Origin of the sequence: Flagellimonas oceani (genome assembly GCF_011068285.1) — a bacterium.
In the GTDB taxonomy this organism is placed as follows: Bacteria; Bacteroidota; Bacteroidia; order Flavobacteriales; family Flavobacteriaceae; genus Flagellimonas; species Flagellimonas oceani.
This window is the reverse complement of sequence record NZ_CP049616.1, coordinates 3,120,001-3,350,686: the sequence shown is the minus strand read 5'-3', so window position 1 is coordinate 3,350,686 and position 230,686 is coordinate 3,120,001. Positions and strand designations below refer to the sequence as shown.

Sequence of the window (230,686 nt, the reverse complement as noted above, 5' to 3'; positions counted from 1 at the left end):
TTATATACGTAGTGTCCAAACTGTCCGGAGAAGAACAAGGAAGCATCCCAGTTTTTGTATGAGGCAGAGGTTGAAAATCCTGATATGATTTTTGGAAGCCCTGACTTGTCCAAAATAGTTGGATCAGTATCTACGTTAAAGTCTTCATCTACTAAACGAAGGTTGTAAGTAAAAAGTGGTTTACCATCAGTTAAAATCTGTGATGTGGTACCTGTGAGACCTTGTCCATAAAGATTACCTGCTTGGATATCCGGCCCATCATAATCTGTCAACTCGTTTTGGTTGTAGGAAATATTAAAATTGGCATTCCAAGTAAAATCCTCAGACCTTACAATGTCATAGTCCAATCCCAATTCAATACCTTGGTTGATGATTACACCATCAACATTTTGAAAAACAAATGGAGAGGTTGCAGGCTGAACCGCTGGCAAATTCAATAGAATGTCACTTGTTTCCTTTCTATACAAATCTATGTTTCCAGTAAACCGATCGTTATTAAAACCAAAGTCAATACCGAAAGCATATTGGGCTGTTTCCTCCCATTTAAGATCTGGATTTGCAAATGCAATCTCTGACGTTGCTGGTGGAGTAATCTGAGAGTTGGCTCCAATACCTAATTGATTCCATCTGGTTCTGTTTACAAAACTACCATAACCAAGACCATCTTGGTTACCAGTGATACCCCAGCTTAACCTCATCTTTAATGTAGAGAAGGTGTCACCAGTGAAATCTTCTTCATTTAACTTCCATGCAAATGCAGCAGAAGGGAAGTAACCATATTGATTATTTCCACCAAACCTGGACGAGCCGTCTGCTCTAACCGTTGCAGTGAACAAATATTTGTTGTACAAAGTATAGTTTATCCTGCCAAAGAAAGACTGTAGTTCATCTGTGTTATCAAAAGTATCTACTGTAAAAGCATCAATTGGGATGCTAGGTAAACTTAAAGTCGTTTCATTTACATTAGGGGTCAAACCAAGGATTCTGAATTGATTTCCGGCATCTGGATTATTCTGAAATGTACCGATTCCATAAGCCTGATAATTGCTCGCAAGATTTTTTGTTGATGCATAAGCATCATTTGTTGTAGCAATTATTGTATTCAAATCTTGACTTATATAGCCTTGTCCCAGTAAATTTTGACCTTTTCTGTTAAAATCTTGAAAAGAGAAGCCGATAAGAGCATCAAGATTGGAATTTTCAAATTCTTTATTATAATTCACGGTAAATTCCAATAACCTGTTTTCTGTATCCAAATTGCTTACTGCTGCACGGCCATTGTTTTCGGCACCATTGTTCAAAGCAAGAATTTGAGGGCCAGAAACCTGTCCTCTTGTGGAACTGGACGTATCATACCCCAAATTTAATTTTGCTGAAAATTCATCTGTTATGTCGTATTCAAGCGACAAATTTCCTAGAAATCTATCTGTGTGGGTATTATCGTCATAGTAAGCCAAAAGGTTGGCAGGGTTTCTATCTGGTGCGGCACTAATGTCAGGATTAGCTGGCAAGGTTGGGTTGGCGTAATAAGCAGACGCTAATAAATCACCAGTACTTCCAGATGTTCTACTAATGAACGGAGCTTGATCGTTAATTCTAGAAACGGTTGTTTGAAGATTAACTTTAAACTTGTCATCAAAGAATCTATGAGCTGCGTTTACCCTACCTGTAATTCTTTCCAAATCTGTGTTTTCGATAACTCCAAATTGTTTGGAGTATCCAAAGGTGGCTCTTACGTTACCTTGGCCGTAATTTTGCGAATAGGATAAGTTGTTGTCCGTAGAAGCAGTAGTTCTAAAGATATAGCTTTGCCAATCAGTGGACCCCCCTAAATCGGATCCTCCTCTTTCTACAAATTCATCAGAATTTAACAGATCATAAGTGTCGGCAACTTTTGAAACGTTCAGGGTAGTTGAAAATGCCCATTGGCCCTGTCTTCCGCCACCTTTTCCAGATTTTGTGGTAATAACGACTACACCATTGGCACCTCTAGAACCATATATGGCCGTGGCAGAAGCATCTTTCAAGATACTCATGCTTTCGATATCATTTGGGTTTAAGAAGTTTAACGGGTTTCTAGCACCACTGCTCCCTACCCCAACGTCTGCACCACTTGCAGATACACTTTCATTGGTTACTGGAACTCCATCAATTACAAACAATGGGCTGTTGTTTGATCTGACGGAAGCAGTACCACGAATTCTCAGAGCGATACCTGCTCCTGGTTCACCACTGGATTGCGTAATCTGAACCCCAGAGGTTTTACCTTGAATCAATTGTTCAGGAGAGGAAATTACACCTTGGTTGAAATCCTCCGAAGTAACGGCCGAAACGGCGCCTGTTGCATCTTTTACGGTAGTTTGACCGTAACCAATAATCACAACTTCGTCCAAAGCCTGTGCATCCTCGGATAATGTAACATTAATGTTGGATTGGCCATTGACAGCGATTTCTTGGGTCTTGTACCCAATATAACTGAAAACCAAGGTAGCGGTGTCCTCTACACCATTAAGTGTATAGTTACCGTCAAAATCGGTCTGCGTACCGTTGGTAGTACCTTTTACCAATACGCTTGCCCCTGGCAAAGGTCCGTTTGCATCCGAAACGGTACCTGATACTGTTTGAGCTTTCACCAACCCAAAGCACAGAAATGCCCCGAGCATCAAAAAGCTCCTAAGTAGCGTAATCTTCATAAATAATTAATTTTAAGTTTAGTTAATTTTAATTCAAGTGTTAAACATATATAAAAAAAAGGTTAATGTAAATTTAAGTATATTGCAATGTTTAGCGAAACCGTTTTCGTGTTGAAAACTTTAATAAGTGTGCTTTTCACAAATTTAAATAACCATGTTTGTCTAATTACCAAATAAGTTGGAAGGAATTGCGAAATTGGCAATTACCTCACTAATATAGCAATTTTATTTTTTGAACGATATTTTTGTGCTGACAATCCTTGGAAATGGATTTTTTCGTTTTCTTATAAAAAAAGAAAGTATACATGGTTCCTTAGTCATTATTGAGTACTTTTCGAAGTAGAACCAGATTGCCATAAAAATTTTACAATTGAAAGCCAAGATTACCTTAAAAGATATTGCAAGAGAGCTCGAAGTTTCCATATCTACAGTTTCCAAAGCACTAAAAAACAGCGAGGAAATCAGTAGGGACACCAAAGAGAAAGTACAGGCCTTTGCGAAACTCTACAATTATAAGCCCAACAACATTGCCATTAGCCTTAAAAATAAACGGACCAAGAACATCGGGGTGGTCATTCCGGATATTGTACACCACTTTTTTACAACGGTTATTCGAGGAATCGAGAAGTACGCAAATGCAAGGGGGTACAATGTAATCGTATGTCTTTCCGAAGAATCCTTTGACAAGGAGGTCATCAATATGGAAATGCTGGCCAATGGCAGTATCGACGGTTTTATAATGTCCCTTTCTTCCGAGACCCAACAAAAAGGAGATTACAATCACTTAAAGGAAGTCACGGAACAAGGTATTCCCGTGGTGCTTTTTGATAGGATCACCCACGAAATCGAATGTGATAAAGTAATCATCGACGATGAACTAGGGGCATACCAAGCAACCAAAAAATTTATCGATCAAGGAAAAAAGAAAATAGCCTTGATCACCACGGACGACTATTTGAGCGTAAGCAAAGCGCGCACCATGGGGTATTGGAAAGCGCTCCAAGAAAGTAAATTGGAGGCCGATGAATCCATGATATTGAAGATGCCCTCCATGGAGATGGACGAAGAAGCCATAAAACATTTTTTAAGTACCAAAGAACCCGATGCCGTTTTGTGCGTCAACGAAATCTTTGCAGTATGCGGAATGCGATTTGTGCAGAAAAAAGGGTTGAGGATACCCGAGGATATCGCATTTATCGGCTTTACCGACGGAGTGTTGTCCAAATACGCTAACCCCAGCCTTACCGTTGTGGCCCAGCATGGGGAGAAAATGGGAGAAGAATCCGCGAGATTGCTCATAGATAAGGTGGAGAGCGAAGCCGAGGAGGAATCATATCAGACCAAAATACTGGAGCCGACCTTGGTGATCAGGGATTCCATAGCACATTGAAAACTGTATTTAGATGCTGGGGACAATCGGTAAATTGCTTTTATTCTTGGCAACCATCATCCTGTCTTCATGCAAAGACGAACCCGACCAAAAGACCATTCCTCCTTCCATGAAAAAAAAAGAAGTTGTCTATCAGGTTTTTGCCCGACTGTTTGGAAACACCAATACTACCAACAAGCCATGGGGCACCCTCGAAGAAAACGGAGTTGGTAAGTTTGCCGATTTTACCCATACCGCATTGACCGAAATAAAAGAGCTGGGCGTTACCCATATCTGGTATACCGGGGTGCCGCACCATGCCGTAATTGCCGATTATACATCATACGGAATATCCAACGACGACCCCGATGTGGTCAAGGGAAGGGCAGGTTCTCCCTATGCCGTAAAGGACTATTATAATGTAAACCCTGATTTGGCCATAGATCCATCAAAGAGATTGGAGGAGTTCAAAGAATTGATCAAAAGAACCCACAAGGCAGGTTTAAAGGTCATCATTGATATTGTTCCCAATCACGTCGCCAGGAATTATGAGGGAAAGACAAATCCCGAGGGCGTGGTAGATTTCGGAGCCTCCGACGACACATCCAGGGAATATGATGTCAACAACAATTTCTATTACATTCCCGGAGAAGCCTTTAAAGTCCCAGAGTGGCAGGATGGTTACTTGCCGCTTGGAGGTGACGAAAATAGGTTGGCCGATTCAAAGTTTGAAGAAATACCCGCTAAATGGACGGGCAATGGCTCCCGATTGGCCCAGCCCCATTTTAACGATTGGTATGAAACCGTAAAGATCAACTATGGGGTCCGACCCGATGGCACCAAGGATTTTGAGCAACTGCCCGAAGCATACCGTCAAAAAAAATACAAGGAACACTACGAATTTTGGAAGGATAAACAACTGCCCGATTCGTGGCTCAAGTTTAAGGACATCACCCAGTATTGGTTGGATTTTGGTGTAGATGGCTTCCGTTTTGATATGGCCGAAATGGTACCCGTGGAATTTTGGAGCTATCTCAATTCAAACATCAAAATGAAGAGCCCCGATGCCTTTTTGTTGGCCGAGGTATATAATCCGGCATTGTACCGCGATTATATCCAAAAAGGTAAAATGGATTACCTATATGATAAGGTAGAACTCTACGACAGCATCAAACACATTATGAAAGGGTATGGTTGGACGGACCATATCCCCGTTGTGCAAAAAGGGATGGCGGACATAGAGCACCACATGCTCCACTTTTTGGAAAACCATGACGAGCAGCGTATCGCCAGTCCCGATTTTGTGGGCAACGCCCAATTGGGCAGACCCGCAATGGTCGTTTCCGCTACCATAAGCACATCGCCCACCATGATTTATTTTGGACAGGAGGTAGGGGAGCCGGCAGCAGAAGATGCAGGTTTTGGGAAACCCACACGGACTTCCATTTTTGATTACATCGGGGTGCCGCACCACCAAAGATGGCTCAATTACAAGAAGTTCGATGGAGGCCAGTTATCAGATGAAGAAAAACATCTCAGGGATTTTTATAAAAGGCTCCTAAACTTCACTATAAAAAGTGAAGCCTTGATGGGCGATTATCAAGAAATCCATTTTTATAACAAGGATAATACAGAAGGGTACGACCACCGAGTACTTTCCTATGTTCGCTGGAGCAAAAATGAAAACCTCATTATACTATCCAATTTTGATGAACATAAAAACTATTCCTTCGCCCTTAAAATACCTGAAGATGTAATTGCCAAATGGCAACTTAAGGACGGCAAATACCCATTGACCGAGGAACTCTACGGAACAACCAATGCCAATATGTCCATTGCTAACGGACGGGGGGAAATCCAATTGGATTTGGCTCCACTTCAATCCTACATTTTTAAGGTGGGAAATTGATTCATTTTTTAATTTTCAAATCGTATTTTTAGTTTTTAAAACCAAACCAAAATGAACAAGACCCTACTAAAAGCTCTTGGAGCTTTTCTACTTTTAATCAGTTGTGACATGAAAACATCAAAACCAATGGTCATAGGACACAGAGGGGCCATGGGCCACGAAACGGAGAACACCGTGGCATCCGTTCAAAAAGCATTGGACCTTGGTGTGGACATGATAGAGATTGACGTGTTCAAAATCAAAAGCGGGGAGATTGTGGTTTTTCATGATGAAAAAGTGGACAGATTGGCCAACGGAGGTGGAAATATTGAAGAATATAACATTGTCCAACTTCGACAGCTCATCTTGGATGGCGGACATAAGATTCCCATGCTTCAAGATGTACTAAAAACAATAAATGATCAAGTTGTCCTGAACATAGAACTAAAAGGTGCAGGGACAGCGGACAGGGTCAACCACATTGCAAAGTACTACATCGAAAGTAAAGGTTGGAGCCCAGAAAATTTTGTGATTTCAAGTTTTAATTGGGATGAACTTAGAGATATGAGGTCCCTTAATAAGGATATAAAAATTGCTGTTCTTACCGAAAATGACCCATTGCAAGCCATAGAAGTAGCAAAAGAATTGAATGCTGTCGCCATTAACCCTTATTTTGAAACACTTACTCAAGAAAACACAGCAAAAATTCAGGAAGAAGGGCTAAAAATATACACGTGGACCGTTAACGAACCCGAGGATATTCAAAGAATGACCGATTTCGGTGTCGATGGCATCATTACCAATTACCCGGAACGTGTTAAGTAATGTACGACGTCATAATTGTTGGAGGCGGTGCAGCAGGATTTTATGCGGCAGTTCAAATGGCGGAGCTCTCGCCACAATTGAATATCGCCATTTTTGAAAGGGGCAAAACCGTACTTTCCAAAGTAAAAGTTTCTGGCGGTGGGCGTTGCAACGTAACCCACGGCGAATTTATGCCCAAAGAACTCGCCACAAATTATCCTCGGGGCGAGAAAGAGCTATTAGGCCCTTTTCACAAATATGCCCCAATGGATGTGATGGCCTTTTTCGAAGAACGGGGCGTACCCCTAAAAATAGAAGATGATGGTCGCGTTTTTCCAAAAAGCGACTCTTCCCAAAGCATTATAGACTGTTTGGTGGGCGAAGCGGAAAGATTGGGCGTGCAGGTTTTGAAAAATAGTTCCGTAAAAACAATCGATAAAACGGATAAGGGTTGGCAGGTCACCACCATGAACAAGCATTATCAATGTAAAAAACTGATGCTGGCAACCGGAAGCAACCCTAAAATCTGGAAATTATTGGAAAACCTGGGCCATAATGTAGTTCCGCCCGTGCCCTCGTTGTTCACCTTCAATATCAACGATAAAAGAATTCAGGGCATACAAGGCATCAGTACTTATGCAACCGTTGAGGTGATGCCCAAAAAAACCTTTCATATCGATAAAAAAAGCCTGAACTTGAAGAGTAGCGTAAAAGATGAAGCCGTTCTTTATGCCGATGGCCCACTTTTGATAACCCATTGGGGTCTGAGCGGCCCTGCCATTTTGAAACTTTCCGCATGGGGAGCTAACATATTGCACGATTACAATTATTCTTTTAGAATAGAAGTGAACTGGTTGCCCGATTACACCACAGAATCCATGGAGGCCTACCTCAGGGAATTAAAGGAAGTTGAAGCCAAGAAGACCGTTGTGCGTACCAATGTCACCGAGCTGCCCAAACGTTTATGGAAGCGTTTGGTAGAGGCGGCTGAAATAGCACCGGACGAACGCTGGGGCGACATTAATAAAGAGCAGTTACAAGCATTGGCCGAACAATTGACGGCCTCGTCGTTCAAGGTAGAAGGCAAGAGCACCTTCAAAGAAGAGTTTGTTACCGCTGGCGGTGTGGATTTAAAAGAAATCAATTTTAAGACCTTCGAGAGCAAACTGCACCCCGATCTCTACTTTGCAGGGGAAATCATTAATGTGGATGCCATTACCGGAGGGTTCAATTTCCAAAATGCATGGACAGGTGCCCACATTGCCGCCAAATCCATCACCTTCTAAGAATTATTGCAACGCCAAAGCAATCCATGCGGCTATGGAAGCTCCCAAAATTGGTCCGACAACCGGAATCCAGGCATAGCCCCAACCATTGGAGCCTTTGTTTTTTAGGGGTAATAAGGCATGAACAATTCGTGGGCCCAAATCCCTTGCGGGGTTAATGGCATAGCCAGTGGTTCCGCCCAAGGACAAACCGATGCCCCAAACAATCAACGAAACTGGCAAAGCACCCAACGATCCCAATCCAATAATTGCATCGTCGGTGGATAACACGGCATCCGTAAAATAAAGTACTGCAAATACCAGTACAAACGTGCCCAAAATCTCGGAAAATAGATTTATAAATGTATTCGGGATGGCCGGCGCCGTACAAAAAACACCTCGCTTGGTACCACCGTCCTCGGTGGCATCAAAATGATCTTTGTTTACAAGCCAAATGCAAAATGCAGCGAACATTGCACCAATAAATTGGGCCAAAATATAACTTGGGACCTCGCTCCATGGAAATTCGCCCGCTACGGCCAATCCAATACTAACGGCTGGGTTGATGTGGGCGCCGCTGTATGGGCCAGCGACCACCACACCGGTGTAAACGGCAAAAGCCCACCCCGTGGTGATTACGATCCAACCGGAGCCATTACCGTAGGTTTTTTGAAGGGATACGTTGGCATTAACGCCACATCCGAGCACCATCAGCAAAAAAGTACCTACAATTTCAGATACAAAAGGAGTCATATAAAGGAAATGTTAGTGTTTAAATTATTTAAAATTAGGGGTTCTCCGTCCAGAACTCCAATGCTTTTATGGCCTTGTACCAACGTTTGATGCCCTCGTCAATGGCTTCACGCTTTTCCGTAGGTTCAAAATGGACATCGGTTTGCCAAATATCCTGTATTTCTTCTTGACTTTCCCAATAGCCAACGGCCAACCCTGCCAAATAGGCGGCGCCCATTACTGTAGTCTCCACAATTTTGGGGCGTACGGTAACCGTGTTCAATACATCCGCTTGGAATTGCATCAACATATCGTTTACAGTGGCACCGCCATCCACCCGAAGTTCTTTTATGGAAATTCCGGAATCTGCCTCCATTGCTTTGAGAATATCCATGGTCTGGTAGGCAATCGATTCGAGGGCGGCTCTTGCGATATGTGCGTCGTTACTTCCTCGGGTAAGCCCAAAAATAGTTCCCTGTGCCTTTTGGTTCCAGTGCGGGGCTCCCAATCCAGCAAAGGCGGGAACAAAAACAACACCTTCGGTATTGTCTACCGAACCGGCAAGTTTTTCCACTTCCGAAGAGGTTTTAATGATATTTAGGCTATCACGTAGCCATTGCACTACTGCGCCGGCAATAAAAATGCTTCCCTCAAGGGCATATTGTGTTTTTCCGTTGATTTTCCATGCGACCGTGGTCAGTAGGTTGTTATCGGAGACAATCGGTTTTTCCCCAATGTTCATCAACATAAAACAACCAGTGCCATAAGTGTTTTTTACCATCCCCTTTTTGGTGCACATTTGTCCGAACAAAGCGGCTTGTTGGTCTCCTGCAATGCCCGCGATCGGAATCGGCGTGGCAAATAAATTCGGGGTTGTTTCTCCATAGACCTCACTGGATTGCTTCACTTCGGGGAGCATGCTTTTGGGAATCGTAAGCAATTCCAAAAGCTCATCATCCCAATCCATGGTGTTGATGTTGAACAGCATGGACCGACAAGCATTGGTGACATCTGTGATATGAAGCCCGCCATCGGTCATTTTCCAGATGAGCCAAGAATCTATCGTTCCCATGATTAAATCACCTGCTTCGGCTTTTTCTCGTGCCCCATCCACATTGTCCAGGATCCATTTTACCTTGGTGCCCGAAAAATAGGAATCGATGACCAGACCGGTTTTTTCTCGAATCAAATCGGATTTACCTTCTTTTTTGAGTGCGTCACAATAATCTGCCGTCCGTTTGTCTTGCCAAACTATGGCGTTGTAAACAGGTTCGCTGGTGTTCCTGTCCCACACCACAACCGTTTCCCGCTGATTGGTAATGCCAATGGCGGCCATTTGCGATGCTTTCAATCCTTTTTTGCTCACGGCTTCTGCGGCCATGCCCGCTTGGGTGGACCAGATTTCATCGGGATCATGTTCCACCCAGCCCGGTTTCGGAAATATCTGTGTGAACTCTTTCTGTGCTACGGAAATAATGGTTCCCTTTTTATCGAAGACCACGGCACGGGAACTGGTAGTACCTTGGTCCAGGGCAAGGATATATTGATTCATTTTGTTAATTTAAGCGCGTTTGAATTTACTAAAATTAATCCGGGTTTGGAATCCATTGGTATGGGGAATACATATATAGCTTTATTGAGAGGAATCAACGTAAGTGGTCAAAAAAAGATAAAAATGGCCGATTTGAGGCAGGTTTTGGTGGAAAACGGTCTAAAAAACATCAAAACTTATATCCAAAGTGGCAATATTGTTTTTGATAGTAATCAGACGGACAAGGATAAACTTCAGAAAAAAATAGTAAAAATCATTCATGGCCATTTCGGATTTGACGTGCCGACCTTGGTCGTTCAGCAAGAAGACATCAAATCAATTTTGGAAGCCAATCCGTATTTGAAAAAAGCGGAAGAAAACAAGCTATATTATGTTTTGCTGAAAAGCGCCCCCAAAGAGGAATTGGTGCAACAGTTCAATCAACTTGAGTATGAAAATGAGGGGTTCCGCATTACGAACAAATGCGTCTATTTATTTTGTAAAAATGGCTACGGTAAGGCAAAACTCAATAATAACCTTATTGAAAACAAGCTCAAAGTGGAGGCAACGACCCGTAACCACAAAACCATGTTGAAATTACTGGAAATGGTGTCTTCCTAAGCGTTGAGCTCCCAAATTTTGTAGTTGAGCGCGGAGGCAAAGGCCACCCACAATAAATAGGGAATCATTAATAGTGCTGCAGTTTTGCTGATGACCTTGAACCATTTTATGGTAAGTATGATCATGGTTAACAGGGCCAAAATCACGATCATTCCGCCCAAAGGATTCTTTAGGCCAAAAAAAACGATGCTCCACAACGCATTCAGCAACAATTGAAACGCAAAATGGTATAATGCCGTCTTTACCCAAATATGGTGATAGCCCTTGGACCAAACGATGCCTGCGGCCACACCCATCATAATGTACAATGCGGTCCACACCGGGGCAAAAAGATAGTTCGGGGGCGTAAACGAAGGCTTGTCGAGTGTAACGTACCAATCGTTGACGGAGCTTTGGGTTGCAATACTGGCCAAAAAACCAATGGCAAGGCAGACCAAAACGCTCAGGGTTATGTAGATAATTCTTTTTTTCATGGTTGGCGCAACTTCGACTAAAATAAGAATTTATTTGCATCCGATTTCCAGTAAGTTTGTCGCTGCTTATATTTGTTGAAATAATCCATTCCCAATGACGGAAAATGATTTTTTGCCCGGTAGCTATCAAAATTCGCCCGAGAAAGGCAAGGTGACCTGGAAAGCACCAAGCAACATTGCCCTTGTAAAATACTGGGGAAAACGTCCCGTTCAAATGCCTGCCAATCCGTCCATTAGTTTTACGTTGGATGCATGTGCTACGACCACTTCCGTTTTTTTCGAAAAAAAAGAGGATAGGGAAAATTTTTCGTTCGATTTGTTTTTTGAAGGAAAGCCCAAGGAGGATTTTAAGCCCAAGATCCAAACCTTTTTGGAGCGGATTGCGAAGTACTTGCCCTTTTTAAAGGAATATAATTTTACGATTGAAACCTCTAATTCCTTTCCGCACAGCAGTGGGATTGCTTCGTCGGCGAGTGGTATGGCGGCTCTTTCCCTGTGTTTGATGGATATTGAAAAACAGTTAAATCCATCCATGGATGAAGCATTTTTCCATGCAAAGGCATCCTATTTGGCCCGTTTGGGTTCTGGAAGTGCATGCAGAAGTGTAAAGGGCAGTCTGGTTCAATGGGGACAGCACGCCAACATTCCAGAGAGTTCAGATTTATACGGAATCGAATATCCATTTGATGTGGATTCAGTTTTCAAGAGTTATTGCGATACGATCCTGTTGGTGCACAAAGGCCAAAAGCAGGTGAGCAGTACGGTGGGCCACCAATTGATGCACGGCCACCCATATGCCGAGAACCGATTTCAACAGGCGTTTGATAATCTGGACAAACTAAAACCTATTTTGGGAAGCGGTGATTTGGAGGCGTTCATCAAACTTGTGGAAAGTGAAGCACTTACTTTGCATGCCATGATGATGACCAGCAGCCCCTATTTTATATTGATGAAACCGGATACCTTGGAAATCATCAATAAAATTTGGGAATACCGCGAAACAACCAAAATACCCGTTTGCTTTACCTTGGATGCCGGTGCCAACGTACATTTGCTCTATCCGGAAGCGGAAAAAGAAAAAGTGCACGACTTTATCAAGAACGAATTGGCCGAACATTGCGAAAATGGCCAGTATATCCACGACCAAGTGGGGAAAGGTGCAATCAAAATAAACGACTAAAAATGAACAGTTAAGCTGTTTTTTTACGTTATTTGCCAAGATTTTGAAGGGACGAGAACAGGTTTTTAAAGATAAAATCGGTTTGTTTATCGATGTTTATCAAATATTAAACAAAATTTGTTTGTATCTTAGTACTAGCATATGAAAGGTCCATTATTTTATTCAAAGATTTTATTGTTCGGAGAGTACGGCATTATCAAAGACTCCAAAGGACTATCCATACCCTATAATTTTTTCAAAGGCGCGCTCAAGTGGGACAACGATAATTCCGAAATGGCGCAAAAATCAAACAAAAGCCTCAAAGCCTACGCGGAGTATTTAAAAGTGCTCGAAATGAAGGAAAAAGGTTTGGTCTCTTTTGATATTGAAGCGTTGGAAAAGGACGTGGCCGAGGGAATGTATTTTGACAGTTCCATCCCCCAGGGCTATGGAATTGGCAGCAGTGGTGCATTGGTCGCTGCTATTTATGACCGCTATGCGACCGATAAGATCACGGTCTTGGAAAACCTGACCCGTGAAAAACTGCTTCAATTGAAGAAAATTTTCGGGAAAATGGAATCTTTCTTCCACGGTAAATCCTCCGGGTTGGACCCGTTGAACAGTTATTTGAGTTTGCCCATACTTATCAACTCCAAGGACAATATCGAATCCACCAGCATTCCCTCCCAAAATACCGAAGGAAAAGGCGCTGTGTTCTTGTTGGACAGCGGTATGACCGGGGAAACTGCACCCATGGTGCAACTATTCATGGAAAACATGAAGCAGGAAGGTTTCCGAAATATGATCAAGAACCAGTTCATAAAACACACCGATGCCTGTGTGGAAGATTTTTTGAACGGCAACGTAAAATCCTTGTTCGGGAACTTAAAACAACTCTCGCACGTAGTTTTTGACAACTTTAAGCCAATGATTCCCTCCAAATTTCATCAACTTTGGCAAAAGGGCATCGAAACAAACGATTACTACCTTAAACTTTGTGGTTCCGGTGGCGGCGGTTATATTTTAGGCTTTACCCAAGATTTGGAAAAGGCCAAAAAAGCACTAAAAGGCCACAATCTGGAGGTAGTCTACAACTTCTAAAGGCAAATCCATGCTTAGTAGAAAAAACAAACTCTTGCTGTTTAAGCTGTTGAGTCTGTTTTCCGTGGTACGGGGTTACAATATTTTGGTGATAACCTTGGCGCAATATTTGGCGTCCATTTATATACTCGCCCCCAATGTTCCCTTGCGCAACGTCATATTGGATTTAAACCTGTTCCTCATTGTTACGGCTTCTGCCCTTACGATTGCGAGCGGTTACATCATCAACAATTTTTACGATGCGGAAAAAGATCTGATCAACAAGCCTACCAAAAGTATGTTGGACCGTTTGGTGAGCCAACGTTTTAAGCTCACCACCTATTTTATCCTCAATTTTTTGACCGTTTTTGCGGCAAGTTATATTTCGTTCAGGGCGGTGTTGTTTTTTTCCGCTTACATTTTTGGTATATGGATTTACTCCCATAAGCTCAAGCGCATACCCTTTGTGGGCAACTTGGTGTCTTCCACATTGGCGATAGCTCCATTTTTTGTGGTGTTTGTGTACTATCAGAATTTCCAGACCGTGATTTTTGTGCACGCACTTTTCTTGTTCCTGTTGATATTGGCCCGCGAAATGATCAAGGATTTGGAGAACATGGCTGGCGATTTGGCACAGAACTATAGGACCATTCCCATAATTTATGGTGCCCGTGTCTCAAAATCGATAATTTCTTGTTTGATCGTACTTACCTTGGTTCCCGCACTTTTGTTGATCAAAACCTTTGATGTCGGGTATATGCATTACTATTTTATGGTGTGTGTGGGGCTTTTGATTTTTTTCTTGGTGCTCTTATGGAAAGCCAAGGGGAAAATGCACTACGTTTGGCTGCACAACATCATCAAATTTATTATTGTGCTCGGCGTTTTCAGTATTCTTTTGATTGATGTGGATGTGGTCTTGAACCGAATTTTGTAATTCTTTGTTCTTTAGGATTTTTGGAACTTAAAAAGAGTACATTTGCAAAAAATCCGACTGATGGCGAAATCAGACAACAACAAAGGCAAAAGGCCTTCAAAAAACTTCAAGGGCGGGGACAGAAAGAAACCGTTTGACAAAAAATTTTCCTCCAAACCAAGGCAGAGCGCTCCTAAAAAACCATCCAATCCGGATGAAATTCGGTTGAACCGCTACATTGCCAATGCGGGCATTTGTTCCCGACGGGAAGCGGACACCTTTATTGCGGCAGGGAATGTTACGGTTAACGGGAAAGCCGTGACCGAGATGGGGTACAAGGTAAAGCGCTCCGACGATGTCCGTTTTGATGGAAAACGACTCAGCTTGGAAAAGAAGGAGTACGTACTACTGAACAAACCCAAAAACTTTATCACCACCACAAGTGATGAGAAGGGACGCCGTACCGTAATGGAACTGATTTCAAGCGCCTCGAATAACCGTTTGTTGCCCGTAGGCCGTTTGGACCGGAATACCACAGGTTTGCTGCTTTTTACCAACGATGGCGACCTCACCAAAAAATTGACACATCCCAAGCACAATATCCGTAAGATTTACCACGTGCATTTGGACAATAACCTAAGTTTGGGGGACCTCCATAAAATTGAAGCCGGTCTGGAACTGGAAGATGGCCCTATTACCGTGGATAGCGTAAGTTACATTCAAGGAGCACCAAAGCGAGAGGTCGGAGTGGAAATCCACAGTGGGCGTAACCGTATTGTGCGCCGTATTTTTGAGCACTTGGGCTACAATGTGACCAAACTGGACCGTGTCATCTTTGCTGGACTGACCAAAAAAGATTTGCCACGTGGCCATTGGAGACATTTGACCGAGCAGGAGGTGATCAATTTGAAGAATCTGAAATGATTTAAAAACTAGTTCTTCGATTGGATTTTAGTTTTGAGCTTATTTTCCATTTGTCTAGAGACAATAATTGGGTTTATATGAGAAATAATAAAGTAACCTACACCAAAAGGGACTGAAATTATCATACCATATATTAAAATATCCCGTAATTCAAGAATTTCAAATTGACTGAAATAAGAAGCTCCAAAAATTGATGTTAGAACTAATATAAGACTTAGGATTACGCCAATAATGCTTTGAAGCTTTCCCAGTCTTGTTATTTTGATTTCGATATCGCTCTTCTCAAAATTTAAATAGTTTTGAACCAATTTAATTTCGCGCCAGGTATAGTTGCCATCCAGTTTATCCTTGAATGAAATTAATTTATAAATGGATTTTTCATTAGCCCTGATACCTGTTTCTAAATAGAAATATTTCTCAATTAGGTTAGGCCTTATAAAGTCAGATTCAAATTTAGAATTTGAAAACAGCTCTTTAGAATTAAAGTAGTTCTTGGTCTCAGTCCTTAAAACAGAATATTTGTGCGATGAAAAATTATTATTATAAATTTTTCTGCAGAAACCTAGTATTAGACTGAGTATGGGTAAAACATCAATTTTCATAAAGCTATTTTTCACTTGGTCTTTTATGGCACAGGTAAACTTTTTCTGTACTGTCAAACCCATACTTAAACTGCTCTTCTTTTGTAAAGGAAGAAATATAATCATCCTCTGTTACCTCAAAGCCTGCATTTGCAAGCCGTTCTTTGTAATCTTGGCCGTACCACCGAACATGGTCACGCCTTCCAAAGGCTTTTAACCTTCCTTTTTCCGATGTGATGGAAAAATCTTCATAAGTTTTGCCGCGATCATAATCAATGGGAACTTGGAATATGCCCATGCCATTCGGTTTCATCACTCTAAAGAGTTCTGACATTGCCAGGGCATCGTCTGGAATATGCTCCAGGACATGGTTGCATAAAATAAAATCAAAATAATCGTCCTCGAACGGAATTTGGGTAATATCGGCCTTGCTGACCGAGGTTTTACCCTTGTAATCGTAAATGTTCGGATGCAGATCGCAGGGAAAATAATCTATCTGGGACGATTCCGAAAAAATGTCATAAAAGACTTTTTCGGGCGCAAAATGGAGCAATTTCAGTGGTCTGTTGATCAATTCCTTGTCCTGAATATATTTCCAAACCAGTCTGTGCCTTTCCAACGAACCGCAGTTATGGCATTGCGCGTTCTTTCGTTTGATGTGGCCAAAGGCACCAAACTCCCTGTACTCGGAATGACAAATAGTACAGTGGACAATGTTTCCTTTAAATATTTTTTCTTTTCTCTTTTTTCGGTACTCCCTATGCTTTTGCTTGATGGAAAATTTAAGTAGGCTACTCATTATTTTTCAATAAATTGATAAGATTTGAAAATAAAGATGAGTAAAACTGACCAATGCGGTAGCCACCAATTGATGAATGCCCCTTATGAATTGACGGATGCCTGTTTTTTTAACTATATCTGATTTTTATGCTGCTAAATCCGCCCAAACTATCGTAGCCGCACCAAATGTGCCCCCAATCAAAATCCCGTGTTTCCCCGACCTCTTTTTGGAGCCAAGCTTTACAATATTCCAGATGTTTCATTTCGTCTTCATAGCTCCAACTGTTCCAATCTTGATTGAATTCAAAGGGGACAGGGCTGATAAAAATCTCGCAAAGGTTTAATTTGTTATAGCTGAAACTTAAGCGAAAAATGAAATAGTCATCATCGATCACAATATTCCGAAAAGTTATTTTCTGTTCTTGAGCATCCGAGGTCCCAATGACTTCAAGATTCTCGCCAAGTTGCCAATTTTTTATCCTATTAAAATCAGTATGGGGACCAAATCCTACACCCTCAGCAATGGACAAGGTGCCCGTATGTTTGTCCAATATCACCTGTTTATGGGTATTCGAATCCGAACTTAAACGCTCTCAAATGACCGTTGGAAAACTCATAATCAGCATAATACACCGGCATATTATATCTCTTAAGGAATTTTGAGGTCTCAAAATCATCTATCCTGTAATGTAGAACGGTGACATTATCCATGTTCGTTATACTGTGCGGTTCGCCTTTGATGGCTTTAAGGTCAGCTAATTCGATGCCTAGTTTTATGCCGCTTTCAGTTTTGAATTCATTCTCTTTCATTACCAATTCCTTTTTCTCTGTACCGACGGCATGGGCAACATGAAATTCTGAAAATTCCTTGGCCCCATTTCCTGGGTGGAAATAAATGGTAAGTTGTTGTTCGGAATCTTTTGAAACCACGCTTGTATTTGGTAACCCCTTGTGCACAAGCCTTTCCATTACGTTGTTTCCCAGTATACTATCCACATTTTTGGAATTGAGAAGGACAATGCCCGCAATTGTAGTGTCGGGTTTGAACTTCTTTTTGAGAGAATCCATTTTTGAAAGGTGGTGTTCAACCTTTTTTGGAATTGTGATGGATTCTTCCCTTTCCTTTGGCTCATATTTACAACTTGTGGCAATAGATAGAATACCAATTAGGGTCATTATAAATTGTCTCATTTCATCCGTTATTTTTGATTGTTTCTGCGCATTGGGCAGTATATGGCGGAAGTTAAATGAAATGTAGGGTTAAATTACCCATGAATTGACGAATGCCCCTTTTGGGTTGACGGATTTAGAATATTTGTAATAAGAAAGTCGTTCAAACAAACGTGCTGGAATAAGGTGCTATCATTATTCCAAATCCATGCGATAAAAGTGTTGGTCACGTAACAATTCAGGATTTGGATTTACAAAAGTAGCATTCAAAAACCCATTGTAGTCATATTCATTCAGATGAAAAAAGCTACTTTCATAATTCAATCCTTCTATATCCATTTTGGGGTAGGTTGTTAAAATCTCGTCTGGTAATTTAAAGTCAAAAGTGTAGTAAAATTTACCTTGATTTATAGACCAACTTGTTTCTATGTAATCAGTATTACGTTCACCTGAACTTACCCTCCAAGAATGCATTTGTCTTGAGAACTGATGATGAGAAACCCCATTATAAGCAAAACTATCAACGGAATTATCAATAACCTCAACATTCCAGTTTTCCTTGCTGGTCATTGGTATACCTAACGGAGCTTCACCATACTTTTTAAAGTTAAAGTTGAATCTATCCTTTGAATATGTGAATGAGGTAATGTATTTGTTGAAAGTATTCAGATACCCGAGCTTTATGTATTCGGTAGTTATTTTATCATTTTCGAACGGAAGTAACATGCCTAAAATATATCCACCGCCCTCATCAAACTCTTGATTTTCCTCAAACCCATATACAGATACAAAGAATTCTCCTCCTTCAGGTACTGAGGCCAACACGGTATTGTCGAAAGATTGTAGCTGAGTTCCATCAAAAGTTATATTATCTCCATTGTTTAAGTTGTCCATAAATAGATAATTGACCTCACCGTAGATGTCATAAACAGAAAATAAGTACCTATTTTCTTCGAATAGAGGAATGTTTTCAAAGAAAACACTGGTCAAATCGTTGTTCGAGGTTGTACTTGAACCACCAGAAAGTGCGGATCCATGCTTGTTGGAGATTATCCAAGAGCCGGGTAGGACCAAATTGTTGGCATTAATTGATATTTCACCAATGGCATCCCCTCTTGGGTCAACATAGTTATTATATTGATTACCAAGTTGCCAAACTTCATCTGATTTTACAAAAGTATAGCTGGTAATTCGATAATAGATATTCCCATTATTATTGGAAACATTGATCAAGCTTATATTGTGTTCCAATAGTGTTGAGGAAGCTTGTTTAGTAAAGCTGGTTGTTTTTCCATTTTCCAACTGGCCATAATCCAAGATGTTTCCATTGTTTATATCGTGGCTTACAACCCAGCCTTCACTTCCAGAACTAAAGTAATCGTCGTCGACTTTGATTGTGAAATAAACAACTTCCTCTTCTTTTGGTTCTTCTTGATTTGGGTTTTCAGAATTTGGTTCCGGATTCTCAGTCGAACCTTTGGAGCATGAAAAAAGAGTGAATAAAATCGTAAAGTAAAAAAAGAATAGCTTTTTCATGTTAGTTTTTATGAGATTTTAAAATACCAATTAACTATAATATAAAGGAAAAGACTTAGTTCAAACGTAAGCTTTGTCCGTCAAGGAGAATTCTCCTTCATTATCGATTAAACCAATAGGTAAACTTGAGCGTCAACGACCATAGATTTCCTTCCAGCGGCGATAGTTGTTCATTGTTGTTGAAGACCAAAAATAAATCGGAAGCTGGTGCGTAGCGCCATTGCAATCGGGAGTTGATTCCGAAATTATTGATCTGTTCGTTGTACTGGAACAGCGTGTTCCAAAACAATTTATTCGTAAAAGTAATATCGGCCTCCGTGCCCACCAGCCAAAAATCGGTGGTGTACCATGGTTCGGGCAAATCAAGATTGTTATAGCTCAGTACGGCGCCCAAACTCACATAGGGTTGAAACCTATAACCGAGTTCCGCATTAAGGTTGGTGCGGTATCCCCCGGAAAAATAACGGCCCAACCGGGTGGTGAGATTATAGGTGAACAGGCTTTTGGGTCGCGAATTGTAGTACAAGTACATGCCGTTCCAGTGGTGCGTGGTGCCAGTATCCAATTCTTCCTTTCCCGTGTTGGTGGGGTCGAACGGGGCCAAGAGTTGTACATATTCGTTAAAAACATCCACCCCCAAGGAACTACGATCAATAAAGTTTACCGTATACCCCAAAATGGATACATAATCGGTGGAATTCATGCTTGGGTCGAAATAATAAAAGCCCGTATACTGCGGGCCATGACTCACAACCTTTTCGCTCGCCGGCAAAAATAAATGTCCAACGGAACCTTCCAGTTTGATATAGTTTTTGCGCGGCACAAAACCCACTTCGGATGTAAAATCATCGGAAATATATTCCTGTTGTACCCGCCAGTTCCATTTTCTGCTACTGTATTCCAGGTTGGCACCTTGCGCAAAACCGTTGTAAGAAGAGTCGGGCCCAAACGATTTCAGCATAAAAACCTTTCCGTTGTACTTGTTGTCCGCAGAGGCCAGATTGTATTCCAGCCCAAAGTTCCTGTTGAATTTCGTATACTTTGTTTGAAGGCTATCCGCTAGGGAATTGTAATCCAGCGATTCCTTATTAACGAACATGAGGCCGATATTGGAGCGGGAAAACACTTTTTGCTGCAACGAAAGCACGGCAAAATTTTGACTGGGCAGTCCCGTTTCGTCCAACTTGTCGGTCTGCATGTCCATCATGCCCAAACGAAGGTTGCGGTTCAAGTTGCCACTTACCCTGGCCCCGGCAACAATGGGCACGCCCAATCCGATTCTGCGGGAAAAGAAGGGGCGAATCTCATCGTATCCGAAACTGGCAAAGAGGTCTGCATTTTCTAGGAAAAATTGCCGTCTTTCAGGAAAAAATAGCTCAAATCGGGTCAAATTGGCCACTTGGCGGTCGGCTTCCACCTGCGAAAAATCGGGATTGAGGGTCAAATCCAGATTCAAGGATGACGTAAGCCCCAATTTTACATCGCCCCCCACTTTAAATTCGTTGTCATACGAAATACCTTCAATACTCGAATTGCCAACGGTACCCAAAACATAAGGGATAATGGAGTAGTTGAGCCCCTGTTTGGGTGGTGGATTGTCCCAGACCATGGTGCCCGTATAGGCCAAAGAGGCGGTTGGGAACTGTCGTGGAATCGGTGTCCAGCTGGATTTTTCGTTGGTGCTCAAATCCAATCTCGAAAAATTAACGCCCCACTCGGTCACATCTTTTTCATATCGGATGGACTTAAATGGAATGGCCATTTCAACGACCCATTTGTCTTCGTAGCTCTGTACTTCGGATACCCATTTACTGTCCCAGTTGAGGTCAATGCTACCACCGTTGGACATAGTCCCGTCCCATTGGGCGCCATAAGCGTTTGCCCCAAAACTAAACCCCGTGGTCTGGTTGTTGAACGGGTCCATGAACAATAAAAAATTATCGTTGCCCCCAAAGGAGAAGTCCCTGCGGAGCGATTCGACTACATAGGTGTTGCCAGGGGTCTTAAAAAAGGTGGCCAAGAGATAGAGCTGTCTGTCATCGTAGGCCATTTTTACTTCGGAGGGTTGTGTGGCCTTGCGGTCGTCCATGGGCAAAACCATAAAGAAGTCCTTGGCGGCCTCAGCTTTTTGCCAAGTGGCCTCATCACCAATACCATCAATGGTAAAGGTTTCGTCGGTTTTATACAGATGGATTTTGTAATCGACATTTTTCTTTTGGGCAAATGAAAATGCACAAAGGAATATAGCAAAAGCTATAAAAGCGGGGGTGGGGTTGGTTGGGTTGATCATTGTTTGTTTAGTGAAGTAAATGTAATAATTTACTTTGTTTTTTAACAATGAATTAAAACTAGTGCGGCTATACTATCAAATAACTAAGTTCAATCAATATTGGTGGATTTAGGATATAGTGGTTGGGAGCGATTTAGGTGTTGCAGTATTGGCCCTGTGTATGCCACGTTGCCGTCTCGAAAGGCGGCTATCTGCTATACACGATGTCGTAGTCAGTTTTTTTATTTCTGTCCAAATATGAATGGAATCTCATCTGTTATCATCTTTATGTCGCGGGGAACTTCAAGTCTCTCGAAATTCAATTCCTTATAAATTCCCATTACATACTCTTTGTCTGATTCTTTTTGTTTCGTTCCAAGTCTGATAGAGTAGTTATACCAGCCATTGAGAAAAGCAAAAGCTGTCTGGTTTATTTTTTTATCTGCTTCATTAATTCCTTTTAGAAAGTCACCCACAATATTCCAACCTCCGTATTTGCTAATTATTTTCAAGGCAAATCGTTTTGTCTCAATGGTTCCTTTGTCATAAATGCTTCTCAACTTTGACAAATCATCGAAAGACTTTTCTTTTGAAATAATGTTGAGGCAAGTCTTTTTTACAGTATTTGATGAATCGTTGAGTAATTCAAACGCCTGTACTCTTGCTTTGGTATAATCCAAATTTGAAATAGCAAAAAGTCCAGCAGCCCTTTGTTTTGGAGAATCTGAATTTAGGAATTTACTGAGCCTGCCTAGGTCAGATTTGTCGCCAACTTCTGACAGTCCAATGATACTTCCTGGTTTGGGATTACTCGTAATTTCTTCTCGGTATCTTTCGGCAAAATTTGGTTTACTGAGTTTCGAAAGAAGTGAACGACAAGTCGTTCGTATTGCTGTTGAATTGTCAAATAGAAGGTTATTCAAATCAGTTTGGAATTCATCTAATTGGGATTCGGGAATTTTATTGATAGCGTAATGTCTGATTTTTTGACTTCTATCGTTTAGTAGTCTTTTTAAGATTTCTGGTCGTTCAATTAGGTCTGTATTCCGAACTGCCAACAGACGAATCAAATAGTTGTTGTCGGTCAGAATTTTCTCAAATATTTGATTATCCAGTTTGTTGCGAGCGATTAAGTTTCTGAATATGAAATAGCGGTCTCCTTCTTCATAGTCTTTAAGGCTTTGGATTATTTGTTCAATATTTCTGTCAGAAAAAATGAACTCAGTTACTTCTTTGTGAATTTCTTGAAGGTCAGCTCTTTCAACTTTTAGTAACCAGTCAATGATTTTGTGATGGCGAATAAGAAATCGCGGTTCCTGCTGTTGGATAAGTTGTCTCACCCCATTTTCGGCAGTCTGTCTGATTGTAGGAACCCAGTCTGCCAATCGAAAAAGTATGAAAGGGAAAGTCTTTTGAGTTGGGGAATTAATCAGAAAAGTTAGGGCTTCTTCTCGAACGTATCCGTCACCGTTCATTGAAGCTACACAGAACAAGCTATTTTGAACATCTGTTTCAAAGTCGCAGAATTTCAATAGGTCTTTTTTCTTTAAGTAGATATGTCTTAGGGAATGATATAAGGATTTATTTTTGAATGCTGTCTGAGAAGTAAGAAGTCTATGAATCGCTACGGCACAGTCCTGAGATGTTTTTGGGTCTGGATTAAATATCCATTCGAAGATGCTTGAAATCTGACCTAATTGGAGCAACGACTCAAAGTAAGGTCGATCGTTTGAGAACTTTTGAGTCCTTGGTTTTCCGAATATGTCTTTTAAGATTCCCATTCATTTAATTGGCTATAACGTCAAAGATATGATTCGTTTTAATACTTCGACTAAGCTCAGTACAAGGTGAATTATATCCACCGATAAGTGAAGTTAGTAGATTTCCTGTTAAATCTCGAGTGGAAATTGACCAATGTCCCGTTTCAATTGACGGATGTACATTTTTCCCAAAAAAAGAGCTTTTGTGTTAGAACAATTCCTCCATTTTCTCCTTTATCTGCTCCAAGCACAGATTGCCCAAACTGCCCTCGTGGGTATGCTCGATATCGCGTTTGGGTTTAAAATTGCCATTTTCTATGGCCTTGCCCATGGTCTTGTAGGCATCACGGAACGGCATGCCGCTTTTTACAAGTTCGTTCAAGGTGTCCACACTAAAGAGGTAATCGTATTTGGGGTCTTCTAAAATGTTTTTGTTGATCTTGATTTCCTTTAGGCTGAAGGTCATGATTTCCAAACAGGCGTGCATGTCCTGCAAAGCGGGCACGATCACTTCTTTCACCAATTGAAGGTCCCGATGATAACCACTGGGTAAATTGTTCATAATCATGATCAATTGATTGGGCACTGCTTGAATCTTATTGCACTTGCCCCTGATCAATTCGAACACATCCGGGTTTTTCTTGTGCGGCATAATGCTGCTCCCCGTTGTGAGTTCGTTGGGGAAAGAGATAAAATCAAAATTCTGGCTCATGTACAGGCAAATGTCCATCGCCATTTTGGAAAGCGTAGCCGCCACGCTGGATATTCCGAAGGCCGTTGCCTTTTCAACTTTGCCACGACCCATCTGGGCGGCCACCACATTATATTTTTGAGTAGCAAACTCCATTTCTTCCGTAGTAAAACTTCGGTCGATAGGGAAAGAGCTTCCATAGCCCGCTGCGCTACCCAACGGATTCTGGTCCGCAACTTTATGGGCGGCCTGTACAAAGTACAGATCGTCCACCAAACTCTCGGCATAGGCAGAAAACCAAAGCCCAAAAGAGGAAGGCATCGCAATTTGCAAGTGGGTGTATCCCGGCAGCAAAACATTTTTATGCTTTTCCGCAAGTTTCATCAACAGATCAAACAGGGTTTTTACCTGACTTTTTATTTCGGACAACTCATCTTTCAGGAACAATTGCATAGCCACCAAAACTTGATCGTTTCTGGAACGTGCGGAATGTATTTTTTTTCCGGTATCGCCCAATTTTTCCGTCAACATAAACTCGATTTTGGAGTGCATGTCCTCAAAATCATCCTCAATGGTAAACTTGCCCTTATCAATGTCTTTGGCGATTTCATCCAATGCTTTTACCAAATCTTTGGCCTCTTCTTCGGACAACAGTCCCACTTTGCCCAGCATTTTGGCGTGCGCTTTGGAGGCGATCACGTCATATTTGGCCAAAACCAAATCCAGTTCGCGGTCGTTGCCCACGGTAAAATGGTCTATTTTTTTATCGGTACTGAATCCTTTGTCCCAGAGTTTCATAGCTTTTCTTTTGTAATTCCCCTGAAAACGGGAATCTCATGATTACGTTGTCTATTGCCCTTCGACTATGCTCAGGGCCCAAATTTCGTTTGCTTTATTGCAAAAATCCCGTTAGGGTTTTGATGTAAATATCTATTCCTTCTTCAATTTCCCTTACAAAGATAAATTCGTTGGCCGAATGCGAACGTGTGCTGTCGCCGGGCCCCAATTTCACGGATTGACAAGTCAGGGCTGCTTGGTCCGATAAGGTTGGCGAGCCATAGGTTTTTCGGCCGAGGGCCAATCCACTCTTCACCAGATCATGATTTGGGTCAATGGAAGACGAATTTAAACGTAGCGAGCGAGGTGTCATTTTGCAGGGCGCTTCTTTTTGAAGGATATCCGCAATTTCCTGATTGGAGTAGCAATCGTTCACACGAACGTCCACTACCAAATCCACTTGGGCTGGTACCACATTGTGTTGTTTGCCCGCATTGATCTGCGTCACGGTAAGTTTTACTTCACCCAAAGCATCGGATACCTTTTCAAAAGAATAATCCTTGAACCACTGCAAAGTTTCAATGGCGTTATAGATGCAGTTGTCATCATTCGGGTGCGCTGCGTGCGATGGGGTTCCTTCCACAACAGCATCAAAGACCACCAATCCCTTTTCTGCAATGGCCAAATCCATTAAAGTGGGTTCGCCCACGATGGCCACATCAATTTGGGGTAGAATAGGGAGCAAAGCCCTTATGCTTTTTTCTCCTGCATCCTCTTCTTCGCCGGTGGCGGCCATAATAATGTTATGGCTGAGCCCTTCTTTTTCATAAAAATGAACGAAAGTGGCCAATAACGATACCAAACATCCTCCCGCATCATTACTCCCGAGCCCGTAGAGTTTACCATCTTCAATATGTGCATCAAAAGGGTCTTTGGTATAGGCGCTGTTCGGTTTTACAGTATCGTGGTGGGAGTTGAGCAACAAGGTCGGTTTGCTTTCATCAAAATATTTGTTGAAAGCGTAAATGTTGTTGTGCTGTCTTTTGGTATCAACCCCAAAGCTCTGCAAAAACTCTTGTATGGCATCCCCTGTTTTGTCCTCTTCACCTGAAAATGACGGTGTGCTGATGAGTTTTTTAAGCAGTTCAATGGCTTTTTCCGTTAATATGTCTTGGGTAATGTTCATAAAGTCAAGGTAGTATATTCTGAATTGTCGGCTTCGAGCATGTTGGTGTTGCCCACACAGACCTTGGATACGTTGTTGCGCAGCGCGTAAAAGCAATTGTGCATTTTTGGCAACATGCCATCAGCTATGATGCCGTAGGCCAGTAGCTCGTCGTATCCTTTTGAATCGATATGCTTGATCACGGAATTTTCATCCTCAATATCTTGAAGCACTCCTTTTTTCTCGAAACAATAATAAAGAGTGGTCTCAAATTGGTCGGACATGGCAATGGCCAATTCAGCTGCAATGGTATCGGCGTTGGTGTTCAACATTTGTCCTTTTCCATCGTGGGTGAGGGCACAAAATATAGGAGTGAAACCTGCTTGGAGCAGTTTAAAAATTCCGTAGGTATTTACTGTGTCCACATCGCCCACAAATCCAAAGTCTACATTTTTTTTGGGTCTTTTATGAGCACGGATGGCATCGGCGTCCGCTCCGCTCATTCCTATGGCATCGGTGCCCAAGGATTGCAGTTTGGCCACTATTTTTTTACTGTACAGACCTCCATAGACCATTAGGGCAATATCCAAGGTTTCGGCATTGGTGATACGTCTTCCATTGACCATTTTGGATTCCACCCCCATTAGGTTGGCCAGTTCGGTGGCCTTGTTGCCTCCGCCATGGACCAAAATTTTGTTGTCGGTCATTTTAGAGAACAGTTCCAATACCTGCTTACATCCCTCGGCGTCTTCAATAAGGTTGCCGCCAATTTTTACTACGGATAATCTTTGTTTCATCTGTTTTTGTGTTGTTTGTAAATGTGTCAGATGTCATTCACATTTTAAGGTTGGGTTGGTTGAACAATAATACTTCATTTTAGGTACTTTCCAGTATCTTTTTAAGGACAATCTGAGCGGAAAAAATCCGGTTTTTGGCCTGCTGCACCACTAAAGACTGCTCTCCGTCCAATACGGCATCCTCCACGATCATATTTCTTCGAACGGGTAGGCAGTGCATGAATTTTGCATTGCCCAATTTCTCTTTGGTGATGGTCCAGTTTTTATCCTTGTTCAACACTTTTCCATAATCCGAATAACTGCTCCAGTTTTTTACGTATACAAAATCGGCACCTTCCAAAGCTTTGTCCTGGTCATATTCGATGGTGCAGCCTTGGGTCAATTCCGGATTGAGCTCATATCCTTCGGGATGGGCGATCACAAAATCCGCATCTTGCCTTTTCATCATTTGTATAAATGAATTGGCAACCGCATGCGGTAAAGCCTTGGGATGTGGAGCCCACGACAAAACCACTTTGGGCTTCTTCTTCGTTTCATTTTCCTTTAAGGTAATGGCATCTGCCAACGCCTGAAGCGGATGACCTACGGAACTTTCCATATTTACCACTGGGATTGTGGCATATTTGGCAAATCCATTGATGACCTCCTCGGCTTCGTCCTTTTCCTTGTCCACCAATCCGGCAAATGCTCGAATGGCAACGATGTCGGAATATTGTGAAACCACTTGTGCGGCCTCTTTGATATGTTCCGAGGTACCTTGGTCCATTACGGTGCCATCACCATATTCCAAGGCCCAGCCTTCATTGCCAAAATTCATGATCATTACTTCCATGCCAAGGTGCATGGCCGCCTTTTGTGTGCTTAAACGGGTTCTCAGGCTATTGTTGAAAAACAATAAACAGATGGTTTTCCGCTTGCCCAAATCTTCGAACCGATATGGGTCTTTTTTCAGGGTTATGGCTTCATCTACCCAATCGGGCAGGGATTCTATATCGTTAACAGTTAAATAATGCTTCATTATAATGCTTTTTTAAGCGCTTCAAAAAATAGGTCAATGTCGTTTTTGGTGATGTTCAGTGCTGGTAAAAAGCGCAACAATTTCTTGTTTTTGGCACTTCCGGTAAACATGTGCTGCTCCATGATCATTTTTTTACGCAGCTCGGCCACTTCAAAATCAAATTCCAGACCTATCATCAATCCTTTGCCCTTCACTTTTTTGATTTCAGGTATTTCGGCCGCTTTTTCCTTGAAATACGTCCCAAGTGTTTCGGCGTTCTCGATGAGGTTCTCGTCTTCCAAAACTTCCAATACGGCCAAACTGGCTGCGCATGCCAAATGGTTGCCGCCGAAGGTGGTTCCCAACAGACCGTATGATGGCTTAAATTTTTCATGTATCAATATGCCGCCCACGGGAAAACCGTTGCCCATTCCCTTGGCAATGGATATGATATCCGGTTCGATGCCATGGTGCTGAAACGCAAAGAACTTGCCACTGCGTCCGTAGCCCGATTGTACTTCGTCAGCAATTAGCACCACATGATGTTCCTTGCACTTATCGGCGATAAATTGAAAGAACTCCGTTGTCGGTTCGTCCAATCCGCCCACACCTTGAATGGCCTCTAAAATAACGGCACAATAGGTGCCAGTTTCAATGGCCTTTTCAAAGGCATCAAAATCGTTCAATGTCAAGAAAGTGACCTCCTGTTGCCTGTTGATGGGAGCATTGATGCTTGGGTTGTCCGTAGCGGCCACGGCTGCAGAGGTTCTCCCGTGAAAACTATTGGAAAAAGCAATTACTTTGGATTTACCGGTGTGAAAGGACGCCATTTTCAGGGCATTTTCATTGGCTTCCGCCCCCGAATTGCACATAAAAAGGTCGTAGTTTGCACAGTCTGACATATCACCTAACTTTTCGGCCAATGCTTCTTGCAAAGGGTTTTGTACGGAGTTGCTGTAAAAAGCCATATTGTCCAATTGGTCCTTGATGCGCTTTACATAATGAGGATGTGTATGTCCAATAGATATTACGGCATGCCCGCCATAAAAATCCAAATATTTCTCCCCTTTGTCATCCCATACCTCGATTCCCTTGGCTTTTACGGGCGTGACGTCATATAATGGGTATACGTCGAATAATTTCATTTTTTTGCTTTTACACCTTTAAGGTCCCTTTAAGGGGACAATGAAGGACTATCCTTTTCTGATTTGGCTGATTTTTTCAAACGAGGATACAATTCCCCTGATCAATGATGAGCTCAATCCCTGATGTTCCATTTCGTTCAAACCTTCAATGGTACATCCCTTTGGAGTGGTCACTCTGTCTATCTCCTCTTCTGGATGACTGCCCGATTCTATCAGCAGACTTGCCGCTCCGTTACAGGTGTGCATGGCCAGTTCTTGTGCTTCCTTGGCATCAAACCCCAATTGAATGGCTCCTTGGGTCGTGGCACGAATCAAACGCATCCAAAACGCGATTCCGCTCGCGCAGATTACGGTGGCCGCCTGCATTTGGTCCTCTGGGATTTCCATGGTATGTCCCATTCGGTTAAAAATGGCCTTGGCGAGGTCAATCCGTTTTTTGCCCAATTCGTTACTACAAATACAGGTCATTGATTTGCCCACTGAAATCGCGGTGTTGGGCATACTTCGGATGATAAACTTGTCCGATCCGATGATTTCTTCAATCCTGGGAATTTTAAAACCCGTAATTGTGCTGATGATCACGTGTTTTTCGGAAAGCAGGTCTTTGGTTTCGTTCAATATCTTCTCAAAATGGCCCGGTTGCACCGCGAATATGAGAATGTCGGAGTTCGTTACCGCTTCTTTATTGTCAGAGGTAACGGTAACTATCCCATATTTTTCAAACTCCTGAATAGATTTGGTGTTTCGTTTGGTGAGGTACATGGTAGTGGCCCCGTTGCTGTGCAAAATGCCCTTTGCAATGGCCAGACCCAAGTTTCCCGCTCCTATAATGGCTATTTTCATTTGTTCTTTTATTTGTCATTCCTACGTAGGCAGGAATCTGGTTTAGTTGTACTCTTTGACTCCGCTCAGGGTACCTGTTTTAAAATACTCCTGCTTTTAACAACAGACCTTCGGTTTCTGGGAAACCGAACATCAAATTCATATTTTGAACTGCTTGTCCGGATGCCCCTTTTAATAGATTGTCGATGGCCGATGTTACTAAAAGGAGGTCATCATGTTTATGTAAATGGATATGGCATTGATTGGTGTTCACCACTTGTTTCAGATGAAGTTCATCTTCCGACATGTGGGTAAAAGCCGCGTCTTTGTAAAAATCGTTGAACAATTTCTTGGCATCTTCCAAGCTACCCGAAAATTTGGTGTAGGATGTTGCCAAAATACCTCGGGTAAAGTTTCCTCGATTTGGAAGAAAAATCAGTTTTCCGACAGATCTTCCGAAGGAATTCAAACTTTCTCCAATTTCTCCCAAATGTTGATGGGTAAAGGGTTTGTACCAAGAAACGTTGTTGTTCCTCCAGCTAAAATGGGACGTTTCCGATAATCCCACCCCCGCTCCGGTGCTACCGGTGACCGCGTTTATGTGGACGTCGTCCCCAAGCAAACCTGCCTTTGCCAAAGGTAATAGCCCCAATTGTATGGCCGTGGCAAAACAACCTGGATTGGCAATGGCCTCGGCAGATTGAATGGCTGACTTGTTCAGTTCGGGAAGCCCATAGATAAACCGTTGGCCGTTAAAAACAGAATCGGCTTGTAATCTAAAATCATTGCTGAGGTCAATGACCTTTGTTGAGGCCGAAAAATGGTTCTCTTTCAAAAATGAAGTGGAATTGCCATGGCCCAGACAAAGAAAAACCACATCGACCTCCGGGTCGATTTCACCGGAAAATTGCAGATCGGTAAGTCCTAATAAATCCTGATGGGCGGAACTGATGGGCTTTCCCGCTCTTGTGGTACTATATACAAAATCGATTTGGGCCTGCGGATGGTTGAGCAGAATCCTGATCAATTCCCCACCGGTATAGCCCGAACCTCCTATGATTCCTGTTTTGATCATGAATCTTGGTTTACATGGTTTGCAATTTTACCTGCGTTGGACAAAATTTTGATGAATCCTTTGGCATCATCGGCCGTCCATCCTTTGTTTATTTCGCCATAACTTCCAAAGGAAGCATTCATCAAATCGTGTTCGGAAGTAATTCCGTTCAACTCAAATCGGTATGGATGTAAGGTAATGAACACATCCCCCGAAACATGTTTCTGGGTATCGGTCAAAAATGCTTCGATGTTTCGCATTACTTCGTCCAGATAGTTTCCTTCATGCAGTAACATGCCATAAAAATTGCCCATTTGCTCTTTTTGGAATTGCTGCCATTTGCTCAAGGTATGTTTTTCCAACAGGTGGTGTGCCTTGATGATGATCAACGGGGCTGCGGCTTCAAAGCCGACCCTTCCCTTGATTCCTATGATGGTGTCGCCCACGTGGATGTCCCTGCCAATGGCATATTTGGATGCTATGGCCGACAATTTTTCGATATTGGCCACGGGTGTGTCCTGTTCGCCGTCCAAAGCGACCAATTCCCCTTTTTTAAAGGTCAACCTCAACTCTTTGGACAATTCTTTTTCCAACTGGCTTGGATAGGCGCTTTCGGGCAGAGATAGATGGGAGGTCAACGTTTCGTCACCCCCAACGGATGTTCCCCATAATCCTCGGTTAACGGAGTATTTGGCTTTTTCCCAAGAGTAATCGATACCGTTTTGTTGTAGGTAATTGATTTCCTCTTCCCTGGCCAATTTTTTGTCCCTGATCGGCGTGATGATCTTAATTTCCGGGGCCAAGATTTGAAATATCATATCGAACCTTACTTGATCGTTACCTGCGCCGGTACTTCCGTGTGCGATGTATTTTGCGCCAATTTTCTTTGCATGGGTTACAATTTCGATGGCCTGTACAATACGTTCGGCACTTACAGAAAGTGGGTATGTATTGTTTCGCAGCACATTTCCGAAAATCAGAAATTTTACTACTTTTTCATAAAACGTGGCCACGGCATCTATGGAGGTGTAACTGGATGCACCAAGGGCAAGGGCCTTTTCTTCGATTTCCTCAATTTCAGCTTTGCTGAAACCTCCGGTGTTCACGCTTACTGCATGCACTTCATAACCTTCATCCTGCGATAGGTATTTGGCACAGTATGAAGTATCCAATCCGCCGCTATATGCTAAAACTAATTTTTCCATTTTTTGATTCTTTATATGGTTGTCGTCGAACCGACGCTTATTTGTCTTTCTTTTTTAGAAACAGTTGTTCCTTTATGCTTTTGAGGCGTTGAAATGCCTTGTTGTTCAATTTTTTTGGTTCCTGCTTTTTGGATGCTGGATCGTACAGCATTCCAGTGCAAAGGCACATTTTTTTCTCGGTACGGGTCAGGATGTCAAAGTTTTTGCAGGTCTGGCAACCTTTCCAGAATTCAGGGTCATCCGTAAGTTCGGAAAAGGTTACGGGTCTATAGCCCAGTTCGTAGTTCATCTTCATAACGGCGAGTCCTGTGGTGATGCCAAATATTTTGGCATCGGGGAATTTTTTTCTGGATAGGTCAAAAACGGCCTTTTTAATCTGTTTGGCCAATCCTTGGTTTCTGTAGTCGGGATGCACGATCAAACCGGAGTTGGCCACAAAATCCTTGTTTCCCCATACTTCGATGTAACAAAAACCTGCAAATTTATCACCGTCCAAGGCAATGATGGCGTTACCGTTCTGAAGACGTTTTATGATGTACTCGGGCGTACGTCTGGCGATACCTGTGCCGCGGACCTTGGCGGATTCGGTTATGGTATCACTTATGATCTGTGCGTATTTAAAATGAGATTCGTTAGCAACAATAATTTCCATTGCAAGCGATTATTCTGAAAAAATTAAAAAAATAGATTTGGTCGTTCTGCGGAAATGGACTCACCTATTCCCAATTGATATGATGCACCCTTACGGGCGACGACGACGGGGGGTAAATGGACTGATGGGAGCAGCTATGCTCAAAGAAGAAAATATGTACTCTTGTCCTTTCATTATGATAGCTAAAGTACAAATTAATTCGAATTGTACTAAAGTTGTGATTACTTTTTGAAGAAATATAACTTTTTAGGCCTGCTTCCTATCATTTCATAAATAAAAAAGCCGATGACCAAAATATATTCAATGGCCAACAATCCTAAATTCTCTTTGAAATCGGGATTTGAGTAGGCGTAGTAGCTAAGAATAATGGTGAAGGACCAAACCAAGGGAAACCTATAGTCCGTGAAGATGGCGAAGCCCAAAAGGAACACCACGTACCATGGATGTACGGTGCTGGAGAGGAAATAGTAACACGCCAAAGCGAACACCATTGAGGTGATTGCACTTTCCAGTTTTTGGTTTTTCCGTAACAAGGCTATCAGTACTACAATGGCCACCATGGCTTTTTTGAGCATAGATCCGTAGGAGTCAATCAATTTCCAAGGTTTGGCTTCGTAATAGGTTACGGCAATCTTTTTTACGACATTGTACATGCTGGCATTGAATTCAAAGTTGGAGAACCACAATCCTACGGTCTCTGAATAATTTTCTATAAAAACCGAAGAGTAAAAGGGAAGAAGCAATGCAGCACAACTAAGCAGGACAAGCGTATAAAAAGCTGTACTTTTTTTAAACCCAAAATACTTTATGAAGATGGGTAAAAACAGCAACGGCATTAGTTTAACCATTATGGATACGGCATAAACCGGTGTTGCCCACAACCATTTGTTTTTTGAGATCATATAAAGTGCCCAAACAAAAAAGAAGAGCATTACGCCTTCAAAATGGAGGTTTCCCGTGAGTTCGATAATGACCAATGGATTCAAAAAGTACCAAAAGGCCAAATGGTTGGCCTTGTTCAGGTTTTGCAGCAGCTTCCGCCCAAAATAAAGCACGCCCAAATCGGCAAGGATTATGATCAATCGCATGGCAATGGTGGAGCCCAAAACACTTCCACCTCCCAAAAGGGCGGCAAAAGCAAAAAGTATCTGGTTGATGGGTGGGTAGTTGCTGTAATGTTTTGCATTGAGGTCGGTCATCCCATCACGTAGTTCCTTCATGTTGGGGAATGATATGGTTCCTTGCTCCATGATCTGGTCGGGGGTGTACAAATACGGGTTGATTCCGTTCTTTATAAGCTCACCGTCCCAAATAAACCTGTAGATATCTTGTGAGAGATTAGGTTCGGCTATCAGGAATACCAACCGAAACAATATTCCGACGACCAATAGAAACTTAAAGTTCCATTTCTCGAACTGTATAAGTTTGTAACACAGAAAAAATAGAGCTCCAAAGAGCATAAATAGCTTTACAAAATCGGTGCGTACCAGATTGTAAGCGAAGCTCCAGTAGAATAAAATACAGGCGACAGCAAACAATATCGGGTATCTGTGCAGTCGCCAATAAGATTGCATGGTGTTTTTTTATGCCTTGGAAGTTAAGGATTTAAAGAATACAAATCCAAAACCTAGGAACAACATGAGGTGGAAAGGGAACAATCCGTAATCGTTCAATGGTATGGCGCTGTACATACCAAAGAGGAAATAGATCATCAGGGCAAACTCCAAGATCATGTTGGGCGATAATTTGTTGGTCAAATATTTGTTGCCCTTCCAGGTGTCCTTAATACTGTTGATGTTGAACTTTGGTGTACGTACAAACTCGCTTCGTTTGCCCAAATGTCCTTCCAAAACAGCTACGGTATTGTGCAAAGAGAAGCCCAATGCCACCGAGAAGAAGGTAAAGAAGAGTTTAATATAGTCCACAAAATTGTCGAAACTGCTGCCCTGAATGCTTTTGTAGGTAAACCAATAACAAACAAACAGAATGATGGTGCTCAAAATAAAGAAGCTCGTCACCTCAAATATCCAACCTAAATGGGCATAAGTGTTTTTAATATAGAGCATGGGAATGCTCAACAAGGCCACGATGAATACACAAAGGAACATGGAACTGTTCAACAAGTGCATTACTCCGTGGAATTTGGTTTTAAAGGGTATATTTTTGGCCGTAATAACGCTCAATACGGTTTTCCTGAAGTTTTCGGCCCCACCTTTGTTCCAACGGAACTGTTGTGAGCGTGCGGCACTGATCACAACGGGAAGCTCTGCTGGGGTCTCCACGTCTTCCAAATACTTGAACTTCCAGTTTTTCAATTGGGCACGGTAGCTCAAATCTAAGTCTTCGGTCAAGGTGTCGCCTTCCCAGTTTCCTGCGTCCAGTATACAATCTTTTCTCCAAATACCTGCGGTACCGTTGAAATTGATGAAGTGTCCTTTTGAGTTTCTTCCTACTTGCTCCAGGGTAAAGTGTGCATCCAAGGCAAAGGCCTGGATACGGGTAAGGGTGGAGTAGTCTCTGTTGATATGCCCCCAGCGGGTCTGTACCACACCGATTTCCTGATCTTTGAAATAGGGAACGGTTTTCTTGAGCCAATCGGCTTCGGGCAAAAAGTCGGCATCAAAAATGGCGATAAAGTCGCCTTTGGCGATTTCCAGTCCTTCTTTTAAAGCACCTGCTTTAAAACCTTGTCTATTTTCCCGGCGGATATGTTGTATGTCCAACCCGGTTTCCTGAAGCTCTTGTACCCTTCGGGCCGTTTCTACCACGGAATCGTCTGTGGAATCGTCCAATACCTGGATTTCCAATTTACTTTTTGGATATTCAATTTTGGATATGTTCTCCAACAAACGTTCCATCACATATTCCTCGTTGTAGATGGGAAGTTGAATGGTAACGAATGGAATTTCCTTGGGATCGAGAAGATTGAATTTTGGGGCTTCCTCGTTTCGTTTTTTATAGCCGAGGTAGTTGATCAAAAGATTCAACTGGGCAAGACTGTAAAAGAATATCAATATTAAGGCCGTACTGTAAATAGCAATGATGATGTAAACGATAGCGAGTCCCATTATTTTAAACTGTATTTAAAGATCCAACCTAATATTTTTATGCCCGCAAATATAGTACCTTTTACCGTACCTGAAACTTTTGACTCACCAATTCTTCGTTTGTAACGCACTGGAACTTCGATATATGACATTTTTTTTCTTAAAATTTTTAACTGCATTTCCACTGTCCAGCCATAAGTGGTATCCTGCATCTTCAATTCTTTGAGCTTTTCGTATTTTATCGCCCTAAAAGGTCCTAAATCCGTAAATCTCGATGTGAAAAATAATCGCATTAAAAATGTGGCCAATTTGTTGCCAAAAACCTGCTGTGGGGTCATTGATCCCGGTTCGCGAAGTGATTTTTTTCGCGCCCCGACCACAAAATCGATGTCATTTTCCAAAATTGGGGCAACAATCTTATCCAATTCTTCTGGATAATCTGAATAATCCCCGTCGATAAATACGATAATGTCGGGTGTTTTAGATCGTTCCGATATGTAATTTAATCCCTTCAAACAGGCAAACCCATAGCCCTTGCGGTTTTCTGAGATTACGGTTGCTCCCGCTTTCTTGGCATTTGCTACGGTATCGTCCTCGGAACCGTTGTCGACGACCACGATTTCGGATACATGTTTTGGGATTTCCGAGACTACCAAGCCAATGGAATTTCCTTCGTTGATTGCTGGGATAATGACCCTGATATCCGCCATTGGCTGGGAATGAATTTTAGTTGGTGTTAACAGGTGCCAAAACTAAAATTTTCAATCGATATGTGACCGGGAATGTTCAAAAAAGAACGATGGTTTACTTTTTGTTGACGAGTGACATCAAATCCACATCATTGCCCAACAGCACTTGGTTGCTATCTATTCTTCCTTCCAAAGGACCGTTCTCCAATTTGAGTACTCCACGTGGACAAACGGCCGAGCAAATTCCACAACCAACACAGCTTGAACGGACTATGTTCTCGCCTTTTTGAGCATAGGCACGTACATCGATGCCCATTTCGCAGTAAACCGAACAATTGCCGCAAGAGATGCACTGTCCGCCGTTGGTGGTAATTCTGAACCGGGAGAACAGTTTTTGTTGAAAACCGAGGATGGCGGCCATGGGACAGCCGAATCGGCACCATACCCTACTGCCAAAAATGGGATAGAAGCCCGTTCCGATCACTCCGGAAAATATGCTCCCGATCAAAAAGGAGTACGATTTGCGTAGCGTACCCGATTTGAAAAGGAAAACCTCGCCATCACCGCTAAAAAAGTGGAATCCAATCAGGGCTATGATAATTACAAAGTAACCAATGGCCCCATATTGGGCATCTTTTTGAAGTTGGTCCCGTTTAAAGATCATGGCCCAACCAAAAACCAACGTGAGTAAAACGGCCACGCCAATCAAAAAGGAGCTTTTCGTCAACCAGTATTTGCTCGTATCGGTACCTAAATAGGAATAAATCACCGCAGTGGTCATCAAAGTAACAAATACCACTACGCTGTGCACTACCCAGCGTTCCACTTTCCATGCAAAAGTGGACTTATCGCTCAATTGCCTGAATGAATCCCCGGCAGTTTCCGCCAATCCGCCACAACCACAGACCCAAGAGCAGTACCATCTTTTACCATATTTGTAGGTGAGGATGGGAGTGATGACAAAAATGGAGAGGATGCCAAAAATCAATAGGGCAAAACCGATTTCCCCCGAACTTAAAAACGCTTTGATGCGATAGCCTTCAAAATTGTAATAGTTGAGCGGCCAAATATTTTTGAGGTCATAATAGGGCAGACTGCCCCCGTTCAAAATTTTATCACCGTTCAAACGGGCCATTAATTCCGGGATGATGAATGCAAAGGCCAACTGAAAAAACATGACGCTCCACGTTCGCAATCTCTCATATCGGTTATGGCGGTATTTCCACAGGAACTTGATGCCGAAAACTAAAATGGCAACGGTGTAGAGCGTTCCGTAAACAAACCATTGACTGGCCGGGTTACCGCTCAAGAATTTGCTGAGCGGGTCAAAAAGGCCGATTACACCTTTGTTGTCCCCTTCGCTGACAAGGCCAAGATATTCCGGATAAAAATAGAGCACGATATAAAAGCCAGTCAGGGCCAAGCCTGCTATCCATGCCCAGAGCCCACGGCTGGAAATGGACTTGAACCAAACACCATCATTTTTAATGCCCGGATTTTTTTTGGAATACGCATCCCAAGAAAACCAAATGGTTCCCATGCTGATCGCCGATAAGGACAAGGTCATCCACAAGGTCTTGTTCGGGAAATTGACATTAAAAACGGCCAAAAGCAAAATGCCCAGTCCTGACATTCCTAAAAAAACAGCAAGTTTCTGACCGATGCTCAAACTTTTTGGTGGTTCGCCCGTTAAGGCCATACTCGGACTATGTGTTTGGTTGTTCATTGTTTGTTTTTCCTTTGTTCTGATATTTTCCAATAGACCATAAACCAATCAACCCAATTGGAAGATGCGTTTTAGGTTTTTCTTTTTCAGTTTGATGGATTTTCCAAAATCGGAATTGTATTTGGATACGATCTGCGATTCAAAGTTCTTATAGAATTCTGGGTCAAAATTGGCGTCGATAAGATGTTCCATTACAAAATCGATAGTTTTATTTTCACTGAGCCATCTGTCAAAAATTTCGTGGCGTAAACGAATGCCAAAGGTGTTGATGCCCAATAGCGTTTCGGAATGCTTATCAAAAGCAATGGTGATGCAAATTTTTTCTTTGGGATGCCTCCAATGGAAATGGGCTTCGTTTTCTTTTTTCTTTCTCTCTGGGAACACCCAACCATAGGTTTGGTACTCAATGTCCAGAAATTTGGCGGAGTTGAACCAGTGTCCGGGATTGTATGCCATACGGTTGCCGCAAATGGTTTGGGCCAGCGCTTCGCCCATCATCCGCCCCGTGTACCAAACCGCTTCAACGGGTCTTCTGTTACCGATAGCTTTGTGCTGTTCCGCACAATCACCAATGGCATACACATCTTCAACGTTGGTCTCTAAAAAACGATTCACTTTTACGCCACGGCCCAAATCGATGCCCGAATCTTTGAGAAAATCAATATTCGGTGTAACGCCGGCCGTCAACCCGACCAAATTACATTCAATTTCTTCTTCAGTTTCCAATGTCACGGATCTTACCCTTCCGTTTTCATCGGGGTTGATTTCCTTCAGCGAAACCCCCAAGCGCAAATCAATATGATGTTCCCGAATATGTTCGTTGATCATTTCCGATTCGCCCGAAGGCAACACGCTGTTCCAAAAACTCTTCTCTCGAACCAAAAAAGTAACGGGAATATTTCTGGTTCGGAGCATTTCTGCCAATTCAATCCCAATCAATCCACCACCTACTATGACGGCACGTTTGCAAACGGTGTTGTTTGGGGCATTTTCTTCCAACAATTCCAAATCCTGTTTGGAGTAGAGTCCTTGAACGCCATCCAAATCCTGCCCCGGCCATCCGAATTTGTTGGGTTTGGAGCCTGTGGCAATGATCAGTTTATCGTAGTTGAGGTCTGGCGCACCATTAATGTGAAGCAGTTTTTCTTCCGTATTTACCTTGGTGACGTAGCCATGAACCAATGCTATCCGGTTCTTCTTCCAAAAATGGTTCTCGTAGGGCTGGGTGTGCTCAAACTTCATGTGGCCCATGTACACGTACATCAAAGCCGTTCTGGAAAAAAAGTATTCAGATTCTGCCGAAACAATGGTGATTCTTTTGTCGGAAAGCTTTCGGATGTGCCTTGAAGCGGTAACACCTGCAATTCCATTTCCGATAATAACGATGTGTTCCATGGGTTGGGTTTGATTGTTTGATGTGTCGATTTTTTGGGTAAAAACTTAACATCAAAATGAAATTTAGTAAGAATTATGCAGCTTATTGCTTTTTTAAAATGATTATTTTAGAGGGGTTCACGATGATTATGAAGCAGCTGATTTTTTTAGGGGCCCTTGTTTTTGTCTCTTGTGCCAGTAGCAAGTTTGATAAGGTCAACGGCGTTAGTTTTGTGTCCTCTGGAGAAGAAGTGGCCCAGCATCATATCGACCCGGTTCTTGAGGTGCAGGCCAACTATGCCGCAATAATGCCTTTTGGGTTTATTCAGGATGTGGATTCACCCGAACTTATTTTTAATACGGACAGACAATGGTATGGTGAACGCAGGGAAGGAGCCAGGCAATACATAGAAAAGTTGCATCAAAATGGTATAAAGGTGATGGTGAAGCCCCAAATTTGGATTTGGGACGGGAAATTTACCGGTAATATGAAAATGCCATCCGAAGAAGAGTGGGAAAAACTGGAAGCTTCCTACGAAGATTTTATTCTGCTTTATGCCGAAATGGCCGAAGAAACCCAAAGTGATATTTTTTGTATAGGTACAGAGTTAAAGACATTCGTGGACGAAAGGCCTGAGTTTTGGAATGATTTGATTCAAAAAGTAAGAACGGTCTATAATGGAAAAGTGACTTATGCGGCCAATTGGGACGAATATGAAAAAACTCCTTTTTGGGCAGATTTGGATTATATAGGCGTAAACGCGTATTTCCCATTATGCGAAAAGCAAAACCCAACTGTTGAAACGCTCACCAAAGGCTGGCAACCTTGGAAAAGTAAGATGCGGGAATTGGCCGAACGGGTTGACAGACCGGTTTTATTCACGGAGTTTGGATACCGAAGCATGGATTTTACAGGAAAAAAACCTTGGTTGGTGGACCGTAACCAAGAGCGTGTAAACCTTGAGGCCCAAGCTAGGGCCACCCAGGTACTTTTCGACGAGTTTTGGAACGAGGACTGGTTCGCCGGAGGTTTTGTTTGGAAATGGTTTATGCAACACGACCAAGTCGGAGGCCGTGGGGACAACCGTTTTACGCCCCAGAACAAACCTGCCGAATCGGTGATACGAAGACAGTATGCGCAAGTAAAGAAATCGAGTATTTAGCATTAAGAAAAAGATTTGTCAGAAATTTTGTCAAGGATAAGACCAATCGTTTCTGTTTTTTCGCCATATTTGCAGTACATCCCACCCAAAATCATACAGTTATGAAATTTAGATTATCCCTTCTTTTTTGGGTTTGGGCCACTATATTCATTTTTGCACAGGAACATACATTTTACAATGTGGTTGCCGAGCAAGGAGACGGCATTTTTTCCCTATTGCGCAAACAAGGATTAGATCCTGCAAAACACTACGGAGAATTTTTAGAACTGAATTCGGACAAAATAACAGAAGGAACCGCCCTTAAACTTGGTGAGGAATACAAGGTTCCCTATGCCAGTGATTCATTTAAAAAAACAGGTGTTCTGGTAGAGGCCGATAAAGATGCCGAAGTTCCGATTTTTGATAAGGAACTGGGGCAAATGTCGCTGAAGAGCGAGAAACTAAAGGAAGCTGTTTATTACCTGATAGCCGACAATTCTTCGGTAGGGGAAGAGATGTTCGTGAACGATGTTACCAAACGTTTGGCGGCCGACCTAATGGTCAATGGAGCCAAGGTTTACATTATGGGAGAAAATACAAGCGATGGACAATCTTATGAAACTAGTGCGGAACTTATGGGCGATTACATCAAAGTGATCAACAAATGGTTTATTCAGAACAGGGGAAAATACCAAAGAGTGCTCATCATTCAATCAGAGAATGTAACCGATAGCGGAAATATGGAGGTGGCGGTTTATCATTACAACAAGAGCAGCCAAGGACAAAGGTTTGCTCAGAACATTCAGAACGTATTTAAGGAAAAAAGTATTTCCAATAGGACATCGGAGGAACCCAGCTTGATTTTTGAGGACAAGAATACCCTGTTTTTGGCTAAGAACATGCTGCCCGCCATTAGTTTGCTTACCGTAAAGGGCGCCGCCAAGACTTCCGAAAACAAAATATTCATCAAACCGGATAAAAAAGAATTTGCCAATTTGATTAGCAATGGCATTATTAATGATTATGCTGATGTAGAATTTGAGAATTAAATGAAGTTTTATTGGTCCGCCACATTTTTCAGCTTTTTATTTTTAGCCCAGTCCATGCTTTGGTCCCAAGAGGAATTTCCCAAAGTCATGGCACAAGAGGGCGACGGTATTTATTCGCTGCTTCGAAGACATGGAATAAGTCCCACAAAGCATTATAACAAATTTGTAAAACTAAATGAGGATGATTTGGGAGAGGATGAATCCTTGATTTTGGGCAGGCACTATCTTTTGCCGGATACTTTGGAGACGACAACGGTCGAAGTGAGGGATGAAGGCATTGCCTATTCCATTTTTGGGGAGGATTTTAAAAGGGTGGATGTCTCAAGCAATCGTTTGGACAATACCGTCTATTATTTGATTTCGGGACATGGTGGTCCGGACCCGGGGGCGGTAGAAAACCATAATGGCAAGTTGATCGCCGAAGATGAGTACGCCTACGATGTTACCCTCAGATTGGCCCGTGAGCTCATATCGCACGGTGCAGAAGTACATATCATTGTTGAAGATGAAAACGATGGTATTCGGGATAAAAGAATACTTGAGCTGGATACGGATGAAACCGTACAATCCAAACCTATTCCCTTAGATCATTTGGAACGTTTAAAACAGCGTACCAAGGCCGTAAACAATTTGTATGTGAAGAATTCCGGTAAATACCAACGCCTTTTGGTCACCCATGTGGATAGTAGGGGCGAGGGTACCAATATCGATGTGTTCTTTTACCATCACGAAAAGAGCACCAACGGGAAAAAGTTGGCCGAGAGCATCCATCAGACATTTTTGAGGAAGTACAAAAAATTTCAGCCCAACCGATTGTACAATGGCACTTTTATGGGGCGTAGCAGTTTGTACGTGGTCAAAAACACGCTGCCGGCCATGGCCTATATCGAAATTGGCAACATCAGAAACAAAAAGGACCAACGCAGAATTTTAGACCCTGATAACCGACAGGCACTGGCCAAATGGATTTCCGAGGGAATTTTGTTGGATTATGAATCTTCCAAGACGGAAATTTCAAAATAATTCAGCTAGCAGCATCCGCCACCATTATAGTGGTAGGTACTTTCACTGATAAAGATTTCATCCGAAGCATTGGCCAAAGCCGCCGCAGTTTTATCGCATACGGCCAATGGTTGGTTTTGTTGTAGCACGTGTCCTTTTTTATCATCAAAATAATCTTCGTTGCCAAAATAGATGGCCGTTTTGCCTGTAAAAACACAAGGTCCGTCTTCGGGCATGGGATCCTTTATGGCCGCAATTTCAATAGATTCGATATGGATGAGTTCTTTGGTAGGGTAATGGTTTGGAGATAACACCCTGTACGATCGTTTCCCACGAATCTCAATGGTGCCAAAACCCGCATCCGTCAAGACTTTCACGTAATCTTTCAATGGGATGCTGCCGCTCAGGCATTGGGCCCGGAGTCTATCATCGTTACGGAGCTCATCGCTCATGGGTTGCTCGCAAATGGGGTCGCTCATCACCAATCTACCATGGGGCTTCAATACCCGGTACATTTCGGAAACGGCTTTCTTCAGATCTTCTATTTTAAAAATATTGAAGAGACAGTTTTGGGCGGCCACATCCATACTTTCATCATCAACAGGTAGGTTTAAGGCATCTCCTTTGACCAAGTTGACATATTCACTTTTGAACCAATCGTTTTCTTCTTCCGCTATTTTGAAGTTTTTTCGGGAAGCTTCCAGCATTTCATCCACGGAATCCACCCCGGTAACACCCCCTGTTTGTCTGGAAAAGTAGGAGAACTGAAGCAGTTCCATTCCACCGCCGACCCCTACGTACAATACTTTTGGACTGTTCACCAGATCCTGTGCGGAAACGGTGCTGCCGCAACCATAGTTCATCTCCTGCATGATCTTGGGAATGGACAGCCCCGGAAATTGCCAAATGGGGTTGGTGGTGCAGCAAAGTCCAACATCTGGGGTCAATGCAGCCTCTTTGTAAAGGTTTTGGGTGGCATCTAAATAGCTCATAGTTCTTTGATCAGTTCTTTGAATAGTTTAATCATTTTTGGCTCCGTTTGCCCTGCGATCTTTAAAATCTCCTCAACTTCAACGGGTTCTAGGTTATCTGGGTCGCATTCATCGGTCAACACGGATACCGCTACAATGGGTAGTCGTAAATGATTGGCAACTATTACTTCGGGAACCGTGCTCATTCCCACGGCATCAGCACCCATGATCTTGAGCATCCGGTATTCGGCCTTGGTTTCCAGTTGCGGGCCTACCACGGATGCATATACTCCTTTTTTCAAAGAAATTTGCTCGCGATCGGCAATGGCTTCGACTTTTTTGCGCATTTCTGGATCGTAGGGCTCGCTCATATCCACAAAACGGTTACCGAATTCCGAAACATTTTTGAAGGCCAAAGGTGAACCTCCTTGCAGGTTGATGTGATCCTCGATCAACATGATATCCCCTTTTTTAAAGTCAAGATTCACCGCCCCGGCAGCATTGGAGACAAACAGATTTTTTATGCCGAGTTCGTGCATAACACGGATGGGATAGGTGATATCCAAAAAATCATACCCTTCGTAAAGGTGAAAGCGTCCTTGCATTACGACCACCTTTTTGCCCTCGATGGTGCCGTAGATCAGTTTGCCCGTGTGGAATTCCACCGTGGCCAAAGGAAAATAGGGGATGTGATTATAATGTGCCTCGATGGGCTCTTGAATGTCATCCACCAGTTGCCCCAGCCCAGTACCTAGCACAATACCGATTTCGGGGGTTTCAAAACCTCTTTTTTTAAGGTATTCAACGGATTCCGCTATCTGTTTTTTTGTCATTTTCTTATATGTTTTAAAAATGGCGCAAAGGCCTTAATGTCCTTGATATCTTCGTAATGGTCAACGTCGTTTTTTTCTTGGAGAAGGGCTGTTTTTTCACCTTTAATATCGGAAAGCGTGTCCGCTAGTACCGAATCGGTGCCCCATTTTTTGTTTTGGAACAAAGCTGTCCTTAAAGATTTCATTCCCAAAAGATAGTAGCCGCCATCTTCTGCTGGCCCTACAACATAGTTGTGGTCTTTTAATTTTGAAAAAGCTTCCTCCAAATCAGATTGGTTTAAATGATACATATCGCTCCCGATAATGATAATGTTTTTGAACCCTGCATCGAAGCCTTCCTTAAAAGCGTTCAGCATCCGTTCGCCAAGATCATTGCCGACCTGAAGCTTTTTCTGATACACATCGCTCGTCCAAATGTCATCTTCCCAAATCTCTTCCGAATAGTAGACCCATTTTTCAACTTCTAGATCTTTGGTGAACGACAGGGTCTTCTCCAACAAAAATGTATAAATGTCCAAAGCGGCCCGGTCGCCCACTTTGGCGGCCAATCGGGTCTTGCATTTACCAAGTTCGGGATTTCGCGTAAGGATTAAAAGTAGGTTTTTGCTCAACTTTTTTGGATTTAGCTAAGATTGAAAAACGCTGTTTAAAGATAGAGAGTAATTTTGAGGGTAAGGTATTTTCCCGGGCGATTTTTTTATCCGGGGCATCAACCGGCCCAAGTGTTTTAAGTATGGGGAACAAAACAAAAAGGACCCCTAAAAAGGGATCCCGCTGAGACATATTACCAATGGTGATGATTTTTGATTGATGGGTCGGTGTTTAGTATGGCTAATTAATGTAGAAGTATATACTGCTTAAAAGAAAGTAAACGGACAAGGCAATTGCTACATACCAAAAAAGGTATCCCAATTTTGCTTCGATTGTGTTCATTTTTTTGAGTGTTTGTTATTTAGCTGAGTTAAAACTACACACCTAAATTATCCAAAACAAACGCCTCTACAATCCATATTTTTATTGGTTGCAGTAATTGGGACATAATTGGTCGGAAAAGTTATGTAAATGGGAAAAGTATATTTTTTGGCAATAAGAAAAACTGCCTAAAAAATCTTATTCGTTGAAATACAGTGGTTTATAAGTGTTTGGAGGGAGGGGAAATAGAGTTTATGGAAGGATGTTTGCTTCTGGACGAACCATGCATCCTCCCATAAAATTTGGTTTATGCCAAAGGCGAACCTTTGAGCCGTTTTTCTATTTTGCGCTTTTTAGCGGTAATATTCTTCATGGTTTCCATTAATTTGGAATCCTTGGTCTTTTTATAAATCTCGTTGATGGAAAGAATCAAGCTCTTTGCTTCTCTGGAGGCCTTAACCCTATCGCTGGTGGACATGTGGCTCATTGGCCTTTTTTCAAACTCTTCCGCCTTTTCTAGTAATTCGTGGGTCATTTTTTGTTTTTAAAATTATTCGCAATCGGCTAAATATAAGAGTTAGTTTGATATTTTTTGCCTATACAACCATTTGATTTTCATATTTATGAAAACATTAAGAAGTCTTTTGTTGAAGTGTTGGAAAAATCTAAATGAGAGGGCGATAAGAGTGTTAATCTATTGATATCCTGTGTTAACAAGCACTGGTTAAAATGTTCAATACTATAGAATAAAAAATTCAATGTTAATTTAACGTTTCGTAATTGTAAATTAAACATTGTTTGTGCTATTTTTGTTCAAAATTTTGACTTGGAAATAATCTGGAACAATTCAGGGACCGAAAGGAGCATGAGCCATCAGCGCAGGATCAATTTGGAGTATGCGGTGCGGCTTCAGGTGGTAAAGATATTGATAAAAGAGGCCGAACACCTCATGAATTATCTTTCTTTGGTGACGATTGAAATAAACTCGTCCAACGGTAATGTTTCGGTGCATAAGGAAACACCGGAGCCCCTTTATTCCAAAATTGCCATCAACTTGGAGCAGCCTTCTTGCAAGAAAGTCCCCGATACCTCGTCACCCGTACTTGCAGCCGTAAATTTTTAAGATCATTTAAGTCGATCAAAAAATGGATTGAGTGAATCCCAATGTACAGATGTGGGTAATTTTACATGACTAAAATTATTCGATATGGCTATTATTGGGAACATTATTAAGGGAGTTATAGAGGCTAGGGAAGCCTTGAGCGGGGACCCCAGTCCTGTTGAAGAACAAAAAAAGGTGCTCATAGAATTATTGGAGAGCGCCAAGGATACCCAATTTGGAAAGCACTATGGGTTTGCGTCCATTTTAAAGTCCGATGACGTTCAAGAAGCATTTAGCGAGGCCATACCGTACCACGATTACAAAAAAATTACAGAGGAGTGGTGGAGCAAGACGATTGCCGGTGAGCCTGACGTGACTTGGCCCGGAAGCCCCGATTTTTTTGCCCTCAGCTCCGGAACCACGGGCAAGAAATCCAAAAGGATACCCGTTACCGAAGATATGGTCGATTCCATTACCCGGGCTGGAAGGCACCAGGTATATGCGATGAGCAATTTTGATATGCCCGCCGACTTTTTTGAGAAAGAGATCATGATGCTGGGAAGTTCCACCAACTTGCAGGAACGCGATGGCAAAAAGGAAGGGGAGATCAGTGGGATCAGTGCCAGCAATATTCCGTTCTGGTTCAAAAAGTACTACAAGCCCGGAGACCAAATTGCCAAAATAGACGATTGGGACGAACGGGTACTGTCCATAGCCAAAAATGCCAAAAATTGGGACATAGGCGCCTTGAGCGGTATCCCATCGTGGATGGAGCTGATGCTCAAAAAAGTAATCGACTATCATAATGTGGACAATATTCATCAAATATGGCCCAATTTGCGGGCCTATACGTCCGGGGGCGTTGCATTTGATCCTTACGAGAAAAGTTTCAATGCCCTGTTGGCACATCCCATTCAAATAATCGATACCTATTTGGCCTCCGAAGGATTCTTTGCCTGCCAGAACAGGCCCGAGACCACGGCAATGAAATTGATTACGGACAATGGAATCTATTTTGAGTTTGTTCCCTTTGAGCCCAAATATGTTAACCAAGATGGTTCGTTGACAGATGATGCTCCTTCAATTACCTTGGATAATGTAGAGGAAGATGTGGATTATGTTCTGATCATATCTACCGTTTCAGGTGCTTGGCGTTACATTATTGGCGATACGATTGCCTTTACGGATGTGGAAAGAGCAGAAATAAAGATTACCGGGCGTACCAAATTTTTCCTGAACACGGTGGGCTCCCAGCTTTCCGTGAACAAACTGAACGATGCCGTGAAGCACTTGGAAGAGGAACTCGATATTAAGGTGCCGGAATACACGCTCTGCGCCAAACGTTTTGATGATGGCTTTTACCACTCATGGTATCTGGGTTCCGACAGTAAATTGGATGAAGGGAAAACGGCAGATGTTCTGGACAAATACCTCAAGGAAGCGAATAAAAACTATAAAGTGGCCCGTAGCAAGGCCCTGGAAGGGGTAAAGGTGAACTTTGTGCCCAAGCAAATGTTCGCTGACTGGAACGGAGCCAACAAGAAAAAAGGCGGACAGGTAAAAATGGAACGTGTTATGGGAGAGGAACGTTTTAAGGAATGGGAGGATTTTGTGTCGCAAAAGGCTTAACCGTTCCCTTGTATTGAATCCAGTTCCTTGACCATTTCCATGATCTCATCGGGAGAAAGGTAATATTGCTTGATGCGTGCCTTGTAGGTCTCGTCGATTTCCGAGTTGTCGAGGATAAACCGTTTTGTTTTCAGAATGTATTCGGACATGCCTCTGGAAACGGCAAAGGAGTCGGCGGCGCGTTCGGCCTTCTTTACAAATTCTTTCAAAAGCACGTATCTGATGCCAAACCCTATCAGGTTGAGGTTGCCCCGTTGTTGGTAGTCCATAACGTGCCCAAGTTCGTGGCCTATCCATCCGATCAAAACATCTTTTGGTACATCAACGGTCTTGAATTCTTCGCCGGATATCTTAAAGTTTTCGCTGATCAAAATCACGTAGCTGCGCTTGCTCTTGGGCTTAAGAAGTCCGCTCCAAGTGGGCTGGGCCTGCATCACCGATTTTTTGATGTTCTTTTTAAACTTGAACTCAATGGGAATGCCATCGAGGTCGGGAAAGTACCCCATGGCGATCAGTACCTCTTGTTCAATGCTTTTTGGTATGGTATTTTTTGGTTCTTTCAAAATAATGACAACTAAAAATACCGATATAAATAGTAGGAAGAGTAATTTTAGTTTTCTTTTCAAAATTAAAGGGTTAAAAAAAGGGCAAATTATAATTTGCCCTTTTTATGTAAGTTATGTTCTTCTTAAAATTGGTACCTGAGCCCAAGTGCTATATCTAGGTCAAGGTCATCGGAATAATTATCGTTGAAACCGATTTCCGGCCTCATGTCCAGCGAAATCAACAATGGAATATTGAAATCGTATTCGATACCAATATCTCCGGCGATCAGGGCAAATGCCCCATCATTTTCACCGGCGTCAAAAGATCCTACTCCACCACCGGCACCTACGTACCAGTTAAAGCCTCCATCTATGGGCATTACCCATTGGTACAGGCCTACCAATTTAAAGGCTTCTACATTATCGGAATCCCTCCAGCCAAGGTCGAACTCCAATCGGTTGTTCTCGTGCAGGTAGCGTTGATAGGAGATTTCCCCACCAAAACCGTCGTTGTCGCCCACTCTGATACCCAATGCATTTTTTGATATGCTCTGCGCGCTAAGGGCTGTAGCTCCGATAAAAAATAGAAATAAAATTGCGTTTTTCATGATAGTTTTATTTTGATACAAAGGTAGTTTTGTCCCAAAAATCTACTTAGCGCAAATGAATCAATGATTGATTCAAATCAAGAGAAAAATCAAATGACCGGTTTAAAGAACTTGAAAAGGCCCTCGAGAAACCTGAGCCATATTGTTCTGTTGCGATAGCGTTCCAAGGTGACCAGGTCGGCCCTATCGCAAAGTTTTTTGAACTCACTGATCATTTCGGAAGTGATTTTTTTGTCGTAGATAAGAATATTGGTCTCGTAATTGAGCTCAAAACTGCGAATATCAAAGTTTCCGGAACCTATGGAGACCAGGTCGTCGTCCACGACCATGATCTTGCTATGGGAAAAGTCTTCCCGTAAATAAATTTTGATCCCTACTTCCAATAATTCTTCAAAATGGGAGAACATGGCGAATTTTGCTGCTTGGGAATCCGATTTTTTGGGCACCAAAAGGCTAATTTCAACTCCCTCCATGGCTACGATTTTCATGCTTTCCAAAAAGGCCTCGCCCGGAACAAAATAGGGGTTGGCTATGTAAATCGATTTTTGGGCCTGGTTCATCATCCCAATATATTGCTGCATTATGGTCGGGTGCTTGGAATCCGGTCCACCGGCCACTACCTGTGCATCCACATCACCTGCCCTTTGCTGTTCGGAAAGATAATTGGAGATATGGAAGTCCTCTTTGTTGCTCGCAAAAAAATAATCCTTAAGAAAAACCATGTGCAGATCGTTCACAATGGGGCCGTGCAGCATTAAGTGGATGTCTTTCCATTTGCCCAGTCCATTCTGCCGTGTTATGTATTTGTCGGATACGTTCACGCCCCCGGTAAAGGCGATTTCGTTGTCGATGATTACGATTTTTCGGTGGTTCCTAAAATTCAACGAGAACAGGAGGTTCTTCAGTCGGATGGGCATAATGGGGTATATTTTTACACCAATGTCCTCAAACTTTTTTCGGGGCCGGCCGCGTAATTTGTAGCTTCCCAACGAGTCGTAGATAATGCGCACCTCCACACCTTCCTCGATTTTTCTTTTGAAGAGCTCCAGCATTTTGTCCAATAGGGTGCCTCTTTCCAAAATATAATATTGGACATGTATAAATTTTTGGGCCTTTTCCATGGCCTTGAACAGTGTGTTAAAGGTTTCGCCGCCATCTTGTAGCGCGGTGATCTTGTTGCCCGTTGTTGCCTTGGTGTTGGAACTGGTGTTGATGAGCCTGCTCAATCTTTTTTTTCGGATATCGTCCTCAAAATTTGTAGTATGCTTTTTTTGTGACGATGTTGTTGGAAGGCCGTACTTTTTTCTTTTCTCGAATTCCTTGGGGTTGAAGAATTTGAATTTACGGCGGTTGACCCCAAAGAGGTAGTAGAGTACTGCGCCAAGTATGGGCAGGGCGATTATGGTCAACGCCCAACTAATGGATCTGGACGGCCTTCTTCCGTGGTAGATTATTGCGCCTATGGCCCAGATGGAAGATAGCACATAAACAATGGTGAAGGTTGTTTTCAAAGAAAAATGGCGGTGTTAGTTTCTTCTAAGGTAGAATGAATTACCCTATTATTCACATGTTTTTTTGGAAACTTGCCCAATCAAAAAAACCCTGACAAATATTTGCCAGAGTTTTTCTTAGTGTGTGTCAATGGTATTTTTATTGAGGGCTGTCGTCCGTAGCATCCTCCACTTCGTCCTCAACATCTTCGGCGGCATCTTCTATGCCATCCCCAACGTCTTCAGCGGCATCCTCTACCTCTTCGATAGCCTCTTCTGCTTTATCTTCTTTGGTCTCTCTGCAACTGGTCATACTCAAGGTAAGTGCCATTGCTATTAAAATTCCGAATAAACTTATTGATTTTCTCATGGGTCTCTATTTAAGGGTTAATGATCTTATTTGTGTGTGTATATTTTATAGTCTCTTTCTTCCTGTGATCAACGAAATGATGAACAGGACGATGAATATGAAGAATAAAATCTTGGCTATGCTTGCCGCTCCTGCAGCGATTCCACCAAAACCGAATACACCGGCTATAATGGCCAAGATGATAAAGATGATTGTCCAACGTAACATAATAGTCGTGTTTTTAAGTTAGTGCCCGATTATCCTTTAACCAGTACATTACAAATGTCGCTTACTTTTTGTTGCATGTTTGCCGCTTTCCGATCATATATTGACTCAAAAAGGTGGAAATGTTAAAATGCTGTTGCAGAGGCGATTTTGCTGCGGTCGTAAATTGTTTTAAAATAAAGAACCCATCTGCATGTTGGAGGCAAGGTTCCTTAAAAAGAACTCATTGGATATACGTTTTGCCTTCAAGGGCGTTTTATGGGGTTCTTTAATGATGCGGTAAAGACTTTCAGTATCGGAATCCTCGCCCAACCAAGTGGAGGCTCTTTCCTTGGGAACGATAACCGGGGCCAGATTGCTTATGTTGTGGTAGTTGGAAATAAACGGGTCGGTTTTGCCGACGATCAAGGCGGTGCACAAAAAGCCATCGTCCAAAATGTTGTAGGTGCCCGCCAAATAAAATGGCCTTTCCGATGGCTGGCAGATATAATAACTGCAGGTATTGCCGTTCTCCAGCAAGTGTGTGTAAAAACCGGTAACAATGATCAAACAGCGCCGTTGTGTAAAGGAGTCCCTCATCCACGAAACGCTTTCCAGTTCCTCCATTTTAACGTTCAGCGTGTTGGCATTGTCCTGGAAAATCTGCCAATCCTCTTTAAAATCCTGGGGCATTAGGCCCCATATGGCAAAGGTTATCTCATTTTTGTTTTCCATGGTCACCACACTTATATTGGTTTCGTGAAAACCATTTATCAACGGGTTTGGGGTATAGAGGTTCGGGTATCTGAAGGGGATTTCAAACTCATTTTCAATCCCATCCTTGCTCGCTTCATTTGAAAGTTTGTAGATCATATCTTCTGGAATATGACTTCAAGTAAAAAAAAGATGCGCAAAATGGTTGACTCAAACAATTTTAATCGTGTTGCTTTTGATAAATGCGGCCGTTCTTGAACAACGGTTCTTGTGCAAAGGCCAACAAAGAGTATATTTATAGGATTTACACCGATAACCGAACATAAAGTCAGTTTACACCCAATGATACAAATTAAGGTACAAGCCCAAGATACTGCCGAGTCCGTGGAGCAGATCAAAAATGTTTTGGGCGGAGAGATAGAGGAGCAGTGGGGGCAGCATGCACTAAAGGTATCCAACAGCAAGGCAAAGGGCAGCATACGTTTTATAACTTTTGACTGGGGCGTGAGCCTGTTGGAGCTGGACATTGTTTTTTTTGATGAGGTTTTGATAGAGGTGGACACATCGGATTACAACCCGATAAACTTTTATTACTGTCTGGAGGGCTATTGCGGCCATAAGTTCGGGTACCAGCCCGAGGATAAGATCAAGATCATGGAACAGTTCCAGTCCGTTATACTTACCAATAGGGACGGTGGGGTCATGGACCGGTATTTCCCCAAGGATGTAAAAATTTCCCAGACCGTGATCCAGGTGCGCAGAAAACCGTTTTTGCGCAAAAGGTTGAACCAAGGCGAAGAACTGAATAAAAAACTGTACGAGGTTTTTTTGGATACCGACCACGAAAAGGTATTTGCCTACTACGGCTCCTATAACCTAAAAATGGCAGAGGTGGTAACGGCCATAAAAAAGGTAAAGACCAAGGGCATGATCCGCATTATGATGATCGAGGGGTTGGTGTACCAAATCCTATCCATGCACATGGTACAGCACAATAAGGAGGTGCTGGACAAACGGCCGCAGACCAGTTTGTTGAAGAGGGAATTAAAGGTTGTCCGCAACTTTGCCAAAAAAATAGAGAAGAACATCGCCAAGGATTTCTCGTTGGAGGATATTTCGGCCGAGACCGGGCTCACCCAGGCCAAACTACAGGAAGGGTTTAAGCTGCTCTACAACAAAACGGTAACGGAATACATACGGCATGCCCGTTTGGAGCTGGCAAGGAACTACATTGCCACCACCGAAATGAACATCTCCGAAGTGGTCTACTCCATTGGGTTTACCAGTAGAAGTTATTTTTCCAAGATTTTTAAGGAGAAGTTTGGGCTGAGCCCCAGTGAATTCAAGAACAACAAAAAAAGTGCCCAGGTGGGGGGCTAGCCTTTGTTGTGCAGCTTCAACGATTTTTCTGGAACGGGCGCACAGAGCTCTTTTAGGTCACAAATGCCTAGGTAGGTGTGCGTAACCTCCACCCTAAGCGAAGGGTCCGGGGCATCTATCCTAAAGGATAGCACCAATTTTTCTTCATCTATAAACAGTTTGCCGTGGTCCAAGGGGCGTGGCAGGGACAGCATTTCCACATGATGGAATTTTTGGGTTTTGGGTATCCGGAACTGAAAGGAAAAGCTGAACACTAGATTGTCCGGTACGGTTAGTTCCGCCAAACTTTGGCAAGGCATTTTTTTAAGGACAATGCGGCTATGCGGGCGATGCACATGGTTTAGGAACTGCCCGTTTTGGGAGTTGTGGATTGCTAGGGTTGCAAAAGTGATCTGCAACGGGGCAGGGGAGGTTTGGTGGAGGTGGTTGGTTAATGTGGATGAAATAGGATGTGATGGCATGGTAGGTAATTTTAATGATTGGGAATCTTCAAATTTAGACAAAATGACGTTTACGTCATTAATTTCGATACCTAAAATTTTGACATTGCTGTCGTATGATGGACAACGACGACCAAAATGTTGATTTTTTAAAGGACTTAGCTAGCCGGATTAAGGGCTTGAGAGAAGCTAAAAATCTTACCCAAGAAGACGCCTACAATGATACTGGAATCCATTTTGGACGAATTGAAACTGGCAAATGGGACCCAAAATTCAGTACCATCAAAAGAATTTCCACTTATTTTAACTTGAGCATCACTGAGTTTTTTGCTGAGGGTTTTGATGGGTAAATCAGTTTGATTGTGAGTTTTATTCCTAATTTGTGGGGTATATGGATGTATTTTGCATCCATATAAATAAGTTGTAAAGTGCTTTGACTAACCATATGAATCAAACGTTATTAATGGCAATTCTATCACCAATTCTAATTACAGTAGGCGGAATTGTATCTTGGATTCTAAAATCGAAAAAAGAGGAGGTTTTAAATTCGGAGTCTATATCTCGGGAATTCAAAATTGAGTTAAGAATACGATGAAAAAAAAGTATGCTCTAAAAGAATATTTACCTGTAATTCTCCTATTCCTCTTTCTAATTGGGTTTATTATTTATACAATTATTAAAAAAGGGAAATATGAAGAAATCTACTTAAGTGAAGAATTTGACGAGAGAGTAATAGATGTTTTCGAAGAAAAAGGAAACACATATTTATTCCTGACAAATAGAAATGACCGAATTAAAATCGAAAACAGTCGGAATTATGACTACGAACCTGCGTTTCTATATGATTTTATAAAAGAGAACGACCGAGTGCTTAAAAACAAATGTTCTGATACTCTTTACATAGAAAGAAGCTCAAAAAACTATCATTTTCTTATTGGAAGCACAGTGTACAATCGGGAAGGAAAATCAAAGGAATTTATCCAAAATTCTCTGAGCGAAAGAGCAATAATGAATGAAAGAAATGATTGTAATTAAAAATAGAACTTAATAAAAAACGAACACGTAACAAAGAACTGAGTTAAAAAACAAGTTCTTTTAAGTCAATTTCGAGACGTAGTTCTCAATGGAACAGCACTGGCTTATATAGGCCATGCTCGCTTCGCATGAAATTTGGGTGGTGAAATCTTGGGTGTGACCATTTTACGTCAGCTAAAAACTAAACTAACAAACTAAATTATTGAACTCGATAGAAACGGAATAGAATGGAACATAAAAATAATAATGCAGACCCATTAATATTGGAAGAAGGACAAGGACGGGTTTATAACTGTGGTACAATGACTGCAATTTTTAAGGCGGACGAAAACGAGACCAACGAAAAGTACAGCGTTTCGGAATGGTGGCTGGAACCGAATTCTGACGGACCAGGTGCACACCGGCACGAAGAAAACGATGAAATTTTTTATGTTCTTGAAGGTACGACTTCCATATTGATCGGAGAAAACTGGATAGACGCCATAAAAGGAACATTTATAAGAATTCCGGCCAAAACCATTCATGATTTTAAAAACAGAACCGACCGTAAAACAGGGGTTCTGAACTTTTTTATTCCCGGCGGATTTGAACGGAATATGCCCTCAATCGTGAAATGGTTTGAAGAAAATAAATGAAAAGCCTACCGCACAACATGGTTTATGAGTAATAGCGGTTTAAGATAGCAAGTGGGTGTAAACAAAAAACCCGCAAACACAGTTTGCGGGTTTTTTTGTGGTACCTCCAGGAATCGAACCAGGGACACACGGATTTTCAGTCTGTTGCTCTACCAACTGAGCTAAGGTACCAAGCTTTATTAAGCGGGTGCAAATATAATTTCAAAATTAGGATATACAAACAAAAACCCGAAAAAAAGGTTTTGATTTTTTTCAATTCCCGACCTTTGTAGCATGAATCTGGTAATCGACATAGGCAATACGTTGATCAAATACGCTGTTTTTGAGAACGGAAGCATGATCTATAACCATAGTTTCGAATCCGTATTGTTCCTATCCAAAATAAAGGAACTGTTCGAGAAATACCCTAGGATAAACAAGGCCATACTGTCCTCCGTAGGTAAATTGGACCGTAAGGAACGGGACGTTGTGGCCCTTTTTTGCAAGGTGCACGTGCTCTCCAGCGATTCCAAAATGCCCTTTAAGAACAGTTATGCCACTCCGCAGACCTTGGGCGTGGACCGCTTGGCGCTCGCTGCCGCAGCGTATTACCAAAATCCTCGGGGCAACACCTTGGTGATCGATGCCGGTACCTGCATTACCTACGATATGGTGAACAATGCGGGCGAATATGTGGGCGGCGCCATTTCTCCCGGCATTCGGATGAGGTACCGTGCCATGCACGAACAAACGGCCGGGCTTCCGCTCTTGTCGCCGGACGAGCTTTTGGATTTTATTGGCAACAGTACTGAAACGTGCATGCACAGCGGCGTTATAAACGGAGTGGCCCAAGAAGTTGATGGGGTGATCGGCCAATATCGATCTCGTTTTCAACATTTAACAGTTATTTTAACAGGTGGGGACTCCCATTTTTTTGCCAAAAGGCTAAAAAACACCATATTTGCGAACTCCAAATTTCTCTTGGAAGGTCTAAATTGCCTACTGGAATACAATACAAATTGAATGATTAAAAAGATTCTGATTGCTTTTCTCTGCGTGGTTGCACATGGAGTGTTTGCACAAAATGGAACCATTTCGCCATATTCCTACTTTGGTATAGGCGACCACAGGGACAACGGGGCAGTGGATACCCAAATGATGGGTGGCGTGAGTATGTATGGGGATAGTATCCATATCAACCTTTCAAATCCGGCCGCATATTCCAAACTTAGATTAACCGCTTACACGGCAGGAATATCCCATAAAGAGTACAGGCTTAAAAGCTGGGACGAGCAACAAAATGCCTCCGTCACAAATTTGGATTACCTCTCCATAGGTTTTCCATTGGCCAGAAACGTTGGGTTTGGGTTTGGTTTAATGCCCTTTTCATCGGTTGGTTACAGTTTGACATCCACCTCCGCAAACGGAGAGATCACCAATGTTTTTGAAGGGGAAGGAGGGCTTAACCGTGTGTATGCCTCCATAGGGTTTGAACCTATTAAAAACCTCAGCCTCGGGGTCACCGCAAACTTTAACTTTGGAAACTTGGAATATCAAAGAGTGCAAAGTGTGGAAGGAGTGCAGTTCGGGACCCTGGATAATCGTGAATCCAGCGTTAATGGCTACGATTTTAATTATGCCCTGAACTATACCCCCACGATCAAGGATAAATATACACTATACACATCCGTACTCATCAATACACAGGGAAACCTTGTTTCCAAGAATAACCAGACTTTGGGGTCGTTTTCACTCTCGAACGGTAATAATGTTGAAGTAGTGGATGTGGACTTGGATGCATCCAATCTCAGAAACACCGAATTAAAGATACCTACAAGGACCACCATGGGGCTTGGTTTTGGTGAGAACAAAAAATGGTTTTTAGGGGCAGAGTACAGTTTTCAAAAAATGAGCGATTTTGAAAACACCTTCCTTGGGTTGGACAATGTAGACTATTCCGATGCCAGTACCTATGCGTTAGGAGGGTACTGGATACCCGACTACCGTGCCCTTACAGGCTATCTTAACCGAATCACATATAGGGCCGGATTACGATATGACGTAACCGGAATGGTCGTGAACAATAAAGAAATAAACAACTTTGGCATAACTTTTGGATTGGGTTTACCGTTGGGTGCGGACTTCTCTAACCTAAACGTAGGTTTTGAACTGGGAAGGCGCGGAACAACAGATGCAAACCTTATTGAAGAGAGTTATTTTAAAATTAACCTTGGTTTATCGCTAAATGCTAGATGGTTTGTTAAAACAAAAATAAATTGATAGGCCTTTTTTTAAAAATTTGATAAATAACCACCCATATAAGGTCCTTAAAAAGGATTTTTTAATGAAAATTTGTACTTTAACAGCTTTAAAATTAGAAAGATGAAAAAGAGACACTACTTAACAATGATAATGGTCACTATGTTGACGGGATTAAGTATGGCCCAAGCACAGAACCCCGAGTGTATGACCAATCTGTCGATTTACGCAGAACACGTAAAGGTGAAAAACTATGATGCAGCTTACGAACCATGGAAAATGGTGTACGAAAGTTGCCCGGACATCAACAAGGCAAACTTCTCTTATGGGGAAAGAATCCTGAAGGCAAAGATAGAGAGTTCCACAGGAGCCGACAAAGATGCATATTTACAAGATTTGTTGTCCTTGTACGATAATAGTCTAAAGTATTTCCCCACCAAATACACCAAAGCGGGAGTGGCCATCGACAAAGCATTGTTGATGTACGAGAATAAAATGGCTTCCGATGAAGAATTGTTCAATATGTTGGACAAAGCTTTCCAAGAAGACCAAGAAAACTTTAAAAACCCGAGGGCATTGTACCTATACTTCTCAAGTTTGGTAGACTTGCACGGAGCTGGTAAAAAAGATCTTCAGGATGTATTCAACACATACGATGACGTAACGGGAAAAATCGAGGAAGAGAACAAGCAATTGACGGGTGTTGTGACCAAATTGTTGCCAAAGGATTCATTGGGAACCTTGACTTCCAAAGAAAAAAGTACACTTAGGGCAGCAACCGTAAACTCCGAGTCCTACGGTAAAGTGGCCAGCAGTGTGGATTCCAAATTGGGAGCACTTGCCGATTGTGATAACCTTATCCCATTGTACGAAAAAAGTTTCGAAGAAAAGAAAGGCGATGTTAAATGGGTAAAACGTGCCGTGGGAAGAATGTTCTCCAAAGAATGTACGGACGACCCAATGTTCAGAAAATTGTTCGAGGCCCAATTGGCTTTGGATCCATCTGCCGATGCATATATGTACGGTGGTGTGCTCAAGCAAAAGTCCGGTGATATGAACGGGGCCCTTGCAGATTTCAACAAAGCAGTAGAGTTGGAAACCGACTCCTACAAAAAATCTGAAATCCTATACAAGATCGCAACAACCGTTAGGAACAGTAGTTCTTCACAAGCAAGGAGCTATGCGATGAAAGCTATCGATGCCAACCCTGCCAACGGGAAAGCATACTTGTTGATAGCCACACTTTACGGAAACAGTGCCAATGCCTGTGGGGATACCCCATTTGAGAAAAGGGCAATTTATTGGAAGGCAGCCGCCATGGCAAGAAAAGCGGCAACCGTGGATCCTGCTTTGAGTGGTCGCGCAAGCCAACTAGCAGCCAATTATGATGCCAAAGCCCCTTCTAAAGAAATGATCTTTAGCTCAGGAAAAGCAGGTCAGACCATTTCTTTCAGCTGTTGGGTAGGAGGTAGCGTTACCGTACCTAATCTATAAGGTGAAACAAAAATTAAAACATATTTTAAAGAGCTTTGCCACGGTTTTTACCGTGGCAATCCTTTTTATGTCCTGTGGTGACGATTACGAAAGAGTGGGCGAAGAAGCCGTAAAACCACTATTTCCGCAAGGCATTGCCCAAAACTTTACCCTTACCTACACAGAGACAGTGGAAGCGATGAGTTCCCAAGACTCGGCAAATACCAGGGTAATTGCAGTGTTGACCAGCCCACTGTCCGAGGACTTTGACAACCAAACCTTTAAATTCCGTACCTTCCCGGAAGGATTACAGGTTGATTTTTACGATGAAAAAAACAACAAAAGTGTGATCGTTGCCGATTATGGTATCGTATATTCACAGACCAATTTGATAGATTTGCGGGGAAATGTGGTGATCAATAGTCATGATGGTAAAAAATTGGAGACCGATCAGTTATATTTCGACCGAAAGAACAATTGGATATTTACCGAAGCCTCCTTTAAATATACAAACCCAGAGGACGGCACCGTAATGGATGGTGAGGGTATGGATTTTAATAAGGATTTTACCTTTTTTAAGGCCCATAAAACCTACGGGTTAATGACGATTAAAGAAGAAGAATAGGATGATCAAAATTTTAAGATACACGGAATACCTTTATTTGGCAGTGGCCGCCATATCCGTTTACAAGATTGCAACACTTTGGAGCATTGATCCAAAGGAAACCTACATATTTATCTTCTTTGCCGTGGTATCCATAGCCATGTTCGTTTTTAGGAGAAGATATCGGAAGCGCTTTGAGCAACGAAACAAGGATAATCAACAATAACATTGGATTCCTCCGTGATCATCATAATTCTTTCTCTGCTGTTTTCGGCGTTTTTTTCGGGAATGGAGATAGCCTTCGTTTCCGCCAATAAGATCCATATTGAGATTGAAAAAAAGCAAGAAGGATTTTTGGCGAAGGTACTCACCTTACTTACCGATAAGCCTTCAAAATTTATTGCCACCATGCTTATCGGCAACAATATCGCACTGGTAATTTATGGGCTATTTATGGGAGATATGCTCATGGAATGGTTCCAGAGCTTGGTCCCCACCAATTTGCAGTTCATTAATATACTGCTAACGGATTTTAGCTTGTTGGCACAGACCATAATCTCCACCCTGGTTATTTTATTGACGGCCGAGTTTTTGCCAAAGGTTTTTTTTCAGATATATGCCAATGTGCTGATCAAGGTGTTTGCGGTGCCGGCCTATATCTTCTATCTCTTGTTCTCCGTAATCTCTTGGTTCGTTATCAAGGTATCCGACTTTATACTAAGGATATTCTTCAAAACGGAAGGGGATGAGGTGCAGTTGTCCTTTACCAAGCTGGAATTGGGAGACTATATCAACGAACAGATGGAAACCGTACAGGAAGAGGACGACGTGGATTCCGAAATACAGATATTTCAGAATGCATTGGAATTCTCGACCGTAAAAGCGAGGGAAGTAATGGTGCCCAGAACCGAAATTACGGCGGTGGAACTCAATGAAACCCCTAAAAACCTAACAAAACTCTTTACTGAAACAGGCTATTCAAAAATTCTGATTTTTAAGGATAGCATCGACGAAATTATAGGTTATGTACACTCTTACGAACTGTTCAAAAAACCAAAGACCATCAAGAGTATATTGCTTCCTGTGGAGTTTGTTCCGGAAACCATGCTCATTCAGGACATCTTGAACGTATTGACCAAAAAGCGTAAGAGTATGGCGGTTGTTCTCGATGAATATGGTGGTACCTCCGGTATTTTGACCGTCGAGGACATTATCGAGGAACTTTTTGGTGAAATTGAGGACGAGCACGATTCCACAGACCTGCATGAAGAGCAAATCGGCGAGAACGAGTACAAGTTCTCTGCCCGGATGGAGGTGGACTACATCAACGAGCAGTACAAATTAGAGCTTCCTGAAGGAGAAGAATACGAAACATTGGGCGGTCTCATCGTAAATCAGACAGGAGAAATCCCGGAACAGGATTCAGAGGTGACCGTGGACAACTTCACCTTCAAAATTTTGGAGGTGTCCAACACCAAAATAGACCTGGTAAGTGTGCGCGTTCATACTGAAGATTAATAATTTCCACCCTGTTTTTAGCTTTCCTATTTGAAAAGAAAGTGGTATTTTCGCCCACTGAATTCAAAAAAAACAAGCAGTAAAATGGCAATATTAGAGAATATTAGAAAACGGACAACAGTTCTTATTCTAATTATTGGTTTGGCGTTGTTCGCATTCGTAATATCGGGAGTATTCAGCAGCAATAATTTTTCTGGTGGAAAAGTAGGCTCCTCGGTTGCAGAAGTAAATGGGGAAAATATTCCAATTGACGAGTTTAGAGCTCAGGTGGAAACGGCCTCCCGAAGATACGGTCCGTCCGTTACCTCCACCCAGTTGGTGAACATGGTTTACGATCAAGAAGTGAGAAGGGCCATCTTGAACCAACAGTTCGAGGATTTGGGCATTGATGTGGAAAGCGATCAAATCGTTGATTTTGTCAGAACTTCAGGTTATGCGCAGATTCCAGATTTCCAGGATGAGAACGGTGTGTTCAACGAACAAGTCTTTAAAAGTGCCATTGCCGACTGGAAGGCCAACGACCCTTTGCGTTACGATGCATGGTTGCAGGATGAGGAATCCATCATTCAGGCCGCTAAGGAGCGCATGTATTTCAATTTGGTTAAAGGAGGGGTTACTGCTACCCTGACCGAAGGTGAGTTGAACTACGACATGGCCAACAACAAGGTGGACATGCAATATGTTCGTATTCCTTACACCTCAATTCCAGATAGCACTATCGAAGTTTCCAAAAGTGATATCCAAGCCTATATCAACAATCACAAAGCCTTGTTCAAGCAAGATAAAGCGCGTGATATCCGTTTCGTTTATTTTGAAGAAAAGCCATCAGCCGAAGATGAGAACAGTGTAAAAACCGCAATAACTTCGCTAATGGACAGCTCTGTGGAGTATTCAGAGGCAAAAGATGCCAACGATACCATCCTAGGATTTAGGAACACTACGGACATGGCCGCTTTCTTGGACAGACATTCCGATACCAAGTTCGATACCATTTATAAGGCCAAAAAAGACCTTCCTTCCGTAGTTGCCGATACATTGATGGCGATGAGCGTTGGGGAGATATACGGCCCCTATAAAGATGGAGATGCTTACAAAGTATCCAAAGTAATGGACAGAAAAGAAAATGGAACCGTAAAAGCAAGCCATATTTTGATTACTTGGGAAGGTGCAGAACGTGCCAACCCATCCATTACCAGAACCAAGGAGGAAGCCGAAGCCGAAGCAAAAAGATTATTGGCCGAAGCCAAGAAAGAAGATGCTGTTTTTACGGCACTTGCACGGGATAATTCAGACGGACCATCCGCTCCACGTGGAGGTGACCTAGGGTATTTCCAAGAAGGCGTAATGGCCGATGAATTCAATGATTTCTGTTTTGGAAACCCAACAGGGACAGTTGGTTTGGTGGAAACCCAATTTGGATACCACGTAATCAAGGTTGATGACAAGCAAGATGTGATTCAGGTAGCAACATTGTCGAGAGAAATTGAGCCATCGGAAGAAACAATCAATACCTTGTTCACCGATGCCACCAAGTACGAAATGGCAGTTATGGATGCAGAGCCGGAAGACTTTGGCGACATTGCAAGAGAAAGTAGCTACACCGTTCGTCCAGTGAACAAAATCAAGGAAATGGAAGAGAACCTTCCGGGCCTTGGTTCCCAGCGTAGCATTGTACAGTGGGCATTTAACGAGGATACCAATGTTGGTGACATCCGACGTTTTAATGTAAACAACGGTTACGCCGTGGTGCAGTTGACCAAGAAGTACAAAAAAGGGCTAATGGCACCCGAAGATGCCTCGGCAACCGCGTTGCCGGCCATCAGAAAGGAGCGCAAAGCAGAACAAATTATTGCTGCCAACAAAGGCAAGGCGATGGATGCGATTGCTTCGGATAATGGCGTAAGCGTAAGCACTGCTTCTGCGGTTACATTGTCCTCTCCAACATTGCCAGGGGCAGGGAGAGAGCCATTTGTTGTTGGAAAAGCGTTTGCCATGGAAAAGGATCAGACTTCTGATTTGCTCGAGGGAAGTACCGGTGTTTACATGATCAAAGTAACCAATAAAACGGAAGCTGCCGATGTGGAGAACTATAGCACCTATGCACAAAACCTACAAACAAGTGCTGCTGCCAGAGTAAATGGGTCAGTGTACAATGCTTTAAAAGATAAGGCAGAAATAGAAGACAAGAGGGCTACATTCTACTAGGATTGGCCAAAAAGATAACAAAAAGCCTCCCGATCGGGAGGCTTTTTTGTTGCCTATTTACTTTCGTATTCGTCCCATTTCATCTTGTAGCAGATATGGGTTATTTTTCCTTTTGGGCTTACAGTGATCTCAAAACCTTGTTTGGTACGGAAATATGCATCCCGAAGGAAATACCATTTGCCGTTTTTAAAAAAGAATTCCCGTTTATCCGGTTTCCAATCGGCAATGGGGTATATGTAGTCCAAGAGCGCTTGAAAATTTGGAGCGGATTCTTCGTTGAGTACAAAGTCTTCACGAATGTAACTGGTGAGTTCTGGAAGGGGAGTGTCGGTTTTTATCCTTTCAAACCGTTTTACTTCCGCACCATTGTCCACCACAATAAACTCATGGACCTCTTTTTCCTTTTCACCATAGATATTCATAGTCTCCTGAGTGATATAGTACACATCGTGTTTTAGAATGTTCTGAACTATTTCCGAGGTGATTTGATTGTAGCTGGTGGTGCAGCTTTTGTTGATGAAGTTATCAAGTCTCAGGATTGTTTCCGTGTCATTTTGACTGAACAAAATTGTAGTGGATTGAAAGAGTAATCCAGCCAATAGATTGCCAATTGTTTTATTGTTGATTCGGGCCATATTATCAATAATTTGATGAATATGTGTCAAACATAAGAGCAATTGATTAAATTTTAGGGCACCAATTGACGGATGGCCTGTTTGGGTTGATGGATGAGGTGGTTGGTTGAAATAAAAGCATCCTGATTGGTAATCAGGATGCTTTTATATCTTAGGTTATTAGTTATTTACTCCAATGATATTACTGAGCGCAAAAATCGATTTCTATCGGGCCAGCTGGTGTGCCTGGATTTCCCTGAGCGACTATGTTTCCATTTGGAGCCACTATACTGAAAGATATCTCTTCCCAATTGTCTCCAGGGAAATACCATTCCGCAGACTCGATACCATCAGGGATTTCAATCGTAGCTGAACCACTGGTCCAATCAGGAGCATCAGAATCGAATACGGTATCGAAACCAGTACAATCATAGCTATTTTCCTCATATGGAGTGCAGAGACCTACCTCAAATACGGTGCCGTCACTCAATGTAATAGAGATACCTGGCCCTCCGTTTCCAGTGGTTGTTTGCCATCCATCTCCATAGATATCCTCCATATTAATGATCCATTCACCAGGGGTCGGAGCCTCATCACACTTTCTGAACAAAGTAATGGTTACGGTTTCATTACCAAAAGTCAAATCATTTGAATCGGACACATCTTTAAGGTTAAGAACTAACATAGTAGCGCCTTCTTCTGGTAAAGCGTCAAAGTTGCCCTCAACTGTTATTGTTCCTACAAATTTACCTGCAGCGATACCAGGGTTACTGATTGTGTATTGATCAGGGGTAGCTGTCGAAGTGGGGTCCACTTCGACCGAAATAGTTCTTGCTACATCAGATTCAGTACTAGCAGTTATATCGATATTTACTGAATTACCCTCCGCAGGTACTGGCAAGTTTTTGGCTGAAGTACTGAACGATGCAAGCGTCTGACCGGATACTGGATTGTAAACAATCTGTTCTTCTTCACATGATGAGAAAAACAACGTAAGACCCACAAAAAGAACTCCAAATGCTTTAAATATATTTTTCATCTTTTAAGCAGTTACAAATTAATAATCTGGATTTTGTGCCATATTCGGGTTGGCATTGATCTCATCAATAGGTATAGGAAACTGGAATCTGTGGTCCCCAACAGGCAATGTCAAAATCTCAGGAGGTGTTCCTGATCCATCGGCTAAATCTCCATTATTTGAACGTTGTACAGCCTCTCCTCTACGTTTTAGGTCGAAAAATCTGTGACCCTCAAAACTAAGTTCCACCCTTCTTTCATATTGAATGGCATCTTCCAATGCCTGACCTGTTTCTCCACCTGTGTAAGAGGTATATCTAGCATCCCTCAATATGTTCAAAGTTGTAAGTGCAGCTGCTGGGTCGATTTCAAATTGAGCCTCAGCCTTGTTCAGCAAAACCTCTGCGGCCCTAAGAACTTTAATGTCCACACGTCCGTTTACCTGATTAGGTTCACCCAAGAACTTTCTTATAGCATTGTAATTGTTACCTTGGTTAGTGGCATCATATTGAATCACTTCTCTCCTTAAATCGTTTGGATCTAAATTATTGAAGAATTCATATTCAACTGCATATTCAAGCACGGTATTGGGAGGCGTAGTTTGACTGTAAAGTACGCCAACATTGTTAAATCTTGATTCCGAAGAAGTATTTACAGACCACTCTATAATAACGCCTTTATTAGTAGTGTCCTCATAGACAGCCATTAGAGCTCCTTCAACTTTGGCATCAATTATGTCAGTTGTCACCTGATCTGCGGCATTTATCGCCAATTGATAATCACCATTGTAAAGATAAACCCTTGACAACATGGCGTACACAGCATTTCTATTCAATCGTCCTTCGCCGTTGGAAGTCCCGATCAACTGGGCAGCCTGCTCCAAATCTCCAATTATCTCACTATAATTGCTTGCAACAGTTTCTCTGGAAGGCTGAGCCAAAGGATCATCAGTATCACCATCTTCTACTTTAATATAAACAATACCGGGCGAGTTGGCCGCATCGGTACTTTGCGTTGGAATCATGGCATATATTCTTGCAAGGTCAAAATGTGCAATAGCACGAGCAGCAAGGGCCTGACCAAGAATATTGTCCTTTTCAGGACCACTGGCCAAGTTATCTATCTGCCCAATTATCAAGTTAGCGGCATTTACTGCTTCATAAGCTTCACTCCAATAAAGTGGAATTGCCCCTAACGTATTTGGATTATATCTGTAGTCGTAATAAACCTCGTTAGACCTACGACCAGTCTGTGCAAGAATTACATTGTCCGATAAGATATCGGGAATACCTTGCAGACCGGAGCCCGGCGCAGAATAATAATTCCAAAACTGGCTATATATACCATCCACTCCATTCTGGAAACTGGAAACCGTATTAAAAAATGTTTCTGGATTACCTTCTGTAAATGGATCGACGTCCAGTTCGTCATCACAAGACACCAACAAGGTTGCTGCTACAAATGATGCTAAACAATATTTATATAATCTATTTTTCATGTTAATTTCTTTTTTTAAAATCCGATTTCTACTCCGAATGTATAAGACCTAGTCTGTGGATAACTGAACAAAGAGAAAGCTCCAGGAATAAATCCAGCACTACCTGCTGCAGAGCTTTCACCCGAACCAATTCCTATTTCTGGATCTCCGTTGTATTCAGTAATGGTAAATAAGTTCTGACCTGTGGCAAAAACTCGGAGCCTGTCAATACCTGTTCCATGAATAATCTTTCCAGTTAAATTATAGTCAACTGTCAAGGTTCTCAAACGTATATAATCTCCTTTTTCCAACCATCGGTCACTATCTTGGTCTGCCGTACCTCCAAATATTGGACTAGGCAACACGTTAGTATCACCAGGCTGTTTCCAGTAGTTGAAAGCTTCAACTCTTTGGTTACTATCAATATTTCCGATAGAAATACCAGCTTGTCTCTGGAAGTTCATAATATAGTTTCCTCCTTTACCAACAAAATCGGCACGCACTCCAAATCCACCCCATCGGATGGAAGTGAAGAATCCGCCCTCAACATTGGCATAGGGGGATTTGCCTTCCAAAATTGTATTAAAGCTAGCGCTATATTCGTTGGTGATATTACCATCGAGATCATAGTACAAAGGCTCACCGTTGGCCGGATTGACCCCAGCGTATTTAACTGTGTAGAAAGAGTTGATTTCCTCTCCTTCCCTCAAAATGTTGTAACCAAAAGTTCCATTGATGATGTCATCACCATTAACCAAGCTAACCACCTTGTTGTCTAGAAAAGATATATTACCTCCAACTCTCCAAACAAAATCTTGGGCTCGAATAACATCTGCGTTCAAGGAAACTTCGATACCGCTGTTCTCAACCTCACCGATATTTGCAACAATGGAGTTGTCCTCATCACCCACTGTTTGGGACAACGGTTGGTTCAACAATAAATCCCTTGAATTCTTTTTGAAATAATCAACTACACCATTTACTCTATTGTTGAACAACCCAAACTCAAGACCTATATCCAAAATAGCCTGAGACTCCCATTTGATATTTGTGTTTCCCACTCCAATTGGAATAGCAGTGGTATTACCATTATATGTTCCGAACTCCAACAAGTTCAAGAAGTTAAAGTCCCCTATGTTCTGGTTACCAGAAGTACCATAAGAAGCCCTAAGCTTTAAATCGTTGACTGCAGTACCCTCTAAGAAAGATTCCCTTGCAATGTTCCAAGCGGCACTACCACTGTAGAAATATCCGTACTGGTTTTCAGGTCCAAATCTTGAAGAACCATCGCGTCTAATTGACCCGGAAAGGATGTACTTTCCATCATAGTCATAATCCACGAAAAGACCTTGTGAAAACAGAACTCTTCTAGCCTCTTCTGAACCAGATGCAGTGGCTTCGGCAGCTACATCCTGATAAGGAATTTCTGGAGAAGGAAACCCTCTTGCACTGGCAAAAAGATCCGTGTAGATATTCTCGTTGTATTCCAACAGGAAACTTGCTGATAAATTATGATAATCTCCATAGGTATCACTGTAGGAAAATAGGTTGTTCACATTGTATTGCAATGTATTGGAAAAATTATCCGTCTGTGTTCCAGGGAAATTAGCATCCCCTACAATACCATCCAAAACACCTCCTGGCAATGATCTCACTGTTCTATTAAATCTATTGTTTGTAGCACCAACCGAGAATCTGTTGGAGAACTTGTCGGAAAACTTAATATCGGCAAACAAGCTACCAACGATAAGGAAGTTTCTATTGTCCTCTGGCTCTGTAATCAAGGCCCTTGCAATTGAATACCCTTGTGTTGTTGGATTGAAAATTGGATCACCTTGCTCATCAAGTTGTATACTTCCGTCAGCATTCCTCAAATACAAAGGATCCCATGGGTTGTAATCGTACATCGCTCTAAATGGGTTCTGCACGTTGTTACGGTCCCTAGGTAAATCAGTAGTACTTCTTGAAAGAGATATATTAGTACCTACATTCAACCACTCTTTGGCCTGGTATGTTGTGTTCAAGCGAGCCGTTACCCTTTCAAAACCATCAATTCTATCAATGATACCTGTGTTCTTATCATAACCCAAAGAAAGGAAATATGTCATTTTTTCATCACCCCCGGAAATAGAAAGAGAGTTGGACTGTATCTGACCCTTTCTCAACAATTCTTCCTCCCAATTGGTATCCAGACCTATCAACCTTGCTCTTTCAGCATCATCTGCTGTTGCACCAGGCAAAGACTGAGCTGCATTGACACCCAATTCAGCAAATTGTCTTTCAAGTTCAAGCTTCTGAGAAGTGTTCATCAAATCAAATGGGTCAGGAATTCTTTCCGAAAAGCCAAAGGAAGATCTAAAAGTGATGCGTGCATCCCCTGTCTTACCTTGTTTGGTAGTAATCAATACAACACCGTTAGAACCACGGGAACCATATTTTGAAACTGTGGCCGCATCTTTAAGAATGGAAAAAGACTCAATGTCATTCGGGTTCAGGTTGTTGATGAAATCAGAGTTAACCGGAACACCATCTACCACATATAAAGGCGTTGTACTCGCGTTAAGCGAACCAACACCCCTAATGGTAACGAAAGCAGTTTGACCTGGCCTACCATTCGCTGCCGTTACCTGAACACCAGCAGCCTGACCTTGAAGTATATTATCCACGCTAGTGGAAGGAACGAATGCCTCAATCTTTTCGGTGGATACCGTTGAAATTGCCGATGTCGACAACTCCTTTGAACGAGAACCATAACCCGTCACAACAACTTCTTCCAAAGCTTGCGCATCCTCCTCCATCTGCACATTAATGGTAGAGGAAGCTCCTACAGTTCTATCAACAGTTTTTTGACCAATGTAGCTAAAACGAAGGGTTTGTCCAGTACTGGCTGTGATGGAATAGTTCCCATCAAAATCGGTTTGTGTACCATTGGATGTCCCCACAACCACAATGGAAACACCAGGGAGCGGAAGACCAGACTGGTCCGTCACGTTACCTGAAATGTTTTTTTCCTGTGCCAAAGATGCTGTGATTACACATATAAACAGCATCAGCACCATCCAACATTTTTTTGTTTTCATAAAAATTGATTAAGAGTTAGTTAATGAATCCAAGCAAGGCAGGGGTAAATCTTTTTTGTAGGCTAATTCAAAAAATTCAATACAATGAAAACTTTGTCATTGATATGAAGTAAGATTTAGGGACCCCACCTTGTGGATTGCGGAACAAAAAAAGGGAAAGTAAAAGTCAAGGCTGTAAACTCTTATTAACCTTTACGTATTTGCCGATTTAAGTTAACATTAACAAGTAGGGAAATGTTTTAAGCGGCACTTTGGATGAATTCTTTTGGAGTAATATGGGTAATCTTTTTAAAAGCTTTGTAAAAAGAAACCCTGTTGTTGAACCCGCACTGGTAAGCAATATCAGAAATGGATTCCGGAGAGCTCTCAAAGTCCGAACATAACCTATTTTTAGCCTCCTCAATTCGATATGAATTTACGAAGTCGTAAAAACTAAGGTTGAAATTTTCGTTGATTACCTGTGACGCATGATGCCTCGAAATGCCTAATAGTTCGGCGATATTATCAAGTCTAAGTTCATGATCTAAATAAAGTTTTTCCTCATTCATCAAGTGCTCCAATTTATTTTTGAGCTCTAATGAAAAGGCTTCCGACAATCCTGTTTTTTCGTATTTGTCTTTTTTGTTCAGAGAAGATTTCGCATACTCCTTTCTGCTCAAGTCTTTTAGATTTTTAAATAAAAGATACATGACCGCCAAATATATAACCAGTGGTATGAGTTGAGCATAAATAATTATTGTATTAAACCCATTGTTGGGATTTGACCAACTATATATGGTAATGAGTACCGTATAAAAAAATAGAAATGAAAAAAGCGAAAATAGTTTTTTTGTGAAAAGGCCTACTTTGCTTTTTGTGAACAATTGTGTGTTTTCCCAGAACGACATAGCTATCAATTTTGTCTTCTGGTTTCAAAATGCAAAAAAGAATAGTTTTAGGAGGTTGCCAATTGACGAATGCCCCATTTGAGTTTACGGATGAGCGAAAATCACGAAAATTACCCTCATTTGTAAGAAAAATCACAATGTCATTTTAGCGTAGGGAATCACCGTTTCAAAACCTTTTGACTTAAAATAGGAGTGCGTTTTGTCATCTCCAGTGGCCAAAACAAAATCCCCGCCCCAAGCACCAAGACTTTTTATCGCACCAAAATAGTCGGGGAAAAGACGCTGTTTTACCGGTGGGGTTTTCAAAACTTTGGAAAGGATATTTTCATGCTCATCCATCAAAGTCTCGAACCCGGCCAGAGTAGAAGCGTGAATCATTTTTTTGGTAATGTCGGACACCTGCCGAACTAGTTCCGATTGGTCAAATTCTTGCTCTCTGTAATTGGCAATGGCCTCTTTGCTGCTCTGTTTTTGGTTGAGATGGACAAAATAAAGCGAGTCCTTGAAAATGGGATCAAAATCAATTTGCTCCACTTCTGGATTGCCATCCTTTAATTGATAGGTCAGCGGTGAATTGTATTGTGCACAGGCAATATCGTATCCACTTCCGCCGAAAGCATTCCATAAAAGTTGAAAGGCATCCACCCGTGCCCATTGCGCCACATTGTTTATTAGTGTCGAAGAAGTTCCGAGTCCCCACGAATTTGGAAAGGTTAAATGGGTCTCAATCTGTAAACCTTGACTATCCGTCAATAATAATGGGTTTTGGGCATTCGCCTCCAAAAGTAAATCCATCAAAGTCTTTGCCATTGCGGCATCCGATGAGGAAACCACATTTAAATTGGTAAGGTCAAACCTGGCCGAGAACCAGATTTTATCGTTTTCGTCAAAACTGGTCCACTCCAAAAAACCGGATGTTGTTGGGGTTATGTGAAGCGATTGCCCATAACTGGTGGGAATGGCCAACCCCAAGGCGCCATCCAAAATGGCATACTCGCCGGAAAGCAATAATTTGCCGTTGCTGTAAAACTCCTTCTCCATTATTCTGATTTAATTTTTTCCAAAGCTTCCTTCACCGCGGCATTGGTTACGGTTTGATCCTTAAAAAAAGTGACCAGTTGTTGTTTTTCAGATTCGGTGGCTCCAAGTTGATTCAACATGTTCAACAAGTGCATTTTCATATGTCCTTTTTGAATCCCCGTGGTCACCAAACTGCGAACGGCCGCAAAATTTTGGGCCAATCCGGCCACGGCGACTACCTGCATCAACTCTTTTGCAGTTGGATTTTGAAGTATTTCCAGCGCAAGTTTCACCAACGGATGCAATGTGGTCAATCCGCCCACGGTGCCAAGGGCCAGTGGAACCTCGATCCAAAATTTAAAAATACCGTCTTCGATTTTGGCATGTGTCAAGCTGGAGTAGTGCCCCGTTTTGGAAGCGTAGGCATGCACACCGGCCTCCACGGCCCTAAAATCATTTCCTGTGGCAAGAACCACGGCATCGATACCGTTCATGATGCCCTTATTGTGCGTAACCGCCCTGTAAGGTTCCGCTTTGGCAATATTTACGGCCTGTACAAACTTTTCGGCAAATGCCTTGGCTGGCATATCCGTATTGCCCAATTCCGAAATGGGACAGCTCACTTCAGCTTTCACCAAACAATTCGGCACATAGTTGGATAGGATGCTCATCACCACTTCAATGTCTTTTTCCTCTTCCGTAAAAGCATCAAAAGCAAGTGCTTGCTCTTTTAATGTTTTGGCAAATTCTTCCAAACAGGAATTGATGAAATTGGCTCCCATGGCATCCAGAGTCTCAAAAGTGCAGTGGAGCTGATGGTAGCCTTCAATTGTATCGCTCAAATCCCTTAACTCAATATTGTTGATGCCACCGCCCCGTTTTTCCATGTTTTTTGTGATGGAAGCAACACTTTTTAATAATTCGGGTTTGGCCGCAGCAAAGAAATCGGATAGCTTTTCTTTGGCACCTTTATATATAAAGTGTACCTGCCCGACTTTTTCCGTTCCAATAATTTCAGCCTTAAAACCACCGCGCTCCAACCAAAATTTGGCCGCTTTGCTTGCTGCTGCCACCACCGAACTTTCTTCAATCGCCATGGGGATGGCATATAGTTCGCCGTTGATCAAAAAATTGGGGGCAATGGCGAAGGGCAGATAGTAGTTGGATACAGTATTTTCTATAAACTCATCGTGCAATTGCTGTACCCTTGGGTCCGAGTTCCAATACTGCTGCAATAGCTGTTTGGTTTTTTTGGGGTCCTTGGTGCAATGGGTGGCTATCCAATCAATTTTTTGGGTTTTGGTGAGTTTGGAAAATCCTTCAACGGGCGTGTTCATAAAGCTGGCTTAAAGCAATCAAATATACGGATATTGACCATTTAGGCGAGCCTTGTCGTTATTTTGAAAACTTAACAGTGTTTCAAAGGTTAAAATTTGTTGCAAACGCAACATCAAAATTTATTTTTCCGATAAATATTAGTAAACTTGGGAGTTTTTAATCAATTTTTTCACTTCATGAACAAGCAGTCTTTTCTATTCCTATTCTTTTTGGGAGTTGTTACTTTTTCCACAGCGCAAAAGCAAAAAATAACCCTTGAAGAGATTTGGGGAGGAGAGTTCAGGACAGAATACATGGATGTCCTACGATCCATGAACAACGGTACACAATACACCATTTTAAATACCGAACGTTCCCCGCGTTCCAGCAGTTTGGACAAGTACGATTATGAAACTTTGGAAAAGGTGGAGACCATCGTGGCATCATCCGATGCCGTTCCATACTTTTCATCCTATACGTTTAGCGATGATGAATCGAAAGTGCTCTTGGCAACAGAAGTGGAGCCCGTTTTCAGACGATCTCGTCTGGGTATTTATTATGTATATGATATTTCCTCCAAAGAATTGGTGAAAATCGCCGAGACGAAAATTCAAGAACCCACGCTTTCTCCTGATGGAAGCAAGGTGGCCTATGTGCTCGACAACAACATTTACATATTGGATTTGGCGTCCAGAACCACCAAACAAGTGACCACCGATGGAAGCAAAGGCACCATTATCAATGGAGTGACGGATTGGGTGTACGAGGAAGAGTTTGCGTTCGTCCGAGCTTTTGAATGGAACAGTGATGGGACCAAAATTGCATTTTTGCGATTTGACGAGACAGAAGTCCCACACTTTTCCATGGATTTTTACGGAACTGAACTGTATCCTTATCAGCATGAATTCAAATATCCGAAGGCAGGGGAGAAAAATTCCATAGTTACTTTGCATATGTTTGATGTGGCCTCTGGCAATATTTCCGATGTGGATTTAAACGACCCCTACTACATTCCAAGAATAAAGTGGATGCACAATCCCAACCACTTGAGTGTCCAGACCCTGAACAGGCATCAAAACGAATTGAAACTTAACGATGTTGATGCCGAGGATAATTCAGTAACCCTATTATTGGAAGAAACCGATAAGGCTTATGTGGATATTGATGATGACCTTACTTTTTTGGATGATGATAGCTTTATCTGGACCAGCGAGGCGGATGGGTACAATCACCTGTATCTCTACGGAAGCAACGGAAAACTAAAGAATCAGATTACCGAAGGCCCTTGGGAAGTCACAAGATATTACGGTTATGATGAAAAGCACGACCGTATTTTTTATCAGTCCGTGGAGAATGGTTCGATCAATAGAGGTGTTTACAGCATATCCACCAAAGGGAAACGCAAAAAGGAACTTTCCGTGGAGGAGGGAACCAATTCAGCAGCTTTCAGCAGCGATTTCACCTATTACATCAACACCTATTCCAGCGCGACCACCCCATATAAATTTACATTGCACGATGCATCCGATGGTAAATTGTTGAAAGAGATCAAGGACAACTCGGCTTTGCTGAACAAATTGGAAGGTTATGAGATAGCACCCAAAGAGTTCTCCACCATCAATGTAAATGGGTACGACCTCAATATGTACATCATCAAGCCGGCTGATTTTGACCCAAATAAGAAATACCCCTTGTTCATGTTCCAGTACAGTGGACCGGGTTCCCAACAAGTTTCCAATTCATGGATGGGCAGCAACGATTATTGGCACCAGCATTTGGCATCACAAGGCTATATTGTGGCCTGTGTGGATGGCAGGGGAACCGGGCTAAAAGGCCGCGATTTTAAAAAAATGACCCAAAAAGAGTTGGGCAAATTTGAAGTTGAAGATCAAATTGACGTTGCCAAAAAGTTGAGCGAGCGCCCCTATATCGATGAAAACCGAACCGGAATCTGGGGGTGGAGCTACGGAGGCTTTATGTCCACAAATGCGCTGCTAAAAGGCAACGATACCTTTGAAATGGCCATTGCCGTGGCACCCGTTACCTCATGGCGTTTTTATGACACCATCTATACGGAGCGCTATATGCAGACCCCTCAGGAAAATCCGACCGGCTATGACGATAACTCACCGTTCAACTATCCAGAATTGTTGAAAGGAAAATACCTGTTGGTGCACGGTTCCGGGGACGATAATGTTCATGTACAGAACACGATGCGAATGATCGAGGCATTGGTCCAGGCCAACAAACAGTTTGATTGGGCCATTTACCCCGATAAAAACCACGGGATATACGGTGGCAATACCAGATTGCATCTCTATACCAAGATGACCAACTTCGTTAAAGAGAACTTATAATCAAACAATAAACTTATGTCAACAGTAACCAAACCAGCCCACAAAAAAGAATTATTTGGACATCCGGTAGGATTGTATGTATTGTTCTTCACCGAAATGTGGGAACGATTTTCCTACTACGGTATGAGGGCTCTGCTTACCCTGTATATGACAGCGGAAACGTTGAAAAGTGATCCCCAGAGTGGATTGGGATGGACCACTACCGAAGCTTTGGCACTCTACGGCTGGTACACCATGTTAGTTTATGTAATGAGCATACCTGGTGGATTTTTGGCCGATAGGTACCTTGGACAGAAAAAAGCAGTGACCATAGGAGCCATTCTTTTGACCATAGGACATGGAGTTTTGGCAATTGACTCCCTTTGGGCTTACTACACAGGTCTGGGCTTTGTTATTTTGGGAGTTGGAATGCTGAAGCCCAACATTTCCACTATGGTAGGTGGGCTTTATAAACCTAATGACATTCGAAGGGACAAGGGCTTTAGTATTTTTTATGTAGGGATAAATCTTGGGTCATTTCTCGCTTCTATTACGGTAGGTATCGTAGCGGCAGTGTACGGTTGGCATTATGGATTTGGTCTTGCAGGTATCGGGATGTTTGTGGGATTGTTGGTGTATCTCTACGGACAACGGTTTTTAGTGCATGTTGGTAATCAGCCTACAATGGAAGAAAAAGCCACAGATATAAGTTTGGGGCAATTGTTTTTGCAACTGCTTAAATCCCCATTGCAGTTGGCCATTGTTGGAGTTTTGCTTGCCTATTCGGTTTATGCAGGGTTTACATATGATGGTCCCGACAATTGGGGGTATGGTATACTGTTCATCTTTTTATCCTTGATTACAGGAATGATGATGATGATTTACAAAAACTTGAATGGAAAAGTAGAAAAGGACAGGTACGTTGTGCTCCTTATATCGCTTTTGATGGTGATCGTTTTTTGGGGAAGTTTTGAGCAAATGGGAGGCCTTATGAATTTGTATGCCCAAGAAAAAACCAATAGAATGTTTATGGGGTGGGAAGTGCCCGCTGCTTGGTTTCAAGCTGCCAATGCTGGCTTTATTATCCTTTTTGCCGTCGCGGTGGCAAATTTTTGGGCCAAAAGAAAATTAAAAGGAAAGGAAGCTACTTCTTTGTTTAAAATGGCAACTGGTGTTATTATCATGGGCGTAGGATTTATTTATATGGTTTTTGCCTCATTGCAATACGAAAGTTCAGGTTCTTCTGCCATGTACTGGTTGGTTTTGACCTATCTCTTTCACACCATTGGCGAGTTATGCCTTTCACCGGTATCATTGTCATTCTTCACAAAATTGGCACCAGGAAGGTATATGGCCTTGATGATGGGGGTATACTGGGCCGCCACAGGTTTGGGAAACAAAGTTGCAGGTATCGTTGGAGAGAGTTCGGTGCAAGCAGGTGAATTGAAGGTCTTTGGAGGGCTCTTCATTTTTGCTGTGCTTTTTGGAACATTGGTGTTGTTTCTTTTGAAACCACTGAAGCGGTTGACCCACGGAGCAGAAGACAACGAAACGGAAGTTACTGTTGAAGATAAAGTAGAAACTATCGAAAGGGGTTAATTTATGCTTAAAACATAAAATCCCTTTTCACCGGTGTAGTGGAAGGGGATTTCTTTTTGGATGCATGTTTGTTCCCATTTTTTGATCAAGCTGGGGTAATTGCTTCTGTCAGCAAATATTTTTTTGGGTTTGATGGAATCCAGAACCCGCTCCAGATTGATTTCGGGCGATTGGGTGAGCAACAAGTAATCCAAATCACCTTCCAAAGGAAGAATGCCCAAACTGTCCAAAACAAATAACTTTTTCTCACCGATTTGATAGCTATTTTGAAGTCGAAAGGTGTCCAATTTTTGAATCCGTTCCGCTACGACATAATCAGTGCCAATGGTCCCAATATTGGTGCTATCCGAAGTGATCACCGAAAGTGAGCTCCCCGATTGATGCAACAAAACCGTGTTTCTGGAACGGTGAGCCAGTATAACGGTTTCCTTTTGACGCACTTGAAATTGGTTCCAAATCATCCAACCTTGAAAAACAATGATTCCTCCAAACAGTGGCAATACAGTTTTCCATTTGGGCTTGGAGAGGAATATCACCAATGTAATGATGATGAGGTACCCCAATAGCAGCTGAACCGAATCAAACGAAATATTTTTGATGATGAAGCCTTCCTGCTGGGCCACCCAACCAACAACGGAATTCATCAGTTGAATCACCCAATTAAAACCATCCACCATAAATTGGGGTAGGAAGTCGACCAAAGCCAAAATGATGACCAAGATTCCAAAGCCCAGAATCAACCCTAAAAATGGAATAATGAGTAGATTGGAAATAAAAAACAGCGCCGGAAACTGATGAAAATAGAACAAACTAATCGGCACTACGCCCAATTGTGCTGCAATGCTGACCGATAACAATTGCCACGCTTTTCGAATAATGATATGCTCGGGAAGCCAAAACTTTTGCAGTTTCGGGTAAATCCAAACAATGGCAAATACGGCGGCATAGCTCATTTGAAATCCAACCTGAAATACGAACAAGGGCTTTACTAGGAGGATGAACAACATCGATAGGGCAATAATGTTGAACGAGTTGGTGGGACGGTTCAGGTAAAGCGCATAGGCCACAAAGGAAAACATGGTGACCGCACGGACAATGGAAGGGGAGAGCCCCGCAATAAAGGCATAGCTCCAAAGCAACAGCACCACCAATATAAGTTTGATGCTTTTACCTTTAGGTAAACGAGCCAATGGCGCCAAAATAAACTCCAGCAAGAAGAGGATAATGCCCACGTGAAGTCCGGAAACGGCCAGTATATGAACGGCACCTGCATTTTTGTAATTGTTGTAGGTGCTCTCGGAAATATCGTCCCGTTTCCCCAAAATCAAAGCTTCTATAACGCCCAATTCTTCTGTGCCAAAATTCTTTTCCTTCAATTTGGAAATAATGTGTTCCCTAAAGTTGTTTGCTGCACCAAACAAGGTTTTGGGAGCACCTTGCTTTTTTATGATGGCCGCGTAATTGGTTCTGATTTGATGCTGAATGCCCTGCTTTTCGAGATAGCTACGGTAATCAAATTGATATGGGTTTAATGGCGGATGGATATCTTCAGGTTTGGCGTAAATCAAAAATTCATCGTCGACCTGTAATCGCTTCAAAGAGGAGTCCACCGAGAGACTGAAAAGCAATTTTCCGGAGGCTACATCTCCGTCCGCAGCAATAATTTGGGTGATATATCGGTGGGAGAAGGCATTTGGTTTAAGTGCTTCGCTTACTTTGAGATGCCATACCGTTTCTTGGAGGTGCCCCTGCTTGGTATAATGCCGTGGCATATCGCGGTTGATGGAAATACCAACAACGAAAATGCCCAAGCAAAGTGTGATAAGTGAAGTCAGCATCTCAAAATACGGGACCCCTTTTCTATCCTGCTTTTTACCGACCCAATACATTATGGGCAGCAATACGAACATGGCAATTAAGGGCAAAAGCGGAGCAACTTCAAAATAAAAACCGATAACAATGCCCAAAACAACCCAAAAAGTGAGTTTTATGGACACAAAATTAAGTTGGCGCACTTTATAGGATGCGCATGGCCTTTACAAAGGCGCTGTTCCAATACCCTTCCCGTAAAGAGGATACCAGCACTCCTCTAGAGGTTGTGGAGTGAATAAACTTAATGTCCCGACCGTTGACATCGACCACCAATCCAACATGATTGATGCGCCTGCCCGTTTTGCTGGTCTGAAAAAACAACAAATCGCCTTTTTCAATGTCGCCCACCCTTATCTTTTGACCTTCCAATGCCATTTGGTAGGAGGTACGCGGAAACAAAATGTCGTTTTCTTTTAATGAAACATAGACCAATCCGGAGCAGTCCATTCCTTTTTTGGTGGTTCCCCCGTACTTGTACCGGGTTCCGGAATAGGTCATTGCAGTGGAAACAATGGCATCGGCCTTGTCATTTTTACGCCCCTCTTTTTTGGGTTTGGGTAAGCGTTCAGGGGAAGTGTCGTTTGTGGACCCCTCTACCGTAACGGTTCGGGTCTTGCTGTAGGTACGTCGCTTTTTGCCCGGGCCGCATGCGGTGATGGCAAAAAACAATAGTAAGATTATGGTTTTTCGTAACATCCAAGAATAGATTTACATTCTTGGAAGATAAAACTACGCATTTTTCACAATTAATCGAGCAGTCATTTCACTGGCACCTTTTCCGCCCAATTTTTCTTTCAACGATTTATAGTCGGATAGCATGCGCTCCCGCTCGCTTCCGGCCACAATTTTTGATAACTCGGTTTTTAGGTTTTTTGTGGTCAAATCGTTTTGGATGAGCTCTTTTACAACTTCCCTTTTCATGATGAGGTTCACCAGGGAAATGTAATCCAACGTGATGATGCGCTTCGCGATTTGATAGGAAATCCAATTTCCTTTGTAGCACACCACTTGGGGGATGCCAAAAAGAGCGGTTTCCAAAGTTGCCGTCCCGCTGGTGACCATGGCGGCATGGGAATGCTTTAAAAGCGTGTAGGTTTTATTCGAAACATACTCCACTTTGTCGCCTTTTAGGAAAGGTGCGTAAAACGCATCGGGAAGGCTAGGCGCTCCCGCAATTACGAATTGGTAATCGGAAAAATCCTTTTTTACGGAAAGCATCACCTCCAACATTTTTTGAACCTCTTGTTTTCTGCTCCCGGGCAGCAAGGCGATAATGGGTTTGTCAGGGTCCAGTCCATTTTCTTTTCGGAACGTGTCATTATCCTGAAGCGGTGTGTTTTCTATGGCATCAATCAAGGGGTGACCAACAAACTGTACAGGAAAACCGTGTTTTTTCTCGTAAAAATCCTTTTCAAAAGGCAGGATGACATACATGTTGTCGATATCCCGTTTTATTTTTTCGATTCTACTTTCTCTTGATGCCCAAATTTGAGGTGAAATATAATAGTTGGTCTTAAAGCCCTGCTCCTTGGCCCATTTGGCAATCCGCAGGTTGAAGCCGGAGAAATCGATAAAAATAATCTGATCGGGGTTGAACTTTTGAATATCCTCTTTACAATAGGAAATATTCTTAAATATGGTGGGAATGTTCATCAGCACCTCCAGAAAACCCATAAAGGCCATATCCTTGTAATGTTTGGCCAATTCGCCGCCGGCTTGCTGCATCAAATCGCCGCCCCAGCAACGGATTTGTGCTGAGGCATCCTCTTTTTTTAGGGCCTTTATCAAATTGGAACCGTGCAGGTCTCCCGATGCTTCACCAGCTATGATGTAATATTTCATTCTACAGTGTCAAGTTCTAACTCAAAACCCAAGTTCAAAAGTGATTTTATCGAAAACCGTTTAATTTTAAACTTGCCTTTTGTTTGTGTTTTAGATGTTACGACATCACTTTATATAAAAGGATTACCAATGCAGTGACAAGCGTTGCCAACATTACTCCTTTTGCGCGTTGGTCTCTTTTGATCCGTAGAAAACCAAAAAAGGCCACCAAATTTAGAATGGCACCCAAGGCCAGCAAACTGCCAATATGCCCTTGTTCTATCGCGGCATTAAATGTTTCTACGATGCCCAGATCGGAAAATAGCAGGATGTATAGCAGCGTCCCAAAGGTGTTTGCTATGATCCCCACTATAAAACCGATGATGATTTCTTTTCTATTGTTCATTTAAGTTCCAGTTGTTTATTCGTGGTATGGCGTGGTGCGCGGTAAGGTCGAATTGGGTGGGAACTACCGAAATATAGCCTTGCGCCAATGCCCACTCATCGGTATCCTCGCCTTTGTCCAAAAGTTCAAATTCTCCGGTAAGCCAGTAGTAATCTTTTCCGGAAGGACTGGTCCGCTTATCGAATTCCTCTTTCCAATTACCTCTGGCCTGCCTGCAAATTTTTACGCCCTTGGGCTGTTCCTTGGTTTTTGGGATATTAACGTTTAGCACGGTTCCCTTGGGTATTCCGTTGGCCAAAGCCTCGGACACGATTTTTTTTACGGAACCCAAAGCTGGCTCAAAATTGGCATCCCAAGAATAGTCGCACAATGAAAAACCGATGGCGGGAATACCTTCGATTCCTGCCTCGATGGCAGCGCTCATGGTTCCCGAATATATCACGTTTATGGAGGAATTGGATCCATGGTTGATACCGCTCACGCAAATGTCAGGTTTGCGGTCCAAAATTACACGGAGTGCCAATTTTACACAATCGACCGGTGTTCCGCTACAACTATATTCGCTCGGCGCACCTTCTTTATGGTCCACCACTACCTTCTTGGAAAACAAGGTGCTGTCCACGGTAATGGCATGTCCCATTCCACTTTGCGGGCTGTCGGGCGCCACCACGACCACATCCCCGAGCTCCTTCATGGTGCGTATCAATGCCCTAAGGCCAGGTGCCGTTATGCCGTCGTCATTGGTGACCAAAATAAGCGGTTTTTCCATGGTGGATAATTTTAGGCATAAAAATACGTTTTTCATTAGGATATGGAGACTTGGCCGTTTAACAAAAAATTAAATCCGGCTGTCGGGACTGGCACGGTTTTTTCTGTATCTTAGAGAATTCATACAAGTAGAAACGATGGGTGACATAATGAAGATTTGACAGTATGAGGTCAGATTGTTTCGCTCTAGAAAAATCACACTATGAAAAAGAATTTTATTTTGGCGCTTTTGGTTATTCTTGTCGCAGTTGCTTCCTGCAGCTTTACCAATAAGTCTTTCGATAACGATGACAAGGATAAATTTTTATTGGAATTGATTTCCTATGTTTTGGAAAGGGGGCATTATGAGCCCAAAGACATCAACGATAGTTTCAGTTCAAATGTTTTTGATGATTTTATAGAAGTCATTGACCCGACCAAGCGTTACTTTTTGGAAAGCGACATCAAGGAATTCGAGAAGTACCGTTTTATGATCGATGATGAAATGAGGAATACCGATATTGAATTTTTCAATACGGTATACCAGCGATTAATGGTACGTATGCAAGAGGCAAAGGAAATTTACACCGAAGTACTTTCCCAGCCTTTCGATTACAGCATCGACGAGACCATTGAAATCGATTATGACAAACAACAATTCGCTTCCAGCAAAAAGGAACTCAAGGAACGTTGGAGAAAGCAATTAAAATACAATACACTCAATGTTTTTGACAATAAAGTAGATAACCAGATTGCCGATTCGGAAGCAGGTTTGGATGACGATGTCGCCTACGCCTTCAACGAAATCCCGAGTTCCATAGATAAACAACTTACGGAAGAAGAAGCCAGAGAAGTGACCAAGAACACTTTGGACGAGTTTTTTGATTTTGTAGACGACCTGGAGCGCAAAGATTGGTTTGTACAGTACTTGAACACCATTGTAGAGGAGTTTGATCCCCACACATTCTACTTTGCACCAGAGGAAAAGGAAAAGTTTGATATTGGAATGTCCGGTAAATTTGAAGGTATCGGCGCCAGGTTGCAGAAAAAGCCCGAAGGAGCGAAAATCGTGGAAATTATTTCCGGTGGACCCGTTTGGAGAGATCAGAGCCTCGAGGTCGGCGATCAAATCCTTAAAGTTGGACAAGAAGGTGAAGAGCCCATCAATATTGTGGGAATGCGCTTGGAAGATGCCATCAAATTGATCAAAGGCCCCGAAGGTACTGTTGTGGACCTTACCGTTAGGAAAGTAGATGGTACCATTGAAACAGTTTCCATCACCAGAGATGTAGTGGAACTGGAAGAGTCCTATGCAAAATCGGCCACGATTGATGCACAAAATCAAAAATTTGGATTGATAAACCTTCCAAAGTTCTATGTGGACTTTGAAGATTATAGTGAAAGAAATGCAGCAACGGATGTTGCCAAAGAACTGGAGCGACTTAAAGCTGCTGGTGCAGAAGGAATTATTCTGGATTTGCGCGACAACGGAGGAGGTTCCCTGAAAACGGTTGTGGAAATGGCCGGATTGTTCATTAAGGACGGACCCATTGTCCAGGTAAGGTCTGCCGGTGAACGTAAAGAAGTACATGAGGACAAGGACGAGCGCATTCAGTGGGATGGGCCATTGGTAATCCTGGTGAACGAACTGTCCGCATCCGCATCGGAAATCTTGGCAGCTGCCATGCAAGATTATAAAAGAGCCGTAATCATCGGTAGTAAGCAAACTTTCGGAAAAGGAACCGTGCAAAATGTAATTCCTTTGGATGGAATAGTCAGGGGAAATCAGCATGGCGACTTGGGTGCCATTAAATTGACCACGCAAAAGTTTTACAGAATCAATGGAGGCTCCACCCAATTGGAAGGTGTAAAAAGCGATATCGTTGTTCCGGACAGGTACAGTTATATCGATTTGGGCGAACGAGATCAGCAAAACCCGCTGGGCTGGGATAAGATCACCGCTGCCGACTATAAAGTTTGGGACGGTTACATTGATTTTGATGATGCCGTGAAAAAGAGCAAGGAGCGCATGGCCAACAGTGAACAGATTAAACTCATTGAGGAAAATGCCAAATGGTTGAAGGAACAACAGGATGAAAATACCATTTCGCTCAACTACGATGCTTATGTAAGCAAGGAAAAAGAAGCCAAAAAGCGTGCGGAAAAGTTCAAAAGCCTAAAGGATTACGATTCCAAACTTACGTTTAGCTCTTTGCAATATGAGAAGGATTTGTTCACCCAAGATTCTGTGCTTCGCGAAAAAAGAGACAGATGGCACAAGGACCTGGCCCGCGACATTTATGTGGAAGAGGCCGTAAACGTTCTTAAGGACCTTCACAAAAACAATATTAAAAAAGAAGATGATAAATTGGCCAGTGTAAATAAAGGATAGCCAATGTCATAACAAGTTATAAAAGCCAACCTAAAATAGGTTGGCTTTTTTTTTAACTAAATCACTTCAATGAAGGTTTTTCTATCTTACCAATAAAAAATGTATTCCATGGGGGTTTTATTTTTTTAAGAGGTTATTATTTGCAAAATTGACCCATCAAATCAAATAGTATGATGGATGAGGAACAAGACCCTATATGCAGTTCTGATGTTTGTTTGCATCGTTGGCTTTTGGTTGTTCAATAACTTTTATACCCCAGCAACCTATTCCGGGCCCGACGGGTCGAACAGTAAGAGGGTTGAGGCCAATTTTTTGCCGAGTTCCACGACAGGGGAAATAGTCGGGCACAGTTATTATGTTCTCTCTTATAGCGAACCCCACGAGCAGGCCGAATGGGTGGCATACACTCTAAAACGGGAACATTTGACCTATGATGATAGGAAACGGCCTTATTTTATTGAAGACCCCAAGGTGAGCACAAAATCTGCCGATTGGAGAAATTATCGCGGGTCCGGATATGACAGGGGACATTTGCTGCCTGCCGGTGATCGACGGTTTTCCGAACAGGCCTATAACGAGACCTTTTACACGAGCAATATTAGTCCACAGGATAAATATTTCAATGCGGGCATCTGGAACCGTTTGGAGCAACAGGTGCGCTATTGGTGCAAAAGAAATGGGGAGCTCTTTGTTGTTACCGGTGGCGTTCTGGAAGATGGCCTACCGGAGATAGGGGATGAGGATGTGGATGTGCCGCGGGCTTACTATAAAATTGTGATGAAAGGCTCTGGCGATAATGCAAAGGTGATTGCATTTTTGATTCCGGCCAAGGAGAGCCAACAGCCTTTAGAGGATTTTTTAGTGCCTGTTGATGAGGTTGAAGAAAGAACCGGAATCGATTTTTTTGAAAAACAGTCCAAGGCTTGGCAATCAAAGATAGAGTCCAAGGTGAATGCGGGGGGTTGGAAGTTCTAAATACCGTCCTTCAATCTGTTGGAGTCCAGTTTTAGGAAGATGAACAACAACATCGTGAAGAAAATCAAACCGGAACCACCATAACTAAAAAAGGGCAGGGGAACGCCAATGGTGGGCAAGAGACCGATCACCATTCCAATATTGATGAAGTAGTGGAACACCAAAATGGATATTACACCATAGCCGTACATGCGGCTAAAGTCGCTTTTTTGCCGTTCCGCAATATAAATCAAGCGTAAAAAGAACAGCGAGAACAACAGGATAACCGTCGAAGTTCCCAAAAATCCCCATTCTTCGCCAACCGAACTAAAAATGTAATCGGTGTGCTGCTCTGGAACAAAATCTCCCTTGGTCCGTGTGCCTTCCAAAAACCCTTTTCCCGTAAATCCACCGGATTCAATGGCCTTTTCGGACTGGTAAGTATTGTAACCGATCGTTTTACGGATCTCGTCCAATTTATCCTCATCCTTTTCCAGGCTCAACCAAAGGGCAAAACGGTCTCTGTGGCGTTGTTCAAAAACGTTTTCGAACACAAAATTTACAGATAGGGAAAACAGTATGGAAATTGCAATGACCCCCATAACCGGAAGTAAGGGAATCTTGACGGAAGCTTTTTTAAAGGTATAGACCAGTAAGGTGAGGATGATCAATCCAATTGCGACCCAGACCGTACCAAACATTAAAGTAGTGGCAAACAGTACCACGGCAAAGATGAGGATTCCCAAATAATATATGGGAAATCCTTCCCTAAAGAGCACAAAGAACAGTGAAAAATAAATGAGCGAGCTTCCGGGGTCGGGCTGTGGCAATATCAATAAAGCGGGCAATAGGATGATGACCAATGCGTACAATTGGTGCTTGCGGGTGCGTATATCGGTTTGGATGTCGCTCAAAAATTTGGCCAAGGCCAATGCAGCGCCCACTTTTGCCAGTTCCGAGGGCTGAAGGTTAAAAAAACCAAGGTCGTACCACGAGGTTGCACCTGCAATGGTTTTTCCAAATACAAATAAACCCAATAAGAGCACAATGGATACCAAATAGAAAATAGAGGCAAATCGTTCAAAAAACTGGGATTCCACAAAAAGCACGAATATGATGCCCAATGCGGCAAGACCGATAAAAAAAAACTGTTTTCCGTACAGGGTAGAAAAATCGAATATCGAAGTGTTGGTCTCCCCTACCGAAGTGGAATAAATATTGACCCAGCCAATAAAAACCAAAAGCGCATAGAGGATTACGGTAATCCAATCCAACCTGCCAAACGGCCCTTTACCAGACATACTCGTTTATCTTGAATGGTTCCCCGCTGTATGGTTTGGCGTACTCGTGTTCCAATGTTTTTTCCAGCATGCGTTTTTCCAGATCTGTTCTTGTAATCTCCCCTTTTATATATTTTTCGATCAAAAGTGAAGCGATATGTCCAGCATAGCGTGCTCCGTAATATCCATTTTCAATATAAACGGCCAAAGCAATTTGTGGATTTTCAACAGGGGCGAAAGCGACAAAAACAGAATGGTCCGTCAACTGCATACGCTCTCCATCGACCCGGACATAATTTTCCACTGTACCTGTTTTTCCTGCGATATCAATACCTGGAATTTTTACCCATCTGGCGGTTCCATAGTTGTATACATTGGCCATTCCCTCAATTACCGGGTCAAAATGTTTTCTGTCGATAGTGGTATATCTTGGTTCGGTGTATCTAGGGTCAATTTTTCCATTGTTCCCGATACTTTTAATTACATGCGGGGTATAAAAATATCCGCGGTTGGCAATGGCGGCGGTCATATTGGCCAATTGTAAAGGGGTGGCGGCAATTTCACCTTGTCCAATAGAATTGGAAATAATGGTAGAAGCGGCCCATCTACCGTCTCCATACCATTTGTCGTAATAAGCTACATCTGGTATTCTGCCCGGGGCCCCTGTGGGAAGATCGGTGCCCAGAAAACCACCCAAGCCAAAACTTTTCATATGTTTTTCCCACATCTCCATACCTTCGTCGGTGGTTTCGTATTTATCAAAAATCCGCCTGAAAACCCCAGCAAAATAGGCGTTGCAGGATTGGTAAATCCCGGAGTTCAAATCCCTTACACCTCCACCGCAGTGACATCCCCTGAGCGTGTTGCCTACATAAAAACCGTGGTAGCATTTAAATTTTGTATCGGTATTGATCACGCCTTCTTGAAGACCCACCAATGCGTTTAGGGTTTTGAAAGGAGACCCTGGTGAAGGCTGTGCCAAAATGGAACGGTCCCAAGTGGGCTTGGATATGGTGTCGTAATGTAACTTGCTGTAATTTTTGGAGCGTTCCCTCCCTACCAACAGCGCGGGGTCGTAGGTTGGTCCGGATATCATGGTGAGTATCTCGCCCGTTTTGGGCTCGATGGCCACAATGCCCCCGCGTTTTCCATGCATCAATTTTTCGCCGTACTCTTGGAGGGTCTTGTCCAAGGTAATCTGAATTTCCTTCCCTTGTTTGGGCAATGTATCCAACTTACCATCTTTGTAAGGTCCAATGTCCCTGTTAAAACGGTCTTTTTGAATATGCTTTACCCCTTTTTGTCCTCTCAGGATTTCTTCGTATTGCTGTTCGATTCCTGTTCGCCCCTTTAATTCACCGGCAACGTAATACGGGTTGTTCTTAAGGTCCCATTCGTTGACCTCGCTAATGTAGCCAAGCACATTGGCCGCACTTTTGGTGTTGTAGTAACGCAAGGAACGTTTTTGAATATAAAAGCCATTAAAGTGGCGCATTTTTTCTTGAAGCTTCGCGTAATCCTCTTTGGAAAGCTGGGGCACCAAAACAGATGGCAATCTTGGGGAGTAGATCCTTGCTTTCTCCATTTTGGAAATGAATTCCTCCTTTTCAATGCCCAGTAGGCCACAAAACTCCAAAGTGTCCAATGGTTTAACCTCACGGGGAATCACCATAACATCGTATGCAGGTTGATTGCCCACCAAGAGCTTGCCATTGCGATCATAAATGTAACCCCTTTCAGGATAGTCGTACACTTTTTTTATGGCAGGATCATCCAGTATTTGATCGGGCGAAAAACGGAACAATTGTAAATAGGATAACCTACCAATAAAGGTAAACCCTATGAGCACGACAACGGATGAAAGCAATAATTTCTTCATGATCAACCTAAATTCTTGGGTTTCATTTATATCCCAACGATAAAAAGTACGTTTTTATTCGCTTTTTGGACTAAAAAGTGAACTGAACAATACACAAAGTAGTAAAGTTACGGTGCCTATGGCAAAAACTTTTTTCAAAATTAACAGGATATGGGCGATACTTAAAATTTCAAACGAAAAGAATATCAAATGATGAAAAAATACGAGCATGGCCATAAAGGTAATCCGCTGTACTTTGGTGGTGTTCTTAAAGCTAAAACTTTGAAAATCGTAGTTCACGCCAAAACAAAAACGCATAATGGCCGGACGGGCGTAGGCGATGGTCACCGATGCCAAAGCATTTAGGGCAAGTGTATCGGAAAAAATATCGATGGCCAACCCCAATAAAAAAGCCGTGAGCATAAAAATGGCCCTGTTTCCTTTGATGGGATACCAATAAAAGAAAACGACATACACGAACGGATTGATAAAACCTAAAAAATTCAGGTTGTTGAAGATCAATACCTGTGTGATGACCAACAACACAAAACGTAAAATATTTATGATCAAGGTGTTGTTCATTCTATGGTTCTGGATTCTAGTTCCTCGATTTCCTCTTTGTCCTTGTTCTCGATCAAGTACACATTTTTAATGTTGGCCATGTCCGAAAAAAGTTCCACATCAATATTGTAAAAGCTTTTGGATGCGTTCAGGTCGTATTTTTTAATGGTTCCAATCGGCACGTTTTCTGGAAAAATACTGGACATGCCTCCCGTTACGATGGTATCGCCCACGACCAATGGCACCAAGCGGGGTATGTCTATGAGCTGTACCACCTTATAATTTTTAGTGTCCCAGATCAAGGAACCAAAATATTCGGTACCCTTTATTTTTGCGTTTATGTTGGATTTGGTGTTGAGTACGCTCTGTACCGTGGCAAATTTGTTGGAAACATTTTCCACAATGCCCAAAATACCATCTGTGGTGATCACGCCCATATCTTGATGCACTCCGTCTTTTTCCCCTTTGTCGATCAAAACATAATTTCTGGGGGAGGTAAAACTGTTCTTGATGAGCTTCGCATCCAGAACTTGGTAGACCGCAAGGGTGGAATCCAAGGGCTTAATGCTATCATATTGGCTGTTGAAGAGCATTTTCCGTAATCGTTGATTTTCCTCCACCAATCGTTGGTTTTCTTCTTGCAGGCTAAAATAGGAGGAGACATCGGAACCGGCACCATAAATACTTCCAGAGACCCATCGGGAGGAGTTAAAAAATTTGGATTGGTGGTAGGAATGCGACCGAATCGTCATCACCAAGGCGATAAACGCAAAAAACACATACAAAAATGCATTTCGATAGCGTAAAACAAAATTGATGATGCGTTGCATGCAATCGTAACGTTAAGAAGGTTTTTCAACTCCTTGAAGGTAATGGAACTGCAAGGATTACAGCACTATTTTATTAAAATACTTTTATAGCGTTCCAAGTTTTTAAGCGCAATACCTGTACCTCGAACTACTGCCCTCAAAGGATCTTCGGCAATATATACGGGCAAATCGGTTTTTTGGGAAAGCCTTCTGTCCAACCCTCGAAGCATGGAACCACCACCGGCCAAATAAATACCGGTGTTGTAAATATCGGCAGCCAACTCTGGAGGAGTTTGCGATAGGGTTTCCATAACGGCGTCTTCCACCCGTAAAATACTTTTGTCCAAAGCTTTTGCGATCTCGCGGTAAGAAACTTGCACCTGTTTTGGTTTTCCCGTCAAAAGATCACGGCCCTGAATGGATTTATCATCTGGAGGGGATTTCAAATCCTCGGTGGCCGAACCAATCTCTATTTTGATGGCCTCCGCAGTACTCTCGCCCACGTACAAGTTGTGCTGGGTACGCATATAATAAATAATGTCGTTCGTGAACACATCACCCGCAATTTTTACGGATTTGTCACAAACAATACCGCCAAGAGCAATTACGGCAATCTCCGTAGTACCCCCACCTATGTCCACGATCATGTTTCCTTTCGGCTGCATAATATCCAAACCGATACCAATGGCCGCGGCCATAGGCTCGTGAATAAGATATACTTCTTTGCCGTTTACGCGTTCCGCGGACTCACGCACCGCACGCATTTCCACTTCTGTGATCCCAGATGGAATACAAATGACCATGCGAAGGGCGGGTGGGAACCACTTTTTCTTGAGTGCCGGAATATTTTTGATGAACATGCTGATCATCTTTTCCGAAGCATCAAAATCGGCGATTACCCCATCTTTCAACGGTCGGATGGTTTTGATGTTTTCATGGGTCTTCCCCTGCATCATATTGGCTTCGCGGCCCACCGCGATTATTTTCCCTGATATACGGTCTCTTGCCACAATGGAAGGACTGTCAACCACCACTTTGTCCAAGTGGATGATCAGGGTGTTTGCAGTACCAAGGTCGATGGCTATCTCCTCGGTCATGAAATCAAAAAATCCCATACAAATCGTGTGTTTTTCGGATTAACGGTAAAATTTAACGGCTAAAGTACTAAAATTAATGTTTAAAATGTCGAGTACCTGTCATCACCATCGCCAATCCGTTTTCATTGCAATAATCAATGCTCAATTGGTCCTTGATGGAACCTCCTGGCTGAATCACACTTTTAATGCCCGCTTTGTCCGCAATCTCCACGCAATCGGGGAAGGGGAAGAAGGCATCGCTGGCCATTACGGCACCTTCCAAGTCAAATTCGAAAGACTTTGCTTTATGAATTGCTTGGTTCAAGGCATCCACACGTGAGGTTTGCCCAGTTCCACTGGCGCACAATTGCTTGTTCTTGGCCAAAACAATGGTATTGCTTTTGGTGTGCTTGCACAATTTGGAGGCAAAAATCAAATCTTCAATTTCCGCTGAAGTCGGCTTTTTGTCCGTTACGGGGTTGAGGTCTTCTTTGCTGTCAGTTTTAAAATCTTTGTCCTGAACCAAAACACCGTTCAAGCAAGTTCTGACCAAAGTATCCGGCAAAGCGGTTTCGTTTTGGATCAAAATGATTCTGTTCTTTTTGCCTTTCAGGATTTCCAACGCTTCATCGGAATAGCTCGGAGCAATGACCACTTCGCAGAACAGTTTGTGAATTTCTTCTGCCGTAGGCTTGTCGATTTCAACATTGGAAATCAAAATACCGCCAAATGCCGAAACGGGGTCACCCGCCAAAGCATCCACATACGCTTGATGGATAGTGCTTCGGGTGGCCAAACCACAAGCATTATTGTGTTTTAATATGGCAAAGGTTGGGTCGTCGTTTTTAAATTCACCCATCAAATTTACGGCAGCATCCACATCCAAAAGGTTATTGTATGATAGCTCTTTCCCGTGCAATTTGGAGAACATCGCATCAAAATCGCCGAAGAAGAATCCTCTTTGGTGTGGGTTTTCCCCGTAGCGCAACACCTGACCTTTGGTCTCGCTGATTTTTAAAACAGCTTCTTCATGGTTCTGATTGAAGTAGTTGAAGATGGCCGTATCGTAATGTGATGAAATATTGAAGGCTTTTGTGGCAAAACGTTTGCGGTCTTCCATGGTCGTGGTTCCGTTTCCTTCCGAAATCACGTTCAAAAAGTCCTCGTAATCTTCCATGGACGATACACAGAGCACATCCTTGAAGTTTTTGGCAGCAGCCCTGATCAGGGAAATGCCGCCGATATCGATTTTCTCGATAATATCTTGTTCCGATGCGCCGCTGGCAACGGTTTTTTCAAATGGATATAGGTCCACGATCACAATGTCCAACTGCGGAATATCGAATTCCTTCATTTGGGACACATCGCTATCATTGTCCTGCCTGTTCAAAATTCCTCCAAAAACCTTGGGGTGCAATGTTTTTACGCGGCCGCCCAAAATAGATGGGTAGCTGGTCACATCTTCCACGGGGACGACATCGATGCCCAAATCACGGATAAATTTTTCGGTTCCCCCTGTGGAATAGAGGGTTACACCTAGTTCGTCTAATTTTTTCACGATGGGTTCCAGTCCATCTTTATGAAATACGGAAATTAACGCGGCAGAGGCTTTTTTAGCAGTCATCTTCTGTGTCTTAAAATCAATTTATTAAGGGCACAAAAGTACTTTATTTGTGACTAAAAAGCAGTACGGGTTATCAACAAAATGGGAGAAGTTTTACAGGATCTCCGCCACTTTTTGGTTGATGAATTCCAAAAAACGTTCATCCTCTTCGGTAAATGGATCGGGCGTATTGGAATCGATATCGATTTGACCCACATTTTCCCCATTGATGAACAAAGGAACCACGATCTCTGCTTTTACGGTAATGCTGCAAGCAATGTAATTGTCCTGGGCGGCCACATCGGGCACCACAAAATTCTGATTGCTTACGGCAACCTGACCGCAAATACCTTTGCCGAATGGGATAATGGTATGGTCGGTGGGAGCACCGGCGTAGGGCCCCAATTTCAACTCTTCCTTGTCACCATTTTTAAAATAAAACCCGACCCAATCGTAATATTCGACATTGCTTCGCAAAAGCTCGCAGATTTCGCCCAAACGGGTGTCCACTGATTTGCGGTCGTTTTCTACGATTTCAAGTATCTTGGGTTCCAATGATTTTAACATGAGATAATTTTTTTTGCAAAGGTATTGAATCGGGATTTTGTTCGACAAAAGAAATCAAACTTACAGCACGAAAAGAATAAATTTATGTTAAGCCCGGCCCTTCAACTTGATATTTTGTAATTTTGCTGTTCAATGAAACGGATTTTTCATCAAATACTATCCTTTTTGATGGCCCTTTTGGTCCTGGCCTCCACAGTTTCGTGGACGGTTGACAAGCATTTTTGTATGGGTCGCGTAATGGATATCTCCTTTTTTGCCCATGCCGAAGATTGTGGTATGAAAGCAGGATTGGCATTGATGGAAAATGAAGATTTGAGGAAAAGTTGCTGTGAGGATGAATCCTTTACAATGCAAGGGCAGGATGAACTCAATCTTAGCTGGTCTGATTTGGATTTGGAGCATCAACTGTTTTTGGTGGCTTTTACCAAATCCTATGTTGAGCTTTTTGTTCCGTTGGATGAACTTCCTGTTCCGCACGAACAATATCCACCACCCAAATTGGTCAAGGACATTCAAATTCTGGACCAAGTCTTTTTAATTTGATTTTTTGGATTAGAACCGTAAACCCGTCTCAAGTTTGATTCGGGCAACACCTTTTATTTAAATAATTCTAATTCAAATTATCATTTCAATGCGAAATTTTTTAATCATATTATTTTGCCTTCCGTTTTTGGCGAGTGCCCAAGATACCGTTGAAGGTATGGTGATGGAATCCAACCCCGACAATAAACATTTGGGTCTTCCGGGAGCAAACGTTTATTGGGAAGGTTCCCCAATTGGCACCATGACCAAAGAAGACGGGACTTTTTCCATACCTTATTCCAAAGAATACAACAAGTTGATCATCAGCTTTGTTGGTTTTAAATCGGACACCTTGACCATTGATGAACCCAAGATGGTCCATCATTGGTTAAAGCCTTCCAACGAGTTGGATGAGGTCGTGGTGGAACAGAAAAAAGAAGCGGTTCAAAAAACCTTTTTTTCCGCTCAAAACGTGGTTACCGTAAATAGTGCCGAACTTTTGAAGGCGGCTTGCTGCAACCTTTCGGAAAGTTTTGAGACCAACCCGGCCATCGACGTTAATTTCAATGATGCTTTAACGGGGACCAAGCAAATCGAAATGCTCGGGCTTACCAGTCCCTATCTGTTGATCACACAAGAGAACATTCCTATGGTGCGTGGGGCATCGCAGGCCTTTGGGCTTACGTTTACCCCGGGCACTTGGGTGGAGAGCATTCAGATTACAAAAGGGGCCGGGAGTGTCGTTAATGGCTACGAAAGTATCTCGGGACAAATCAATACGGAGCTTCAAAAGCCGCTCACCGATGCGCCCATTTTTGTGAATGGTTACGCAAATCTCAACGGGAGGTTGGAGTTGAACACCCATTTAAATACTAAGCTGTCCGATAAATGGAGCACGGGTCTATTTGTTCACGGGAACCGCAGGGATTCCGAAGTGGACAACAACGACGACAATTTTTTGGATATGCCTTTGTCCAATCAGGTAAATATAATGAACCGTTGGCAATATCAAAACCCTGAAACCGGATGGGTCAGTTTTTTCAACGTACGCTATTTGAATGATGAAAAGCAAGTGGGAGAGACAGGCTTCAACCCGGAAACAGATAAATTTACCACCAATGCTTGGGGGAGTGAAATCGACACGGAACGGTTTGATGGTTCTGTGAAACTTGGCTATGTATTCCCCGATTTACCGTTCCAGAGTTTTGGTTTTCAGGCATCCTACAGTCATCATGCGCAAGATTCGTACTTTGGGTTCAACACCTATGATATTGATCACGAAAGCGTCTATTCCAACCTTTTGTTCAATTCGATCATAGGGAATACCAAACATAAGTTCAAGACAGGGATATCCTTTGCCTATGACGGTTACGATGAGTTGGTCAATGGAACCATCTTTACGAGGTCGGACAGGTCGGCAGGAGCATTTTTTGAATATAGTTACACCAATTTGGAGAAGTTGAGTCTTACCGCAGGTGCCCGTTTCGATACCCACAATCGTTTGGGTAATTTCTTCACTCCTCGATTGCACCTTCGCTATACCCCTTGGGAAAACGGAAGTTTCCGTGGCTCTTTTGGATTGGGTAGGAGAGCGGCCAATATTTTTGCTGAAAACCAACGGATGTTTGCTTCTTCCAGGACCATACAATTAAATGGCAACGGAGGAAACATTTATGGTTTCGATGCAGAAAAAGCGGTAAATTATGGGGTCAGTTTTATTCAAAAGTTTAAGTTGTTTGATAGACCTGGTGATTTCAGTGTTGATTTTTACCGCACCGATTTCGAAAATCAAATTGTGGTGGATTGGGAAAATCCTCGGGAAGTTGTGTTTTCCAATTTGGATGGGGATAGTTATGCCAACAGCTTGCAGGTGGAACTGAATCATAGGGTCCTGCCCAATGTGGAAGTACGCACCGCCTATAAATTTTACGATGTAAAAACGGAATATCAAACCGGATTGCTCCAAAAGCCTTTGCAGGCCAAGCATCGTTTTTTCACCAACATCGGGTACAATACGGAGCCCAAAGAAAATGGTGCCCAATGGCGATTCGATTATACCTTCAATCTATTGGGGGAACAGCGATTGCCGAGCACTGCTGCCAACCCTGCCGAATATCGATTGGGGGACTTTGCAGATGGCTATAGTTTGATGAACACCCAGATTACCAAAGTGTTCTCCAACAAGTTCGAAGTTTATGTTGGAGGGGAGAATTTGACTAATTTTAGACAATATAACGCCGTTTTGGGCGCGGATGACCCGTTTGGCGATTATTTTGATACGACCATTGTATACGCACCAATTTTCGGAAGAATGCTCTATATGGGCTTTAGATTTAAAATTTAACTTATTAAAAATTCATATGATGATAAAAAGAATAGCAATACTCGCAGTTATGTTCGTTTCCGTAGTGGGAATGGCACAGGACAAAAACAAAAAAATGACCTTTGAGGTGGATGGCAAATGCGAAATGTGCAAAATGCGCATCGAGAAAGCCGCTTTGGGTGTAACGGGCGTTAAATATGCGACTTGGGACATTCCTACCCATCAATTGTCCTTGGTTATGGATGAAGGGAAGACCAATTCAATGGAAATTAAATCGGCCATTGCAGCAGTAGGACATGATACCAAAGAGCTAAAAGCTACCCAAGAAGCCTACGATGCCGTGCATCCGTGTTGTAAATACAGAGAGGACAATACAGATGATAGCGCCAACCACAAAAAGGACAATCGCTAATGCAACATACATATTCCATAGAGGGAATGACTTGTGGCGGTTGTGCTTCTTCAGTGGAGGAGCAACTGGCCAAAGTGGATGGAGTGCAAGATGTGCAGGTAAACTTGGAAAAGGCGGAAGCAAACATAACCATGTCCCAGCACATCTCCTTGGAAAAATTAAAAGCAGCGCTTTCCGAAAAATATACCATCGGGACCAAGGAAGAGCATCGTGTGCAGGCAAACGTACCTGCTGAAAAATCAAAATTTGAACAGTTGAAACCTCTTTTTTTGATATTCGGGTATTTATTTGCCGCAGCTTTGCTGTTGAATTACCGTGACTGGGATTATGCCAGTGCAATGCTGGATTTTATGGGGCTTTTTTATATCGTGTTCAGCTTTTTTAAATTTTTGGATTTGAAAGGTTTTCCGCAAAGTTTTAGCATGTACGATCCATTGGCCAAAGCAGTTCCAGTTTATGGTAAGATCTATCCATTTTTGGAACTTGCCCTGGGCTTGCTTTTTTTGATGAGGTTCCAAATACCCTTGGCTTTGATTTTAACCATTGTTATTTTGGGTATTACCACGTATGGGGTCACCAAGTCCCTGCTGGATAAAAAGAGCATCCGTTGTGCCTGTTTGGGGACAGCTCTGAACCTGCCCATGACCGAGGCTACTTTTATCGAAAATGCCATTATGTTGGTGATGGCGCTGCTTATGCTTTTTCTGTTTTGAGATGAACGTTTTTTATTTTAGTTAATTTTTAGCCAAATAAAATCTACGGATTCAAATCTGAAATACATTTACTTCAGTTTTTAATTTATTGACTGATGAAACAAGCAAAGTCAAACGGAAAGTCATCTCCTGCAAAAGCTGTAAAACCAGCTGCAAAGAAGACTGCCCAAGCTACTGGTAAGAAGAAGTAACTTGTGGTCTTGGTTCTCACGGAGAGCCTTACAAACTTAAGAGAAAAGAAAACGCCCCGATGCAAATCGGGGCGTTCCTATTTTTAATCCGAATAAGATTGTTTGTTACATCATGCCTGGCATGCCGCCGCCACCTCCCATTGGAGGCATTGATGGGGCATCTTCCTTAATGTCGGTCAATGCACATTCTGTGGTCAAGATCATTCCTGAAACAGAAGCTGCGTTCTCCAAGGCAATACGGGTCACTTTTTTAGGATCAATGATTCCTGTTTTAAGCATATCCACATATTGGTCGGACTTGGCATCATAACCAAAGTCTTTTTTACCTTCAAGTACTTTGGCGATGACTACGGAACCTTCGCCACCTGCATTCTCCACGATGGTTCGCAAAGGAGCTTCGATGGCCTTGGCCACGATCTGTACACCTGTTGTTTCGTCCAAAGAGTCGGTTGCCAATTTTTCAAGCACTTTTTTCGCTCTTACCAAGGCAACGCCACCACCGGCAACAATACCTTCTTCAACAGCGGCACGGGTTGCGTGCAAGGCATCGTCCACACGGTCTTTTTTCTCTTTCATTTCTACTTCAGAAGCTGCACCTACGTAAAGTACGGCAACACCACCGGCCAATTTGGCCAAACGTTCCTGAAGTTTTTCTTTATCATAATCAGATGTCGTAGTCTCGATTTGAGCTTTAATCTGGTTCACTCTCGCTTTGATGTCGGAAGCATTTCCGCTACCGTTCACGATAGTTGTGTTGTCCTTATCGATGGTCACGGTCTCAGCAGTACCCAACATATCCAAAGAAGCATTTTCCAAAGAGAAACCTCTTTCTTCAGAGATTACGGTACCACCGGTCAAGATAGCAATGTCTTCCAACATAGCTTTTCTTCTGTCACCGAAACCTGGAGCTTTTACAGCGGCAATCTTAAGCCCACCTCTCAATTTATTCACTACCAATGTAGCCAAGGCTTGGCCCTCTACGTCTTCGGCAATGATCAAAAGAGGTCTTCCTGATTGTGCTACCGGCTCAAGGATAGGAAGGATTTCCTGAAGGTTCGAAATTTTCTTGTCGAAAAGAAGAATGTAAGGATTCTCCAAATCGGCGATCATTTTATCCGTGTCGGTCACAAAGTAAGGGGAAAGGTATCCTCTGTCGAACTGCATACCTTCCACTACGTCAACGTAAGTATCGGTACCTTTGGCTTCTTCCACAGTGATTACGCCCTCTTTTCCAACTTTGGCGAATGCTTTGGCGATCAAATCACCGATAGCGTCGTCGTTGTTGGCGGAAATAGAGGCAACTTGTTTGATCTTATCAGAGTCATTGCCCACTTTTTTGGCCTGTTTTTCCAAATCGGCCACCAAAGCTTCAACAGCTTTGTCGATACCGCGTTTCAAATCCATTGGATTTGCTCCGGCAGCAACGTTTTTAAGACCTTCTTTTACGATGGCCTGTGCCAATACGGTGGCGGTAGTGGTACCATCACCGGCTTGATCGTTGGTTTTGGAAGCAACTTCCTTCACCATTTGCGCACCCATATCTTCCAGTGCGTCTTCCAATTCGATTTCTTTTGCTACAGATACACCATCTTTGGTTACTTGTGGTGCTCCAAATGATTTGCTGATGATAACGTTTCTACCTTTTGGTCCCAAGGTCACTTTTACTGCCTCGGCCAACTTGTCAACGCCTCTTTTCAGTCCGTCACGTGCATCTATGTCAAACTTAATATCTTTTGCCATTTCTTTCTAGTTGATTTTTAGTTATACAATTGCCAAAATATCGCTTTCGCGCATCATCAAATAGTCGGTGCCATCGAACTTAAGCTCGGTACCGGCATATTTTCCATAAAGAACGGTATCACCTACTTTAACGGTCACTTTTTCGTCCTTGGTTCCAGGTCCAACGGCCACAACGGTTCCTTTTTGCGGTTTTTCTTTTGCGTTGTCCGGGATGATGATACCGGAGGCAGTTTTGGTCTCGGCCTGTAGCGGCTCGATCAAAACCCTGTCTGCCAATGGTTTGATATTAATTTTAGCCATATTTTAATTTTTAGGTGTTTGTTTTAAAAATTCTTGAAGATAAGTGACAGAAATTGTGCCAATGCACAAAAACTGACATTCTGTAAAACAAAAATGCCAGCTTGTCATTTCAAACTGGCATTTTTCTATGCTTTGTCACTTCGTATTATCCAATAGTGTCTACTGGACTTGTAGTGTTGGCCGGTGGAAGTTGCTCTGGTACTTCCTCTGGAACCGTTTCTGGTATTTCGGTATCGTCGCCTTGGAGTATTTTGGAATCTGCTTGACTGTAGTTTCCTTTAAGTGAAACATTGGAAAGCAATATCAAAACAATCAATAAGGTGGCAAGGGTCCAAGTACTCTTATCCAAAAAGTCCCCGGTTTTCTTTACACCACCAACAACTTGGTTGCCACTTCCTCCGAAGGAAGAGGACAATCCACCTCCTTTAGGATTCTGGACCATAATGACCAAGACCAACAAAAGGCACACGATAATGATCAGTACCAAAAAAATTGTAAACGTGCTCATTTCTTATCTTTTTCTTTCTGCAGCTTCTTCACCGCCTGAATTTGATCTGCAAAGAAACCACTTTTTTCTGGATATTTCAAACTCAATATTTTAAACGCTTGTATGGCTTTTTTATACTTTTTCTGTTCCAAATAAACCTTGGCCAAAGTCTCCGTCATCAATTCATTTTTGTCGATTTTTGTCGACTCTTTTATATTGATTTTTGGGTTGGATTCCTTTGGAACTATCTTGGGGTTGTTCTCGATGAACTTGTCCAAGAGGTCAAATTTCTTCTTCCGCTCCAATTCATCCAGTACATCTTCGTCCCGATTCTCATTGACCGTATCTTGCTGCTCAACGGTTTCATCGTGGGCGGTTGTCAACTGGAGCCACTCGGTAAAGGAGTGTTTTTCTTTTTTTGTGAACGGAATGGGTTTGCCCAAGTTTAAATTGCCATCCGGTCGGTTTTTGGGCTCTTCAATTTTATCGGCTTCTTTTTGAGGGACCTTGGATTCAAAAAGTTTTGGGTTTAAAATCTGCTCGGCATCGGTCAAATTTTGGGGCAGGGCGGGCTCATTGGATTCGGTGAGCATGCTTGCCGTATTTGGATTGGGCTTGATCTCTTCCGAAACAGCTTCTTGGTCCTCGAGCTTGGAGCCCCTACCGGCAATAGCGTCCGCAATATTGTTCTGAACAAACTCTTTGGAGGTGATGTAATCGAAAAGTACGTCCCTGTCCGCGGTGTGTGCGGCGGTCACTTTTAAGGCGTTGTTGTATTTATAGCTGTCCAGATTTTTTAGTCCCTTTAAATGCAAGGCACGTGCAGCCTGAAAATAGGGGTATTCCTCAATAATATCCTCCAGCTCCCTCGTTTGTTTGGGAGACAGAATGGTATTTGAGTTTTGTAGAATATGTATAAAATCTGAAACGTTCATAAATTATTACCAGTTCCCCAAGGAGGCATTAAAAATGTCCTGGGTAAGTCGTTCAAAAATTTCCTCGTGCGCAGCGGCCTGTACAGATGGTAGAGGGGCGGCGGCATCAAAATCGTAAAAGAAGGAAAACCGTTTTTCAAAATCGGAATCCTCTTTTGTTGTATTAAAGAACCTAACATTTACGCTTATCGTAAGTCGGTTTTGTGCTGTACGTTGGTCGGCAGTGGCCGTCATGGGAATCACTTTGTATTCTACAATTTCGCCTTCGTACACCAGATCACCGTTGCTTCCAGTAAGGGAAAGGCTGGTAAGGTTGTTGATCATATCCTGGAGCGCCAAGGTAAAATCCCTACCCAACCCCGGTACAATTACCGAGCCCGGCGTTTGATCGGCATAGTTCTGGAAAAAATTGACCTGAAAACTTTGTGCGGTACCGATATCGGCGCCGGAAAAGTTATAGGCTCCACAACTTTGTAGAAAGAGTGCTATCCCCAGCAATCCGATCTTTGTCCTATTTTTTTTCATTATTGTCATCAAGCGTTTATGTATAAATTAAAGATCGTACTGCTTTATTTTTCTGTAGAGCGTTCTTTCCGAAATACCGAGTTCGGCTGCTGCCGCTTTGCGTTTTCCTTTGTTGCGCTCCAACGATTTTTTGATCAATTCGATTTCCTTTTCCTGTAAAGATAGGGTTTCTTCTTCTTCGATTTCTTCTGCGAAATGATATCTATCTTCCGGGGGCAACTGGGACGGGGCCGGAGGTGTTGGTTCCAAAACTGGTTCTGGCAAATGCAGCAATTCGGCAGGTGTTTCTTCGTGCTCTATTTCTTCTTCTTGCTCTTGATTGCCATAAATTTTACGGATCAGTCCTTCGTTTTCCCGTTGCACTTTATTGGAATCATTGTCCTTCAACAGTTCCAAAGTGAGTTTTTTGAGGTCGTTCAGGTCTCCTTTCATATCAAAGAGCACTTTGTACAAAATCTCCCGCTCGTTGCTAAAATCCCCTTCTTTTTTGGACTGGCCCACAACGGCAGGTAAATTGGAACCGGTGGAATTGGGAAGGTAGCTGTTCAACGTTGAAGCGGTGATGTTCCTATTTTCTTCCAGAACAGATACTTGTTCCGCTATGTTTCTTAGCTGACGGATATTTCCGGGCCAACGGTATTTCAACAACAGGTTTACCGCATCGTCCTCCAACCGAATGGTGGGCATTTTGTACTTCTGACCAAAATCCGAAGCAAACTTTCTGAACAGCAGATGGATATCGTCCCTTCTATCGCGGAGCGGGGGCAAATTGATTTCGACCGTGCTCAAACGGTAATAAAGGTCTTCACGAAATTTTTCTTTTTCAATGGCCTCGAACATGTTCACATTGGTAGCGGCCACGATCCGAACATTGGTTTTTTGTACTTGGGATGACCCAACTTTTAGGAATTCTCCATTTTCGAGTACCCTTAGCAAACGTACTTGTGTGGTCAACGGAAGTTCCCCTACCTCGTCCAAGAAGATGGTCCCGCCATCGGCAACCTCAAAGTAACCGCTTCTGGTCTGTGTGGCACCTGTAAAGGCACCTTTTTCGTGCCCGAACAATTCACTGTCTATGGTTCCCTCGGGAATGGCACCGCAGTTTACCGCAATGTATTTGGCATGTTTTCGGTGCGAGAGCGAGTGGATGATCTTTGGGATGGATTCCTTTCCCACACCACTTTCTCCCGTCACCAATACCGAAATATCGGTGGGGGCTACCTGAATCGCTTTTTCTATTGCCCGGTTGAGCTTTACATCGTTTCCGATAAGCTCGAACCGTTGTTTTATGGATTGTACACTTTCCATATATTGTTATTCCTGCGAATACAGGAATCTTTTTTTAATTCGGCATTGTGCTTCGGCATCCGAACACAATGCAAAAGATTACTAATTGTTTTCTGAATACCCGACTGCTTCTCCGATAAGGGTGGCCGAGGTGCATTCGTTGATTTTTACATTGACAAAATCGCCCACTTTGTAGTGTTCTTTGGGGAAAACGGCTACTGTGTTCTGTGAATTTCGTCCCATCCAATGGGCGTCCGATTTTTTGGATGTTCCCTCAATCAAGATTTCCTCCGTTTTTCCGACATGTTGTTGTGTACGGTAATGACTGTGTTTTTGCTGTAGGTCGATGATTTCTGTCAGCCTCCTTTTTTTGATCGCTTCGGGAACGTCGTCATCCATTTTACGCTCTGCCAATGTGCCGGGACGTTCGGAATAGGCAAACATGAATCCAAAATCGTACTTCACATATTCCATCAAACTTAGGGTATCCTGATGGTCTTCTTCGGTTTCCGTAGGGAAGCCGGTTATCATATCCTGACTGATGGCACAATCGGGAATTATTTTTTTGATGTTATCGATCAATTCAAAATATTCCTCACGGGTGTGCAAACGGTTCATTGCCTTTAAAATACGGTTGCTTCCGCTTTGTACGGGCAGGTGAATGTACTTGCAAATATTTCTGTACTTGGCCATGGCCTCGATGACGTCCAAGGTCATATCCTGGGGGTTGGATGTGGAGAAACGGATGCGCATTTTTGGCTGTGCCTGTGCTACCAGTTCCAACAGTCCGGCAAAGTTCACGGAAGTTGCTTTTTGCATGTCCGAAGCTTTGTCAAAATCCTTTTTCAATCCGCCACCGTACCAAAGGTAACTGTCCACATTCTGTCCCAATAAGGTGATTTCTTTGAAGCCTCTTTCCCATAAATCGTTCACTTCTTCCAAAATGGATTGTGGGTCGCGGCTACGTTCCCTTCCTCTTGTAAATGGAACCACGCAGAACGTGCACATATTGTCGCAGCCTCGGGTAATGGAGACAAATGCGGAGACTCCGTTGGTGTTCAATCGAACGGGGGCCACATCGCCATAGGTTTCATCTTTGGAGAGAATAACGTTCACGGCGTTCCTACCTTCGTCAATTTCTTGGATAAGGTTGGGCAGGTCCTTGTAGGCATCGGGTCCTACGACCATGTCCACGATTTTCTCTTCTTCCAGGAACTTGCTTTTCAAACGTTCGGCCATGCACCCCAGAACACCTACTTTCATGTTGGGCTTGGTTCGCTTTACGGCATTGAACTTTTCCAAACGTTTGCGCACCGTTTGTTCGGCCTTTTCCCGAATGGAACAGGTGTTCACCAAAACCAAATCTGCATCGTTCAGGTCCTGGGTGGTATTGAAACCCTCTTTTGCCAAAATCGATGCAACGATTTCGCTATCCGAAAAGTTCATTTGGCAACCGTAGCTTTCTATGTAGAGCTTTCGGCCGTTCTTTTCGTTGCTTTCCAGCGATAGGGTGCTTCCCTGTTGGCTTTCGTCTATTATCTTTTCCACGCTATTTTCCTCTATCATAAATGTTTCAATGGGGTGCAAAGATAATGCTTATTACAGTTTAGTGACAATTTGGCAGTATTTTTTAATAATATATTGCGATATCCCCTGTTAGTATTACCTTCAAACCAAAATATAACTCAAACTATTATAATGAATTTCACTAACCTGTCCGAAAGAATCAAACAAAGTGCACCTATAGAGTTCGGGTCTGTTTTTAATGACTCTTTTGAGCTCTTTAAAAAGGTATGGTTGCAAGGTTTTATCACACTTGTTTTGACATTTGCAGGGATACTCCCTTTATATCTCTTGATTTACTTGCCGATGATTGCCATGGGCATTAGCGACCCCGATGTGTTCGACCAACAGGAAATGCCACCGGCTATAGGGGGATTGATGATTTTGATAATGCCAATTTTTATGATCGGGGTAATGACGGTGGCCATTTGTTTGAACGCTGCTTTTTTACGGATTTGTAGAAAATATGACCTGAACGAATCCGGGAAGGACGACTACTTTTATTATTTTAAAAAGGATTATTTGGCAAAGGCCTTGGTTCTTTCCTTGATCATGGTAGGTCTTACCTTTTTGGGTGTTTTGGCCTGTGGTTTGGGAATCATCTATTTAATGGTGCCCATGTCCTTGTTTCCCGCATTTTTTGCTTTTGACAAGGAACTTACCGCTTTGGAAATCGTGAAAGCTGGATTTGCCCTTGGCAACAAAAACTGGTTGATGATTTTTCTTTTAATAGTTGTGGCCGGATTGGTCGGTCAACTTGGAGCGATCCTGTGCTTGGTCGGGATATTGTTCACGGCCATGTTCAGTAAAATACCAATTTACTTTATTCATAAAGATACCGTGGGCATTTCGATGGATGTATAATTTTTTTTGCGTAACCGCGCAACGTAATGCCTTGGTTTGCATCTAGGTAAGTAAAACACAAACCGCTATGAAAACCAAGGTCCTCTTACTTTTATGCATCAATTTTTTGTTGTTCACCTCTTGCTCCGATGATGATGCCAACGGCAAATTTGAGGAATATTTAGTGGCCCGTCCTTTGACAATGAGCCGGGCCGAGTTTGCCAACAGTGTTGATATTATCGCTCCTCGCCCCGTAGAGGAATCGGGCAAAGTTTATACGTATCAAGATTATATCTTCATCAATGATAAGTATAAAGGGGTGCATGTCATAGACAATAGCAATCCGAACCAACCCGTTAAGGTGGCCTTTATTCAGATTCCCGGGAATGTGGATATTTCCGTCAAGAACGATTATCTATTTGCCGACAGTTTAATGGATTTGGTGGTGCTGGATATTTCCGACCTGGAGAACATCACCATAGTAAATAGATTGGAAGATGTACTGCAAAGCTATGTGGCCGCTCCATTTGAGGCCGATTTGGTGGATTATGGCGACTACGGTTACAATGATGAGGAAATTTTGATCGGATGGGAAATGGTTTCAGAGCGATTGACATCGGAACAGTACCAATCACGTTTCGGGGATTTTGGGATTGCTTTTGCCGAAGCAGCGAACGATGCCAGTGGGGGAACTGGTCAGGGCGGTTCGTTGGCAAGGTTCAAAATTGTGGAAGATTATTTGTACGCTGTAGATAGTCACAACATCAACATCTTTAACATTTCTGATTTGGACAATCCACAGGTTTTGGATGATGTTTATGCAGGTTTTGATATTGAGACCATTTTTAATCGCGACAATTATCTGTTTTTGGGCAGCATGAGGGGTATGTACATTTATGATATTTCATCTCCTGCCACGCCTACATTGGTCTCGGAATTTGAACATGGCACGGCCTGCGACCCTGTTGTGGTAGATGGTGATTATGCCTACGTAACCTTAAGGGGCGGAAATATGTGCGGTGCTACCGAGAGCGGCTTGTTCATTGTGGATATTTCAGATATTGAAAACCCGGAGTTGGCCATTTCCTACCCGATGGACGGACCTTATGGTTTGGGAATCAAGGATGAAAAAATATTTATCTGCGATGGGGAATCGGGCCTAAAGGTTTATGATAAGACCGATATAAATGATTTAATTGAACTGAACCATTTTGAAGACATCGTCCACCTATGATGTGATTCCTATGGAAAATCATCTGATCATGGTCGGTGATGGCATACTCTACCAATATGAGTATCAGAATGATGGAATAAAATTAATGAGTCAGATAGGTCTTGATTAAATAAAAAAGCGCCCTTTTTTGAGGGCGCTTCTATTTTTAAACCATCCGTTTTACTGCGTGGAGATCAATTTAATCTGGTTTTGCTCCACTTTTTGGTTGATCATGTTGGCTTGCTTCTCAACCAGAGAATTTAGATCATTGATCTCTTTGTCCAATTCCTTGGTGAGTTCTACAAAAAACTCTTGGGCCTGTTGGGTGGGTTTTTGATCTCCGCGTTGCGAGTCTACCATTAAAAATGCCATCCTATTATTTATTCGGATACCATAGTTCAAAGGATCCTGCCTACTTTGGTTTTTCGTCATGTGGATGTTGTTCTCGATAACGGAAAGTTCCTTTTCAAAATCCTTGGCCATTTTCTGGATTTCGGGATTGCCCTTGGTCTTTTGCATTAAATAGTCCAAGTCCTTTTTAATGTTCCCAATGTTTATAATGGCATTGTTGGCACGGGAAACTTGGTCACGTACTTTCATCACAAAATCAAACTGATCCTGAAAATCTTTTTGGCTCAACGATACCCTTGGGTCCTTTACAATGGTGAACATCTGTTCCATAGAGTTTCCGTTCACGGTGAGCCTTGCTTTATAATTTCCGGGCACGGCCTTTGGGCCTATGTTGGGTGATGAGTAAAATACCATTCCCTTGAATTCTTGGTAACCCGGATACCTCATGTTCCAGATAAATCGGTTGCCTCCTTCGGTCACTTCCAATTTTTGTGTTGAGGCTGGGTCCAATCTATCAGGTGTTGCATGATTGGAAAAGGTTTGAATGACGCTGCCGTCTGCTTCCAAGATTTCCATGGTGATGGTATCGGTTTCCTTCAAACTTTTTAAATAATAGTTGATGATGGCACCATCGGGATGGTTTTCGCCCACCAACTTGGTGTTGGGTTCTTGCCAAGAGCGGTCTTGGTGCATTCTATAGGCCATATCGGGTTTGTACAGATAAAAGTCGCTATTGGCAACCTCTTCGGACAATTGATGTAATGGGGTTAAATCATCTATCATCCAAAAACTTCTTCCATGTGTGGCTACGATCAAATCGTTGTCCCGCACATGAAGGTCGCGTATGGCAGTAATGGGCAAATTCAACTGGAATGGTTCCCAGTTTTTGCCATCGTCAAAAGAAATATACATGCCCCATTCGGTGCCGGCATACAGCAGGCCTTTGCGAACTTTATCGGTACGAACCACCCGAGTGTAATAATTCTCTTTGATGCCATCAGTGATCAGTTGCCATGTTTTTCCGTAATCTTCTGTTTTGTACAAGTAAGGGGTGTAGTCGCCAAATTTGTAGGATGTTGCGGCAACGTACACGGTTCCTTTATCAAACGGACTGGCATCTATCGAGTTGATCATATTCAATTTTGGGGACATGGATGACGGGGGCGTTACATCTTCCCATGTGGTGCCATTATCTCGCGTTACATGAATCAATCCATCATCACTACCTGTCCAAATCACCCCTTTTTCCAGGATGGATTCCGTAATCACAAAAACATTGGAATAGAATTCCGCTCCCGTGTTGTCCTGTGTAATGGGGCCGCCCGATGATTCAATGGTTTCAGGGATGCCCCTTGCCAATTCCGGGGATATGGTTTTCCATGATTGACCTCCATCGGTGGTGGCGTGCAGATAATTGGAACCTGCATAAAGTACATTGGAATCATGTCTGCTAAAGGTCAAGGGATAATTCCAATTAAAGCGGTATTTCATGACCTCCGCGCCGGAACCGGCCGGGTTGTCGGGCCACACGTTTGTGGAAGTGGTTTGTCCGGTCGTATGGTCCAAACGGTTCATATATCCTTTATAGGTGCCCCCATACACTATTTGGTTGTTTTTTGGGTCGGGTGCCAAGTGGGCACTTTCCCCGCCCGCAGTGGGTTCCCAATCATCTTCGGTAATGGCGTCGCCCGAAGAACGGTGCGAAATGCGCAAAGCGGTATTGTCCTGTTGCGCCCCATAGATTCTGTAAGGGAAAATACTATCTGTTGCAATGCGATAAAATTGCATGGTGGGCTGGTTATAGTAGGTGGTCCAGTTATTACCGCCATCGTTGGATATTTGTGCACCGCCATCATCGGCAATGATCATTCTTTGATTGTTGTTGGGGTCTATCCACAGATCATGGTGGTCGCTATGTCCAGCTGTTTTAAGAGTGAATGTGTTCCCGCCATCAGTGGATACGCCGTAGCTAACGTTCATCACCCAAACTTTGTCCTTGTTCTGGGTATCGGCATAAATTCTACTGTAGTACCAAGCACGTTGTCTTAATCCACGGTTCTCATTTACTTTTTTCCATGTTGTTCCACCGTCATCCGAACGGAAAACACCACCATTTTCGGCTTCGATAATGGCCCAGACCCGATCGGAATCCAAAGGAGAAATGGCAATGCCCACGATTCCCCATGGAAAACCGGGCAAACCGGAATTTTCTGAAATATCTTTCCAAGTATCGCCTCCGTCAGTACTTTTGAACATTTTACTGTCAGGGCCGCCACTATCCATTCGATAGCCGTTTCGTTTCATTTCCCAAGTGGCCGCATATAGGATTCTGCTGTTGTTGGGATCCATGATCAAATCTCCGGCACCGGCCTTGTCGCTTACGTACAAAATCTTTTCCCAATTTTTTCCGCCATCGGTAGAGCGGAAAACCCCACGGGTCTCATTGGGTTTCCACAGGTTTCCAATGGCGGCGACATACACAAGGTCGGGGTTTTTGGGGTGTATGCCGATACGGGCAATATGTTCGGAGTCTTTGAGTCCGATGAATTCCCAGGTCTCACCGGCGTCCATACTTTTCCAAAGTCCTTTCCCCGAAGAAACATTTCCCCGAAGTGTTTGTTCCCCTTCACCTACATATATAATGTTCGGGTCGGATTCCGCGACCGCAACGGCTCCGATGGAACCGCCAAAATATCCATCGGAAATACATTCCCAAGAATTACCGGCATCGGTGGTCTTCCACATACCTCCACCGGCGGTGCCCATATAATATAGGTTGGGGTCGTTGGCGACGCCTGCAACGGTGCCGGCGCGTCCACCTCTGTGCGGCCCCACCATGCGGTATTCCATCCCGTTATAAAGGGACTCTTTAAATTGTGGTGGATTTTCTTTGTTCTTTTTTCGCTGTGCGTTCGAAGGATAAAAACATAGTACGGCTAGTACCATGATCAAGTAGCGGTTGGTCATTTTTAATTGAGTATTGAGTTAGTTTCACTAAAAATAACAATTATTTCAACCATACTTATCAGTGAATCAGCATTAATGAAGGTTTAGTGGTTTTAAAGTTCTTTTTTTGAAGTTTTCGGCCTAAATACGAGGTTGTAACTGCTGATGTTTAAATTTTAATATACTTTTGTTGTGACAAAAACCAGTGCATGCCAAAAAATTTAGTTATTGTAGAGTCCCCCGCCAAAGCTAAGACCATTGAAAAATTTCTGGGTAAGGAGTTTCAAGTTGAGTCGAGTTTTGGGCACATTGCCGACCTTCCCTCAAAAGAGCTCGGTGTTGATGTGGAGAATGATTTTAAGCCAAAATATACTGTAGATAAAGAGAAAAAAGCCTTGGTTAAAAAGCTCAAGGACTTGGCCAATAAAGCTGAAACCATTTGGCTGGCAAGTGATGAGGACCGCGAGGGGGAGGCCATATCTTGGCACTTGGCAGAAGAGTTGGGATTGGATAAGGACAAGACCAAACGTATCGTATTCAACTCCATTACCAAATCGGCCATCCAAAAGGCCATTGAGAATCCAAGGGACATCAACTATAATTTGGTAAATGCACAACAGGCCCGTAGGGTGTTGGACCGATTGGTGGGTTACGAGCTATCGCCTGTGCTTTGGAAAAAAATAAAGCCGGGACTTTCGGCAGGGCGTGTGCAGTCCGTTGCAGTACGCTTGATCGTTGAGCGGGAGAGGGAAATTGAAGGATTTACGCCCGAAGCTTCTTTTCGAATCAAAGCTGAGTTCAAAACTCATGAGGGCAATACATTTGGTGCAAAGCTGAATACCACGTTCCCAACAAAGCAAGCGGCCGAATCATTTTTAAAGGAGAATATTGGAGCTGATTTTTCGGTTTCCGATTTGGCCCAGAAGCCGGCAAAAAAATCTCCGGCAGCCCCGTTTACCACTTCCACTTTGCAACAGGAAGCTTCAAGAAAGCTTTATTTTTCGGTTAGCCGTACCATGCAGGTGGCCCAGCGGTTGTACGAAGCCGGTCTCATCACCTATATGAGAACGGATAGCGTTAACCTGTCCAACGAAGCATTGGCAGCCGCAAAAGATGCCATTCTGGACAACTATGGCGAAAAATATAGTCAAACCAGAAACTTTACAGGGAAATCCAAAGGGGCACAAGAGGCGCACGAGGCCATTCGCCCTACCGATATGAAATTACAGTCGCCCCAATTGGAGCGCGACCAAGCAAAATTATACGAGTTGATTTGGAAACGAACCCTTGCCTCGCAGATGAGCGATGCACAGTTGGAACGTACCAATGTTAAAATAAAAGCGAGCACCCATAGCGAAGAATTCTCCGCAAACGGGGAAGTAGTGAAGTTCGATGGTTTCCTCAAAGTGTATCTGGAAGGTACCGATGATGAAGACGGGGAGGAGCAAGATGGAATGCTTCCGGCCATGAAAGTAGGGGAGCCGCTTCAAAATGTATTTATTTCTGCAACCGAAAGATTTTCAAGGCCTCCTTACCGCTATTCGGAAGCATCTTTGGTGAAGAAACTGGAGGAGTTGGGCATTGGTAGGCCATCTACCTACGCACCTACCATATCCACCATTCAAAATAGGGGATATGTGGAAAAAGGTACCGTTGAAGGTTCCGAGCGCAAATATGCACAACTGGTTTTGGAAGGCGGAAAAGTGTCCGACAGCCAACTGAGCGAAATGGTAGGTTCCGAAAAAGGGAAAATTGTCCCTACGGATATCGGGATGATCGTAAATGACTTTTTGGTGACGCACTTCACACAGATTCTGGATTATAATTTCACGGCCCAGGTCGAAGAGGATTTTGATGAAATCGCATCAGGTGATGAGGATTGGCAGGATATGATGAAGAATTTCTACAAGGATTTTCATCCGAATGTCTTGGAGGTGGAGGAAAATGCCGAACGTGCCAGCGGAGAACGTGTTCTGGGAACCGACCCAAAATCGGGCAGACAGGTATCGGTACGATTGGGACGTTTTGGCCCCATGGTTCAAATAGGTACGGTGGATGATGAGGAAAAACCTGAGTTTGCCAGTTTGTTGCCAGATCAGTCCATCGGAACCATCACATTTGAAGAGGCAATGACCCTTTTTGAGCTTCCGCGCAAGTTGGGGGTTTACGAAGGTGAAGAGGTTGAGGCCAATGTTGGGCGATATGGCCCTTATGTTCGATTTGGAAAAAAATTCATTTCCTTGGCACAGGGCGAAAGCGCCTTTGATGTGGACATGGACCGTGCCATTGAGCTCATCAAGGAAAAACAAAAGGCAGATGCTCCCATTGGCACCTACGAAGGAAAGGACGTTACCAAAGGTAAAGGTAGGTTCGGGCCATTTATTAAATGGGACGGTATGTTCATCAACGTGAACAAGAAATATGATTTTGACAATCTATCCGACGGTGATATTGCTGAATTGATCGAGACCAAAAAGAAGAAAGAGGCCGAGAAACTGATTCAGGAATGGCCCAAAGAAAAGATACGGATAGAAAAGGCCCGTTGGGGAAGACATAATATAATAAAAGGTAAGGTTAAGGTGGAACTTTCCAAAGATGTGGACGCCACAAAAATCACTTTGGAAGAAGCACAGGCCCTACTGGAAAAGAAATCACCAAAGAAAAAAGCCAAGACAAAATCAAAAGCTAAGAAGTAGTATGAATAAAGTAAGAATCATTGGCCTACTAATCCTGCTTGTCGGAATTGTTATTCGTTTTGTACTTAAAAATGACACTTTGGATTTTCTTTCTGGACTATTTGTAGGACTTGGAATTGGACTTATTATAGTTGGGAGAATTTGGGGGATAAGTGCTAAGAAATAATATTACTGCTCATAGCATCGATTTATATTTCGGAATTGAATCCAAAACAATATCATAAAGTTCAAATAAAAGATGGCATTTGATTTTCTGGTTCCGGTCAAGGACAAGGTATTGGCACATTGCGAATTGTTGCCAGAACAAGCATTGGGCAAAAACGTTCATATGCATACCGAAAAAGAGGGGCTCCCCGTATTCGCCCATGCCGATGTGGCTATTTTTGGTGTTTTGGAATCCCGAAATGCCTTTGAGAAAAAGCCCGAGAAATTGGATTTGGACGAAGTGCGTATCCAGTTGTACCGTTTAATGATGGGCAATTGGAACTCCACCATTATTGATATTGGCGATGTAGAGGAAGGCGATACCGTCGAGGATACCTATTTTGTAGTAAAGGAAATTGTGGCGGGTCTGCTGGAAGAAAACATCATACCTATTGTGTTGGGGCTTACCCAAGATATTACTTTCCCTACCTACCGCGCTTTCGACAAAATAAAGAATATGGTGAACCTGGTCTCCATCGATAGTCGTTTTGACTTTGGTGAGGACGACGAGCTGATTTCATCACATTCGTACATGAGCAAGATCATTACGGACAAGCCCAACAATCTTTTCAACTTTTCCAATATTGGCTACCAAAGTTACTTCAATGCCCAAGAGGAAAAGGATTTAATGGAGCGTCTATTTTTCGATGCCTACCGATTGGGAGAGATTGCCGCCAATATAGAGTTGGCGGAACCGGTATTGCGCAGCAGCGATATCGTAAGCCTTGACCTAAGGGCGATCAGGGCCAGTGAGATGGGCGGCTCAAGAAATTTTTCTCCCAACGGGTTTACCGGAAGGGAGATATGTGCCATTGCCCGTTACGCCGGCATCAGCGATAAAGTAACCCTGTTCGGTATTTACGAGGGAGAGAATTCATACCAAGCTTTTCAGATGATCGCCCAGATCATCTGGTACTTTATAGAGGGGTTGAGTTTTAGAATAAAAGAATACCCAAGCTCTAAGAGCGAAGACTTCACAAAGTTTACCGTGCCCACGGACACCGAGGAATTGGTCTTCTTCAAAAGTCATGTTACAGAAAGATGGTGGGTAGAAGTACCAACAATTTTAGCTGAACATACTAAAACAAATTCGGTGGCGTTATTACCATGCACCGAAGAGGACTATCTGGATGCTTGCAACCAGAACATTCCCGAAAGGTGGTTCAAAGCCTACAGAAAAGGGCTGAACTAAATAAATTAAATTTTGACCATTAATTGTTTTTACACAATAATTCATTCAAAAATCAGTTTTGAAAATAATGAACCTGTGTAGAACAGTTAAAAATCTTGAATCGAATAATTTAACCTAAAGTATGAGAAAGCTATTCTTTTCATCTATAGCACTTGTTTTTTTGCTTACCAGTTGTGGCTCTAAATCAAGATCAAAAGGTGAACTAGTTGGGGTCAGTGGTAAAAAATGGCATCCAGAAAAACCCTATGGAATGGAACTGATTCCCCGCGGCGCCTTTGTTATGGGTAAAGCCGAAGAGGATCAGGCGAAAGTATTGAACGCTCCCACAAGAACGGTTACCGTACGTTCCTTTTATATGGACGACACGGAAATCACCAATAGTGAGTACCGACAGTTTGTGGAGTGGGTCAAGGATTCCATAGTAAGAACACGGTTGGCCATCTTGGCCGACGAGCTGGGAATAAGCCCAGAGGATGAAGGTATCGGGGAGTATGCTTTTAAGGATACGGACACTACCGAACTTTCGGTTTATGACAAATACATGCTCGACAACTACGCGGGTCTTGGAGCAACAGGCTACGAAGGAAGGGCATTGAACAAAGATGTGGACTTGGTATGGGATACTTCCGAATACCCGGATGAGTACTATGCTGAGGTAATGGACTCCATTTACCTTCCTGAAGAGGAGAGCTACAACGGGTTGAGAAGTGTGGATGTAACCAAATTAAAGTACAAGTACAGCTGGATGGATATTGAAGCTGCTGCCAGGGCAAGAACCGGTAACAGAAAGGATTTCATCAAGCATGAAGAATTGGAAATCTATCCTGATACCACCGTTTGGATACGAGATTTTGAATACAGCTACAACGAGCCAATGCACAACGACTATTTCTGGCACGATGCCTACAGCGATTATCCTGTGGTAGGTGTTAACTGGATGCAGGCCAAAGCTTTCTGTAACTGGAGAACCAAGTTCAAGAACGACGATCAAAAAAGTCGAGGCAAACAGTTTGTGAACCAATTTAGGTTGCCAACGGAGGCAGAGTGGGAATACGCTGCAAGAGGAGGAATCGAAGGCGGAACATATCCTTGGGGCGGTCCGTATGTGATCAGTGATACAGGATGTTTCATGGCAAACTTTAAACCACAACGTGGTGATTATGCAGCCGATGCGGCACTTTATACTGTAGAAGCAAAATCTTTCGAACCAAACGATTACAACCTCTACAATATGGCCGGTAACGTATCCGAATGGACCAATTCAAGTTTTGACCAGGGTGCATACGAATACCTGTCCACCATGAACCCGAACATCGGTTCACAGGACAACCAGCGTAAAGTGATCCGTGGAGGGTCTTGGAAAGATGTTGCATACTTCCTGCAAGTAAGTACACGTGATTACGAATACCAAGATTCCGCAAGAAGCTACATCGGTTTCAGAACCGTTCAAGATTACATGGGAGAGGAAGACTCTACCAACGGTAGCAGAAGCGGACTATAAACAATACAACGAGAGAACATTATATAAACAAGTAAGAGTAGTAACCAAATACTTATTTTTTATATAACTTAATTAAAACTAGAATTATGGCGCAGTCAAAATCAACAAAAAAGCTGTTTAACATGGCCTACGGGCTTGGAGCATCGGTGGTAATTATCGGTGCATTGTTCAAGATCCTTCACTGGGAGTTTGGACCACTTACCGGTGGACTTCTTCTTGCGGTTGGACTTATTACCGAAGCATTGATCTTTGCTATCTCTGCATTTGAACCAGTAGACGACGAGTACGATTGGTCCTTGGTATACCCAGAATTGTCCGGAGGTCAGCAATCTGCTTCCAGAAAACAAGAAGCTAAAGATGCTCAAGAAGCTGAAGGCCTTCTTTCCAAGAAATTGGACAACCTACTTAAAGAAGCCAAAATCGATTCTGATCTTTTTGCCAACTTGGGCGAAAGCATCAAGAGTTTTGAAGGTGCCGCTAAGAATATCACTCCTACAACAGATGCTATCCAACACACTAAGAAGTACTCTGAGGAGTTGTCTCACGCAGCAGCTCAAATGGAATCATTGAACAGCTTGTACAAAGTACAATTGGAAAGTGCCAGCAGACAAGCTTCCATCAACGAGGAAGTTGTACAGAACGCAGGTGCTTTGAAAGACCAAATGCAATCATTGGCCACTAACCTTTCTTCTTTGAACGGTGTTTACGGTGGTATGCTTACAGCCATGGGCGGAAGAAACTAATTAGAGTTTGATCAACAAAAAACAAACCAAATCAAATTAATTATTAAATCTAATTAGAAAAACATGGCAGGAGGAAAACAAACACCACGTCAGAAGATGATCAACCTTATGTACTTGATCTTCATCGCGATGTTGGCACTTAATATGAGCAAGGAAGTACTTGCAGCTTTCGGGCTTATGAACGAAAAGCTGGAAACTTCCAACACCAACATGGACGCCAATAACTCCAATTTTATGGCCAGCTTGGAAACAAAGGCCAGTGAAAACGAGGAGGAATACGGCGAACTGTACCAAAATGCTCAAGAGATTAAACAACTTTCCGATAGCTACTACAGCTATTTGGAAGGATTGAAAAAAGAAATGACCGCAGATTTGGAAGATCCAACGGACTATGTGGTTATGGACAAGTCTGACTACTTGGACCAAAAATTCTTTCAGGGCGACAATTTGGGCCCAGAAGGGAAAAAGTTCATGGATCAGATTCAAAATTACCGAGAAGGCGTTGTAAATGCATTGCCGGCAGATGGTTTCGAATCTTTGAAATCAGCAGTTAAGGCACGTTTTGCCACTGGTGGTGAAGATGGTAAGGTTGAGAAGAGAGACGGAACCCGTCAAGATTGGATCAACTATCACTACGAAGGATTCCCATTGGTAGCTTCTTTGACCAAGATGACCCAATTGCAGGCTGACATCAAAACTACCGAGCAAGAGGTATTGAAAACCCTTTTGGAAGGTGAGTTGACCGAAGCTGTATCGTTGACAAACTTTGCAAGTTCATTGTCTGCTCCTAAAACAGCCTACTACGCAGGTGAAAAGTATGATGGAAAAATCATTGTTAGCAAAACTGACAAGACTTCCACACCTGTAAAAGCTGAGTTGACCTTGGACGGAAGACCAATGACAGAAGGTAAAGATTACGAATTGGAAGCTGGTGGCATCAAAATGTTGATCAGTGCCGGTACTCCTGGTGATCACACAATCAAAGGAACCATGACCTTTATGCAGGATGGTGAAGAAGTTCCTGTAGAAGTGAACAACACTTTTGCTACGATTTCCATGCCCAATGCAGCGGTTATCTCCGCAGATAAGATGAACGTGGTATATCGTGGCGTTGCCAACCCAATGACTATCTCTATCCCTGGAATTCCAGATAACAAGGTGTCTGCAAATGCTCCTGGTTTGAGCAGAAGAAGCGGAAGCCAGTACGTTATGAACCCCGGAACAGGTAGGTCTGTGACCATTACCGCTTCCGGTACATTGCCAGATGGTAAAGGAATCAGCACCAAGTCCGAGTTCCGTATCAAGGATATTCCAAGACCGAGCGGTACCGTTCGTGGTGAGTCTGGTAGCGTTAAGATGCCAAGAAACAACCTGGAAATTTCCACTGTTAGTGCTATGTTGGAAGACTTTGATTTTGACTTGAACCTTGCTGTAAGCCAGTTTAAGTTCAAAGTTCCCGGTCAGCCTACCGTAGTCGTAAACGGAAACAAATTGGATGCGAGAGCCAAATCTGCACTTAAGAGAGCGGATAGAGGTGAATCTGTCCAGATATTCGATATCCAAGCTTACATCACAAACAACAAGAGCTACAAGTTGAAAAAAGTATCTCCTGTAGTGGTTGAGCTTACAAACTAAGAAGTATAAAAAGTATACAAGTGATCATGAATTGGAAAAACGCATTATTAATTGGATTGTTAGGCATATTGCCAGTATCAATCATGGCACAGGCAAACATTTTGAATGCCAAGCTGCCCGAAGATATAGGTAAGAAAACCCAAGCTCAAATAGAGCAAGATGCCGATGAGCCCTTGGAATACGGTTATGTGGATGATAGGGATATCCTTTGGTCCAAGACCGTTTGGGAAATCATCGATCTTGACGAGCGAGTCAACTTTCCATTGTATTACCCGACCGATACCATAGGTATTGGTGCCGATAGAAGGTCTTTATACCACGTTTTGATGAAAAACATCAGAAACGGTAACCTTACCGAGGTATATGCAGACTCTTACTTTACAGAGAAGAGAAAGTTGGAGGATCTTTCGGCAACCTTGCGTAAAGTGGATACCACTGACCTTGGATATGAACAATTGAATGCCGGTGAGCAAATATCCCCTGAATTTATCAACAGAAGGGATTTGACAGCCGCTGATATTGAGGAATTCCGAATTAAAGGAATGTGGTATTTCGATAAGCGCCAAGGTGAGCTTAAGTATCGCTTATTGGGAATTGCCCCGGTTGCTCCCGATGTAAACTTTATAGACGATGAATCTATGGGAACGGGGGAGAACAAAGTAGAGTTGTTCTGGGTATGGTATCCGGCGGCACGTCAAATTTTGCACGATGCCAAGGTGTACAACCAGCAAAACTCCGCAAGACCCATTTCTTTTGATATGTTGTTGAACGCGCGTCGATTCAATGGTGTGATCTATAAAGAAGAAAACGTTCACGAAGATCGTGAGATAAGCGATTACATTTTTGATAATGCCTTGTTCCAGCTCTTGGAGGCCCAAAGAATTAAAGAGGGAATTCGAGACAGGGAGCAAGATATGTGGGCGTATTAATATCGTTCATAGAATATTTCCAATTCAATAAAGCAAAACGCCGCACTCAGTGCGGCGTTTTTTTTGGTTTAAAGTCAAATGAAAATGTCAGGGATTCGCTCAGTTCGCTAATTTTGCGGTATGGTTGATTATATTGTAGTAGGGCTAGGTTTGGCAGGAATCTCTTTTTGCGAGGTTCTGGAAGAAAATGGGAAAACCTTCAAAGTGATTACCGATGGATCCCAACAGGCGTCCCAAGTTGCAGGAGGCCTGTACAACCCAGTTATTTTGAAGCGGTTTACCATGGCCTGGAAAGCCAAAATGCAGCTGCAGGGAGCAAAACCGTTTTATCAAAAATTGGAACAAAAACTGGGTGTTACATTGGATTATGAACTTCCGGTTCTACGAAAATTCGCGTCGATAGAAGAACAAAACCTATGGTTCGAAGCTTCGGACCGCCCGGATTTGGATTATTTCCTCTCCACTAAGATTATCCCGAACAACAATCCTTCAATAAATGCCCCTCATGGATTTGGAGAGGTGAAACATACTGGTAGGATTGACACCAGAGCTTTGATCCGTTCATATAAAAGCTATCTCAAAAATAGTGGTGCATTTGTAGAGGAAACTTTTGACTTTGATGCATTGTCCATTTCAAGCGATACCGTGTCATATAAGGATATAATCGCAAAAAAATTAGTTTTTGCCACTGGCTTTGGCCTAAAACAGAATCCATACTTTGGGTATCTGCCCTTGAACGGGACCAAAGGGGAATTGCTCATCATCCATGCCCCTGATTACAAAGAGAACAACGTCATCAAATCGTCCGTTTTTACCATTCCCATGGAAAATGACAGGTATTTGGTGGGAGCTACGTATAAGTGGCAGGATAAGACCAACCAACCCACAGAGGAATCCAAGAACGAACTCCTAAGAAAACTCAGTACTTTTTTACAATGCGATTTTGAGGTTGTGGACCATGTGGCGGGCATAAGACCAACCGTTGTAGATCGTAGGCCACTCGTGGGAAGGCATCCAGAACACCAAAACCTTTATGTCCTGAATGGATTTGGTTCAAGGGGAGTGATGATCGGGCCGTACGCCTCCAAACAATTGTTCGATTTTATAGAAAAACAAAGCGAGCTAGACCCCGAAATGGACATTCAACGATTTACCAAAAAATACTACTCCAATTAGCGCTACGCGGTTTCGTGCTTTTTGGCCGAAGTTCCATCGTACTTCACAAAAAAATTGATCCAAATATTTCTGGAAAGTCTAATTATGACCGGCATAAAAACCACTAAAGTGCCCACAATGGCAATAAAAGTCGTGGGTAATGAAGCGTCCAGAAACAAGAATGAAATCACAAAAGCCGCGACCGCAAAGGCAATGCCCACTGCATAGCTTACGTACATCGCTCCGTAAAAAAAAGAAGGCTCAATCTTATACCTTAAACCGCAATGGGAACATCGTTCGTTCATGCTGAAAATTTTGGAAAGTACATAGGGATTGGACTTTTCATACATGCTCTCCTCTTGGCATCTTGGACAGTTTCCTGTTAAAATGCTGTACATTTTGGTTCCTTTTTTTAACATTTGCACGGCTTTTGTACAAAAGTACATATTCGCCGATTAATGTTTTGTAATCAAGGTCACATATAATGCTAAATGTTCATAATCTATCCGTAGCCTTTGGAGGGGAATATCTGTTCGAGGAAATATCGTTTCGTCTTAATGGGGGCGATCGGGTAGGGCTTATCGGAAAGAATGGTGCAGGAAAATCAACAATGCTCAAACTCTTGGCCAAGGAAATGCCCTTGGACGAAGGTGCCATAGCAACCGAAAAAAACATCAAAATAGGTTTTCTAAAACAGGATATCGACTTTGAGGAAGGTAGAACGGTCCTGGAAGAGTCCTATCAGGCATTTTCGGAGATCAAGGAAATGGAGCTGAAACTAGACGAGATAAACACAGCATTGGCGGAGCGCACCGATTATGAAAGCGAGGGGTATCATCAATTGATGGTGGACCTGAACGATGTGACCCACAGATATGAAATTTTGGGCGGGTATAACTACCAGGGCGATACCGAAAAAGTATTGCTTGGATTAGGTTTTAAGCGGGAAGATTTCAACAAACTCACTGATACATTTTCCGGCGGTTGGCGTATGCGGATCGAACTTGCCAAACTGTTGCTCCAGAGCAACGATGTACTTTTGCTGGATGAGCCTACCAACCACTTGGATATCGAATCCATAATTTGGTTGGAGCAATTCTTGCGCAACTTTACCGGAGCCGTTGTAATTGTCTCCCACGATAAAATGTTCCTGGACAATGTGACCAACCGTACCATTGAGATTTCCTTGGGAAGGATTTACGATTACAGCAAACCCTATTCCCAGTTTTTGGTGCACCGCAAGGAAATCAAGGAGCAGCAATTGAGTGCGCAGAAAAACCAAGAAAAGCAAATTCAGCAGACCGAAAGGCTGATAGAAAAGTTCAGGGCCAAGTCCAGCAAGGCCTCCATGGCCCAATCCTTGATCAAGAAGTTGGATAAAATGGAGCGTATCGAGGTGGACGAGGAGGACAACAGTGTGATGAACCTTAGATTTCCTGTCTCTGTTACTCCCGGAAAGGTAGTTGCCGAACTGGAAGGAATCTCTAAAAGTTATGGCCCTAAAAAAGTGCTTCAAGATATCGATCTCATGGTCGACCGAGGGAGCAAGACCGCATTTGTAGGTCAAAATGGCCAAGGAAAAACGACGCTTGCCAAAATTATGGTAGGTGAACTGGAATATAAGGGGGATTTAAAGATTGGCCATAATGTGCAATTGGGCTATTTTGCCCAAAACCAGGCCGAATATCTGGATGGCAGCAAAACCATTCTGGATACCATGATCGATGCCGCCAATGAAAAAAACCGTAGCAAGGTGCGGGATATCCTCGGGTCATTTTTGTTCAGGGGAGATGAGGTGGACAAGTATGTAAAGGTGCTGTCCGGAGGTGAGCGCAACCGCTTGGCCTTGGCCAAAATGCTCTTGCAGCCCTTCAATGTTTTGGTGATGGACGAACCTACCAACCACTTGGACATCAAATCCAAGAACGTTTTAAAGCAAGCCTTGCAAAATTTTGAAGGAACATTGATTCTGGTATCTCACGACCGTGATTTTCTTCAAGGGTTGACCGATAGGGTCTACGAGTTTAAAGATGGGGGAATCAAAGAATATTTGGGTGATATTGATTTTTACCTTGAACAACGAAAGATGGAAGATTTCCGAAGCGTTGAGAAAGGAGATCAAAAGAAAGAAGAAAAATCCCAAGAAAGGGCAAAGGAGAGCGACTACCATACCCAGAAAAAGCAAAAATCACTCAAAAACCGACTCAGCGGAGTAGAGAAGAGAATTTCACAATTGGAAAAGGAAATTGCCGATATTGACCATGATTTGCTCATGGACTACGATGCCACTATAGCAAAGCCTAACTTTTTTGATAAATACGAGGGTAAAAAGCAAGAATTGGAAGGTCTTATGGAAGATTGGGAATCGCTGTCCCATAAGCTTGAAGCCTTGGATTAAAGATTATTCCCACTTCTCACAACGCTTTTTCACGAATTCACAACATATTGCAGGGAGTTTGTCGATAAAACTTGTAGGATGTTTCGTATTTTTATTATTTTGTCTGTAAATTTCCTACAACTAAATAAGAAAAGATGCTTCGTATTACGATTTTTCTCTTTTGCTTGATGTCCTCGGCCAGCATATCGTTCGCCAATGGACAGGTTTCCCCCAAGGAAAAATCTGCATTGGTAGACTTTTACAACAGTACCAACGGCAAGGAATGGAATTCTTCTTGGGATTTAAACGCTCCGGTAAACACATGGAAGGGCGTACAGGTGCATAAAGGCCATGTGGTGGGCCTCACACTTTTTATGAATAATTTAAGTGGCACGCTCCCTGAAAGTTTAGGTAACTTAAAGCACCTTTCTACATTGAATTTGGCGTTTAACCAGATTACGGGCGTACTTCCAAAGGACATTGTAAAATTGGAAAACTTAAAGACTCTACGTTTGGAGATGAACCGAATCAAAGGTGAAATCCCGGAAGGAGTAGACAATCTTAAAGAATTGGAAGTGTTCTCCATGTTCAATAATTTTTTGACCGGAAATATACCGGAGAGCTTCGGAGAACTTAAAAATTTACGAGAGTTGAATTTATCGAGCAACAACCTTAAAGGAATCATACCCAAATCCATTGGGAACCTTTCAAACTTGGAGGCCTTAGGTCTTTTTGAGAACAAATTGGAAGGACAGATACCTGCGGAGATTGGAAACTTGGCTCAGTTAAAGGAGTTGGTCCTGTCCAACAATCAATTGGGCGGTGAGATTCCGGCCGAGTTCGGACAATTGGCAAGCTTAAGGATATTGCAACTCCAAAACAATAGATTTAACTCTTTCAATACTCTGCACGGAATGGACTCCAAGCAGTTTTTGGTCTTTGATACCGATGATAAAACTTTGAGTCCAAAATTCAATGAAATTAATATAGACCGAACTCGAATGGCAGATACCAAGTTCGAGGACGAAAACGAAAACGAGTAGTTAGTATTACTTTAGTTTGTTTGGTTTGGGGATACAGGCGTGTATCCCCATTTTTTTTGCATCAAAATTTGTGGGAGATTTTATGAAATATTTAACCATTGTAAAAAATGTAGGGGATAGATTTGCACCGATTAAACCAACTAACACATGCGAAAGCTTATAATATCTGCTGTAGTCGGAGGTGTGATTATTTTTGCCTCGCTATATTTTGCAGGATTGATTGCGGATAGTAAGGAGAACAATAGGCCGCCATCACAAAAAATAGTCAAGACTGTTTTTGTGGATACGGTTCAGAATACCACCATACCCATAATGGTGCCGGCAAATGGAAATCTTCAGGCCAAAAAAAGGGTCGAGCTTTACTCCGAAGTGCAGGGTGTTTTTAGGCCAGGAAGCAAATTGTTTCGTACCGGACAGGAATATGCCGCGGGACAAACATTGATTCGAATCGATGCAAGTGAGTATTATGCCACCGTGCAATCCGCCAAAAGTAATCTATACAATTTGCTCACTTCCATAATGCCGGACCTTAGGCTGGATTATCCGGAGATTTACCCCAAATGGCAGCAATATCTCAATGGTTTTGATTTGGAGAAGACCACTCCGGAGCTGCCGAAACTGGATTCGGAAAAGGAAAAATTCTTTATAACCGGAAGGGAAATCATCACAACGTACTACAATGTTAAGAATTTGGAACAGCGTTTGTCCAAATATACCATAACGGCCCCATTTACGGGAGTGTTGACCGAAGCTTTGGTCACCGAAGGAACGCTGGTAAGATCAGGGCAAAAACTTGGTGAGTTTATCGATACGGGATTGTATGAATTGGGAGTTTCTGTAAGCAAAACTTATGGCGATTTTTTGAGAGTTGGCCGCAAGGTGGAACTTACCAATTTGGAAAAGACCCAATCCTACATGGGCGAAGTGACCCGTGTAAACAGCCGGGTGGACCAAAATTCGCAGACGATAATGGTTTATATCGAAGTGAGCGGGGATAACTTAAAGGAAGGCCAATACCTTGAAGCCAACCTGGAGGCGAAGGAAGAACCAAATGCCATAGAGATCAATCGCTCCCTGTTGTTGGAAAACAATCAGATTTTTGTGGTTCGCGACTCCATTTTGGATCTGATGGATGTTAAACCTGTGTTCTTTACGGACAGGACCGTTGTACTAAAAAATGTTCCCGACGGTGAAGTAATCGTGGCCAAACCGATGACAGGTGCCTATGCCGGCATGTTGGTGCGCACTTTTGACGAAAGTAAATCTTAAAAACCCCTGCCATGAGAAAGCTCATCTCGTATTTTATTAAATACCACATGGCAGTAAATGTCTTTATTCTGGCATTTTTTGTTTTTGGGGTCGTGGGGATTCTTTCCTTAAAATCATCATTTTTTCCACTCAACGAAGCTCGGAACATTACCATCACCATAGCATATCCTGGAGCATCTCCCCAAGAAATAGAGGAAGGAATTGTCCTAAAGATTGAGGACAACCTCAAAGGGCTCGAAGGGGTAGAGCGAGTAACCTCCACTTCAAGGGAGAACAGCGGTACCATCAATGTAGAGATAGAGAAAGAACGGAATGTGGATTTTATGCTGTTGGAGGTTAAAAATGCGGTGGACCGTGTGCCTACCTTCCCAACAGGAATGGAACCTTTGATCGTGGCCAAGCAGGAGCCTGTAAGGCCCACGATAAGCTTTGCAGTGAGCGGAAAGGATATTCCCTTGGCAACGTTAAAACAAATTGCCCGTCAGATAGAGAACGATCTAAGGGCCATTGACGGTATCTCACAAATACAAATAGACGGTTATCCGGACGAGGAAATCGAGATTGCAGTAGATGAAAACAGCCTCTTGGCATACAATCTTTCTTTTACAGATGTGGCCCAAGCTGTTTCCAATGCAAACATTCTGGTCACCGGAGGGAACATTAAGACCGTTACCGAAGAATATCTGATCAGGGCAAACAACCGTTCCTATTATGGGGACGAGCTCTCCAATATTGTAGTTAGGGGCGATGCTGCCGGACGGGCGGTACGTTTAAAGGACGTAGCCGTTATCCGTGATAGATTCTCCGAAACGCCAAATGCCTCTTATTTTAATGGAGAGCTGGCGGTGAATATTACCATAACCAGTACCAACACAGAAGATTTGATGGGTTCTGCAGAGAATGTGAGGCAGTACATCGAGGACTTCAACGAAAAATATACCAATGTACGGTTGGATGTGATCGACGATCGCTCTACAACATTGACGCAGCGAACCCAACTCTTGACCGAGAACGCTATCGTGGGAATGATATTGGTATTGGTCTTCCTATCGCTGTTTTTGAACACAAGACTGGCATTTTGGGTGGCCTTCGGACTCCCGATTGCATTTTTGGGGATGTTCGTGTTTGCCCCAATGTTCAATGTTACCATTAATGTACTTTCCCTTTTTGGGATGATTATCGTGATCGGTATTCTGGTGGATGACGGAATCGTGATAGCCGAAAACATCTATCAACATTACGAAGACGGAAAATCACCAGTGCAAGCCGCTCTTGATGGTACCATGGAAGTGATTCCACCAATTATATCGGCCATTATCACCACCATATTGGCCTTTTCGATATTCCTGTTCTTGGATAGCCGAATAGGTGAGTTTTTTAGTGAAGTATCCGTTATCGTGATTCTCACCTTGGTCGTATCCTTGGTAGAGGCATTGATCATATTGCCGGCCCACTTGGCCCATTCCAAGGCTTTGCATCCTAAGGACGATAAGCCCAAAACAAGTATAGCGCAAATATTTGCGAAGCTAAGGGTCATCAACAGAATAGGCGACAGGATAATGAACTACATGCGGGACAATTGGTACAGTCCTGCGCTCCGGTTTATGTTGAACTATAAGTTTTTGACCTTTGCGCTATTCTTTATGGCATTGGTGCTAACATTGGGTTCCATAGGTGGAGGCGTAGTCCGTACCGCATTTTTTCCAAGAATTGCGAGTGATCAAGTATCCATAGATCTTACAATGCCCAACGGAACCAATGAAAAAGTCACCGATTCCATCATAAGCCTCATTCAAGAGAAAGCACATATCGTCAATCAGGAGTTAACAGATGAGTATTTACAGGGCACTGACAAAATGCTTTTTGTGAACATGATCAAGAATCTTGGTCCCGGTTCATCAACGGCAACACTGGAAATCAATTTGTTGCCCGGTGAAGAGCGTCCGGATGGCATACGTGCCGATATGGTAACCACACGCCTTCGCGAGCTTATGGGTCCTGTAATCGGAGTGGAGAGCTTGATTTACGGCTCGGGCGGTAACTTTGGTGGAAATCCAGTGTCCGTATCCCTTTTGGGAAATAATATTGAAGAGCTAAAAGCTGCAAAAATAGAGCTTAAGCAAGCCATGGAAGCCAATTCCAATCTAAAGGACGTAACGGACAATGATCCCGCAGGAATCAAGGAAATACGCCTGGAACTCAAGGAAAATGCCTATTTGCTCGGTTTGGACCTCCGCACGGTAATGAACCAAGTTCGAGGCGGTTTCTTTGGTGCCCAGGCGCAGCGTTTCCAAAGGGGACAGGACGAAATCAGGGTATGGGTGCGTTACGATAGGGAAAACAGGTCTTCCATATCCGATTTGGACGAAATGCGGATATTGGCCCCGAGCGGCGACCGCATCCCATTAAAAGAAATAGCAACCTATACCATTGAAAGAGGAGATGTGGCCATCAACCATTTGGAAGGTAGAAGGGAAATACAGGTGTCCTCGGATTTGACCGACCCGGAAACCACGAGCGGAACCGATGCCATGTTGTGGATACGTAACGAAGTGTTGCCAGACATATTGGCAAAGTATCCGTCAATCAGTCCGTCTTATGAAGGACAGAACAGGGAGGCCAACAAACTCATTGGCTCACTTGGATTTGTGGGTCCCATTGTATTGTTCCTCATTTTTATAACCATTGCCTTTACGTTTAGGAGTATCAGTCAACCTTTGTTGTTGATTTTTATGGTGCCCTTCAGTTTAACCGCCGTGGCATGGGGACATTGGTTGCACGGTTTCCCTATCAATATTCTTTCCATGTTGGGAATTATAGCGTTGATAGGTATTATGGTAAACGATGGATTGGTACTTATAGGTAAATTCAATATCAATCTAAGAAACGGGATGAAGTTCGATGATGCCCTTTACGAAGCGGGCCGTTCCCGTTTTAGGGCCATTTTCTTGACATCGGTAACCACTATTGCCGGTTTGGCGCCCTTGCTTTTGGAAAAAAGTCGTCAGGCCCAGTTCTTAAAGCCCATGGCCATTTCCATTGCCTACGGAATTGGCTTTGCCACTATTTTGACATTGCTCATGCTCCCTTTGTTGCTTTCCTTTGGAAACAATATGAAAGTTTTGGCAAAACGCCTGTGGACAGGAGAAGAAGTTACACCGGAAGAGGTGGAACGAGCCATCCGCGAACAGCATGAAGAAGAAGATATGCAATCGAAAAGTGTGAGCCTGAACGGAACCGACAGTAGCGATATGTCACAAAACGGAGAAAAAACCTCAAACGTTGCAGAAGAGACCAGATAATGAAAAGCTTTTTGTATAAAATACCCCTGATTTTAATGTTGATTGGCTCATTCGTCCATGCACAGGATGAGGTGCTTACCAAAGAGGAGGCCATCAACTTGATTTTGGAGAACAACTTGGATATCAAAGTCGCCCGAAATACCAAGCTTATCGATGAGAACAATGCCGACATCCTGAATTCGGGCTATTTGCCGTCGGTGACGGGAAATGCCAGTGGTAGTATCGACAAGCAAAACTCCGAAGGTGTCTTGGCCAACGGGGATACAAGAAGAGCGGAAGGGGCGGAGACAAGAAGGTACAATGCTGCAGTGAACGTAAATTATACCTTGTTCGACGGTCTTGGCAGATATTACAATTATAAGAGTTTTCAGGAAAGGTCGGAACAATCGGAATTGGAGGTCAGACAGACCATCGAAAATACCATTTTACAATTGTTCACCGTGTATTACGAAGCGGCCCGCCTTACCGAAAATACGGCTACGTTGGAACAGGCCCTGGAGATTTCCAAGGATAGGCTCAAAAGGGCACAGTACCAATTTGAATTTGGACAAAATACAGGGTTGGATGTGTTGAACGCCGAGGTGGACATTAATACGGACAGCATCAATTTATTGAACTCCAAACAGCAGCTAAGAAATACCATGCGGGATTTGAACTTGATACTGAACCGGGATTTATCCGCTCAGTTTACTGCCGACACCACGGTGACCTTTGTTCCCGGCCTTCAAATGGAAAATATGTACAACGAGGCCCAAATAAACAATGTGAGGCTTCAAATTGTGGAAAAGGACATCAACATGGGCCTTAATGATATCAGAATAGCCAAAAGCGGTTATTTGCCCACTGTTGGACTTACGGGAGCCTATGGTTGGAACGAGTCCAGTAACAACAGTCCATTGGCCTTTGCTTTGCAAAACACCTCTACAGGGGTAACGGGGACCGTGAACCTTACCTGGAACTTGTTTGATGGGGGAACCACGATTACCGGTATCAAGAATGCCAAGATTGCCTATCAGAATCAGGAAATTGCAAAAAAACAGATTCAGTTGGAAGTGGAAAGGGATATTCGCAATGCATGGGATAGTTATACCAATGCGCTCTACGTGTTGCAAGTTCAGGAGAAAAACCTACAGACCAACCAAAACAACTTTACCCGTACCGATGAGCGATACAAGCTTGGCCAGGTGACTTCCATAGAGTTCCGGCAGGCCCAATTGAATCTTTTGAATGCCGAATTGGCTAAAAGTCAGGCCAAGTACAACGCAAAATTGGCGGAAATCCAAATGCTTCAGGTCAGTGGTCAGTTACTCAACGTAGATTTCTAAACGATGTTCGAGCACTTTTTTCAATGTCCTTACTGTTGGGAGGAAATTTCCTTTTTATTGGATAGTTCCGTTCCCCAGCAAACCTATGTAGAGGATTGCGAAGTATGTTGTAATCCCATCGAGGCCACGGCAAGGTTCAGTAACCAAGAGTTGGTCTCTTTTGAGGCAAAGGAACTCGGCCAATAAAAAAAGCCGAAGTCATTGCTCCGGCTTTTGGTTGGTTGGAATAAGTTAAAGTTACTTTTCCAAAATCTTGAAATTGAAGTGTTCAGTATCTAACTCCTTTGCACTGGAATTGTGTTTTACTGATATATTCTTACGTAATCAATCTCAAAGATATCTTCGGTAAAATTTGCCGGTACATCACCACCTAAATTTCCACCTATTGCTATGTTAAGAAGCAAGTAATGTTCGTGGTTGAAAGGTTTGTTGGTACCATTCTGGAATTCGTATACCAAAGTGTCGTCCACGTACGTTTTGATGCTTTCGCTGTCCCACTCCATGGAATATACGTGGTATTCCGATGATGCATCAGCAACGGCTGTTTCGCCGCCTTCATCACTGTACACTTCCGTATTCAAATCTGCCCAATGAAAATGTGAAATGGTGCTGTTTTTGTCCCAGCCTGTTTGTTCCATAATATCGATTTCGCCGCAAAGAGGCCAACCTACATTTCCATATTGATCGCCAAAATAGTTGCCCGTTTCATTGGAATTGGCACCCAAGGTCCAAATGGCGGGCCATGTGCCCGCTGTGCTCGGGAGTTTTGCCCTAACTTCTACACGTCCGTAGGTAAAGGCGAACTTGGCGTTCAATCTGGCCGAGGTATATTCTTTTGTGCTTCCATTGTACGAGTACTGCTCTTTAACTGCCCTGATTTTTAAGCTTCCCTCGTTTACATAGGAGTTATCCTCCCTGTCGGTATAGTGTTGGAGCTCATCATTGTGCCAACTGCCATTGTTGGGGGGAATTATTTGATGGTGCCATTTTTGCCCATCGGGTCTTCCTTCATTGTCAAACTCATCAGAAAAAACGAGGGTGGCAAATGCCTCGTCGGATTTGTAAACATCCACGATATAGGTCTCGTTGATAAATTCGCCCGATTCAGCGTAAGCCCAAACAGTGATGTTATGGGTATTGGTCCCAGTTTGAAGGAACGTATGCTCTATGCTACCTGTTTGGCTGTCAATCTGGTCTCCTGTTCCAAAGCGGAAGGCGTACCTATCGGCATTGTTGGCGGAAGCAGTTATCTGCACCGTTCCGGAACCATCACCATCGGGATTATTGTCGTTTGAACCTACCACTGAAATGACGACATTAAGATCGGTGGGTGCGCTATTGGAATCGGAATCTCCTGAACTGCAAGAAATCGTCAATAGAAGGGATAATATTGAGATATTGAAAATGCTCATTTTAACTATTTGATATATGGATACTTTGTTTTTCATAGAAAACCTTGGTTGGATTTGGCCCCTTTCTTTTTGGGAAAGGAGCTCATCCGTTTGCTTAATTAACTAACTCAATTCAATTTATGATTTGTTTTTCAATTACTCCTGATAGAAATATACATTATCCACAAAAATTGTGGCAGAACCAACGGGTTGACCTGCATAGATTAATTGTGCAATGTGGCCCTTGGTAGTTAGACCTGTAAAATCCGTAAGGGGAATGTCCAGAGAAATCCAAGTGTCCTGTTCGGGGTTTTCGATCGTAATCTCGTGTTCTACATCATCACCACCATCATAGGCGCCATCAGCTCCAAAATCCACCAGTTTAATTCGAATCTGGGTAGCATCAGCAGTCCATATATTGGTATGGAAATGAGTCATGCTAGTGGCATCGATTGGTGAGGCCACGGTCTCAATGCCAACAAAATTCAAATTGCTGTATTTTTTCACGTCGTCACCCTCAACCAGAATATCTTCAAGAGTGGCATCGGACCAATCAGTCCTCCATGTGTCAACAGCGACATTGGTATATGTATTGCTGAAAAGCGATATTACGTTTGATTCGTCAACTGATGGTGTTGGCGCGGCAGCAAGCGGTGCAGCATCGTTATAAAAGAGTACGTTGTCCACAAAAACCGTATTGGCGCCTGTTGGAGCTCCAACAAAAATTAATTGAGCAATATGTTCTTTGGTTGTTAGTCCGGTAAAGTCGGATAACGGAATGTCGAGTGTCACCCATTCTTGCTGAGCGGGAGCTTCGAACACAAGTTCGTGCTCTACATCGTCACCTCCATCGAAAGCACCATCAGCTCCAAAATCCACCAATTTTATTCTGAATTCCGTAGCATCCCCTGTCCAGATATCCGTTCTAAAATGCGTCATTCCAGAAGCATCAATTGGACTGGAAGTGGCTTCTACTCCTACAAAGTTGAGCTCACTGTACTTTTTGACTGCATTTCCATCAATTTCGATGTCCTCCAAAGTTCCGTTGGACCAATCTGTCCTCCACGTATCCACTGTAACGTTGGTATACACATCGCTGAACAACGAGATCACTTCTGTTGGGTCGATGGTCGGGTCGGGAGCGGGAGCGGTAGGTTCACCCGTTTCAACGGGCTCTTCCACTTCACCGCCTTCGCTCATAAAGATGTCGTCAAAATAGTGCGTGGTCTCGGCGCTCTTTTCTCCGTTGAAGTCAAAGAACAGAATCATTCTATCGAATTTGTCGGAATCACTGGGCGAGAAAACAAATGAAAGTTCTTCCCATTCGCCTGCGACGGTTGTGGTCGCCTGAACTTCTTTTGCAATGGAGTTATCGGTTTTGTCCTCAAACTTCATTAACACGATTTGGTCCGCAGCGGGCGAATACACTTTAATTTTTACGGTCTGCATTTCATTGAAATCCACTTTGCTGGCCAAATCAAAAAAGAAGCCTGCCCATGGTTCTATATCGGCTGTTTGTGTGTATTCCACCACGGTTTCCGAGGTATTTATGCCCGAAGGGTCCGGGTTTTCTATAAAGTCAAGAGTAAAGGAACCGTCTTTTTCCCCAAAGAAGGTTACCTCAGGTCCCCCGCACTCAAAATCCATTCCTTCGGACAATTCGGGAACAATGGTAGAAAAGGTGCAGTCTTCACCTGGTTCGGGCTCTGGTTCCGGCGTTGGCGGAACATAGGCGGAAGGAGGCGGAATGTCGTCCTCCGTTTCGCAAGAAATGATAGTGCCCAAAACTCCAATTGCCAATAGGACAACCACTAACGGTAGTCTGGAACTGGATTTGTCCATGTTATTATTATGCTTTTTCATCTTTCAATGTTATAAGTTAATTCTAGTTTGTGCAGGTTTAGTTATACCCATCGTTTTGTGGGTAGTTAGGTCCCAAAAGGTCCATTTGTTGTTGTGGTATGGGCCAATTCTGCATGTATTCCCTAAGAATATCTTTTGGATTTCCTTCGGGATAGGATTCGTTCATGTTGTCGTTGTTCATATGGTCCAAAAGATAATCGTACAACAATCCGGTACGTTTCAGGGTAAACCAACGTTGCCCTTCGAAGGCAAGTTCACGTGCCCGTTCTTCCAAAATGGTTTCCAGGTCAATGCTGTTAACTGGAGCGGTATTCGCTCTGGTTCGCACGGCATTAAGGTATTCCAATGCCTTGGCGGAATTGTTCAGCATCATATGGGCCTCGGCGCCGATTAAATAGGTCTCTGCCAAACGATAGATCATAATGTTCTTAAAATGATTTCTATCGGTAGGCTCTACGGTCTCATCGAGGAACTTGATGATCCCAGGGTTTTGCCTTCTGTAGTAGAGCATAAACTCGTTCTGATCGTCCTCGCTGTTCTCGTAGAGGTCCAATGGGTCGCCCAATTCACTTCCGGCAGGTACTGCGGTCTCATCGTTGTAGAGATATTCGAAAATATAGTAGGTGCCATTTTTTCTGGTATCGTTGGGATCTTCATTGAGCAGGTCGATGGTGTATTGGTTCAAGGAAATAAATCCAGCTCCGGCGCCACCATTTTCCACGGACTGAATCAAACCTGGGGCATCCGCATAGGACGATACCATGTTCCAGTTCATGATGTGGGGATTTCCACCTCCGATAGTTTGTCTTTCAAAATTGATGGCAAATAGGGTCTCGGAATGATCAAGTTCTCCGGCAAAAACTTCCGCCGTGGTCTCGGTCAAACTATGACTGCCACTTGTGATGATGGCATCAGTCTGAGCGGCTGCTTCGGTCCAATCGTTCTCCCACATGGCCACTTTGGCTCTCAGGTGTCTTGCCGCGCCTTGGGCCCAACGTCCAAATTGAGGGGTGGCGTAGTCCAAGTTTGCGATGGCGAAGTCCAAATCGGAACGTAGAAGTGAAAAGATTTCTTCTTCGGAGGATTTGTCCTGGGGTACATCAAACGCATTTTGGGGCGTAGTGGGCTCGGTGGTAATAAAAATGTTGTTGAAAAGTCGGTACAAAGTGAAGTAGGCATGTGCTCGCATACATTTGGCCTCGGCAAGAATCTGGTTTTTTCTACCTTCTTCAATATCTTCCAAATTTTCGGCGCCTTGGATCACGGCATTGGCCCTGTCTACTATTTTATAGTAGTTGACCCAGTAGGCATTGATGCCCGAGGTGGTACCGAAATCACCTAAGCTGGCTCCCCACAACAAACGGCTGTACAGGGAAACCTCTCCGGTGATGCCTACGCCCAAATCACTTTTTGCCTGTGGGATAAGTGGATAGGTTCCGTTCAAACTTAAATCTTGGTATAGGTTCCTGTTGAGCGTGTACAGGCCTACAACGGCATTTTCCAATCCCTCTGGTGTGGAGTAAAGAAACTCAACTGAATCTTCAGATAAAAGTTTATCTTCTAAAAAATCTTTTTCGCAAGAGGTTAGTGTGGTAATGGCAATTAATACTACCAGTACTTTTTGTGATATTAAATGTTGAAATATATTTTTCATGACAATTTTTTTAGAATCCTAATTTTACACCCACGGTTATGTTTCTGGTCTCTGGGAAAGCCGATCTATTCGGGTCGTCTGCATCCAATGGTGTTTGTTCCGGGCTGTACGATTTAAAATCGGTAAAGGTGAACAGGTTGGTTCCCGTTAGGTATATCTTGGCACTCTGCAATCCAAGCTTGGAGAAAGTATCCCTAGGAATGTTGTAGCCCAATGTAAGGGTGCGTAATCTCACATAGGATGCATCCCTTACGGCAAAAGGGAACAGGTGCAAGTGCGTGTCGGGTTTTGGCCTTGGATATTCTGTCGATGGATATTCTGGGGTGTAATATTTGGTCCTGATACCGTTTATGGCCCCTTTCCAAAGCTCTCCGTTGGCAAGGACGGGATTTAACCTTGTTGCGTTTTGTACTATGTAGATATCGGCAAACAGGTCAAAGTTTTTGTAAGTGATGGTATTGGTGATGGAACCGTACCAATCGGGATCGGTATTTGTGAACACGTTATCGCGATTGTCTATCTGTCCATTGCCGTCCTGATCCACCACGCGAACATCACCTGGCTGGGCCAATGGGTTTCCGGAACCGGCAATGTCATCGCCTTCTTGGTAAATGCCATCATATTTTGGCAACCAGATATTGTTGATGGACTGTCCTACCGATAAACGTCTTCCTGAATTGGCATCGGTTATATCGATGGGATTACCTTGATCATCAAGCTCTCCTGTTAAGGAGATTACCTCATTTCTGTTTCTGGAGAAAACAAGGCCCAAAGACCAACTAAAATCTTCTTTTCGGATAATATTAGAGGTCAAGGACGCTTCAATACCTTGGTTCTGTATTTCACCAGTATTAAATCTAATGATATCGTAACCTGTAGACCCGGCTATCACTCTGTCCAATAAAAGGTCTTTCGTGTTGGCTTTGTAATATTCAAAAGTTCCTTGGAAAAGGTTGTTGAACAACCTAAAATCCACACCGGCGTTCAATGTGGTCGTGGTCTCCCATTTTAGTTCAGGATTGGGCAATCTTGCGGAAGCAGTACCACCTGCTACTGTCTCAGATTCGCCTGTATCTGTTACAAATATATAAGGTAAATTATCGGAAACACCCAAAGATTCTAAAGGGTTGATTCCTTGGTTGCCTGTAGTACCGTAGCTTACCCTAAGCTTCATTTCGTTGATGGCATCCATATCTTGCATAAAGGGTTCCATGTGCATTTTCCATGCTAGGGATGCTGCAGGGAAGAAGCCCCATTTGTTGTTTTTGGCAAATACCGAGGCACCATCCGCACGTGCGGTTGCTTCTAAAAGGTATTTGTCCATATAACCATATCTCACCCTTCCCAAGAAAGAAAGGAGCCTACGTTGGGAAACATCCCTAACGCTGTTCAAAAGTTCGGTGGCGTTGCCATTGAAACCAAGGGCATCGTTGTTGAATCCGGATTTATCCAGTTGTGTATATTCGTTACGGCGTTCATCGAATGCCTGTACGGCTGTCAAATCAAGACTGTGCTTATCGTTGATTTGAGGGGTGTAGTTTAGGATGTTTTCCACAAGCACTTGTTTGAACAAGGTGTTGGACAATATTCCCAATCCATTATAGCCTTCATCACCTGCGGAGTGCAATGATGTGCGATATATACCTCTGTTGGTGTTCCTGTTCCTTAAGAAGGTTTTTAGCGTGTAACTTAGGTTGGGTGCTATATCGTAGATAAGGCTCAAGTTGACATCCGTAAGGTTGATTTTGGTCTCATCTACAGATTCTCTCTGGTCCCACAAGGGGTTTACAGATGTGTTCGATGGCCCCAGATAAAACTTCTGTAGCTCACCATCCGCAGTATAGGGCTGCGCAAGTGGTGTTATTGTGGTAAAGTTTATTCCTCCTGTTTCGCGGTCCTGTTTTGCGTTCTGATAATTGATGATTCCAAGGAACGTTAATTTATCAGATATTTTTTGTTCTAAGTTTAGTTTGAATGTGCCTCTGTCAAAACCTGAATTTGGAATAATACCTTCTTGTGAAAAATAGTTGACGCTGGAAAAAATCTTGGTTTTTTCGCTACCAGCGGAAAAGCTTAGCGCGTGGCTCTGAATCACTGCATCCCTGAGTACCAAATCTTCCCAATCCACGAAGTTCTGGTTCTCAATGGCCTCTAGTTCAAAAGGTGTAAAGATGTTCTCATCGCTCAAATAATCGCCAGTGAACCTGTTCCTGTTGGCCTCCCTTCTTAGGTCTATAAATTGGGAACCGGTATATTGATTGAAATTTTTGGTCAGTGTTTGTACGGTGGTATAACCATGGTAGTCAATAGTAGCTTTGCCTGCTTTACCTCTTTTGGTCGTTACCAAGATTACACCATTGGATGCTCTGGACCCATAAATGGCGGTTGAGGATGCATCTTTAAGAATCTCGATATTGGCAATATCGTCTGGTGCCACATCATTAAGGTCGTCAAAAGGGAGACCGTCCACAATAATTAATGGAGAGTTTCCTCCATCAACGGATACGTTACCCCTGATTATAATGTTGGAGCTTCCCCCGGGTCGTGCATCACCAAGATTTACCTGTACACCAGCGGCTCTACCCCGCAGCATTTCGGAAACGTTCGTGGTGGGCACGTTGGTTGCTTCATCCACCTCCACACTGGTCACGGAGCCGATAACGTTACTTTTCTTTTGGGTACCATAACCTACAACAATTACTTCTTCCAAGGATTGTGTATCCTCGCTCAGTGTAATGTTGATTTCAGTTTGTGCGCCAACCGGCACTTCTTGCGATACAAACCCAATGTAGCTGAACACTAGGGTGTCATCATTGGAAACATCGTCAATGGTGAATTCACCATCGAAATCGGTAACGACCCCATTGGTCGTTCCCTTTACAAGTACGTTTACACCCGGCATGGGTCCCATGTTGTCGGATACCGTACCTGTTACGGTTTTAGTTTGTGAATAACCATAGACGGTGCACAAAAGCACTATCCATGTTAAGATTCCATATCTCATTTTTGAGTAAATTTAGTTTGACGTAAATGTAGATCGCTTAACGTCTTCTTAACAAAGGAGCTACCTCTATAAAAAACCTACATCGTCAATTTTACAGGGAAAAAATTGATGTTTTGCTATTTAAACCCCTTGAAATATGAGGATTTGGAAAAAATAAGCCCATCATTATGCTGCCTAGCAAATCGCTGAATTTGAGGTGATTTGTGAAAATGTAGAGTTATTGTAGGGGTAATTTTAAGATTTGTAGAGGAATGGTGTGTAAAAGTAGAGCTGTTTAAAAGTTCAAAATATAATCTGTGAGGTTGTCCTGATGGGGCAGGTCGAATTTTTTACGGAGCCTGTAGCGCTTCATTTCCACACTTTTTACGGAAATGTTGAGCAATGGTGCAATTTCCTTGGAGGAAAGGTTTAATCTTAAATAGGCGCACAATCTCAAATCGTTATTGGTTAGACTATCGTGTTTACTCTTGATCCGCTTTAAAAAGTCCTTGTCCGCATTGTTGAACGCGTCTTCAAAAAACTTCCAATCATCTTCGCTGTTTATGTTCTGGTCTATTTCCCTGATTACGGATTTAATGTTCCTATCCTTGTTGGGTACTTCCTTAAGTTGAGATTTTAGGGATGAGAGAAACTTATTTTTTTTGACCAAGCTCATAGTGGAAATGGCGAGTTCACGGTTCTTATTGTCAATCTCATTTTGAAGTTTCTCCGTCTGTATTTGGGCAATACGTTCTTTTTTTTCCAGTTCCCTTCGTTCCAGTTCTTTACGGTTCCGTTTGATCAGTGATTCCTGCTTTTTTCGATAGTAATTATTATAAAGTCTGTGCACCAGAACAAACACCAAAGCGATGGCAACTATGTATACCAAAAGCGCAAGGTTGGATAGGTACCATGGGCGCAATATGGTAAAACTGTAAGAAACGGTATTTTCACTCAGGTTGCTCCCCACCATTGCCCTAACGGTAAAGGTATAATCTCCGAAGGAGAGGTTTTTGAAGGTAACGTCCGTGTTTTGGGACCATTCGCTCCAGCCTTTGTACAGGTTCTCCATTTTATACTGGTACCGGACTTCGGTATATTTATCAAACTCCGGTACACTGTACTCGATTCTAATATTGTTGTTGATATATTCAAATGATCCTTTTTTGTCCTTTGGAGCTTTAAGATCCAGCTCTTGGTAATCGCCGTAATAAACGGAATTTATCTGTACCTCTTGTTTGGAAGGTTCTACTTTGGTAAGGTCCAGAGAGACAAATCCGTTGGAACTCCCTATCAAATATTTGAAATCGGATATTTTTGAGATGTTCTCAAACCCCGAAACCCCAAAATTGGCACGAATGTCCCTGGGAATGGAAATATGGGAAGAGCTCAGTTTGTTGCTAAGGGTACTTTGGGTAACATATTGGAGTCCGTATTTTGTGAAAAACCAAAGCCGTTGTTCAGAGTTCTCTGGAATAATGATGCTGACCTGTGCATCAGTCTCGTTAAAAATCATTTGGGTCATGGTGCTGTCCAGCCTAATGTTATTTTTTTCGTCAATGTTGTAGATACCGGCATTCGTTTTATAATAAAGTTCATCCTGAAAACTAAAAATGTTCGAACTGTGACCGATACGTTCTACATTGGTTACTTGTTTTACCTCTCTAAAGTTTGGATTCAACTCGATAAAGTATAATCCCTTTTTTTCATGGTCCACGACCACTTGGAGGGAGTCCGTTTCAAAAAAACGACTGGAAATGGTAAAACCATCGATGGCATTCCGGAATTTCCAAGAACCCTCTACTTTTTCAAGAATGCTCAAACCATTATAATTTCCCTGTAACAAAAGGTTGTCATTGGCATCTATTGGTTTTACGCCCCAAGTCCCGGGATAATCCGAAATAAGTTCGGCCCTGTTTTCCTCAATAATAAAGGTGCCATTGTTGTGTCCGCAGAAGATAGTGGAATCCAAAAGTTGAAGGTTCCAAACCTGTCCCTCAGTACCGTTTATTAATTTAAAATTGTCCTGTGAAGCGGTCTTACGGTAAAACAAGCCTTGATTGGTGCCCAAATATAAGTGTCCTTCATGGTTCAATGCGGCATATACCAGACCAAGGTTGCCCAATTTGTCCACGTACTCGTTAAAAGGGGAGTAGAGGTTTACCGTAGCCACCCCGTTGTCAAGTCCAAGCCATAAGTTGTTCTCGGCATCTTCAAAAAGGGATAGAACCGTATTGTTGTTCAGCCCTTTTTCTTGGTCTATGTTTTGTATGATGGTCTCGCCATCCGGGGAGAGGTGATAGAAACCATTGGAAATGCTGCCCACGACAAAAGAACTATCATTAAGTCGGATGCTGCTATAGAGCTTAATGTTCAAATCATCCAATGCGGTTTCCCAGGGCGTAACGGTCTCTAAATCGTATCGGTAAAAGCGGGAACTTTCGGTAAGGATCAACAGGTCATTTCCAACACCGTACAGCCCAACAATAGGTTCTTTGGTAAATACAGGGTCGTTGCTTACCAATTCTGGTTCCCCATTTTGGATGGTGAACAAGCCTTCTCTGGCAATTTGAAAGTAAACATTGTTGTTTACAATGCCCATGTTCGCCTTGTCCGATTTCGCTTCTATGATCTTAAAACTATCCTCGACTTTATCATAGATGTAGATTCTGTCCAGTGATTGGAACAGGACCCACTGGTCCAGGGTGACGATTTCCCAAAACTCTTCATCTTCCGTAATAGAAGTTTCCATTTTCTGGGATAAGGAAGTGTAGGCCAGTTCCCCATCAGGATTTTTGGTCCAAAAACCAAATTCACGATAAGACCCCGTGTAAATTTTATCCCCAACGGCCTTTACCGATCGTATTATGGGTGAGGTGGGGAGCTTATATTGATGCCACTTGCTCCCATCAAACTCCAAAAGGCTGGTGTGATTGGCCACATATATGTTTTTTGAAGGAGATTGTGTGATGGCCCAATTTTGGAATTCACCATTATATTCCTTGGGGGTATAATTTTTAATAGGAGGCAGTTCCTGACCAAATAGCGTTGAGGAAAATAGAAATAAGCAAAAAGCGATAAGGAGTCTCAAACGGAACTGATTTAATTAAGCATCAAAACATTTAAATATAAAGGTAAGTACTATAATTAAAACTCACTTTTTATCTCTCCATATAAAACAAGGGGCTTGCCATAAAAAGCCCCTTGTTTTTAGTGAAAAACACAAAACTACTTATGTTTGGGCTCCCAAATAAGTCGCAAAAACGAACTAAAACGCTCATTCTCCCTACTTATGGGAATACCGGCAACAATACCTATCATTAAATTGTCGGCGATTCCCAATCGCATTTGGGGGCGCATGGTCATATCAAAATCGCTATGTTGCCAAGTTTTGTTGAACTCCACCCCAATAAAGTTGCGAGTACCGGGAATCATATAGTGAAAACTGGTGTTTACATCGTACGATGTGTGTACTTCGCCGCTTTCAAATTCGTGTCCGATCATAGGGCCCGTGTATATCAAGGAGTGGAAATTGTTGCCCCAGCGTTTGGCAACTACCAAGAATGGGTTGTACGCATTTCCAGAAATCAATGGCTTGCCAAAATTTCTAAAATCCGATAGTTCGAACTCATTGATATACCCAATTGCCATGGAGGTGGCCATTCGCTCATTCACAAAGAACGACCATTGGGTCGCTATTTTAATACTGTTCAATCGGTTGGAAGGTGTTGCGGCCCCACCATTGTTCGCCAAGGTTGAATAAAAAGTGAAGGGTAGCTCTACCTCAAGCCCTAATCTATCCATTGGGGCCCATTCGTACTCGATAAGGGCTTCGTAAGAATCAAAAGTGAGCTCGTCGGTAAGGCCCAATCCAAGATTCCATTCCTTTTCGCCCTTTCTAGCACCAAGGTCACGGATCAGGTCAATATATAAGGGTTCCGCATGCAGTACTTTGGAAGGCTCCTTTTTTTCTTCAATTTGAACAATGTACAGGCTGTCTTTTTGTGTGTTGCTAATTTGGGCAAAAGATATTGTGGATGATACCAATAGAAATATCGGCATCATTTTATTTATGATGTTTTTCATGTATTTTGATTTGTTTTATTTGAATGTTGAATTGCCCGAACCTTATGGTTAAAAAGGACGGGTTTAGCAAGGAAATCAAATCATACTTCGGGAGGGGGCGTATCCTTTTGCGGATACATGTGAGGGAAATAAAGATTCTTATCCGGAAACTTTTTCTTTTTGCTCATCAACAGATGGTTCCGGGAATAGTAATGGTCGGATTGATGTACGGTAAGCTTTATTTTAAGACTGGAACCGCTGTTATGGTCTTCTTTATCGGGATCGTCATATTCCTTAAAAACATCTCCATAACCTAGCACCTTTTCCACCAAAATCTCAATAATGCTTTCTTGCTCGTTGATGGATAGATTTTCGGGAATATAATCAGGGTACCGGTCAGGTGAGTCCACACTGATGTTCAATAAGTAAACACTCATCAAACCCCAAAATATCTTTGGGAAAGTACTATTTCGTAAAATACGGATCACGTTGTAAAACTATTACTCTTTTTTCTTTTTGAGAGTTTTTCCAAGTAAAGAATTGTAATGCCTATTGCCCCTCCTATACAGGCCAATATGGCACCTACAACGCTTGCATAATTAAATCCAAGTCCAAAAACCATGGGCAGGCCACCAAAATAGGCACCCGAGGCATTTCCCATGTTAAAGGCACTTTGGTTCATGGATGAGCCTAATTTTTCGGCCCCTTTTGCTGCTTTTATGATGGCTATTTGAATCGGGGCAGAAATGGTGAATGTGATTACCCCAACGAGGAAGCTCAGAACGTATATGGCGATGTCATTGCTGGCGAAAATGAAGTTGAAAATAAGGATGACGGTCATGCTCAGCATACTGATGACCACGGATTTTACGGGATTGAAAGTTTCCACCATTCTCGCCCCTAAAAAATTTCCAAAAAACATTCCGAAGCCTGCCACGATCATAACGTATCCAACGTTTGCTTCGGGAAGTTGGGTCACGTTGATCACCAAGGGGGCAATATAGCTGTACCAAGCAAAAAAGCCACCCGTTCCCACTGTGGTCAAGGCGATAAGGGCCCATAATTTTTTGTTCTTCAATCCTGGTGATGGACTATTGGAGTCCGAGTTGTCGGCCTCATCCAGCCCCTCTTTTGGCATCCAAAAATAAAGGCTGCAAAAAGTGGCGATACCGGCAACACCTACCAACATAAAAGAATAGCTCCAATGTAGTTCCTGCCCAATATAGGTGCCCAAGGGCACTCCTATAATATTGGCAACCGTCAAACCGGAAAACATTACGGCCATGGCCTGAGCAGCTTTGCCCGGTTTGGCCAAATAACCGGAAACCACAGCACCAATGCCAAAAAATGCTCCGTGGGGCATTCCAGAAAGAAAACGAAACAACATCATTACCCAATAATTACCGGAAAATGCGGACAACGTGTTGAATATGGTAAACCAGACCATTAAAAAAAGCAGGGTTTTTTTTGGGTTGAGATTGTTTGTGATACGGGCCATTACGGGCGCCCCTATAACTACTCCAAGGGCATAGATGGCAATAAAATGTCCCGCTTTTGGAATGGAAATATCAAGAGAACCGGCAATATTGGGAAGAATTCCCATGATTACAAATTCCGTTAAACCGATACCAAAACCGCCTATGGCGAGAGATAAAAGTGCTTTTTTATTGGTTGATCGTGAAGTCTTGTCCAAGCTTATTTTATTAAGGGGACAAAGGTAACTGGAATGACTTAATTCCTAAGCAAGGATATTGGCTTAATTATATAATGGATTATCCTGAAAAATAAACAGCCTTGAAGTTTGGACTAATTCAAATACATTCAAAAAATGAAACAAATACTTTTGAAAGGATATTTTGGGTTCAAGGCTGTTTTTGTGTGTTAATTAATCTGTTGCCAAATTAGGGCAATACCGGTATTTTCTCGGAAACCCTCAACCACAAGTACCCTTCCCGATGCATAAGCACCTATTTTACGAAAAAAAGACCCGCTCCAAATGAAGCGAGTCCCTTTCTTGAACAAATATGTAAAAAATCAATTGATACACGGAGATGGGTTGGGGCCAAAAGGGCCCAAAACCTCACCGTCGGGTGTTTCAACGGTGTACACGTGTTCTTCTTCAAAAGCACCACTGGTATATGAAACTACCAAACTAGTGGTTCCCTCGGGCACATTGATATTAAAGGTAGCTGCTTCTCCAGCTGTAAATGTGTAGTCTGTGGCGACCCCATCAATCTCAAAGGTTACAAAGGCACCGTCCCAACCGTCACCAAAGAGGTCCTGCATTTCTATGACCCAAGTTCCGGGCACCGTCGTCCCTGAAATGGGAGAACACTTTACAAGGACAATAAAGTTGAACGCCTGTAATTGCTCTGGTTGCCCTGTGAGGGTCGCACTATAATTGGCGACAGTGGTCACTGTACCGTCAGTTCCTGTGGATTTTCCCAAAAACCGGATAAAGTCCCCTCCAGAGATATCATCCACGGTGATACCCAATGCACTGGCAATATCGGTGTACGGTATGGAAAGATCGCTTGGAAATTCCGTTACCGTTGCCAATGGCACGGTGTCGGATGCTATTCCGCCAGATTCCAAAGTTACGCTCAACTCCCACGAGGCAACATTGTCGCTGGGGTCGTCTACTGTTCCAGTAAAAGTGGAACTGGCCAGATCACCTTTGGCAATAATGGTTTCGTCCAACTTTATCCTTACATAGGGCGCGGCCGAATCTTCCAGTTCAAACACGTTGAGTGGATTTTTGTCCTCGTCTTCACAGGCCGCTATTCCCAAAATCAATAGTGAAAGACCAAGTATATATTTTAAGTTACTTTTCATAAGTATTGTTTTTAGAATTAAATCAATCAACGAATCCATCAGGGTTGGTGTCCCAGAACACCGGAGTGCTCGGTGCACTTTTCTGTGTAATGTTCGTGTTGCTGTCCGCAGCGGTCTGCGAATACCACATAGATCTTAGGAAAGGCCCCGGGTCGTTGGTGGTAAAGGCAGGTGTCAAGTTATCCGGCTGACCTGTTCTTCTATATGTGTTGTAGGCTTCTATCCCATTGCACCACAAAGCAATAAAGTATTGTTCCACGATGATACGAAGTTTGTCGGTGTCGTTTCCGGCATCATAGGCTGCCAATATTTCTGCAACGTGATTGTCGACGGCTGTCGAGGTCGGAACAAATCCTGAACCATCCGCCAAAGAAGCTCCAAAGTCCATAACGGTGCCAATGGATTGCCTAATACCTGTTTCCAGATAATCTCTTGCACTTCCGGTAGTGTTCAATGTCAATGATGCTTCTGCCAACATAAAATAGGTATAGGAGGACATCAAAATGGGGGATATTCCCGCACCTACGAGCCCCTCGTTCACTGCTCCGGAACCGGATACATTTCTAAAAGAGTTGTCATCGAACGGTCCGCCAACTGGGTATGTTCCGTGCAGCGTTCTAAAGGCATCATCTGGTGGAATACCGTCATCATCCAAATGGTTTCTTCCCCAATATCCGCTTAAGCCGTTGGTTGCCGGAACCAAACAATAGGGCTGTGATGGGTCCCACCATGCAGGAAGTGATATTTCGGTAACACATTCTTTGGTGACCACATCCGCACCAGAAAAGTCTTCTTGTTGTCTGTAGAAATAGTAACGGATACGTGGGTCTGGTTCGCCATATTGATTGGCCATTAAATCCATGTAATAGTTGCAGGTATAAAAATCTGAACTTGGACCTGCGCCGTCGTAATTGGCATCAAAATAAGGATGTCTACTATCTGGTGAAGCATTGTTGGTGCCCCATTGAAAGAAAAAGTCGTCGGCGGGATCCAAGATCAGTTGGTTGCCGGCGATCAATTCATTGATACGTGAAGTGGAGACGGAGGCCCCAAACCCTTCGGCAGATGCCAAACGGGTCTGAAGATATAGCTTCAAGCGCATGGTATTGGCCACTTTTCTCCATTGACCTTCGTTGGCGTTGTAGAATAGATCATCCGATGGGAGGGAGGTTTCATCTTTGTTCAGATTGGCAATGGCATCTACGAGCAATTGGTCTGCCGCTTGATAAATGGAAGCACCTGAATCCACAGTTGGATTTAAGATTCCTTCGCCGCCCATTGCGGCTTCCGAATAGGGTACATCACCAAAGAAATCCACCATGGACATCATAATGTATGCTTCCAATATCTGGCCAATGGCGATGTGCGTGAATTGACCTGCTTCTTCGGCCAATGGGTTCATGGTTCTAATGTCTATCAACGCCCTGGCATAAACATTGTCCCAAACCCTATCAAAATCTGATGGATCATAGCTTTCGCGATAGGTAGGCCCAAAACCATGCTGTATTCTTACAGGTTCCATTCCAAACTGGCTCAGGCCATTTTCGGCACGGCCTTCCTCCCCGGAATGGATCTGGGCCGTCATTAATTGTATCTGATTCAAAAAGAAATCAACGCTCGCCTGCGACGGATTTAATGCGTTGGGGCTCTCCACCACATCCAAAGTAGTGCTCTCGCAGCCCAACGTAACTGTCATCGCAGCGATTATGAGACTTAGTATATTTGATATTTTTTTCATAATATTTCTGATTCTTGTTAGCTGCTATTAAAATGATGCCCTTACGGTAAGACCATATCTTCTGGTGGATGGCCCGGTGAAGAAATCAATCCCTTGACCATTGCCAACACCTGTACTGGAGGAGTTGGTGTCGTATCGGACGTTATCGGGGAAGTTCACGGCCTTGTACCATAAGTTGGAACCGGACAGTGTTAACGATAGGCTTCCGAACGGTGTTTTTTCCAGCATCTTTTTTGGAATGGAATATCCCAAAGAAGCTTCTTGCAACCTGATGGTGGTGCCATCAAACACATTTACTTCGTTTATGCCACCGCTGAAAAAGGTATTGAATCCAAATTCTGTTGCGGTAATGGCCACATTGTTCGGGCTTCCATCTGCAAAAACGCCTGGAAGTATGTAGTTGGATTCCCTATCAATTGGATTGTCAGGGTCAACAACACCACGGCCAATCAAACCTGCCGTCGTTACCGAATACACATCTCCACCATGGCGATATTGTAAGTTGGCGGAAAGTGTAAAGTTCTTAAAGCTGATGGTGGGAATCATTGCAGTGGTCCAGTCTGGGTTTGGATCACCGATTTCAGTGATGTTGTTGTCCACCAGATACCTGCCATTTGGGCCTACCACTTTGTTGCCGTTGTCATCTCGTTGGATGGTGCTGCCGAGCAATACCCCAAATGGTCTGCCTTCAACGGCGTAATTGGCAGCTTCACCCGCAACAGCGAAGGTCAACAAAATGTTGTTGGTTCCCTCTGCCAAATCGGTCACCGTGGTTTCACTGGCGGTAAAGTTCCCTGCAAGGTTAAAACCGATGCCTGCTTCGCTTTCCCTTAGTATGGTAAGGTCGTAATCGGCCTCTAACCCCTTGGTCTCTACTTCTCCGATATTCACAAAGGTGGAACGGAAACCTGTGGAACTGTCCAATGTACGGTTGGTGATCAGGTCCGTAGTGGATTTTTGATACAAGCTTACATTAAGGTTCAGCCTATTAAAAAGTCGCGTATCCAAACCAACCTCTAATTCCTGTACTCTTTCTGGGGACAGATCGCGGTTGCCCAACACATCGGAAACTGTGTTTCCGGAAACTACATTGCCGTTGAGGTCCACAAATGTTCTAGAACCCAAAGTAAGTACGTCCCTTGTGTTGAACGGAGTCGGGAAACCTGCGGATGAGCCATAGCCCACCCTAAGTTTTGCATAGTTCAGGACATTTCCCTGCAATGCAGGAAATGCTGTTGTTGGGATGAATGATAAACTGGCTCCCGGGTAAAACAAAGAGTTGTTCTCTCTTTCCAATGTGGACGACCAGTCGTTTCTTCCTACCACGTTGAAATACAACAAATCTTTATAGGATATAGTTGCATCTAAATATATACCTACGAGGTTTTCCTCAAAGTTTTGATTTAAATCGGTCGCAGAAAAGGAGTTTATGGAGGATGGAGTCGTAAAGTTAAAGTGCTCAAGTACTCCAAAAACCAATTGTCCTTGGCTTTCTATACCGTCCTGTGCATAGGTGTCCCTACGGCTATTGGCGCCCAACGTAGCGGTTAGGTTCAAATTGTCGGAAAGACTTTTCTCGGCACTAAGAATCAAATCGTGGTTCCAAATCGAGTTTCGAACGGAGGTAGTTCTCAGGATTCCCAGGGTTGGGCCGTCCACACCACCTTTGTTCTGCCCATATGAGTTCAATTCGGTATACGTATCCAGACCTACCCGGTAAGTCAGGTTCATCCAATCGTTCAAGGCATAGCTCATAGAAACGTTTCCTGTAAATCGGTCGGTTTCTTGACTGGTCTTTGAGTTGGCAACGGTCCAGTATGGGTTTTGAATATCGTTACCTGATCTATAGTACAAGCTTCGGCCATCCGCTGCTTGGAAGGGAAGGTTTGTCAAATCAACGTTTCTTGGCGTGTAGAGTACGTCACCAAATATAGCGGAACCGTTAAAAGCTGCACCGCTACCTGTACTCACGGCGTTTGGAGGTGATTTGTAGCCTGTGCGGGCAAAATTGAAGACCCCGGACACGGTAAAGTTGTTGGATAATACAGCGTTTCCACCGAGACTGAAGTTGTTACGTAGCAATTTGTTGCCCGGGGTGACCCCGATATCTTCCGTACGTCCATAATTCGCGTTGAAGTTGACTTTTTCTGAACCACCACGAACATTTACGGAAGTGCTGTACACATATCCCGTTCTGAAGAATTCTTCTACCCCATTATAAGGCTGGTAGGGATATTCCACATCCAATAAATCTTCATAACCGGTAATTAACGTAGGGTCTGCGATATAGTTGAACGGATGCCGGGTAAGGGCCACTCCGTTTGGACCAGTTCTTATGTATTGGGCCGCCGTGGCTATGCCATCATCATCCGTTCGGTCAAAACGAGGACCCCAGTTACTAAAAAAGAACCCGAATCCTTGGTGGAAACCACTTCCATAATTATCCTGGAATTTTGGAAGCACGGCATTGGACATAAATACGGACTGTGTAACGGAAACTTCTGTTTTGGAAGGGGCATCACCGGAGGCGGAACCTTTCGTGGTAATCAAGATTACCCCATTTCTACCTCGGTTACCGTACAGTACGGTTGCGCTCAACCCTTTCAGTACGCTTACGCTTTCAATATTGTTGGGGTCAAGGTCCAAGAATCGGCTGGATTCTGTATTTCCGTCCAAAAAGTTGGTCTGCGTGTTGGTTCCTGAATCAAACGGAATCCCATCAACAATAAATAAAGGTTGATTGGACTGTGTTGCCGAAGAATACCCCCTGATGATTATATTGGTTCCCGAACCGGACATGCCGTTGTTGGAGGTAATGTTCACCCCTGCGACCTTGCCGTTCAGTACCCTGGCCACATCCGCTTCCGGTCTGGATTCCACCTTATCGGATTCCACCGTTGTTACGGAGTAACCCAAGGAGCGTTTTTCACGGACAATACCCTGCGCGGTAACCACTACTTCTTCCAGTTGCGATGCGTCTTCCTGCATTTGCACATCCAAAGTGCTTGCTGCACCAACACTTCTCTCCAATGTTCTCTGGCCCAAATAGGAAAATACAAGCACATCTCCTTCTGTGGCCCCGATGACATAATTGCCATCAAAATCGGACTGAGTACCCTTAACGGTGCCTTTCACAACAATGTTTACCCCTGGCAAGGGAACCCCGTCTTGGTCGGTGACCGTACCGGTAACCGTTTTTTCTTGAGCGTGGACAAATGCAATCGATAGGCAAATGGCCAACAGCGCCCCAAACAGTTTCTTTACTTTCATACGAATAAAGTTTTGTTAGTAATTTGAAATGAGTTAGTGCAACTGAGAAAGGCGGACGGCGCTAGGAAATTGATAGCTAATTCAAATAATACTTCTGGGAAGTGAACAAAACTCAATGGATTTTGTCTTTTAGAAGTAGAGCCTCTCACCGCCCTACCTTTACAATTGCATAACAAATCAACTTATTAGCGTGATGGAAGAAGTACTTTTTAAACGGCAAGTACCCCAAAAAAAGGGAAGCCCTTGGGGAAGTACCGTTTTTAACAATTAATGATGTGTTTTATAACAATTTGATAATGAGCCATTAAAAAACCTCTTGGAAGTCCAAGAGGTTTTGTGGGGATAGCCCTAAACGATTTAGAGTCTGCTGTTACGCCATTTGAATTTCGTGTTGCCTATCGAAATTGGTGTTCACGGCAGTCCGGTAATCGTTGGGGCTGTACCCGGTAATTTTCTTAAAGGCACTGTAAAAGCTGTTTTTGCTGTTAAAACCAACTTCGTACATAATGGCCTTTACACTGAGCGAGGGGTCTGTGACCAAGAGGTCCTTTGCTTCTTCAATTCTATATTCGTTCAGGAACGAATAAAAGTTTTTGGAGAAGAAGGTGTTGATGACCTGTGAAACCTTGTACCTGTTTTCTTCAATATGATTGGATAGATCATCAAGACAGAGGGTGTTGTTCCTGTAAATTTTGTTCTGATCAAAGGCATCCTTGATTTTCCTTCGAATCAAAACAGCTTCCTCCTCGGTTAATCCGGACTTTCTGTACTTTTCATGACTGTTCGTTGGGTCCAAAGTCCGATCATGGCCTCCAACATACTTCACAACGAATTGTTTTAGTAGTCGTTTCATTGATTGATGATTTTTTGATTGATGACTACTAGTTAACCAGAAAACAGATGTTTTTAGGTGTTCCCGATAAGAGTTTACCCTTGTTTTAGGGCATTGAGGTATTCGCTGGGGGTGAGGTGGGTATCTTTTTTAAAAGCTTTATTAAAAGAGACCTTGTTGTTGTAGCCGACCTCGTAGGCAACATCTATTATGTTCAGTTCATTCTCTTGAGCAAGCAGTTCCTTTGCTTCTTGAATACGATGGGAATTTACAAATTCACGAAAGCTCATGTTAAAGTGTTCGTTGATGAGTTGAGAGGCATTGTGGCGGGTGGTATCCAATTTTTCGGCGACCATGTCCAAATTGATGTCGCTTTTTCTGTATAATTTTTCATTGTGGAACAGGTCGCTCAACTGCTGTTTCAGTTCTTGGGACAAACTATCCGTTAGCCCGGACTTTACATATTTTGGAAAAAGAGGATTGGTGTAGGCGTAACGTCCGCTGAACACATCGGGCTGAACATTCGCCGCATACCCCACGTATAAAACCATCGTACTTAAAAGAACAATGGGTGCGTGGTAAAGAATTCCACTATTGTTGCCTGTAACAATGTACACACCATATATAAGGTAGACGACCACATAACTTACATGTATTAAATAAATGTTCTTTTGCCAAGTTCTTGTTTTCTTGCTCAGTTCGGATTTGTTCTTGCCCAAGATCAAGTGCACAAAAAGGGCATAGACGGCCAAGGATAAGGATTTGAATGCAACCACTAGCAGTAGTTTAGTTGAATCCCCCGGATTTAAACCCTCTTCCAGTCTTTGAAGCATTTGGTTGATTTTTTCTGTTCCGGAGAAACCATAAACTGTAAATATCAGGTAGATGGTCAAAATTACTGTTGGTAGCAAGTGCCACAAATCCGTTTTATTTAAATCGGATGATTTTGATACCCTTTTAAAATAGAGGTAAAGCAATGGGCCATATAAAAATGATGACCAGGTGGACATTAAGTAGGTATGCGGAAACTCAAAGACATAATTGGTCTGGTTGATACATATGTTCAAGATAAATAAGGAATGGATGAAGACAAATGTCGCGATAAGGTTTCTGGCCTGCTTGTCAATTTTTTTATTGATGATCAGCATGAATGTGACATAAAACCCAATCAGCGACACAAAAAAATAAAATATGGACCAAGCATTGATTTTTGGCAAAACGGTACCCGAAAGTTTACTGAACTCTTCGTTTTGGCGAATGCCGTCGAAATCTTCGTGTAGTAAAAAAGTGGGTTGAAAATCAATATGAAAGTAATCGTATATGTAATCAATTGAAGCTTCAGGTTCGTTCAATGCAGCTTTACTGAGGGCAAGTTTTTTTAAAATGTGGATTTTATCTTCTTTATTGGTAGCGTCGAGGTTCTTTTTGTATAGGGGAACAGCCTCCTCAAACCTATGGATGTTGAAATAGTAGTCCGCCCAATCCAAGGAATCTTTAAAAGTTTCAGATGTAGGTGCTGGAAATCCACCATACCCGCTGTTCACGGTAAGGCTATGGGCAAACGTTACGTTTAGCCATAGAAGCAGTAAGACAATATAGTTGGTAGATTGTCTCATTTTTGATTGATGATGAATTAGGTATTAACAATTTATGAATTTAAGTTGTTAAAATTGTTAACAAACTATTAAAGTAGGTAAGCCCCGATAAAAGTTTACCCTTGAAACATCAATAGCAGAAAGGGTTTTGAGCGGGTGCATAAAAAAAGCCGAGGAAGTTTTCCTCGGCTTTTTTTGCTCTTAGTAGCGGGGACTGGACTCGAACCAGCGACCTTCGGGTTATGAGCCCGACGAGCTACCTACTGCTCTACCCCGCGATGTGGACGGCAAATATACAACCCTTTTTGCATCATTTCCAAACTAAAATTAATATTCCTTTCCCACTAGCGTCAATCCCGCTCAAAATCCATAAATTGGGCGTTTTTACCATATGGACGCAATCAACGATTTTATATCCTCCCTTTTGCCCTATACCGAGTGGCCTATGTTCATCTTGCTTATTGGGGGTGGACTGTTTTTGGCGTTTTATTCCAAATTTGCACCATTCCGACACTTTGGCCATGCCATAGCGGTGGTATCCGGCAAGTATGATGATAAAAACGCAAAGGGAGATGTAAGTTCGTTTCAAGCATTATCGGCAGCAGTAGCGGCAACGGTAGGATTGGGAAACATATCAGGAGTGGCCATTGCCATTCATGATGGTGGACCGGGCGTTGTCTTCTGGATTTGGATGACCGCACTCTTGGGCATGGGCATCAAATTTTATTCAGGGAGCTTGGCCATTATGTACCGTGGAACAGATTCTGATGGACATATGCAAGGAGGGCCCATGTTTTATATTACACAAGGAATGGGGAAATGGGCAAAACCCATGGCCATATTTTTTAGTATTTGTGGATTGTTTGGTTTTTTGGGGGTGTTTACCGCCAATCAATTTACCGAGGCCTTTATGGGGGTAGTGCAACCGCACGAGACCCTTTTGGCCACTAGTGAATACAATTGGAAATTGGGAATAGGCTTTTTTCTGGCTATCATCACATCTATCGTAATTTTTGGCGGACTGAACAAAATTGCCAAAGTAGCTTCTGCCATTGTGCCTTTTATGGTAGGAATTTATCTGTTGGCGGTCATTTTTGTGATGGCTAGCCATGCAGGGGAAGTTTGGCCAGCCCTAAAAATGATATTGGTCGAAGCTTGGAATTTCGACACCGCGGTCACTGGCGGATTCTGGGGATTGGTCATCGTCGGGGTGCGCAGGGCCATGTTCTCCAACGAAGCAGGTTTGGGTAGTGCACCCATGTACCACGGACAATCCCGAAACGACGAACCCGCAAAAGAAGGATTAGTGGCGATGTTGGGCCCGTTCATTGATACCATTTTAGTATGTACCTTTACCGCAGTGGTCATTATTTTGAGTGGGGCCTATCTTGAGGATGGAAGTGGCATCACAATGACGATGTCGGCCTTTGAAACAACCTTATATGGCATCGGAGATATACTTTTGATGGTCATCGTGGCAGCATTTGCATTGTCAACCCTGTTTACCTATTCGTATTATGGTGTGAAAAGTTTGTCATTTTTGACGAATGCCAAAATCGGAAAGTGGTACAATGTATTTTTTATAGTGATGATTGTTTTTGCCGCAGTGGCATCCTTAAAATTGGTAAAAAACCTGATTGACCTATCATATGCATTGATGGTAATACCCAATATGATTGCTGTGTTGTATCTTTCACCAAAGGTGAACGCAGCATCCAAACAATATTTTGAAAAAAGAAAGAACGGTGGCGCATAAAGCAGGATTTGTAAATATTATCGGGAACCCCAATGTGGGTAAATCCACATTGATGAATGCCTTTGTGGGCGAAAAATTGTCCATTATCACCTCCAAGGCACAGACAACCCGTCACCGCATTTTGGGAATTGTGAATGGCGATGATTTCCAACTGATTTTGTCCGACACCCCGGGCATCATAAAGCCCGCCTACGAACTGCAAAGTTCCATGATGGATTTTGTGAAATCCGCTTTTGAGGATGCCGATGTGCTGTTGTATATGGTGGAAATTGGAGAGAAGGCATTGAAAGATGAATCATTCTTCAAAAAAATACAGAACAGCAAGATTCCTGTGTTGTTGCTTCTCAATAAAATTGATAAATCCGATCAGCAGATACTGGAGGAACAAATGCTATATTGGCAAGAGCAATTGCCCAGCGCAGAAATCCATCCCATATCCGCCTTGGAAAACTTTAATGTAACCGAAGTGTTCAACCGCATTTTGGAACTTTTGCCCGAAGCACCACCTTTTTATCCAAAAGATCAAATTACGGATAAGCCCGAACGCTTTTTTGTGAATGAGACCATTCGTGAAAAAATCTTGCTATACTACAAAAAGGAGATTCCCTATTCCGTGGAGGTGGAGACCGAAGAGTTTTTCGAAGATGAGGACATTATCCGAATCCGTTCTGTGATTATGGTGGAACGCGATACCCAAAAAGGAATCATTATTGGGCATAAGGGCGCAGCCATTAAAAAAGTGGGGGTGGAAGCCCGTAAAGACCTCGAAAAGTTCTTTGCAAAGCAAGTGCACATCGAACTCTATGTAAAAGTGAACAAAAACTGGCGCAGCAACTCCCAACAGCTCAGACGTTTTGGGTACAACGGTTAGGATTCACTTTCGATTCGTTCAAATGGTGCAATAATGTCTCGGACAAGTTGTTTCAGTTGTTCCATCTGCCCTTTTCCTTTAGCCCTACCTAAACGACCAAAAGCATAAAGCGAAAACCAAAGCAGCACTAAAAAGAACATACCTACCATAAAAAAGGTAATGTCTTTGCCCAAGGAATAGTTGGAATATGCAAAAATCCCCAAAATGATAAAAAGCGTGCCCACACCAAAATGCAGAAACATAAAAAAAGTCCAAAGCGTAGGGTTGGGGCCAAATACACCTCGTATGTTGCTCACGCCCTCCTCAAAGGAAGAAAGTTCCAAGTGCAGTTGAGGTGTCCAAAAGGTGGTTTCCGCCCTTTTGAACTTGACAAAAATGTGCTCGTCCAACCTTTTGATCAAAAATGGTTGAGCCGTTGTCCCATCAAAAGCTGATTCCAACTCTGCCAAATTGGCCTTGAGGGAAAGGCGAAAACGGGGGCGTAAAACCAGCTCATTGGTCAAGTCGCTCATAATCATTTGAAAATGATGAAAAAAGGTATCATTTTTTCTTCATAATAAATGGTATTTTTGCCAAAAATTAAACCTAATGGGAGCTATTGTAGCCATTGTAGGGAGACCCAATGTTGGGAAGTCCACTTTTTTCAACCGACTTATTCAGCGCCGTGAGGCGATAGTCGATGCCGTAAGCGGTGTTACGCGAGACCGTCATTACGGTAAAAGTGACTGGAACGGCAAAGAGTTTTCCGTGATTGATACCGGTGGTTACGTTTTGGGTAGCGACGATGTTTTCGAAAAAGAGATCGACAAACAAGTGGAATTGGCCATTGATGAGGCCGATGCCATCATATTTATGGTGGATGTGGAGTCCGGTGTCACAGGAATGGATGAAGATGTCGCCAAATTGCTTCGTAGGGTCAATAAACCTACTTTTTTGGCCGTGAACAAGGTAGATAATACCCAACGTATGGCCGATGCCGTTGAGTTCTACTCCTTGGGATTGGGTGAATATTATACGCTTTCCAGTATCAATGGTAGTGGTACCGGGGAGTTGTTGGATGCTTTGGTGGAGGTACTTCCGGATGAGAAAGAAGAAGAAAGTGAACTGCCACGTTTTGCCGTAGTGGGACGGCCCAACGCAGGAAAATCATCCTTTATCAATGCATTGATAGGAGAGGACAGGTACATTGTGACCGACATTGCAGGGACTACCCGCGATAGTATCGATACAAAATATAATCGGTTTGGATTTGAATTCAATTTGGTGGACACGGCAGGTATCCGTAGAAAAGCCAAAGTGAAGGAAGATTTGGAGTTTTATTCCGTTATGCGTTCCGTTCGCGCCATTGAGTATTGCGATGTATGTATTGTGATGATGGACGCCACAAGGGGCTTTGATGGACAGGTGCAGAACATTTTTTGGCTTGCCCAGCGCAATAACAAGGGAATTGTAATCTTGGTGAACAAATGGGATTTGGTGGAAAAAGAGACCAATAGCGTAAAAGAATACACAAAGGCCATCCATGAAGTAATATCGCCTTTTGAAGATGTTCCGATTCTTTTCATTTCCGTTTTGAACAAACAGCGGATCTACAAGGCCATCGAAACAGCCGTAGATGTTTATAAAAACCGTTCCAAAAAAATACCAACGCGTAAGTTGAACGATATTATGCTTCCCATCATTGAAAAAACACCTCCTCCGGCAACCAAAGGGAAGTATGTTAAAATCAAGTTCTGTACACAATTGCCTACACCATATCCGCAGTTTGCGTTTTTCTGTAACCTGCCCCAGTACGTTAAGGATCCTTACAAGCGATTTTTGGAGAACAAAATCAGGGAGAATTTTGATTTTACCGGAGTTCCGATGACCATTTTTATGAGGAAGAAGTAATTATTCGCCCGAAGCGAATCCAATTTCACTACAGTTTGATTGTTTTGAGAAAATAAATTTGTGTCCAAGAACTTCTTCGACCCTAAAACTTGGGTCCAAGTGTCAGTTCGAGTGATTTTGAGGAACGAAAAATCGTATCGAGAACTTTTTTGGACAAAAATTCTTTTCTCGATACAGATTTCAGTAATGCCTTCGTGAGATCCACTCGAAATGACAAATTTTATCGAAAGGCACAACAGGTTGATTTGATTTAAACTGATTGTTCTTTTTTAGCATTTCCTTTTGTGTCAATAAAATAAGTGTGTTGTTTGTCAGCAGAAAATTTATTCCCCCGAAGCGGAACGTACTTCCACCAACTGTTGTATTCGGTTGCCCTGATTGTCAAATGCGGTAAGCGTATATTCGCCCGACTCGATGTTTAAAATGAGTTCGTGGAAATTCTGGGTCTTGCCCACAAAAGTCTCATCCAAATACCAATAAATAATGGCATTGGATTGTTGGTGCGCCAGTTTTAGAATGATTTCTGACGTTTTCTTGCCCAAATCCTTCGGAAGAAGTACCGCTTCGTTTCTTTTGGGATAGATGAATTCCATCAAATTGTTTTCCAAAGCCGAACAACCTTCCAAATAAGGCGGCAAAGACTTATAATTTGGGTTGGATGATGCATAGTAATGTTCTAAAATGGGAGGAAGTACCAGCCAGTTTTTGGCCACCATATCTTCCAAAGGGTAGCAAGCTGAATTCACCCTAAACCGTTCTGAAGCATCCAGGAACACCTGTTGATGGTAAGGGCAAGGTCCACTTCGGGTACCGTGTGTGGGCACCCATTCCTTTTTGAAATCATCACAATACACCGAAGCACGAAATCCACTTTGGGCACAAACCTCTAATTCAACAAGATCATCAAACGGTTCTGGGAACCAACCGCTTTGTGGCAATGCATCCAATACATCAAATAGTAAGGGAGCGGCGGCGGTAATGCCGGTAAGCCCAGGCCTGCCCTCGCCATCGGCATTGCCCGCCCAAACCCCAATGGCGTATTTTGGCGTGACCCCTACGGCCCAAGCATCCTTAAAGCCAAAGCTGGTTCCTGTCTTCCAAGCAATGGGCTGGGAGGAATCAAAAAACTGCCAATTTTCGTCACCTTCAGGTCGGTTGACCTCATACATCGATTGAAAAGTACTGTAAATGGCTCCTGCACCCAAAACCAAGGGGTCAAACTGTTCTTCTCCAAAATCCTTCGACTCATTTTGCAAATAGGTGGCTTCCGTAAACTCTTGTTTTCTGTAAGTGCTGGAATGGGTCAAAAAATAATTCAGACTGGAGGCCATAGCGGCATAGGTCGAAGTCACTTCCCAAAGGGAACTTTCCGCGCCACCAAGAATCAATGATAGCCCATAATAGGATGAAGGCTTGTCCAACGATTCCATCTTCATTTTGTGGAGCTTGTTGTAAAACTTTTGAAGTCCATATTCCCGCAACAAGCGGACGGCAGGGACATTCAACGAGCGGGATAATGCTTTGCTGGCAGGCACGGCACCTACGTGTTTCAAATTAAAATTTTGAGGGTTGTATCCGTTGATTACCGTTGGAACATCCTCCACTAAGCTGTGGGGCAGCAATTGACCTTCGTCCAACAATGAAGCAAATAGGAAAGGCTTCAACGTGCTGCCTGTGCTTCTTTTTTTTGTGATGATGTCCACATAGTTGGCGTGTGTTTCATCCGAAGGAGAATTCCCTACATATCCCAAAACTTTTCGGGTTTCCACATCAAGCACTAAAATGGCCAAGTTGTGTATCTCGTTGCTTTGCAATTGCCGATAATGTCGTTCTGCCAAAAGATTCAATCGTTGCTGTAAGGGTCTTTGAATCGAAGTGGTCACACGTTCGCCCGGATGTTCGTTTCGGATACGCTCGGTAAGATGAGGTGCCACATCGGGCAGGGGAAAAGGTTTTTGTGGAAGCGGTTCGGCTATGGCCAATCCGTAGGTGGTTTCATCAATGACTTTTTTCTCCCATAATTTTTTCAGTAATCGGTTCCGTTTGTCCAAAAAAGCTTGTTCGTTTCTTCCAGGGAAAATCAGTGCAGGTGCGTTGGGCAATACCGCCAAGGCAGCGGATTGTCCCCAGCTCAGTTCGTGGGCAGGAATCCCAAAATAACGCCAAGCAGCTGTCTCCAAACCTACGACATTGCCCCCGTAGGGCGTATGGGAAGCATAGAGTTCCAATATATCTTCCTTGGAGTGGCGTAATTCCAAGCGTGTGGCCATAAATATTTCGATGAGCTTTTCCCAATACGTTCTGCTTTGGTTTTTACGGCTGAGGCGGATAACCTGTTGTGTGATGGTACTGCCGCCTCTCCGCGTTTCCTTGGTCAGATTATGCCCGATGGCTTTAATAATGGAAATGGGATTGAAGCCAGGATGCTGATAAAAATACTCATCTTCAAAAAGTAAAATACTCTGTTTGAAGCGTTCGGGAACAGAATCAATCTGAGGAAACCGCCATTGGCCATCATCAGCAATACGTGCACCGATCAGCGAACCCTCGGAACTGTCGACAACCGTTGATGTTGGGTCTTCGAAGAGGTTTTTGGGCAGGCAAAACAACCATAAAATCAGAATGATGAAAAATACACCAAACGTGATTTTATGGTTGACAATATATTTTTTTACTGGCGAGAAAAACTCAAACATTCATTAACATTACTGAACTATTTTTACCCATTGGCCTTTGTTTCGAGCTTGGTAGTTGTTGTCATACATCGCTTCGACTTGGGCACCGGGCAAATAATAATCGCCCAAGAACGATGCATTCAACTTAATGGTAAAGGTCTTGGATTTTTTCGCATCCAAATCAAAATACAGATGGGTTCGGTCGTCCCGAGTGTCCACATAATCCGCTTTGGATGCATTTTCATCGTCCCCGCTTACAAAAGAGGTATCCACAATCTCCCATCCGCTGGGTACGATATGGGTCAGTGCCACATTGTCGATATAATCGTCGGAACTGTTGAAAACGGTCACTTTTGCTTCAAATTCTGTTCCTTGCCTCAGTTCATTTATATTGACGGAATTGCCCAATGGATCTTGGTAGTTCACGGACAACCTAAGGTTTTGCTGCTGTGCCAACTCCTCGCCAACGGGTAATTTTCCAGTTTGGGTAAGGGTCGCGTAAATGATGTTTCCTTGATTGTTTTTCAGTTCGATTTCCTCTTTAAAGGAAGTCACGGAAAGTTCCCGCTGTGCTATAGCCCTATCAGTTTTGACATTAATGTCCTTACCATTGTTGGTAAAAGTAAGGTCGATGGACCTTCCTCCATTCTTCATAACCATTTTGGACATTGCCAAGAGTGCAAAAGCTGTTTCTTGGGTGCTGTACCATTGCTGGGATGATAGATTTTTGGCCAAGGAAACGGCCAGTTCCCTTTGTTGCGTGTCACCCAAAATCACCATAGTCTCCAAGGCCATCGCACGGTTTCTGAATACCGAACCATAGGTTCTGTAATTGTAGTTATTGGGCTTAAAGTTGATGTTTGCCTTTTGGGCGATGGCCTCAGCCACCTCTTTTTTCCCGACCAAGGCATAAGCAGCCGCCAATCTCCATTTGGCCTCGTTGCTGAGGTTTGCGGTTTCCCGTAAACGGTTCATTGCGGCCAGTTCGGGCTGTTGGGCCAAGGCCAAGGTGTACAATCGGTACGCCTGTGAAACATCATCGTTGTAATAGGTGCTCTGGTTGCTCCATTGGCGTGCGGCATTTTTCTGATAGCGCAGCCAATTGCTCAAGAAGGTCAACGGTAATTGATACCCCTGCTGTTTGGCTTCCAGCATAAAATGACCTGCGTAGGAGGTTCCCCAATCATCGGCGTTGCCATAACCGGGCCAGTAACTCAATCCACCATTGGGAACTTGGAAGTCGCCAAGTCTGTCAATGGCAGCTTTTATGTTTTCCTCGATATTCTTCTTTTTATCAAAAGTGATGTCCAATACATCTGCCAAGAACAATTGTGGAAATGCTGCGGAAGTTGTTTGCTCCACGCATCCGTGGGGATAGCGTAGCAGGTAATCCATCCGTTTGGAAAAATCCATCGGCGGAAGTGTAGAGAATTCAATAAACGCTGTATTGGTGCCCGATGTGCCAAAAGTTTCCATTGCGATGGTCTGCGACCCGTTGGGGTCGAGCGTGTACAATTCACTTTTGGTGGTTACCGGATTTGGATTTTCCACATCGATTTCGGTCTCGTTGCTCGCATTTTCGCCCGCTCCCGTAGCGGTAACTTTTATAGTTTGGAACGATGATGTTGGGTTGACCTTAAAATCAAAATTGACGATTTGCTCCCCAACCGCATTGAAGCTGATGTTTTTGGAAGTACCGTTGAGGGGTTCCAATGCTTTTCCGGCATCGATGCTGACCTTTACGTTTTTGACCTTCGGCTCCATAGCAAAAACGGTAACCGGTATGGTCACGGTCTCTCCGGGAGATAATTTTCTTGGAATGGAGGTCAGTACCATTAATGGTTTACGTACGGGTGTGGTTTTTTCGGCATTGCCGTATGCACTGTTCAGGTTTCCTGCAACTACCATAGCCCGGACAGAACCTACGTAGTTCGGCATATCGATGGTATGTGTTGCTTTTTCCCCAGCCTTTAAGGTAAATGGTCCAAGATAGGTGACCACGGGTTTAAAGCGTTGTGCCTTTCTATTTTTGGCACCAGCACCAATGCCACCACCACCAATGGCATAGATATTATCCACACTTACGGAGTAGGCACCCATCACATCATCAAAAATATCGAAGGTTTTTACGCCCAACGCTTGTCTGGCGTAGAAAGAACTGTGAATGTCGGGAGTGGTAAATCGTGTCAAGTCCAACAGGCCTTCGTCCACCACGGCCAACGAATACGTCATTGGCTTTTTACTGGCTTCGGACACGGTAACCTTGTATGCCGTTTCTGGTTGCAGCACATCCGGCATACTGATCTGTGGCTCCAAGAATGTCGCGGGATTTTCCACCAAAAGGGGAACAACACCGTACAACCGGATGGGCAGGTCGTTTTTGACCTGGCTGTGCGGTTGCAGCAACGAAATGTTCACGTAGGCATTGGGCGCCATTTCTGCGGTAATCGGAATGGTGGCCCTGGTTTCTTGGGCAGACGTTTCAATCCATTGCTGTGAGAGCACCTCGGTGCCATTTTCGATGCTGACCAAAGCACGACCGCCTTTATCCGATGGGAAAGTGACCGTTGCTTCTTCCCCAAGGGTGTATTTTTCTTTGTCGGTGGAGAAAATCAGAATTTTGGAACTCTCGGCATCAGCAGATGATGGTCTTCGCCACCAATTGCGGTAAAAATAGGCCGTGCGACCTGTTGCGTGTCCCGAAACCTCGTCCATAACACGAATCAAGTACCGTCCTCCTTGTTCATCAGGAACATTGATGTTGAAGTTGGCTTTGCCATCACTTCCCGTAGTTATGTCCATTTCTTTGAAAGGTCGGTGGACGGTTGCATTTTCATAGCGGGAAAGGTTGTCGTTACCGCGGTTCCACCACCAGCGCCATTCAATTTTGAAGACCTGTACTTTTAGTTTTCGGTTGCCTGATGGATTTCCTTGTGCATCCACTGAAACTACGTCAAATGTATTGTTATCGTCCGTTAAAAAGGAACCATACCGTTTTGCTTCTGGCGAACGTAGTCCCACAAAGTGGGAAAAGGGTGCCAAATTCTTGGAGAACACATCTATGGAAAAATCGCCTCCGCCTTCAAACACCTTGGTGGTAAAGGTCGCCTTCAACATTCCGGGCGCGTTGCCGTTCACATCTATTTTTTTGTTGATGTCGAGTACTCCATTGGCATCCAAATTGGATGATATCCATTGCAGTTCGGTCTGGTCGAAGGTGCGAACAGGGTCTTGGAATATGTAGTTTTTGTATTTTGGAAACGCTGAGGAAGTTTGGCTCAACGTGGCATTGATGTCTATTTTGAGGTTGCGGGCGGGAGCGCCGTGCAACCATTTTACCTCGGCTTTTCCGCTGTTGAAGGAGTTCGCTTCCAAAACTTCATCATCAAAAGCAAAATTCACTTTTAATCGATTGGGCTTTACCGTGGCCACTTTTAAGGTTTTACTGAATTGTGCTCCTCCCACAATCACTTTGGCCGTCCAGCTTCCTGTTGGCGCAGTGGCTTCCGTTGGAATGGGGAAATAGTAAAAATTCTTTTCTTTTTTGGCATATAGACCGTCAGCTACCGGGATACTTCCTTCTTTTAAAATATGGCGCTGTACCAATTTGCCTCGTGCGTCGCTGACTTCCAAAGCTACGGGATGCCCTTTGGGCAAAGGGTTGGCATTATCATCCAAAACAAAGGTCAAATGAATGACATCGCCGGGACGGTGCACGCCTCTTTCGGTATATAAATAGCCTTGCAATCCTTTTTGGAGCTGCTCACCGGAAACATCAAACTTGCTCAGGGACAGTGCGTTTCCGTCCGCTAGCTTGGCGTAGGCAAAATTGTTGCTGTGCTCGGCCACGGCAAAGGCAATGCCCTTGTCGCTATCATAAACCGATAATCCTTTGGCATCCGTGGTAGTTTCGCCGATAAGCTGTTGTTGAAAATTGTAGAGCCTTATTTTAGCGCCTCCTACGGGTTGCGTGGTAAGCAAATTGGTCACTGCAAAATGATGGGAGCGGTTACTTCCTTTTTTAACGATGAGGCCCAAATCGCTTCCCAAGAGATTTGTCGCTGCTATTCTCTCGTAATTGTAGTAGGCGGAGTGACAGGGATTGTCGCGCTCTTCCCAATTATAGTCGTAGTTTCTGTAATTGTAGATTTCGTTGTCCCAGTAGCGTTCTTCTTCCGAGGCTTCGTCGGAGCTTTGCTCTAGGGCATATTCCGTAGTTGATTCTTCACTTTCTTGACTATTGCCACAATCGTAGGTGGTGTGCTCTTTTTTGAAACTGAACTCGACGCGATACAAGGAACCGGGGTTTATTTTGATCAATTCAGACAAATCCAAACCGTGTGCCTGCCAGTAACTGGTGTTTTGGTTTCCATCCTCGGTCAAGGGAATTACTTTGTATGCCACCCTTCGTCCTACGGGCCTAAAATCGGGACTGTAATTTTCGGTGAGGTCATAATTTTGAAGATATTGCAGCATATTGTCCTGATACACCTGAATAACACGGACTTCAACTGCCGCAAGGTTGACCGTTTCAAAATAGATGGGTGTGGAGGCGGCATTGGGTAAAATGGTTCCTTTGGAAATCAATCGAACGGCAGGTTTGAGCTGTTCAAAAGAGACCAATTCGGAGAAATCGTTCTTCAACGTAAAACCATATTCGCTTTTGATGCCTTGAAAAGCATTGACACGGACCTCCCCCAAAATTCGGTTGGAAGGATATACGCTCAACACGTTTCCGTTGATTTCATATCGAAGACTTTCTGCATTTTCAATCGTTACCAAACCGTTCAGGTTTTGGTCTTGCTTCAACGGCTCGGAGAAGTTTAGGGTCAAGACGGCATTGGGAGAGGAGGTGGTTTTCGCATCAACAATCACAAATTTGTTCTTCCCGGGTATCGTATAGTTTTCCGAACCTTCATTTTCAATATTGTAGGCGTCGCCGGTCCAGTTGATGGTAAGTTGACTATCATCTGTTTTTCTGGAAATGCTATCAATTTTAAAGCTGAAGTATTGCGCATTCTCAGTGGTGTTGTCCCATTTAACGGGAACAGTTTTGTCACCTTGCTTAACGGTCAGTACAGATTTTAGTTTAGAGGCATCCAGAATGTCCGAGGCATCCAAAGTGCCCGTGAGGTATTGCCAATCCTTGCTGTACGACTGTAAATTTCCCAGATTGATTCTAAAATTAGGGGCAATTGTCTTAAAACTGAAGGTATAGGTCTTGAATTCACTTTCTATATCCTCGAAGAGTTTGTTGAGCTTCAGGCTAACGGTGTATTCCGTATTCGGCTTTAAGTATTCCGAAGGTTGGAAAATGAGTTCCCTTCCATTATTAATGATGAGCTCACCATCCACCTTTGGTGAGATATCCAAATATTCCTTGGGCAGTTCTTGGGTCAGTTCAAATTGCTCCAATTGTTGGGCCAAGGCAATGGTAATTGGTGTGGAAATACTTTGGTTGCCGTTGGTGTGATAACTGATATAGTCCTTGAACTTGAATAGGTTATCCGTTTCGGAGCCGTCCTTTTTTTTACAGGAGGCAGCTAAAATAAGTAGGGCAATTAGAAGCGTTTTGTAGGATCGAGACATGAGAAGACCAGTGTTTTTATTCAAAAGTTAATGTGAAAGCAAGATACTTAAAATTGAAAAGCAGTAGGGTATAAGTTTATGGATGGTGGTTTTGAGTTTACGTATGAAGGTCAATGGAGATATTTATGGGAATTTTCTCAAAGTTTCGTTAAAAATGCCTTCACTTAATTTACCCAACCGATATTTAGGAGTCTAAACACAGAAGTAACCAAACAAGACAGATTCAAATTGAGAAAAAATTACATTCACTTCGTTCTGATTTTATTATTTTTTTCGTTCTCTTCCGTTCAAGCTCAGGATTTTTTGGTAAAAGGTAAAATTGTGGATGCCGCAACGGGCTCTCCGATTGAGGCGGCCACTATTTATGCAGAAACATTGAGGGATAGTACTTTGATCACCTATACCATAACCAATTCCGAAGGGATTTTTGCCTTGGAGGGAAGAACAGCTTATAAGAAAGCAAGACTGGCTTTTTCCAGCAATGGCTTTACACCTCAAACGCGTGAAGTGACCTTGGAACCTGTGATGGAGATAGGTACCATTAAAATGGATGAACGGGTACAGGAACTGGATGGTATTGATCTAGTAGGTGAACGCGTTCCGATAACCGTTAAGAAGGATACACTTGAATTCAACGCCGATTCCTTTAAAACTAGACCAGATGCCACCGTAGAGGATGTGCTGAAAAAGCTTCCGGGAGTGGAAGTGGCCAGTGATGGAACTATTACGGTGAACGGAAAGGAAGTGAACCAAGTTCTCGTAAACGGTCAGGTTTTTTTTAGTACCGACCCCAAAGTGGCCACAAAATCCTTGTCCAAGGATGTGATCAGCAAAATACAGATCACGGACACCAAGACCAAGGAACAGGAATTTATCGGAGAATCTGGCAATGGCGAGACCAAAACCATCAATCTAACCTTAAAAGAGGATAAGAACAAGGGTTATATGGGGAGGTTGTCCGGCGGTTATGGTACGGATGATAGGTATCAGGCAAACGGCCTGCTCAACTATTTCAACGATACGGAACGAATAAGTGTTCTGGGCAGCAGCAACAACATCAATAATCCCGGTTTTTCCTTCGATGAGATTTATGAAATGGTGGGCAACTCTAGAGGTGGCGGAGTACGGTTCAACAGAAATGGAGCATTTTCCATTGGAGATATGTCGTTCGGTTTTGGCGAAGGTATCGTCACTTCTTCTACCATTGGAGGGAGCTATGCCAATCAGGATAAAGGGAAATACAAGGTGGATGGCAATTATTTTTATGCCTACAGCGATTCTTATAATGATGAGCGGACCTCCCGCGAAAATATACTGCCCGATGGAAGTTTTTTTACCGATACCGAGAGCAGTTTTGTAGGTGGGACCATATCCAACCAAGCGGCGGCAAATTTAGAGTTTGATATAAACAAGACCACAAGGATTACCGTACAGCCCAATTTAAGTGTGAACAACACCAATTCGTCCAACTCGGAAAATACCATTTCCACGGACGAGGACGGTAATTTGATCAACGATAATACATCTTTACAAGTTACCGATGGTTTCCAGCGAAATTTTGGCAATAGGTTGGAGATCATGAAACGACTGGATACATTGGGAAAATATGTCCGTGTGTACTTTAATAATGATAACCGGGTGAGCGATTCCGAGACTTCTCTCAATTCAGAAAGAAATATTTATGGCGATGACCCCAGCCAAGTACTTTTAAATCAAAGGACCTTGATAGATAATTCCAATGATAATTACGAACTGGGGGCATCCTACAGACAGCCGTTGAACAAGGAACTGTATTTGGATTTTAGATATAGTTACGAGAAAAACGAACAGCAGAACCAAAGAACGGTTTCAGATTTTGATGAGCTCACAGGTGAATATATCTATAACATGGCCCTAAGTTCCGATTTTGACTTTAAAGTGAACAAACACGTTCCCGAGGTGGGCGTTGGCTCCAATGGTAAAAAGTTGAGGTTTAACCTTAGGGCGCGTTTAGAGGGCAATAGGTTGGAAAACGAGGATTTTATACAGGAAACATCGTTTTCCAAGGACTATAGCAACCTGCTTCTAAGTTCTTACGCCAACTACGATTTGGGGAATAACAAAAGGATGAGTTTTATGTACCGGTCCCAATTGCAGGTACCGTCTATAAACCAAATGCAGCCAGTGCTAAACGTGAGCAATCCATTGAACATTGTTCAAGGAAACCCCAATTTGGACCCGCAGATAAACCATAATTTTTATTTGAATTTCAATAACTACAATTGGAGGGAAAGAACCGGGATTTTCTTTTGGTCCAGTTTAGACATAAATGAGGATAGGATAGTATCTAGCACTACAACGGATGAAGACTTCATCAGAACGACGACTTACCAAAATGTAAAGGGCAATTACAATGCGGCGATGGGCATCAATTACTCAAAACAGATTAAAAAGGACAGTCTTTATACCTTAAAACTCACCTTTAGGCCCAATGCAAGCATTAACAAGCAGGTAGGTTTTACCAATGGAGCCCAATTGGAGTCAAATTCCTTTGCTATAAGGCCCAGTGCGGGACTATTGTTCAACTACAAGGAAATGCTGGAGATTGAGCCCGAGTACACGTTGGCCGTTAACGCTACGCGATACAATTTGGACAATGTGGAAGATGTTGATTTTACCACGCACAACCTTTCTTTTAAACTCACCTCTTATTGGCCGGAAAATTTGGTCTGGGGGAATGATATTACCTATAGCTACAATGGCAACCTCGGTGCAGGTTTTGATAAGGATGCCATATTTTGGAACATGAGCCTGGGCGTACAAATGTTCAAAAAGAAGGCAACGTTAAAGGTGTTGGCCTACGACTTGTTGAACCAAAACATAAATACCCGTAGGACTACGGGTCAGGATTTTATCCAAGATTTTCAGGGCACCGCGCTCCGACGTTACTTTATGGGCAGTTTGACCATCAAATTCGATTCGTTTGGTGGAAAAGGAGCACCGGAAAAAAGAGGTGGGAGATTTATGAGATTGTAAAAAAAAGGAGGATGACTACCACCCTCCAGAGGCACCGCCCCCGCCAAATCCGCCTCCACCGAAGCCACCACCAAATCCTCCGCCGCTAAATCCGCCTCCGCTGCCAAATCCACCGGAAGAGCCAGAGCTACGCCCCATATTGCTCAAAATGATCATGTCCCAGATATTGGGACTTCGACCTCCGCGGCCACCATTGCCGCCGCCTTTATTTTTTCGGCTCCAAAGAATAATGATGATGACAAAAAATATGATTATCGGAAAAAGTGCATCTATCGGGAATTTTTTACCGTTGCCAAAAGTCCGGTCCTCGGTAAACTCGCCCGTCAATACTTTAAAAATAGCATCAGAACCTTTGTCAAGACCACTATAATAATCTCCTTTCTTAAATTCGGGAATGATCACTGTTTCTATTATACGTCTCGACATTAGGTCGGTGAGTCTGCCTTCTACACCATATCCCGTGTTGATGGCAATTCTGCGGTCGTCCCTAGCCAATAGCACCAGTACACCGTTGTCCTTGTCCGCTTGCCCAATGCCCCACTTTTGTCCCCATTGCGCACCCAAAAAGTTGATGTCCTCACCTTCGGTGGAACTTATGACCGCAATAACAATCTGGGTCGAGGTACTATCGGAATACCGAACCAATTTTTGTTCCAAGGCATTGCTTTGCGAAGGCGACAATAGGTTCACATAATCATAAACACTGGTTTGCTTTTTGGGTTTTTCGGGTATGCTAAACTGACCCCAAGCTATGGAAACACATAAAAAAAACAGTAAAAAACTAGCCTTTGGATATTGCATCGTTCAGTTCGTTGGTATCGTTATGTTGCCATGGAAAATGGGTCTGCAATTCCTTGCCGGCCATCAAAATGCCTTCAACGATACCTTGTTTAAAATTTCCTTTTTTAAAGTGGGAAGCGATCACATCCTTTGTGGTGTCCCAAAAGCCTTTGGAAACGGCCCTGTCAATGCCCTCACCACCATAGATGACAAATTTTTTATCGTCCACGGCAACGTAGAGCAATACGCCATTGCCCTCTTTGGTGTTGTCCATCTTCAGAAAATGGAACACCTGTTGGGCCCTGCTAAAGTGGTCAATTTTTGAAGATCCTTCAATGTGCACCCGTATTTCGCCGGAAGTATTGTTTTCGGCTTCAACAATGGCATTTACAATATCGGTTTCTTCTTCAGCAGTCAAAAACTCTTCTACCTGCGACATAATTTAATCAAATTCGAAGTTTACATCGGGTGCGTTTTCCGAACCGGCATCGGATTTAAACAATGGCATGGAATCAAAATTTCCAATACTCGCAACAATGTTGGTAGGGATCTGTTGGATTTTGATATTGTATTCACCCGCCAAATCATTGAAACGGTTACGCTCCACATTGATTCTGTTTTCGTTGCCCTCCAATTGCGATTGCAGTTCCAAAAAGTTTTGACTTGCTTTCAGATCGGGATATCGCTCCACGGTAACCAACAACCTTGAAAGTGCGGATGAAAGACCTGTTTGCGCCTGCTGGAATTCCGCCAATTGCTCTGGCGTAAGGTTGTTTGCATAAATGTTTGTTGAGGTGGCCTTTGCCCTGGCCTCAATAACATCGGAAAGGGTTTCGCGCTCAAAATCGGCTGCGCCCTGAACGGTTTTTACCAAGTTGCCTATCAAATCGCTTCTACGTTGGTAAGAGCTCTCCACGTTGGCCCACTGTTTGGTGGCCTGTCCTTTCATATTGATAAGGTTGTTGTTGGTCCTAACATACCAACCCACAATGATTACCCCTAAAATCCCTAGGACAATAATGGCTATGATACCTTTTTTCATTTCTTATTGGTTAAAGTGTTTACAGTTGATCTTTTATTTTGAGGAGTTCTGCCTTTACTTTTTGCAGTTTTTGAATGACCTCGAAATTGCTAAGCGTCTTTTGTTTCTCTTCCTTTAAATGGGTTTTTGCACCTTCCAAAGTAAATCCGCGTTCCTTCACCAAATGATAGATCAATTGAAGGTTTTGGATATCCTGGGGCGTGAATTTACGATTGCCCTTGGCATTTTTCTTGGGTTGGAGCACATCAAACTCCTTCTCCCAAAAACGAATCAGAGAGGTGTTTACCCCAAAGGCTTTGGCCACTTCGCCAATGCCATAATATCGTTTTTCGGGCAGATCTATGTGCATTAATCCAGTGATTGGTTCTCTTGGTTGGCCAATCGGAGCATGTTGTCAAACTCTTCGGCAGATAAACTTCCGTAGTAGAAGTTGATAGGATTGATACGTTCCCCGTCTTTGAACACCTCATAGTGTACGTGGGGCGCTTGGGAACGTCCCGTACTGCCCACAAAGCCGATAAGGTCGCCCCTTTTTACTTTTTGGCCCACGGTAACATTGTACTTGCTCATGTGGCCGTACAACGAAATGTACCCATAACCATGGTCAATACGTACATGCTTTCCATAACCGGAAGATCTGTTGTCCGCACGGACGACCTTTCCATCGCCGGTGGCATATATGGGTGAGCCCCGCGGAGCGGTAAAGTCCATTCCCCAGTGCATTTTACGTGCTTTGGTAAATGGGTCGGAACGCCAACCATAACCAGAGGCCATTCGGGTAAGATCTTCGTTGCTTACAGGCTGAATTGCAGGAATGGATGCCAAAAGTTTTTCTTTTTCTTCGGCCAACTTGGCAATTTCGTCCAAGGATTTGGATTGGATCACCATTTGTTTTTGGATGATGTCCAACCGTTGGGTGGCATCGATAATAATTTCTGAGTTGTTGAAGCCTTCAAGATCTTTGTATCGGTTAACACCGCCAAAACCGGCTCTTCGTTGTTCCTCAGGTATGGGGTTGGCCTCAAAATAAAGTCGGTAGATATTGTTGTCCCGCTCCTCAATGTTGGCCAAAACCTGTTCCAATTGGTCCATTTTCCTGTTGAGGATATCGTATTGGAGTTCATAATTGCGAACTTCGCGTTCCAAGGAAAGTTCTTTGGGCGTGTTTACCCATCTTGTATTCAAAAGAATAATGAGTCCAAGGAAACCGAACAGCGCGGAACCCAACAAGAACAAGAAAATATTCCTGTATCGTTTGGATTTCTTCGGCTCGATCTTTCGGTACGAAAGTGTATCCGGATCGTAATAGTACTTTACTTTAGACATGAATGGATTTTATCCTATTTTTGCTCACTCATTTTAATCAGAACAAACAAATATAAAAATTGTTTTGCTTAAACTGTTAAATTTAAGAAAACCCTAGGAATTCAATGACATCCCAAGAAGTTAGAAACCAGTTTTTAAACTTTTTCAAAGAAAAGAACCACAAAATTGTACCATCTGCACCCATGGTGATGAAGGACGACCCTACCCTGATGTTCACCAATGCCGGTATGAACCAGTTCAAGGAGTACTTTTTGGGGAATTCCGTAGCCAAGAACAAACGCCTTACAGACACCCAAAAGTGTTTAAGGGTGAGCGGTAAGCACAACGATCTTGAAGAAGTGGGGAAGGATACGTACCACCACACCATGTTCGAGATGTTGGGGAACTGGAGCATTGGGGATTACTTTAAAAAAGAAGCCATTGCGTGGGCATGGGAATTGCTTACCGAGGTATATAAAATTGATAAGGACAGTCTGTATGTTTCTGTGTTTGAAGGTAGCGAAGAGGATGGTTTGCCCTTAGACCAAGAAGCCTACGACCTTTGGAAAGCCATTGTGCCCGAGAACAGAATCATTAAAGGGAACAAAAAGGACAATTTTTGGGAAATGGGCGATCAAGGCCCCTGCGGACCCTGTTCCGAGATTCATGTGGACATTCGTTCCAAAGAAGACAAGGCAAAGGTGGATGGCGCTTCATTGGTGAACCAAGATCATCCGCAAGTGGTGGAGATTTGGAACTTGGTTTTTATGCAGTTCAACCGTAAGGCCAACGGCAGTTTGGAGCCGCTTCCAGAAAAGCATATCGATACCGGTATGGGTTTTGAACGGCTTTGCATGGTGCTTCAAGGCAAGCAATCCAATTACGACACCGATGTGTTTACCCCGCTGATCCGTGAGGTGGAAACCATTACAGGAAAAAAGTATGGCAAGGACGAAGAAACCGATATTGCCATCCGGGTAATTTCCGATCACGTGCGTGCCGTGGCGTTTTCCATTGCCGATGGGCAATTGCCGAGCAACACGGGTGCAGGTTACGTTATCCGAAGGATTTTACGTCGCGCCATTCGCTATGGATTCACTTTTTTGGATACCAACAAGCCGTTTATCTACCGTTTGGTGAAAGCGTTGAGCGAACAGATGGGCAAGGCTTTCCCAGAGCTGAAGGAACAACATCAATTGATAGAGAACGTCATCAAAGAAGAGGAAAGCTCATTCTTGAGCACCTTGGAGCAAGGTTTGGTGTTGTTGGATTCCGTGATAAAATCATCCAAGGACAAAACCATTGCAGGGGATAAGGCTTTTGAACTTTACGATACCTTCGGGTTCCCGATAGATTTGACCGCCTTGATCTTGGAGGAAAAAGGATACCGGTTGGATACAGAAGGGTTCGAAAAGGCATTAAAAGCACAAAAAGACCGTTCCCGAGCAGCATCCGAAGTGTCCAAGGACGACTGGAACATCCTGATGAACGATACCGAACAAGAGTTTATCGGCTACGATAGTTTGGAAGCTAGTGTGAAACTGGTAAAATATCGTAAAGTAACCAGTAAAAAAGAGGGCGACCAATACCAACTGGTCTTCAATTTGACCCCGTTCTATGCCGAAGGCGGCGGACAGGTAGGGGACAAGGGTTATTTGGAAGCACCCAATGGCGATGTAACCTATATCGTGGATACCAAACGGGAGAACAACGAGATTGTCCACTTCGCGAAATCGTTGCCCAAAGAGGTTTCGGGAACATTTAAAGCGGTTGTCGACGAAAAACAACGATGGAGAACGGAGTGCAACCATACCGCAACGCATTTACTGCACCAGGCATTGCGAGAGGTTTTGGGAGCCCATGTAGAACAGAAGGGCTCTGCCGTACATTCCAAATATTTACGATTTGATTTCTCCCACTTTTCAAAATTGACGACCGAGGAACTTAGGGAAGTTGAAAACTTTGTGAACGCTCGTATCGATGGACACCTTCCTTTGGAAGAAAGTCGTAATGTGCCCATGAAAGAAGCGATGGAGCAAGGTGCCATGGCACTTTTTGGTGAAAAATATGGCGATACTGTGCGAACCATTCGCTTTGGGCAATCCATTGAACTTTGCGGCGGCACCCATGTAAAGAACACGGCCGATATCTGGCACTTTAAAATCGTCTCCGAAGGAGCTGTTGCTGCTGGAATTCGAAGGATAGAGGCCATTACTTCCGATGCGGTAAAAGAGTTTTACTTCAACAACAACCGTATGCTTTTTGAGATCAAGGATATGTTGAAGAATTCTCAAGATCCTGTAAAATCGGTTGCCAGTTTGCAAGAAGAGAATGCTGCACTTAAAAAGCAGGTGGAGCAATTGTTGAAGGATAAGGCGAAGGGACTCAAAAATGAACTGATCGCTGAACTGGAAGATTTGGGCGGTGCTAAATTCTTGGCCAAAAAAGTGGATTTGGATGCAGGTGGCATCAAGGATCTTGCCTTCGAAATGGGCGGGCAGGTAGATAACTTGTTCCTGTTGCTGGCTTCGGAAAATGATGGAAAGGCGGTGTTGTCCTGCTACATTTCCAAGGATTTGGTTGCCGAGAAAGACCTGAACGCAGGAACCATTGTCCGTGAACTGGGCAAATACATCCAAGGTGGTGGCGGTGGACAGCCGTTCTTTGCCACAGCGGGTGGTAAAAACCCTGCCGGAATTCCAGAGGCGTTGGAGAAAGTGAAGGATTATTTTAAATAACTCGGCTGAAGACTTCAGATGCCAAAAGCCGTCAATTCGAGTGGAATTCCTGAGTAATTTTGCCTGCCTAAGATTGGTGATTTTTTGGTGGTTGAGCGGAGTCGAAACCACCATAAAATCGAACAGACATTGTTATCAAATCAAATGGAACTACAAACCAAAATATCTTTAAAGCCCAGCCATAATCCCATCGATTATCAAAGCAAGTTGGTGCTTTTGGGGTCTTGTTTTGTGGAAAACATGGGCGCAAAGCTCGACTATTTCAAGTTCCGGCAAGTGCAAAATCCCTTTGGGATATTGTTCCATCCCTTGGCCATTGAAAATTTGATTCAAAGGGCCATTGCCGGACAAACCTATCAGCAAGAGGAAATTTTTGAACAAGATGGTATTTGGCGCTGTTTTGATGCGCATTCCGATTTGCGTTCGGCGTCTTCAAAAGAACTATTACATCTTCTCAATCAGCGCCTGAAAGATACGAAAACAGCCTTGGAAACTTCTTCCCATATCATCATCACCTTGGGAACAGCATGGGTCTATGAGCACAGTGCATCAGGTAGAACGGTGGCCAATTGCCATAAGGTTCCGCAGAAGCGGTTTACTAAAAAACTATTGAGCGTAACGGAAATCGAGTCGAGCCTTCAAAACGTGATTGCCTTGGTCCAAAGGCTGAATCCGAAGGCACAAATGATCTTCACTATTTCGCCCGTTCGTCATATCAAAGATGGATTTGTGGAAAACCAACGGAGCAAATCGCATCTGTTTGCCGCCCTACATCAAACAATAAATGGACACGGTGGGTCCTATTTTCCATCGTATGAATTAATGATGGACGAGTTGCGCGACTATCGTTTTTATAAGGAGGATATGGTGCACCCGAACCCATTGGCCGTGGATTACGTTTGGGAACGCTTCAAATCCGTTTGGATTTCGGGAAATGCATCCGTTGTAATGGATGAAGTGGATACCCTTCAAAAAGGGTTGTTGCACCGACCGTTCAACCCCGATTCCGAGGCGCATCAAAAGTTCAAAACATCGCTCCGTGCAAAAATTACGTATCTTCAAGAAAGGTTTCCTTTTATGAAATTTGAATAAATGAAGAGAATATTAGTTGGAGCGGTAATAGCGTTGGCCTCGGTTTTGATCTACAAATCGTGCGCCGATGACCGTGAACAAAAATCAATTTTAGAAGAAAGTTCAATGCTGATCCAGCAAGAACTACGCAATGTATCCAAATTAGTGGTCACCGAAGGGCATTTTGCCGAGGTGTACAATTATAAAGATTCCAAGGAACTCTTCGGCCCATTGGTCACCGCCCATAAAAAGGCGTTGGTGGTCGTGAATGCCGACGTGACGATTGCCTACGACCTTTCCAAAATAAATTATGATGTGGACGAAGAGAACAAGGTATTGACCATTACCCAAATTCCGGAACCCGAAATCAAGATCAGTCCCGATTTTGAATATTACGATGTTACGGCGGATTATCTAAACCAATTCAATGCTGGTGACTACAACGCCATCAAAAGGAATGTAAACGCCTCTTTGATGAAAAAAATAGAGGCTTCCTCGCTGCGTTCCAATGCCGAAAACAGGCTCGTGAGCGAACTGTCCCGGATATTGGTCTTGACCAATTCCATGGGTTGGACTTTGGTGTACAACAACACTCCGGTTGAAAATTCGGAGCAATTGAAAACTTTTTTGGATTAGGCCGTCATGCCTAAAATAACGGATTTAACTTACCAATGTCGCATCTACCAATTGCAGGCCGTCATCAATTAAATGCCCCACTTTGGGGTTGTCCCTTTTAATGTGTTCCAAATGGTTCAAAATTTCTTGTTGGAACTCCTCATTATTGTCCTGTTTGGCCAGTTCATAAAGCTCCACGGACAATAACCAGTCTTTAGGATGATTCTTTTTGAGGGCTTGGAATACTTTGTTTCTGGAAACGGTAGTGTTCTTTCCTTCCCTGAAATGACGTATTTGCTCGTAGAAAAGTTCTAATTGTGCACTTTTTTCGTCCTTTTTCGATTTGATGGTGCTTTCCGTAATCTGGTGTGTGATCAAGTCAAAACTGTGCAGGTCTGCGGGTCCGTTGTAGGCGGAAACAATGTGTTGCCCCACGGCCATGTGGTACAAGCCCCATTCGGGTCGGAACAAAATTTTATCTTGGTGTGTAACCGTACAATTTTCAAATGTGATCAAAATGATTTTCCCCATTAGATTGCGAGTACCCGTGATTATGGTTCCTTCCACTTTGATGCCGCCTTCGAACTCCAGGGCAATCTGTTCACCTTCATAAATTTTATAGGCCTTCAGATCACGCGGCCCCATATCCTCGATGGCTATGTTGATGCCCTTTAATTTTCCGATCGGGGAACCAAAGCCTTCTGAATGATGGGCGATGCTATGACCTACCAATTCTTTTTCACGGTACGCTAAAGCAGTTGCGCCAGTGGTCTGAATATAAATGGGCTTGCCATCGTTCTCGATTACATTGCTGAACTCCCCGGAAATTTGTAGCCCCGTGCTCAATTCGATGGTGCCCAAGGCTTTGGAATTGATCAATTTTTTGATACCGGACAGACCACCTGTGCGAACCGCCATGGTGTTCGCAAAATCTTCCAAAACCTGACTCAAAAAGGCAAAATCAGGCGTTACAAAGAGTTGTGGTTGCGGTTTGGTGATGTCAAATTCGGTACGTGCCGCCTCAATGGAATACGGAATCTTCTTCACTTTGTCCGTCATGCACCAAGCACTTTCCCCGATGGATGAAAGTAGTCCGGCCCCGTAAATTTTTGGGTTGTCCACAGTGCCTATCAAACCGTATTCCACGGTCCACCAATGTAAGTTTCGTATCAACGCCATTTCGCTGGGCTCACCCATATTTTGTTGAAGGTGCTCGATATGTTTTTCGGCCTCTTCGATTTCATTTTGAGGTGTACCGTTCGCTTCCTTGATAATGGAAAGATGGCGCACTGCGTTATAGAGTTCATAATCCTTGGCGCTGGAAATGGCCTTGCAGCCAATCTCACCGAACCTGCGCAGGTATTCTGCGTATTCCGGATTCGCGATGATGGGAGCATGTCCGGCCCCTTCGTGAATAATGTCGGGGGCAGGGGTGTATTCGATATTTTCGAGCTGACGGATATCCGATGCGATGACCAAAACATTGTATGCCTGGAACTCCATAAAAGCAGAGGGCGGAATAAAACCATCCACCGCAACGGCAGCCCAACCAATTTCTTTTAGGATGCGGTTCATGCCGTACATATTGGGGATATGGTCTATGGAAATCCCTGTTTTTTTAAGTCCGTCCACATAGGATTTGTGGGCCACTTGGCTGAGGTAATCCACGTTTTTTCGCATCACATAGCGCCAAACCGCTTGGTTAATGGCGGTGTACTCCTCATAATTCTGTGGTTTTATGAATTGCTTGAGGTGCTTGGGCAATTTATCAAGTATAGGATTGGATTCGTAGCTCATACGTTAATTTTTGTGCGAATTAAAGATACGAAATAGGGAATGGAAATTCTCTTAAGGAAAGTTAAGGGCAAAAAAAACCGCCCATTGGGCGGTCTGTATGTTTAATTGGAGGCCACGGTCATTTGCGGTGGGTACTCTTCCAAAATCTGCGCCACAAATTCTTTGATACGCTGTTCTTTCTTTTCGATGTTGCTGGTGTTGTTCAGGGTGCCTACGCCTCGTCCTTGCCAAACCAATTCCTTCTTGTCGGCATCGATAACGTCGATGTACAAAGAGCCTTCGGTGCGGGTGCTCACATTGTTGCCGCCTCCCCAGCCCCAGCCCCAACCGGGACCCCAGGCCCATGGGCTATAAAAACCGCCCCAGCCCCAACCGTAGTTGTTGTAGACATCCACGCGCTCGCGCTCTTTGGTGAAAATGCTGATCAATACATCTGGGTTGTCGGATTTTACGAATCCTCGGGAACCTAATTCAGCCTCAATGGCCCTTAAAATTCTTTTCTTGTCCAAATCCGAGATTTGGGCCTTGTCTATGCCCGTTTTGTAAAAAGCATAGCTTTGGTAGGTATTAAAATTGGCCTTTTGGTCGTAATCTGAAACTACCCTAACAGAGGTACAGGATGCCAGTAAACCAAAGGAGAAGGCAATAAGAGCTAAGTGTTGTAATCTTTTCATAGTACGTTTTTTTAAATTCTTGAGATGTAATCATTTAAGTCACAAATATTATGCCGAACACCTAATTTTGAATGTTTGTTTTGGAATTATATCCATACGGACAATGTCGGCAGCCGCTTTCACAGCAATATCCGCGTTTTAGATGATATTTTTCCGTAAACACCCGGTACCCTTGTTCCGATAAGTAATAGTCACCCTCCTCCAAGGGAATGCGTTCTTTCATGTACGGCACTGATTTTGCTATCTAAATTTAAGGTTTTCAAGAGAAAAGGACGAAGGTTTTAACCTTTTCCATACACGTTATTCACCGAAAATGTTAATCTTATTTTCAATCGGGTCAAATTTTCGGGCTATTTTGAAGTTATATTTGTTGCAAACCTATTGATAACGAGCGGGTGATATTAGTCTTTAAACATTTCTTCTATAAAAATTATGTGGGCCTGTCACTGTGGCCTTTCATTATATTGAAAGAGGATTCCCTTAAGACCGATGAAGTGCTCATCAACCACGAGCGCATCCATCTAAAGCAACAGCGTGAACTGTTGATCTTGCCGTTTTACATCCTCTATATTTCGGAGTGGCTTTTCCGTACGGTACTTTATTTGGATAGTTACCGTGCCTACCAGAACATCAGTTTTGAACGTGAGGCCTATGCCAATGAAAAGGATATGCAGTATCTTTCCAAACGTAGATTTTTTGGATTTTTGCAGTATCTGACCCGTTAATTTTCTGGATTGAACATACCCAACGAGCATATTGATATGCCCCTTTTGCGCGAAAAGGGCGTTGAACTCTATTTAAAAAGAGAGGATACCATCCACCCGTTGATATCGGGGAACAAATACCGAAAGCTCAAACACAACCTGCTTGAAGCCAAAAAAGCAGGTAAAAAAACATTGCTCACCTTTGGTGGGGCGTTCTCCAACCATATTGCCGCGACGGCCTATGCTGGACATGAACAAGAACTAAAAACCGTCGGGGTGATTCGTGGTGAAGAACTACAAGATAATTGGCAGGACAATTCTACCTTAACGCTGGCCCATGAGCATGGCATGCAGTTCCATTTTGTGTCCCGGACCGATTATCGACTCAAAAATGAAGCATCATTTCTTCAAAAATTAAAAGAAACCTACGGTGATGTATATGTTTTGCCCGAAGGGGGAACCAATGCATTGGCGATAAAGGGGTGTGAAGAGATATTGACGGAGGAAGATACCGTCTTCGATTACATTTGTTGCGCCGTCGGAACCGGCGGCACGGTAGCCGGATTGATCAATGCCGCACAACCGCATCAAACCGTTTTGGGGTTCCCTGCGTTAAAGGGCGATTTTTTAACCGAAGAGATTCGTACATTTGTCCATAACGACCGTTGGAAACTCGTAACCGACTATCATTTTGGGGGTTACGCCAAAGTGGACCAACCGTTGATTGATTTCATCAACCTCTTTAAGGATAAAACAGGGGTGCCCCTGGACCCGATTTACACGGGAAAAATGCTTTTTGGTATTTTTGACCTTGTAAAAAAGGATGTATTTGCACCCGGAACCCAAATTTTGGCCATCCATACAGGTGGTTTACAGGGAATTAAAGGGATGAACCGTATACTGAAAAAGAAAAATTTACCGTTATTGAACGTATGATCAGGCGAATAGGATATGTATTGATTGTGGCACTTTTGCTCTCGAGCTGTGGCGCCAAAAAAAGGAGGTCGACTCAAAAAAAGGGGGCTCCCGTTGTGGTACGGACGGAAAAACCGACCGCGAAACCCGCAAATGACCTAGATACCGAAGAGGCTCGCGACCTGTTCCCCATGCCGGAAGATACTGGACGCTTTGAACGTTTCCCGATTTCGGATACCGAGGATTATATTGATAATTTTGCAGAAATTGCCCAGTACGAAATGCGTGCTTTTGGCATTCCCGCCAGTATTACTTTGGCGCAGGGCATTTTGGAAAGTGGCTCCGGTCGCGGCGAACTCACCTTAAAGACCAACAACCATTTTGGGATTAAATGTCACACCGGTTGGCAAGGCGAGTTTGATTTTCATGATGACGATGCAAAAGGGGAATGTTTCCGGAAGTACAACCACCCGATGTACTCCTTCCGTGATCACAGTATATTTTTATCCACCCGTTCACGCTACGCGTTTTTGTTCAATTACCGCCGGGACGATTATAAGCGATGGGCACACGGCTTGCGACAGGCAGGCTACGCCACCGACCGAAAATACCCGGAAAAATTGATAGCCATTATCGAGCGCTACAACCTGCACGAATATGACGAAGCGGTGGTAGATACCGGTCTGTCCACGGTCCGCCAACCCAAACAATACGATGTGTTCACCCATACCGTGGAAAAGGGCGATACGCTTTATGGCATATCCAGACGTTACGATATTTCGGTGGACGAGCTTCGCCGCCTCAATAATCTGAACGATAACATCATTTCCATTGGGCAAGTGCTCAACATAAGGGTGTCGCAGTAGTTTGCTGGATGCTTCGATGAAAATCAATTGGTAGTTACTCTTCGTACTTTAAGATTTGGCGGTTCGAGTGGCTTGACCTTTGGTCAAGATGTATCGAGAACTGATTCGCGGTTGCTGATTCTCGATACGATCCACTAAAGTGAATCACTCGAATTGACGCAACTTGTTTTTGCGGCACACCACCTCACTTCACGATTTTCCATTCAAAACACCTTTGCGTAGTGCAAGTCGAATTCGATGTGACATTTTATTTGAGCGCTGGTCACCTTCCTGCGGTAGGTGGGTAGTCGAAGGGTCTTGTGTTCCAGCGTTATGATATATAAGAAAGCAACTTGTCAGTTCGAGTGGCTTGACCTTTGGTCAAGATGTATCGAGAACTGATTCGCGGTTGCCGATTCTCGATACGATCCACTAAAGTGGATCACTCGAATTGACGCAACTTGTTTTTGCGATACACCACATCACTTCACGATTTTCCATTCAAAACACCTTTGCGTAGTGCAAGTCGAATTCGATGTGACATTTTATTTAAGCCCTGGTCACCTTCTTGCTGTAGGTGGGTAGTCGAAGGGTCTTGTGTTCCAGCGTTATGATACATAAGAAAGCAACTTGTCAGTTCGAGTGGCTTGACCTTTGGTCAAGATGTATCGAGAACTGATTCGCGGTTGCCGATTCTCGATACGATCCACAAAAGTGGACCACTCGAATTGACGCAACTCGTTTTTTGCGGCACACCACATCACTTCACTATTTTCCATTTCCCAAAACGTTTTATCCTCATTACCTTTGCGGCAGGAATGCTGTTCCGCAGCATGACGGCATGAATAAAAGCATATTATGATCTACCAACGAAGCAGCGCCCTGTTCGCAGAGGCCAAAAAATATATCCCCGGAGGCGTAAATTCACCAGTACGCGCATTTAAAGCGGTAGGGGGCGACCCTATTTTTATCAAGGAGGCGAAAGGGGCCTACCTGTACGATGAGGACGGCAACCAACTTATCGACTACATTGCTTCGTGGGGACCGCTTATTTTGGGCCATGCGTACGAACCGGTGATCAATGCCGTGATCGAGAAGGCCAAAAAGGGAACTTCCTTTGGAACGCCCACCGAAATCGAGACCGAAATCGCCAAACTGGCGGTGTCCATGGTGCCGAACATTGACAAGATACGTTTTGTGAACAGCGGTACCGAAGCCTGTATGAGTGCGGTGCGCCTTGCGCGCGGGTACACGGGCAAGGAGAAGATCATCAAATTTGCGGGTTGCTACCACGGCCACTCCGACTCTTTTTTGATACAAGCGGGGAGTGGTGCCGTTACCTTTGGCAGTCCCAACAGCCCAGGAGTAACGCAGGGCACGGCCAAGGATACGCTGTTGGCCGATTATAACGATTTGGAAGGCGTAAAAGCCTTGGTGGAGGCCAATAAAGGTGAGATTGCAGCGATTATTTTGGAACCCGTAGCGGGGAACATGGGCTGTATTATCCCCAAGGATGAATTTATACAAGGATTACGCGACATCTGTACCCAAGAAGGTATTTTATTGCTGTTCGATGAGGTGATGACCGGCTTTCGCCTTGGTAAAGGAGGCGCACAGGAAGCCTTGGGCATTGATGCCGATATTGTGATGTTCGGGAAAGTGATCGGGGGCGGACTGCCCGTAGGTGCGTTTGCGGCCCGGGCCGAGATCATGTCACATTTGGCGCCCGAAGGGCCCGTGTACCAAGCGGGTACCTTGAGCGGAAACCCTTTGGCGATGAGTGCCGGACTGGCCATGCTCACCGCCCTGAACGACCAACCTGAAATTTTCACCAGTTTGGCCGAAAAAACGGAGTATTTGCACAAGGGCATTGCCACGGTACTGACCAAAAAAGGCGTAACACACCAGATCAACCGCTATGGCAGTATGATCTCCGTACACTTTACGGACGAGCCCGTGATGGATTTTGCCAGCTCGGCAATGGGCAACAACGATACTTTTAAGAAATATTTCCACGGGATGTTGGAGAACGGGGTGTACTTGCCGCCCTCCGCTTTTGAAAGCTACTTTTTAAACGATGCCCTCAGCTATGCCGATTTGGATAGGACGATCGAGGCGGTGGCGAAGGTGTTTTAATTAGTCATTTCGAAGAAGCGCAGCGACTGAGAAAACTATTTTTATCAAAGGACTTTCCTTGTCGTTAGAAACTACTTGACAGTTAATAATATTCAAACAACCACACGAAATCCCCATTTTCGTTGCTGGCAACCAGTTCAGTAGGATAGTTTGAATCATCACTGGTATATTTATAGTTTTGTCGATCAATAACATTTGGTGTGGTGCCATATTCTGTATAAATAAAAATATCTGTCAAATTTGAAAAATGATAATTACTTTGATTTAGTTTTTCATACGCTACAAAAAATGGGTTAATCATTTCAAGATGGTAGGAATAATTGTTTTCTCTGTCCTCCAATCTCTCACTGTCCCTTAAGACTTCTTTTATGATGTTGCCTTTTTCGTCATAAGTATATTCCTTTACATTGAAGTCATCAGTACCGTCATCCCCAATTATTTTTATAATTCTACCTTTATCGTCTAACAAGTGAACTAAATTGTATGTATAATTATAGCTAAGTTGAGCTGTTATGGAAACTTGATTGATTTCATAGGTTAAATCGATAACAAATTCTGTTTCATTGTTTACTATTTTCTTAACCTGGATTAATTGACTTTGATCATCATATTCATATTTAAGTGTATAATATTCGGAGGTAACTATTGTTAATCGTTCAAGATCATCATAGACATAAGTCTTGGATTCATTATTGTAATCAAACTGGGTCAAGAACCCGTCTTCATAGTGAAAGTCCCTTTGGGCAAAGGCAAATCCAGGGTCTGTTGAAGAAAAAGTCTTGAGCATTTTTACAATTTCTGGAGATTCTTCGGGCTCTTTTGTAGGTTCATCCTCGGCATTTTCTCCAATCTCTGTTTCTGGAGGAGTCTGTGATTCACTTTCAGGTGAACCATCCTCATTGGTAGAACAGTTGATCAATAAAATCAAAAGAACTATTGAGATGAAAAATTTTTTCAAATTCATTTGTTTGGTTGTTTTTATTGCGGTTTGGTTACAGCTTAAATTAACAGAAACTTTGATAGATTTGTTACTACTCACCCATAAAATGTAAGGTTTTTCGTTAAAAGAAATCTTTTTTGGAATACCAATACTAAAACCGCATGGCCAATCCGAAACCACTTTGGTTGTTTACTATAAAAAACTCTGGTTCGAACCTATAGCTGGATTGTTTGGCTACAGCAACGTTATAACTGTCCACACCTTTGTTGATATTGTTAAATGCCTTGAACGAAAGATAAAAGGCTGCCAGTGCCAATGCCCCGCCAACATATGCTAGTTCCCAAGTAGGGTCACGGTCAGCGGATTTTTGACCAAAGGGAATGCCAATAAAAACACCTCCCGTAAAAGCAAAAATAGAGGAAAAAGTATTTTGGGACCTCCCTCTTTTAATGAGCAAATTGGCCTCTTCGACCGATGCCGTGGCCTCCATAAGTTCTTTCCAGTTGAGGCGCTCACCATCTTTAAAAAAACGGTACCCAAGCAAGCCTGCCTTCATTTCGATTTCTGGTTCTATGGTTGTGTTCTTGTTTTGTGCAAAGCTGAAACTAATAGCAAAGCAAAAAAGGCATAGCAACAAGATGGATTTTTTCATAATTGAGGTTGTATTTAGTGATTGAAAATAGGTTTTTGGTAGCAGTAATGCAATAGTGATTTATTTATTCTTTGAGATTTGGCACACTTCTTCAGCTCCCTCACCACTTTGGGACCGGAGTACGAAATGACAATTTGGGCGTGGTGCTACGGTTTTGTAGATACCAACAATTCACAAACATCTACTTCTAAGATTTCAGCGATTTTAAATAAATCTTTTAAATGAGGTTGGGATTTATTGATGCACCAGTTGGAGACAGTGTGCTCATTTTTTTCAAGCTGAAATGCCAAATCTTTCTGGCTAACACCTTGCCTGACCAAGATTTCTTTGATTCTGTTGAACTTCTCATTCATTAAGCCAAATGTACAAAATGCAAGTATGCAGTGCACTTATGAAAATCTACTTTCCATAAATGTTATTTTAAAATGTATATTTAATTGGCATTAATGTAATTTTGTTTTACATTTAAGTATCAAAAAACATTCATTGTTATGTTTGACAAGTCCCAAATCGTACATCTGATACAGCAAGATTTAAAGCACAGCCAACTCACCGAAGCCTTACGAAATTTAGGTTTGGATGATCATGGATTATATAGTTTGGATTTGATGTCCCTCGTGGCTGAGTTGATGCAAGTGCCGCCAGAGCAAATGGAACATTTTACAGAGATCTACGGTAGTTACTTGGATAAAGCTGTTGATTATCCAATTACCTATTTGGGAGAGCACCTTTTGCCTGTTGCGGAAGCATGTTATCGTAGGCTGTTGGGTGGTAAAGTGGATTGAGGTGATTGGGGGAGGTTTCTTTAATTCAAATTATTTACTTCGTCATATAAATGTGTCAAATGACTTATCGACATATCAATTAATGGTTCATACATAAAAGCATTAATATGAATATTTTCGGGTGTCATTAAATTGACCTTATCTAATGTAAATAGAGCTTCACTCTCAGGATATTTAGAACAGTATTCTCTATATAAAACTTGAGTTTGGTTCTTAAGGTCAGATAAATCAACCTCTGGAAGTTTAGCAATTAGATATTTTTCTGCTTGCAATCTAATAGCTATTGCAAGGCAAATTTTATTTTCAAGCGCAATTTCATCAGCGTCTTCAACCGCAATTGAGTCTGCGGTTTCCATTATTAATTCAATTATTTTTTTTTCTCCAAAAGTTATAGTCTTATCTTCCAATTTAACTAATCTACTTTTAAATATCTCAAATATCTTATCTACAGTTATATCTCCTATTTCTTCTTTTTTATGAAGGCAACTGGTAAGCATTAAATAGTCATTATTTTTCTTAGAATCAGTGTATTCGATAATGTTTCTTACAAAAGGAATTAGACTGATAAAGAACTTTGGTTCCTTATATTTTTTTATAAAATAACTAAAGATATCATTTACATACTCACCTTGATGAAGTTTAACTTCATTGTCTGAGTTCTTTGTTGTCATCAAAACCGCAGAAAAATCCTTACTTCTGCATAAAAATAGTCTGGATGCAACCGTCCTATAAAAGTCAAAATTATGAGTTAGTACAATTGTTTTAAAAATATCTTGTTCATGAATTTCTTTTATGTACTCAATTATAGCAAATTTATTTTTGTAATCAAATGAATCAGCAACATCGTCAAAAATCAAAAGATTCTTATTAGGTTTTAATTTTCTCGATTCAATTTCGAATAAAAAATGAAGAATAAAATAAGCTCTTTGTTCTCCTTTGCTCAAAATCGTTAGTAAATTTTCTCGATTTTGTTTTACAGGCTCTTCTCCTCTGTCGGAGTAATCAAAATTCAGATTAGCGGTTTCCTCCTTTAAAATAATATCTTCTTGGTTCACGATATTAACTTTGAAAGGGACGTGGAATCTAGAATTGAAGGTTTCTATGATTTTAGTCCATAAATCAAATTCCTTTTTTGATTCGCTGATAATTTCTTCTAATCGGCTCTTTTTCCCTAAATACTGAGTTACTAATTCTTCTGCTTCTTTTTTTACCTCTGAAAAGTAATTAATCCATATTTCCTTTTTAAACTTTTCATAATCATTCAATTTGACTAAAATCAGATTATTCTTTTCAATTACTTTTTTGAAGGCTCTTAACTCTGCATTGGAACCGATTGCTTTATCCACTCTTTCAAATGATTTTTTTAATTTTTCATCATTCAAAATTTTTTGAATTTCTTCCTCTACTATTGCTTTTAAGTTTTCAGCATTTTCAATTTCAGTTCCGTCCTCTAAAACAAATTTATGACCAGCATCAAAAAAGGAATTGTCCTCAATTGATTTTATTATAGTATTTGCTTGGTACGTTCCGAAAGTATTATCCTTAGATTCTTTGAAAAATTTTGAATTAGAAATTATATTTTTATAATCACTAACATATTGATTTAAAATTTCTTGGTTTTTATCAAGAAATTTACTCACATTGCCTTTTTTATCAAAGATGTCGTTATAACGAAACTCATATTTCTCAAATTCTGTTTTGAGATGATTAATTTGGTTCGAAAGAACTTCAAAAAAATCTGAATTCTCATCTTCCGAAAATGTTATGATAAATTCAGATTCACAATCAGTGCTTTGTGAAATGATTTTTAGTTTTTTTATGAATTCAACCTTTAAATCATTCAGTTCCTGATATATACTTTCGTATTCATCTTTTAGTTCTTTGCTTGCAAGAAAGCTACTGATCTTACTTGATGCATCAAAGCTATCATCTTCGGCATTTATTACTAATATATCATCTGGACTGATTTCAGAATCCTCTTTTCGAATTTCATATTTTGAAACTCTTGCCCTATATATTCGATCACATGGTTTATTTCTAGGGTCATTTTTTGAAACTAAATCAAATGTCTTTGCGAAGGAAGTTTTCATTGTTCCATTCGGCGCGTAAACTAAGTGAGTGTTACTTTTCTCAAAATCGAATTGATGAATCAATTTTCCAATTCCAAAGCAATTCTCAAAATCAATATTAAGTTGTTTCATTCGAAGGTTTTACAAGAAATCACAGATAATCGTTTTTTTAGTATAAAACACATCACTATCACCCAAATCAGTAGGTAACCGATGTACTCGTCTTTTTATACAAAGCATACGAGGTTGCTGTAAAGTTCTTGGGGAAAGGGGCTGCGAAGGGCAAATTACTAATTACCAATAAATTACCATTACGGGAAAACCTTAAAAAAAATAGGGGTTTTCTACAATTTGCAATAAACAGTTGACAATTATCAATTTTTTGGGTTACGGGTTACGGGTTACGGGTTACGGGTTACGGGTTAATAGGTAAAAGGTGAAAGGGAGGTTGAGGGATGTAAGCTTAGGGTCGGGTTTTGAGGATCAACAGTTGCTTTTTGGCTATGCTATCATTTTTAATTTCTATGGTGTAATCGGGATTTATGGTATCCAAAATGGTCTCCAAACGGCCCATGGGATATGGTTTGCCGTTGACCCAAAGTTCTTGATACCCTTCGGAGCCTTCTTTATTGAGCAAGCTCCGCAGCACCAAATGCTGTTTCTCCGACTCCTGCGCCGGCAATTCCGTTCCCGTAGTGTCAACCTTGTTAAAAGGACCGCAGGAAACTATTAAAATTAGTGTGCAAAACAGACAAGCGTTCGATAATCCTTTAGTTCTCATGCGCTATCGATTTTCGGGAATTAAAATACCATTTTCCTTGATAATCTTTTGAAGTTGTCGGTCTAGATTATCAATATAAATACTCTCGCCAGTCACAAAATTACCGCTGTAAATAATGGTGCTGTCTTTTAGAATGATCAAATGTGGATAAGCATTGAAGCCCAAAGTGTTCTGTACCTTTTTCATGTTTTCTCCGTAAATGGTAGTGTAAGAATGTCCCAATCTGGCCTCGACCTGGATGCGCTCTTCAAAACCTTGATTTTTTAAAGGTATGTTTACAGAGTAAATGGCAATATCCGGGTGTTGGTATTTTTCACTTATTTTTTCGAAGTATGGAAATTTTTCAAAGCAGGGTTTGCAGGAGGTGTTCCAAAAATCCAATACGGTAATTTTTTTATCGAATGTAATGGTTTCCATGTCTTTATTTGTAAAAACCAAGTCTGTGGGAAAAGGTTTGGCTATATAAAATTTTGAATCGTCGGTCAAGGCCAAGAACATACTTGGATAACCATACTTGCCCAAAAAAATCGCAAACAAGAGGGTGCATATAAACTTGGGCAAAAAATGGGATGTTCTTGCCCATCTTCCCAAAAGGATACAAGCCGGAATAAAGATTAAATAAAGGATAGACCTTTTAAAATCCATGTCTATCAGAGAAGGAATTAAAATCAATAGCCACAGGGGCAAAAAAAACCAAAGCATTTGTTGTTTTACCTTTCCGATTAAATAGTAGGATGTCAAAAAACACACGATCAAGGTAGTAGGTAAAATATAGAAGTGATCCCCATACGAAATAAGGCCCGTTAAAATATAGGCGAGGGGAACAACAAAGTATTTAAGTTTTTGGAAAAGCCTGCTCATTCTGCAACCTCTTAGTGTTTAGACTAACAGGTATAGGGGGTTATCCTATGACATTGGGTCATAGTTACAATACGTGTTGAAATAAATTAATGGGAGGTTGAGTTTGCAAATTACTAATTACCAATAAATTACCATTACGGGAAAACCTTAAAAAAACTAAGGGTTTTCCATAAATACGAAGTGTAAAGTTGGAAGTACGGAGGCAGGGGTCGGTTTGGGGTGAAAGGTGAAGCGGTAAAGGGTAAAAAGGTTAAGGGTTAACTGTTTTGTGGAAAAGGTGGTGGGGGCTTGTGGATTGCCTACAAACGATAAAGCCTTCCTAACTCCTTACTCAGTCCTTCTCACTTTGTTCTTTGGCGGTTTCCTGTACGTTCTTAAACTCGATATCATCGTCTATGATGCCCTTGAACGCTTTGATCCAGGCATTTTTAAAAATGTTCGTCACGGTGGGCCACGTTTTCGTCCTTACATTCTTTAAATCGCCTTCAATGGGCACTTTGGTAGCGAGCGTGTTTTCCTTGTGGTTTTTTAGGATAAACTTAAAAAAGCCCACAAAACCCTCCCATAAGGTTTCCAGAAAGGCATCTTCCTTGCCAATGAGCTTGGCATCTTTGATAATGGGTTTCATATACCCCTGAAGGTAGCCATCGGCAATGGCCATTTCGCTGTACAGGTTAAAGTTCCCCTTGTCAAAATCGATTCCGGCATAGTGGTCCGTAAAGTCGTTGAGGGCCGTGGCGTTGGCATTTTCCAAGGTTAGGGAGAGGTCCATATCGGGAATTTGCTTTACCAGATCCATTTGACCTTCCAAATGCAGGTCGCCCCCTCCAATGCTTACGGCATCGGCGGATAGATTGCTGGGCAATCGTGCCTCTTTCCTAACCACATTGCGTAGGTTGGTCGCGTAGAGCTCCAAATTTTCCAGGTGCAGGTCAATGTTGGGGTCCGCGGTCAGCTGCACAAAGGCCACCTTGCCGTTATGGATTTCCAGCTTGTTGATGTCGATGGGCACCAAATCGGTGAGCGCCTTGGACCAATCCTCCACATCGGCATCTTCGGGCGTGTCCGTTTGTTGGTCCTCGAACACATAGATCATCTCAGGGCGCGTCATGTTGATCTCGCTCACCACTTTTCCCTTTAAAAGGGAACTCCACTCTATGGAAATATTGGTTTTTTCAAAATGGAGAAAGGGAATCTGTGAGCCCGCATTCACTTTGTTCAAATACAATTGGTGTATGGTGTAGGCACCGGTGATCAGCGAAAGGTCTATGTCCTCCACATGCCCATAATGACCGGGAATGTCGGCCAGAACCTTGTTTACATAATTCTTTACCATGTACGGTAGCGCGATCCGTAGCCCGATCAGCAAAATAAGCAGGGTCAAGGGGAACAGATACCGTTTGCGCTTGTATATCTTTTTTTTGGCCATGCTAATTTTTACGCTTTTTTCCGCGGCCGGTCATGGTGGAGACCAGACCTTCCTGCAGGTTGATCCATAAATAATTAAAGAAGGATTTATCTTGATTTCGTCCTACCTTGAAGCTCCCGTAGCGGAAGCCGTCCTCATCGGTCTTGTCGCCATTGTTCGCAAACAGGTTCACCACCGCCGTGAGCAGTTTGTTGACGCCCAAACGGTCTTTTTTGAGTACGATGAATTCAAAGTTTTCGTATTTCATTTTCATGTCGCCCTGAGACTCCAGTTCGTTGCCGCTGATGGTAAAATAGAGCTGCTGCACAGTGCCTTTGACCTCTGCCCCTAAATTGGACTTTAAAAATGGATTGATGCTCTGGGACTGGAAATTGGAAAGCGAGCCCTTTGCCGTAAAATGGTTGGACATGTTTTGGGGGTCGAACGTCCAGCCCAGGCTAAACGGCCCATTGTCCATAAGTTTTGCGTTTACATCCACCACCACATCGCCCGTGCCCCGACTGTGCAGGTTGCTCACGATGGCATCGATTTCCGTAAACATTAGGTTCTTGGGCTCAATATCTTCCTTTACGCGTTCCTCATACCCTATTTTGCCATTGGAGATTTGGACCGTATCAACCTGTAGGTCTAGTTTTAGATTGCGAAGTGCTTGGTTGTATAATTTTTTGTGGGACTCATCGTCCGGCAACAATTTATCACGATACACATAAAAAACAGGGCGTTGTAGCTGCATGTGCCCCATGTGAAAATAAGGGAGTTCGTCATCGACCCCAAAATTCCAATCCTTCAGGGCAATGCTATCGATGATGAGATCGTAGTGGTCGTGTTCCATGGCAAGCCTTCGCGAAAGTTCGGCCTTGGTGTATTTGGTACGCAGCACAAACTGTTCAAATCCACCGTTATCAGGGGTCAACTGCATTTTTTTAAACTCAATGAATTCCAAAGGACTCATGCTGAAATATCCTTTTTCAGTGCGTAATTGATAGTCGCCATAGGCAAACGGAATCTTTTCCTTGGCGGTATTTTTATCAAAATTGATATTGGAAAGGGTAAGGGCTATACCTTGGACGGTAGCGGTACTGTCCAATTTTTTGTTCAACATGTGGAAGCTCCCGTTTTCGATTCGGAAATTTTCCACCAGATATTTTTTGGATGGTTCCGAAGTGTTCGCTTTTGAAGTGGTATCCTTTTCCTTTTGATGAAAAACCACTTCCGGGGCGCCAAGATAAATTTCACCAATGGTAATGTCGCCGTTCTGAATCAGGGGAAGATACTCCAAACCGGACAGTGTGATGGATGCCGCCTTAAAGTCGATAGTGTTGTCAGGGTCGTTGCCACTGACTTCTTTTAGGCTGATTTTGCCCAAAAAAACATTGGTGCTTATATCGGCATAGGTTAAATTGAGTGCTTCCGGAACTTTTTCGTTGAGTATGTTCTTTACCTTGTTGGAGAAAAACAATTGTGCCGCAACTCCCGCCAAAACCAATAGCAAAATGGTTCCCCCTATTATTTTTAAAATGCGTGAATTCTTGTTTTTCGGCATGGGCGTGTTAATGGCATGTTTAGAGCATATACGTTCGGATCGGGTATTCTAGTCTTCGTCCTCCAAAAAGGGCACTACCTCGGAAGGAGTATCAATCTGAATGGCTTTGTCGCCATTAACAACAATGGGCTGGGTAACCACCTTTGGATTGTTCTCCAAAACCTTCAGCCAATCGTCCTCACTTTTAAGGTCAGGATTTTCGCCATACTCTTTGATAAAATCTGCATGGTCGGTATTGATCAGTCCTTTTATGGGCTTATTCAATAGATCGGCCAATTCGGTCCATTGGGTGGCCGTAACCTTTGTTTTGCAAAGGTCTACGTTCAGCACCTTTTTTTTGCTGGATTTAAGATAGGCAAAAGTTTGCTGTCCCTTATTGGAATCGCTATTATAAAACAATTGTATTTTTCTGTTATCTGTGGCTATTACTCCCATGTCGTCCTTCATTATGATGTGTTTTAATTTAAAGTAACCGCTTTTTGATGTTTTGCCTTAACGCTATCGATTTTTTTAGTGTCGTAAAAGCGGATAAAAAAAAGCGGGACCATAGGCCCCGCTCCTCACACAAACTAACTCAAACCGAACCACTCAGGATGATGGGATAACAAAAGGTGTGGTGGGTCGAGAGTTGAGCATCTGAATAAATGAATCTTATATTTGTTTATAATCTTTCGTAGGTAAACTGGTAATGTCCCCTTTCCCCTTCGGTGCTGGTGAAGGCGGTAAAGTCGAATTTGTAGTAGTTGCCGTCGGCATCCTTTACAACATAGTACCTATCATCTTTGACTACGCCACCAAAGGCATCTCTCCAGCCACTTCCAACAACGGCCCTGTTATCATACACAAAGGCGGATTCGTCAACATCGGCCATGGTAAAATCAGCATACGAGGGTACGTCAAATTCGGTTACTTCATCTGTTTCGGAATCCACCTCGTACAAGGTAACCTGATAAAGCCCGGTGCCTCCCAATGTATTGTGCATCACAAAGTCGGAGAAGGTCAAGCCGGCAATGGTAGGGCCTTGCGCGCCATAATAAGCGAATACGCCACTAAGGTTGATGTCCCACTGCTCTTTGGTGGGCTCTACGCTAACGGTCTCGCCATTGGTCAAACTAAAGGCGGTAAGGTTGTAAGCGGTATTTTTTGGAACGGTCACTTCAGTGAACGATTCGGTTTCTCCCAACGCTGCATACTGAATGGTGTAATTATTGCCATCGCTCAAGATCCTTACTTTTAAAAACCCGCGATGATCTCCCGAAGTGTCAATGCTCCCGGGGTCGATAGGAGCCTCAAGCTCTTCTTCAGAAGGGATCTCATTGCCCAAACTTACAATGTAAACATAGTTTTCTTCGGGATTGGTGGAGATTTCGGCAAATGCCGTATCGTCCAAATTGCCTTCGGGATAATCGGTAAAGGAAATACCTTCTTCCAAGTTTCCATATTGAAAGTATCCGACCGGCAAACCTTCCAATACTTCGGAAACGGTGCTTACGGTCACAGGTTCGGGCTGAAACATGGCGTTCAGACCTGTCAACTCCATGGGTTCGGGAAGGTTACTGGCTTCTGTAATGGCAAGTAGATCGGTTTCCCCGGTAATTTCCACTGCGGATACAGCAAGTGCGGAATTAAGGAACACACGATTTTCGGTACCGTTGTACAATCCAATTTCCCAAATATCCCGTTTAACCGTGGTTTGAGTCTCCGAACTAAAATCAAAGTAGACTTGATTGGGTATCGTGGCCCCGCCATTATCCGTATCAATAACGCCACCGGTGGATGCAATGGGTGCGTAGCTCACCAAGGTAGACGCCGTAGAACCTTGCGACCAGTCGGTTTGGTCGAAACCATCTATGGAGAACGTCACGGATTTCGTGGAACCTTCGATGGCATTGGACAATTTGTTAAAGGTAAACGATGCATCCTTGTCACCAGCCGCTACGGAGACGGCAATGGTCCCAGATGCACCATCCGGTGTTGTGGTAAAATCCGTTCCATACTCGGCATTGGTGCCCGTGTAGTTCACATTGATGGTTCCTGCCTCGGAAGCCGGCCTTGAAAAACTCAAGGTAATCTCTTTGGTGGTGTCCTCCTCGGTGGTACCAACGGTTTCGCTGCTAAAGTTTACCGTAAAGTCTATGAGGTCTTGGCCTTCATCATCGCTACAGGAACTAATAATAAGAAGGAGTGCGATCGCTTTTAAAAGGATAGTTTTTTTCATTGGTTTTAATTGAAATTTAGATTGTATAATAGTTTTAGGTAATATGATCTTCCATTGCCGAACAAACGACTTGGGGCCCCGCCGCTCCCATGGGCGCCGGTGGGCGTATCCGAGGCATTTACCCGAACAATGTCGAAGATGTTCCGAGCGCCCAGCGTAATGCTCAAATCTTTGGTTATGTTGGTCCGTGCCGATGCATCCATCCAAGTAAAATCGTCCGTTTGGCCCACGACGGAGCCATCCGTACCGCTGAGTACTACTTGGGACCTGCCCGTGTATTTTAGTTGTGCCGACAATGCGGTCTTGATGGAGGGAATGCTATAACTTAAGGCGGATTGTAGATTGAAACTCCATAAAAAGTCGCTGCTTATTCCTTCGGAGGCATCAATGGTAGTGGATTCTCCCATGTAGGTCACCCCCAAAGAGGCTTGCCAACGGTTCATCATAAGGGAATTCTCCAATGAAAAACCCAAGATTTGGGAACGGTCCACATTGTCAAAAGTGAACAGGTTTCGGTCTTGGTCGTCCGTGCTGATGATGGAGGCAATCTTACCATCAATATGAAAATAGAAGGATTTTAGCGCGGTTTTGAGCATGCTGCTATCGGATAACCGGAACTTTTCCTCCACATTCAAGAATACGGAAAGGCCGTCTTCCGGGTCAAGATCGGGGTTTCCCTGTACGTTATGGTTGGAATCCACAAAGTAGAAGAAGAGTTCCTCAAAATTGGGTGCCCTAAAGGCAGAGCCGAACACTGCTTTTACCTTAAATGAATTGCTGAAGTCGTAGGTGGAGGAGAGGGACCATATCAACTTGTTGCCAAACTGGGAGTTGTTGGTAAATCGTGCCCCTGGAAATATGGAGAACCTGTCGGTAATATTAAAGTCCAGCACTCCGAAAAAATCATAGTTCTCCAACGTGTTTTCCACCACATCGCTGGAGTATTCGCCCGTGGCGATGGCATCGAAACCGGTTTGGTGGTTGAACTCGTACCCCAATTGCAGGTTGAAGAAATCCGTGCCGGGGACAATGTTGCTCACAAACCCCTTGGAGTACCAAATTTCACTGGATTGACTTAAATCGTCGGAGTTGACGGATTCTATGCCCTGTTGTAGAATATTGTACACATATTGTTTGTAATACCGTTTTTGGGTTTGGTGGGACAAAGAGAGGTTGTAGACCGTTGACCCTTTTAGGGGTCCCGTGATGTTAAGGTTGTTCATGACCCTTTCCGTATCAAAATTTTCGTCCAAGGCGGTCGGGTTCGGCATGCCCGTGTTGCTATCCAACCTTCCGTTTACAAAATGATTGTATACCGGAACGGATTCATCGTAATATTGGATTTTATAGAAGATGTTGTGTTTTCCTATGGAAGTGTTGAGGTTTCCGTACGCAGTTAACTGTTCTTTCGGGTTCCACTCCATGCCGCGAAGGCTATCGTTCACCACGGCGTTATCCTGAATATTGACGTAGTTTTTCCCTTTGTAGCCATTAAAAAAACCAGCATTGTCGTTTCGGGAGCCCCCGATGGCAATACTGGTCTTATCACTCAATTGATGGCTAAGTTTTACATTTTGGATATGTCGGCCTTCATCAAAAAGCGCATATTCACTACCTACGGTTTCTTCTTGCACGGATAGTTGCAGTTGCCATTTATGGTTATTGTCCAATCCCCGCTTAGTCACAATATTGATAACACCTGCCACCGCATTATCGCCATAGAGGACACCCATGGAGCCTTCCACGATTTCAATGCGTTCCACATCCTCAAGGTTTATCTGGGTGATGTCAATATTGTTTCCAATTCCATTGTCACTGGCCATGGGGATACCATCAATAAGTATTTTTACGTACTGTCCGTCCAAACCGAACATACTAATGGTGGAACGCCCTGTGGATGCATCTGGGGTAACGGTGATGTTCAGGTTGTAATTAAGTATATCGGCCAGGTTGTTTCCTGCAACTTTGGCAATGTCCTTTTGATCTATGGTACCTACCGAGAACAATTTTTTACTGAGGGACATCACCTTGCTTTCCCCGGTCAATATCACCTCGTCCAATTGCTGCATGGACAATGAGTCTTTTTCTTGTTTTTTGGATTCCTGAGCAAGTCCCATCACAGAAAAAATCAAAGTCAAAAATAAGAGGTTGGTATTTTTATTTAGACTCATTCTATTTAATTTGATGACAAATATATATTTTATTTTTATTCAATCTAAATTAGTTTAGTATTTTTGACCAGATCATTTTTTAAAACATTCTAACAAAGACCAATATGAAAAAATCAATCCTGCCCTTGCTGTTTTTAGCTTTTGCAACAATTACGGGCACATCACAAGAAAAGAAGGAACTGGACCGCGAAGCTATTTTGGACATGTGCGGCTGCTACGAAGTGAGTTTTAAATACACGGAGACCTTTGCACCTGAAATTGACTACGAGAAACATTTGGACTATACCTCCAAAGCGCTGGAACTTGCATTGCCGATTGTGGATAAGGACAATAAAATCTCCATACAGCACTTATTGGTGCTGAACGATACCATGGTGATTAAACACTGGAGACAGGATTGGTTGTACGAGAACCAGCAAATTTTCCATTACGACAAGGATAACAATTGGGTTTTTTCTGAGTTGCCGGCCGACCAAGTGAAAGGGCAGTGGACCCAAAAAGTGTATCAGGTGGACGATAGCCCAAGATATGCCGGTTCATCGACTTGGGTGCATTTTGATGGAAAACATTACTGGGAAAACCAAAGCGATTCACCGCTTCCGCGAAGAGAGTATTCCAAAAGGAGCGATTACAATGTTATGAGCCGTGGTAATCGCCAAGAGATCACATCAACGGGTTGGGTTCATGAGCAGGACAATGATAAGATCATTCGTAAAGATGGTGAGGAAGATGTGCTGCTTGCACAGGAAAAGGGTTACAATACCTATGTAAAGGTAGCCGACGAAAGATGTAAGGCTGCTACCGATTGGTGGGGCGAGCACAAAGATTTTTGGGCGACCGCCAGAGATGCTTGGGACGAGGTGTATGATAGGGAAGGAGACCTTACTCTGCTAAAACAAGTGGATGGACAACCCATGTTTATGAAATTTTATGAGCTGGAAGCTGCTAACGCCGGTAAGGATGAGATTTTAGAATTGATCAATAAATTTGTGACGGATAATGCTTCAAAAGGGAATGCTGGCAAGTAGGTTTAAGGGACATACAGCAGCAGTGGTTCTGATCACGTTGTTATTTTTTGGGTTTAAGGCGGACAAGATATCGCCGAAGCTTCAAGAAAAGATTGACAATGCCATACAAGGAACCTATGAAGTAGAGGAATTCTCCATGGAACGGATAGAGATTGCGTCCAATCTGAACAAGCGGACCCCCTCTGAATTGGGTGGGGAGAATCTGTTCAAGATCATTTCTTCGGGCAAAAAGGTTGGGTATATTTATGTGGGAGTCGCTCCAAGTTTAAAGAAAACCTTTGACTACGTGGTTTTGCTCAATCCTGACCTAAGCGTGAAAAAATCCAAAATATTGATCTACCGTGAAGACCATGGGCGCCAAGTGGGCAGTCAGCGTTGGTTAAAACAGTTTATCGGAAGAAAATCGGGTGAAAAACTGATTTACGGGGAAGATATTGATGGGATATCAGGGGCCACGGTCTCTGCGAAATCCATGACCCTTGCAGTAAGCAACGTGTTGGAAAGTTTACAGGTTTTAAAAAATGCGAACGTTTTTTAAGCAAGTGTTTCGGTTAATTTTGAAAAAGCCATTCTTTATTGGATGGCTTTTTCGCTTTTAAACAATGGCTTAAAGTTGTTCGGATAGATATACATAAAACATGCCCGAAAGTATGGCCAAGCCAAAACTTAACAACGTTCCGATCAGCACATACTCGGTTAGCTTGCGGTTTTTGCCCTTGTTGAGGTCTCCAAACCGGAATACGGATTTGGCCGCGATCAAAAGTCCAATGGCGGCCCATTGTTGCATCAAAATAAAGCCGAACACAAAGAGCCTTTCCAGCATGCCGATATAGGTTCCGGCGTTTTTTAGTGACCCTCCTTCGGTGGTATCTGCGTCGTCCCTGGCGACTTCATCAATGTAGGGGGCCAGCAACATGCGCATGATGATTCCCGAGACATAGGTGACAAATACCAAAAAAGTTGTCAGCAGTAAGTTTTTTTCGGTGAACAAAGCACCAAAGTTTATCGGGAACGGTGATATCCAGTACAACACACCGCCTAGAACCAAAAGATGCAATATTTGGTCCGCCACAAACAACCAGCGGTAGTTTTTGGGATTGGTAAGCGATAATTTTCCCAAGTCGATGAGAAAGTGCGTCACCACAATAATAATGATCGGTACAATATGTTGAAACTGTAGGATGATCAATAATGTAAGTAAGTGGACCCCGATATGGAAATAGAGGTATTTGGACCGTCCCTTTTTCTCCAATTTGTCCTCGACCCAATGTGCAGGTTGGAGGACAAAATCTCCAATAAAGTGGGCGAGTATAAGTTTTAGGGCCAAAAGCATCATAATTGTGCGAGTTGTTCCCTGTAAAAATGAATCATTTTTTTGACTTCGTCAAATCCTGCCTTGTTCAATTCTTCGCTAATGTTCCCTTGTGATTTGTTGAGGAGCGCTGCCAGTTCTTTTTGGTTCATTTCCGGGTAGTCCATGGTACATTGTACTGTTCGGGATATTGCGGGCGTCCAATCGTCCATGGTCAGAAGCGCCAGTTCCAACAATAGGTCCATGTGCCCATCAAATTTTTCGTTAGGGGTTTTAATCCCCAGATTTTGTTTTTTGAGGTTCTCAAAACGTTCACCGGAGTTTACAAATGCGGTGCCGTTGGACTCGGTGATTTTGGGAGCGTCATAATTTTTTTCGCCCAATCCAATGGCTATCCGAACATCCAAATGGCGAATTTGTTTGATGCTCGCCTTGATGTAGATGGCGGCTTCCAATGCGTTTTCCGGCTTGGTCTGCAGTTGAAAGCTATCGCCCCGGTATATTTCCCAATCCTTGGGTTCGCTGCCGTATTTGGTCAGCGCTTCCTTTAATAGGGGCAGCCATTTGTTGGCCTTGTGTTCCGACGAGTTCTTAATGTCCCCTGTGAGTATGGCTATCATGATGATGAATTTATATAAATCTGTTGATTAACAGATAATCAAATATATCTGTAAAAAAGCAGATAATCAAATATATCTGTAAAAAAGCAGATAATTTATTGATGGCCATATAAAAAAGAAACCGCGACCATGGCTGGCGCGGCCTCTTAAATCAACAAAAAACACTATCCTCTTCTCCATTTCTCCTGCATTTTTTTATGCCATGCTGCATGGATTGTTGTGATCGGAGAATACTTTCAAATCTCTTACAGTTGCCGCTACCTGTAGATTGTACAGTTGATCGGCAATACTTAACTATTAGCGCCACATGGTCTACATGGGTACCAATGCTTATGTTTTAATGGGTGTTTTTGGCCAAGTATATAAACAAACCGTAAAATGAGGCTTATTCTATATGGCCATTAAAAGGGGTGAAAAATTATTTGGATTTTTCTTCCAAATCATCTTTTGTGGACTCGTCGGTAAAATCACCCGTATCCTCAAAATGGGTTTCGACGTAGGTTTTTGAGTTGAGTTGATTTTGGAAATCGTCGCGTTGGTCCACTACATAATATAGTGTTGATGCTGCCAAGAAGCAGGAAAAGTAGATTAAGCTTTTTGTCTTGTAGTTCATGATGTGAGATTTGGGATTACTAAAGTAATCAATTCAAATGGGAATCTCACGTATATGTTGTGAAACGCTTCCTTAGGGATGCGTACCTAAAAAAAAGCAAGGTGTGATCGATGAACGACAACGACCACACCTTGCGGGTGTTTACCTGTTTAAAGAACAGCTACTTTGTAGGCTCCAATATAAGGTCTATGCGCTCCAAAGCGTCTTGCAGATGGTAACGGCTCATGGTGTCCGAAATTCTGGCAAGACCGCCTCTGATATCGCTTTTAAGGTTGTTGAGTTCGGCACGTGCCACCGAACGAATATCCGACTGGCTGGTGTTGATCGGTGTGGATTTTCTATACCCCCCGAAATCGGGCTGCTTGCTTTGACTGTCGGCAGTCATCAGGTATTCCAATCGGTCAATATGTGCTTTTTGGAGGTTTCTGCGGTAGGTGTCGATGGTTTTTCCATTTCGTGTCTCGGACCAAATACCTCTGCGAAGGTCGCGCATCATCTCCACCAATCCATAGGCCTCGTCACCGTTCAAAGTTTCATTTTCGATGAGTCGGGCCAATTTTCCCAAATGTAACATGGTGTTCAAGTAACGTTCCTGTGTGGAACGGATTCGCTCTATGGAACCAGAGTATTCAATTTTATTGAAAATGTTCCGGTCAATTAGCCACTCGGGAGTCTCAAAAAGTTGTTCCTGCATAAAATCCATCGCCCTTTTTTGATGTTCCTTGCTCACATGGGTATAAACGGCCCCTTCTTGATCAGCGGTTTTGTGGTATTCATAAACGCCTCCAATGTTGTTGGAGACATGCCCCATATATCTGCTGAACTGGGCCACTACATGACCGTACATGGTTTCGAGGTCGTCATAATTTTCGCCGTCCTCTGTAGTCCATTCAATTAATTGTGGCACAATGCGCTTTAAGTTTTCGATACCGTACATACTGGCCTCCATGGCATCGTCGCCTAAATCCTCGGTCTGTGAACTTGGGTCGTGTATGTCTCCTACTTGTTGGTGTCCGAAACGGTACATGGGGTCACCTGCGTGTTCCAAGATCCAACTGTTCAAAATCGGTTTTTCCTCTTCTGCGGTTTTGTCCAAAATAGGCTTGTATCCCCATTTGATGGAATACTTGTCGTAAATACCAATATTTGGCATCAAGGCAACACCCTCGTCACCGGGTTGGGCAACATAGTTGAAACGGGCATAATCCATAATGGACGGCGCAGTGCCATATTTCTTTGTAAAACTTGCAGAGCGCAACGAGTCGACCGGATATGCAACGCTGCTTCCCATATTGTGGGGCAATCCAAGTGTGTGCCCGACCTCGTGGGAGGATACAAATCGTATCAAACGACCCATAATTTCTTCCTTGAATTCTGTTTTTTGAGCCTCTGGGTTAATGGCAGCGGTCTGCACAAAATACCAGCCGCGTAGCAAGCTCATTACATTGTGGTACCAGTTAATGTCCGACTCCAAAATTTCGCCGCTCCTTGGGTCGCTCACGTGCGGGCCGTTGGCATTTGGAATCGGGGATGCCAAATAGCGCACTACAGAATATCTTACATCTTCAGGGGACCACTCTGGGTCTTCTTCAACAGATGGAGGGTCTTTGGCGATAATGGCGTTTTTAAAACCTGCGGCCTCAAAGGCCACTTGCCAATCTTCTATACCTTGTTTAATGTATGGGACCCACTCTTTGGGTGTGGCCCTGTCCACATAATAAACGATTGGTTTTTTGGGCTCCACCAGCTCACCGGCCTTGTATTTTTCAATATCCTCGTCTTTGACCTCAAGTCTCCAACGATCTAGATACGTTACTGTTTTGCTTTCCTGTGCCTCAAGTCCATAATCTACCTGGCCTCGGGCAAACCAACCCACACGTCTGTCAAAATAACGACGTTTCATAGGTTCTTTGGGCAATAAGATCATGGAGTTGTTGATTTCCAAAGAAATGGACCCCAAGCTGGAATTGCTGGGCGGTTCACTGGATAGATACGTTTTTACGTGTCTTGCCTCAATGTTCAAAGGATAACTTTTGATGGATTCGATATAGCTTCGATCACCGTCCATTCTGGTTACTTTGAATCTTTTTCGGTAACTATCGGGAAACCCAAGTGCTTTTACATCATCGGTGAACATGGGGTCGATTTCGATTACCGTTGCGGGGTTCAAGGAATCTTTTTTATTGATGGCCTTGATGTCGAACGAAAAAAGTACCGGTTCAAAGTTGGAGTTTACCACAGCTTCGTGAACCGGAAGGGAATCTGCCGCCACATTTTCATAAGAAGCTACACGGACCAATACTTTTTTGTCCTTTTTTTCCCAGCGGAGTACTTGCGTGTTGATTTTTCCACCACCAAAACCAATGCCTGTCGCTGTTTTGGAGATTCGGCTCACCATTAACATTTCGCGGTTGAACAGGGAATCGGGGATTTCGTAATAACGTTTGTCATCTACGGTATGCACACTGAAGAGACCTTCGTCGGTTTTTGCATCCTTGGTGATTACCTTATCGTAAGGTTTTATATCGCCAGGTTTGGATTTGTCGTCCTTTTTTTGTTCGGTTTCTTTCTTTTTCTTTTTGAAAAGTTGGGCGTCCGTATTTTGAACGGTACCCAATAGAATAATGACTACAAGTAGTCGAGGGAGTAAATTTTTGATCATTATATGTTCGTTTGAATAACTATAAGCATTCAAAGAACCTAAAATTCATGAAAACTAACTGTTAAATAAATATTAACAACTGTTTTTTTAACGGAATGCCCCAACCTTTGGGAGTCCTGCCTTTTACTGATGGTTTGGAGGTAATCGCCCCGTATGGCTGGGCTTAACGGACGTTTGGAATTTGTGAAAATTTCCTAAAGACTGTAACATTTTCGGTTTTGGTCAGTCTTATAAGCATATCATCAATCACAAAATTCAATCAAAAAATGAACAAGTTATTATTAATTTATGGTAGTGTATTATTAAGTAGTACCGCCATAGCCAACGACCAACAAAATACCAAGGTTGTAGCGGTACAGTCCGAAACACCGGGTAGTTTAGAAAACAGTTTGACCACCTTGAACATAGGAGCAGCGTTAAACGATTCAACTTCAGAAATGGCAGATTATGCCTGGTATGAATTGAATTTAAATGAAATAGTGTATTTGGAGGAAGAACCAGAGGTAGATCTTGGTTTTGATACCGCGGATTATCTTCCAGAAGGTTTTGATCCCCACAAAAGCTATTTTGATTTGAATTCCATCATATACCTCGAAAACAATGTAGATCCTTCATTGGGCTTTGATGTCCAAAAGTATTTGCCGGAGAATTTCAACCCTTACACAGATGTGGTGGATGTACATTCCATCAACTACATGGAGGACGAGGATATGGACCTTGGATTTGACACCAAAGATTACTTGCCCGAAGGCTTTTCACCTTACGAGATGTATATCGACCTAAAATCGATTACCTACTTGGAAGAAGAAACCGAGCTTGTATTGGGAATCGATAGCGAATATCTATTGCCAGAAGGTTTTGATCCCTACACAGATGTTATAGCCATTACTTCGGTAAACTACATGGAAGAAGAAAATATGGAACTGGGCTTTGATACTTCCAAGTATCTCCCTGAAAATTTTGATCCTTACTCAGGGTCAATGCAGTAAAATGTTCTCATTTTACAACTTATTTGAGTTAGCTATGAAAACCCCTCGACCGAGGGGTTTTTACTTTTGTAGACCATCTGTTTGTTAAGAAAATCTAATAAGTGTCTGGTTAACAAAAAAATAACACCAACATATGTGATGGTGGTATTTGTAGCAAAACAGCTTTTATTGTAAGGATAATTCAGTCATATAGATGTTTTGATAAAATTATTTCAGTAAATGGTGAAAACTTTCAAAAAGGATAGGGCCCTTAGGTTTTTATTGCGACGTTAACAAAAGACTAATTATAATAATCTTCACAAAAAAGGGTTATAACTTTGTACCTAACAAAGAGTTACGCTTTGCTTGCTAAGGGTTAAAGCGTTAGTTTGAGTTAGTTTCTTACATTTTTTTGAGTTAGTTAGTTTGTGAAAATGCCCTTCCGCCCGGAGGGGCATTTTTAGTTTAAAACAATAGCGGAATCACAAACTGGAAAACTAAAACAAGCAACACTACGGCAATCAAGTTCAAAATGACACCAACACGGGCCATTTGTGGAATCTTTACGTAGCCACTCGCAAATACAATGGCATTGGGAGGAGTGGCCATCGGAAGCATGAATGCACAACTACTGGCAATGGTCACGGGAATCAATAGGTGTAGCATTGGAATATCCAGACCAATCGCAATACCTGCCACTACAGGGGCCAAAACAGCCACTAGCGCTACATTGCTCATCAATTCCGTCATAAAGAGCATTAGGAATATCAAAAGTGCAGCCGTGAACAATATGCTTATTTCGCTTTGGGCTATGCTGTTCGCTACCATATCCACAATGCCACTGGTTGACATTCCCTGCGCTAAGGCAAGTCCACCTCCGAAAAGTATCAATATTCCCCACGCCAATTTAGAGGTATCCTTCCAGGTGATGATGAAATCCCCCTTTTTTATGTTATAGGGAATGGCAAAAAGAGCGACCGCGGCAAAAATGCTGATCATGGTATCCGTAAGGCCAAGGTTCGGGAATAGGTTGTTGATCAATGTCCTAAAAATCCATAGGAAAACCGTTACGGCAAAAATTGCCAAAACCATTTTTTCCTTTCCGGTGGTAGGGCCCAGTTTTTCCAGTTCCACCTGAATGACCTCCTTGGAGGCACTGAACTTTAAATCTTTGTTGGGAAACATCCATTTTACCAGAACCACGTAGCAAATCCCTATCATAATGATGGAAAACGGCAACCCAATGGTCATCCACTTTAAAAAAGAGATTTCCGTATTGTATTCGTTTTCCAAAAGACCTATTAAAACAGAATTTGGAGGTGTACCAATTACCGTGGCAATTCCCCCTGCATTGGCGGAAAAGGCGATACCGAGCATCACACAAAGCGCAAAATTCTGATCGTTCTTGGTAAAGCCGTCCTCGTCATTGATCAATAGATTGATGACTGAAATGGCAATAGGCAACATTACCACCGTACTTGCCGTATTGCTGATCCACATGCTCAAAGTTGCGGTGGCGATCATAAAACCCAAAATCACCTTGTTTGGAGTGGTTCCAGTGAGCCTAATAATGTTCAGGGCAATCCTACGGTGCAGGTTTACCTTTTCCAGGGCAAGAGCCATCACAAAGCCACCAAAGAACAGAAATACAATGGGGCTTCCATAATTGGCACCAACTTCCGCAATGGGCAGAATCTTTAGAATAGGCAGTAGTAGCAAGGGAAGGAGTGCGGTAACGGATATGGAGACAGCTTCGGTAATCCACCATATCAGCATCCATGCCGCAACCGATATTACGGGGTCGCCCTTTTCCGAAACGATTTCAAAAGGCAACAAGTTCAATACAAGAAACACGACCGGCCCTAGGACCAGCCCAATTTTTTTGCTTAGTTCCATTGGGGTTCTAAGCTATGCTTTTTTGTTAAAAGATAAAAATAAAGAAGCCCCGTGATGGGGCTTCAATATGAAAAATAATTAGAAAAGTGATTGGTTTATTTGATTTTGAAGGTCAATCTGCCAAAGACGTATCTTCCGTTCTGTCCAAATTGAACAGACCTCCTTGAGTAGATAAACCTACCCTCCGATCTAAAAGCAGGATCGTTCTCGTCCGGATAAACATCCAAAAGGTTATTGGCTCCAATGGTGAATGTTGCACTTTCGGTAAAATTGAAGCCAATGGTCAGATCGGTCACAATTTTTGCCCCAAATGTATAGTCGATGGTAGGGTCTTCTTCATTGGTAGCTTCCCTCACTTCGCCAAAATACCCGTTTCGCAAAAAGAAGCTCCAATTGTCCCCGACTTTTACGTTGTGGGATAGGTTTCCTTTGGTGGTGGGCACTGCAGATTCCAAATAGATTCGACTTGTTGGGTCAAAATAGGTGTCGCTAAGTCCCGCATCCGCAATAGCTTCGGGAACTTTCACCTTTTCAACGGTCGTTTCGGATACGGTCATGGCCAAAGTGTTGGTCAGTGAAACATTGTCCGAGATGTTCGCTTTGTGGTCCACAACAAAATCCAAACCTTTGGTCTGGGTATCCACAGAGTTTGCAAAGAAAGCAGCCTGTGTGGCATTGGCCTGTTGGAACAGGTTTGCCAATTCGGCATTGTCGTTATCATCAAACTGTCCGGTGAGGATTACTCGATCATCGATATTGATGAGGAATCCGTCCAAAGTAAATTTTAGGTTGGCACTGGGCACTCGTGCCGTAAACCCGGCCGTTGCACCTACCGATGTTTCCTCTTTCAAAGGTTCTATGCCCAGCAATCGGGCCACCCTTGAGGTGTTCGGAAAAACACCAACTTCGTTCGGTACCCCATCCACAAATAGGGTGGATGTGGAGCTGTAATGGATTTGATGTAATGATGGAGCTCTAAAGCCCGTTTGTCCACCACCTCTAAAATTGAAGTTTTCCGAAATTTTCAATCTTGTGGCCACCTTAAAGTTCAAGGTTCCCCCAAAATCGGAGAAGTTTTCATACCTGACCGCTCCACTGAGCAAAATGGATTCGGTAAAATCAGCTTCCACATCAAAATAGCCCGCAATGGTGTTTCTGAAGGCATTTACCTCATTATCAGGTTTAAAGCCTGGAAAAACTTGAATGCCACCAGGTCTGGAATTGCCGAAAAAATCCGTCGGAACTACTGAATCTGGATCGGTGGGATCGTGTGGAATGCCCAGGGTGTTGTATTGCGCATAGGAGATTTCCTCTCCGGCTATGATACCGTAATTTTCCACACGGTATTCGGCCCCGAAAGCAATGTTCAAGCCTGCCATGGTATCTTCATAAAAGCGGCTCATATCAAAATTGGAGGTGTTTTCACTATAGTCGAACCCACCCGAGTTTGCTTGAAAAGGAGTCGCATTTTCCATTGAAGCATTGTTGGAGTTTGTAACGTGGTACATGAACTCGTTCTTTCCATAGGAATTACTAAAGTCAACGTTCCAATCCCCGATCATTCCCTTGATTCCAAATGCTGCGGATTTGTCAACAATATTGGAATTGATTTCTGGCAAGAAACCATTTGGATAGGCAGGGGAGTAGGTGCGCGACTGGTTCGGAAGGCGGTAAAAACCACCTGCATTACCATTTTTAAAACTCAGACCGCCAAACCCGTAGATCTCCAAATTCTCATCCAACGGTATGGAAAGGTTGGCAAAGAACTGGGCGCCCCTCAGCTTGGATTGACCGACCCGCATGTTGAAATCGCTTCGTTGCAAACCCCTGGCTAAAAGCTCTTGATCGGTAACATTATTGCCCGCGATACCGGTGACAATGTCATCATCATTGAAAGTCAGGGAAGATAAAATTCCAGCTTGAGAATTGACTCCATCATTTATTCCGAAAATTTCTTCATAAGTATTGGCATTATTGATTGCATTAATGGTCTCTTGACTAAAATAACCTACCTGTGAAGCATATTGTTGAACATCAGAAATATCATTGTCCAAAAGTTTGGAAACATCATATCCCGCTTCATTTGCCACTCTTTCTATTGCATTGGCTGCATGAAATATAGAACCTTCCCATTCTTGCATGCGATTGGTCCATCCGCGGTGGTTGAAATTCCCAGTAAAATTGATAAATCCACCCTCTTTTCCAATGGGCAATCCGTAATTCAATCCTAGATTTACCTTTTCACCATCGATTTTCTTTTGTGGACTATGCTCGCTGGTAAAATGGGCTCCTGTGTTCACATCTACCTGTAATTCGTTCACCGTATTTTTAAGAACGATGTTGATAACACCGGCAATGGCATCGGAACCATATTGGGCGGCAGCACCGTCCCTAAGGATCTCGATTCTGGAAATGGAGTTGGATGGAATAGTTGTCATATCTGTCCCAACGCTTCCACGGCCAAATGTCCCGTTTACGTTCACCAATCCGGTTTTGTGCCGCCTTTTTCCATTGATGAGCACCAAAACCTGGTCGGGCCCAAGTCCGCGCAAAGCTGCGGGGGCAATATGGTCCGTACCATCGGAAATGGTCTGCGGATTTGATGTGAACGACGGCGCTGCGTAGTTCAGGATTTCGGTAACGGTGACCTGCGGTGCGGATTGTACAAGTTCGGTTACATCCAACACATCAACGGGTACTGGGGAATCGGTAGAGGTTCGGTTGGCGTTTCTTGATCCTACAACCACAACATTTTCGAGTTCGAGTCCGGCTTGCAGTGTTACGTCCAATGTACTGCCGGTCACGGTCGCTTCTTGGGTATTGAACCCGACATAGGAAAACACCAAGATGTCCCCAGTGCTTGCTGCTATGGAATAGTTGCCATCAAAGTCGGTGATGGCTCCCGTAGTTGTTCCCTTTACTTGGACCGAAGCTCCGGGCAAGGGTACGTTTTGGTCGTCATAGACGGTTCCTGTTACCTCTTGTGCCATTCCGGTAAAAGATACCAACAGCACGAAAAGGAATGCTAATTTCATTCTTTTCATATAAGTAGATTTTAGTAAGATTATTGGGGTATGCTGCTGGAAAGTTCCCTTCCGCTCGGGAAGAAAACGGTGGTAAGATAGAAATTTTTTTAAAAACGAAACCCCTGAACAGGTTTTGAAGCTCAGGGGTTTGTATTTGATAAGGATAAGATTTTTGTGCTATCCCGTATATTTTACCAAAAGATCATTCTCGGTTTTCTCTACTTTGATAAGTCCATGTTTGGTAAGGGATTTAGTACTCTTGTCCCATTTTTTGCCACTCAATCCGGCTTTTGCTTTAAGTTCGGCCAGGGACATTTCTCCTTGTGGTTTAATGATGTCCACAATGGTTTTTTCTTCCTCGGTCAATTCTACTTTTTTCTTCTCAGGCCGCATTTGCGGGAAGAACAACACTTCTTGGATGGATGAATTGTTGGTCATCAACATTACCAAACGGTCAATTCCAATTCCGATTCCAGAGGTTGGGGGCATACCATATTCCAAAGCACGCAAGAAATCTTGGTCAATGAACATCGCTTCATCATCTCCTTTTTCGGAGAGTTTGAGCTGATCTTCAAACCGCTCGCGCTGATCAATAGGGTCGTTAAGCTCGGAATAGGCATTGGCCAATTCCTTGCCGTTCACCATCAACTCAAAACGCTCCGTAAGCCTTGGATTGGTTCGGTGCTCTTTGGTCAACGGACTCATTTCCTTCGGATAATCAATAATAAAGGTCGGCTGGATGTAATGATGCTCGCATTTTTCACCAAAAATCTCATCGATTAATTTACCGATGCCCATCGTCCCATCCACTTCAATATCCAATTTCTTGGCCACTTCGCGGAGTTCGTCCTCTTCCATATCGGCCACATCGTAACCCGTATGAATTTTAATGGCTTCCAAAATCGGAACCCTTGGGTAAGGGGCCTTAAATTCTATTTCGTGATCGCCCACCTTTACTTTGGAACTTCCTGTGGCATCAATGGCCACTTTTTCCAATAGTTTTTCGGTGGTGTCCATCATCCAGTTGTAGTCTTTGTAGGCCACGTAGAGTTCCATTACGGTAAACTCCGGATTGTGGGTGCGGTCCATTCCCTCGTTACGGAAATCCTTGGAAAACTCGTACACGCCATCAAACCCACCGACAATCAATCTTTTTAGATAAAGTTCGTTGGCAATTCGCAGGTACAAAGGCACGTTCAATGCATTGTGATGCGTTAAGAACGGGCGTGCGGCCGCTCCACCGGGAATGGGCTGCAAAATTGGGGTCTCGACTTCCAAATATCCTTTTTGGTTGTAGAACTCCCGTATGCTATTCGTGATTTTTGTTCTTTTAATGAAGGTGTCCTTTACGTGGGGATTCACCACCAAATCCACGTACCGCTGGCGGTAGCGTAGCTCAGGGTCGTTGAAGGCATCGTATACTTTTCCTTCGTCGTTTACCTTCGGTAAGGGCAGCGGTCTTAAACTTTTGCTCAACAGGGAGAAGTTTTTCACCATCACGGTTTTTTCCCCCACTTGGGTCTTGAACAACTCTCCTTCGATACCGATGATGTCCCCGATGTCCAGCAACTTTTTGTACACATCGTTGTACAAGGTTTTGTCATCATCCGGGCAAATTTCATCACGGTTAAAGTAGACTTGGATACGTCCTTCGCTGTCCTGAAGTTCGGCAAAAGAAGCTTTTCCTTGGATTCTTCGTGACATCAATCTACCGGAAATAACTACTTTCTTTCCTTCTTCAAAATCATTCTTGATGCTCTTTGAGGTGGCATCAACAGGATACAATGCTGCGGGATACGGGTTGATCCCCATTTCCCTGAGTTTGGTCAATTTTTCCCTTCGAACGATCTCTTGTTCCGATAGTTGCATAGTCTATAAAAAATTTAAAGCGCAAAATTACACTTTTGCGCTTTAAATCCTTGCGTTGGCCCAACTTAATATGCATAATTGGGCACATAGTCCTTTTCAAAAACAATTTGGGCGATATCTTCCTCCAAAGTTTCCAATGGACTTTCCACGATTCGGTTGACTTCTTTTCCATCTTTAAAAAATATGATGGTCGGCACTTTAATGATGTTCAAGCCTTTTTCTTCGCCCGTGGGACTGGTTTTGTAGTGTCCTTTGCGGTAATCCAGCGCGATGATTTCCAATTGCTCCATCGGAAAATCCGCGGCTTCCAGAATTTTGATGAATCTGGGGCTTTCCCGTTTGCTGTCGCCACACCAAGTTCCCAAGAAGAGTTTGGTGTTGTATTCCGACAATTTTTCTTTGAACAAGGTAACCATAGTGTCGTCGGGATGGTAGTTGTCATACTTGTTTTGGAACCAGCTGCCATAGGGTTGGGATTGCAATCCTTCCAGGTTGATTTTACCCACTAGCAATTGCCGACCGTTTTCTGTGATGATTTCTTTGTTGAATTCTTGCGCGGAAACGCACAGAATGCATAGCATACACAATGCTGTCAATACTCGCTTCATAATTTTATGTGATTTATGGTTTGAGGGCAAATTCACTAAAATCAATAGCTGAAGGAATTTTTACACGTTGGAAATGGGGACTAGACCGGGGGTTGATTTTGTTATTGGAAGTGGAGAATCAATCTTTTATGGTCACGTAAAATTAATATGGGCATTCATTCGAGATTCAAGAATTAAAACTATATTTGTATCCAATTGGATACAATTTTTATATGTTCTTTATTGAAAAAACTGTAGAGTTCGATAGGTGGCTAAGAAGATTGAAAGATATAAGAGCGAAGGCTAAGATCCTATTTAGAATTCAGAGGATTGAAAATGACGGGCATTTTGGTGATTGTAAAAGTGTTGGAAATGGAATCAGTGAAATTCGAATACATTTTGCCAAAGGATATCGGGTTTATTTTAAAGAAAAGAACGGTAGGATTATTGTTTTACTGGCGGGTGGTGACAAAAGTTCTCAAAAAAGAGACATCAAGAAAGCAAAGGAAATTTGGAATAAGTTAAAAGCATAGCAAATGGAAACCTCAAAATTCGACATAGCGGATTATTTGGACAGCAAGGAAATGATTGCGGAATACCTCAATACTGTTTTAGAAGAAGGTGATAGCGGTGACGTGGTAAATGCCATTGGGCATATTGCAAAGGCCATCGGAATGACAAAAATTTCCGAGGAAACCGGATTGAGTCGACCTAGTTTGTATAAAGCACTTTCCGATGGTTCAAAACCGCAGTTCGCAACAATTATGAAGGTTTTGAAAGCCATAGGAGGACAAGTTCAAGTCCATCCAGTTTAGGAGATAAAAAAGGACGTAGTTCCCTTATTTTTTAAAGCGAAAGGACATTTGTTCCCTAGAGGTGACATCCAATTTTTTATACAAATTATTGATGTGCGTTTTTATGGTACTTACGCTTACAAAAAGCTCTGATGCAATCTCTTTGTTGGTCTTGTTTTCCAGCATCAGGTTGACGATTTTTTGCTCTTGGGGCGTCAGTTTTTCAAGTAATTGAGAAGTGCTCCTTTTTTTCTTGCCAAGAAAGAACAGTACATTTCCCAAAAGAGAAACTGCCAAAAGCGCAATGATCGTCCGGTTCCATTTGGATGATTTTGGCTTGTTGAAACTGGCCAATTCTTTGTCCGTGGTTATTTCAGCTTGGTATTGCTGCGTGAATTCAGCTTCGGGATAGCTTGTTGTCAATCTTTCGGACAGATTTTCATAATAATCGGTGGTCGTCAAGTCTTCCAGGTAAAACCGAAAAGTTTCGTTCCGTTTGTCCGACAAAAAATCATAAATGTACAGTTCTGCCAGTGGTTCGTTGGCTTCTTTTCCAAAGGTGTGTAGGGTATTGAACCATTTGGCCAGATTCAGTTTTTTCTTGGCTTCACTGGGATAATCAGCAAAATCATAGGCCATATGTTCTTTTAAGCCCTCAATTTCCAAAAGCAGGCCCGACTTTGTGTTGGTTGATGTTATGGTGCACAGTGCTTGGTCTTCAAAAGAGGTGGGGAATTGAAGCGTATCTTTATTGTTGGCGATAAAGAGTACATTCTTACTGTTGTTGCATCTGCCCAAAAAGTGATTGGCTCCTGTATTGTCCGAACAGCCATCCAAATGGATACGATACATACGATTTTGTTCATTTAGATTATTGCCTTCAAAATAAAACTGGCCTAGGGAATCCACTTCCGATTTCTGTACAATTTGATCCAAGTACACCCGTGAAGATTTCCGGTAGTCCTCCACCAATGACAAGTAAATGGAATTGCCTGCATTTTCTGGGGAAACCTGCCCGGAAATACGATATTGACCCAATAGGGAAAATGAATTGATAAAGAGTAGGATAAGGACGAAAAACCGCATTTTTTGACCGATTTTGGTTAAAAATAGTGGTTTTCTGTAACAAAACTCGCATTTTAACTACCTATAAGTATCATCAATCAAATCATATAATCAATGAGTTTCTGGAGAGTTTTATTGGCCATTCTATTCCCTCCGTTGTCCGTGATAGGCAAGGGATGTGGCTCTATTCTTATCGTTTTTTTACTGACCCTTTGCGGTTGGGTTCCCGGTGTAATCGCTGCCCTGGTCATTTTGAACAACCCCAATTAGCGGATTTATTCCTGGATTTTAAAACTACTATGGATTCGGATGTATCCTACAGGCTTCCGAACGGCTTGTTTTTTTAAAATGTGTTGCTGTTTATCCAAAATTGCTATTTCTCGTTTTGGGTTTTCATTGATTGTGGTACTTTTGACATATATACCGTTGAATACACTAACCATTAATAAAATCATGAAAAAGATTCAATACGCATTGGTTGCCGCACTTATCGTTATAGCTGCATCCTGTAATTTCACGGAGGAAATCCATATCAACGAGGATGGTTCCGGAAAGCTGTCCATCAATTTTGATGGCTCCGAGATGATGGAAATGGCCGGGGAAGAAATGGCCAAAACCAATGAGAAACCTATAGATTCCATTATTTCATTCAAGGATTTTTTAGAAGAGAAGAAAGATAGTATTGCCCAGTTGCCCATTGAGGAACAAGAGAAATTGAAAAAACTGGAACCGTTCCATATGCGCATGGTTATGAATCCTAAAAAAAAGGAGATGATGTTCGATTTATTCAGTGACTTCAAAAACGTGAGCGAGGTAAACGATGCTTTCGGAGCTTTTCAAGATGCGAGTTCTATTGGGGGCAAATCCAATCCTCAACAAGGCCAAATGAAGCCTGCCGAACAACCAACAGAAGTGAATTATACCTTTAATAAAAATAAGTTTACCCGTACCGCTAAAATTGTCGATCAAGAATTGTTTGAGCAACAATTGGACAGCTTGCAGGGAGCCGAAATGTTCCTTTCTGGATCCACGTACACCTTAAAATATCACTTTCCCAAAAAGATAAAATCTACTACAGCTGAAGAAGCGACCTTTAGTCAGGATGGCAAAACCTTGATCTATGAGGTGAATTTTTTGGAGTTGATGAAGAATCCATCAGTATTGGATTTGGAAGTGGAACTGGAGAAATAGTTTTCCATTCCCCTGCTTCGTATCTTTGTGGCATGAACAAGAAAGTTGCCGTACAGGATCTGGGATTAAAGGATTACAAAGAAACTTGGGATTACCAAGAGCTTCTTTTTAAGAACATTGTGGATACCAAGATTCGGAACCGCCGCGAGGAAGCCAATTTAGATACACCGAATCATTTTTTGTTTGTGGAGCACCCGCATGTGTACACTTTGGGAAAGAGCGGCGACATTAACAACCTTTTGGTGGACGAGAGCAAACTTTCCGAAAAAGGGGCTACTTTCTATAAAATCAATCGTGGCGGGGATATAACCTATCACGGCCCGGGCCAAGTGGTGGGCTATCCTATTTTGGATTTGGATAACTTCTTTACGGATATCCACAAATACCTTCGTTTTTTGGAGGAAATGGTGATTCTTACCTTGGCCGAATACGGTCTTAAAGCCGAACGCTCCAAGGGTGAAACCGGTGTTTGGTTGGATGTGGGCACTCCATTTGCCCGTAAAATATGTGCCATGGGCGTACGTGCAAGTCGCTGGGTGACCATGCACGGTTTTGCCCTAAATGTGAATGCTGATTTGGGCTATTTTGATATGATGATTCCCTGCGGCATCAAGGACAAAGCGGTTACTTCTTTAAATGTTGAGCTTGGCCAGAAGGAAGTGGATATGGAGGAAGTAAAAGCAAAGCTTCTGAAACATTTCACTACACTTTTTGAGGCCGAGTTGGTCAAGGAAGAAGCTGGGGTTTAGGGTTTATTCTTTCCTCTTGAATCAATCTTGTGATAAATATTTTTTAACTTACTACTGCACAGCATAACTGCAGATGCAGTTCATGTCGAGAAAAAGAATTTCTGAACTCGATGTTGTTATATGCAACTAAATTCAACGCATCATGAAACAATTTCTCATAGCCATAGTTTTAATAAGTACCTTGATTTCCTGTAAAAATTCGGGCGAGAACAAAAGGGATACCGCTGATTCCGAAACAATGGAAAACAACACAGCTGATGAAGTCGAAACTAACTACGTTCCCATTGATTCTGATGAAGCTTTGATTGCTGCATCACTCATGGCAGCTCCTGCCGAAAGCCGAGACGGATGTAAAGTGATCGGCTATAATATGGCCGGTGAGTTTGTAACCCTCAGGGAGGGAGATAATGAATTCATAGTCTTGGCCGACAATCCGCAACAATCGGGATTTAATGCGGCTTGCTATCACAAAAGCTTGGAGCCCTTTATGGCCAGAGGACGAGAATTACGGGCCGAAGGCAAAACAGGTCCAGAGATTTTTGATATTCGCGAAGAAGAAGCAAAATCGGGAAAACTGGATATGGGAATGCAAGGTGCCACCTTACATATTTATTATGGGGAAAGTGACCAATACAATCCCGAGACCCATGAAGTGGAAGGGGCCCATTATCGTTATGTGGTGTATTTGCCATTTGCCACAGCAGAATCCACAGGACTTCCTGAAAAACCTAAGGGGTCGAACCATCCTTGGATCATGGATCCAGGGACGCATAAGGCCCACATAATGATTTCTCCTTTACCGAAAGAATAAGATAAAACCGAGGCTTGCACCTCGGTTTTTTGTTTTTACAAAGTAAATCTACTATTTGCTATACTGGGTCAATACCATGCTGCCCAATAATTTTCCGTTTTTGTTGTAGGATTCCTGCTTTACCATTCCCACACCTTCGGCGAGCCAAATGCGCGAAGGGAATGTCTGGTTGGCCATCATCATTTTGGTTTTTGTTTCGCTGTATACCACATAGCAGTCAAAAGTTCCAGCGGGCGTGGTCACACTTTCTTGTTTTTCCACTTTGCGGTTTATCGTCTCCACGTTGGTGTTCATGTTGATCGCCCCGCCCATCTTCATTTTAAGCTGCATATTGGCGTCCGGCAACTCTTGTCCCACGGAAAGATTGTTGGGCAATTCCACATCAGTACCGGAAATATCCATTTCAACATCTCCCATTTGGCTGAGCATTTGCTCGTTCATCAAGGATTTAAAGTCAATTTTAACAACATTGCCCTCGCAAGCTATATTGTAGTCGGAAGTATAGGTGTTCCCTTTTTTGTCCACCATTTCCATCATCATGGTTGCACTTACATTGTCGCCGCTGCTTTCCACATTGGTTACTGCGTAGTTGATTTGTCCGTCTTCCCTGCCTTTTTTATCGTAGTTTGTATACTGGAAATTGGCTCCGTCCACTAATGGATAATAGGTGCTGCAGCCGGATTGTGCCTTGGAAGTCTGTCCCGCAGCAAGTGCGATCACGAGTAAGATAAAATAACGTTTCATAAATATTGTGTTCTGTATTAAAGTTTGATGAATTCGACCCTTCGGTTTTGAGCTTTGCCCTGTGCGGAATTATTGTCGGCAACTGGTTCTGCCTCGCCCTTTCCTTCGGAACTTAAACGGTCCGCAGAAATTCCATATACCGAAACCAATGCATTTTTTACGGCTTCCGCCCTGTTTTTCGAAAGTGTTACATTGCTCTCGTCGGAACCATCGGCATCGGTATGCCCAACAATATTTAGTTTGATGGAGCTATCCTGCGTCAAAACTTGGGAAATCTGTCGGATGATGCCCATGGATTGGGGCAAAATGTCCGCCGAACCCGAGTTGAAAAGTATGCCGTTGGTGGAAATTTTTCCTTCGGACATCAATTTTCTGCGAAGGTCCACACCGCCCTCATTTATTTTTAGGTTGCCGATGAGTAATCGTTCATTGTTCTTTTCCTAATCAAATCCCCCGACATGGAATTTTAGGTAGTTGATGAGTTCTGGCTTAACGATGAATTGGGGAAGGTCCACGATCTTGGTCTCGTTCAGCCAAAGGCGATACCTATTTTTGTTCACAGCAATGGAAACATGCACAATATCTTTGTATACATCTCTTAGATCTCTCTGCATAGTATTGGATATTGGGTCGGGATCTCCGTTAAAGTCATTGTCCACACGAACGCCCACTGCAATATATTGGCAAAAGTTAAGATTGGCCATTACGTTGTTCTCACTAGTGGTCAGGTTTGGTGTTTCGGAAAGGTATATTTCCAGTTTGGCCAGAGAACTGGTCTCGCGGCTCAAATTTGTTGCCTTCACATCAAATTCAAGGGTAAAGTCATCAGGTAGTTTTGTTTTGAAATTTGGTACGGTAATACTTCTATTGGAAATGGCATACCATTTGTCCGGGGAGCCTTCCAAATTTACTACTTCGCCTGAACCATTGGTGTTCCAGTTCGCCGGGAAGTCTCCGATAAAGTCTTTACTGAAATCATCATAAAAAAAAGGCTTGTCGCCGGGAACGTAATCAAACTTACTGTAAACGGCTATGGTTTTGGGGCCTGCGGGAACTGGCCCAGTGGATGTGCCATTTTCTTCTGTATCGCCGGTATTACCGTTGCCTTGTGTGTTTTCAGGGGATTGTTGTCCTCCGGAGCCAGGTTCCAGAATACTGTCCAGCGCTTGGTCTGTTTTTTTTGTAGTTTCTCTTTCTACCCGTCTTTCAACTGTGCGTTCAGCTGCCTTTTCCGCTTTTTTGGCCAATTTTTTAAAGAATTGGGCCTCTCCGCTGGTACCCATCAATAGGGCAAAGGACAAACAGTAGAATAGTTTGTTTGAGGTTTTCATTAAAAAGTGTTTTAGTGTGTTGATGTAAGCAATTCAACCCCAAACTATTAAAAAAAAGCCCTGCTCTTATTTAAAAATGTATGTTTTGCCAAAACTATTGTATAGGTGGATGTAGAAAGCGAGCTAGTTTATTTTATACACAATCAATGAGTTGTCCTGGTCTTTGGCCACGAGTTCCAGCATTTTGTCGTTGTCCATATCCCGAAGGTCCACCAACGAACTTCCGAATACGGGGAAATTTGGAATAGGTTCGGCTTGGCTATCGTACAAATAAATTTGATGGTTCTGGATATCGGTAACGCCAATATAAATTTTATCGTAGATGTAAAAGATTTTTGGTTTGGAGTATACCCCGAGTTCCAACTCCACTTTTTTGCCCCGGATGCTCAGTACATTATCGTCCATAAAAACCAAGGTGTTACTGGTCGCATAAAACCCATGGTCTGGGTTTAGGTTAAAGTTGGTGGCCGTCAGTTTGCCGTTGGTATCAATTTGGTGGAGTACCCCGGTTTTATTGGTGACGGAGAATTTGTTCTTATAAAGAAATATGTCATTATTGGAAAAATCTATCTTCTCGGACACTTTGATCCGGTCGCTGCCCACACGGTGCAAAATTCTAAGGGTGCCGTTGTCCTGCTTAAAGACCAAGTAGTCCTTGTTGCCCACCCTAAAATGTTTTGGCGCGCCCAAAATAGTACTGGGAGCATCGGTAAAAGTGAAGCCCCGCACTATTTTGCCCTGATTGTTGTACATGTAAACTTTGCTGCCCTGTGTGACCACAAAACGGTAGTTTCGGCTTCCGTCGTAATCAAAAACGGCCAATGGGTTCAGGTTTCCACCATCAAAATCCATGTTGAAGGGTGCGACCTCGTTGCCATTGCGGTCCAAGATCAAAAATTGGTCGTTGGTGGTAAAGGCGAGTTGTAGCTTTCCATTTTTATAGATGTCCACTTGTTGTATTTCACCTTGAATCCTTCCTTCCAATTGTTTGGTCCAAAGTACTTTTCCATCGGTGGAAATCAGATATAGCACATTGTTTTCGTCCTGCACCACAATTTCCTGTTGCTTGGTCCTGTGGTTTTTTACAAATTGTGGGTCGGTGGCCAGATCGGTATTCAGTTCCAAGGTAAATAATGGGGAAACGGTTTTTTTTTCTTGGGTCTTTAAGATTTTGGACACAAGTAGGTTGAAATGCGCAAAACCATTGTCCATGACCATTTGTGAGGCAAAAATCTGTCCATCCAGATCATTTTCCTTAATATCTCCAAATACTTCTGGAGCGAGTTCCTGTTCGGCAAAAAAGTCGATGCCCGATGCATTCGAGACAATGAGTATGCTGGATTCATTGGCGAGGGATGCTTTAGCTGTCTTAAAACCTTGATCGCTATCGAAAGCGGAGGAGCTCTTGTGGTTGCTAATAATGGTCTGTATGGCTTCTTTGTTTTCGGAAAAAATAAAACTGTTCTCCAAAATGGTGCAATGGTTGGATTTAAAATCCTTAACCAATGGGGAAAAGCTTTTCTCGACCAGCGTAGTTTCCTCCAAGGTCAGGATCTCGCTGCCCTGATAATCTTCCGAGTCTGTTTTTTTACTGTTCAGGTAATCATAAAGGCTTTCGGTGCCAAAAGATTTTAGGAGCACCACTTTTTCGTTGTTCATATATATAAGGCCAACCTCTTCTACCGTGTTAAAAAGGGAGTCCGTTTGCTTTACCCTATCCAAATAGTGGCTCTGGTTTTTTGCAAATATTTGATAATCATCAAAAGTATAGGAGATTATGGCTTGTGCGTTCAACGGGGCGTACTCGGGCGTTCTGTTTGCCAAAGGGGTTGTGCCCTTGAACAGATTGATGAAGTTCTTGGTAGAATCGGGCGCCATGGCCACGCCGTTGAGGCGTACTTCATCCGAATTTGCCGTAAAATCCAACGATACCCATGAAGAAAATGGATGTTTTTTGCCCTCATTTTGCTCCTTAAGGGCCAACAACGACATGTTTTCGCTAGGGTTGATGAAAATAGTGGCAGAGTTGTCGAGTGAACTTGCTCCGTAAAGTTTTTTTAGGGTGGGGTCTACAGGTGTGTTCTCGCTTGTCCTGATCAGGTTTTCCATTAACATCATGGAGGAACTGATCAGTATGTCCCTATCTTTTGAAAAGCTGAACACTTCAAGACCATCTAAATCATATTTGGTAAGGTTTGTGCCTTCGTAGGTCAGGGTCTCAACTTTTTTGTTGGTCACGCTGTCCACGTTGAATAGATTCGTATCATTTTTGGCCGCAAGTATGTAATCGTAATTGTCCTTGCCCACTTCATAAAAGGCGATTACGCAGGTTTTTCCAGTTTTCAAATAATTAAACCCTTGTGTATTTGCTGAAATATCTTCGATATGGGAGAATCCTTCTATGTTTTTAAGGAGCGCATTGTTCTTAAGTTCGCTCTTAAAATTGGTGAGATTGTTGATTTTTACAACGAGTGCCGGGTTTGGGGGTAAATGGTCCAATAGTGAATCTTTGGTCTTTACCTCTTTTGTGCAGGATGCGATTAAAATGGGGAGCAAGCAGAAAAGTACCTTTGGTCTCATTTTCGAAGTTTGACACAAAGTTAGGATTTTTAAATATCCAGTGTCAATTGTTCGGGGAGTTGTCTGAAGCTTTTTCGGTGATATTTGGTGATTCCGTATTTTTTAATGGCCTCTCTGTGCTCTTTGGTAGGGTACCCTTTGTTTTTTTTCCAATTGTACATGGGAAATTCTTCATGGATTTTGGCCATGTATTCATCGCGATAGGTTTTGGCGAGAACGGATGCGGCGGCAATGCTCATATATTTACCGTCGCCTTTTATGATGCATTCATGATCTATGTTGGGGTAGGGTTTAAAGCGGTTGCCATCAACTATGATAAAATCGGGAGCAGGATGCAGTTTGTCTATGGCGCGGTGCATGGCCAAAAAGGAGGCGTTCAAAATATTTATTTCGTCGATTTCATCCTCAAATACATGACAAACCGAGAAAGAAATGGCTTTTTTTTCGAGAATCGGCTTCAAAAGAGTGCGTTTGGTCTCGGAAAGCTGTTTAGAGTCGTTTAAAGTAATATCGTTGAATTTTTCGGGCAAAATTATCGCCGAAGCGGTTACTGGGCCTGCCAAGCAACCTCTCCCTGCTTCATCGGTTCCTGCTTCGAATAGGGATCGGTAACATGATTTTAACATATATCTTAAAAATTTAACAATTCTAAATAAGAGAAAAACATATTTATCAATAAAAAGTTAAAAAAAATCCTACAATCCTAACATATAAGGGGTTTAGGTCAGGATAATATGTTAAAATTATCCAAAATATTGATTGATATTAGGGTAACATACAAGGTGCAAAGGTGTTAATTTTTTTGAATATTAACTTTTTATATTGATTTTTGAGCGGACTAATTCAAAAAATGAAATAAATGAAAGCTAAGTTAGCATGGATGCTAACGCCTTTATTGGTGTTATGCATGTCTTTCTCTTTTGGACAAGAGAAAACAGTTTCAGGTAACGTGACGGACCAAAACGGTCTACCTCTACCTGGTGTTTCCATTTTGGTTGTAGGGACATCCAATGGAACACAAACCGATTTTGATGGTAATTACACCATTTCAGCTTCCGAAGGACAAATGTTGCGTTTCAGTTACATTGGTCAGAAGACTGTAGAAAGAACCGTTGGCGCTTCGTCCACTATCAATGTGCAGATGCAGGATGATGCCCAGGCCTTGGAAGAGGTTGTGGTAACAGGTTATGGTTCTCGTTCAAGGGAGTTGTCTACCTCTGCGATTTCTACAGTTTCTACTGAGAAAATTGAGGCATTCGTTCCTTCCACAAGTGTGGATAACATTCTGCAGGGACAGGCGGCAGGTGTTCAGGTAACGGCAGCAAACGGTAGGCCTGGTCAAACGGCATTCGTGACCATTAGGGGTGTTGGTTCGCTTAACGCGAGTACTACACCGTTGTATGTGGTTGATGGTGTTCCGGTTAACTCTGATTTCATCAACAACCTGAACCCGAATGACATTGAGTCTTTTTCCATTCTTAAAGATGCGGCCACAGTTTCAAAATATGGTTCCCGTGGTTCTAACGGTGTTGTATTGATTACTACCAAACAAGGTAAGACAGGGGATGCACGCATCACTTTTAGATCTTCCTTTGGCTTTTCGGAAAGAATTCCTGACCCATTTGATTTGATGAACACTTCTCAGAAGCTTGAACTTGAAAGACAATTTGCTGAATTGGGTGTCAATGCAGCTCAGTCTTTGCCTGGTGCAACAGCAGATGATGCTGAAAGAGCAAGGTTGATAGGTCTGGATACCAATTGGGAGGAAGAATTGTTGAGAAAGGGTCAGATACAGTCCAACTCTCTTTCTATTTCCGGGGGTGATGAAAAAATGACATATTTCCTTTCTTTGGGTTATGATAAGAACACAGGTATCATTGATAGAATTGATGGTTTTGAAAGGGTAACGGCTCGCTTGAACACAACATACCAAGCCAAAGAGTGGTTAAATGTAGGTACTAATATATCTCTTTCAAGAAGTACTACTGATTTACCTAGGGACCGTAACAACGTGCAGAACCCATTTAGAGCGATGTACGATTACAACCCATGGGATCCTTTGTATTTAAGAAATCCTGATGGAAGTATACAGACAGATGCACAAGGTGATCCTATATTTAACCCGACGACATCTGGTTTTCCTATTGCTAGGGCGTTGATGACTGAGCCTGAAGACAATAGAAACTTCTTGATCATTGGTAGTTTGTTTGCCGACATCAAATTTTCCGATAAATTTTCCAATAGATTTACTGTAGGAGCTACAAATAATAGGTACAACAGGACAAATAGGTCGATTGCAGGTGGTGTTTTGGATGTTATCGTAGGGGATGCTAATTTCCCTGGAACACAGACGGATAATTTTGAGAATACGCTTCAGTACAATGTGAACAACCTTTTCAATTATACCGATACCTTCGGGGAATTCCATAATTTATCAGCAAGTTTCCTGTTGGAATACAACGAGAATATCTACACGGATCTTTTTGCCAGTGCAAGAGGGTTTCCTTCTCCAGAAATTCCTTATCAGGATGTAGCTGCCGAAGCCACTGCATCTGGTTCAGAAGAGGCTAGAAGAGTTCTGTTTTCACAAGGTCTTTTCGTGGATTATGACTATGATGGAAAGTACATCCTTTCCGGGTCAATTAGACGCGATGGTTCTTCAAGATTTGGACCTGAAAACCAGTACGGATATTTCTACAGTGGTAGTGCCGCTTGGAACATTGCAAGGGAATCTTTCTTAGAGGGTACTGCAGTCAACGATTTAAAGCTTAGGGCTTCTTATGGTACTTCCGGTAACCAGAACATAGGGGACTTTAACTTCTTGAACTTGTTGGAGTTCGGAACATATAATGGTAATACCACTGCTATTCCAATCGGTGTGGGTAACCCAAACATTCAATGGGAGTCTCAGGCTATTTTGGATATCGGAGTTGAGTTTGGGTTGTTCAATAACAGAATCAATGGTGTTGTTGATTACTTTAAGAAGAACTCCAAAGATTTATTGTTGAATCAACCATTATCACAAACAGTGGGTGATGAGAACAACTCTATTCTTGCAAATATTGGTGAGTTGGAGAACAGTGGTATCGAAGTTTCCTTGAACGCAGATATCGTACGTGCAGAGAATTTTGTTTGGAGGGCAGGTGGTAACATCTCTTTCTTGGATAACAAGGTTGTTTCTTTGGTGAACGGGGATGATATAGTCAATGGTACTTTTGGATTAAATATTCTTCGCGAAGGTGAAGAGATCAATTCTTATTACACTGTCAGATATGCAGGGGTCAATCCGGCCAACGGTGAGCCTTTGTACTATGATCTCGATGGTAATATCACCAACGAATATAGTGCTAGTTTTAATACTATTTTGGAAGGCAAATCCCCCTATGCAAATATAGAGGGCGGCTTCTTTACATCCATTAGATGGGGCGGTTTCGGTGTAAGAGCTGATTTTGTAGGTAAAGCAGGAAACTATATTATGAACTTCCAGAGACAAGCTGGTATTTCTATTGGAAATATTGATAGTAACCAAAGAGTTGAAGCCTTCAACTACTGGAAACAGCCTGGCGATACTAATGTGTTGCCAAGTCCATTGTTCCAAGGTACTGCTGATCAAGACAGTGACAGATGGTTGGAGAAAGGTGACTACTTGCGTTTAAGAACATTGACTGTTGATTACAACCTACCAGGTAAGTTCTTAGATAGAACAGGTATTGATAGAGTTAGAATTTTTGCCACAGGTCAAAACTTATTCACTATTACTGAATATAATGGAGATCCGGAAATCGGTATCGGTTCGGATGAAAGTTCTGCGGCTGGTTCTGCTGGATTTATTCCTGGAGCTTTCTCTTTGTTCAGTTATCCACAGACTAGGTCTTATACATTCGGAGTAGAAATCGGATTTTAAAAAAAGAAATTAACATGAAAAATAGATTATATAAATATTGTTTAGCATCATTTGTAGCAGCAACCTTGTTGGTGTCTTGTGATGACGAACTGGACGTCGATCCATTTACAGAAGGTAATCCAGAAACATTTTTTAATACGGTTTCCAGTTTCCAGAATGGAGTGGATGGTATATATAGCCAGTTTTGGAATTATTATTCTGCGCCGGGCTCCGGTCTGCAAGGTATTCCCGATATCTTATCGGACAATGTAATTCTTGCACAGACTGGTCGTAGGTCTAACGAGGTTTATTATGATTACAGGTATAACCCAAATACTGGTGGAGCTGTATCCTTGTATTGGAGTGAAGCTTATGAAGCAGTAAATGCGGCCAATCTTGTTATAGGACAAATTGATAACTTGGCCGATGGTCCTGATAAAAATAATATTCTAGGACAAGCTTTGGCAGCACGGGCAATTGCACATTTTGACCTTGCAAGAATATATGCCATGATTCCAACGCAAAGCGCAGATGCCAACAACTCGCCCGGTATCGTTTATCTCAAGGTGGAAGATGGTGATACAGGGGATCCTTTGGCTCAGCCTTCCAGAGAAACTGTTGCAAGCAATTATAGTGAGATAATTGGAGATTTGGAGCAGGCTGCTCAACTAATTGGAGTGAATAATGGAGAGGGACGTTTGAACAGGAATGGTGTATATGCCATGTTATCAAGGGTTTATCTCTATAATGGAGATTATCAGTTGGCCATCAATGCTGCAAACGAAGTTACTGAACCTATTGTGGATGCAACTGAAGAAGGAGCTCTACTAGCTGTATATGAAGATGCTAGCAATGAAGGAATTGTAATAGAATGGTCTGTGAACACTTCATCAGAATCAGGGTTTAACAATGTTGGGGTGCTTTATAGCCAAACAACGCCCCCAAACACAGTTTCTGAGTACGTAATAGATTATGAATTCTTCAATAATCTTGATCCTAACGATTTGAGAGCTGAGGTTATGCAGTACGATGCTACAAACCAAGGTAACAATTACAATGCTGTTAGAAAGTTTTTAGGAGAAACAGGTCAGGTTAATGGTCGAGTTGACATTAAAGTTCTTAGGGCCGCAGAGGTTTTGCTGAACAAGGCTGAGGCTCAATTTGAAATCGACCCAGCAGCTGCACTTACAACTTTGAACATATTGAGGGATGCTAGATATACCTCTTACACAGGTGGAGAAACAGGTCAGGCATTGGAAGATGCCATTCAATATGAAAGAAGGGTGGAACTTAGTTTTGAGGGTCACAGATTTTTCGACCTAAAACGTAGAGGAGAGGCTGTACAACGTTCAAATAATGGAGATTTAGCCGATGGATCAGGAACACCTCCTGAGATTTTGACATTGCCTGCTGGCGACTACAGATTCCAATTGCCTATTCCTATTGATGAGATCAATGCCAACCCGAATATGGCGCAAAATCCAAACTATTAATTTGTAACTGCTTAAAAGATGAAAAATATATTTAAAACATTTGGAGTTCTTTTTGCTGGTGTTGCCTTGATTCTCTCTTCTTGTGAAGAAGAGGTGACGGTTTTCGACAATGTTAATGGTCAAACAGGTGTTTCTTTTGGAACAACCAGCTACAACGTGTCTGTGCCGGAGGAAGGTCTTGCATTGGAAATTCCAGTTAATGTTACTACGGTATCAGATTCCGATAGGACAATTGATGTCACTGTTTCAGATGCTTCAATTGGTGGAGGTGAAAATTACTCCTTTGGAACAGTTACGATACCTGCAAATGCATATAATGGTGTTCTGGATGTAACTTTAAATTTCGATCCATTAGTGGACGGAGAAGTTTATGCCTTGGTTCTTAATCTTAGTGCGCTAGAAGGTGGCGTTGCTTTTGATGAAACAGTTACCATTGAATATTTTAAGGAAATTATATGTAATGATTTCTTATTAACAGTGATAACTGACACCTATGGTGGGGAAACTACTTGGGAAATTGCTGATGAATCCGGAACAGTTGTAGTTTCAGGAGGTCCTTATGCCAATGTATCAGGAGGAGACACTTATACATCTGAGTTTTTCTTAGAGGACGGGTGTTATACCTTTACCATTTATGATGCCTATGGAGATGGACAAAGTGATGGTACCATAGTTGGCTCCTATACTTTGGAGTGCTCTATTTTGGATGTTTTGACAGGTGGTGGTGAATTTTCAGATTCACAAACTCAGGAATTCTGTGTTAACCAATAATTCGATTAATCAGAATTTTTAAAATTATTTTATAAAAAAACCGGGTTGATATTAATTTTTCACCCCGGTTTTTTATTTCTCTTTTAAGAGGCTTAAGAAATAAAAAATGTTTTGGTTTTGTAATGCTAATGAAAGCCTTTACCAATAAAAGTCCCTTTTTTAATAAAGGGTTTGGTGTTACTTAAAATTCTTATTGTCGTAGAATTGTAATAACTTAATCGCGTCTTCTTCTTTGTTCAATCTTAAGTCGTTCTCCTTGATGAGGCTTTTAACGCGTTCTTTATCTAACATATCATAAAAATACTTTTTCCTTAAATAAATTTTTTTAGCCGGTTCTTCACCAATCTGGATGTAATAGGAACTAATATCGATAAATCTTGGAGGAACTGTTCTATCGTAGTTGGTCGCTCCAGTTCGCCCTCTCCGAAGTTTTTTTTCAGGCTTATAAAGTAATTTTACTTCACCTTGGTTCAGGGGAATAAAATAACCAATTCTGGTTGCCTCACTATTGGAGTCTTCTATATAGGGGAATAATTTGTACAATTTGTTGTCGATTTTTGCCGAAATATAATTTCGTTTCAGAACGGCGGAGTATTCTTTTTCGCCTTTTTGCAGTTCCAGTTCACTATTGGCTGCGTTATATCTCAAATTACCTGTTGTCTTAATTTCACCGTTTATAAGAATTTGACCATACTTGAAATTTTCATCAAAATAAGGAGATCCTTCTGCTTTGAGAATCTTGGAATCCACAGATGTAGTTTGAAAGGACACAATAGCTCCTTCATCTGGATTTGTGAAATTAACTTGTGCTAAACCGGTAGATACAGCCAATAGGGTCAATATGTTTAATTTGTGGTTCATGTAACTTACAGTTTTCAAATATTTTACGATATAATTAATGATGTGATTTACTGGTGCAATAAGCAACAATTTATTTATCCAACTTGTTATAGAATTCTTAATGTTATCCTAAATCCTAAAAATGGATAAGTAAAAATGCTTTATGTTTTGGTAAGTAATGCCCTTTTTGGTAGTATATTTTAAATTCACATTTCTTTAGAAACAAAACTTTTACCTTTGTCCAACCAATATCATGGAATGAGATTTTTAACATTGACCCTACTTTTATTCATTGGCCAATCAATCTTGGCACAACAGGATTCGATTCCGCCCAAAAAAGAAAGGGACTCCATAAACTTGCAAGTAAAGGATACGGTTGCATTACAGGATAAGGACTCCGTTGTAACAGATTCAATTTCTTCAAAACCTAAGGCTAGGGGTGCAGCCAAGTTGAACACAAAAGGGAAGGACTCCGTTAGTATACAGGATTACAAAATAATCTCGTACCATCGAGACACTACTTCGGTAGATACAAGTTTAACCATTAGAAAAGATTACATATACAATTATTTAAGGGAGGACGATTTTGAATTAATGCCCTTTGCCAATATGGGGCAACCATACAACGAACTGGGAAAAAGTTTTTCATCCACTGCTTACTACCCGCGCATAGGAGCTACGGCAAAGCACCCCGGATACTTCGAAAAAGAGGATATAACTTATTATAACGTGCCAACACCCATGACGGAGCTCATGTTCAAAACCACTTTCGAACAAGGGCAATATTTGGATGCGCTGTTAACATTTAATGTCTCAGAACGTTTTAATGCCTCGATCGCTTACAACGGTTTTCGGTCGTTGGGCAAGTACAGGTACGAGGAAGCCCAGGACGGAAAGTTTAGGGTGACCTTCAATTATTTGAACAAGAATGAAAGATATGCACTTCGAGGTCATATAGCCGCGCAGGAAATGCAGAGCGAAGAAAGCGGGGGGCTCCAGGATCGTAGCCAGTTTGAAGATGACCTGCCCGATTTTCAGGACAGGGCAAAAATCGACCTGTTGTATACCAATGCAAACAATAGAATATTGGGCAAGCGCTATTTTCTGGACCATCAATATAAATTGGTGAACCACAAAAAAGATTCCACGGGCAGTGCTGCTACAACCTTGGCAATAGGCCATGAATTTAGTTATGAGACCAAAATCTATGACTTTGAGCAGACCCAACAAAACAATGCATTTGGACAAGATCCATTTTTGGTTCCCATAGAGGACAGGGCGAGATTAAAGACCATGTTCAACAAAGGATCGGTGGAATTTTCAAACAGGACATTGGGCAAGTTGTCCGGAAATATTGCACTTTATAATTATAATTATTTCTTCAATAGTTTGCTCATAACCGATCAGGGGACCATTCAAAATAAATTACAGGGAGAAGAAATTTCGGTAGGGGGTGGTTACCATAACACAATTGGGCCCCTATATTTGGAAGGAAACGTCAACTACACCGTATCAGGAGAGCTTACCGGCAATAATTTTGACGCGTTTGCCAGATATCGCTTGAACGAATACAATAAATTAACGGGAGCCATACACATTTCGTCCCGTATGCCGGATTTCAATTACCTCTTATATCAGAGTGATTATCGAAACTTTAATTGGCAGAACAACAATACATTCGAAAAAGTACAAACCAAGAGTATTAAATTTGGATTTGACTCTTCTTATCTCGGACAATTGCATGCAGAGTACAGTATGGTGGACAATTACACCTATTTTGCCTCTACCGCTACAGAAGAAGAAATAGGTTTGGGGCAAGAAACCGCTTTTGTAAAGCCCTTTCAAGAGAATGGGGCCATCAATCACCTAAAGGTTAAATATAAAAAGGAATTAAAATGGAGAAAGTGGGCCTTAATGAATACGGTGATGTATCAAGAAGTGGCCCAGGATAATCAAGTGCTCAATCTTCCACAAGTGGTCACAAGGAATAGTTTGTACTTTTCAAGCGATGTGTTTAAAAAAGCCATGTTTTTGCAGACAGGAGTTACCTTTAAATATTTTACATCGTACAATATGAATGCCTACAATCCATTATTGGGTGAGTTTTATATTCAGAACAACGAAGAGTTGGGAGGATATCCCCTATTAGATCTTTTTATAAATGCAAGGGTAAAACAGACCAGGATTTTCTTAAAGGCAGAACACTTGAATTCTATTTTCTCAGAACCCAATTATTACTCCGCTCCAAATTATCCCTATCGTGATTTTGTAATCAGATTTGGGTTGGTGTGGAATTTCTTTTCATAAAATCCGTTAAGGAGAAAAAAGGAAAAGCTGATAAACAAGCACTTATAAACTAATTGATTTTTTTTCAAAAAAAATATTGAAAAACATTTTGCGGTAAGAAAATAACGTGCGTATATTTGCACCCGCTTAGCTGATAAGGCAGGGCGATAACGAGAGAAGAAAAGTGGTAAAACTAAGTTCTTTTCGAGTTAAAAAAATTAAGAAGTTCATATACATATTGTAACGACAGCGTAGAATTAAGAAAAGAACCATTTTGATGCAGGGACTCGGTATTCCGGGTGTCGGACAGACATTCAAGGAAATACAATGAAGAGTTTGATCCTGGCTCAGGATGAACGCTAGCGGCAGGCCTAACACATGCAAGTCGAGGGGCAGCGGGAAAAAGCTTGCTTTTTCGCCGGCGACCGGCGCACGGGTGCGGAACGCGTATGGAACCTGCCCCTGTCAGGGGAATAGCCCAGGGAAACTTGGATTAATGCCCCATGGTATCGTTATATCGCATGATATTACGATTAAAGATTTATCGGACAGGGATGGCCATGCGTACCATTAGTTAGTTGGTGAGGTAACGGCTTACCAAGGCAGCGATGGTTAGGGGCCCTGAGAGGGGGATCCCCCACACTGGTACTGAGACACGGACCAGACTCCTACGGGAGGCAGCAGTGAGGAATATTGGACAATGGGCGGGAGCCTGATCCAGCCATGCCGCGTGCAGGATGACGGCCCTATGGGTTGTAAACTGCTTTTATACGGGAAGAAATGCGCCCACGTGTGGGCGTCTGACGGTACCGTAAGAATAAGGACCGGCTAACTCCGTGCCAGCAGCCGCGGTAATACGGAGGGTCCGAGCGTTATCCGGAATCATTGGGTTTAAAGGGTCCGTAGGCGGGCCTGTAAGTCAGGGGTGAAAGTTTGTGGCTCAACCATAAAATTGCCTTTGATACTGCAGGTCTTGAGTCATGGTGGGGTCGCCGGAACATGTGGTGTAGCGGTGAAATGCATAGATATCACATAGAACACCGATCGCGAAGGCAGGTGGCCAACCATGTACTGACGCTGATGGACGAAAGCGTGGGTAGCGAACGGGATTAGATACCCCGGTAGTCCACGCCGTAAACGATGGATACTAGCTGTGGGGACTTCGGTCTCCGTGGCCAAGCGAAAGTGATAAGTATCCCACCTGGGGAGTACGTTCGCAAGAATGAAACTCAAAGGAATTGACGGGGGCCCGCACAAGCGGTGGAGCATGTGGTTTAATTCGATGATACGCGAGGAACCTTACCAGGGCTTAAATGCAGGCTGCATGGGGTGGAGACACCCCTTTCTTCGGACCGCCTGCAAGGTGCTGCATGGTTGTCGTCAGCTCGTGCCGTGAGGTGTCAGGTTAAGTCCTATAACGAGCGCAACCCCTACCGTTAGTTGCCAGCATGTCAAGATGGGGACTCTAACGGGACTGCCGGTGCAAACCGTGAGGAAGGTGGGGACGACGTCAAATCATCACGGCCCTTACGTCCTGGGCTACACACGTGCTACAATGGCCGGTACAGAGGGAAGCCACCCCGCAAGGGCGCGATCTACAAAACCGGTCACAGTTCGGATCGGGGTCTGCAACTCGACCCCGTGAAGCTGGAATCGCTAGTAATCGGATATCAGCCATGATCCGGTGAATACGTTCCCGGGCCTTGTACACACCGCCCGTCAAGCCATGGAAGCCGGGAGTGCCTGAAGTCCGTCACCGCAAGGAGCGGCCTAGGGCAAAATCGGTAACTAGGGCTAAGTCGTAACAAGGTAGCCGTACCGGAAGGTGCGGCTGGAACACCTCCTTTCTAGAGAAAGAGATGTCCGGAAGGCCTTGTCCCGCACGAGGCATATCCTCTGCGCTGTCGTTTATGATATGTTACAAATACTGGCAATAAGGCCAAGACAGTCTCATAGCTCAGCTGGTTAGAGCGCTACACTGATAATGTAGAGGTCGGCAGTTCGAGTCTGCCTGAGACTACGAAGAGTACAAAGTACGGAAGTGCGGAGTGCGAAGTTCATTGAATATTGAATAAGGAAATTTTAGAAGTTGAGTTACAGGGTTATCACTCATAACTCCCAACTAATAACTCATAACTGAAAAATGGGGGATTAGCTCAGCTGGCTAGAGCGCCTGCCTTGCACGCAGGAGGTCATCGGTTCGACTCCGATATTCTCCACCACGGCCAAAGTCACTGATAATTTATTGTCAGTGGCGACGCGCCACAAGTTCATTGACATATTGGGACGGAGCAGTAACGACTTAGGTCGTTATGTGCGAAGTCAAAGAAGAAACACGAAGTAGAATAGAATATATAAGGATTACGAGAGGGCATCTGTGCTTAGGTACAGGTGCGACAAGCAAAAGAAGGGCGTATGGGGGATGCCTAGGCTCTCAGAGGCGACGAAGGACGCGATAAGCTGCGAAAATCCACGGGGAGCTGCACATGAGCATTGATCCGTGGGTGTCCGAATGGGGCAACCCGGCAGGTTGAAGGCCTGTCACCCAGCAATGGGGGCGAACCCGCCGAACTGAAACATCTAAGTAGGCGGAGGAAGAGAAAACAAGAGTGATTCCGAGAGTAGCGGCGAGCGAAATCGGAACAGCCCAAACCGTTGTTGTTCCGGCAATGACGGGGTTGTAGGACCA

Annotated in this window: 189 protein-coding genes, 4 tRNA genes and 2 rRNA genes (2 of these 195 running past the window's edge); 79 read left to right on the top strand and 116 right to left on the bottom strand. The window is 42.9% G+C overall.

Going from position 1 to position 230,686, the window contains the following annotated elements; all coding sequences use genetic code 11:
• Positions 1-2,693 carry the 5' portion of a SusC/RagA family TonB-linked outer membrane protein gene (locus GVT53_RS15185; RefSeq protein WP_166249345.1) on the bottom strand. Its footprint begins 370 nt before the window's first position, so only the first 2,693 of its 3,063 coding nucleotides appear in the window; it begins with the start codon at positions 2,691-2,693; the stop codon falls past the left edge of the window.
• Between the two features lie 370 nt (positions 2,694-3,063).
• On the opposite strand from GVT53_RS15185, the gene GVT53_RS15180 reads away from it, so the two are divergent.
• From GVT53_RS15180 to GVT53_RS15165, 4 genes are all read left to right on the top strand, one after another.
• Positions 3,064-4,083 (top strand): LacI family DNA-binding transcriptional regulator, encoded by a 1,020-nt coding sequence (locus GVT53_RS15180; protein WP_166249344.1) that lies wholly within the window; start codon positions 3,064-3,066, stop codon positions 4,081-4,083.
• Between the two features lie 13 nt (positions 4,084-4,096).
• Positions 4,097-5,971, top strand: a complete 1,875-nt coding sequence (locus GVT53_RS15175; protein ID WP_166249343.1) for an alpha-amylase family protein — start codon at positions 4,097-4,099, stop codon at positions 5,969-5,971.
• Between the two features lie 108 nt (positions 5,972-6,079).
• Positions 6,080-6,775, top strand: coding sequence for a glycerophosphodiester phosphodiesterase (locus tag GVT53_RS15170; RefSeq protein ID WP_166249342.1), 696 nt, complete (start codon positions 6,080-6,082; stop codon positions 6,773-6,775).
• A complete protein-coding gene (locus tag GVT53_RS15165) occupies positions 6,775-8,040 on the top strand; it encodes a BaiN/RdsA family NAD(P)/FAD-dependent oxidoreductase (protein ID WP_166249341.1) in 1,266 nt (421 codons plus the stop codon). The genes GVT53_RS15170 and GVT53_RS15165 overlap by 1 nt, the downstream gene beginning before the upstream one ends.
• A 3-nt stretch (positions 8,041-8,043) precedes the next feature.
• On the opposite strand, the gene GVT53_RS15160 is transcribed toward GVT53_RS15165, so the two are convergent.
• Both GVT53_RS15160 and glpK read right to left on the bottom strand, forming a co-directional pair.
• A complete protein-coding gene (locus tag GVT53_RS15160; RefSeq protein ID WP_166249340.1) occupies positions 8,044-8,772 on the bottom strand; it encodes an MIP/aquaporin family protein in 729 nt (242 codons plus the stop codon).
• 34 nt (positions 8,773-8,806) lie between these two features.
• The gene (gene glpK, locus GVT53_RS15155; RefSeq protein ID WP_166249339.1) at positions 8,807-10,303 is read right to left on the bottom strand and encodes a glycerol kinase GlpK; all 1,497 of its coding nucleotides are present in this window, start codon (positions 10,301-10,303) and stop codon (positions 8,807-8,809) included.
• 123 nt (positions 10,304-10,426) lie between these two features.
• Here glpK and GVT53_RS15150 point away from each other — a divergent pair, with 123 nt between their 5' ends.
• Complete coding sequence (locus GVT53_RS15150) at positions 10,427-10,903, top strand: DUF1697 domain-containing protein (RefSeq protein WP_240905040.1); 477 nt, start codon at positions 10,427-10,429, stop codon at positions 10,901-10,903.
• Here the strand turns inward: GVT53_RS15150 and GVT53_RS15145 are convergent.
• Positions 10,900-11,376 carry a TspO/MBR family protein gene (locus tag GVT53_RS15145; protein WP_166249337.1) on the bottom strand — a complete coding sequence of 159 codons (477 nt, stop codon included), beginning with the start codon at positions 11,374-11,376 and terminating at the stop codon, positions 10,900-10,902. The two genes, GVT53_RS15150 and GVT53_RS15145, sit on opposite strands and share 4 nt — an antisense overlap.
• A gap of 94 nt (positions 11,377-11,470) precedes the next feature.
• Between GVT53_RS15145 and mvaD the strand changes: the two genes are divergently transcribed.
• From mvaD to GVT53_RS15125, 4 genes are all read left to right on the top strand, one after another.
• Complete coding sequence (gene mvaD / locus GVT53_RS15140) at positions 11,471-12,556, top strand: diphosphomevalonate decarboxylase (protein ID WP_166249336.1); 1,086 nt, start codon at positions 11,471-11,473, stop codon at positions 12,554-12,556.
• A gap of 141 nt (positions 12,557-12,697) precedes the next feature.
• On the top strand, positions 12,698-13,636 hold the full coding sequence (locus tag GVT53_RS15135; protein ID WP_166249335.1) for a mevalonate kinase family protein: 939 nt from the start codon (positions 12,698-12,700) through the stop codon (positions 13,634-13,636).
• Between the two features lie 10 nt (positions 13,637-13,646).
• Complete coding sequence (locus tag GVT53_RS15130; RefSeq protein ID WP_166249334.1) at positions 13,647-14,552, top strand: geranylgeranylglycerol-phosphate geranylgeranyltransferase; 906 nt, start codon at positions 13,647-13,649, stop codon at positions 14,550-14,552.
• A 60-nt stretch (positions 14,553-14,612) separates the two neighbouring features.
• Positions 14,613-15,455, top strand: coding sequence for a pseudouridine synthase (locus GVT53_RS15125; RefSeq protein ID WP_166249333.1), 843 nt, complete (start codon positions 14,613-14,615; stop codon positions 15,453-15,455).
• An 8-nt stretch (positions 15,456-15,463) separates the two neighbouring features.
• Here the strand turns inward: GVT53_RS15125 and GVT53_RS15120 are convergent, their stop codons facing one another.
• The 21 genes from GVT53_RS15120 to GVT53_RS15020 all read right to left on the bottom strand — a co-directional run bounded on the left by GVT53_RS15120 (position 15,464) and on the right by GVT53_RS15020 (position 39,713).
• Positions 15,464-16,057, bottom strand: coding sequence for a hypothetical protein (locus tag GVT53_RS15120; protein WP_166249332.1), 594 nt, complete (start codon positions 16,055-16,057; stop codon positions 15,464-15,466).
• A 4-nt stretch (positions 16,058-16,061) separates the two neighbouring features.
• The gene (locus GVT53_RS15115; RefSeq protein ID WP_166249331.1) at positions 16,062-16,835 is read right to left on the bottom strand and encodes a class I SAM-dependent methyltransferase; all 774 of its coding nucleotides are present in this window, start codon (positions 16,833-16,835) and stop codon (positions 16,062-16,064) included.
• A 109-nt stretch (positions 16,836-16,944) separates the two neighbouring features.
• Positions 16,945-17,367 carry a hypothetical protein gene (locus GVT53_RS15110; RefSeq protein WP_166249330.1) on the bottom strand — a complete coding sequence of 141 codons (423 nt, stop codon included), beginning with the start codon at positions 17,365-17,367 and terminating at the stop codon, positions 16,945-16,947.
• A gap of 10 nt (positions 17,368-17,377) precedes the next feature.
• Positions 17,378-18,007, bottom strand: coding sequence for a hypothetical protein (locus GVT53_RS15105; protein WP_166249329.1), 630 nt, complete (start codon positions 18,005-18,007; stop codon positions 17,378-17,380).
• A gap of 174 nt (positions 18,008-18,181) precedes the next feature.
• Entirely contained in the window at positions 18,182-19,522 is a 1,341-nt protein-coding gene (locus GVT53_RS15100) for a hypothetical protein (protein WP_166249328.1), read from the bottom strand.
• A 100-nt stretch (positions 19,523-19,622) separates the two neighbouring features.
• Positions 19,623-21,812, bottom strand: coding sequence for a DUF5916 domain-containing protein (locus tag GVT53_RS15095; RefSeq protein WP_166249327.1), 2,190 nt, complete (start codon positions 21,810-21,812; stop codon positions 19,623-19,625).
• Positions 21,813-22,033: 221 nt separating this feature from the next.
• Complete coding sequence (locus GVT53_RS15090; protein WP_166249326.1) at positions 22,034-23,572, bottom strand: HEAT repeat domain-containing protein; 1,539 nt, start codon at positions 23,570-23,572, stop codon at positions 22,034-22,036.
• Positions 23,573-23,759: 187 nt separating this feature from the next.
• Positions 23,760-25,040, bottom strand: a complete 1,281-nt coding sequence (gene argH, locus GVT53_RS15085) for an argininosuccinate lyase (RefSeq protein WP_166249325.1) — start codon at positions 25,038-25,040, stop codon at positions 23,760-23,762.
• 94 nt (positions 25,041-25,134) lie between these two features.
• Complete coding sequence (locus GVT53_RS15080; RefSeq protein ID WP_166249324.1) at positions 25,135-26,205, bottom strand: M20 family metallo-hydrolase; 1,071 nt, start codon at positions 26,203-26,205, stop codon at positions 25,135-25,137.
• Positions 26,202-26,981 carry an acetylglutamate kinase gene (gene argB, locus GVT53_RS15075; RefSeq protein ID WP_166249323.1) on the bottom strand — a complete coding sequence of 260 codons (780 nt, stop codon included), beginning with the start codon at positions 26,979-26,981 and terminating at the stop codon, positions 26,202-26,204. Before argB ends, GVT53_RS15080 begins: the two co-directional genes overlap by 4 nt.
• 79 nt (positions 26,982-27,060) lie before the next feature.
• Positions 27,061-27,999, bottom strand: coding sequence for an N-acetylornithine carbamoyltransferase (locus GVT53_RS15070; RefSeq protein ID WP_166249322.1), 939 nt, complete (start codon positions 27,997-27,999; stop codon positions 27,061-27,063).
• On the bottom strand, positions 27,999-29,123 hold the full coding sequence (locus tag GVT53_RS15065) for an aspartate aminotransferase family protein (protein WP_166249321.1): 1,125 nt from the start codon (positions 29,121-29,123) through the stop codon (positions 27,999-28,001). The genes GVT53_RS15070 and GVT53_RS15065 overlap by 1 nt, the downstream gene beginning before the upstream one ends.
• A 48-nt stretch (positions 29,124-29,171) precedes the next feature.
• A complete protein-coding gene (gene proC, locus GVT53_RS15060; RefSeq protein ID WP_166249320.1) occupies positions 29,172-29,966 on the bottom strand; it encodes a pyrroline-5-carboxylate reductase in 795 nt (264 codons plus the stop codon).
• Positions 29,967-30,045: 79 nt separating this feature from the next.
• Positions 30,046-31,020: an N-acetyl-gamma-glutamyl-phosphate reductase gene (gene argC / locus GVT53_RS15055; protein ID WP_166249319.1), complete on the bottom strand. Its 975-nt coding sequence runs from the start codon at positions 31,018-31,020 to the stop codon at positions 30,046-30,048.
• Positions 31,017-32,204 (bottom strand): argininosuccinate synthase, encoded by a 1,188-nt coding sequence (locus tag GVT53_RS15050; protein ID WP_166249318.1) that lies wholly within the window; start codon positions 32,202-32,204, stop codon positions 31,017-31,019. Before GVT53_RS15050 ends, argC begins: the two co-directional genes overlap by 4 nt.
• A gap of 37 nt (positions 32,205-32,241) precedes the next feature.
• On the bottom strand, positions 32,242-32,856 hold the full coding sequence (locus GVT53_RS15045; RefSeq protein WP_166249317.1) for a GNAT family N-acetyltransferase: 615 nt from the start codon (positions 32,854-32,856) through the stop codon (positions 32,242-32,244).
• 221 nt (positions 32,857-33,077) lie between these two features.
• Positions 33,078-34,430 carry a polyprenol phosphomannose-dependent alpha 1,6 mannosyltransferase MptB gene (gene mptB / locus GVT53_RS15040; protein ID WP_166249316.1) on the bottom strand — a complete coding sequence of 451 codons (1,353 nt, stop codon included), beginning with the start codon at positions 34,428-34,430 and terminating at the stop codon, positions 33,078-33,080.
• 9 nt (positions 34,431-34,439) lie between these two features.
• Positions 34,440-35,924 (bottom strand): cellulose synthase family protein, encoded by a 1,485-nt coding sequence (locus GVT53_RS15035; RefSeq protein WP_166249315.1) that lies wholly within the window; start codon positions 35,922-35,924, stop codon positions 34,440-34,442.
• On the bottom strand, positions 35,924-36,613 hold the full coding sequence (locus tag GVT53_RS15030; protein WP_166249314.1) for a glycosyltransferase family 2 protein: 690 nt from the start codon (positions 36,611-36,613) through the stop codon (positions 35,924-35,926). The genes GVT53_RS15035 and GVT53_RS15030 overlap by 1 nt, the downstream gene beginning before the upstream one ends.
• 94 nt (positions 36,614-36,707) lie before the next feature.
• The gene (locus GVT53_RS15025) at positions 36,708-38,318 is read right to left on the bottom strand and encodes a 4Fe-4S binding protein (RefSeq protein WP_166249313.1); all 1,611 of its coding nucleotides are present in this window, start codon (positions 38,316-38,318) and stop codon (positions 36,708-36,710) included.
• Between the two features lie 48 nt (positions 38,319-38,366).
• Positions 38,367-39,713: an NAD(P)/FAD-dependent oxidoreductase gene (locus GVT53_RS15020; protein ID WP_166249312.1), complete on the bottom strand. Its 1,347-nt coding sequence runs from the start codon at positions 39,711-39,713 to the stop codon at positions 38,367-38,369.
• A gap of 128 nt (positions 39,714-39,841) precedes the next feature.
• On the opposite strand from GVT53_RS15020, the gene GVT53_RS15015 reads away from it, so the two are divergent.
• The 3 genes from GVT53_RS15015 (at position 39,842) to GVT53_RS15005 (ending at position 42,906) form a co-directional block, all read left to right on the top strand.
• Complete coding sequence (locus tag GVT53_RS15015) at positions 39,842-40,855, top strand: glycoside hydrolase family 113 (protein WP_166249311.1); 1,014 nt, start codon at positions 39,842-39,844, stop codon at positions 40,853-40,855.
• 101 nt (positions 40,856-40,956) lie between these two features.
• On the top strand, positions 40,957-41,883 hold the full coding sequence (locus tag GVT53_RS15010; RefSeq protein WP_166249310.1) for an N-acetylmuramoyl-L-alanine amidase: 927 nt from the start codon (positions 40,957-40,959) through the stop codon (positions 41,881-41,883).
• Positions 41,884-42,906 (top strand): N-acetylmuramoyl-L-alanine amidase family protein, encoded by a 1,023-nt coding sequence (locus GVT53_RS15005; protein ID WP_166249309.1) that lies wholly within the window; start codon positions 41,884-41,886, stop codon positions 42,904-42,906.
• A gap of 5 nt (positions 42,907-42,911) precedes the next feature.
• Here the strand turns inward: GVT53_RS15005 and arsM are convergent, their stop codons facing one another.
• The 4 genes from arsM to GVT53_RS14985 form a co-directional block, all read right to left on the bottom strand.
• On the bottom strand, positions 42,912-43,877 hold the full coding sequence (gene arsM / locus GVT53_RS15000; protein WP_166249308.1) for an arsenosugar biosynthesis arsenite methyltransferase ArsM: 966 nt from the start codon (positions 43,875-43,877) through the stop codon (positions 42,912-42,914).
• Entirely contained in the window at positions 43,874-44,689 is an 816-nt protein-coding gene (locus tag GVT53_RS14995; RefSeq protein WP_166249307.1) for a purine-nucleoside phosphorylase, read from the bottom strand. The genes arsM and GVT53_RS14995 overlap by 4 nt, the downstream gene beginning before the upstream one ends.
• Positions 44,686-45,300: a TIGR04282 family arsenosugar biosynthesis glycosyltransferase gene (locus GVT53_RS14990; protein WP_166249306.1), complete on the bottom strand. Its 615-nt coding sequence runs from the start codon at positions 45,298-45,300 to the stop codon at positions 44,686-44,688. The genes GVT53_RS14995 and GVT53_RS14990 overlap by 4 nt, the downstream gene beginning before the upstream one ends.
• A gap of 608 nt (positions 45,301-45,908) precedes the next feature.
• Positions 45,909-46,136, bottom strand: coding sequence for a hypothetical protein (locus GVT53_RS14985; RefSeq protein ID WP_108245968.1), 228 nt, complete (start codon positions 46,134-46,136; stop codon positions 45,909-45,911).
• Between the two features lie 291 nt (positions 46,137-46,427).
• Between GVT53_RS14985 and GVT53_RS14980 the strand changes: the two genes are divergently transcribed.
• Together GVT53_RS14980 and GVT53_RS14975 are read left to right on the top strand one after the other, a co-directional pair.
• Entirely contained in the window at positions 46,428-46,724 is a 297-nt protein-coding gene (locus tag GVT53_RS14980) for a hypothetical protein (RefSeq protein ID WP_166249305.1), read from the top strand.
• 84 nt (positions 46,725-46,808) lie between these two features.
• Positions 46,809-48,332, top strand: coding sequence for a GH3 family acyl-acid amido synthetase (locus GVT53_RS14975; protein WP_166249304.1), 1,524 nt, complete (start codon positions 46,809-46,811; stop codon positions 48,330-48,332).
• On the opposite strand, the gene GVT53_RS14970 is transcribed toward GVT53_RS14975, so the two are convergent.
• The 6 genes from GVT53_RS14970 to GVT53_RS14945 form a co-directional block, all read right to left on the bottom strand.
• Positions 48,329-48,958 (bottom strand): hypothetical protein, encoded by a 630-nt coding sequence (locus GVT53_RS14970; protein WP_166249303.1) that lies wholly within the window; start codon positions 48,956-48,958, stop codon positions 48,329-48,331. The genes GVT53_RS14975 and GVT53_RS14970 overlap by 4 nt on opposite strands.
• 62 nt (positions 48,959-49,020) lie before the next feature.
• Positions 49,021-49,485, bottom strand: a complete 465-nt coding sequence (locus GVT53_RS14965; protein WP_166249302.1) for a hypothetical protein — start codon at positions 49,483-49,485, stop codon at positions 49,021-49,023.
• Between the two features lie 89 nt (positions 49,486-49,574).
• On the bottom strand, positions 49,575-50,996 hold the full coding sequence (gene cls / locus GVT53_RS14960) for a cardiolipin synthase (RefSeq protein WP_166249301.1): 1,422 nt from the start codon (positions 50,994-50,996) through the stop codon (positions 49,575-49,577).
• Between the two features lie 139 nt (positions 50,997-51,135).
• Positions 51,136-51,345, bottom strand: coding sequence for a hypothetical protein (locus GVT53_RS14955; protein ID WP_166249300.1), 210 nt, complete (start codon positions 51,343-51,345; stop codon positions 51,136-51,138).
• Between the two features lie 45 nt (positions 51,346-51,390).
• Positions 51,391-51,552, bottom strand: coding sequence for a DUF1328 family protein (locus GVT53_RS14950; RefSeq protein ID WP_166249299.1), 162 nt, complete (start codon positions 51,550-51,552; stop codon positions 51,391-51,393).
• 168 nt (positions 51,553-51,720) lie between these two features.
• Positions 51,721-52,401, bottom strand: a complete 681-nt coding sequence (locus tag GVT53_RS14945; protein WP_166249298.1) for an SOS response-associated peptidase — start codon at positions 52,399-52,401, stop codon at positions 51,721-51,723.
• A 183-nt stretch (positions 52,402-52,584) separates the two neighbouring features.
• Here GVT53_RS14945 and GVT53_RS14940 point away from each other — a divergent pair, with 183 nt between their 5' ends.
• Positions 52,585-53,622 (top strand): helix-turn-helix domain-containing protein, encoded by a 1,038-nt coding sequence (locus tag GVT53_RS14940; protein ID WP_166249297.1) that lies wholly within the window; start codon positions 52,585-52,587, stop codon positions 53,620-53,622.
• Here the strand turns inward: GVT53_RS14940 and GVT53_RS14935 are convergent.
• Entirely contained in the window at positions 53,619-54,083 is a 465-nt protein-coding gene (locus tag GVT53_RS14935) for a hypothetical protein (protein WP_166249296.1), read from the bottom strand. The genes GVT53_RS14940 and GVT53_RS14935 overlap by 4 nt on opposite strands.
• 95 nt (positions 54,084-54,178) lie before the next feature.
• On the opposite strand from GVT53_RS14935, the gene GVT53_RS14930 reads away from it, so the two are divergent.
• The 3 genes from GVT53_RS14930 to GVT53_RS14920 all read left to right on the top strand — a co-directional run bounded on the left by GVT53_RS14930 (position 54,179) and on the right by GVT53_RS14920 (position 55,732).
• Entirely contained in the window at positions 54,179-54,412 is a 234-nt protein-coding gene (locus GVT53_RS14930) for a helix-turn-helix domain-containing protein (protein ID WP_240905038.1), read from the top strand.
• 241 nt (positions 54,413-54,653) lie between these two features.
• Positions 54,654-55,097, top strand: coding sequence for a hypothetical protein (locus GVT53_RS14925; RefSeq protein ID WP_166249295.1), 444 nt, complete (start codon positions 54,654-54,656; stop codon positions 55,095-55,097).
• A 227-nt stretch (positions 55,098-55,324) separates the two neighbouring features.
• Positions 55,325-55,732: a cupin domain-containing protein gene (locus GVT53_RS14920; protein WP_166249294.1), complete on the top strand. Its 408-nt coding sequence runs from the start codon at positions 55,325-55,327 to the stop codon at positions 55,730-55,732.
• 98 nt (positions 55,733-55,830) lie between these two features.
• Here GVT53_RS14920 and GVT53_RS14915 read toward each other — a convergent pair.
• Positions 55,831-55,903, bottom strand: a tRNA-Phe gene (locus tag GVT53_RS14915).
• Between the two features lie 102 nt (positions 55,904-56,005).
• Between GVT53_RS14915 and GVT53_RS14910 the strand changes: the two genes are divergently transcribed.
• The 7 genes from GVT53_RS14910 to GVT53_RS14880 all read left to right on the top strand — a co-directional run bounded on the left by GVT53_RS14910 (position 56,006) and on the right by GVT53_RS14880 (position 63,770).
• The gene (locus GVT53_RS14910; protein WP_166249293.1) at positions 56,006-56,734 is read left to right on the top strand and encodes a type III pantothenate kinase; all 729 of its coding nucleotides are present in this window, start codon (positions 56,006-56,008) and stop codon (positions 56,732-56,734) included.
• Complete coding sequence (locus GVT53_RS14905; RefSeq protein ID WP_166249292.1) at positions 56,735-57,991, top strand: BamG family beta-barrel-assembly machinery protein; 1,257 nt, start codon at positions 56,735-56,737, stop codon at positions 57,989-57,991. It abuts the gene before it with no gap.
• A 102-nt stretch (positions 57,992-58,093) separates the two neighbouring features.
• Positions 58,094-59,464: a hypothetical protein gene (locus GVT53_RS14900; RefSeq protein WP_166249291.1), complete on the top strand. Its 1,371-nt coding sequence runs from the start codon at positions 58,094-58,096 to the stop codon at positions 59,462-59,464.
• A gap of 1 nt (position 59,465) precedes the next feature.
• Entirely contained in the window at positions 59,466-60,068 is a 603-nt protein-coding gene (lptC, locus tag GVT53_RS14895) for an LPS export ABC transporter periplasmic protein LptC (protein ID WP_166249290.1), read from the top strand.
• A 1-nt stretch (position 60,069) separates the two neighbouring features.
• Positions 60,070-60,273: a hypothetical protein gene (locus GVT53_RS14890; protein WP_166249289.1), complete on the top strand. Its 204-nt coding sequence runs from the start codon at positions 60,070-60,072 to the stop codon at positions 60,271-60,273.
• Between the two features lie 2 nt (positions 60,274-60,275).
• The gene (locus GVT53_RS14885; RefSeq protein WP_166249288.1) at positions 60,276-61,565 is read left to right on the top strand and encodes a hemolysin family protein; all 1,290 of its coding nucleotides are present in this window, start codon (positions 60,276-60,278) and stop codon (positions 61,563-61,565) included.
• Between the two features lie 84 nt (positions 61,566-61,649).
• Complete coding sequence (locus tag GVT53_RS14880; RefSeq protein ID WP_166249287.1) at positions 61,650-63,770, top strand: peptidylprolyl isomerase; 2,121 nt, start codon at positions 61,650-61,652, stop codon at positions 63,768-63,770.
• 53 nt (positions 63,771-63,823) lie between these two features.
• Here GVT53_RS14880 and GVT53_RS14875 read toward each other — a convergent pair whose 3' ends face one another.
• From GVT53_RS14875 to GVT53_RS14845, 7 genes are all read right to left on the bottom strand, one after another.
• Positions 63,824-64,405: a hypothetical protein gene (locus GVT53_RS14875; RefSeq protein ID WP_166249286.1), complete on the bottom strand. Its 582-nt coding sequence runs from the start codon at positions 64,403-64,405 to the stop codon at positions 63,824-63,826.
• Positions 64,406-64,586: 181 nt separating this feature from the next.
• Entirely contained in the window at positions 64,587-65,423 is an 837-nt protein-coding gene (locus tag GVT53_RS14870) for a hypothetical protein (RefSeq protein ID WP_166249285.1), read from the bottom strand.
• 18 nt (positions 65,424-65,441) lie between these two features.
• A complete protein-coding gene (locus tag GVT53_RS14865) occupies positions 65,442-66,899 on the bottom strand; it encodes a RagB/SusD family nutrient uptake outer membrane protein (RefSeq protein WP_166249284.1) in 1,458 nt (485 codons plus the stop codon).
• A gap of 14 nt (positions 66,900-66,913) precedes the next feature.
• Positions 66,914-69,958 carry a SusC/RagA family TonB-linked outer membrane protein gene (locus tag GVT53_RS14860; protein ID WP_166249283.1) on the bottom strand — a complete coding sequence of 1,015 codons (3,045 nt, stop codon included), beginning with the start codon at positions 69,956-69,958 and terminating at the stop codon, positions 66,914-66,916.
• A 239-nt stretch (positions 69,959-70,197) separates the two neighbouring features.
• Entirely contained in the window at positions 70,198-70,617 is a 420-nt protein-coding gene (locus GVT53_RS14855) for a helix-turn-helix domain-containing protein (RefSeq protein ID WP_166249282.1), read from the bottom strand.
• Positions 70,618-70,977: 360 nt separating this feature from the next.
• Positions 70,978-71,886 carry a GYDIA family GHMP kinase gene (locus tag GVT53_RS14850; protein ID WP_166249281.1) on the bottom strand — a complete coding sequence of 303 codons (909 nt, stop codon included), beginning with the start codon at positions 71,884-71,886 and terminating at the stop codon, positions 70,978-70,980.
• Positions 71,886-73,202 (bottom strand): hydroxymethylglutaryl-CoA reductase, degradative, encoded by a 1,317-nt coding sequence (locus GVT53_RS14845; protein WP_166249280.1) that lies wholly within the window; start codon positions 73,200-73,202, stop codon positions 71,886-71,888. The genes GVT53_RS14850 and GVT53_RS14845 overlap by 1 nt, the downstream gene beginning before the upstream one ends.
• Before the next feature lie 177 nt (positions 73,203-73,379).
• Here GVT53_RS14845 and GVT53_RS14840 point away from each other — a divergent pair, with 177 nt between their 5' ends.
• Both GVT53_RS14840 and GVT53_RS14835 read left to right on the top strand, forming a co-directional pair.
• Positions 73,380-75,539, top strand: a complete 2,160-nt coding sequence (locus tag GVT53_RS14840) for a S9 family peptidase (protein ID WP_166249279.1) — start codon at positions 73,380-73,382, stop codon at positions 75,537-75,539.
• A 15-nt stretch (positions 75,540-75,554) separates the two neighbouring features.
• On the top strand, positions 75,555-77,117 hold the full coding sequence (locus GVT53_RS14835) for a peptide MFS transporter (RefSeq protein ID WP_166249278.1): 1,563 nt from the start codon (positions 75,555-75,557) through the stop codon (positions 77,115-77,117).
• Here the strand turns inward: GVT53_RS14835 and GVT53_RS14830 are convergent.
• The 5 genes from GVT53_RS14830 to surE form a co-directional block, all read right to left on the bottom strand.
• Entirely contained in the window at positions 77,114-79,114 is a 2,001-nt protein-coding gene (locus GVT53_RS14830; protein WP_166249277.1) for a ComEC/Rec2 family competence protein, read from the bottom strand. The two genes, GVT53_RS14835 and GVT53_RS14830, sit on opposite strands and share 4 nt — an antisense overlap.
• A 19-nt stretch (positions 79,115-79,133) precedes the next feature.
• Positions 79,134-79,685 (bottom strand): C40 family peptidase, encoded by a 552-nt coding sequence (locus tag GVT53_RS14825; protein WP_166249276.1) that lies wholly within the window; start codon positions 79,683-79,685, stop codon positions 79,134-79,136.
• Positions 79,686-79,718: 33 nt separating this feature from the next.
• Positions 79,719-80,831, bottom strand: coding sequence for a lipid-A-disaccharide synthase (gene lpxB, locus GVT53_RS14820; protein WP_166249275.1), 1,113 nt, complete (start codon positions 80,829-80,831; stop codon positions 79,719-79,721).
• Between the two features lie 97 nt (positions 80,832-80,928).
• Positions 80,929-81,216 (bottom strand): hypothetical protein, encoded by a 288-nt coding sequence (locus GVT53_RS14815; protein ID WP_166249274.1) that lies wholly within the window; start codon positions 81,214-81,216, stop codon positions 80,929-80,931.
• A complete protein-coding gene (gene surE / locus GVT53_RS14810; RefSeq protein ID WP_166249273.1) occupies positions 81,206-81,985 on the bottom strand; it encodes a 5'/3'-nucleotidase SurE in 780 nt (259 codons plus the stop codon). The genes GVT53_RS14815 and surE overlap by 11 nt, the downstream gene beginning before the upstream one ends.
• Positions 81,986-82,186: 201 nt before the next feature.
• Between surE and GVT53_RS14805 the strand changes: the two genes are divergently transcribed.
• Positions 82,187-84,355: a carboxy terminal-processing peptidase gene (locus GVT53_RS14805; RefSeq protein WP_166249272.1), complete on the top strand. Its 2,169-nt coding sequence runs from the start codon at positions 82,187-82,189 to the stop codon at positions 84,353-84,355.
• A gap of 177 nt (positions 84,356-84,532) precedes the next feature.
• A complete protein-coding gene (locus tag GVT53_RS14800; protein WP_166249271.1) occupies positions 84,533-85,330 on the top strand; it encodes a DNA/RNA non-specific endonuclease in 798 nt (265 codons plus the stop codon).
• Here GVT53_RS14800 and rodA read toward each other — a convergent pair.
• From rodA to GVT53_RS14765, 7 genes are all read right to left on the bottom strand, one after another.
• Entirely contained in the window at positions 85,327-86,610 is a 1,284-nt protein-coding gene (gene rodA / locus GVT53_RS14795) for a rod shape-determining protein RodA (protein WP_166249270.1), read from the bottom strand. The two genes, GVT53_RS14800 and rodA, sit on opposite strands and share 4 nt — an antisense overlap.
• Positions 86,600-88,468 (bottom strand): peptidoglycan D,D-transpeptidase FtsI family protein, encoded by a 1,869-nt coding sequence (locus GVT53_RS14790; RefSeq protein ID WP_166249269.1) that lies wholly within the window; start codon positions 88,466-88,468, stop codon positions 86,600-86,602. The genes rodA and GVT53_RS14790 overlap by 11 nt, the downstream gene beginning before the upstream one ends.
• 54 nt (positions 88,469-88,522) lie before the next feature.
• On the bottom strand, positions 88,523-89,029 hold the full coding sequence (locus GVT53_RS14785; protein WP_166249268.1) for a rod shape-determining protein MreD: 507 nt from the start codon (positions 89,027-89,029) through the stop codon (positions 88,523-88,525).
• Positions 89,026-89,838: a rod shape-determining protein MreC gene (mreC, locus tag GVT53_RS14780; RefSeq protein ID WP_166249267.1), complete on the bottom strand. Its 813-nt coding sequence runs from the start codon at positions 89,836-89,838 to the stop codon at positions 89,026-89,028. Before mreC ends, GVT53_RS14785 begins: the two co-directional genes overlap by 4 nt.
• Before the next feature lie 65 nt (positions 89,839-89,903).
• Positions 89,904-90,932, bottom strand: coding sequence for a rod shape-determining protein (locus GVT53_RS14775; protein ID WP_166249266.1), 1,029 nt, complete (start codon positions 90,930-90,932; stop codon positions 89,904-89,906).
• Between the two features lie 55 nt (positions 90,933-90,987).
• Positions 90,988-92,517 (bottom strand): bifunctional phosphoribosylaminoimidazolecarboxamide formyltransferase/IMP cyclohydrolase, encoded by a 1,530-nt coding sequence (gene purH / locus GVT53_RS14770; protein WP_166249265.1) that lies wholly within the window; start codon positions 92,515-92,517, stop codon positions 90,988-90,990.
• Between the two features lie 93 nt (positions 92,518-92,610).
• Positions 92,611-93,063, bottom strand: a complete 453-nt coding sequence (locus GVT53_RS14765; RefSeq protein ID WP_166249264.1) for a GAF domain-containing protein — start codon at positions 93,061-93,063, stop codon at positions 92,611-92,613.
• A gap of 132 nt (positions 93,064-93,195) precedes the next feature.
• Here GVT53_RS14765 and GVT53_RS14760 point away from each other — a divergent pair, with 132 nt between their 5' ends.
• The 4 genes from GVT53_RS14760 (at position 93,196) to GVT53_RS14745 (ending at position 97,033) form a co-directional block, all read left to right on the top strand.
• Positions 93,196-93,606: an HYC_CC_PP family protein gene (locus GVT53_RS14760; protein WP_240905036.1), complete on the top strand. Its 411-nt coding sequence runs from the start codon at positions 93,196-93,198 to the stop codon at positions 93,604-93,606.
• An 88-nt stretch (positions 93,607-93,694) separates the two neighbouring features.
• Positions 93,695-95,929 (top strand): TonB-dependent receptor, encoded by a 2,235-nt coding sequence (locus GVT53_RS14755; protein WP_166249263.1) that lies wholly within the window; start codon positions 93,695-93,697, stop codon positions 95,927-95,929.
• Positions 95,930-95,945: 16 nt separating this feature from the next.
• Positions 95,946-96,320, top strand: coding sequence for a heavy-metal-associated domain-containing protein (locus GVT53_RS14750; RefSeq protein WP_417940657.1), 375 nt, complete (start codon positions 95,946-95,948; stop codon positions 96,318-96,320).
• Positions 96,320-97,033, top strand: coding sequence for a heavy-metal-associated domain-containing protein (locus GVT53_RS14745; protein WP_166249262.1), 714 nt, complete (start codon positions 96,320-96,322; stop codon positions 97,031-97,033). Before GVT53_RS14750 ends, GVT53_RS14745 begins: the two co-directional genes overlap by 1 nt.
• A 296-nt stretch (positions 97,034-97,329) precedes the next feature.
• Here the strand turns inward: GVT53_RS14745 and groL are convergent, their stop codons facing one another.
• The 7 genes from groL to miaB form a co-directional block, all read right to left on the bottom strand.
• On the bottom strand, positions 97,330-98,964 hold the full coding sequence (gene groL / locus GVT53_RS14740) for a chaperonin GroEL (protein WP_166249261.1): 1,635 nt from the start codon (positions 98,962-98,964) through the stop codon (positions 97,330-97,332).
• A gap of 21 nt (positions 98,965-98,985) precedes the next feature.
• The gene (locus GVT53_RS14735; RefSeq protein ID WP_108246930.1) at positions 98,986-99,264 is read right to left on the bottom strand and encodes a co-chaperone GroES; all 279 of its coding nucleotides are present in this window, start codon (positions 99,262-99,264) and stop codon (positions 98,986-98,988) included.
• A gap of 145 nt (positions 99,265-99,409) precedes the next feature.
• Positions 99,410-99,772, bottom strand: coding sequence for a preprotein translocase subunit SecG (gene secG / locus GVT53_RS14730; RefSeq protein ID WP_166249260.1), 363 nt, complete (start codon positions 99,770-99,772; stop codon positions 99,410-99,412).
• The gene (locus tag GVT53_RS14725; protein WP_166249259.1) at positions 99,769-100,686 is read right to left on the bottom strand and encodes a hypothetical protein; all 918 of its coding nucleotides are present in this window, start codon (positions 100,684-100,686) and stop codon (positions 99,769-99,771) included. Before GVT53_RS14725 ends, secG begins: the two co-directional genes overlap by 4 nt.
• A 6-nt stretch (positions 100,687-100,692) precedes the next feature.
• On the bottom strand, positions 100,693-101,211 hold the full coding sequence (locus GVT53_RS14720) for an LptE family protein (RefSeq protein ID WP_166249258.1): 519 nt from the start codon (positions 101,209-101,211) through the stop codon (positions 100,693-100,695).
• A 27-nt stretch (positions 101,212-101,238) separates the two neighbouring features.
• The gene (locus GVT53_RS14715) at positions 101,239-102,519 is read right to left on the bottom strand and encodes a sigma-54 interaction domain-containing protein (protein ID WP_166249257.1); all 1,281 of its coding nucleotides are present in this window, start codon (positions 102,517-102,519) and stop codon (positions 101,239-101,241) included.
• A gap of 81 nt (positions 102,520-102,600) precedes the next feature.
• Positions 102,601-104,046: a tRNA (N6-isopentenyl adenosine(37)-C2)-methylthiotransferase MiaB gene (gene miaB, locus GVT53_RS14710; RefSeq protein WP_166250505.1), complete on the bottom strand. Its 1,446-nt coding sequence runs from the start codon at positions 104,044-104,046 to the stop codon at positions 102,601-102,603.
• A gap of 150 nt (positions 104,047-104,196) precedes the next feature.
• On the opposite strand from miaB, the gene GVT53_RS14705 reads away from it, so the two are divergent.
• The 3 genes from GVT53_RS14705 (at position 104,197) to GVT53_RS21165 (ending at position 106,247) form a co-directional block, all read left to right on the top strand.
• Entirely contained in the window at positions 104,197-104,925 is a 729-nt protein-coding gene (locus GVT53_RS14705) for a hypothetical protein (RefSeq protein ID WP_166249256.1), read from the top strand.
• Positions 104,926-104,992: 67 nt separating this feature from the next.
• Positions 104,993-106,138, top strand: a complete 1,146-nt coding sequence (locus GVT53_RS14700) for an LVIVD repeat-containing protein (RefSeq protein ID WP_240905034.1) — start codon at positions 104,993-104,995, stop codon at positions 106,136-106,138.
• The gene (locus GVT53_RS21165; RefSeq protein ID WP_258537745.1) at positions 106,116-106,247 is read left to right on the top strand and encodes a hypothetical protein; all 132 of its coding nucleotides are present in this window, start codon (positions 106,116-106,118) and stop codon (positions 106,245-106,247) included. Before GVT53_RS14700 ends, GVT53_RS21165 begins: the two co-directional genes overlap by 23 nt.
• 50 nt (positions 106,248-106,297) lie before the next feature.
• Here the strand turns inward: GVT53_RS21165 and GVT53_RS14695 are convergent, their stop codons facing one another.
• Positions 106,298-109,435: a WD40/YVTN/BNR-like repeat-containing protein gene (locus tag GVT53_RS14695; protein ID WP_166249255.1), complete on the bottom strand. Its 3,138-nt coding sequence runs from the start codon at positions 109,433-109,435 to the stop codon at positions 106,298-106,300.
• A gap of 188 nt (positions 109,436-109,623) precedes the next feature.
• On the opposite strand from GVT53_RS14695, the gene topA reads away from it, so the two are divergent.
• From topA to GVT53_RS14655, 8 genes are all read left to right on the top strand, one after another.
• Complete coding sequence (topA, locus tag GVT53_RS14690) at positions 109,624-112,110, top strand: type I DNA topoisomerase (protein WP_166249254.1); 2,487 nt, start codon at positions 109,624-109,626, stop codon at positions 112,108-112,110.
• Between the two features lies 1 nt (position 112,111).
• A complete protein-coding gene (locus GVT53_RS14685; RefSeq protein ID WP_166249253.1) occupies positions 112,112-112,276 on the top strand; it encodes a hypothetical protein in 165 nt (54 codons plus the stop codon).
• A 72-nt stretch (positions 112,277-112,348) separates the two neighbouring features.
• Positions 112,349-113,506 (top strand): formimidoylglutamase, encoded by a 1,158-nt coding sequence (locus GVT53_RS14680; RefSeq protein ID WP_166249252.1) that lies wholly within the window; start codon positions 112,349-112,351, stop codon positions 113,504-113,506.
• A 121-nt stretch (positions 113,507-113,627) separates the two neighbouring features.
• Positions 113,628-115,007: a T9SS ring complex lipoprotein PorK/GldK gene (porK, locus tag GVT53_RS14675; RefSeq protein WP_166249251.1), complete on the top strand. Its 1,380-nt coding sequence runs from the start codon at positions 113,628-113,630 to the stop codon at positions 115,005-115,007.
• An 86-nt stretch (positions 115,008-115,093) separates the two neighbouring features.
• Positions 115,094-115,750, top strand: a complete 657-nt coding sequence (gene porL / locus GVT53_RS14670) for a type IX secretion system motor protein PorL/GldL (RefSeq protein WP_166249250.1) — start codon at positions 115,094-115,096, stop codon at positions 115,748-115,750.
• A gap of 63 nt (positions 115,751-115,813) precedes the next feature.
• Positions 115,814-117,385, top strand: a complete 1,572-nt coding sequence (gene porM, locus GVT53_RS14665; protein ID WP_166249249.1) for a type IX secretion system motor protein PorM/GldM — start codon at positions 115,814-115,816, stop codon at positions 117,383-117,385.
• 26 nt (positions 117,386-117,411) lie between these two features.
• Complete coding sequence (gene porN / locus GVT53_RS14660) at positions 117,412-118,314, top strand: type IX secretion system ring subunit PorN/GldN (protein WP_166249248.1); 903 nt, start codon at positions 117,412-117,414, stop codon at positions 118,312-118,314.
• A 120-nt stretch (positions 118,315-118,434) separates the two neighbouring features.
• Positions 118,435-119,490 (top strand): NAD(P)/FAD-dependent oxidoreductase, encoded by a 1,056-nt coding sequence (locus GVT53_RS14655; protein WP_166249247.1) that lies wholly within the window; start codon positions 118,435-118,437, stop codon positions 119,488-119,490.
• Between the two features lie 2 nt (positions 119,491-119,492).
• Here the strand turns inward: GVT53_RS14655 and GVT53_RS14650 are convergent, their stop codons facing one another.
• Positions 119,493-119,888 carry a DUF983 domain-containing protein gene (locus tag GVT53_RS14650; RefSeq protein ID WP_166249246.1) on the bottom strand — a complete coding sequence of 132 codons (396 nt, stop codon included), beginning with the start codon at positions 119,886-119,888 and terminating at the stop codon, positions 119,493-119,495.
• Positions 119,889-119,953: 65 nt separating this feature from the next.
• On the opposite strand from GVT53_RS14650, the gene GVT53_RS14645 reads away from it, so the two are divergent.
• From GVT53_RS14645 to GVT53_RS14620, 6 genes are all read left to right on the top strand, one after another.
• Positions 119,954-121,867, top strand: a complete 1,914-nt coding sequence (locus GVT53_RS14645) for an ABC-F family ATP-binding cassette domain-containing protein (RefSeq protein WP_166249245.1) — start codon at positions 119,954-119,956, stop codon at positions 121,865-121,867.
• A 134-nt stretch (positions 121,868-122,001) separates the two neighbouring features.
• Positions 122,002-122,889, top strand: coding sequence for a leucine-rich repeat domain-containing protein (locus tag GVT53_RS14640; protein ID WP_166249244.1), 888 nt, complete (start codon positions 122,002-122,004; stop codon positions 122,887-122,889).
• 147 nt (positions 122,890-123,036) lie between these two features.
• Positions 123,037-124,158 (top strand): efflux RND transporter periplasmic adaptor subunit, encoded by a 1,122-nt coding sequence (locus GVT53_RS14635; RefSeq protein WP_166249243.1) that lies wholly within the window; start codon positions 123,037-123,039, stop codon positions 124,156-124,158.
• 11 nt (positions 124,159-124,169) lie between these two features.
• Positions 124,170-127,460 carry an efflux RND transporter permease subunit gene (locus tag GVT53_RS14630; protein ID WP_166249242.1) on the top strand — a complete coding sequence of 1,097 codons (3,291 nt, stop codon included), beginning with the start codon at positions 124,170-124,172 and terminating at the stop codon, positions 127,458-127,460.
• On the top strand, positions 127,460-128,785 hold the full coding sequence (locus GVT53_RS14625) for a TolC family protein (protein ID WP_166249241.1): 1,326 nt from the start codon (positions 127,460-127,462) through the stop codon (positions 128,783-128,785). Before GVT53_RS14630 ends, GVT53_RS14625 begins: the two co-directional genes overlap by 1 nt.
• A gap of 3 nt (positions 128,786-128,788) precedes the next feature.
• Positions 128,789-128,971, top strand: coding sequence for a CPXCG motif-containing cysteine-rich protein (locus GVT53_RS14620; protein ID WP_166249240.1), 183 nt, complete (start codon positions 128,789-128,791; stop codon positions 128,969-128,971).
• 116 nt (positions 128,972-129,087) lie between these two features.
• On the opposite strand, the gene GVT53_RS14615 is transcribed toward GVT53_RS14620, so the two are convergent.
• The 14 genes from GVT53_RS14615 to GVT53_RS14550 all read right to left on the bottom strand — a co-directional run bounded on the left by GVT53_RS14615 (position 129,088) and on the right by GVT53_RS14550 (position 151,289).
• Positions 129,088-130,233, bottom strand: coding sequence for a glycoside hydrolase family 16 protein (locus GVT53_RS14615; RefSeq protein WP_166249239.1), 1,146 nt, complete (start codon positions 130,231-130,233; stop codon positions 129,088-129,090).
• Between the two features lie 99 nt (positions 130,234-130,332).
• Entirely contained in the window at positions 130,333-132,039 is a 1,707-nt protein-coding gene (locus GVT53_RS14610) for a hypothetical protein (RefSeq protein ID WP_166249238.1), read from the bottom strand.
• Positions 132,040-132,076: 37 nt separating this feature from the next.
• On the bottom strand, positions 132,077-133,693 hold the full coding sequence (locus GVT53_RS14605; RefSeq protein ID WP_166249237.1) for a RagB/SusD family nutrient uptake outer membrane protein: 1,617 nt from the start codon (positions 133,691-133,693) through the stop codon (positions 132,077-132,079).
• 10 nt (positions 133,694-133,703) lie between these two features.
• Entirely contained in the window at positions 133,704-136,697 is a 2,994-nt protein-coding gene (locus GVT53_RS14600; protein WP_166249236.1) for a SusC/RagA family TonB-linked outer membrane protein, read from the bottom strand.
• Positions 136,698-136,971: 274 nt separating this feature from the next.
• A complete protein-coding gene (locus GVT53_RS14595; RefSeq protein ID WP_240905032.1) occupies positions 136,972-139,617 on the bottom strand; it encodes a helix-turn-helix and ligand-binding sensor domain-containing protein in 2,646 nt (881 codons plus the stop codon).
• A 287-nt stretch (positions 139,618-139,904) separates the two neighbouring features.
• Positions 139,905-140,741, bottom strand: coding sequence for an HAEPLYID family protein (locus GVT53_RS14590; RefSeq protein ID WP_166250504.1), 837 nt, complete (start codon positions 140,739-140,741; stop codon positions 139,905-139,907).
• Between the two features lie 101 nt (positions 140,742-140,842).
• Complete coding sequence (locus tag GVT53_RS14585) at positions 140,843-141,178, bottom strand: hypothetical protein (RefSeq protein ID WP_240905030.1); 336 nt, start codon at positions 141,176-141,178, stop codon at positions 140,843-140,845.
• 47 nt (positions 141,179-141,225) lie between these two features.
• Positions 141,226-142,434 (bottom strand): MFS transporter, encoded by a 1,209-nt coding sequence (locus GVT53_RS14580; protein WP_166249233.1) that lies wholly within the window; start codon positions 142,432-142,434, stop codon positions 141,226-141,228.
• 341 nt (positions 142,435-142,775) lie between these two features.
• Positions 142,776-143,576: a hypothetical protein gene (locus tag GVT53_RS14575; protein ID WP_166249232.1), complete on the bottom strand. Its 801-nt coding sequence runs from the start codon at positions 143,574-143,576 to the stop codon at positions 142,776-142,778.
• Between the two features lie 22 nt (positions 143,577-143,598).
• Positions 143,599-145,314, bottom strand: coding sequence for a SusD/RagB family nutrient-binding outer membrane lipoprotein (locus GVT53_RS14570; protein ID WP_166249231.1), 1,716 nt, complete (start codon positions 145,312-145,314; stop codon positions 143,599-143,601).
• A 27-nt stretch (positions 145,315-145,341) separates the two neighbouring features.
• Positions 145,342-148,584, bottom strand: a complete 3,243-nt coding sequence (locus GVT53_RS14565) for a SusC/RagA family TonB-linked outer membrane protein (protein WP_166249230.1) — start codon at positions 148,582-148,584, stop codon at positions 145,342-145,344.
• Between the two features lie 370 nt (positions 148,585-148,954).
• Complete coding sequence (locus GVT53_RS14560) at positions 148,955-149,437, bottom strand: helix-turn-helix domain-containing protein (RefSeq protein ID WP_166249229.1); 483 nt, start codon at positions 149,435-149,437, stop codon at positions 148,955-148,957.
• Positions 149,438-149,511: 74 nt separating this feature from the next.
• The gene (locus GVT53_RS14555; RefSeq protein WP_166249228.1) at positions 149,512-151,032 is read right to left on the bottom strand and encodes a helix-turn-helix domain-containing protein; all 1,521 of its coding nucleotides are present in this window, start codon (positions 151,030-151,032) and stop codon (positions 149,512-149,514) included.
• Positions 151,033-151,216: 184 nt separating this feature from the next.
• Positions 151,217-151,289: transfer RNA gene (locus tag GVT53_RS14550), tRNA-Met, on the bottom strand.
• 113 nt (positions 151,290-151,402) lie between these two features.
• Between GVT53_RS14550 and GVT53_RS14545 the strand changes: the two genes are divergently transcribed.
• Together GVT53_RS14545 and era are read left to right on the top strand one after the other, a co-directional pair.
• Positions 151,403-152,767, top strand: coding sequence for an alanine/glycine:cation symporter family protein (locus tag GVT53_RS14545; RefSeq protein WP_166249227.1), 1,365 nt, complete (start codon positions 151,403-151,405; stop codon positions 152,765-152,767).
• Positions 152,757-153,638, top strand: coding sequence for a GTPase Era (gene era, locus GVT53_RS14540; protein WP_166250503.1), 882 nt, complete (start codon positions 152,757-152,759; stop codon positions 153,636-153,638). Before GVT53_RS14545 ends, era begins: the two co-directional genes overlap by 11 nt.
• Here era and GVT53_RS14535 read toward each other — a convergent pair.
• Complete coding sequence (locus tag GVT53_RS14535; RefSeq protein WP_166249226.1) at positions 153,635-154,150, bottom strand: GTP-binding protein; 516 nt, start codon at positions 154,148-154,150, stop codon at positions 153,635-153,637. The two genes, era and GVT53_RS14535, sit on opposite strands and share 4 nt — an antisense overlap.
• 76 nt (positions 154,151-154,226) lie before the next feature.
• On the opposite strand from GVT53_RS14535, the gene der reads away from it, so the two are divergent.
• Positions 154,227-155,528: a ribosome biogenesis GTPase Der gene (gene der / locus GVT53_RS14530; RefSeq protein WP_166249225.1), complete on the top strand. Its 1,302-nt coding sequence runs from the start codon at positions 154,227-154,229 to the stop codon at positions 155,526-155,528.
• Between the two features lie 323 nt (positions 155,529-155,851).
• On the opposite strand, the gene pbpC is transcribed toward der, so the two are convergent.
• Together pbpC and GVT53_RS14520 are read right to left on the bottom strand one after the other, a co-directional pair.
• Entirely contained in the window at positions 155,852-158,224 is a 2,373-nt protein-coding gene (gene pbpC, locus GVT53_RS14525; protein ID WP_166249224.1) for a penicillin-binding protein 1C, read from the bottom strand.
• Between the two features lie 9 nt (positions 158,225-158,233).
• The gene (locus tag GVT53_RS14520) at positions 158,234-163,792 is read right to left on the bottom strand and encodes an alpha-2-macroglobulin family protein (protein ID WP_166249223.1); all 5,559 of its coding nucleotides are present in this window, start codon (positions 163,790-163,792) and stop codon (positions 158,234-158,236) included.
• 228 nt (positions 163,793-164,020) lie between these two features.
• Between GVT53_RS14520 and GVT53_RS14515 the strand changes: the two genes are divergently transcribed.
• Positions 164,021-166,807, top strand: coding sequence for an outer membrane beta-barrel protein (locus tag GVT53_RS14515; protein ID WP_166249222.1), 2,787 nt, complete (start codon positions 164,021-164,023; stop codon positions 166,805-166,807).
• Positions 166,808-166,822: 15 nt separating this feature from the next.
• On the opposite strand, the gene GVT53_RS14510 is transcribed toward GVT53_RS14515, so the two are convergent.
• Genes GVT53_RS14510 through GVT53_RS14490 form a run of 5 tightly spaced genes read right to left on the bottom strand, consistent with a single transcriptional unit; the run spans position 166,823 to position 169,955 of the window.
• Complete coding sequence (locus GVT53_RS14510; RefSeq protein WP_166249221.1) at positions 166,823-167,608, bottom strand: TPM domain-containing protein; 786 nt, start codon at positions 167,606-167,608, stop codon at positions 166,823-166,825.
• Positions 167,589-168,026 carry a TPM domain-containing protein gene (locus GVT53_RS14505; protein ID WP_166249220.1) on the bottom strand — a complete coding sequence of 146 codons (438 nt, stop codon included), beginning with the start codon at positions 168,024-168,026 and terminating at the stop codon, positions 167,589-167,591. The genes GVT53_RS14510 and GVT53_RS14505 overlap by 20 nt, the downstream gene beginning before the upstream one ends.
• Positions 168,027-168,029: 3 nt before the next feature.
• On the bottom strand, positions 168,030-168,629 hold the full coding sequence (locus GVT53_RS14500; RefSeq protein ID WP_166249219.1) for a LemA family protein: 600 nt from the start codon (positions 168,627-168,629) through the stop codon (positions 168,030-168,032).
• A gap of 19 nt (positions 168,630-168,648) precedes the next feature.
• Positions 168,649-168,978: a MerR family transcriptional regulator gene (locus GVT53_RS14495; protein ID WP_108246890.1), complete on the bottom strand. Its 330-nt coding sequence runs from the start codon at positions 168,976-168,978 to the stop codon at positions 168,649-168,651.
• Positions 168,978-169,955: a M23 family metallopeptidase gene (locus tag GVT53_RS14490; RefSeq protein WP_166249218.1), complete on the bottom strand. Its 978-nt coding sequence runs from the start codon at positions 169,953-169,955 to the stop codon at positions 168,978-168,980. The genes GVT53_RS14495 and GVT53_RS14490 overlap by 1 nt, the downstream gene beginning before the upstream one ends.
• Positions 169,956-170,059: 104 nt before the next feature.
• Here GVT53_RS14490 and alaS point away from each other — a divergent pair, with 104 nt between their 5' ends.
• The 3 genes from alaS to GVT53_RS14475 all read left to right on the top strand — a co-directional run bounded on the left by alaS (position 170,060) and on the right by GVT53_RS14475 (position 174,379).
• On the top strand, positions 170,060-172,672 hold the full coding sequence (gene alaS / locus GVT53_RS14485) for an alanine--tRNA ligase (RefSeq protein WP_166249217.1): 2,613 nt from the start codon (positions 170,060-170,062) through the stop codon (positions 172,670-172,672).
• A gap of 144 nt (positions 172,673-172,816) precedes the next feature.
• The gene (locus GVT53_RS14480) at positions 172,817-173,764 is read left to right on the top strand and encodes a GSCFA domain-containing protein (protein WP_166249216.1); all 948 of its coding nucleotides are present in this window, start codon (positions 172,817-172,819) and stop codon (positions 173,762-173,764) included.
• On the top strand, positions 173,765-174,379 hold the full coding sequence (locus tag GVT53_RS14475; protein ID WP_166249215.1) for a DUF4230 domain-containing protein: 615 nt from the start codon (positions 173,765-173,767) through the stop codon (positions 174,377-174,379).
• Positions 174,380-174,403: 24 nt separating this feature from the next.
• Here GVT53_RS14475 and GVT53_RS14470 read toward each other — a convergent pair whose 3' ends face one another.
• The 3 genes from GVT53_RS14470 to GVT53_RS14460 form a co-directional block, all read right to left on the bottom strand.
• Positions 174,404-176,155, bottom strand: a complete 1,752-nt coding sequence (locus GVT53_RS14470) for an aromatic amino acid hydroxylase (RefSeq protein ID WP_166249214.1) — start codon at positions 176,153-176,155, stop codon at positions 174,404-174,406.
• Positions 176,156-176,256: 101 nt separating this feature from the next.
• Positions 176,257-176,829, bottom strand: a complete 573-nt coding sequence (locus GVT53_RS14465) for a DUF4136 domain-containing protein (protein WP_166249213.1) — start codon at positions 176,827-176,829, stop codon at positions 176,257-176,259.
• 61 nt (positions 176,830-176,890) lie between these two features.
• Positions 176,891-177,052 carry a DUF5522 domain-containing protein gene (locus tag GVT53_RS14460; RefSeq protein ID WP_166249212.1) on the bottom strand — a complete coding sequence of 54 codons (162 nt, stop codon included), beginning with the start codon at positions 177,050-177,052 and terminating at the stop codon, positions 176,891-176,893.
• A gap of 172 nt (positions 177,053-177,224) precedes the next feature.
• Here GVT53_RS14460 and GVT53_RS14455 point away from each other — a divergent pair, with 172 nt between their 5' ends.
• The 4 genes from GVT53_RS14455 (at position 177,225) to hemL (ending at position 181,429) form a co-directional block, all read left to right on the top strand.
• On the top strand, positions 177,225-177,554 hold the full coding sequence (locus tag GVT53_RS14455; protein WP_166249211.1) for a hypothetical protein: 330 nt from the start codon (positions 177,225-177,227) through the stop codon (positions 177,552-177,554).
• A 9-nt stretch (positions 177,555-177,563) separates the two neighbouring features.
• Complete coding sequence (locus tag GVT53_RS14450) at positions 177,564-178,469, top strand: 1-aminocyclopropane-1-carboxylate deaminase/D-cysteine desulfhydrase (RefSeq protein ID WP_166249210.1); 906 nt, start codon at positions 177,564-177,566, stop codon at positions 178,467-178,469.
• Positions 178,466-179,314: a glucosaminidase domain-containing protein gene (locus tag GVT53_RS14445; RefSeq protein ID WP_166249209.1), complete on the top strand. Its 849-nt coding sequence runs from the start codon at positions 178,466-178,468 to the stop codon at positions 179,312-179,314. Before GVT53_RS14450 ends, GVT53_RS14445 begins: the two co-directional genes overlap by 4 nt.
• Before the next feature lie 837 nt (positions 179,315-180,151).
• A complete protein-coding gene (gene hemL, locus GVT53_RS14440; RefSeq protein WP_166249208.1) occupies positions 180,152-181,429 on the top strand; it encodes a glutamate-1-semialdehyde 2,1-aminomutase in 1,278 nt (425 codons plus the stop codon).
• Positions 181,430-181,511: 82 nt separating this feature from the next.
• On the opposite strand, the gene GVT53_RS14435 is transcribed toward hemL, so the two are convergent.
• From GVT53_RS14435 to GVT53_RS14425, 3 genes are all read right to left on the bottom strand, one after another.
• Entirely contained in the window at positions 181,512-182,393 is an 882-nt protein-coding gene (locus tag GVT53_RS14435) for a hypothetical protein (protein ID WP_166249207.1), read from the bottom strand.
• A 127-nt stretch (positions 182,394-182,520) separates the two neighbouring features.
• Complete coding sequence (locus tag GVT53_RS14430) at positions 182,521-183,021, bottom strand: hypothetical protein (RefSeq protein ID WP_166249206.1); 501 nt, start codon at positions 183,019-183,021, stop codon at positions 182,521-182,523.
• A gap of 146 nt (positions 183,022-183,167) precedes the next feature.
• Positions 183,168-183,374 (bottom strand): helix-turn-helix transcriptional regulator, encoded by a 207-nt coding sequence (locus GVT53_RS14425; protein WP_166249205.1) that lies wholly within the window; start codon positions 183,372-183,374, stop codon positions 183,168-183,170.
• 138 nt (positions 183,375-183,512) lie between these two features.
• On the opposite strand from GVT53_RS14425, the gene GVT53_RS14420 reads away from it, so the two are divergent.
• The gene (locus GVT53_RS14420; RefSeq protein ID WP_166249204.1) at positions 183,513-183,806 is read left to right on the top strand and encodes a hypothetical protein; all 294 of its coding nucleotides are present in this window, start codon (positions 183,513-183,515) and stop codon (positions 183,804-183,806) included.
• 20 nt (positions 183,807-183,826) lie between these two features.
• Here the strand turns inward: GVT53_RS14420 and GVT53_RS14415 are convergent, their stop codons facing one another.
• The 8 genes from GVT53_RS14415 to GVT53_RS14380 all read right to left on the bottom strand — a co-directional run bounded on the left by GVT53_RS14415 (position 183,827) and on the right by GVT53_RS14380 (position 194,878).
• Positions 183,827-186,007, bottom strand: coding sequence for a hypothetical protein (locus GVT53_RS14415; RefSeq protein WP_166249203.1), 2,181 nt, complete (start codon positions 186,005-186,007; stop codon positions 183,827-183,829).
• A 331-nt stretch (positions 186,008-186,338) separates the two neighbouring features.
• Complete coding sequence (locus GVT53_RS14410; RefSeq protein WP_166249202.1) at positions 186,339-186,656, bottom strand: hypothetical protein; 318 nt, start codon at positions 186,654-186,656, stop codon at positions 186,339-186,341.
• Positions 186,657-186,659: 3 nt separating this feature from the next.
• Positions 186,660-187,073 carry a TlpA family protein disulfide reductase gene (locus GVT53_RS14405; protein WP_166249201.1) on the bottom strand — a complete coding sequence of 138 codons (414 nt, stop codon included), beginning with the start codon at positions 187,071-187,073 and terminating at the stop codon, positions 186,660-186,662.
• Positions 187,074-187,848: 775 nt separating this feature from the next.
• Positions 187,849-188,946: a DUF748 domain-containing protein gene (locus tag GVT53_RS14400; RefSeq protein WP_166249200.1), complete on the bottom strand. Its 1,098-nt coding sequence runs from the start codon at positions 188,944-188,946 to the stop codon at positions 187,849-187,851.
• 1 nt (position 188,947) lies between these two features.
• The gene (locus GVT53_RS14395; RefSeq protein ID WP_166249199.1) at positions 188,948-190,489 is read right to left on the bottom strand and encodes a DUF748 domain-containing protein; all 1,542 of its coding nucleotides are present in this window, start codon (positions 190,487-190,489) and stop codon (positions 188,948-188,950) included.
• A 48-nt stretch (positions 190,490-190,537) separates the two neighbouring features.
• Positions 190,538-190,936: an arsenate reductase family protein gene (locus GVT53_RS14390; protein ID WP_240905029.1), complete on the bottom strand. Its 399-nt coding sequence runs from the start codon at positions 190,934-190,936 to the stop codon at positions 190,538-190,540.
• Between the two features lie 214 nt (positions 190,937-191,150).
• Positions 191,151-192,707: an HmuY family protein gene (locus GVT53_RS14385; RefSeq protein ID WP_166249198.1), complete on the bottom strand. Its 1,557-nt coding sequence runs from the start codon at positions 192,705-192,707 to the stop codon at positions 191,151-191,153.
• 5 nt (positions 192,708-192,712) lie between these two features.
• Entirely contained in the window at positions 192,713-194,878 is a 2,166-nt protein-coding gene (locus GVT53_RS14380) for a TonB-dependent receptor plug domain-containing protein (RefSeq protein WP_166249197.1), read from the bottom strand.
• A gap of 104 nt (positions 194,879-194,982) precedes the next feature.
• Here GVT53_RS14380 and GVT53_RS14375 point away from each other — a divergent pair, with 104 nt between their 5' ends.
• Complete coding sequence (locus tag GVT53_RS14375) at positions 194,983-195,906, top strand: DUF6607 family protein (protein ID WP_166249196.1); 924 nt, start codon at positions 194,983-194,985, stop codon at positions 195,904-195,906.
• Positions 195,893-196,444, top strand: a complete 552-nt coding sequence (locus GVT53_RS14370) for an FMN-binding protein (protein ID WP_166249195.1) — start codon at positions 195,893-195,895, stop codon at positions 196,442-196,444. The genes GVT53_RS14375 and GVT53_RS14370 overlap by 14 nt, the downstream gene beginning before the upstream one ends.
• Positions 196,445-196,513: 69 nt before the next feature.
• On the opposite strand, the gene GVT53_RS14365 is transcribed toward GVT53_RS14370, so the two are convergent.
• The 4 genes from GVT53_RS14365 to GVT53_RS14350 all read right to left on the bottom strand — a co-directional run bounded on the left by GVT53_RS14365 (position 196,514) and on the right by GVT53_RS14350 (position 201,113).
• Positions 196,514-197,242 carry a DUF3307 domain-containing protein gene (locus GVT53_RS14365; protein ID WP_166249194.1) on the bottom strand — a complete coding sequence of 243 codons (729 nt, stop codon included), beginning with the start codon at positions 197,240-197,242 and terminating at the stop codon, positions 196,514-196,516.
• Positions 197,239-197,838 carry a transcriptional regulator gene (locus GVT53_RS14360; protein ID WP_166249193.1) on the bottom strand — a complete coding sequence of 200 codons (600 nt, stop codon included), beginning with the start codon at positions 197,836-197,838 and terminating at the stop codon, positions 197,239-197,241. The genes GVT53_RS14365 and GVT53_RS14360 overlap by 4 nt, the downstream gene beginning before the upstream one ends.
• 418 nt (positions 197,839-198,256) lie before the next feature.
• Positions 198,257-198,451 carry a hypothetical protein gene (locus GVT53_RS14355; protein ID WP_166249192.1) on the bottom strand — a complete coding sequence of 65 codons (195 nt, stop codon included), beginning with the start codon at positions 198,449-198,451 and terminating at the stop codon, positions 198,257-198,259.
• A gap of 160 nt (positions 198,452-198,611) precedes the next feature.
• Entirely contained in the window at positions 198,612-201,113 is a 2,502-nt protein-coding gene (locus tag GVT53_RS14350; RefSeq protein WP_166249191.1) for a zinc-dependent metalloprotease, read from the bottom strand.
• 266 nt (positions 201,114-201,379) lie between these two features.
• Between GVT53_RS14350 and GVT53_RS14345 the strand changes: the two genes are divergently transcribed.
• Positions 201,380-202,102 (top strand): hypothetical protein, encoded by a 723-nt coding sequence (locus GVT53_RS14345; RefSeq protein ID WP_166249190.1) that lies wholly within the window; start codon positions 201,380-201,382, stop codon positions 202,100-202,102.
• Between the two features lie 444 nt (positions 202,103-202,546).
• On the opposite strand, the gene GVT53_RS14340 is transcribed toward GVT53_RS14345, so the two are convergent.
• The 4 genes from GVT53_RS14340 to GVT53_RS14325 form a co-directional block, all read right to left on the bottom strand.
• Positions 202,547-203,977 carry an SLC13 family permease gene (locus tag GVT53_RS14340; RefSeq protein WP_166249189.1) on the bottom strand — a complete coding sequence of 477 codons (1,431 nt, stop codon included), beginning with the start codon at positions 203,975-203,977 and terminating at the stop codon, positions 202,547-202,549.
• A 95-nt stretch (positions 203,978-204,072) separates the two neighbouring features.
• Positions 204,073-207,021: a TonB-dependent receptor gene (locus tag GVT53_RS14335; protein WP_166249188.1), complete on the bottom strand. Its 2,949-nt coding sequence runs from the start codon at positions 207,019-207,021 to the stop codon at positions 204,073-204,075.
• Between the two features lie 159 nt (positions 207,022-207,180).
• Entirely contained in the window at positions 207,181-208,872 is a 1,692-nt protein-coding gene (gene lysS / locus GVT53_RS14330; RefSeq protein ID WP_166249187.1) for a lysine--tRNA ligase, read from the bottom strand.
• 65 nt (positions 208,873-208,937) lie between these two features.
• Positions 208,938-209,480 carry a thioredoxin family protein gene (locus GVT53_RS14325; RefSeq protein WP_166249186.1) on the bottom strand — a complete coding sequence of 181 codons (543 nt, stop codon included), beginning with the start codon at positions 209,478-209,480 and terminating at the stop codon, positions 208,938-208,940.
• Positions 209,481-209,692: 212 nt separating this feature from the next.
• Between GVT53_RS14325 and GVT53_RS14320 the strand changes: the two genes are divergently transcribed.
• Both GVT53_RS14320 and GVT53_RS14315 read left to right on the top strand, forming a co-directional pair.
• A complete protein-coding gene (locus tag GVT53_RS14320) occupies positions 209,693-209,992 on the top strand; it encodes a type II toxin-antitoxin system RelE/ParE family toxin (RefSeq protein ID WP_166249185.1) in 300 nt (99 codons plus the stop codon).
• A 3-nt stretch (positions 209,993-209,995) separates the two neighbouring features.
• A complete protein-coding gene (locus tag GVT53_RS14315; protein WP_166249184.1) occupies positions 209,996-210,274 on the top strand; it encodes an addiction module antidote protein in 279 nt (92 codons plus the stop codon).
• A gap of 24 nt (positions 210,275-210,298) precedes the next feature.
• Here the strand turns inward: GVT53_RS14315 and GVT53_RS14310 are convergent, their stop codons facing one another.
• Positions 210,299-211,339: a response regulator transcription factor gene (locus GVT53_RS14310; RefSeq protein WP_166249183.1), complete on the bottom strand. Its 1,041-nt coding sequence runs from the start codon at positions 211,337-211,339 to the stop codon at positions 210,299-210,301.
• A gap of 93 nt (positions 211,340-211,432) precedes the next feature.
• On the opposite strand from GVT53_RS14310, the gene GVT53_RS14305 reads away from it, so the two are divergent.
• From GVT53_RS14305 to GVT53_RS14290, 4 genes are all read left to right on the top strand, one after another.
• Entirely contained in the window at positions 211,433-211,588 is a 156-nt protein-coding gene (locus tag GVT53_RS14305; RefSeq protein ID WP_090291467.1) for a YqaE/Pmp3 family membrane protein, read from the top strand.
• 183 nt (positions 211,589-211,771) lie between these two features.
• A complete protein-coding gene (locus GVT53_RS14300) occupies positions 211,772-212,509 on the top strand; it encodes a hypothetical protein (protein ID WP_166249182.1) in 738 nt (245 codons plus the stop codon).
• A gap of 32 nt (positions 212,510-212,541) precedes the next feature.
• Complete coding sequence (gene lipB / locus GVT53_RS14295; RefSeq protein WP_166249181.1) at positions 212,542-213,258, top strand: lipoyl(octanoyl) transferase LipB; 717 nt, start codon at positions 212,542-212,544, stop codon at positions 213,256-213,258.
• A gap of 142 nt (positions 213,259-213,400) precedes the next feature.
• Positions 213,401-214,069 (top strand): hypothetical protein, encoded by a 669-nt coding sequence (locus GVT53_RS14290; protein WP_166249180.1) that lies wholly within the window; start codon positions 213,401-213,403, stop codon positions 214,067-214,069.
• Positions 214,070-214,120: 51 nt separating this feature from the next.
• Here the strand turns inward: GVT53_RS14290 and GVT53_RS14285 are convergent, their stop codons facing one another.
• The 5 genes from GVT53_RS14285 to GVT53_RS14265 form a co-directional block, all read right to left on the bottom strand.
• Positions 214,121-214,813 carry a TapB family protein gene (locus GVT53_RS14285; protein ID WP_166249179.1) on the bottom strand — a complete coding sequence of 231 codons (693 nt, stop codon included), beginning with the start codon at positions 214,811-214,813 and terminating at the stop codon, positions 214,121-214,123.
• A gap of 17 nt (positions 214,814-214,830) precedes the next feature.
• Positions 214,831-215,178, bottom strand: coding sequence for an OmpA family protein (locus GVT53_RS14280; RefSeq protein WP_166249178.1), 348 nt, complete (start codon positions 215,176-215,178; stop codon positions 214,831-214,833).
• 75 nt (positions 215,179-215,253) lie between these two features.
• Positions 215,254-216,144 carry a hypothetical protein gene (locus GVT53_RS14275; RefSeq protein WP_166249177.1) on the bottom strand — a complete coding sequence of 297 codons (891 nt, stop codon included), beginning with the start codon at positions 216,142-216,144 and terminating at the stop codon, positions 215,254-215,256.
• Between the two features lie 123 nt (positions 216,145-216,267).
• The gene (locus GVT53_RS14270; RefSeq protein ID WP_166249176.1) at positions 216,268-218,724 is read right to left on the bottom strand and encodes a ribonuclease HII; all 2,457 of its coding nucleotides are present in this window, start codon (positions 218,722-218,724) and stop codon (positions 216,268-216,270) included.
• 29 nt (positions 218,725-218,753) lie between these two features.
• Positions 218,754-219,350 (bottom strand): ribonuclease HII, encoded by a 597-nt coding sequence (locus tag GVT53_RS14265; protein ID WP_166249175.1) that lies wholly within the window; start codon positions 219,348-219,350, stop codon positions 218,754-218,756.
• A gap of 233 nt (positions 219,351-219,583) precedes the next feature.
• On the opposite strand from GVT53_RS14265, the gene GVT53_RS14260 reads away from it, so the two are divergent.
• The 3 genes from GVT53_RS14260 to GVT53_RS14250 are packed head-to-tail and all read left to right on the top strand — an operon-like array spanning position 219,584 to position 224,871.
• A complete protein-coding gene (locus tag GVT53_RS14260) occupies positions 219,584-222,628 on the top strand; it encodes a SusC/RagA family TonB-linked outer membrane protein (RefSeq protein WP_166249174.1) in 3,045 nt (1,014 codons plus the stop codon).
• A 14-nt stretch (positions 222,629-222,642) separates the two neighbouring features.
• Positions 222,643-224,100: a RagB/SusD family nutrient uptake outer membrane protein gene (locus tag GVT53_RS14255; RefSeq protein WP_166249173.1), complete on the top strand. Its 1,458-nt coding sequence runs from the start codon at positions 222,643-222,645 to the stop codon at positions 224,098-224,100.
• An 18-nt stretch (positions 224,101-224,118) separates the two neighbouring features.
• Positions 224,119-224,871: a hypothetical protein gene (locus GVT53_RS14250; RefSeq protein WP_166249172.1), complete on the top strand. Its 753-nt coding sequence runs from the start codon at positions 224,119-224,121 to the stop codon at positions 224,869-224,871.
• 177 nt (positions 224,872-225,048) lie between these two features.
• On the opposite strand, the gene GVT53_RS14245 is transcribed toward GVT53_RS14250, so the two are convergent.
• Positions 225,049-225,732: a hypothetical protein gene (locus tag GVT53_RS14245; protein WP_166249171.1), complete on the bottom strand. Its 684-nt coding sequence runs from the start codon at positions 225,730-225,732 to the stop codon at positions 225,049-225,051.
• Between the two features lie 237 nt (positions 225,733-225,969).
• On the opposite strand from GVT53_RS14245, the gene GVT53_RS14240 reads away from it, so the two are divergent.
• From GVT53_RS14240 to GVT53_RS14220, 5 genes are all read left to right on the top strand, one after another.
• A complete protein-coding gene (locus GVT53_RS14240; protein ID WP_166249170.1) occupies positions 225,970-228,018 on the top strand; it encodes a putative porin in 2,049 nt (682 codons plus the stop codon).
• Positions 228,019-228,321: 303 nt separating this feature from the next.
• Positions 228,322-229,844: ribosomal RNA gene (locus GVT53_RS14235) — 16S ribosomal RNA — on the top strand.
• Positions 229,845-229,943: 99 nt separating this feature from the next.
• Positions 229,944-230,017: transfer RNA gene (locus GVT53_RS14230), tRNA-Ile, on the top strand.
• A 125-nt stretch (positions 230,018-230,142) separates the two neighbouring features.
• A tRNA-Ala gene (locus GVT53_RS14225) sits at positions 230,143-230,219 on the top strand.
• A gap of 171 nt (positions 230,220-230,390) precedes the next feature.
• Positions 230,391-230,686: ribosomal RNA gene (locus tag GVT53_RS14220) — 23S ribosomal RNA — on the top strand; it runs 2,528 nt beyond the window's last position.
• The 16S and 23S rRNA genes sit together here with 2 tRNA genes alongside, the layout of an rRNA operon.

What these genes read in the sequence shown, in the direction of transcription:
- GVT53_RS15175 (WP_166249343.1), top strand. Translation starts at nt 4,097, where the DNA reads ATGCTGGGGACAATCGGTAAATTGCTTTTATTCTTGGCAACCATCATC.
- GVT53_RS15170 (WP_166249342.1), top strand. Translation starts at nt 6,080, where the DNA reads ATGAAAACATCAAAACCAATGGTCATAGGACACAGAGGGGCCATGGGC.
- GVT53_RS15165 (WP_166249341.1), top strand. Translation starts at nt 6,775, where the DNA reads ATGTACGACGTCATAATTGTTGGAGGCGGTGCAGCAGGATTTTATGCG.
- GVT53_RS15160 (WP_166249340.1), bottom strand. Translation starts at nt 8,772, where the DNA reads ATGACTCCTTTTGTATCTGAAATTGTAGGTACTTTTTTGCTGATGGTG.
- glpK (WP_166249339.1), bottom strand. Translation starts at nt 10,303, where the DNA reads ATGAATCAATATATCCTTGCCCTGGACCAAGGTACTACCAGTTCCCGT.
- GVT53_RS15150 (WP_240905040.1), top strand. Translation starts at nt 10,427, where the DNA reads ATGGCCGATTTGAGGCAGGTTTTGGTGGAAAACGGTCTAAAAAACATC.
- GVT53_RS15145 (WP_166249337.1), bottom strand. Translation starts at nt 11,376, where the DNA reads ATGAAAAAAAGAATTATCTACATAACCCTGAGCGTTTTGGTCTGCCTT.
- mvaD (WP_166249336.1), top strand. Translation starts at nt 11,471, where the DNA reads ATGACGGAAAATGATTTTTTGCCCGGTAGCTATCAAAATTCGCCCGAG.
- GVT53_RS15135 (WP_166249335.1), top strand. Translation starts at nt 12,698, where the DNA reads ATGAAAGGTCCATTATTTTATTCAAAGATTTTATTGTTCGGAGAGTAC.
- GVT53_RS15130 (WP_166249334.1), top strand. Translation starts at nt 13,647, where the DNA reads ATGCTTAGTAGAAAAAACAAACTCTTGCTGTTTAAGCTGTTGAGTCTG.
- GVT53_RS15125 (WP_166249333.1), top strand. Translation starts at nt 14,613, where the DNA reads ATGGCGAAATCAGACAACAACAAAGGCAAAAGGCCTTCAAAAAACTTC.
- GVT53_RS15120 (WP_166249332.1), bottom strand. Translation starts at nt 16,057, where the DNA reads ATGAAAATTGATGTTTTACCCATACTCAGTCTAATACTAGGTTTCTGC.
- GVT53_RS15115 (WP_166249331.1), bottom strand. Translation starts at nt 16,835, where the DNA reads ATGAGTAGCCTACTTAAATTTTCCATCAAGCAAAAGCATAGGGAGTAC.
- GVT53_RS15105 (WP_166249329.1), bottom strand. Translation starts at nt 18,007, where the DNA reads ATGAGACAATTTATAATGACCCTAATTGGTATTCTATCTATTGCCACA.
- GVT53_RS15100 (WP_166249328.1), bottom strand. Translation starts at nt 19,522, where the DNA reads ATGAAAAAGCTATTCTTTTTTTACTTTACGATTTTATTCACTCTTTTT.
- GVT53_RS15095 (WP_166249327.1), bottom strand. Translation starts at nt 21,812, where the DNA reads ATGATCAACCCAACCAACCCCACCCCCGCTTTTATAGCTTTTGCTATA.
- GVT53_RS15090 (WP_166249326.1), bottom strand. Translation starts at nt 23,572, where the DNA reads ATGGGAATCTTAAAAGACATATTCGGAAAACCAAGGACTCAAAAGTTC.
- argH (WP_166249325.1), bottom strand. Translation starts at nt 25,040, where the DNA reads ATGAAACTCTGGGACAAAGGATTCAGTACCGATAAAAAAATAGACCAT.
- GVT53_RS15080 (WP_166249324.1), bottom strand. Translation starts at nt 26,205, where the DNA reads ATGAACATTACCCAAGACATATTAACGGAAAAAGCCATTGAACTGCTT.
- argB (WP_166249323.1), bottom strand. Translation starts at nt 26,981, where the DNA reads ATGAAACAAAGATTATCCGTAGTAAAAATTGGCGGCAACCTTATTGAA.
- GVT53_RS15070 (WP_166249322.1), bottom strand. Translation starts at nt 27,999, where the DNA reads ATGAAGCATTATTTAACTGTTAACGATATAGAATCCCTGCCCGATTGG.
- GVT53_RS15065 (WP_166249321.1), bottom strand. Translation starts at nt 29,123, where the DNA reads ATGAAATTATTCGACGTATACCCATTATATGACGTCACGCCCGTAAAA.
- proC (WP_166249320.1), bottom strand. Translation starts at nt 29,966, where the DNA reads ATGAAAATAGCCATTATAGGAGCGGGAAACTTGGGTCTGGCCATTGCA.
- argC (WP_166249319.1), bottom strand. Translation starts at nt 31,020, where the DNA reads ATGATCAAAACAGGAATCATAGGAGGTTCGGGCTATACCGGTGGGGAA.
- GVT53_RS15050 (WP_166249318.1), bottom strand. Translation starts at nt 32,204, where the DNA reads ATGGAAAAATTAGTTTTAGCATATAGCGGCGGATTGGATACTTCATAC.
- GVT53_RS15045 (WP_166249317.1), bottom strand. Translation starts at nt 32,856, where the DNA reads ATGGAAATTATTGTTGCTAACGAATCTCATTTTAAATACGCACAGATC.
- mptB (WP_166249316.1), bottom strand. Translation starts at nt 34,430, where the DNA reads ATGCAATCTTATTGGCGACTGCACAGATACCCGATATTGTTTGCTGTC.
- GVT53_RS15035 (WP_166249315.1), bottom strand. Translation starts at nt 35,924, where the DNA reads ATGGGACTCGCTATCGTTTACATCATCATTGCTATTTACAGTACGGCC.
- GVT53_RS15030 (WP_166249314.1), bottom strand. Translation starts at nt 36,613, where the DNA reads ATGGCGGATATCAGGGTCATTATCCCAGCAATCAACGAAGGAAATTCC.
- GVT53_RS15025 (WP_166249313.1), bottom strand. Translation starts at nt 38,318, where the DNA reads ATGAACAACCAAACACATAGTCCGAGTATGGCCTTAACGGGCGAACCA.
- GVT53_RS15020 (WP_166249312.1), bottom strand. Translation starts at nt 39,713, where the DNA reads ATGGAACACATCGTTATTATCGGAAATGGAATTGCAGGTGTTACCGCT.
- GVT53_RS15015 (WP_166249311.1), top strand. Translation starts at nt 39,842, where the DNA reads ATGAAGCAGCTGATTTTTTTAGGGGCCCTTGTTTTTGTCTCTTGTGCC.
- GVT53_RS15010 (WP_166249310.1), top strand. Translation starts at nt 40,957, where the DNA reads ATGAAATTTAGATTATCCCTTCTTTTTTGGGTTTGGGCCACTATATTC.
- GVT53_RS15005 (WP_166249309.1), top strand. Translation starts at nt 41,884, where the DNA reads ATGAAGTTTTATTGGTCCGCCACATTTTTCAGCTTTTTATTTTTAGCC.
- arsM (WP_166249308.1), bottom strand. Translation starts at nt 43,877, where the DNA reads ATGAGCTATTTAGATGCCACCCAAAACCTTTACAAAGAGGCTGCATTG.
- GVT53_RS14995 (WP_166249307.1), bottom strand. Translation starts at nt 44,689, where the DNA reads ATGACAAAAAAACAGATAGCGGAATCCGTTGAATACCTTAAAAAAAGA.
- GVT53_RS14985 (WP_108245968.1), bottom strand. Translation starts at nt 46,136, where the DNA reads ATGACCCACGAATTACTAGAAAAGGCGGAAGAGTTTGAAAAAAGGCCA.
- GVT53_RS14975 (WP_166249304.1), top strand. Translation starts at nt 46,809, where the DNA reads ATGGCTATTATTGGGAACATTATTAAGGGAGTTATAGAGGCTAGGGAA.
- GVT53_RS14965 (WP_166249302.1), bottom strand. Translation starts at nt 49,485, where the DNA reads ATGAAAAACGCAATTTTATTTCTATTTTTTATCGGAGCTACAGCCCTT.
- GVT53_RS14955 (WP_166249300.1), bottom strand. Translation starts at nt 51,345, where the DNA reads ATGAGAAAATCAATAAGTTTATTCGGAATTTTAATAGCAATGGCACTT.
- GVT53_RS14950 (WP_166249299.1), bottom strand. Translation starts at nt 51,552, where the DNA reads ATGTTACGTTGGACAATCATCTTTATCATCTTGGCCATTATAGCCGGT.
- GVT53_RS14945 (WP_166249298.1), bottom strand. Translation starts at nt 52,401, where the DNA reads ATGATCTACAAACTTTCAAATGAAGCGAGCAAGGATGGGATTGAAAAT.
- GVT53_RS14940 (WP_166249297.1), top strand. Translation starts at nt 52,585, where the DNA reads ATGATACAAATTAAGGTACAAGCCCAAGATACTGCCGAGTCCGTGGAG.
- GVT53_RS14935 (WP_166249296.1), bottom strand. Translation starts at nt 54,083, where the DNA reads ATGCCATCACATCCTATTTCATCCACATTAACCAACCACCTCCACCAA.
- GVT53_RS14930 (WP_240905038.1), top strand. Translation starts at nt 54,179, where the DNA reads ATGATGGACAACGACGACCAAAATGTTGATTTTTTAAAGGACTTAGCT.
- GVT53_RS14925 (WP_166249295.1), top strand. Translation starts at nt 54,654, where the DNA reads ATGAAAAAAAAGTATGCTCTAAAAGAATATTTACCTGTAATTCTCCTA.
- GVT53_RS14920 (WP_166249294.1), top strand. Translation starts at nt 55,325, where the DNA reads ATGGAACATAAAAATAATAATGCAGACCCATTAATATTGGAAGAAGGA.
- GVT53_RS14910 (WP_166249293.1), top strand. Translation starts at nt 56,006, where the DNA reads ATGAATCTGGTAATCGACATAGGCAATACGTTGATCAAATACGCTGTT.
- GVT53_RS14905 (WP_166249292.1), top strand. Translation starts at nt 56,735, where the DNA reads ATGATTAAAAAGATTCTGATTGCTTTTCTCTGCGTGGTTGCACATGGA.
- GVT53_RS14900 (WP_166249291.1), top strand. Translation starts at nt 58,094, where the DNA reads ATGAAAAAGAGACACTACTTAACAATGATAATGGTCACTATGTTGACG.
- GVT53_RS14890 (WP_166249289.1), top strand. Translation starts at nt 60,070, where the DNA reads ATGATCAAAATTTTAAGATACACGGAATACCTTTATTTGGCAGTGGCC.
- GVT53_RS14880 (WP_166249287.1), top strand. Translation starts at nt 61,650, where the DNA reads ATGGCAATATTAGAGAATATTAGAAAACGGACAACAGTTCTTATTCTA.
- GVT53_RS14875 (WP_166249286.1), bottom strand. Translation starts at nt 64,405, where the DNA reads ATGGCCCGAATCAACAATAAAACAATTGGCAATCTATTGGCTGGATTA.
- GVT53_RS14870 (WP_166249285.1), bottom strand. Translation starts at nt 65,423, where the DNA reads ATGAAAAATATATTTAAAGCATTTGGAGTTCTTTTTGTGGGTCTTACG.
- GVT53_RS14865 (WP_166249284.1), bottom strand. Translation starts at nt 66,899, where the DNA reads ATGAAAAATAGATTATATAAATATTGTTTAGCATCATTTGTAGCAGCA.
- GVT53_RS14860 (WP_166249283.1), bottom strand. Translation starts at nt 69,958, where the DNA reads ATGAAAACAAAAAAATGTTGGATGGTGCTGATGCTGTTTATATGTGTA.
- GVT53_RS14850 (WP_166249281.1), bottom strand. Translation starts at nt 71,886, where the DNA reads ATGGAGAAGGAGTTTTACAGCAACGGCAAATTATTGCTTTCCGGCGAG.
- GVT53_RS14845 (WP_166249280.1), bottom strand. Translation starts at nt 73,202, where the DNA reads ATGAACACGCCCGTTGAAGGATTTTCCAAACTCACCAAAACCCAAAAA.
- GVT53_RS14840 (WP_166249279.1), top strand. Translation starts at nt 73,380, where the DNA reads ATGAACAAGCAGTCTTTTCTATTCCTATTCTTTTTGGGAGTTGTTACT.
- GVT53_RS14835 (WP_166249278.1), top strand. Translation starts at nt 75,555, where the DNA reads ATGTCAACAGTAACCAAACCAGCCCACAAAAAAGAATTATTTGGACAT.
- GVT53_RS14825 (WP_166249276.1), bottom strand. Translation starts at nt 79,685, where the DNA reads ATGTTACGAAAAACCATAATCTTACTATTGTTTTTTGCCATCACCGCA.
- lpxB (WP_166249275.1), bottom strand. Translation starts at nt 80,831, where the DNA reads ATGAAATATTACATCATAGCTGGTGAAGCATCGGGAGACCTGCACGGT.
- GVT53_RS14815 (WP_166249274.1), bottom strand. Translation starts at nt 81,216, where the DNA reads ATGAACAATAGAAAAGAAATCATCATCGGTTTTATAGTGGGGATCATA.
- surE (WP_166249273.1), bottom strand. Translation starts at nt 81,985, where the DNA reads ATGGAAAAACCGCTTATTTTGGTCACCAATGACGACGGCATAACGGCA.
- GVT53_RS14805 (WP_166249272.1), top strand. Translation starts at nt 82,187, where the DNA reads ATGAAAAAGAATTTTATTTTGGCGCTTTTGGTTATTCTTGTCGCAGTT.
- GVT53_RS14800 (WP_166249271.1), top strand. Translation starts at nt 84,533, where the DNA reads ATGAGGAACAAGACCCTATATGCAGTTCTGATGTTTGTTTGCATCGTT.
- rodA (WP_166249270.1), bottom strand. Translation starts at nt 86,610, where the DNA reads ATGTCTGGTAAAGGGCCGTTTGGCAGGTTGGATTGGATTACCGTAATC.
- GVT53_RS14790 (WP_166249269.1), bottom strand. Translation starts at nt 88,468, where the DNA reads ATGAAGAAATTATTGCTTTCATCCGTTGTCGTGCTCATAGGGTTTACC.
- GVT53_RS14785 (WP_166249268.1), bottom strand. Translation starts at nt 89,029, where the DNA reads ATGAACAACACCTTGATCATAAATATTTTACGTTTTGTGTTGTTGGTC.
- mreC (WP_166249267.1), bottom strand. Translation starts at nt 89,838, where the DNA reads ATGCAACGCATCATCAATTTTGTTTTACGCTATCGAAATGCATTTTTG.
- GVT53_RS14775 (WP_166249266.1), bottom strand. Translation starts at nt 90,932, where the DNA reads ATGGGATTTTTTGATTTCATGACCGAGGAGATAGCCATCGACCTTGGT.
- purH (WP_166249265.1), bottom strand. Translation starts at nt 92,517, where the DNA reads ATGACTGCTAAAAAAGCCTCTGCCGCGTTAATTTCCGTATTTCATAAA.
- GVT53_RS14765 (WP_166249264.1), bottom strand. Translation starts at nt 93,063, where the DNA reads ATGTTAAAATCATTGGAACCCAAGATACTTGAAATCGTAGAAAACGAC.
- GVT53_RS14760 (WP_240905036.1), top strand. Translation starts at nt 93,196, where the DNA reads ATGAAACGGATTTTTCATCAAATACTATCCTTTTTGATGGCCCTTTTG.
- GVT53_RS14755 (WP_166249263.1), top strand. Translation starts at nt 93,695, where the DNA reads ATGCGAAATTTTTTAATCATATTATTTTGCCTTCCGTTTTTGGCGAGT.
- GVT53_RS14750 (WP_417940657.1), top strand. Translation starts at nt 95,946, where the DNA reads ATGATGATAAAAAGAATAGCAATACTCGCAGTTATGTTCGTTTCCGTA.
- GVT53_RS14745 (WP_166249262.1), top strand. Translation starts at nt 96,320, where the DNA reads ATGCAACATACATATTCCATAGAGGGAATGACTTGTGGCGGTTGTGCT.
- groL (WP_166249261.1), bottom strand. Translation starts at nt 98,964, where the DNA reads ATGGCAAAAGATATTAAGTTTGACATAGATGCACGTGACGGACTGAAA.
- GVT53_RS14735 (WP_108246930.1), bottom strand. Translation starts at nt 99,264, where the DNA reads ATGGCTAAAATTAATATCAAACCATTGGCAGACAGGGTTTTGATCGAG.
- secG (WP_166249260.1), bottom strand. Translation starts at nt 99,772, where the DNA reads ATGAGCACGTTTACAATTTTTTTGGTACTGATCATTATCGTGTGCCTT.
- GVT53_RS14725 (WP_166249259.1), bottom strand. Translation starts at nt 100,686, where the DNA reads ATGAACGTTTCAGATTTTATACATATTCTACAAAACTCAAATACCATT.
- GVT53_RS14720 (WP_166249258.1), bottom strand. Translation starts at nt 101,211, where the DNA reads ATGAAAAAAAATAGGACAAAGATCGGATTGCTGGGGATAGCACTCTTT.
- GVT53_RS14715 (WP_166249257.1), bottom strand. Translation starts at nt 102,519, where the DNA reads ATGGAAAGTGTACAATCCATAAAACAACGGTTCGAGCTTATCGGAAAC.
- GVT53_RS14705 (WP_166249256.1), top strand. Translation starts at nt 104,197, where the DNA reads ATGAATTTCACTAACCTGTCCGAAAGAATCAAACAAAGTGCACCTATA.
- GVT53_RS14700 (WP_240905034.1), top strand. Translation starts at nt 104,993, where the DNA reads ATGAAAACCAAGGTCCTCTTACTTTTATGCATCAATTTTTTGTTGTTC.
- GVT53_RS14695 (WP_166249255.1), bottom strand. Translation starts at nt 109,435, where the DNA reads ATGACCAACCGCTACTTGATCATGGTACTAGCCGTACTATGTTTTTAT.
- topA (WP_166249254.1), top strand. Translation starts at nt 109,624, where the DNA reads ATGCCAAAAAATTTAGTTATTGTAGAGTCCCCCGCCAAAGCTAAGACC.
- GVT53_RS14685 (WP_166249253.1), top strand. Translation starts at nt 112,112, where the DNA reads ATGAATAAAGTAAGAATCATTGGCCTACTAATCCTGCTTGTCGGAATT.
- GVT53_RS14680 (WP_166249252.1), top strand. Translation starts at nt 112,349, where the DNA reads ATGGCATTTGATTTTCTGGTTCCGGTCAAGGACAAGGTATTGGCACAT.
- porK (WP_166249251.1), top strand. Translation starts at nt 113,628, where the DNA reads ATGAGAAAGCTATTCTTTTCATCTATAGCACTTGTTTTTTTGCTTACC.
- porL (WP_166249250.1), top strand. Translation starts at nt 115,094, where the DNA reads ATGGCGCAGTCAAAATCAACAAAAAAGCTGTTTAACATGGCCTACGGG.
- porM (WP_166249249.1), top strand. Translation starts at nt 115,814, where the DNA reads ATGGCAGGAGGAAAACAAACACCACGTCAGAAGATGATCAACCTTATG.
- porN (WP_166249248.1), top strand. Translation starts at nt 117,412, where the DNA reads ATGAATTGGAAAAACGCATTATTAATTGGATTGTTAGGCATATTGCCA.
- GVT53_RS14655 (WP_166249247.1), top strand. Translation starts at nt 118,435, where the DNA reads ATGGTTGATTATATTGTAGTAGGGCTAGGTTTGGCAGGAATCTCTTTT.
- GVT53_RS14650 (WP_166249246.1), bottom strand. Translation starts at nt 119,888, where the DNA reads ATGTTAAAAAAAGGAACCAAAATGTACAGCATTTTAACAGGAAACTGT.
- GVT53_RS14645 (WP_166249245.1), top strand. Translation starts at nt 119,954, where the DNA reads ATGCTAAATGTTCATAATCTATCCGTAGCCTTTGGAGGGGAATATCTG.
- GVT53_RS14640 (WP_166249244.1), top strand. Translation starts at nt 122,002, where the DNA reads ATGCTTCGTATTACGATTTTTCTCTTTTGCTTGATGTCCTCGGCCAGC.
- GVT53_RS14635 (WP_166249243.1), top strand. Translation starts at nt 123,037, where the DNA reads ATGCGAAAGCTTATAATATCTGCTGTAGTCGGAGGTGTGATTATTTTT.
- GVT53_RS14630 (WP_166249242.1), top strand. Translation starts at nt 124,170, where the DNA reads ATGAGAAAGCTCATCTCGTATTTTATTAAATACCACATGGCAGTAAAT.
- GVT53_RS14625 (WP_166249241.1), top strand. Translation starts at nt 127,460, where the DNA reads ATGAAAAGCTTTTTGTATAAAATACCCCTGATTTTAATGTTGATTGGC.
- GVT53_RS14620 (WP_166249240.1), top strand. Translation starts at nt 128,789, where the DNA reads ATGTTCGAGCACTTTTTTCAATGTCCTTACTGTTGGGAGGAAATTTCC.
- GVT53_RS14615 (WP_166249239.1), bottom strand. Translation starts at nt 130,233, where the DNA reads ATGAAAAACAAAGTATCCATATATCAAATAGTTAAAATGAGCATTTTC.
- GVT53_RS14610 (WP_166249238.1), bottom strand. Translation starts at nt 132,039, where the DNA reads ATGAAAAAGCATAATAATAACATGGACAAATCCAGTTCCAGACTACCG.
- GVT53_RS14605 (WP_166249237.1), bottom strand. Translation starts at nt 133,693, where the DNA reads ATGAAAAATATATTTCAACATTTAATATCACAAAAAGTACTGGTAGTA.
- GVT53_RS14600 (WP_166249236.1), bottom strand. Translation starts at nt 136,697, where the DNA reads ATGAGATATGGAATCTTAACATGGATAGTGCTTTTGTGCACCGTCTAT.
- GVT53_RS14590 (WP_166250504.1), bottom strand. Translation starts at nt 140,741, where the DNA reads ATGATGCCGATATTTCTATTGGTATCATCCACAATATCTTTTGCCCAA.
- GVT53_RS14585 (WP_240905030.1), bottom strand. Translation starts at nt 141,178, where the DNA reads ATGAGTGTTTACTTATTGAACATCAGTGTGGACTCACCTGACCGGTAC.
- GVT53_RS14575 (WP_166249232.1), bottom strand. Translation starts at nt 143,576, where the DNA reads ATGAAAAGTAACTTAAAATATATACTTGGTCTTTCACTATTGATTTTG.
- GVT53_RS14570 (WP_166249231.1), bottom strand. Translation starts at nt 145,314, where the DNA reads ATGAAAAAAATATCAAATATACTAAGTCTCATAATCGCTGCGATGACA.
- GVT53_RS14565 (WP_166249230.1), bottom strand. Translation starts at nt 148,584, where the DNA reads ATGAAAGTAAAGAAACTGTTTGGGGCGCTGTTGGCCATTTGCCTATCG.
- GVT53_RS14560 (WP_166249229.1), bottom strand. Translation starts at nt 149,437, where the DNA reads ATGAAACGACTACTAAAACAATTCGTTGTGAAGTATGTTGGAGGCCAT.
- GVT53_RS14555 (WP_166249228.1), bottom strand. Translation starts at nt 151,032, where the DNA reads ATGAGACAATCTACCAACTATATTGTCTTACTGCTTCTATGGCTAAAC.
- GVT53_RS14545 (WP_166249227.1), top strand. Translation starts at nt 151,403, where the DNA reads ATGGACGCAATCAACGATTTTATATCCTCCCTTTTGCCCTATACCGAG.
- GVT53_RS14535 (WP_166249226.1), bottom strand. Translation starts at nt 154,150, where the DNA reads ATGAGCGACTTGACCAATGAGCTGGTTTTACGCCCCCGTTTTCGCCTT.
- der (WP_166249225.1), top strand. Translation starts at nt 154,227, where the DNA reads ATGGGAGCTATTGTAGCCATTGTAGGGAGACCCAATGTTGGGAAGTCC.
- pbpC (WP_166249224.1), bottom strand. Translation starts at nt 158,224, where the DNA reads ATGTTTGAGTTTTTCTCGCCAGTAAAAAAATATATTGTCAACCATAAA.
- GVT53_RS14520 (WP_166249223.1), bottom strand. Translation starts at nt 163,792, where the DNA reads ATGTCTCGATCCTACAAAACGCTTCTAATTGCCCTACTTATTTTAGCT.
- GVT53_RS14510 (WP_166249221.1), bottom strand. Translation starts at nt 167,608, where the DNA reads ATGCAATATCCAAAGGCTAGTTTTTTACTGTTTTTTTTATGTGTTTCC.
- GVT53_RS14505 (WP_166249220.1), bottom strand. Translation starts at nt 168,026, where the DNA reads ATGTCGCAGGTAGAAGAGTTTTTGACTGCTGAAGAAGAAACCGATATT.
- GVT53_RS14500 (WP_166249219.1), bottom strand. Translation starts at nt 168,629, where the DNA reads ATGAAAAAAGGTATCATAGCCATTATTGTCCTAGGGATTTTAGGGGTA.
- GVT53_RS14495 (WP_108246890.1), bottom strand. Translation starts at nt 168,978, where the DNA reads ATGCACATAGATCTGCCCGAAAAACGATATTATGGCATTGGCGAAGTG.
- GVT53_RS14490 (WP_166249218.1), bottom strand. Translation starts at nt 169,955, where the DNA reads ATGTCTAAAGTAAAGTACTATTACGATCCGGATACACTTTCGTACCGA.
- alaS (WP_166249217.1), top strand. Translation starts at nt 170,060, where the DNA reads ATGACATCCCAAGAAGTTAGAAACCAGTTTTTAAACTTTTTCAAAGAA.
- GVT53_RS14480 (WP_166249216.1), top strand. Translation starts at nt 172,817, where the DNA reads ATGGAACTACAAACCAAAATATCTTTAAAGCCCAGCCATAATCCCATC.
- GVT53_RS14475 (WP_166249215.1), top strand. Translation starts at nt 173,765, where the DNA reads ATGAAGAGAATATTAGTTGGAGCGGTAATAGCGTTGGCCTCGGTTTTG.
- GVT53_RS14470 (WP_166249214.1), bottom strand. Translation starts at nt 176,155, where the DNA reads ATGAGCTACGAATCCAATCCTATACTTGATAAATTGCCCAAGCACCTC.
- GVT53_RS14465 (WP_166249213.1), bottom strand. Translation starts at nt 176,829, where the DNA reads ATGAAAAGATTACAACACTTAGCTCTTATTGCCTTCTCCTTTGGTTTA.
- GVT53_RS14460 (WP_166249212.1), bottom strand. Translation starts at nt 177,052, where the DNA reads ATGAAAGAACGCATTCCCTTGGAGGAGGGTGACTATTACTTATCGGAA.
- GVT53_RS14445 (WP_166249209.1), top strand. Translation starts at nt 178,466, where the DNA reads ATGATCAGGCGAATAGGATATGTATTGATTGTGGCACTTTTGCTCTCG.
- hemL (WP_166249208.1), top strand. Translation starts at nt 180,152, where the DNA reads ATGATCTACCAACGAAGCAGCGCCCTGTTCGCAGAGGCCAAAAAATAT.
- GVT53_RS14435 (WP_166249207.1), bottom strand. Translation starts at nt 182,393, where the DNA reads ATGAATTTGAAAAAATTTTTCATCTCAATAGTTCTTTTGATTTTATTG.
- GVT53_RS14430 (WP_166249206.1), bottom strand. Translation starts at nt 183,021, where the DNA reads ATGAAAAAATCCATCTTGTTGCTATGCCTTTTTTGCTTTGCTATTAGT.
- GVT53_RS14425 (WP_166249205.1), bottom strand. Translation starts at nt 183,374, where the DNA reads ATGAATGAGAAGTTCAACAGAATCAAAGAAATCTTGGTCAGGCAAGGT.
- GVT53_RS14420 (WP_166249204.1), top strand. Translation starts at nt 183,513, where the DNA reads ATGTTTGACAAGTCCCAAATCGTACATCTGATACAGCAAGATTTAAAG.
- GVT53_RS14415 (WP_166249203.1), bottom strand. Translation starts at nt 186,007, where the DNA reads ATGAAACAACTTAATATTGATTTTGAGAATTGCTTTGGAATTGGAAAA.
- GVT53_RS14410 (WP_166249202.1), bottom strand. Translation starts at nt 186,656, where the DNA reads ATGAGAACTAAAGGATTATCGAACGCTTGTCTGTTTTGCACACTAATT.
- GVT53_RS14405 (WP_166249201.1), bottom strand. Translation starts at nt 187,073, where the DNA reads ATGGAAACCATTACATTCGATAAAAAAATTACCGTATTGGATTTTTGG.
- GVT53_RS14400 (WP_166249200.1), bottom strand. Translation starts at nt 188,946, where the DNA reads ATGGCCAAAAAAAAGATATACAAGCGCAAACGGTATCTGTTCCCCTTG.
- GVT53_RS14395 (WP_166249199.1), bottom strand. Translation starts at nt 190,489, where the DNA reads ATGCCGAAAAACAAGAATTCACGCATTTTAAAAATAATAGGGGGAACC.
- GVT53_RS14390 (WP_240905029.1), bottom strand. Translation starts at nt 190,936, where the DNA reads ATGAAGGACGACATGGGAGTAATAGCCACAGATAACAGAAAAATACAA.
- GVT53_RS14385 (WP_166249198.1), bottom strand. Translation starts at nt 192,707, where the DNA reads ATGAAAAAAACTATCCTTTTAAAAGCGATCGCACTCCTTCTTATTATT.
- GVT53_RS14380 (WP_166249197.1), bottom strand. Translation starts at nt 194,878, where the DNA reads ATGAGTCTAAATAAAAATACCAACCTCTTATTTTTGACTTTGATTTTT.
- GVT53_RS14375 (WP_166249196.1), top strand. Translation starts at nt 194,983, where the DNA reads ATGAAAAAATCAATCCTGCCCTTGCTGTTTTTAGCTTTTGCAACAATT.
- GVT53_RS14370 (WP_166249195.1), top strand. Translation starts at nt 195,893, where the DNA reads ATGCTGGCAAGTAGGTTTAAGGGACATACAGCAGCAGTGGTTCTGATC.
- GVT53_RS14365 (WP_166249194.1), bottom strand. Translation starts at nt 197,242, where the DNA reads ATGATGCTTTTGGCCCTAAAACTTATACTCGCCCACTTTATTGGAGAT.
- GVT53_RS14360 (WP_166249193.1), bottom strand. Translation starts at nt 197,838, where the DNA reads ATGATAGCCATACTCACAGGGGACATTAAGAACTCGTCGGAACACAAG.
- GVT53_RS14355 (WP_166249192.1), bottom strand. Translation starts at nt 198,451, where the DNA reads ATGAACTACAAGACAAAAAGCTTAATCTACTTTTCCTGCTTCTTGGCA.
- GVT53_RS14350 (WP_166249191.1), bottom strand. Translation starts at nt 201,113, where the DNA reads ATGATCAAAAATTTACTCCCTCGACTACTTGTAGTCATTATTCTATTG.
- GVT53_RS14345 (WP_166249190.1), top strand. Translation starts at nt 201,380, where the DNA reads ATGAACAAGTTATTATTAATTTATGGTAGTGTATTATTAAGTAGTACC.
- GVT53_RS14340 (WP_166249189.1), bottom strand. Translation starts at nt 203,977, where the DNA reads ATGGAACTAAGCAAAAAAATTGGGCTGGTCCTAGGGCCGGTCGTGTTT.
- GVT53_RS14335 (WP_166249188.1), bottom strand. Translation starts at nt 207,021, where the DNA reads ATGAAAAGAATGAAATTAGCATTCCTTTTCGTGCTGTTGGTATCTTTT.
- lysS (WP_166249187.1), bottom strand. Translation starts at nt 208,872, where the DNA reads ATGCAACTATCGGAACAAGAGATCGTTCGAAGGGAAAAATTGACCAAA.
- GVT53_RS14325 (WP_166249186.1), bottom strand. Translation starts at nt 209,480, where the DNA reads ATGAAGCGAGTATTGACAGCATTGTGTATGCTATGCATTCTGTGCGTT.
- GVT53_RS14320 (WP_166249185.1), top strand. Translation starts at nt 209,693, where the DNA reads ATGTTCTTTATTGAAAAAACTGTAGAGTTCGATAGGTGGCTAAGAAGA.
- GVT53_RS14315 (WP_166249184.1), top strand. Translation starts at nt 209,996, where the DNA reads ATGGAAACCTCAAAATTCGACATAGCGGATTATTTGGACAGCAAGGAA.
- GVT53_RS14310 (WP_166249183.1), bottom strand. Translation starts at nt 211,339, where the DNA reads ATGCGGTTTTTCGTCCTTATCCTACTCTTTATCAATTCATTTTCCCTA.
- GVT53_RS14305 (WP_090291467.1), top strand. Translation starts at nt 211,433, where the DNA reads ATGAGTTTCTGGAGAGTTTTATTGGCCATTCTATTCCCTCCGTTGTCC.
- GVT53_RS14300 (WP_166249182.1), top strand. Translation starts at nt 211,772, where the DNA reads ATGAAAAAGATTCAATACGCATTGGTTGCCGCACTTATCGTTATAGCT.
- lipB (WP_166249181.1), top strand. Translation starts at nt 212,542, where the DNA reads ATGAACAAGAAAGTTGCCGTACAGGATCTGGGATTAAAGGATTACAAA.
- GVT53_RS14290 (WP_166249180.1), top strand. Translation starts at nt 213,401, where the DNA reads ATGAAACAATTTCTCATAGCCATAGTTTTAATAAGTACCTTGATTTCC.
- GVT53_RS14285 (WP_166249179.1), bottom strand. Translation starts at nt 214,813, where the DNA reads ATGAAACGTTATTTTATCTTACTCGTGATCGCACTTGCTGCGGGACAG.
- GVT53_RS14280 (WP_166249178.1), bottom strand. Translation starts at nt 215,178, where the DNA reads ATGTCCGAAGGAAAAATTTCCACCAACGGCATACTTTTCAACTCGGGT.
- GVT53_RS14275 (WP_166249177.1), bottom strand. Translation starts at nt 216,144, where the DNA reads ATGAAAACCTCAAACAAACTATTCTACTGTTTGTCCTTTGCCCTATTG.
- GVT53_RS14270 (WP_166249176.1), bottom strand. Translation starts at nt 218,724, where the DNA reads ATGAGACCAAAGGTACTTTTCTGCTTGCTCCCCATTTTAATCGCATCC.
- GVT53_RS14265 (WP_166249175.1), bottom strand. Translation starts at nt 219,350, where the DNA reads ATGTTAAAATCATGTTACCGATCCCTATTCGAAGCAGGAACCGATGAA.
- GVT53_RS14260 (WP_166249174.1), top strand. Translation starts at nt 219,584, where the DNA reads ATGAAAGCTAAGTTAGCATGGATGCTAACGCCTTTATTGGTGTTATGC.
- GVT53_RS14255 (WP_166249173.1), top strand. Translation starts at nt 222,643, where the DNA reads ATGAAAAATAGATTATATAAATATTGTTTAGCATCATTTGTAGCAGCA.
- GVT53_RS14250 (WP_166249172.1), top strand. Translation starts at nt 224,119, where the DNA reads ATGAAAAATATATTTAAAACATTTGGAGTTCTTTTTGCTGGTGTTGCC.
- GVT53_RS14245 (WP_166249171.1), bottom strand. Translation starts at nt 225,732, where the DNA reads ATGAACCACAAATTAAACATATTGACCCTATTGGCTGTATCTACCGGT.
- GVT53_RS14240 (WP_166249170.1), top strand. Translation starts at nt 225,970, where the DNA reads ATGAGATTTTTAACATTGACCCTACTTTTATTCATTGGCCAATCAATC.